At 47.5% G+C, this 230,686-nt stretch carries 174 protein-coding genes, 2 tRNA genes and 9 pseudogenes (1 of these 185 cut by a window edge); 111 read left to right on the forward strand and 74 right to left on the reverse strand.

Annotated features, from left to right (window positions below):
- Window positions 1-831 precede the first annotated feature (831 nt).
- From ACDC99_RS00005 to ACDC99_RS00030, 6 genes are all read left to right on the forward strand, one after another.
- On the forward strand, window positions 832-1,521 hold the full coding sequence (locus tag ACDC99_RS00005; RefSeq protein WP_288773135.1) for a hypothetical protein: 690 nt from the start codon (window positions 832-834) through the stop codon (window positions 1,519-1,521).
- 21 nt (window positions 1,522-1,542) lie between these two features.
- Complete coding sequence (locus tag ACDC99_RS00010; protein WP_042519696.1) at window positions 1,543-2,910, forward strand: nucleotide sugar dehydrogenase; 1,368 nt, start codon at window positions 1,543-1,545, stop codon at window positions 2,908-2,910.
- Window positions 2,911-3,429: 519 nt separating this feature from the next.
- A complete protein-coding gene (locus ACDC99_RS00015) occupies window positions 3,430-3,642 on the forward strand; it encodes an endonuclease domain-containing protein (protein ID WP_370756885.1) in 213 nt (70 codons plus the stop codon).
- Between the two features lie 158 nt (window positions 3,643-3,800).
- Entirely contained in the window at window positions 3,801-4,886 is a 1,086-nt protein-coding gene (locus ACDC99_RS00020; protein WP_370755231.1) for an NAD-dependent epimerase/dehydratase family protein, read from the forward strand.
- A gap of 182 nt (window positions 4,887-5,068) precedes the next feature.
- Complete coding sequence (locus ACDC99_RS00025) at window positions 5,069-5,950, forward strand: Rpn family recombination-promoting nuclease/putative transposase (RefSeq protein WP_370755233.1); 882 nt, start codon at window positions 5,069-5,071, stop codon at window positions 5,948-5,950.
- An 89-nt stretch (window positions 5,951-6,039) separates the two neighbouring features.
- Window positions 6,040-6,171 carry a hypothetical protein gene (locus ACDC99_RS00030; RefSeq protein WP_370755235.1) on the forward strand — a complete coding sequence of 44 codons (132 nt, stop codon included), beginning with the start codon at window positions 6,040-6,042 and terminating at the stop codon, window positions 6,169-6,171.
- Window positions 6,172-6,831: 660 nt separating this feature from the next.
- Here ACDC99_RS00030 and ACDC99_RS00035 read toward each other — a convergent pair.
- Entirely contained in the window at window positions 6,832-8,037 is a 1,206-nt protein-coding gene (locus tag ACDC99_RS00035; protein WP_042517111.1) for an ISL3 family transposase, read from the reverse strand.
- A gap of 152 nt (window positions 8,038-8,189) precedes the next feature.
- On the opposite strand from ACDC99_RS00035, the gene ACDC99_RS00040 reads away from it, so the two are divergent.
- The 13 genes from ACDC99_RS00040 to ACDC99_RS00100 all read left to right on the forward strand — a co-directional run bounded on the left by ACDC99_RS00040 (window position 8,190) and on the right by ACDC99_RS00100 (window position 22,696).
- Window positions 8,190-9,677 carry a lipopolysaccharide biosynthesis protein gene (locus ACDC99_RS00040; protein WP_370755237.1) on the forward strand — a complete coding sequence of 496 codons (1,488 nt, stop codon included), beginning with the start codon at window positions 8,190-8,192 and terminating at the stop codon, window positions 9,675-9,677.
- Between the two features lie 213 nt (window positions 9,678-9,890).
- A complete protein-coding gene (locus ACDC99_RS00045) occupies window positions 9,891-10,919 on the forward strand; it encodes a hypothetical protein (protein ID WP_370755239.1) in 1,029 nt (342 codons plus the stop codon).
- 16 nt (window positions 10,920-10,935) lie between these two features.
- On the forward strand, window positions 10,936-12,090 hold the full coding sequence (locus ACDC99_RS00050) for a glycosyltransferase family 4 protein (protein ID WP_370755240.1): 1,155 nt from the start codon (window positions 10,936-10,938) through the stop codon (window positions 12,088-12,090).
- Entirely contained in the window at window positions 12,087-13,205 is a 1,119-nt protein-coding gene (locus tag ACDC99_RS00055; RefSeq protein ID WP_370755241.1) for a glycosyltransferase, read from the forward strand. Before ACDC99_RS00050 ends, ACDC99_RS00055 begins: the two co-directional genes overlap by 4 nt.
- A 2-nt stretch (window positions 13,206-13,207) precedes the next feature.
- A complete protein-coding gene (locus tag ACDC99_RS00060) occupies window positions 13,208-14,125 on the forward strand; it encodes an ATP-grasp fold amidoligase family protein (protein ID WP_370755243.1) in 918 nt (305 codons plus the stop codon).
- A 674-nt stretch (window positions 14,126-14,799) separates the two neighbouring features.
- Window positions 14,800-15,909, forward strand: a complete 1,110-nt coding sequence (locus ACDC99_RS00065; RefSeq protein WP_370755245.1) for a glycosyltransferase family 4 protein — start codon at window positions 14,800-14,802, stop codon at window positions 15,907-15,909.
- Window positions 15,910-15,921: 12 nt separating this feature from the next.
- Window positions 15,922-16,749 carry a glycosyltransferase gene (locus ACDC99_RS00070; RefSeq protein WP_370755247.1) on the forward strand — a complete coding sequence of 276 codons (828 nt, stop codon included), beginning with the start codon at window positions 15,922-15,924 and terminating at the stop codon, window positions 16,747-16,749.
- An 8-nt stretch (window positions 16,750-16,757) separates the two neighbouring features.
- Window positions 16,758-17,846, forward strand: coding sequence for a polysaccharide pyruvyl transferase family protein (locus tag ACDC99_RS00075; protein ID WP_370755248.1), 1,089 nt, complete (start codon window positions 16,758-16,760; stop codon window positions 17,844-17,846).
- Between the two features lie 4 nt (window positions 17,847-17,850).
- Window positions 17,851-19,059, forward strand: a complete 1,209-nt coding sequence (locus tag ACDC99_RS00080; RefSeq protein ID WP_370755250.1) for a Coenzyme F420 hydrogenase/dehydrogenase, beta subunit C-terminal domain — start codon at window positions 17,851-17,853, stop codon at window positions 19,057-19,059.
- A gap of 19 nt (window positions 19,060-19,078) precedes the next feature.
- Complete coding sequence (locus tag ACDC99_RS00085; RefSeq protein ID WP_370755252.1) at window positions 19,079-20,179, forward strand: nucleotidyltransferase family protein; 1,101 nt, start codon at window positions 19,079-19,081, stop codon at window positions 20,177-20,179.
- Between the two features lie 41 nt (window positions 20,180-20,220).
- Complete coding sequence (locus tag ACDC99_RS00090) at window positions 20,221-21,351, forward strand: hypothetical protein (RefSeq protein ID WP_370755254.1); 1,131 nt, start codon at window positions 20,221-20,223, stop codon at window positions 21,349-21,351.
- 38 nt (window positions 21,352-21,389) lie between these two features.
- Window positions 21,390-22,043 (forward strand): sugar transferase, encoded by a 654-nt coding sequence (locus ACDC99_RS00095; RefSeq protein ID WP_370755255.1) that lies wholly within the window; start codon window positions 21,390-21,392, stop codon window positions 22,041-22,043.
- Between the two features lie 188 nt (window positions 22,044-22,231).
- Window positions 22,232-22,696, forward strand: coding sequence for a hypothetical protein (locus ACDC99_RS00100; protein ID WP_370755257.1), 465 nt, complete (start codon window positions 22,232-22,234; stop codon window positions 22,694-22,696).
- Here the strand turns inward: ACDC99_RS00100 and ACDC99_RS00105 are convergent.
- Window positions 22,650-23,855, reverse strand: a complete 1,206-nt coding sequence (locus ACDC99_RS00105) for an ISL3 family transposase (RefSeq protein ID WP_042517111.1) — start codon at window positions 23,853-23,855, stop codon at window positions 22,650-22,652. The two genes, ACDC99_RS00100 and ACDC99_RS00105, sit on opposite strands and share 47 nt — an antisense overlap.
- Window positions 23,856-24,080: 225 nt before the next feature.
- Between ACDC99_RS00105 and ACDC99_RS00110 the strand changes: the two genes are divergently transcribed.
- From ACDC99_RS00110 to ACDC99_RS00145, 9 genes and pseudogenes are all read left to right on the forward strand, one after another.
- A complete protein-coding gene (locus tag ACDC99_RS00110; protein WP_370755259.1) occupies window positions 24,081-24,614 on the forward strand; it encodes a hypothetical protein in 534 nt (177 codons plus the stop codon).
- 2 nt (window positions 24,615-24,616) lie between these two features.
- A complete protein-coding gene (locus ACDC99_RS00115) occupies window positions 24,617-25,204 on the forward strand; it encodes a hypothetical protein (protein ID WP_370755261.1) in 588 nt (195 codons plus the stop codon).
- Window positions 25,205-25,222: 18 nt separating this feature from the next.
- On the forward strand, window positions 25,223-25,807 hold the full coding sequence (locus ACDC99_RS00120; RefSeq protein ID WP_370755263.1) for a hypothetical protein: 585 nt from the start codon (window positions 25,223-25,225) through the stop codon (window positions 25,805-25,807).
- A gap of 133 nt (window positions 25,808-25,940) precedes the next feature.
- Window positions 25,941-26,225: a hypothetical protein gene (locus tag ACDC99_RS00125; RefSeq protein WP_370755265.1), complete on the forward strand. Its 285-nt coding sequence runs from the start codon at window positions 25,941-25,943 to the stop codon at window positions 26,223-26,225.
- Between the two features lie 7 nt (window positions 26,226-26,232).
- Window positions 26,233-26,430 carry a four helix bundle protein gene (locus ACDC99_RS00130; protein WP_370756886.1) on the forward strand — a complete coding sequence of 66 codons (198 nt, stop codon included), beginning with the start codon at window positions 26,233-26,235 and terminating at the stop codon, window positions 26,428-26,430.
- 4 nt (window positions 26,431-26,434) lie between these two features.
- A pseudogene (locus ACDC99_RS13105) lies at window positions 26,435-26,599 on the forward strand (aminotransferase); the annotation flags it as partial.
- A 66-nt stretch (window positions 26,600-26,665) separates the two neighbouring features.
- A pseudogene (locus tag ACDC99_RS00135) lies at window positions 26,666-26,971 on the forward strand (endonuclease domain-containing protein); the annotation flags it as partial.
- A gap of 42 nt (window positions 26,972-27,013) precedes the next feature.
- Window positions 27,014-28,264, forward strand: coding sequence for a DegT/DnrJ/EryC1/StrS family aminotransferase (locus ACDC99_RS00140; RefSeq protein WP_370756887.1), 1,251 nt, complete (start codon window positions 27,014-27,016; stop codon window positions 28,262-28,264).
- 499 nt (window positions 28,265-28,763) lie between these two features.
- Window positions 28,764-30,932 (forward strand): DEAD/DEAH box helicase, encoded by a 2,169-nt coding sequence (locus ACDC99_RS00145; protein WP_370755267.1) that lies wholly within the window; start codon window positions 28,764-28,766, stop codon window positions 30,930-30,932.
- A gap of 27 nt (window positions 30,933-30,959) precedes the next feature.
- On the opposite strand, the gene ACDC99_RS00150 is transcribed toward ACDC99_RS00145, so the two are convergent.
- On the reverse strand, window positions 30,960-31,805 hold the full coding sequence (locus tag ACDC99_RS00150) for a radical SAM/SPASM domain-containing protein (protein WP_370755269.1): 846 nt from the start codon (window positions 31,803-31,805) through the stop codon (window positions 30,960-30,962).
- Window positions 31,806-32,293: 488 nt separating this feature from the next.
- Here ACDC99_RS00150 and ACDC99_RS00155 point away from each other — a divergent pair, with 488 nt between their 5' ends.
- The 6 genes from ACDC99_RS00155 (at window position 32,294) to ACDC99_RS00180 (ending at window position 41,291) form a co-directional block, all read left to right on the forward strand.
- On the forward strand, window positions 32,294-33,616 hold the full coding sequence (locus ACDC99_RS00155) for an acetylxylan esterase (RefSeq protein ID WP_370755271.1): 1,323 nt from the start codon (window positions 32,294-32,296) through the stop codon (window positions 33,614-33,616).
- A gap of 1,163 nt (window positions 33,617-34,779) precedes the next feature.
- The gene (locus tag ACDC99_RS00160; protein ID WP_044072272.1) at window positions 34,780-35,718 is read left to right on the forward strand and encodes an NAD(P)H-dependent flavin oxidoreductase; all 939 of its coding nucleotides are present in this window, start codon (window positions 34,780-34,782) and stop codon (window positions 35,716-35,718) included.
- Between the two features lie 168 nt (window positions 35,719-35,886).
- Window positions 35,887-37,797 (forward strand): 1-deoxy-D-xylulose-5-phosphate synthase, encoded by a 1,911-nt coding sequence (dxs, locus tag ACDC99_RS00165; RefSeq protein ID WP_370755273.1) that lies wholly within the window; start codon window positions 35,887-35,889, stop codon window positions 37,795-37,797.
- A 17-nt stretch (window positions 37,798-37,814) separates the two neighbouring features.
- Complete coding sequence (trkA, locus tag ACDC99_RS00170) at window positions 37,815-39,158, forward strand: Trk system potassium transporter TrkA (RefSeq protein ID WP_287072303.1); 1,344 nt, start codon at window positions 37,815-37,817, stop codon at window positions 39,156-39,158.
- A gap of 78 nt (window positions 39,159-39,236) precedes the next feature.
- Window positions 39,237-40,694, forward strand: coding sequence for a TrkH family potassium uptake protein (locus ACDC99_RS00175; protein ID WP_370755275.1), 1,458 nt, complete (start codon window positions 39,237-39,239; stop codon window positions 40,692-40,694).
- Window positions 40,695-40,823: 129 nt separating this feature from the next.
- The gene (locus ACDC99_RS00180; RefSeq protein WP_022316824.1) at window positions 40,824-41,291 is read left to right on the forward strand and encodes a hypothetical protein; all 468 of its coding nucleotides are present in this window, start codon (window positions 40,824-40,826) and stop codon (window positions 41,289-41,291) included.
- A gap of 410 nt (window positions 41,292-41,701) precedes the next feature.
- Here ACDC99_RS00180 and ACDC99_RS00185 read toward each other — a convergent pair whose 3' ends face one another.
- Window positions 41,702-42,601 carry a diaminopimelate dehydrogenase gene (locus ACDC99_RS00185; protein WP_370755277.1) on the reverse strand — a complete coding sequence of 300 codons (900 nt, stop codon included), beginning with the start codon at window positions 42,599-42,601 and terminating at the stop codon, window positions 41,702-41,704.
- A 1,259-nt stretch (window positions 42,602-43,860) separates the two neighbouring features.
- Complete coding sequence (locus ACDC99_RS00190) at window positions 43,861-45,168, reverse strand: helix-turn-helix domain-containing protein (RefSeq protein WP_370755279.1); 1,308 nt, start codon at window positions 45,166-45,168, stop codon at window positions 43,861-43,863.
- Between the two features lie 399 nt (window positions 45,169-45,567).
- Between ACDC99_RS00190 and ACDC99_RS00195 the strand changes: the two genes are divergently transcribed.
- The gene (locus ACDC99_RS00195) at window positions 45,568-47,718 is read left to right on the forward strand and encodes a GH92 family glycosyl hydrolase (protein WP_370755281.1); all 2,151 of its coding nucleotides are present in this window, start codon (window positions 45,568-45,570) and stop codon (window positions 47,716-47,718) included.
- A gap of 88 nt (window positions 47,719-47,806) precedes the next feature.
- Window positions 47,807-49,297, forward strand: coding sequence for a glycoside hydrolase family 125 protein (locus tag ACDC99_RS00200; RefSeq protein ID WP_022316828.1), 1,491 nt, complete (start codon window positions 47,807-47,809; stop codon window positions 49,295-49,297).
- 98 nt (window positions 49,298-49,395) lie between these two features.
- On the opposite strand, the gene ACDC99_RS00205 is transcribed toward ACDC99_RS00200, so the two are convergent.
- The 8 genes from ACDC99_RS00205 to ACDC99_RS00240 all read right to left on the reverse strand — a co-directional run bounded on the left by ACDC99_RS00205 (window position 49,396) and on the right by ACDC99_RS00240 (window position 61,200).
- Window positions 49,396-50,430 carry an L-rhamnose/proton symporter RhaT gene (locus ACDC99_RS00205; protein ID WP_278841774.1) on the reverse strand — a complete coding sequence of 345 codons (1,035 nt, stop codon included), beginning with the start codon at window positions 50,428-50,430 and terminating at the stop codon, window positions 49,396-49,398.
- A 97-nt stretch (window positions 50,431-50,527) separates the two neighbouring features.
- Window positions 50,528-51,781, reverse strand: coding sequence for an L-rhamnose isomerase (locus ACDC99_RS00210; RefSeq protein ID WP_022316830.1), 1,254 nt, complete (start codon window positions 51,779-51,781; stop codon window positions 50,528-50,530).
- A gap of 42 nt (window positions 51,782-51,823) precedes the next feature.
- Window positions 51,824-53,308, reverse strand: a complete 1,485-nt coding sequence (locus tag ACDC99_RS00215) for a rhamnulokinase (protein ID WP_278841771.1) — start codon at window positions 53,306-53,308, stop codon at window positions 51,824-51,826.
- A gap of 1,740 nt (window positions 53,309-55,048) precedes the next feature.
- A complete protein-coding gene (locus tag ACDC99_RS00220; RefSeq protein WP_042519170.1) occupies window positions 55,049-55,423 on the reverse strand; it encodes a GxxExxY protein in 375 nt (124 codons plus the stop codon).
- A 1,496-nt stretch (window positions 55,424-56,919) separates the two neighbouring features.
- Window positions 56,920-58,602 (reverse strand): SulP family inorganic anion transporter, encoded by a 1,683-nt coding sequence (locus ACDC99_RS00225; RefSeq protein WP_370755284.1) that lies wholly within the window; start codon window positions 58,600-58,602, stop codon window positions 56,920-56,922.
- A gap of 326 nt (window positions 58,603-58,928) precedes the next feature.
- Entirely contained in the window at window positions 58,929-59,804 is an 876-nt protein-coding gene (locus ACDC99_RS00230) for a helix-turn-helix transcriptional regulator (RefSeq protein WP_370755286.1), read from the reverse strand.
- A gap of 19 nt (window positions 59,805-59,823) precedes the next feature.
- Window positions 59,824-60,396, reverse strand: coding sequence for a GNAT family N-acetyltransferase (locus ACDC99_RS00235; RefSeq protein ID WP_042519174.1), 573 nt, complete (start codon window positions 60,394-60,396; stop codon window positions 59,824-59,826).
- Between the two features lie 96 nt (window positions 60,397-60,492).
- Complete coding sequence (locus tag ACDC99_RS00240; protein WP_022315854.1) at window positions 60,493-61,200, reverse strand: SIMPL domain-containing protein; 708 nt, start codon at window positions 61,198-61,200, stop codon at window positions 60,493-60,495.
- A 570-nt stretch (window positions 61,201-61,770) separates the two neighbouring features.
- On the opposite strand from ACDC99_RS00240, the gene ACDC99_RS00245 reads away from it, so the two are divergent.
- The 5 genes from ACDC99_RS00245 (at window position 61,771) to ACDC99_RS00265 (ending at window position 63,893) form a co-directional block, all read left to right on the forward strand.
- Complete coding sequence (locus ACDC99_RS00245) at window positions 61,771-61,902, forward strand: hypothetical protein (RefSeq protein WP_278841189.1); 132 nt, start codon at window positions 61,771-61,773, stop codon at window positions 61,900-61,902.
- Entirely contained in the window at window positions 61,902-62,549 is a 648-nt protein-coding gene (locus ACDC99_RS00250; protein ID WP_370755289.1) for an outer membrane beta-barrel protein, read from the forward strand. The genes ACDC99_RS00245 and ACDC99_RS00250 overlap by 1 nt, the downstream gene beginning before the upstream one ends.
- A gap of 54 nt (window positions 62,550-62,603) precedes the next feature.
- Window positions 62,604-63,197 carry a hypothetical protein gene (locus ACDC99_RS00255; protein ID WP_370755291.1) on the forward strand — a complete coding sequence of 198 codons (594 nt, stop codon included), beginning with the start codon at window positions 62,604-62,606 and terminating at the stop codon, window positions 63,195-63,197.
- A gap of 181 nt (window positions 63,198-63,378) precedes the next feature.
- On the forward strand, window positions 63,379-63,606 hold the full coding sequence (locus ACDC99_RS00260; protein ID WP_022316067.1) for a hypothetical protein: 228 nt from the start codon (window positions 63,379-63,381) through the stop codon (window positions 63,604-63,606).
- Complete coding sequence (locus ACDC99_RS00265; protein ID WP_044065004.1) at window positions 63,603-63,893, forward strand: type II toxin-antitoxin system YafQ family toxin; 291 nt, start codon at window positions 63,603-63,605, stop codon at window positions 63,891-63,893. The genes ACDC99_RS00260 and ACDC99_RS00265 overlap by 4 nt, the downstream gene beginning before the upstream one ends.
- A 19-nt stretch (window positions 63,894-63,912) precedes the next feature.
- On the opposite strand, the gene ACDC99_RS00270 is transcribed toward ACDC99_RS00265, so the two are convergent.
- The 3 genes from ACDC99_RS00270 to ACDC99_RS00280 form a co-directional block, all read right to left on the reverse strand.
- Window positions 63,913-64,671, reverse strand: a complete 759-nt coding sequence (locus ACDC99_RS00270; RefSeq protein ID WP_370755293.1) for a helix-turn-helix transcriptional regulator — start codon at window positions 64,669-64,671, stop codon at window positions 63,913-63,915.
- Between the two features lie 92 nt (window positions 64,672-64,763).
- Window positions 64,764-66,182, reverse strand: a complete 1,419-nt coding sequence (locus ACDC99_RS00275) for a sensor histidine kinase (protein ID WP_288768679.1) — start codon at window positions 66,180-66,182, stop codon at window positions 64,764-64,766.
- Window positions 66,183-66,253: 71 nt separating this feature from the next.
- A complete protein-coding gene (locus ACDC99_RS00280) occupies window positions 66,254-66,943 on the reverse strand; it encodes a response regulator (RefSeq protein WP_042519178.1) in 690 nt (229 codons plus the stop codon).
- Between the two features lie 381 nt (window positions 66,944-67,324).
- Here ACDC99_RS00280 and ACDC99_RS00285 point away from each other — a divergent pair, with 381 nt between their 5' ends.
- A complete protein-coding gene (locus ACDC99_RS00285; protein ID WP_044065007.1) occupies window positions 67,325-68,500 on the forward strand; it encodes a trans-sulfuration enzyme family protein in 1,176 nt (391 codons plus the stop codon).
- A gap of 77 nt (window positions 68,501-68,577) precedes the next feature.
- Entirely contained in the window at window positions 68,578-69,747 is a 1,170-nt protein-coding gene (locus ACDC99_RS00290) for a MalY/PatB family protein (protein ID WP_370755296.1), read from the forward strand.
- Window positions 69,748-69,951: 204 nt separating this feature from the next.
- Here ACDC99_RS00290 and ACDC99_RS00295 read toward each other — a convergent pair whose 3' ends face one another.
- The 6 genes from ACDC99_RS00295 to dacB form a co-directional block, all read right to left on the reverse strand.
- Window positions 69,952-71,982, reverse strand: coding sequence for a choice-of-anchor J domain-containing protein (locus ACDC99_RS00295; RefSeq protein WP_370755298.1), 2,031 nt, complete (start codon window positions 71,980-71,982; stop codon window positions 69,952-69,954).
- Between the two features lie 37 nt (window positions 71,983-72,019).
- Window positions 72,020-74,716 carry a TonB-dependent receptor gene (locus tag ACDC99_RS00300; protein ID WP_042519183.1) on the reverse strand — a complete coding sequence of 899 codons (2,697 nt, stop codon included), beginning with the start codon at window positions 74,714-74,716 and terminating at the stop codon, window positions 72,020-72,022.
- Between the two features lie 351 nt (window positions 74,717-75,067).
- A complete protein-coding gene (locus ACDC99_RS00305; protein ID WP_287072277.1) occupies window positions 75,068-76,627 on the reverse strand; it encodes an ATP-binding protein in 1,560 nt (519 codons plus the stop codon).
- A 231-nt stretch (window positions 76,628-76,858) separates the two neighbouring features.
- Window positions 76,859-77,044, reverse strand: coding sequence for a hypothetical protein (locus tag ACDC99_RS00310; protein ID WP_044066109.1), 186 nt, complete (start codon window positions 77,042-77,044; stop codon window positions 76,859-76,861).
- 252 nt (window positions 77,045-77,296) lie between these two features.
- Window positions 77,297-78,655, reverse strand: a complete 1,359-nt coding sequence (locus ACDC99_RS00315; protein WP_044071894.1) for an MATE family efflux transporter — start codon at window positions 78,653-78,655, stop codon at window positions 77,297-77,299.
- A 162-nt stretch (window positions 78,656-78,817) separates the two neighbouring features.
- Window positions 78,818-80,182 (reverse strand): D-alanyl-D-alanine carboxypeptidase/D-alanyl-D-alanine endopeptidase, encoded by a 1,365-nt coding sequence (gene dacB, locus ACDC99_RS00320; protein WP_044080859.1) that lies wholly within the window; start codon window positions 80,180-80,182, stop codon window positions 78,818-78,820.
- A 230-nt stretch (window positions 80,183-80,412) separates the two neighbouring features.
- Here dacB and nadB point away from each other — a divergent pair, with 230 nt between their 5' ends.
- The 4 genes from nadB (at window position 80,413) to ACDC99_RS00340 (ending at window position 85,925) form a co-directional block, all read left to right on the forward strand.
- Window positions 80,413-82,002, forward strand: coding sequence for an L-aspartate oxidase (gene nadB / locus ACDC99_RS00325; RefSeq protein ID WP_042519190.1), 1,590 nt, complete (start codon window positions 80,413-80,415; stop codon window positions 82,000-82,002).
- Between the two features lie 306 nt (window positions 82,003-82,308).
- Complete coding sequence (locus tag ACDC99_RS00330; protein WP_022316257.1) at window positions 82,309-83,178, forward strand: electron transfer flavoprotein subunit beta/FixA family protein; 870 nt, start codon at window positions 82,309-82,311, stop codon at window positions 83,176-83,178.
- Between the two features lie 3 nt (window positions 83,179-83,181).
- A complete protein-coding gene (locus ACDC99_RS00335; RefSeq protein WP_022316256.1) occupies window positions 83,182-84,204 on the forward strand; it encodes an electron transfer flavoprotein subunit alpha/FixB family protein in 1,023 nt (340 codons plus the stop codon).
- An 8-nt stretch (window positions 84,205-84,212) separates the two neighbouring features.
- Window positions 84,213-85,925 carry an acyl-CoA dehydrogenase family protein gene (locus tag ACDC99_RS00340; protein ID WP_022316255.1) on the forward strand — a complete coding sequence of 571 codons (1,713 nt, stop codon included), beginning with the start codon at window positions 84,213-84,215 and terminating at the stop codon, window positions 85,923-85,925.
- A 113-nt stretch (window positions 85,926-86,038) separates the two neighbouring features.
- Here the strand turns inward: ACDC99_RS00340 and ACDC99_RS00345 are convergent, their stop codons facing one another.
- A complete protein-coding gene (locus ACDC99_RS00345) occupies window positions 86,039-87,547 on the reverse strand; it encodes an ATP-dependent DNA helicase (RefSeq protein WP_022316254.1) in 1,509 nt (502 codons plus the stop codon).
- A gap of 119 nt (window positions 87,548-87,666) precedes the next feature.
- On the opposite strand from ACDC99_RS00345, the gene ACDC99_RS00350 reads away from it, so the two are divergent.
- The 5 genes from ACDC99_RS00350 to cls all read left to right on the forward strand — a co-directional run bounded on the left by ACDC99_RS00350 (window position 87,667) and on the right by cls (window position 92,986).
- Window positions 87,667-88,143 carry a hypothetical protein gene (locus ACDC99_RS00350; RefSeq protein WP_303222392.1) on the forward strand — a complete coding sequence of 159 codons (477 nt, stop codon included), beginning with the start codon at window positions 87,667-87,669 and terminating at the stop codon, window positions 88,141-88,143.
- The gene (locus ACDC99_RS00355) at window positions 88,124-88,933 is read left to right on the forward strand and encodes a DUF3822 family protein (RefSeq protein ID WP_262503253.1); all 810 of its coding nucleotides are present in this window, start codon (window positions 88,124-88,126) and stop codon (window positions 88,931-88,933) included. The genes ACDC99_RS00350 and ACDC99_RS00355 overlap by 20 nt, the downstream gene beginning before the upstream one ends.
- A gap of 49 nt (window positions 88,934-88,982) precedes the next feature.
- Window positions 88,983-89,537: an RsmD family RNA methyltransferase gene (locus ACDC99_RS00360; protein ID WP_022316251.1), complete on the forward strand. Its 555-nt coding sequence runs from the start codon at window positions 88,983-88,985 to the stop codon at window positions 89,535-89,537.
- The gene (dnaG, locus tag ACDC99_RS00365) at window positions 89,530-91,476 is read left to right on the forward strand and encodes a DNA primase (RefSeq protein WP_044080863.1); all 1,947 of its coding nucleotides are present in this window, start codon (window positions 89,530-89,532) and stop codon (window positions 91,474-91,476) included. The genes ACDC99_RS00360 and dnaG overlap by 8 nt, the downstream gene beginning before the upstream one ends.
- Window positions 91,477-91,561: 85 nt before the next feature.
- Window positions 91,562-92,986 carry a cardiolipin synthase gene (gene cls / locus ACDC99_RS00370; RefSeq protein ID WP_288966023.1) on the forward strand — a complete coding sequence of 475 codons (1,425 nt, stop codon included), beginning with the start codon at window positions 91,562-91,564 and terminating at the stop codon, window positions 92,984-92,986.
- A gap of 195 nt (window positions 92,987-93,181) precedes the next feature.
- On the opposite strand, the gene ACDC99_RS00375 is transcribed toward cls, so the two are convergent.
- The 5 genes from ACDC99_RS00375 to ACDC99_RS00395 form a co-directional block, all read right to left on the reverse strand.
- On the reverse strand, window positions 93,182-94,207 hold the full coding sequence (locus ACDC99_RS00375; RefSeq protein ID WP_042517114.1) for an IS110 family RNA-guided transposase: 1,026 nt from the start codon (window positions 94,205-94,207) through the stop codon (window positions 93,182-93,184).
- 635 nt (window positions 94,208-94,842) lie between these two features.
- Window positions 94,843-96,195 carry a sodium:proton antiporter NhaD gene (gene nhaD, locus ACDC99_RS00380; RefSeq protein ID WP_288772556.1) on the reverse strand — a complete coding sequence of 451 codons (1,353 nt, stop codon included), beginning with the start codon at window positions 96,193-96,195 and terminating at the stop codon, window positions 94,843-94,845.
- 298 nt (window positions 96,196-96,493) lie between these two features.
- A complete protein-coding gene (locus tag ACDC99_RS00385; RefSeq protein WP_288768809.1) occupies window positions 96,494-97,999 on the reverse strand; it encodes a glutamine synthetase family protein in 1,506 nt (501 codons plus the stop codon).
- Between the two features lie 266 nt (window positions 98,000-98,265).
- Window positions 98,266-99,966 (reverse strand): phosphoethanolamine transferase, encoded by a 1,701-nt coding sequence (locus tag ACDC99_RS00390; protein ID WP_370755306.1) that lies wholly within the window; start codon window positions 99,964-99,966, stop codon window positions 98,266-98,268.
- Between the two features lie 27 nt (window positions 99,967-99,993).
- Window positions 99,994-100,953: a PCMD domain-containing protein gene (locus tag ACDC99_RS00395; protein ID WP_044066122.1), complete on the reverse strand. Its 960-nt coding sequence runs from the start codon at window positions 100,951-100,953 to the stop codon at window positions 99,994-99,996.
- 353 nt (window positions 100,954-101,306) lie between these two features.
- Here ACDC99_RS00395 and ACDC99_RS00400 point away from each other — a divergent pair, with 353 nt between their 5' ends.
- The 6 genes from ACDC99_RS00400 to ACDC99_RS00425 all read left to right on the forward strand — a co-directional run bounded on the left by ACDC99_RS00400 (window position 101,307) and on the right by ACDC99_RS00425 (window position 105,790).
- Window positions 101,307-101,477 carry a DUF3791 domain-containing protein gene (locus tag ACDC99_RS00400; RefSeq protein WP_370756888.1) on the forward strand — a complete coding sequence of 57 codons (171 nt, stop codon included), beginning with the start codon at window positions 101,307-101,309 and terminating at the stop codon, window positions 101,475-101,477.
- A gap of 379 nt (window positions 101,478-101,856) precedes the next feature.
- The gene (locus tag ACDC99_RS00405; RefSeq protein ID WP_370755308.1) at window positions 101,857-102,597 is read left to right on the forward strand and encodes a hypothetical protein; all 741 of its coding nucleotides are present in this window, start codon (window positions 101,857-101,859) and stop codon (window positions 102,595-102,597) included.
- Between the two features lie 21 nt (window positions 102,598-102,618).
- Window positions 102,619-103,218, forward strand: coding sequence for a hypothetical protein (locus ACDC99_RS00410; protein WP_288309875.1), 600 nt, complete (start codon window positions 102,619-102,621; stop codon window positions 103,216-103,218).
- 4 nt (window positions 103,219-103,222) lie between these two features.
- Window positions 103,223-104,122, forward strand: a complete 900-nt coding sequence (locus ACDC99_RS00415) for a helix-turn-helix transcriptional regulator (protein ID WP_370755310.1) — start codon at window positions 103,223-103,225, stop codon at window positions 104,120-104,122.
- Between the two features lie 16 nt (window positions 104,123-104,138).
- The gene (locus tag ACDC99_RS00420; protein ID WP_370755312.1) at window positions 104,139-104,714 is read left to right on the forward strand and encodes a hypothetical protein; all 576 of its coding nucleotides are present in this window, start codon (window positions 104,139-104,141) and stop codon (window positions 104,712-104,714) included.
- The gene (locus ACDC99_RS00425; protein ID WP_370755314.1) at window positions 104,711-105,790 is read left to right on the forward strand and encodes an agmatine deiminase family protein; all 1,080 of its coding nucleotides are present in this window, start codon (window positions 104,711-104,713) and stop codon (window positions 105,788-105,790) included. Before ACDC99_RS00420 ends, ACDC99_RS00425 begins: the two co-directional genes overlap by 4 nt.
- Window positions 105,791-106,716: 926 nt before the next feature.
- Here ACDC99_RS00425 and recQ read toward each other — a convergent pair.
- Window positions 106,717-108,561: pseudogene (gene recQ, locus ACDC99_RS00430) on the reverse strand (DNA helicase RecQ); the annotation flags it as partial.
- Between the two features lie 482 nt (window positions 108,562-109,043).
- On the opposite strand from recQ, the gene ACDC99_RS00435 reads away from it, so the two are divergent.
- Together ACDC99_RS00435 and ACDC99_RS00440 are read left to right on the forward strand one after the other, a co-directional pair.
- Window positions 109,044-110,333: an IS1380-like element IS612 family transposase gene (locus ACDC99_RS00435; protein ID WP_005814044.1), complete on the forward strand. Its 1,290-nt coding sequence runs from the start codon at window positions 109,044-109,046 to the stop codon at window positions 110,331-110,333.
- A gap of 249 nt (window positions 110,334-110,582) precedes the next feature.
- Window positions 110,583-110,816, forward strand: coding sequence for a hypothetical protein (locus ACDC99_RS00440; RefSeq protein WP_370755317.1), 234 nt, complete (start codon window positions 110,583-110,585; stop codon window positions 110,814-110,816).
- Window positions 110,817-110,915: 99 nt separating this feature from the next.
- Here ACDC99_RS00440 and ACDC99_RS00445 read toward each other — a convergent pair whose 3' ends face one another.
- The 3 genes from ACDC99_RS00445 to ACDC99_RS00455 all read right to left on the reverse strand — a co-directional run bounded on the left by ACDC99_RS00445 (window position 110,916) and on the right by ACDC99_RS00455 (window position 115,344).
- Entirely contained in the window at window positions 110,916-113,078 is a 2,163-nt protein-coding gene (locus tag ACDC99_RS00445) for a choice-of-anchor J domain-containing protein (RefSeq protein WP_370755319.1), read from the reverse strand.
- Window positions 113,079-113,195: 117 nt separating this feature from the next.
- Complete coding sequence (locus tag ACDC99_RS00450) at window positions 113,196-114,881, reverse strand: helix-turn-helix domain-containing protein (RefSeq protein WP_370755321.1); 1,686 nt, start codon at window positions 114,879-114,881, stop codon at window positions 113,196-113,198.
- 19 nt (window positions 114,882-114,900) lie between these two features.
- The gene (locus ACDC99_RS00455; RefSeq protein ID WP_022316238.1) at window positions 114,901-115,344 is read right to left on the reverse strand and encodes a prolipoprotein diacylglyceryl transferase family protein; all 444 of its coding nucleotides are present in this window, start codon (window positions 115,342-115,344) and stop codon (window positions 114,901-114,903) included.
- Window positions 115,345-115,578: 234 nt separating this feature from the next.
- On the opposite strand from ACDC99_RS00455, the pseudogene ACDC99_RS00460 reads away from it, so the two are divergent.
- A pseudogene (locus tag ACDC99_RS00460) lies at window positions 115,579-115,818 on the forward strand (IS982 family transposase); the annotation flags it as partial.
- A 195-nt stretch (window positions 115,819-116,013) separates the two neighbouring features.
- Here the strand turns inward: ACDC99_RS00460 and ACDC99_RS00465 are convergent.
- The 3 genes from ACDC99_RS00465 to rhaD form a co-directional block, all read right to left on the reverse strand.
- Window positions 116,014-117,240, reverse strand: a complete 1,227-nt coding sequence (locus ACDC99_RS00465; protein WP_022315830.1) for a saccharopine dehydrogenase family protein — start codon at window positions 117,238-117,240, stop codon at window positions 116,014-116,016.
- Between the two features lie 13 nt (window positions 117,241-117,253).
- Entirely contained in the window at window positions 117,254-117,850 is a 597-nt protein-coding gene (locus tag ACDC99_RS00470; RefSeq protein WP_042519208.1) for a DUF6621 family protein, read from the reverse strand.
- A 224-nt stretch (window positions 117,851-118,074) separates the two neighbouring features.
- Complete coding sequence (rhaD, locus tag ACDC99_RS00475) at window positions 118,075-118,884, reverse strand: rhamnulose-1-phosphate aldolase (protein WP_288763224.1); 810 nt, start codon at window positions 118,882-118,884, stop codon at window positions 118,075-118,077.
- A gap of 352 nt (window positions 118,885-119,236) precedes the next feature.
- On the opposite strand from rhaD, the gene ACDC99_RS00480 reads away from it, so the two are divergent.
- The 9 genes and pseudogenes from ACDC99_RS00480 (at window position 119,237) to ACDC99_RS00520 (ending at window position 136,134) form a co-directional block, all read left to right on the forward strand.
- The gene (locus tag ACDC99_RS00480; protein WP_370755323.1) at window positions 119,237-120,130 is read left to right on the forward strand and encodes a hypothetical protein; all 894 of its coding nucleotides are present in this window, start codon (window positions 119,237-119,239) and stop codon (window positions 120,128-120,130) included.
- Window positions 120,131-120,170: 40 nt separating this feature from the next.
- Window positions 120,171-120,701: a hypothetical protein gene (locus tag ACDC99_RS00485; RefSeq protein WP_370755325.1), complete on the forward strand. Its 531-nt coding sequence runs from the start codon at window positions 120,171-120,173 to the stop codon at window positions 120,699-120,701.
- Window positions 120,702-121,125: 424 nt separating this feature from the next.
- Window positions 121,126-121,737 carry a hypothetical protein gene (locus tag ACDC99_RS00490; protein WP_370755327.1) on the forward strand — a complete coding sequence of 204 codons (612 nt, stop codon included), beginning with the start codon at window positions 121,126-121,128 and terminating at the stop codon, window positions 121,735-121,737.
- Window positions 121,738-121,903: 166 nt separating this feature from the next.
- Entirely contained in the window at window positions 121,904-122,707 is an 804-nt protein-coding gene (locus ACDC99_RS00495) for an ADP-ribosylglycohydrolase family protein (protein WP_278841114.1), read from the forward strand.
- 77 nt (window positions 122,708-122,784) lie between these two features.
- A complete protein-coding gene (locus ACDC99_RS00500; RefSeq protein ID WP_044074373.1) occupies window positions 122,785-123,087 on the forward strand; it encodes a DUF6804 family protein in 303 nt (100 codons plus the stop codon).
- A 315-nt stretch (window positions 123,088-123,402) separates the two neighbouring features.
- Window positions 123,403-125,370: a tetratricopeptide repeat protein gene (locus ACDC99_RS00505; RefSeq protein ID WP_370755329.1), complete on the forward strand. Its 1,968-nt coding sequence runs from the start codon at window positions 123,403-123,405 to the stop codon at window positions 125,368-125,370.
- Window positions 125,371-126,411: 1,041 nt separating this feature from the next.
- Window positions 126,412-127,017: a Holliday junction branch migration protein RuvA gene (gene ruvA, locus ACDC99_RS00510; protein WP_022315819.1), complete on the forward strand. Its 606-nt coding sequence runs from the start codon at window positions 126,412-126,414 to the stop codon at window positions 127,015-127,017.
- Window positions 127,018-127,230: 213 nt separating this feature from the next.
- Window positions 127,231-134,619 (forward strand): annotated as a pseudogene (sov, locus tag ACDC99_RS00515) (T9SS outer membrane translocon Sov/SprA); the annotation flags it as partial.
- A 42-nt stretch (window positions 134,620-134,661) separates the two neighbouring features.
- Window positions 134,662-136,134, forward strand: coding sequence for an alkaline phosphatase family protein (locus tag ACDC99_RS00520; RefSeq protein WP_044065953.1), 1,473 nt, complete (start codon window positions 134,662-134,664; stop codon window positions 136,132-136,134).
- Between the two features lie 210 nt (window positions 136,135-136,344).
- On the opposite strand, the gene ACDC99_RS00525 is transcribed toward ACDC99_RS00520, so the two are convergent.
- The gene (locus tag ACDC99_RS00525) at window positions 136,345-138,033 is read right to left on the reverse strand and encodes a transposase (protein ID WP_042517040.1); all 1,689 of its coding nucleotides are present in this window, start codon (window positions 138,031-138,033) and stop codon (window positions 136,345-136,347) included.
- Window positions 138,034-138,342: 309 nt separating this feature from the next.
- Here ACDC99_RS00525 and recA point away from each other — a divergent pair, with 309 nt between their 5' ends.
- Window positions 138,343-139,368 (forward strand): recombinase RecA, encoded by a 1,026-nt coding sequence (gene recA, locus ACDC99_RS00530; protein ID WP_022315813.1) that lies wholly within the window; start codon window positions 138,343-138,345, stop codon window positions 139,366-139,368.
- Window positions 139,369-139,493: 125 nt separating this feature from the next.
- Here the strand turns inward: recA and ACDC99_RS00535 are convergent, their stop codons facing one another.
- The 3 genes from ACDC99_RS00535 to ACDC99_RS00545 form a co-directional block, all read right to left on the reverse strand.
- Entirely contained in the window at window positions 139,494-140,747 is a 1,254-nt protein-coding gene (locus tag ACDC99_RS00535) for a pectate lyase family protein (RefSeq protein WP_044065956.1), read from the reverse strand.
- Between the two features lie 46 nt (window positions 140,748-140,793).
- Window positions 140,794-142,152: an NAD(P)-dependent oxidoreductase gene (locus ACDC99_RS00540; RefSeq protein WP_022315811.1), complete on the reverse strand. Its 1,359-nt coding sequence runs from the start codon at window positions 142,150-142,152 to the stop codon at window positions 140,794-140,796.
- 1,154 nt (window positions 142,153-143,306) lie between these two features.
- A complete protein-coding gene (locus ACDC99_RS00545) occupies window positions 143,307-144,719 on the reverse strand; it encodes a glycoside hydrolase family 28 protein (RefSeq protein ID WP_370755334.1) in 1,413 nt (470 codons plus the stop codon).
- A gap of 560 nt (window positions 144,720-145,279) precedes the next feature.
- On the opposite strand from ACDC99_RS00545, the gene ACDC99_RS00550 reads away from it, so the two are divergent.
- The 5 genes and pseudogenes from ACDC99_RS00550 to ACDC99_RS00570 all read left to right on the forward strand — a co-directional run bounded on the left by ACDC99_RS00550 (window position 145,280) and on the right by ACDC99_RS00570 (window position 151,906).
- Window positions 145,280-145,912, forward strand: coding sequence for an HD family phosphohydrolase (locus ACDC99_RS00550; RefSeq protein ID WP_044065960.1), 633 nt, complete (start codon window positions 145,280-145,282; stop codon window positions 145,910-145,912).
- Window positions 145,913-146,056: 144 nt separating this feature from the next.
- Window positions 146,057-148,669 (forward strand): transglutaminase-like domain-containing protein, encoded by a 2,613-nt coding sequence (locus tag ACDC99_RS00555; RefSeq protein WP_370756890.1) that lies wholly within the window; start codon window positions 146,057-146,059, stop codon window positions 148,667-148,669.
- 36 nt (window positions 148,670-148,705) lie between these two features.
- A pseudogene (locus tag ACDC99_RS00560) lies at window positions 148,706-149,615 on the forward strand (Fic family protein).
- Between the two features lie 205 nt (window positions 149,616-149,820).
- Entirely contained in the window at window positions 149,821-150,198 is a 378-nt protein-coding gene (locus tag ACDC99_RS00565) for a hypothetical protein (protein ID WP_370755336.1), read from the forward strand.
- A 682-nt stretch (window positions 150,199-150,880) separates the two neighbouring features.
- Window positions 150,881-151,906 (forward strand): IS110 family RNA-guided transposase, encoded by a 1,026-nt coding sequence (locus ACDC99_RS00570; RefSeq protein WP_042517114.1) that lies wholly within the window; start codon window positions 150,881-150,883, stop codon window positions 151,904-151,906.
- Window positions 151,907-152,028: 122 nt separating this feature from the next.
- Here ACDC99_RS00570 and ACDC99_RS00575 read toward each other — a convergent pair whose 3' ends face one another.
- The 3 genes from ACDC99_RS00575 to rsfS all read right to left on the reverse strand — a co-directional run bounded on the left by ACDC99_RS00575 (window position 152,029) and on the right by rsfS (window position 155,432).
- Window positions 152,029-152,913, reverse strand: a complete 885-nt coding sequence (locus ACDC99_RS00575) for a phosphatidate cytidylyltransferase (RefSeq protein WP_022317176.1) — start codon at window positions 152,911-152,913, stop codon at window positions 152,029-152,031.
- Between the two features lie 5 nt (window positions 152,914-152,918).
- The gene (ftsH, locus tag ACDC99_RS00580) at window positions 152,919-154,970 is read right to left on the reverse strand and encodes an ATP-dependent zinc metalloprotease FtsH (protein WP_370755338.1); all 2,052 of its coding nucleotides are present in this window, start codon (window positions 154,968-154,970) and stop codon (window positions 152,919-152,921) included.
- Between the two features lie 96 nt (window positions 154,971-155,066).
- Entirely contained in the window at window positions 155,067-155,432 is a 366-nt protein-coding gene (gene rsfS / locus ACDC99_RS00585; RefSeq protein ID WP_022317174.1) for a ribosome silencing factor, read from the reverse strand.
- Between the two features lie 279 nt (window positions 155,433-155,711).
- Between rsfS and ACDC99_RS00590 the strand changes: the two genes are divergently transcribed.
- Together ACDC99_RS00590 and ACDC99_RS00595 are read left to right on the forward strand one after the other, a co-directional pair.
- Window positions 155,712-155,782: transfer RNA gene (locus tag ACDC99_RS00590), tRNA-Gln, on the forward strand.
- 82 nt (window positions 155,783-155,864) lie between these two features.
- Window positions 155,865-157,001, forward strand: a complete 1,137-nt coding sequence (locus ACDC99_RS00595; protein WP_042519236.1) for a CobW family GTP-binding protein — start codon at window positions 155,865-155,867, stop codon at window positions 156,999-157,001.
- Window positions 157,002-157,189: 188 nt separating this feature from the next.
- Here ACDC99_RS00595 and ACDC99_RS00600 read toward each other — a convergent pair whose 3' ends face one another.
- Entirely contained in the window at window positions 157,190-159,745 is a 2,556-nt protein-coding gene (locus ACDC99_RS00600) for an endonuclease MutS2 (protein WP_022317172.1), read from the reverse strand.
- 119 nt (window positions 159,746-159,864) lie between these two features.
- On the opposite strand from ACDC99_RS00600, the gene ACDC99_RS00605 reads away from it, so the two are divergent.
- The 8 genes from ACDC99_RS00605 (at window position 159,865) to ACDC99_RS00640 (ending at window position 164,872) form a co-directional block, all read left to right on the forward strand.
- A tRNA-Ser gene (locus ACDC99_RS00605) sits at window positions 159,865-159,949 on the forward strand.
- Window positions 159,950-160,130: 181 nt separating this feature from the next.
- Window positions 160,131-160,889, forward strand: a complete 759-nt coding sequence (locus tag ACDC99_RS00610; protein WP_370755341.1) for a DUF4846 domain-containing protein — start codon at window positions 160,131-160,133, stop codon at window positions 160,887-160,889.
- An 85-nt stretch (window positions 160,890-160,974) separates the two neighbouring features.
- Complete coding sequence (locus ACDC99_RS00615) at window positions 160,975-161,109, forward strand: hypothetical protein (RefSeq protein WP_370755343.1); 135 nt, start codon at window positions 160,975-160,977, stop codon at window positions 161,107-161,109.
- A 12-nt stretch (window positions 161,110-161,121) separates the two neighbouring features.
- Window positions 161,122-161,325, forward strand: a complete 204-nt coding sequence (locus tag ACDC99_RS00620; RefSeq protein WP_370755345.1) for a LytTR family transcriptional regulator DNA-binding domain-containing protein — start codon at window positions 161,122-161,124, stop codon at window positions 161,323-161,325.
- Window positions 161,326-161,331: 6 nt separating this feature from the next.
- On the forward strand, window positions 161,332-162,306 hold the full coding sequence (locus tag ACDC99_RS00625) for a phosphodiester glycosidase family protein (RefSeq protein WP_370755346.1): 975 nt from the start codon (window positions 161,332-161,334) through the stop codon (window positions 162,304-162,306).
- A 125-nt stretch (window positions 162,307-162,431) separates the two neighbouring features.
- Window positions 162,432-162,776: a hypothetical protein gene (locus tag ACDC99_RS00630; protein WP_022317169.1), complete on the forward strand. Its 345-nt coding sequence runs from the start codon at window positions 162,432-162,434 to the stop codon at window positions 162,774-162,776.
- Between the two features lie 84 nt (window positions 162,777-162,860).
- Complete coding sequence (locus ACDC99_RS00635; protein ID WP_370755349.1) at window positions 162,861-164,201, forward strand: hypothetical protein; 1,341 nt, start codon at window positions 162,861-162,863, stop codon at window positions 164,199-164,201.
- 116 nt (window positions 164,202-164,317) lie between these two features.
- A complete protein-coding gene (locus ACDC99_RS00640) occupies window positions 164,318-164,872 on the forward strand; it encodes a murein L,D-transpeptidase catalytic domain-containing protein (protein ID WP_370755351.1) in 555 nt (184 codons plus the stop codon).
- 1,707 nt (window positions 164,873-166,579) lie between these two features.
- On the opposite strand, the pseudogene ACDC99_RS00645 reads toward ACDC99_RS00640, so the two are convergent.
- The 3 genes and pseudogenes from ACDC99_RS00645 to ACDC99_RS00655 all read right to left on the reverse strand — a co-directional run.
- Window positions 166,580-166,981, reverse strand: a pseudogene (locus ACDC99_RS00645) (IS982 family transposase); the annotation flags it as partial.
- Between the two features lie 161 nt (window positions 166,982-167,142).
- On the reverse strand, window positions 167,143-168,009 hold the full coding sequence (locus tag ACDC99_RS00650; protein ID WP_370755353.1) for a sensor histidine kinase: 867 nt from the start codon (window positions 168,007-168,009) through the stop codon (window positions 167,143-167,145).
- A gap of 32 nt (window positions 168,010-168,041) precedes the next feature.
- Window positions 168,042-168,614, reverse strand: coding sequence for a response regulator (locus tag ACDC99_RS00655; RefSeq protein ID WP_288745777.1), 573 nt, complete (start codon window positions 168,612-168,614; stop codon window positions 168,042-168,044).
- Between the two features lie 204 nt (window positions 168,615-168,818).
- On the opposite strand from ACDC99_RS00655, the gene ACDC99_RS00660 reads away from it, so the two are divergent.
- From ACDC99_RS00660 to ACDC99_RS00680, 5 genes are all read left to right on the forward strand, one after another.
- The gene (locus ACDC99_RS00660) at window positions 168,819-170,132 is read left to right on the forward strand and encodes a TolC family protein (RefSeq protein WP_022315695.1); all 1,314 of its coding nucleotides are present in this window, start codon (window positions 168,819-168,821) and stop codon (window positions 170,130-170,132) included.
- A gap of 13 nt (window positions 170,133-170,145) precedes the next feature.
- The gene (locus ACDC99_RS00665) at window positions 170,146-171,393 is read left to right on the forward strand and encodes an efflux RND transporter periplasmic adaptor subunit (RefSeq protein WP_370755354.1); all 1,248 of its coding nucleotides are present in this window, start codon (window positions 170,146-170,148) and stop codon (window positions 171,391-171,393) included.
- Between the two features lie 54 nt (window positions 171,394-171,447).
- Window positions 171,448-172,125, forward strand: a complete 678-nt coding sequence (locus ACDC99_RS00670) for an ABC transporter ATP-binding protein (protein ID WP_022315697.1) — start codon at window positions 171,448-171,450, stop codon at window positions 172,123-172,125.
- A gap of 17 nt (window positions 172,126-172,142) precedes the next feature.
- Window positions 172,143-174,518, forward strand: coding sequence for an FtsX-like permease family protein (locus ACDC99_RS00675; RefSeq protein ID WP_370755357.1), 2,376 nt, complete (start codon window positions 172,143-172,145; stop codon window positions 174,516-174,518).
- Between the two features lie 317 nt (window positions 174,519-174,835).
- Window positions 174,836-175,612, forward strand: coding sequence for a class I SAM-dependent methyltransferase (locus ACDC99_RS00680; protein ID WP_370755359.1), 777 nt, complete (start codon window positions 174,836-174,838; stop codon window positions 175,610-175,612).
- A 23-nt stretch (window positions 175,613-175,635) separates the two neighbouring features.
- On the opposite strand, the gene ACDC99_RS00685 is transcribed toward ACDC99_RS00680, so the two are convergent.
- A complete protein-coding gene (locus ACDC99_RS00685) occupies window positions 175,636-176,133 on the reverse strand; it encodes a very short patch repair endonuclease (RefSeq protein WP_370755361.1) in 498 nt (165 codons plus the stop codon).
- 1,015 nt (window positions 176,134-177,148) lie between these two features.
- On the opposite strand from ACDC99_RS00685, the gene ACDC99_RS00690 reads away from it, so the two are divergent.
- From ACDC99_RS00690 to ACDC99_RS00715, 6 genes are all read left to right on the forward strand, one after another.
- Entirely contained in the window at window positions 177,149-177,331 is a 183-nt protein-coding gene (locus tag ACDC99_RS00690) for a hypothetical protein (RefSeq protein WP_044080291.1), read from the forward strand.
- Window positions 177,332-177,612: 281 nt separating this feature from the next.
- Window positions 177,613-178,818, forward strand: a complete 1,206-nt coding sequence (locus tag ACDC99_RS00695) for an ISL3 family transposase (RefSeq protein ID WP_042517111.1) — start codon at window positions 177,613-177,615, stop codon at window positions 178,816-178,818.
- A gap of 58 nt (window positions 178,819-178,876) precedes the next feature.
- The gene (locus ACDC99_RS00700) at window positions 178,877-180,148 is read left to right on the forward strand and encodes a TolC family protein (protein WP_370756891.1); all 1,272 of its coding nucleotides are present in this window, start codon (window positions 178,877-178,879) and stop codon (window positions 180,146-180,148) included.
- 75 nt (window positions 180,149-180,223) lie between these two features.
- The gene (locus ACDC99_RS00705) at window positions 180,224-181,363 is read left to right on the forward strand and encodes an HlyD family secretion protein (protein WP_370755364.1); all 1,140 of its coding nucleotides are present in this window, start codon (window positions 180,224-180,226) and stop codon (window positions 181,361-181,363) included.
- On the forward strand, window positions 181,360-183,057 hold the full coding sequence (locus ACDC99_RS00710) for an efflux MFS transporter permease (protein WP_370755365.1): 1,698 nt from the start codon (window positions 181,360-181,362) through the stop codon (window positions 183,055-183,057). Before ACDC99_RS00705 ends, ACDC99_RS00710 begins: the two co-directional genes overlap by 4 nt.
- 89 nt (window positions 183,058-183,146) lie before the next feature.
- Window positions 183,147-184,019 (forward strand): helix-turn-helix domain-containing protein, encoded by an 873-nt coding sequence (locus tag ACDC99_RS00715; RefSeq protein WP_042517759.1) that lies wholly within the window; start codon window positions 183,147-183,149, stop codon window positions 184,017-184,019.
- A gap of 21 nt (window positions 184,020-184,040) precedes the next feature.
- Here the strand turns inward: ACDC99_RS00715 and ACDC99_RS00720 are convergent, their stop codons facing one another.
- Entirely contained in the window at window positions 184,041-185,021 is a 981-nt protein-coding gene (locus ACDC99_RS00720) for a hypothetical protein (RefSeq protein WP_022317226.1), read from the reverse strand.
- A gap of 470 nt (window positions 185,022-185,491) precedes the next feature.
- Here ACDC99_RS00720 and ACDC99_RS00725 point away from each other — a divergent pair, with 470 nt between their 5' ends.
- Window positions 185,492-186,517, forward strand: coding sequence for an IS110 family RNA-guided transposase (locus ACDC99_RS00725; RefSeq protein ID WP_370755368.1), 1,026 nt, complete (start codon window positions 185,492-185,494; stop codon window positions 186,515-186,517).
- A 314-nt stretch (window positions 186,518-186,831) separates the two neighbouring features.
- Here the strand turns inward: ACDC99_RS00725 and ACDC99_RS00730 are convergent, their stop codons facing one another.
- Window positions 186,832-187,038: a hypothetical protein gene (locus tag ACDC99_RS00730; RefSeq protein ID WP_022317069.1), complete on the reverse strand. Its 207-nt coding sequence runs from the start codon at window positions 187,036-187,038 to the stop codon at window positions 186,832-186,834.
- A 286-nt stretch (window positions 187,039-187,324) separates the two neighbouring features.
- Entirely contained in the window at window positions 187,325-188,113 is a 789-nt protein-coding gene (locus tag ACDC99_RS00735; RefSeq protein ID WP_370755370.1) for an arginase family protein, read from the reverse strand.
- A gap of 340 nt (window positions 188,114-188,453) precedes the next feature.
- Here ACDC99_RS00735 and ACDC99_RS00740 point away from each other — a divergent pair, with 340 nt between their 5' ends.
- Both ACDC99_RS00740 and ACDC99_RS00745 read left to right on the forward strand, forming a co-directional pair.
- On the forward strand, window positions 188,454-189,659 hold the full coding sequence (locus ACDC99_RS00740) for an ISL3 family transposase (RefSeq protein ID WP_042517111.1): 1,206 nt from the start codon (window positions 188,454-188,456) through the stop codon (window positions 189,657-189,659).
- Window positions 189,660-189,727: 68 nt separating this feature from the next.
- The gene (locus ACDC99_RS00745) at window positions 189,728-190,777 is read left to right on the forward strand and encodes a carbohydrate porin (protein ID WP_370755372.1); all 1,050 of its coding nucleotides are present in this window, start codon (window positions 189,728-189,730) and stop codon (window positions 190,775-190,777) included.
- A 122-nt stretch (window positions 190,778-190,899) separates the two neighbouring features.
- Here ACDC99_RS00745 and pafA read toward each other — a convergent pair whose 3' ends face one another.
- From pafA to ACDC99_RS00765, 4 genes are all read right to left on the reverse strand, one after another.
- Window positions 190,900-192,534, reverse strand: a complete 1,635-nt coding sequence (pafA, locus tag ACDC99_RS00750) for an alkaline phosphatase PafA (RefSeq protein WP_370755374.1) — start codon at window positions 192,532-192,534, stop codon at window positions 190,900-190,902.
- Between the two features lie 112 nt (window positions 192,535-192,646).
- On the reverse strand, window positions 192,647-194,035 hold the full coding sequence (locus ACDC99_RS00755; RefSeq protein WP_022317064.1) for a right-handed parallel beta-helix repeat-containing protein: 1,389 nt from the start codon (window positions 194,033-194,035) through the stop codon (window positions 192,647-192,649).
- Between the two features lie 51 nt (window positions 194,036-194,086).
- Window positions 194,087-196,918, reverse strand: coding sequence for a TonB-dependent receptor (locus ACDC99_RS00760; RefSeq protein ID WP_370755377.1), 2,832 nt, complete (start codon window positions 196,916-196,918; stop codon window positions 194,087-194,089).
- Between the two features lie 3 nt (window positions 196,919-196,921).
- Entirely contained in the window at window positions 196,922-197,974 is a 1,053-nt protein-coding gene (locus ACDC99_RS00765; protein ID WP_370755379.1) for a metallophosphoesterase, read from the reverse strand.
- A gap of 813 nt (window positions 197,975-198,787) precedes the next feature.
- On the opposite strand from ACDC99_RS00765, the gene ACDC99_RS00770 reads away from it, so the two are divergent.
- The 4 genes from ACDC99_RS00770 (at window position 198,788) to ACDC99_RS00785 (ending at window position 202,957) form a co-directional block, all read left to right on the forward strand.
- Entirely contained in the window at window positions 198,788-199,786 is a 999-nt protein-coding gene (locus ACDC99_RS00770; protein ID WP_337478685.1) for an aminodeoxychorismate synthase component I, read from the forward strand.
- A 39-nt stretch (window positions 199,787-199,825) separates the two neighbouring features.
- Window positions 199,826-200,440 carry an aminotransferase class IV gene (locus ACDC99_RS00775; RefSeq protein ID WP_288965354.1) on the forward strand — a complete coding sequence of 205 codons (615 nt, stop codon included), beginning with the start codon at window positions 199,826-199,828 and terminating at the stop codon, window positions 200,438-200,440.
- Window positions 200,437-201,273, forward strand: a complete 837-nt coding sequence (locus ACDC99_RS00780; protein ID WP_320875357.1) for a helix-turn-helix domain-containing protein — start codon at window positions 200,437-200,439, stop codon at window positions 201,271-201,273. Before ACDC99_RS00775 ends, ACDC99_RS00780 begins: the two co-directional genes overlap by 4 nt.
- 394 nt (window positions 201,274-201,667) lie before the next feature.
- Window positions 201,668-202,957 (forward strand): IS1380-like element IS612 family transposase, encoded by a 1,290-nt coding sequence (locus ACDC99_RS00785; protein ID WP_005814044.1) that lies wholly within the window; start codon window positions 201,668-201,670, stop codon window positions 202,955-202,957.
- 240 nt (window positions 202,958-203,197) lie between these two features.
- Here ACDC99_RS00785 and ACDC99_RS00790 read toward each other — a convergent pair whose 3' ends face one another.
- Window positions 203,198-203,737, reverse strand: a complete 540-nt coding sequence (locus ACDC99_RS00790; RefSeq protein ID WP_022317058.1) for a hypothetical protein — start codon at window positions 203,735-203,737, stop codon at window positions 203,198-203,200.
- Window positions 203,738-204,067: 330 nt separating this feature from the next.
- Between ACDC99_RS00790 and ACDC99_RS00795 the strand changes: the two genes are divergently transcribed.
- Entirely contained in the window at window positions 204,068-206,995 is a 2,928-nt protein-coding gene (locus tag ACDC99_RS00795; protein ID WP_370755382.1) for an ATP-binding protein, read from the forward strand.
- A gap of 466 nt (window positions 206,996-207,461) precedes the next feature.
- Here ACDC99_RS00795 and ACDC99_RS00800 read toward each other — a convergent pair whose 3' ends face one another.
- The 10 genes and pseudogenes from ACDC99_RS00800 to ACDC99_RS00845 form a co-directional block, all read right to left on the reverse strand.
- Window positions 207,462-208,673: an iron-containing alcohol dehydrogenase gene (locus ACDC99_RS00800; protein ID WP_370755384.1), complete on the reverse strand. Its 1,212-nt coding sequence runs from the start codon at window positions 208,671-208,673 to the stop codon at window positions 207,462-207,464.
- Between the two features lie 24 nt (window positions 208,674-208,697).
- A pseudogene (locus ACDC99_RS00805) lies at window positions 208,698-208,967 on the reverse strand (alcohol dehydrogenase); the annotation flags it as partial.
- A 129-nt stretch (window positions 208,968-209,096) separates the two neighbouring features.
- Window positions 209,097-209,657, reverse strand: coding sequence for an NUDIX hydrolase (locus ACDC99_RS00810; RefSeq protein ID WP_044080246.1), 561 nt, complete (start codon window positions 209,655-209,657; stop codon window positions 209,097-209,099).
- Window positions 209,658-209,780: 123 nt separating this feature from the next.
- Entirely contained in the window at window positions 209,781-211,016 is a 1,236-nt protein-coding gene (locus tag ACDC99_RS00815) for a dicarboxylate/amino acid:cation symporter (RefSeq protein WP_303222927.1), read from the reverse strand.
- Window positions 211,017-211,089: 73 nt separating this feature from the next.
- Window positions 211,090-211,848 (reverse strand): 4Fe-4S binding protein, encoded by a 759-nt coding sequence (locus ACDC99_RS00820; RefSeq protein WP_302961117.1) that lies wholly within the window; start codon window positions 211,846-211,848, stop codon window positions 211,090-211,092.
- A gap of 8 nt (window positions 211,849-211,856) precedes the next feature.
- The gene (locus ACDC99_RS00825) at window positions 211,857-212,318 is read right to left on the reverse strand and encodes a peroxiredoxin (protein WP_022317051.1); all 462 of its coding nucleotides are present in this window, start codon (window positions 212,316-212,318) and stop codon (window positions 211,857-211,859) included.
- 128 nt (window positions 212,319-212,446) lie between these two features.
- Window positions 212,447-212,683 carry a hypothetical protein gene (locus ACDC99_RS00830; RefSeq protein ID WP_370755388.1) on the reverse strand — a complete coding sequence of 79 codons (237 nt, stop codon included), beginning with the start codon at window positions 212,681-212,683 and terminating at the stop codon, window positions 212,447-212,449.
- Window positions 212,684-212,685: 2 nt separating this feature from the next.
- Window positions 212,686-214,050, reverse strand: a complete 1,365-nt coding sequence (locus ACDC99_RS00835) for an AAA family ATPase (RefSeq protein ID WP_370755390.1) — start codon at window positions 214,048-214,050, stop codon at window positions 212,686-212,688.
- A gap of 324 nt (window positions 214,051-214,374) precedes the next feature.
- On the reverse strand, window positions 214,375-215,094 hold the full coding sequence (locus tag ACDC99_RS00840; protein WP_287073778.1) for a sulfite exporter TauE/SafE family protein: 720 nt from the start codon (window positions 215,092-215,094) through the stop codon (window positions 214,375-214,377).
- A 10-nt stretch (window positions 215,095-215,104) separates the two neighbouring features.
- On the reverse strand, window positions 215,105-215,497 hold the full coding sequence (locus ACDC99_RS00845; RefSeq protein WP_022317049.1) for a NifB/NifX family molybdenum-iron cluster-binding protein: 393 nt from the start codon (window positions 215,495-215,497) through the stop codon (window positions 215,105-215,107).
- A 774-nt stretch (window positions 215,498-216,271) separates the two neighbouring features.
- On the opposite strand from ACDC99_RS00845, the gene ACDC99_RS00850 reads away from it, so the two are divergent.
- From ACDC99_RS00850 to ACDC99_RS00865, 4 genes are all read left to right on the forward strand, one after another.
- Window positions 216,272-217,273: a hypothetical protein gene (locus ACDC99_RS00850; RefSeq protein WP_370755392.1), complete on the forward strand. Its 1,002-nt coding sequence runs from the start codon at window positions 216,272-216,274 to the stop codon at window positions 217,271-217,273.
- A 71-nt stretch (window positions 217,274-217,344) separates the two neighbouring features.
- Window positions 217,345-218,193, forward strand: coding sequence for an HmuY family protein (locus ACDC99_RS00855; RefSeq protein ID WP_370755394.1), 849 nt, complete (start codon window positions 217,345-217,347; stop codon window positions 218,191-218,193).
- A 275-nt stretch (window positions 218,194-218,468) separates the two neighbouring features.
- Window positions 218,469-220,418, forward strand: a complete 1,950-nt coding sequence (locus tag ACDC99_RS00860; protein ID WP_370756893.1) for a TonB-dependent receptor plug domain-containing protein — start codon at window positions 218,469-218,471, stop codon at window positions 220,416-220,418.
- A 44-nt stretch (window positions 220,419-220,462) separates the two neighbouring features.
- Window positions 220,463-221,968 (forward strand): PepSY-associated TM helix domain-containing protein, encoded by a 1,506-nt coding sequence (locus tag ACDC99_RS00865; protein WP_370755396.1) that lies wholly within the window; start codon window positions 220,463-220,465, stop codon window positions 221,966-221,968.
- A 248-nt stretch (window positions 221,969-222,216) separates the two neighbouring features.
- Here ACDC99_RS00865 and ACDC99_RS00870 read toward each other — a convergent pair whose 3' ends face one another.
- The 9 genes from ACDC99_RS00870 to ACDC99_RS00910 form a co-directional block, all read right to left on the reverse strand.
- Window positions 222,217-223,851, reverse strand: a complete 1,635-nt coding sequence (locus ACDC99_RS00870; RefSeq protein ID WP_042519738.1) for an ABC-F family ATP-binding cassette domain-containing protein — start codon at window positions 223,849-223,851, stop codon at window positions 222,217-222,219.
- 129 nt (window positions 223,852-223,980) lie between these two features.
- On the reverse strand, window positions 223,981-224,487 hold the full coding sequence (gene thpR / locus ACDC99_RS00875; RefSeq protein ID WP_370755398.1) for an RNA 2',3'-cyclic phosphodiesterase: 507 nt from the start codon (window positions 224,485-224,487) through the stop codon (window positions 223,981-223,983).
- A 134-nt stretch (window positions 224,488-224,621) separates the two neighbouring features.
- Window positions 224,622-225,161: a CNNM domain-containing protein gene (locus ACDC99_RS00880; protein ID WP_370755400.1), complete on the reverse strand. Its 540-nt coding sequence runs from the start codon at window positions 225,159-225,161 to the stop codon at window positions 224,622-224,624.
- 323 nt (window positions 225,162-225,484) lie between these two features.
- Window positions 225,485-225,997, reverse strand: coding sequence for a methylated-DNA--[protein]-cysteine S-methyltransferase (locus ACDC99_RS00885; protein WP_044074982.1), 513 nt, complete (start codon window positions 225,995-225,997; stop codon window positions 225,485-225,487).
- Window positions 225,998-226,002: 5 nt separating this feature from the next.
- Window positions 226,003-226,440 carry a PepSY-like domain-containing protein gene (locus ACDC99_RS00890; protein ID WP_288591922.1) on the reverse strand — a complete coding sequence of 146 codons (438 nt, stop codon included), beginning with the start codon at window positions 226,438-226,440 and terminating at the stop codon, window positions 226,003-226,005.
- A 161-nt stretch (window positions 226,441-226,601) separates the two neighbouring features.
- The gene (locus tag ACDC99_RS00895; RefSeq protein ID WP_370755403.1) at window positions 226,602-227,366 is read right to left on the reverse strand and encodes a YaaA family protein; all 765 of its coding nucleotides are present in this window, start codon (window positions 227,364-227,366) and stop codon (window positions 226,602-226,604) included.
- 837 nt (window positions 227,367-228,203) lie between these two features.
- Window positions 228,204-228,977 carry an EFR1 family ferrodoxin gene (locus tag ACDC99_RS00900; protein WP_370755405.1) on the reverse strand — a complete coding sequence of 258 codons (774 nt, stop codon included), beginning with the start codon at window positions 228,975-228,977 and terminating at the stop codon, window positions 228,204-228,206.
- 182 nt (window positions 228,978-229,159) lie between these two features.
- Window positions 229,160-229,555, reverse strand: a complete 396-nt coding sequence (locus tag ACDC99_RS00905) for a (deoxy)nucleoside triphosphate pyrophosphohydrolase (RefSeq protein WP_302961133.1) — start codon at window positions 229,553-229,555, stop codon at window positions 229,160-229,162.
- Window positions 229,556-229,557: 2 nt separating this feature from the next.
- Entirely contained in the window at window positions 229,558-229,710 is a 153-nt protein-coding gene (locus ACDC99_RS00910; protein WP_156132547.1) for a hypothetical protein, read from the reverse strand.
- A 105-nt stretch (window positions 229,711-229,815) separates the two neighbouring features.
- Between ACDC99_RS00910 and ACDC99_RS00915 the strand changes: the two are divergent.
- Window positions 229,816-230,013, forward strand: a pseudogene (locus ACDC99_RS00915) (hypothetical protein); the annotation flags it as partial.
- 150 nt (window positions 230,014-230,163) lie between these two features.
- On the forward strand, window positions 230,164-230,686 hold the 5' portion of the coding sequence (locus tag ACDC99_RS00920; protein WP_370755408.1) for a serpin family protein. 764 nt of this gene lie beyond the right edge of the window; 523 of the gene's 1,287 nt are visible here — the first part of the coding sequence; it begins with the start codon at window positions 230,164-230,166; its stop codon lies off the right edge, out of view.

Below are 230,686 nucleotides of genomic sequence, written 5' to 3' on the forward strand. Positions count from 1 at the left end.
AGGTCAAATGAGACGCTCATAGATAAGCGTAGATAAAAGATAGATAAAGGGGGTGTAACTCAATGAGTTACGCCCTTTTTCTATTTTCAGGTTTTTATAAAGGATTCTTGAAAACTGGGCATAAATTTTATAAATTTGTACCGGACGTATATTGTTCACCACGTTGCAGTAAGATAGCGTGGAACGAACGACGGAAAGAATAAACTTTAGACAGTCGAAGTATAGTTTAACCCAAATCATTAGGGCTTGCCTGGATTTTGTTTGGCTTTTAATGAGTAATAGCGGGCTATTGCGAATTAAAAACAAGCAGAAGACGCCTTATAAAGAGCAAAAGACTGCAAGCAGTTATTAAAATTATACATTAAACGGCCTAATGACCGCTTTGGGTTTAATGCGGTATTGTTTGAGGAAGAATGATGAAAGTGAAGAATATAATGATGGCAGTGGCATTGTGTATATAAAGTTATGTCGCATTTTTGTTACTAATTAGCGTGTAATCATAGACATAGCTATACAAAATCAATGAAAACATAAAAGTTTTATAATGTGACTGATAATAAATGCAAGAAAAAGCGTAACTTTGCACCCGATATCTTATCTCTCATTATGAGATATGGATATGAAGATGCAGACATAATATTGATAGAGACACAAAGCCATATAGTAGTAAGAAAGTAAGATGGCCAAGACTACTTGACGAATTTTGTTTTCATCTACTATACTGGACAATATGTACTTCTAAGGTGTGATTTTATGAGCAATGTTATTGTAATAATAGCATCGTCATCATACGTGATGGCAGCTAACAGTGACATAAAGTAGATAAAGAAAATGACGCAGGTTTGCTCGCTTCCTTCTTCTACAGCCGACGTAAACAACGATATGTATAACAACAAGTGTTTACCAAAGGGCATCCACGTTGTTGGGGCTGATAAAAAATCGGCTTCAAAAGTAGGAGGAATGTCCATTAACGAAGAACCGGAGGCTCCATGGGGATATTTGTTTATCCAGCATTTTGCAGCTGGAAAGTTCGACAAGATACTTGAAGAAGGCAATTGGGAAGGCGATTTCATTCCAAAGTGTTTCATTCACCGCACCATTGGTTATAAGCGCAAAGCAAATGGCAAAGGTGTAGTCAAAGAAGAGAAACCTTCAGTAAGCGGCCTCGTATTCTTGCAGGGCGAAACTGAAGACCTGAAGAATTTCCTCCAGAAGAATTTTCCACGATACCATCTTGTAAACAATTGCATGACAGGAGAACCGGCATCCATCAAGAACAGCGTCATGAAGCCGTTCATGAAAGTCATGGAGTCGGAACCGGAACGTGTGACTTTCCTTCGTGATCCTTTTGTGAAATTTGCAAGGGAACACGTGAAGCTCCGTGTTCTGACAGGAATCATGGCAGGACAAGAAGGATATGTCGTACGAATATTGCGCGACCGCCAGCTTGTGATGGACCTTGGAGGTTATGCCGTTGCCATCAGCAATGTGCATAACGAAGATTTCGAAATAGCGGAATAAGAAACTAAATCAAATATAAATATGCGTGATTTCAAAGACATCAGAGTCGCAGTGGCCGGCACAGGCTATGTGGGACTGAGTATAGCTACATTGCTATCACAACATCATCATGTAACAGCAGTAGATGTAATACCAGAAAAGGTAGAAAAGCTGAACAACAGGATTTCACCTATTCAGGATGACTATATCGAAAAGTATTTGGCAGAAAAGCCACTTGATCTCCATGCAGTCTTGTCCCCCTCCCTTCAGGGAGGGACGGGGAAGGCTTCTCCTTATGCTGATGCCGATTTTGTGGTTATTGCAGCACCAACCAACTATGACCCGGTAAAGAACTATTTCGACACTACCCATGTAGAAGAAGTAATCGACTTGGTATTGGAAGTGAATCCTGATGCCGTTATGGTGATTAAGAGTACTATCCCAGTAGGCTATACTCGCAACCTTTACTTGAAATACGCTCAGAAAGGAGTCAAGAAGTTCAACCTCCTTTTCTCCCCAGAGTTCCTGCGTGAAAGCAAGGCTCTCTACGATAATCTTTATCCAAGCCGTATCATCGTAGGCTATCCTAAGATTATCGATAAACCGGAGTTCGAAGCCGAGAACAAGGCAATAGAATCAGTAACCGACGTAGAGATGCTGAAAGAATCTGCCAAGACATTCGCTGCCCTCTTGCAGGAAGGAGCCATCAAGGAAAACATCGACACCTTGTTTATGGGTATGAAAGAAGCGGAAGCCGTTAAACTCTTCGCTAACACTTACCTCGCCCTCCGTGTAAGCTACTTCAACGAACTCGATACTTACGCAGAAGTAAAGGGCTTGGACAGCAAGGCTATCATCGAAGGCGTAGGACTCGACCCACGTATCGGTACACATTATAATAATCCGTCCTTCGGCTACGGCGGTTACTGCTTGCCTAAAGACACCAAGCAGCTCCTTGCCAACTATCAGGATGTTCCTCAGAACATGATGTCTGCTATTGTAGAATCAAACCGCACACGTAAGGATTACATCGCCGATGCTGTATTGCGCAAAGCAGGATGGTACGACTATACCAACAACAACCAGTACGGCCATCCTTTCCCTTCAGGGGAGGGTCAGGGAGAGGCTCCCGTTGTCGGCGTTTATCGTCTGACTATGAAGTCAAACAGTGACAACTTCCGTCAGTCAGCTATCCAGGGCATCATGAAGCGCATCAAGGCTAAAGGCGCAGAAGTCATCATCTATGAACCCACCCTTGAAGACGGCACTACATTCTTCGGCAGCAAGGTAGTCAACAACCTTGATGAATTCAAGGCTCAAAGCAAAGCCATCATCGCCAACCGCTTTGACGATTGCTTGAAGGATGTAGAAGAGAAAGTATATACACGTGACATTTTCCGTCGCGACTAAAGACCCTCCAAACCTCCCTGTTTAGGGAGGCTTACAAGACAAACGAAAAAAACCTTTCTCCACCCCTCCCCCTAAACAGGGGGACTGAGGGGGTCTTCTTCCTCCCCCTAAACAGGGGGACTGAGGGGGTCTTCTTCCTCCCCCTAAACAGGGGGACTGAGGGGGTCTCAAACTATGGATAGGAAATGGATGACAGCAGATCCTTTGGAGTATGAACTTCTTAAGGAGAATGCGAAGAAGAACCGCCAAAATGCTACTGAGGCAGAATCTGTCTTCTGGTCAATGGTTAAAGCATCAGCACTTGGGCAGAGATGCATCAGACAGCATATTATCCCAAAACGGTCATTAGTCCGTTCAATGTATAATTTTAATAACTGCTTGCAGTCTTTTGCTTTTTATAAGGCGTCTTTTGCTTGTTTTTAATTCGCAATAGCTCGCTATTACTCATTAAAAGCCAAACAAAATCCACTCTTCTAAAAAAGCAAAATACAAGCAAGCCCTAATGACCGATTTGGGATTATTGGTGATTATATAGTAGATTTCCTATTCCGCCGAAGCAGACTGATAGTCGAAATTGATGGCGGTTACCATTTCACTGACGAACAGCAACTCTACGATACTATCAGACAAGAATGGTTAGAAAACCAAGGTTTCAAGGTCATACGTTTCACAAACCAAGAAGTCTTATTTAACCCCGATTATGTCATTACAAAAATAAAACAAAACTTATAACCCTCCCCCTGACAGTTAGCCCAATGTCCTCTTCCTCCCCCTAAACAGGGGGACTGAGGGGGTCTTCCATCCTCCCCCTAAACAGGGGGATCGAGGGGGTCTAAATCCTCCGCTCCCCTCCGGACCATCCCCTAAACAGGGGTAATGAGGGGGTCTTTATGGTAGAATACAACTTAAATCTTGAAGGCAAGACAATTCTTGTAACAGGTGCTGCAGGTTTTATTGGCAGCAACCTCGTTAAACGTCTTTTCCACGACGTACAGAACATCAAAGTGATTGGTATTGATTCCATCACAGACTATTATGATGTCAACATCAAACACGAACGACTCAAGGAAATAGAAGAAATAGCATCCTCCCTAAACAGGGAGACCCGAGGAGGGTCCTGGACTTTCGTACACGCATCAATAGCTGATAAAGAAACTGTAGAAAAGATTTTCACCGATAACAAGATAGCTGTTGTTGTAAACCTCGCAGCTCAAGCAGGAGTACGTTACAGTATCACCAATCCAGACGCTTACATACAAAGCAATCTCATTGGTTTCTATAATATCCTTGAAGCTTGCCGCCATCACGAAGTTGAGCATCTTGTTTATGCTTCTTCATCATCTGTATATGGTAGCAACAAAAAAGTGCCATATTCAACAGACGACAAGGTTGACAATCCCGTATCTCTTTATGCCGCAACCAAAAAGAGCAACGAGTTGATGGCACATGCCTACAGTAAACTCTATAACATCCCATCTACTGGCCTTCGCTTCTTCACAGTCTATGGTCCCGCAGGTCGCCCCGACATGGCATACTTCGGATTCACCGACAAACTGGTGAAAGGCGAAACCATCAAAATCTTCAACTATGGTAATTGTAAGCGTGACTTCACATTCGTTGACGACATCGTAGAAGGTGTAGTTCGTATCATGCAGCACGCACCAGAGAAGCAGAATGGCGAAGATGGTCTGCCAATTCCTCCATATAAAGTATATAATATTGGCAACAACTCTCCCGAAAACCTCCTTGATTTCGTTACCATCCTCCAAGAAGAATTGGTTCGTGCAGGAGTATTGCCAAAGGATTATGACTTTGAAGCCCACAAGGAACTTGTACCGATGCAGCCTGGTGATGTGCCAGTAACTTACGCTGACACGACCCCATTAGAGCAGGACTTTGGGTTTAAGCCGAACACAAGTCTAAGAGAAGGATTGAGACGCTTTGCAGAATGGTACGCTCGTTATTACAACAATTAATTCTTGTTCATGATAGTACAACTTACAATCGCTGGCGTTAGTCGAGAATAATTCAACATTCATGCTCTGGCAAGCGGTAAAGCCGATAACAACACTCAATAATCAAAATTGTGCCAATATTCTTGTAAATATTGAATATATCCTTTATCTTTGTGTTATAATACAAATTTAATATTAGGGTTATGCGATACACAGAAGAACGATATATCAGTTTGCTGACCGATTTCGGTTTCAAGCGAATTTTTGGCACTAATCCCAACAAGGATTTGTTAATTGATTTTCTCAACTCTCTGTTTGATGGTGAACAAGTTGTAAAGAACGTGACATTCCTTAATAGTGAGCATGTTGGTGATGTACGTACAGACCGCAAGGCTATATTCGACGTATATTGTGAGAATGAAAAAGGCGAGAAGTTTATCGTTGAGATGCAGAATGCCAGTCAGAAATACTTCAAAGACCGTTCCCTATATTATGCCACATTCCCTATTCGTGAGCAAGCGAAAAAAGGAGAAGTATGGAATTATGAACTCAAGCATGTTTATGTTGTTGCATTACTCAACTACGACATGACAGATTCTGCTTTTGCACAAGATACAATCAATCACGACATCGGCTTGCTTGACAAGCAGACACATAAAGTGTTCAACGATAAACTCACATTTAAGTATGTTGAAATAGCCAAGTTCAAAAAGAGTATAGAAGAACTGAAGACCAATTATGACAAGTGGATTTATGTTCTTCAAAACCTCTCGCGTCTTGACCGTCAACCCAGGTATCTCCAGACAGAAGTCTTTAGTCGTTTGTTTAATCAGGCTGAAATCGCAAGATTCTCAAAAACAGAACTTCGTGAATATGAGGACAGTCTTAAAGCTTATCGCGACATGAAGAACTCGCTGGATAATGCAGAAGAGAAAGGTATTGCAAAAGGACTTGCAAAAGGTCGTGCTGAAGGCAAAAAAGACAAAGCTGTAGAAATAGCAAAAAAACTTCTTGAAATGGATATGCCTATTGACGCTATAATGAAAGCAACAGGCCTTTCACAGGAAGAGATAACTAAACTTTAAGTTTTATAAATGATTACCTTATCCTCCAAAACTATACCGTTGACGCTATTCGTCTTTCTCAGCTCCTCAGCAACACCACAAAAGTCAACATGCTGAAAGTCTGCAAGAAGTTCGACCTTGCTCTGCAAGAGCAAGAAAGGACCATCGGCAAAAGACCTGAGAAAGATGGCGTTTATGAAGGATCTGTATGGGGAATAAACATACTACAAGGCATCATGTAAGTACAGCCTTTATTCAAAATACTGATGCGGTTAACCCACTGAAAAATAGTGGGTACGCTGTATTGATGGTTTACATTTAAAGACTTGCTTAATGCTATTCGCAAGGAGGCAATGTCAAATATGATAAAGGCTTCTATTCGTCAGCAGTTTCCAGAACCTTTAGCCACTCAATATTGTAAAAAGTTTGAGGATTTCGTGATGGTTCTTGACCTATTGGAATATAAGGCTAAGCAAAATTGTAGGTAAAGTAAGAAGTAATATGCCAATATCTTCGATAAGTGAGAACAATGAATGCTTGCTTTAGAACTATAGAGCGAAGAATTTTCGTGCCAACGAGAGTAGAGCCAAACTTGTTTAAGCTATGCCGAGTGCAGCCGAAAATCACTTGCGTGTAAAATATATGAAATACTTAATAAACAAGTAAAATTTTTAACAACTCAATATAAAGGCACTTGTAAAAGTGCCTATACAAAGGGGTATGCCCTAAATTGAGTACTAACAAAAATATCGACACTCTCGATGATATCGTGAAAGTTTTAACCTCTACACAAGGTTACGTAGCCGTAATAATTTAGCAAACTCTAAGTAGATGATTAATTAAAAAGTAGAAATATTCAAACAAATGTTAGATAAATCAACAGAAAATAAAAGGTTCTTCCGTTAAATGCGTAGACGCTTGTCGTGTAGAGCGTATAGCTTTAACGTGAAGAATTCATCATTTCTGAATCCATACATTTGTCTTTTCAGCACTTTAATCTTGTTGTTTATACCTTCAGTAGGGCCATTTGATATCGGGTAGTCATACCATGCAAGTATATATGGCTTGTAGGCCCGCAAGGTAGCAGCCATTTTGACCAATGGCTGTATTTTTGAATCCATGGCCTGCCGCACCCATTCGTTTAGCACCAATTCTGCATCATCCTTGTTGGTTTGGTTCCATATTTCCCTCAAGTCTTCTTTCAGGTAATATGCAATCATCAACGGTTCATTCAAGTTCAGCACATTGTCAAGTCTTGTCTTGTATTTTGCGTCAAAGATGTCGTTGCCGTTTCTCAGCAATATCCAGCGCGTGCCCTTGATTACCTTACGCTTGTTAACGTCTTTCTCAGCATGCCACAACTGGCGGCGCAACTGGTCTATCCTTTCATTCATGAGCTTTACCACATGAAAATGATCCACGACAAGAGAGGCATTGGGGAGATTTGCCGTTACCGCCCCCGTATAAGCAGACGACAAGTCTGTGCATACGGCTTTTATGTCATTCTTTCTGTCTCCGAGCTTGTTCCAGAATTCCTCAAGCGAAGCCTTGCCGTTACCGTCACCTACAAAGACAATCCGCCCGGTTTCCAAGTCTACGACTATCGTCTTGTAAACTTGTCCCTTGTGGGTAGCGAACTCGTCTATGGATATGTATCTGAGGTTTGAAAGGTCAGGGCTGCCATACTCCTTTTGCAGGAACTCCATCTGTATGTTCCGCACCATGTCCCAAGATACATCCAGGAACCATGCAATGTCCTGTATAGTTGCAAAGCGCGACAAGTCTATAACCATATTGGCGAAAGCGGTCGTATGCCTGCGCTTGCCTTTTGCGAAATCGACATCCTCGTTCTTTATGCAGCCACAATCAGAACATTTGACACGTTGGATCTTCATCTCGACGAAAGTCTTTGAACAACCTATCGGCACGCTCACAAAGCGTCTGGCCGTGAAACCATTACGGACTACATTATGGCTTCCACACTCCGGACAGCAAAGTTTGTCTGATGGAGTTTGGATATTCAAAACTATTTTATTACTTTCGCAACGCATATCCAAACATTCTTGCAAGGATATGCCAAAAGCTTTATGCATTATGCTGGCATTCATTTATCATTGAGTTTGGTCACTACAAAGATAGATGATGCCAGCTTTATTTTTATCATAATATAAAATTTTTTTTTCTATCTATGCATTTAACGGAAGAACCAAATAAAAGATTGGCGAAGAACACTATAGTTTTGTACCTCCGTATGTTGTTTATGATGGTACTACAATTATATACGTCTCGTCTTGTTTTACAAGCATTAGGAGTAGAAAATTTTGGTATCTATAATGTTGTGGGCGGAGTAATAGCTATGCTCAATTTTGTGAATATGTCACTCTCCAATGCTAATTCTAGATTCATTGCTGTAGAGATCGGTTCTGAAAATAGAAATGAGCTAAAAAAACTGTTCAGTTGTATAATGTCAATCCATTTGTTTTTTGCTGCAATTATTTTACTATTATCAGAAACCATTGGATTGTGGTTTATTATGACCAAACTAGTAATACCAGAAGAAAGGCTCACAGCTGCGATATGGGTTTACCAAAGTGCAGTATTATCATCAATAATAAGTATTATAAGTTCACCATATAATGGACTTATTATCGCTCACGAAAAGATGTCAGCTTTTGCTGCTATTTCAATATTTGAAACTGTAGCTAAATTTTTCGTTGCTATCGTCCTTTTTTATTCACCAATTGATTGTTTAGTATTATATGCAATCCTTCAAGTATTTATACAACTTGTCATTCGGACTATTTATATGTTATATTGCAAAACAAAATTTGAAGAGAGTTCATATCGAATAATTTGGGATAAAAAGATTTCATCAAATATTCTTTCTTTCGCAGGCTGGACACTTACTGGGAACGTAGCAGTTATGGGATATACTCAAGGATTGAACATTCTGCTAAACATTTTTTTTGGTACAGTTGTTAATGCAGCTCGTGGAATATCAATACAAGTTCAGGCAGCAGCTAGAATGTTTTTTACCGGTTTCCAAACAGCAATTAATCCACAAATAATAAAAGCATATGCGCAAAAAAATTACGATAGACTCCATACACTTGTATTTATGTCAAGCCGTTTTTCATTTTATCTAATGCTACTTGTCACAATACCTCTCTGTATACACACACAATATATTTTGGAACTTTGGCTCGGCAATGTGCCAAAATACACTGCTGAATTTGTACAACTAATGTTGTTAGTTGGTCTTATTAATACTCTTCAAAATCCAACAATGACAGCACTTCACGCTACAGGCAAAATAAAAAAAGTACAGATTATAGAAAGTTCACTACTATTATCTGTTGTCCCTTTGGCATATTTATTTCTTATTACTTATCACATTTCTCCAGTTATGGTCTATGTAATATATTTAGTTATAGAACTTTTGACTCAGCTAGTTAGGGTCTATATGATATATCCAAAGATAAAACTAAAAATGACCGATTACTTTATGAAAGTCATGTACCCTATTTGCCTTGTTTCTATAGTGTCTGCAAGTGTCTGTTTGCCCATAAGTAAAGTTTTAACCGTTTCAAATTTCAGCATGCTTTTAGTCGCTATTGTTACATACGTGATGATGACATCTGGCATTGTATTCATTTTAGGCTTACAACAATCTGAAAAACAATTTGTCTATAAAATTATAAAAAGGCGTTTAAAAAAAACAGATATAGGTCAAAAGTGTAAATTATGAAAGACAATTATCAAAATTGTTTTACTATACTAGTCAAAATTAAAGATGAATTCAACGTTTAACATAAAAGATAATAAGCTGAATATATATATGTTGGCATTAGCCGTGTATCCAGTTTTAAACCTATATTATTTTGGCAGCACGTCTTTTTACTTGCCACAATTTATAACCATATTGTTTTTTTTAACCTCTCTTTTCAAAACAAAACCAATAATGCACATAGTACCTTTGATCTACTTGCTTGGCTGGGGGTATGTTGCATTTCATGACATTTTTTTCGTAAGTCCTTTCAAGTTTACCAAATTGATTCCTGGAGGCATTAATTTTTTCTTGTTTTCTATTAGTTGGGCATTATTTGCAAGCAACTTCGATATAAATAAACTTAGAAAATATGTATTTAATATTTTCCTTATTGCTGCACTATTATTTCTTTACCAAAATGTGGCTTATTATGTCCTAGGTCAAGGTACATCTGTAATTTTACCTATTTCTAATCATTTGAATTACGGGGACTTTACTTTCAGCGAATTACAAATTCATCAGAAAACTAGATTTGCAGGTCGTTTTTCTTCAATTTTTGCAGAACCTTCATATTGGGCTCAATATTGTGTGGTGGCTCTTTGTTTAGAATTATTTTGTGAAGAAAATAAAGGTAAAATATTTTCCAAGAAAGCATTGCTTATATCGATTGTTTTGTTGGCAATCCAATCTGGTGTCGGTGTCCTGTGTTTAGGCTTAATGCTAATTATAAAGCTATATCAAATTATATTTATAAATAAAGATACATCTAAAGTCAAATATTTAATTCTGCTTTTACCAGTTGTGTCTTATGCTGCGTATGTATACATATCCTCAGATATAGGACAAGCATTAGTTGAAAGAGGAAATAACATCAGTGCAACACAGGGTGTTGGAGGAAGAAGTTCATTCTTAAGATTATTTTATGGATGGGAATATTTAGCTACTCAACCTTTTGACACTTTGCTATTAGGTGCCAATAAATTTATTGGAATATCATCAGATGACAATTCTTTTTTTAACTGTGCCTCGTATTATACATTAATGCACGGAATTATAGGAACATCATTTTTGGTATTATTTTACTTCATTAGTGCCAGAAAAAATGGATTATTATCTGTTGCTTCAGCATTAACTCTATTGGCAATATCCATGATGGAGGCTATTTATTTGAGCCCAATTATGTTGCTGCTTACAGTCATGGTTGTGGCACCTCAGAAATAATATTAAAAGATTAATTATGAAAATACTATATTTATCAACACCATCTTTTGCGGATTGTGACATACCATTAGTGCGAACCATGCAGGCAAAAGGTCATGATGTGACTTTCCTTTTAATGCTTGCTCCTCATAATTTGCAATATACAATAATTGATATAAAGAAGGAATATCCCTATACTGGAGTATTTCCTTCAAGTGTATATCCAGAACTTAAAGCCTTTGATGGTTATATTGACATGGATAAGTTCTTTGTTGCAAATAGAACTAGTAATAAAAGTTATTCACTTTCTTATTGGAAAAAGACGCTTTCAATATATCGTTTTATTAGGAGAAATAAGTTTGATGTTATTCATACTCCATGTTTGTTTGGTCTAAAACGTATGCTTTTTTATTTTGCAGGTTGCAAGGTAATAACAACAATACATGATCCATTTCCGCATACAGGTGAAAAGAATGGGACATCTATTCAAAACAGAAAAATAGCAGTTCGTTATAGTAATGGTATTACTTTGTTAAACAATAAACAGAAAGACGAGTTTTGTTCTTTTTATAATGTTAGTTCAAATAAGTTATGTATTAACAAGCTTGGAGTATATGAGAATATTGCATTAATGGCATCTGATGTAATAGCTGATAAAAAGAAAAATATTCTATTCTTTGGTAGAATTTCTCCATATAAAGGCATTGAATATTTATGTGAAGCTATGGAAATTGTACGAAAAGAAATTCCAGATGCGACTCTTACTATTGCAGGTAGTGGCAAATTATACTTTGATATTAAACCTTATCTAACTAAAGGTTATATAGATTTACAAAATAGATTCATCCAAACACATGAAATAGCAACGATGTTGAAACAATGTGCAATATGTGTATGTCCATATATAGATGCAACGCAAAGTGGAGTTATCATGACAAGCTTCGCATTATCAAAGCCTGTTATTGCATCTAATGTCGGAGGATTAAGCGAGATGATAGAAGAGGGAAAATCTGGATTGTTGGTTGAGCCTCAAAATCCGATAGAGCTTGCAAATGCAATTATAAAACTTTTAAAAGATCCAGCAAAATTAGATATGATGGAAGCTTATATAAAGGAATCATATTATAAAGGCAAGGATTCATGGGCAAATATAGCTGAAACGTATATTGATTTTTACAATAGAATAATATGACAACGGTATTGCAATTTATTTCTTCATTTTCTGATGGTGGTGCAGAAACACTGGTCAAGGATTATGGAATACTATTCAAACAACATCCTGAGTTACAAACCAGATGTGTACTTGTTACGCTCCATAATTTTAAAGATAGTGCGAATTATAAAAGACTTCAAAAGTCTGGTGTTGAAGTAATCTCTATCTATAATCACCACAACAAATTGGTAAGTTTGCACAGGCGATTATTTGGTTCTTGGTATGTTTCAAGAAAATTATTGAAAATAATCAAGGAACAAAAGCCTACAGCAATTCACGTACATCTTGGCTTGCTAAGATACCTCCTTCCAATTAGTAATAAACTCAAGAATATAAAACTTTTTTATACTTGCCATAGTGAACCTTCTGTAATGTTTGGTCATGCTAATGGTGAAAAAGAAGCCGCTTCATTTCTGTTAAAGAACAATAAACTTCAAATGATTGCTCTTCACGATGAAATGAAAGCCCAGCTGAATTCTATGTTTGGAATTGACAATGTTATTGTGGTTAATAATGGTGTTAACTTTAAAGCATTTAGAGAAGTTGAAGAAAGCAAAAAACAAATTCGGGATAGATTGAGCATTCCACGAAATGCATATGTCGTAGGACATATTGGAAGATTTAGCGACCCAAAGAATCATCTTTTTTTAATAGATATTTTTGCAGAATTATGTAAACGACAGGAAAACTCATTCTTACTTCTAATAGGATCTGGACCAACGAAAGAAAAGGTCATTCAAAAGGCTTCTGGATTAGGAATTCTATCAAAAATACTAATCCTATCAAATAGAACTGATATACCAGAACTCTTAAAGTGTATGGATGTATTTTTGTTTCCATCATTATTTGAAGGGCTTTCAGTCACTTTAGTGGAAGCCCAAGCAGCAGGCTTAAGATGCATAATATCAGACACAATTAAACCGTATAATATATTGACAGATTCAACAGTACAAGTATCTTTGAATAGTTCAACTAAAATATGGTGTGATACACTTTTAGATGTTAATCAAAAGAGTGACATGCATTATAATATATCTGATTTTGACATGAATCATGTTGTAGAAAATTTAGCTAAAATATATAAGAACAAATAGATATGGGAAGAACATTAAAAGAAATCATAAAAAAGCCATCTTTGTTATTTATGACTTTGGGACATAGGGAGTTTTTTAATTGGATGAATGATGAGACTTACATCAAAACTGTTTTTAAAATATCCATGGGTAAAGATTTGAATCTTGAAAATCCCCAAACATTCAGTGAGAAGTTACAGTGGATGAAGTTGTATGATAGAAATCCTCTTTATACTAAGTTGGTAGATAAGTATGAGGTTAAGGCAATCGTGGAACGAAAGATAGGCAAGGAATATTTAATTCCGACCTTAGGGATATGGGAAAAGTTCGATGAAATAGACTTTGAAAAACTTCCTAATCAGTTTGTTCTTAAGTGTACTCATGATAGTGGGGGATTGATAATTTGCAAAGATAAGAGCAAGTTGGATATTAATAAAGCGAGAAAACTTATTAATAAGTGCTTAAGACATAGCTATTTCTGGGGCGATCGTGAATGGCCATATAAAAATGTGCCACCTAGAATTATTGCCGAGACTTACATGGAGGACTCAAAGACTGCAGAACTTCGTGATTATAAATTCTTTTGTTTTGATGGGCAAGTAAAAGCTCTATTTATAGCGACAAATCGTTCTAAGGGAGCTCATGAAACAAAGTTTGATTTCTTTGATGAAAACTATAATCACCTTCCATTTACTAATGGGCATCCTAATGCAAATGTTATACCAGAAAAGCCAAAGTGTTTTGAGGAGATGAAACAGATTGCAGCAATCCTATCTAAAGGTATTCCTCAAGTTAGAGTAGACTTGTATGAAGTTGACGGCAAGGTCTATTTTGGTGAAATGACATTCTTTCATTGGAGTGGTCACATGCCTTTCCAACCAGAGGAATGGGATTACAAGTTTGGATCATGGATTAAACTGAATATAAATATAAATAAATAGAGGTTGTTTGGGTAAAATGCCACAATATAGAAATTAATTTTGTGGTTTCGTTTGCTAAAGATGTGGGCATATTTATTATTCGTCATTAATTGGTGGTATTTGAAATTGTAGTAGACAAAAACTAAAAACATGGTATTTATAGATTATGGATAATATTGTAATGAGGATATTAATATGCTCACCATAATTATATAAGGCATACCCGTTGGCGGAATTAATTTAATTTGGTCGATATGAGTAAAAGTTGCCCATATCGCTGATTTTCAGTAAAACCAAGAATTTCTGAAAAACTGTCAGATTATCTGGTTTTTGGCTGTAACATTCAGACAGACAGATAGTTGGCTGCCTGGCGATTGTCAGCCAATTGTCTGGATGGTTTGGCTGATGAAAGGAATTGTCAGATGAAAGTAATGTCAGCGGTGAGTAATTCAGACTACGGGAATTGTATGCACTGGCAGAATCCAGAAAACAGGAATATGGGTGTTGCAACATCAACTTATTGGGCATCCGTCTGACAGCAAATCTGCCCAACAGGGGCAAGCAGCGTGCCCGATTTTAACCCAAATCGGTCATTAGAATTAAGAAATTAATTCCGCCAACGGGTAAGGCATTGCTAAATGAACAAAATTAGATTTTATAAACATAATCAGAAATATTCATAAAAAAGAAAAAATATGAATACTATATATTTTGTAAGTCGTGCAAAAACATCAGGTCCTATTAATCAGGGGTTGAATATTTTGAACGGCATGAAGCAGAATGGCCGAGTTCATTCTACTTTTGTTACTTTGGACCCAGAAGTCGCGGAAGATTCGTGGCTTTATAGATATAAAGAGGCAGGAATTAATATCGCCCAATTTAATGAACCTTTGTGGAAGACATTGTTTGCAATACCCAAATTGCGCCGATATGTGAAAAACAATGCTATTGATGTTATTCATGCAAGTGGTTTAAGAGTATGTTTTGTTGCATTGTTTGCTCACACTAAAGCTAAAATCGTAATAACACAAAGATGTAATCCAAACGAGATAGCAGAAAGGTATTCACCTTTAATACAGCCATTCTTTAATGGTTTTTATTTATGGCTAATAAAGAAAATGGATATAATTGTAGCTTGCTCGAAATCAATACAGAAGATTTTGATAAAAGACTATCATATAAATGCAGAGTGTGTCCAAAATGGTGTTAATACAGAATTCTTTAAACCGCTCTCAAAAGATGCAAAGCAACAACTTAGAAAACGGCTGAATTTGCCCGTTGACAAGAAAGTTTATTTGGTGTTAGGAAGTTTTAGACATAGAAAGAACAATGGTCTGATTGTTGAGGCTTTTAAGAGATTGAATCCAAAAGATTCTGTCGTTGTATTTGTAGGTCGTGGGGCTGAAGAAGAAATGCTTAAAGAAAGTGCTAAAGGATTCCATAATATTATTTTTATCGGGCATACTAATACACCTATTGACTATCTGCAATCTGCAGATATTTTGATATCTGCATCATTGGCAGAGGGCTTACCTAATACGGTATTGGAAGCAATGTCATGTGGGCTTCCTTGTATTTTATCTGATATTGGTCCTCATGAGGAAATTGTTGAAGGTACAGAAGCTGGAACTATTTTTGATAAAAATAGTGTTGATGAACTTTGTTCTTGTATACGTGATGTGTCTTCATGGAATTTAGAAGAGAAATCTAAAATTGCACGTAATGTTGCTGTAGAGAACTTTGGTATAAAGTCACTAGCTGCAAAGTACGAGTCAATATATAAGGAAGTTATAAATATGAAATAATATAATAGTAATATGACTCAATTTTCAATAATAACATCAATATACAAAAATGATAAACCTGAGTTTGTGAGAGTAGCTTTGGATAGTATGCTCATAAACCAAACTGTAAAGCCAACAGAGATAGTACTTGTACGTGATGGGCAGGTGACTGAGGAACTCGACAGACTTCTGGATGAGTATGAGGCTCGCTATCCTAAAATATTTAATATTATACGTTTGAAGCAGAATGGTGGCCTTGGCAAGGCTTTGAAACTCGGAGTAGAGTCTGCAAAATATGATATCGTTGCTCGAATGGATAGTGATGATATCTGTTTGCCGAACAGATTTGAACTTCAGTTGCGATATTTGGAACAGCATCCAGACGTTGATATTATAGGTGGGCAAATGACTGAGTTTATAGACACTCCTGATAATATTATAGGTAAACGTATTGTACCTTGTGACAATGAAGATATATATGGCTTCATGAAGAATCGTTGCGCTTTAAATCACGTTACGGTAATGTTTCGTAAAGAGTCCGTTTTGAAAGTTGGTAATTATCAGGATTGGTTCTGGAATGAAGATTACTATCTATGGGTTCGTATGATGAAGACCAAGTGTCAGTTTGCAAATGTACCTGAAGTTTTAGTTAATGTCCGCTCAGGTGCAGATCAGTATGCCCGTAGAGGTGGTCGTAAGTACTATGAGAGTGAGAAGGGTATCAAAAAACTTCAATTAGACAACAAGATGATTACAAAGATGGAATATCGCTATTTTGTGGCTCAAAGATATATAATTCAGATACTTTTGCCTAATTGGTTGAGAGGTTGGGTTTTTAGAAAATTAGCAAGAAAGAAATAATCAACGATATGAAAATAGGAATAATCACGCACTATGATGTGCATAACCATGGTGCTATTCTACAGATGAATGCTCTAATAAAAGTACTTCGTCAGAAATTTAATGCAGATGCTCATGCTTTGCAGTTTGACAAGAACTATGATTTCTTGGGTAGAGAGCTTAAAGCAAAGTATGAAATAGGAATCAAGTCTGTAGGTATATACTTGAAATATCTTTTCGATAGAGGTTTGAAGATTTTTATTTTTAATGTAAAAAAGAAAAGACTTTTCGAAGGTTTTAAGAAGGCTGAGAACTTAATAGGTGAATTCTATGCAGAAGCAAAGAATTTAGATGCTGTCATTATAGGTAGCGATGAGGTTTTTGCCCTTCATACAGGTCCAACTCCTGTGATGTTTGGACATGCTCTTCCTACAGATAAGGTTTTTGCATATGCGGGCTGTTTCGGTCCGACAAAGATTGACGATATCAAGAAATTGCATTGCGAGGCATTTGTGGGAAGTGGTTTGGCTTCAATGAAAGGACTGGCAATGCGTGACCAAAACTCTATTGATATTGCTAAGGAATTGACAGGTAGAGATTCTAAGTTGGTGGTGGATCCTGTTATTCTCTATGGATATGAGGAGGAATTGAAAGAATTAAAAGACCCTAAACTTCCTAAGTATCTTTTGGTGTATGCTTATGAGACTCGCATGAATGATCCAGAAGAGATCAAGAAGGTAGTGGAGTATGCTCATAGCCATGGATTGAAGGTGGTATGTCCAGGATTCTATCATGGATGGGCCGATATCAATATCAATACTGATCCAGTGGAGTTGTTACGTTACTTTAAGTATGCTGATTGTGTTGTGACAGATACATTCCATGGAAGTGTTATGTCTATCATTACAGGCAGAGAGTTGGCTGTTAAGCTTCGTGACAATAGCAACAAGTTGCTGAATTTGCTGAAGGAGTATGGCTTGGAAAATCGTGTTATTGATGGTAGCTGGAATCTTGATTCTATCTTTGCAAAGAAGCAAGACAATGAATATGTAGCTAAAGAGGTCATTCGCAGAAGAGAGGATTCTATGGCTTACCTGAAAGAAATGATTGAATTGTAACGATATGAATATTCATGATAAAGATACATTGCACGAATGCACCAGTTGTCAGATGTGTGCAGCTGTTTGTCCTAAACAGGCAATCGACATTCATCTAAATCAGGACGGTTTCTACCGTCCTGTGATTGACGGGGAGAAGTGTGTGGATTGTGGTATTTGCAAGAGTGTATGCTATAAGTACGCAAACATTCCGGAATATAAAGATGTAGACAAACTTCTCAACTATGCAGCTTCAGCCAAGAGTGATGCGGTTGTTAGTGGTACAACGTCTGGAGGCCTTGGTGATATTCTTTGTGAACAGCTTGTGAATGAGGGGTACTTGTGTGTTGGAGTGACGTATAATACAGAGAAGAACATTGCTGAAGATACAGTTGCTAAAACACGTGAGGAGAGTATTTCGTTCAGAGGGTCGAAGTATATTCAGTCTTATACATACAATGCGTTTAAGTCAATTGTAGACAATCACTTAAACGACAAGGTGGCTGTATTTGGTACTCCATGTCATATATTTGCTATTGATAAGTATTTGAAGAAGCGTAAAAAACGTGATAACTTTGTCCTTATTGACATCTATTGTCATGGTTGCCCATCAATGAATGTATGGAAGAGGTATCTTGAATATGTGAATGGTAAAACTCATGAAAAATCGTATGATTATGTGAGTTTCAGAAGTAAGGCATACGGATGGGGTAGTTATTATGTTGCCCAGATGAAGAAAGGTGGCAAAACTCTGTTTACAAGTCCCAAGATTAACGACAAGTTCTATACATTATTCTTCTCGGATGTGTTGCTTAACGAATCTTGTTATGATTGCAAACTCAGAAACACGATGGATTCTACGGATATCCGTATTGGTGATTTTTGGGGAAAGGCTTACTTGAAGAACACAAGAGGTGTTTCGCTTGTGACTGTGAATCATGCATCAGAGAAAGGTAAAGCATTGTTTGAAAAAGTTAAGGATAAGATAACATACAAACAACATCCTGCAACTGATTGTATCAGTTATCAAAGTTGGGGATTGAAGTATGATATTGAATCTGAATTAAGAAAGAAGTTGTTAGCTTCTTTAGCCGACTCAAGGCAGACAATTGAAGATACAGTTAGGATTTTCTGGCAAAGCAGATCTTTGAAGACAAGGTTAAAGCAGAAAGCTAAGAATTTCATTCTCTTGATGCCAAGGCCGGTTGTGGCTTTTTTTAAGGGATTGGTGTGACGAGTAAAGTGATATAACCTTGGAAAAAGATAATATAGCTCATAACTTATTCTATGAATTGATAAGAATATCAGTAGGTTTGGATATTCTTATTAAAGTCCCTTCACAAACCGATTGGTGCATGATGTATGAAATGGCCAAGTCGCAAGCTATTTTAGGAATTTGTTTTAATGGAGTCCAAAAGTTGTATAAGGAGCATCCTGAGGCAGTTGTAAATCTCCCATTTGAATTACGTATGAAATGGTTAGGGAAAACTGTTGAAATTCAGAAGAAAAATATAAAGATGTACCAAAAATGCAATTTACTTGCTTCGGAAATTGGCAAAAGTGGGCTGAGGAATTGTGTACTAAAAGGTCAAGGCTTGGCAATATTGTATACGAATGAGTTGCAGAGCCTTAGGCAAAGTGGTGATATTGACTTATGGGTGGAAGGCAAGCGTAATGATATTGTAGAATTTATACGTTCAAAAGGCGTAAAGGTATATGATATACATTTAGTTCATGCTAGAGCTGAGTTCTTTGAAAAAGTACCCGTTGAAATACATTTCCGACCAAGTTGGATGTATAATCCTTTCTCGGATAGTAAGCTGCAGTCCTTTTTTGTATTGCAAGCATCAGGACAATTTGCTCACTATGATGAGAAGGTTGGCTTTGCTTATCCTACTGTATTCTTCAATCTTGTACACTCTATGGTGCACATCAACCGACATGTGTTTGAAGATGGTATAGGCCTTAGGCAACTGATGGACTATTACTTTATTCTTAAACATTCTTCTCGTGAAGAACGGAGTGAGGCTTATAATGTGTTATGCTCTGTAGGATTAAGGAAGTTTGTCGGGGCTGTGATGTATGTCATGCAAGAAGTATTCTTGTTGGAAGAAGACCAGATGTTGTGCATGCCTAATTCAATTCATGGTTCTCGTTTGCTGGATAGCATTATGGCTGGAGGAAACTTCGGTAAGGCTCTCGGTTTAAAACATGGACGTAATAAACTGGAGAAAGGATTGCTGCAATTAAGACATAACCTGCCATTAATGTTGCCCTATGCCAATGAAGCTATGTGGATACCATTCTTCCAAGTATGGCATTATGGGTGGAGAAAAAAGCATGGGTATTTGTAGTGAATAATAAATTGAAATGCTAATCATATAAACAATATAGAATGAACAAGTCTGATATTTTTTGGCAAACATATTTAAATCTCGAAAAAGAGATGATAGAAGTGTCAAGGTACATTTTTATTACAGATGAGATAACTGTGCGACATAATGGTACGGAAACAACGCAATCCTATGATGCTCAACTGAACACTTTTTCCCCGCATTTGGCAGACTTATTAGTACGTTGTTGCGTACAAATAGAGGCAATCTCAAAAGAATTGTATCATGCTAATGGTGGCACAAAAGAACGAGGTGATAAAACACTGTTTTTTGATGAGGACTGCTTGAAATTAATTGATATAAAGTGGGAAACTCATAATAAAAAGGTTTTAGTTGTTGCGCCATTCTTCAATCTTACGAAAGATGAAAATAGAGTGTTAAGACCATTAAAAGAAGCCCATAAAAGAGGAGGAACATATTGGGGTAAGGCATATCAAGCAGTAAAACATGATAGGTTTGCTTCTCTAAAGCATGGTAATGTAAAAGCTGTATTACATGCTTTGGCTGCTTTATATTTATTAAATGTATATTATAGGAATGACTCGTGGGTTATACCTTATAAGGATTTACGTAAAACAGATTATAGTTTAAACTCTTCAATATTTGCAGTGAATCCACCAATAGTAGAACAACTATGGTATGGCAATAAACCAAAACAAAGTGATAGCCCTTATGTAGTAAGATATAAAGCGGAAGACTATAAACGTATAGAAGAAATGCAAAAGTCTGATGCCGATGCTTTAAATAATTATTGGCGTCAACAGCCAGAATTACAAGATACTGAATTTGTATCGATACTTTTAGAGGAACAAAAGAAGCAAAGACAAAATCCCACATATAGGGTGATGTATATATGGGAACTCGCAAAGTTCAGACTGAAGAAAATGCTTCCTTCAACAATGCCTTTTGAAGAAAGGAAACGTTTATTAATAGGTAGTGAGGCATGGAATTGTTGGGTTCATCAAAATAATAAACATTTATCTATTGATGAAATAACAGAGGACAATATAGAAAAAGAGATAGAAAATATTGGTATCAGTTGGGGAATAGACATTGAAAAAAGATACAATACTTTTAAATGGATTGTCTTAGCTACGAATGAAGCTATGTGTGAGGTGTCAATTCCTCAATGAAATAATAAAATAATTCGGAAACAATATATTTAGATAAAATGTTTTTCAAAAGACTCTTTGACATTGTTGCGTCCCTATTGGGACTGCTTTTGATTTGGTGGATATTCCCCATAGTTGCGTTTTTAATCCATAAGAAGATGCCGGGAGGTCCTGCATTCTTCTGTCAGAAACGTGTGGGTAAGGATGGTAAGTTGTTCACTTGCCATAAGTTCCGCTCGATGACAGTGAAGCATAGCGGTTCATCGGTATCTGTAGCTGGTGATAGCCGTATCACTCCTTTCGGAGCGAAACTTCGTCATTACAAGATTGATGAATTGCCGGAGCTGTGGGATGTACTGATTGGTAATATGAGCTTTGTGGGCCCTCGTCCTGATGTGCCGGGTTATGCGGATAAGTTGCAGGGCGATGACAGGGATGTGCTGAAGCTACGCCCCGGTATTACCGGTCCGGCCACGTTGAAGTATAGATTGGAAGATGAAATGATTTCTGAATATGTGGCAAAGAAGCAGGCAGAGGGAGACACTCGCTCGATGCAAGAGATTGCCATTGAATATAATGATAAGGTGATCTACCCTGACAAAGTGCGCTTGAACTGCTACTATTATCGTCACTACTCTTTCTGGAAAGATATTGAAATGATATTCGCAACAGTACTTGGCTTCAAGGTGAAATTTGCAGGAGAGGAAGTATGAGCTATTAGTAGCCGCAGTTAGCTACTGACAATGGTCAAAGCTAGTATGATTGAATATGCCTGTGGAGCAAAGACACTACCTGCTAATTAAATTGTGACAACTTATATTGAAAGAATTTGCTCTTTCTTTATTCTTCGCACAAGAGTCATCTGTTTTATGACTTATACATTTAACACGTACAATTAATCATGAATGAATCAGAGAAAAATCGTAATCGCCTCATTACCTTACTTGGTAATTGTGCCAAAGTTTTATCTTCTCGGAAAGATGCAACCGATGCAACAATGAGTATGGTCTTAAAGATACGAAAATTAGAAAGGTATTTGAGAAATAATACAGACTGTTTAGACACAGTAACGACTGTTTATGCACATAATGAGGATTTATTATCAGCACTCAACTCTTTTAGGCAACGTAATGTTCCTTTATCGATTGATGTATTAAAAAATATTGACAATATAATACAAAAAGGAGAACGTACTTTAAAAAAAGAGATTTCTGCGCCATTAAACAGCATAGAGTATCTTTTTAGTCAAAAAGAAAAGACGAAAAAGAGTATTAAAGAGACAGAAAAAGAAATAGAAGAACTTAAATTAGGTTCTTCCGTTAAATGCGTAGACGCTTGTCGTGTAGAGCGTATAGCTTTAACGTGAAGAATTCATCATTTCTGAATCCATACATTTGTCTTTTCAGCACTTTAATCTTGTTGTTTATACCTTCAGTAGGGCCATTTGATATCGGGTAGTCATACCATGCAAGTATATATGGCTTGTAGGCCCGCAAGGTAGCAGCCATTTTGACCAATGGCTGTATTTTTGAATCCATGGCCTGCCGCACCCATTCGTTTAGCACCAATTCTGCATCATCCTTGTTGGTTTGGTTCCATATTTCCCTCAAGTCTTCTTTCAGGTAATATGCAATCATCAACGGTTCATTCAAGTTCAGCACATTGTCAAGTCTTGTCTTGTATTTTGCGTCAAAGATGTCGTTGCCGTTTCTCAGCAATATCCAGCGCGTGCCCTTGATTACCTTACGCTTGTTAACGTCTTTCTCAGCATGCCACAACTGGCGGCGCAACTGGTCTATCCTTTCATTCATGAGCTTTACCACATGAAAATGATCCACGACAAGAGAGGCATTGGGGAGATTTGCCGTTACCGCCCCCGTATAAGCAGACGACAAGTCTGTGCATACGGCTTTTATGTCATTCTTTCTGTCTCCGAGCTTGTTCCAGAATTCCTCAAGCGAAGCCTTGCCGTTACCGTCACCTACAAAGACAATCCGCCCGGTTTCCAAGTCTACGACTATCGTCTTGTAAACTTGTCCCTTGTGGGTAGCGAACTCGTCTATGGATATGTATCTGAGGTTTGAAAGGTCAGGGCTGCCATACTCCTTTTGCAGGAACTCCATCTGTATGTTCCGCACCATGTCCCAAGATACATCCAGGAACCATGCAATGTCCTGTATAGTTGCAAAGCGCGACAAGTCTATAACCATATTGGCGAAAGCGGTCGTATGCCTGCGCTTGCCTTTTGCGAAATCGACATCCTCGTTCTTTATGCAGCCACAATCAGAACATTTGACACGTTGGATCTTCATCTCGACGAAAGTCTTTGAACAACCTATCGGCACGCTCACAAAGCGTCTGGCCGTGAAACCATTACGGACTACATTATGGCTTCCACACTCCGGACAGCAAAGTTTGTCTGATGGAGTTTGGATATTCAAAACTATTTTATTACTTTCGCAACGCATATCCAAACATTCTTGCAAGGATATGCCAAAAGCTTTATGCATTATGCTGGCATTCATTTATCATTGAGTTTGGTCACTACAAAGATAGATGATGCCAGCTTTATTTTTATCATAATATAAAATTTTTTTTTCTATCTATGCATTTAACGGAAGAACCTTAAATTACAAGGTAAGGGACAAAGTTTAGAAGTTGTTAAACTTACCAGGAAACTTAATACATTAAGAATAAATCTAGCACAATTAGTAGATAATATCAATAAAAAAGAATTTCTACAAGATGAAGTGAAAGAATTGAATAAAAAAATATCACCTTTGACTTCTGCTTTTGACAGTTCAATTAAATTGGTAAAGGACGAAAAAGATAGATTGGCTCATATTTTTAAGATATATAAAATTTTTATATGGGTGGTTGTTGTCGCACTTATATTTTGGGAAACTTATCTTATTTTCAATATCTATCCGAAACTACCTTCAACTGATTGGAGAGTATATATAACATTTTATCTTCCAATTCCTATTTCCGCTGGATTACTTTGGACTTTTATAATTCAGATGAATAAAGCGCAACGACAGCTTATAAAATGTGCACAATATATTCACACATTGAAATATAAGGATTCTCTGTTAAAGGCATCTATGGAAATTTTTTCTGATGGATTACGTAATGAGGAACATGTTGCAAAGCTAATAGATAATATTATCGAACAAAGTCATCTATACAAGGAAGCTGTCACAGAAGATAAGACAGATAATCAATCTTTAGCCTTGCCTATTGATACAATAGTGGAATTGGTTAAAGCATTTACGGGGAAATAAAAATGAAGAAGGATACTTTAATCAAAATGAACAACTGGTTGAGTCTTTATCCCGATAGCACACATCCTTTAGACGAACAGCGTTTTTTTGATTTCGTCAGGGAGGCGTGCTTGCAAAAAGATAAAATAACAGAAACAGATTTAAAACACTCTTTAACTGAACTCCATCCAGAATGGAGTGATACAAAAATTGATCGGTTTATAGATGAAAAAACCGCATTGATTGAAAACCTTATGGACTTCTATGACTTTTGTATTTCTAATGTTTCCATTGATGACGAACAAAATGAAATATGGAATGCTGATTCTTTAGAAGATTTCATGGAGGCTGTAGGGGATTTGAATTATCATGAAATTTATGAACTTGTACAGGCAATTGAAGGAAATGTAGAAGCCTTAACTTTTTTTGAAGTAATTGATAAAGAGGATACAAGAACTATCATTTATGTCGTACTCAACATTTCTTTTAAATTCTCTACATCTGATGTGGACAAACAGGTTTCATGGTTAGAAGACAACTACATGGATGGACTTGATGCAGAATCGTGGTACGGCTTTCAATATGCAATGGAGCGAAATAAAGATGAATAATTACGATTCAAATAAGATATGACTTTAAAGGAATTATCAGATAATCCAGAATTGGCTAGTGAAGAGGACCTCAAAGCTTTAACCGCATGTTTTCAAGTAATAAAAGATATGGGGAAACGATTTGAGCCTCTTTTGAATGGTGTTACCATGGATAGTGGCCGTAGTAAAGAAGAAATAGCCTATAGCTATTATGTGGAGACAATGTTGATTGCCGCTATTTTGGAATCATTTATAACAAAATCGGAACAAGAATTTAAAGAAATAAATAAGTTCGTATTCAATTTTACGGATAAAGCTTTTATTTGGGATGTTCCCATTACGTCATATTTTAGATGTGTGACTAAACTATGTTTAGTTGGTTTGATTGAGTTAATAATAGAAGATAAATACAATCCGACATTTGCCATTACAAAAGATGGGAAAGCGGCATTGCGTCAACAGTCGTATGCAAATCTTGCGCAGTCTGCATTATTTAATCTAAAAACACAACAATTAAATGACGAAATGTTACTATTGAATAAACGTGCTGTTGCCCAAAACAGATTAATGTTAATTGTTGCCATAGCATCGGCAATAGTTGCATTTGTAAGTTTGTTTAGGTGAGTTGTTAAAATAGCATCATTTAACTGTTCTTTTTCAAATATATAATATCATAATCTGTGATTTGCAGGTGTCATCAAAGCTAGTATGATTAAATACGCCTGTGGGGCGAAGACACTAACTGCTACTTTTATTTATGGATACGATATACGAATGGGTGAATCCTAGGATTCCTGTGGAGTATGTGCTTCTCTCCTTTATCACACTTACTGTCATAATCGTGATGGGGATGTTGATGATAAAAGGGAACAGGATAAAGAGGCTTGTACTTGGAGCCTTGCTTGCGGATTATTACTTCTTGGTGCTTTGTTCTACTGTGATTTGCAGGAGCAGCAGTGGGGAAAGACAGATGGTATTGATGCCATTCTGGAAATATCCTGACATCTGGAACAAAGTGGATTATCCTGCTGACTTGTGCTGAATATGGAATAAGTAAAGACGATTTCAGAGCTAAAATGTATATCGCTCTGAAGGAGTGTAACGAGTCTCGATATTGGTTGCGACTGCTCAATAAATCTAGATATTTGACAAAGGAAGAATTTGATTCTATATATAAAGACAGCGAGGAAATTCTGAAACTTCTCGCGTCTATCACCAAAACGACAAGCGATAAAATAAAAAAATAAAATCATGGAAGAAAGAAAAACAATTTACTTGTGCCTTGCCCACATGAGTGAGGCTGGTTTGGAACAGAAATATGTGAAGGAGGCTTTCGACACCAACTGGGTGGTGCCGATGGGACCGAACGTAAATGCTTTTGAAGATGAATTGACAAGGTTTGTGGCCTCAAAAACCTCTCCTAAATCCTCCCCTGAAGGGAAGGACTTGGGGGTGCATACGGCGGATCCGATGTGGTATGGGATGTTGAAGGAGTTTGCGGAGGAGAATCGTAAGAATCCTACTGAGGCTGAGAGTGTGCTGTGGAATGCTTTGAAGGCAAAGGGTGCTGGACTGAAATTCCGTAGACAGCATATAATCGAGGACTTTATCGTTGACTTCTATTGCAATGAGAAGAAACTTACTGTTGAATTGGATGGTGGATATCATCGTGTTCCAGAACAGATGAAGAGTGATGCGGAACGTACTGCCCGACTAAAGGAACTCGGATATACAGAATTGCGTTTCACAAACGAACAAGTATTAGGCGATATTGATAATGTCATAAAAGAAATTCTTGCCTCTCCTAAATCCTCCCCTGAAGGGAAGGACTTGCTGACTGACAGTAATGGTGACGGGAAGTCTCTCCCTTCAGGGGGAGATTTAGAGGGGGCTCACAGAGTGGTTTGTCTGTCGGCTGGTACTGCAGCCGTTCACTTGGCTTTGATTGGCTGTGGTGTGAAGGCTGGTGATGAGGTGTTGGTGCAGAGCTTTACATTCTGTGCTTCGAGTCATCCTATTACATATCTTGGTGCTAAGCCAGTGTTCGTAGGTTCTGAGGGTGAAACATGGAACATGGATCCTGTTCTGCTGGAGAAGGCTATCGTTGACCGTAAGGAGAAGACAGGAAAATATCCTAAGGCTATAGTGCCGGTGGCTCTGTATGGTATGCCTTACCGCATTGATGAGATTATGGCAATTGCCAACAAGTATGGAATTCCAGTTGTGGAGGATGCTGCTGAGGGTATGGGCTCACGCTTTGATGGCAAGGTGCTCGGTACATTCGGCAAGTATGGTGTACTGTCGTTCAATGGTAACAAGATGATTACCACTTCGGGTGGTGGTGCACTGATTTGTAATGGAGCCTCTCCTAAATCCTCCCCTGAAGGGAAGGACTTGCAGGATGGAAAGCCTCTCCCTTCAGGGGGAGGTTTGGAGGAGGCTTCAGAGGCTTCCCGGCTTGCCAACGAAATCATGTGGTATGCTACTCAGGCTCGTGATGCTTATCCTTACTATCAGCATACGGCTATTGGTTACAATTATCGTATGAGTAATGTATGTGCGGGTATCGGTCGTGGTCAGATGACTGTACTCAATGACCATATCGCTCATCATAAGCATGTGCAGAAGTTGTATGAGGAGTTGTTGAAGGACGTTCCTGGAGTACATATCCACAAGCAACCTGCCGACCCACGCTATGATGCAAACTTCTGGCTTTGTGCTGCGACACTCGATGCTGACGTGAAGATTCAGGGTCAGGAGAATGCCTACAAGGAAGTCATCAAGACTGCAGTAGGTGGTGCAGCAGGTGTTATACATGCCGTAGACTCTGCTACTACCGACTGTCAGCCGAATGAAAACGTAGAGGCACTGCGTGTGTTCATGCTTGGCAAGAAGGTGGAATGCCGCCCGGTCTGGAAACCGATGCACAAGCAGCCTGTATACGAGGGCGCTCCAGTATACACTAACGGCGTAGAGGAGGATCTCTTCAAAGTCGGTTTCTGTCTGCCTGCAGGTCCGTATGTATCAGATGATGACGTACGATACATTGTAGACTGCATCAAGGAAGCAATCGTACGATAATATATAAGGTTGAAGAGCGATTAATAGATGTGCCGTGCGGAATGCCCGGCTATCTGTTAATCGCTCATTTTTATTAAACCCAAAACGGTCATTAGGCCGTTAAATGTGATATTTTATAACTGCTTGCAGTCTTTTGCTTTTTATAAGGCGTCTTTTGTCCGTTTTTAATTCGCAATAGCTTGCTATTACTCATTAAAAGCCAACCAAAATCCACTCTTCTAAAAATCAAAATCCAAGCAAGCCCTAACGACCGATTTGGGTTAAGCCCTGAAATAGATAAAGGCAAGAAGAGGCTACAGCTGTCGGTCAGAATAAAAAGAGTTTTTATTGGTTGTAATGTTGATAGGTCTCAGAAGGCTTAATGTTGATAGGTCTCAGAAGGCTTATCTGACAAAAATACTTGACGCGCTTGATTCAAATATAGAAATTGTGAAGATGCACAAAAAAGATCTATATTATGGCTATAATCAATAATTGATAGCATATACTTACTGTCAACATGAATCAAATACAACTTTACGATTATCAACTCGACATGGTGCAACGGATTGGAGAGGCGTTCAAGAGTCGTCAATCCGTCATGGTTCAGATGCCTACAGGCACTGGAAAAACGCATGTGCTTGTCAGTGTAGTGAAGAACGAGGAACGAAGAGTGAAGAATCCATGTGTATGGATTGTCACCCATCGTAGAGAGTTGGTATCACAGATTGAGGACACCTTGGTGTCATTCGGAATAGAACCATATTCTGAAGCCAATAAGGACAGTAAGATAAGGGTCTTGTCTATACAATGGCTGACCCGTCACTATCAAGAAATAGAAACATCTCCATCATTGATAGTGATCGACGAAGCACACCATACGTTGGCTAAAACCTATGCAGAAGTCATCAACGCCTACCCCAAGGCAAAGAAGCTCGGAGTGACGGCAACCCCTTGCCGATTAAACAGAAATGGATTTACTGATTTGTTTGATGAGCTGCTCTGTTCCTATACTATCGCCCAATTCATCAAGAATGGCCATCTGTCAGACTTTGATTACGTATCGCTTAATCCCAACAGTGAAGACCAGAAGAAAATCGACGGACTGGAGAAGCGTGCTACTGACGGTGACTATAGCATAGCGGAGATGCAGGATGTGTTGGATTGCAAACCGTCAATCCAAAGACTGTATAGAACGGTGATGGAGTTCGTGCCCAAGAAGAAAGGTATAGTGTACGCCATCAATATAGAACACGCCGAACATATTGCCGAATACTACATGGAACATGGAATTGAGACGGTGGCGATAAGCGCAAACACACCTCTCAATGAACGCCGCACCAATATTGAGAAGTTCAAGGACGGACAGATCCAGATATTAGTCAATGTGGATTTGTTCGGCGAAGGCTTCGACTGTCCGGATGTCGAGTTCGTACAGTTGGCCCGTCCCACGCTGTCATTAGCCAAATATCTACAGATGGTAGGTCGTGGATTGCGAGTGGCAAAGGATAAGGAGTGCTGCACTATTCTGGATAACGTAGGACTATATCGTCTGTTCGGTTTGCCCACAGCCGAATGGAACTGGGAAGCTATGTTCCGAGGTATGGAGACTGGTAAGGGCGAGATTGACGCAGCAAGAGACCTGTCGCTGAGAAACATTGACATCATGGATAATGCGGCAGCCACACAAGACCAGAATACCGACATGGTAGTCATCTCACGCCATGACCAGCCCAAAGTAAACTTCCAGTTGGCAGAGTTGCAGAAGATGTTCCGCAAAACGGCACATTTGCGAAGGATGGGTTCTGGATATATGGGAGCCGGACAATACATCCGTATCGGTGACAAGATGCAGGGGATGTACAAGACCTACGAAGATGTGCGATTAAATTGGCGGTTGGTCAGCAAGACGGAAGGCGGCATCACGAAATACTATCTGCTGCATGAAGTGAATGAGCGAATGATATACGTAGGAAGGAAAGACCCATGGTCGCCATTGGCGGTAGATGCCAAGGAGCAGTATCTGTATAATACACAGGGTACGATGCAAGAAGTGAAGGCTTTGGAACGGGAATATATCACAGGCGAAAAGCGTAGGCAGCCGAGCAATAGCATCCGAAAGGAGATTGATGGAGAAATGTGTCTGGTGACCTATGCCTATTATGCTGTCAACAAGAACAGAGGCAATGACTTCAATAGCAAGGACGCATACGTCTGCGAACATTATACTAATGGTGGATACGCCATCAGCAACAACAAACATCAGATAATATTGGACAATCTGAAGAGTGTGAGGCTTTCAGACGACAACATTGCGGAGGTGGTATTTATCGGAGAAGAGAAACCAACTTGGGTAAACCTTTACACCATGCAGGAGTTTGATGAACGCCCTGTTGTCGAGCGGGTAGGATTTATGGATATGTTGCGAGTGGACAACAACTATTATTTCTATAAAAACAGAGATTTGACCGGCATCCCGATGTTTGACTGGAGCTGTATTGCCAACGATAGAATATTCCTGTTCTTGGATTTATATGTGATATTGCGAGACCAGCCCGACAAAGTATATTATATGGATGGCGAACGCAGAGGAAGCGACCAATGGTATCTGAAACTGATAGACATTGCCAATCCCAATATCAAGAACTTCAAAGAAGTGCCTTCGTCATGGTTGCCGAAACGAAACTGAAAAGAGACCACCTCTTGTCTTCCGTTTCTATTCCTGTTTTCTGAACCGTTTGGAAACGGCGGAATATCCGCAGCGCTGGCATAGGGGTTCCACAGCGGTGTGGCTGGTGAAACCGTGGTAGAGGGCGGTGGCGCGTGGAGAGACGAGAATCTCGTTGAGGCTATTGTCGTAGAGATTGCCGAGCGGCATGTCGCCGTTGTGGTCCAGACAGCATGGCACCACCGTGCCGTCGGCAAGCACGCCGATCTGATTGCGCAGCGCATAGCAGAACACCTCTTCCTCCTTGTAGACATCATGCTGAAGGTCGGGCCATTCAAACATGTCGTCGCTTTCTACATACAGATTTTCGGTGAGTTTCCATCCGTCGTGTCTCTGTGTCCACGGACGAGGCTGGCTGTCGGCAATCATGTCCAGAATAGAGTCGTTCATAAGGTTGAGCCCACCTTCGTTCCACAACCGCAACACCACCACGCATCCGCGCTGCGCCGCATCTTTGGCAAACGCCATCACCTCATCGATATACTTTTCCGGATTATCCTTCCCGTTGCCCTCATGCGAATGCAGCGAAATTTGCAGTTTGTGGGGCAGTGCGTCGAGCAGGTCGCCATGTTGCGCCAGCAGCGTGCCGTTGGTGGTGATAACGGGAGTGAACCCCTTCCGGCGTGCCATCAGGATGAACTCAGGCAGCAGAGGGTGTAGAAACGGTTCGCCCATGAGGTGGAAATACAGGAATCTCACTTCTCCGGCGAGTCGTGTTGTCAGTGTGTCGAATTCGTCAAGCGTCATTGAGTGTTTCTCCCTCGTTGTCTTGGGGCAGAACACACAGTTCAGGTTGCAGACATTCGTGATTTCAAGGTAACATCTGGTAATCATATCGTTTGCAAAGATAATGCAAAAAACCGGTTAAGTGAGAGAAATGGGAATTTATTCACATTTCCGAGCGTGAGGATTTTATCTAAACCGAGAGCAATACAAAATGAAAGGCAATAGACTTTCATTTTTATTGCCGAGGTGCCGCTTATCTTATTTAAAGATAATGCAAAAATCCGGTTAACCGAGATAAACCCAAAACGGTCATTAGGACGTTTACTTTATTTTTTTTTATGACTGCTTGCAGTCTTTTGCTTTTTATAAGGCGTCTTTTGTCCGTTTTTAATTCGCAATAGCTCGCTATTACTCATTAAAAGCCAAACAAAATCCACTCTTCTAAAAAAACAAAATCCAAGCAAGCCCTAATGGCCGATTTGGGATAAATGGCAATATTGTAGAGGATAATTTGCATTCGTTTTTGCATATATGGCTTTTTTAGTAAATTTGCATACGAAAACAAACAGAACTACAAAAGAACAAATAAATTAAAAATGAAAGATAAATCAAGAAAGTTTTTCCTTCTGGTTCTATTCGTGATGATGGCAGCATGCAATATGTGTGCTGAAAACTATCCTTACCGTAGTGATTTCCTGTGGGTCACCGTGCCCGACCATACCGACTGGCTCTATAAGACCGGCGAGAAGGCGCAGGTGGAGGTGCAGCTGTATAGATACGGAGTGGCGCAGGACGGCGAGGTGACATATACCGTATGCCGCGACATGCTCGACGGCGGTCATACCGGCAAGGCTGTGCTGAAACACGGCAGGGCAGTGGTAGATATGGGCACACGCCGCGACCCCGGCTTCCTCGACCTCCGTCTTACAGCCAAAATCGGCGGCACTACGACAACACACCATATTAAAGTGGGCTTCTCGGTGGATAAAATACAGCCCTACACCAAAGAGCCATCCGACTTCATGACCTTCTGGCAGAAAGAGCTTGACGAGCTGAAGAGCGTGCCCCTCAGCTACACCATGAACCCTGCCCATGAATACGACACCGACAAGGCCGATGCCTATCTCGTGCGCCTCGACGTGAACAAGCAGGGACAGTGCATCTACGGCTATCTGTTCATACCCAATGGCCACGTAAAAGGCTCGTGCCCTGTGGTGCTCTGTCCTCCGGGAGCTGGCGTGAAGACCATCAAGGAACCGCTGCGCCACCGCTATTATGCCGACAGCGGCTGCATCCGCTTTGAGATGGAGATTCACGGGCTCGACCCGAGGATGAGCGACCGGCAGTTCAAGGAAATAAGCAACGCCCTCAATACCGGTGCCAACGGCTATCTGTGTCAGGGATTGTATTCTCGCGATGATTATTATATGAAGCATGTCTACCTCGGACTGGTGCGTGCCATAGATTTCCTTACCTCTCTGCCTGAGTGGGACGGAAAGAACGTTGCCGTGCAGGGTGGCAGCCAGGGCGGTGCGCTGAGTCTTGTGGCGGCGGCGCTCGACAGCCGTGTGACGCTCTGCTGCGCAAACCATCCGGCTCTTGCCGACATGGCGGCCTACCTCGAGAAAGGACGCACGGGCGGCTACCCTCACATGCAGCGCATAGGGGTGCTCAACGAGCAAACGGAGAAGACGCTGCAGTATTATGATGTGGTGAATTTCGCACGCCACATCTCCTGTCCTGTACGTATGACATGGGGGTATAACGACAACACCTGTCCGCCGACAACCAGCTATGCCGTATGGAATGTGCTCCGTTGTCCCAAGTCTTCGCTCATCACTCCCGTCAATGAGCATTGGACCAGCGACGCTACCGAAAGGGAGCATTGCGAATGGATTCTTTCAAATCTCGTCAAGTAGGTGTAATCTATTTTATACCGACTGAGGTGGAAGGGTTGCCACCACCTGGATTGACGAAAACTGCAAAAATGAAAAAAACTGTCAGATTGTCTGGTTTTTTGTTGTAATATTCTGACATCCAGCCAGTTGACTGTTATCCAACTGTCAGCCAATTGTCTGGATGGTTTGCTTATGTCAGATGTGAGGAATTCATACGACAGGAATTGCATGCGCTGGTAGAATCCAGGGAAAAGGAATAGGAGTACTACAAAATGAAGATATTGGGCATGTGTCTGATAGCAATTCTGCCCAACAGGGGCAAGCAGCGTGCCCCTGTTGGGTAAGCACCTTGCCCCAGTTGGGCAAGCATGCTGCCCAAAAAGCAATCACTGTGTTCTTGTATGAATTAGAGTGTAGTGTGGAGATGACGATGCAAACGTTTGTATCGTTTTTTCATGCGTTTTTCACTTTTCGGATTATTTACATATTTAACCCAAATCGGCCATTAGGGCTTGCTTGGATTTTGATTTTTTAGAAGAGTGGATTTTGTTTGGCTTTTAATGAGTAATAGCGAGCTATTGCGAATTAAAAACGGACAAAAGACACCTTATAAAAAGCAAAAGACTGCAAGCAGTCATAAAAAAATAAAGTAAAACGTCCTAATGACCGTTTTGGGTTTAATAAGTTCCTAACTTTGCCAACGCTAAAGAGTCAATAAAAGTGAGAATTATCATAGCCTTGCAAAAAATGCAGGACATATAGCATAATCACGTAAGTCGAAAATGATGCTAACATTATAGTAACAATGAAAAAATCAGTGAAAAGCCTGTTGACTCTCCTGTTGCTGCTGAAAGCGGAGGACAAGGGGATGAATGGGATGCAAAGAGACATAACAATTCTCTCTTTGATGAAGAAGACGATTACAGTCAGACTGACAAGGGCAGTCTTTGGGATGACGACTGGAATAATATGAGATAACAATAGGTTATAGTTGTCTTAAGGTAAGTTTGTTAGCGCGAGACAGTCTATAGGAGCTTTTGCGGGTGCTTTTCTCCCAAAAGGACTCTTGTAGATTGTCTCTTTTTTTATCCCTACTTGCTTATAATACGGATATTTTGCCTAAATTTGCAAAGGAACATTATATGTCGGTAAATAAGCAATAGTGATAACAGCAAAAAAAGAATATGAAAAACAGAATTACAGAACTTTTCGGAATAGAATATCCCGTGATACAGGGAGGAATGGTGTGGTGTAGCGGTTGGCGACTGGCTGCCGCAGTGAGCGAAGCCGGCGGACTGGGACTCCTCGGTGCCGGATCCATGCATCCCGAAACGCTTCTCGAACATATACGCAAGATGAAAGAGGCTACCCGGAAACCATGGGGCATCAACCTGCCGCTGATGTATCCGGAGATAGACACTCTGATAGACATGATAATAGCCGAGGGGGTGAAGATAGTTTTCACCTCGGCAGGCAGTCCTAAGAAATACACCGCCCGCTTCCATGCCGCCGGCATCAAGGTGGCACACGTGGTGTCGAGCAGCAAGTTCGCAGCCAAATGCGAAGAGGCCGGTGTAGACGCCGTGGTGGCAGAAGGCTTCGAGGCAGGAGGACACAACGGCAGGGAGGAAACCACCACTATGGTGCTCATTCCGCAGGTGCGCCGCGCCACCACGCTGCCGCTCATAGCCGCCGGCGGAATAGCCTCCGGCGAGGCGATGCTCGCAGCCGAAGCGTTGGGAGCAGAGGGAGTGCAGTGTGGCACGGTGTTCGCCATGAGCCGGGAGAGCTCGGCTGCCGATGCCTTCAAAGACCGCTGCGCCTCGCTGCAGGAAGGCGACACGATGCTCTGTCTGAAGAAGCTGGCTCCGACCAGAATGATAAAGAATCCGCTCTACGACGAGATAAAGACTGCCGAAGACAATGGCGCCGATGCCGAGGCGCTGAGAGGCATTCTCGGTAAGGCGGCATCGAAACGCGGTATCTTCGAGGGCGACCTCGACAGAGGAGAACTCGAAATCGGTCAGGTGGCGTCGGCGGTAAAGGAGATACAGACAGCTGCACAGATAGTGGAGCGCATGATGGGCGAATATGCCGATGCACGCAAGCGGATATTGGGATAAAAGGCAAGGCGGAAAACGAATAAAAGGGAAATTTCTCCGTTATTATAATTGATGATGGAATAAATTTGCTACATTTGCAATTTGTAATCCGGCTTTGCGTGGATTATCGCGCACAAGTAATTCGTATCACACCATAAAAGAAAAAACTCTCTGACAGAACAGTATATCATGAAGGAAGACAACAAGGACAATATTCTCAAACGCATAAAATACCCCGATGAACTGAGGAAACTGCCTGTGGAGCAGTTGCCGGAGGTATGCGATGAGTTGAGGGCAGACATCCTGAAGGAACTGTCGGTGAATCCCGGCCACCTCGCTTCGAGTCTCGGTGCGGTGGAGATGACCGTAGCTCTACACTATGTGTTCAACACGCCGTATGACAGACTCGTATGGGACGTGGGCCATCAGGCTTACGGACATAAGATTCTCACGGGCAGACTCGACAGCTTCTGCACCAACCGTAAACTCGGCGGACTGCGACCGTTCCCCTCACCGGAGGAGAGCGAGTATGACTCTTTCATGTGCGGACACGCATCAAACTCCATATCGGCGGCGCTCGGAATGGAGGTGGCTGCCAGGCAGACGGGCCACGACGACAGACACGTGGTGGCGATAATCGGCGATGGAGCGATGAGCGGCGGACTGGCTTTCGAGGGACTCAACAACGTGTCGACGACGCCAAACGACATGATTATCATCCTCAACGACAATAATATGAGCATCGACCGCAGCGTGGGCGGAATGAAGCAGTATCTGTTGAGGCTCAACACCAGCGAGACTTACAACAAACTGAGATATAAGGCTGCCAAATGGCTGCACTCCAATGGTATGCTCGATGACGAGAGACGCAAAGGCATCATACGGCTGAGCAATGCGCTGAAGTCGGCGATAAGCCATCAGCAGAACATCTTCGAGGGGATGAACATACGGTATTTCGGACCCTTCGACGGACACAACGTGGTGGAGCTCGTGCGCACGCTGCGCCAGCTGAAAGAGATGAAAGGACCGAAGCTGCTGCATCTGCACACCATAAAAGGACACGGATACGCACCGGCTGAAAAGGCCGCCACCATCTGGCATGCTCCTGGCAAATTCGACCTCGACACAGGGCAGCGCATAAAGACGGAGGACGGCACCGAACCGGCAAAGTTCCAGGACGTGTTCGGCAACACGCTTCTCGAACTCGCCAGAGAGAACAAGCGCATCGTGGGAGTGACGCCGGCGATGCCTACGGGATGCTCGCTGAACATCATGATGAAGGAGATGCCGGAGAGAACCTTCGACGTGGGAATCGCCGAGGGTCACGCCGTGACATTCTCCGGAGGAATGGCAAAGGACGGGCTGCAGCCTTTCTGCAATATATACAGTGCTTTCGCACAGAGGGCATACGACAATATCATACACGACGTGGCGATACTGAACCTGCCCGTGGTAATCTGTCTCGACAGGGCAGGACTGGTGGGAGAAGACGGTGCCACACATCATGGAGCCTTTGATATGGCGGCTCTCAGACCGGTGCCGAACATCACTCTCGCCTCACCGATGAACGAGCACGAACTGCGCCGGCTTATGTATACGGCACAGCTGCCCGGCAAGGGTACATTCGTGATACGCTATCCGAGGGGTAGGGGAGTGCTTGCCGACTGGCATTGTCCGCTGGAAGAAGTGAAGGTGGGCACTGGACGCAAGTTGCGCGACGGCGACGACATCGCCGTGCTGTCGGTGGGACCTGTGGGAAACAACGTGGTGAAGGCTGTCGAAATGATGGAAAACGACGGCGATGGCATATCCGTGGCACACTACGACATGCGCTTCGTGAAACCGCTCGACGAGAACCTGCTCAAGGAGGTGGCGGCAAAGTTCAAGCATGTCATCACCGTGGAAGACGGAGTGCGCGAAGGCGGTTTCGGTTCGGCGGTGATAGAATGGATGGAAGACAACGGGCAGCATCTTGATATTGTGCGTCTCGGACTGCCAGACCACTTCGTGGAGCATGGCACCGTGGCACAGCTGCAGAGTATCGTGGGCATTGATGCCGAAGGCATACGCCGCACGATAAAGGAAACACTCAGGAAGTAAACAAATAGAAATACATAATGAAGATAATCATTGCGGGAGCATACGCGATAGGTTCGCATCTGGCGAAACTGCTATCGAGAAACAATCAGGACATAGTGCTTATCGACGACGACGAGCAGAGGCTTGAGAATATCAGCTCCGACTACGACATACTGACGATGCACGCCTCGCCGACGAGTCTGGCGGCACTGAAAAATGCGGGAGCGGCAGACGCCAACCTGTATATCGCCGTGACGCCCGACGAGAATCTCAATATGAACAGCTGTGTCATGGCGAAGGCTATCGGAGCCAAGAAGACCGTGGCAAAGGTGAACAACTATGAGTTCGTGGAGCCGGAGATGGCTAAGTTTTATGAGAAACTGGGCATCGACTCGCTTATCTATCCTGAGAACCTCGCCGCATACGATATCGTGAACGGACTGAAAATGAGCTGGGTGCGCCAGAGATGGGACGTGCACGGAGGGGCTCTCGTGATGCTCGGCATAAAACTGAGGGAGACCTGCGAGATTCTCGACCGTCCGCTGAAAGAACTCTGTAAGCCCGACTCGCCATACTATATCGTGGCGATACGCCGCGACGGCGACACCATCATACCGGGAGGTAATGATGTGCTGAAGATGTACGACCTCGTTTACTTCATGGTGACGAAGCAGTATATACCCTACGTGAGGAAAATCGTGGGCAAGGAGCATTATGTCGACGTGAAGAACGTGATGATAATGGGTGGTGGCGACACTGCCGTGAGGGCGCTGAAGAACATGCCGGAATACATGAACGTGAAGCTGATGGAACACGACGTGGAGCGCTGCGACATTCTCAACGACCAGATTGACGACCAGCGGGTGATGGTGATAAACGGCGACGGACGTGACCTGCAGCTGCTCAACGAGGAGGGAATACACACCACGCAGGCTTTCGTGGCGCTCACGAGCAATGCCGAGACGAATATCCTGGCTTGTCTCACGGCGAAGCGCATGGGAGTGAGAAAGACCGTGGCAGCGGTGGAAAACCTCGACTATGTGAACATGGCGGTGAGTCTCGACATCGGAACCATCATCAACAAGAAGGCTATCGCTGCCAGTCATATCTATCAGATGATGCTCGACGCAGAGGTGAACAACGTGCGCTTCCTGATGACGGCAAACGCTGATGTGGCTGAGTTTACGGCACATCCGAAGTCGAAAGTGACTAAGAAAAGGGTGTTTGAACTCGGACTGCCGAAAGGTGCCACCATCGGAGGACTCGTGCGCAACGGAGAGGGACACCTCGTGTCGGGTGGTACGCAGATAGAGGCTGGCGACATCGTGGTGGTGTTCTGCTATAACGTGAGGATGGAGAAACTTGAGAAATTCTTCAAGTGATGACATCCCTCAAGGCTCTTTGGCTTATTATCAGTCAAGGGGAATATTGTAGTCATAAAATATGAATCATATAAAGAAATGCTGAATTTCAAGCTTATATATAAGATATTGGGACAGCTCCTCTTCCTTGAGGCATTGCTGATGTCGCTGTGTCTCGCCATGGCCCTGTTTTATAGAGAAGACGATGCCATGGCGTTTGCCATATCCATTGCCATCATCGTGGGGTCTGGCTTTATGCTGAAATACAAGGGTCGCATGGCGGAAAACAGTATGAACCGCCGTGACGCCTATCTGCTCGTCACGCTGACATGGGCGCTTTTCAGCTTCTTCGGAGCATTCCCGTTCACTATCAGTGGATATATCTCAGACTATACCGACGCCTTCTTCGAGACGATGTCGGGATTTACCACTACGGGAGCCACCATCATCGATGATGTTGAGGCTCTGCCGCATGGACTGCTCTTCTGGCGGTCGATGACGCAATGGATCGGTGGATTGGGAATAGCGTTCTTCACCATCGCCATCCTGCCGTCGCTCGTGGGCGGAAGCATAAGGGTGTTTGCAGCGGAGTCTACCGGACCGATAAAGAGCAAGGTGCACCCGCGAATATCGTCGAGCGCAAAGTCGATATGGCTCGTATATCTGTTGCTGACATTGAGTTGCTCCGTGTGTCTGTATCTGGGAGGAATGAACCTCTTTGACTGTACCAACTACTCTATGAGTATTACTGCGACGGGGGGCTTCGCACCCTATAATGACAGTACCGGACATTTCCACTCGGCATTCATCGATTATACCACAATAGCCTTCATGTTCCTGTCTGGAACAAACTTCACGCTCTTGTATCTTACCTTCTTCAAGCGTAAGTTCCTGTCGCTGTTCCAGAATTCGGAATTCAAGCTCTATGTGCTCGTGGTGTCGCTTGCCACGATGGGAATAATGTATTTCCTGATACGCTTCAACGGTTATGACATGGCGAATGCCCTCAGAAGCGCGTTGTTCCAGGTGGTGTCGTTCATCACCACAACGGGAGTCTCCAACGACGATGCCGGCAAATGGCCGCATATCACGTGGGTCATCCTCAGCATCTGTATGTTCATCGGAGCATGTGCCGGCAGTACGAGCGGTGGTTTCAAGAGTGTCAGAGGCGTGATATTGTTCAAGGTGGTGCGCAACGAACTTCGTCGTATCCTTCATCCAAAGGCAGTATTGCCGGTGAGGGTGAACGGCAATTTGGTGAGCAGTTCGGCACAGGTCACGCTGCTCGTGTTCTTCGCCCTGTATATGGCGTTGTGTATCTTTGCATACTTCTGTCTGATATGTATGGGAGTGGACAGCACAAACTCCATCACTATCGCCATGAGTTGTGCGAGCAACGTGGGACCGACGCTGGGACTGGAAATCGGACCTACCGCGTCGTGGAATATCCTGCCTGCCGTGGGCAAGTGGATTTGTTCCGTGCTGATGCTGATGGGCCGACTGGAGATATTCAGCGTCGTAGTGCTGTTCACCCGTGGTTTCTGGAAGGACAGATAACCCATGATATGAAAGAAAACATGCGTTTTCCGGTAGAGGGGGATGCAATGTTTTGATGCTTTTGGAGTTATGATAGCATAAGGAAACTTGTCAATCTTAATAATAACAAATAACAAAACGAAAAGAGAAATGAAGAAATACCTGTTTATGCTTTTTGCCCTTTGCGCTGTAGCGTTTACGGCATGTAGTGATGATGATGATGATTCAAAGGTGTTGCCGGTGCTCGACCCCAACAACACTGATGTCTACATCAATGCTGAAGGTGGAGAGGCTTCCGTAACGGTGAAAAACGCCAAGGAACTCAATATCGTGCAGATAAACGACAAGACTACCGACGACAAGGGAAAGACAAAGGAAACTAACGTGAAGAGTGTGGAAAACGGCAAACTGGCTGACACCAAGAATGTTACAGAGGGCGGATGGTTCACGGCAAAGGTGGTGAACGATGGCGAAGGATACCGTCGTATCGTATTCAACGCACAGCCTTATAGAGATTTTGAGAAGAATCGCGTGAAGTTTATACATGTCACTTGCGGTGACAATATGTATGGTATCGCTTTCAGACTCATTCAGCGCAAGGCCGTTGAGAAGAAATGACTAATTGCTGTTCTATAGTCGGTTGACCAATCCCTAATCAGCCTGATGACCGATTACGGTTAGTAGCAGTCAGGACGTTACTTTAACCCAAAACGGTCATTAGACCGTTTAATGTCATATTTTACAACTGCTTGCAGTCTTTTGCTTTTTATAAGGTGTCTTTTGCCTGTTTTTAATTCGCAATAGCTCGCTATTACTCATTAAAAGCCAAACAAAATCCACTCTTCTAAAAAGCAAAATACAAGCAAGCCCTAATGACCGCTTTGGGTTTAATAGAGTAAGAAACCATAGCGAAACAAAATATCAAAAACAAAGCGCCCCACATCGCATAAGTATCGCGGTGTGGGGCGCTTTGTAAAAATCAATAATACCATACCCAAACGGCCCTAATGACCGATTTGGGTTAAACCTTATACCAAGTGTTTGATGAGGTCTTCGCGTGAACCGGCAAGCATGTCGATTACAGGAATCTCCACCATCGTGTAGCAACCAGGCTGCTGGCGAACAGAAGCACGGGCTACGTTGACGAGCACCTGACCAGTCAATGCAGGGTTGTTGATGCTCATGTTGAACTCCATGCGCTGGTTCTGGGTCTTGCCGCTCACACCTTTGCGCACGAGGTTTACACCATGGCCCATATCGCGTACTTCGTCTACTGAGTCTACGGCAAACACATGTGTCTCGTCGTTGGCGAAATATGGATCTTCCTTCACTGCCTTTGCAACATCCTCCAGTTTCGCTCCCTCTTCAAGTTCCGCATACACCATACGACGGTGCAGACCTTCACCCTTTGGAATGGTAACCGACAGAGCGTTCTTCACACCTGCCTTTGAACGTACGCAGACGCTGTGGCCCATCGACATTCCTGGTCCGAAGTTGGTGTATGACAATCCTTTAGGTGCCAGACTCTGCATCAGAGTGCGTACGATAGAGTCAGAACCTGGATCCCAACCGGCAGAGATGACAGCAACTGCATTGTGCTCCTTGCAGATTGGCATGAGAGTGGCGCGATAGTCCACGATGCCCGTGTGTATATCAAAACTGTCAACGGTATTGATGCCGAGGGCGAGAATCTTCTTGGCATATTCCTCGCAGCTACGCGATGGAGTGGCGAGAATTGCCACATCAACGTCCTTAAGTTCTGTAATGTCCTTAACTACCTCATATTCTGCCAGTTCTGCAGGCTTGTTCTCTGCGCCGTTGCGTCTTACGATACCGGCTATTTCGAAATCCGTTGCTGCTTCGAGAGCCTGTACAGAATAATGTCCGATGTTGCCGTAGCCCACTACGGCTGCTCTAATTTTCTTCATTTTATGTTGTTGTTTAATGGTTTTGTCTTTCTTGATTGCTGTTTTCTTTTATTTATAGTTTTATTCTTTCTTGAGTTTTATTCTTTCTTGATTGTTATTCTTTCTTGAAAGTTTTGTCTTTATTGATTGCCATGTAATATGAATATGCATTTGTGAGATGCTCTTCTTGTATGCGCTGAACGTACATTTGTTCGTTCCGACTACAAAAATACGCCTTTTTGTCGGAATATCATCATATTCTTGTCATAAAGAAACTAAAAAGGTGGTATGTGCCTGGAAATATTATGGCATAAAAAAAGACGTTGCTGTGTATAGGTGCATCCCTGCGGCTATACACAGACGTCTTTGAAGACTTATTTATTTTTGGTACAATTCTTTGCTTTTTGTGTTTTGCTATATTTATTTCATGCTACATTAATAAATTCCTATATGCTAAATCTTTTCAACCATTCCATCCACAATTCTTCAGATGCTCCGTGTTTTCGGGGCCTCCATACATTTTGGACAAACGGTTTCTTTATCTTGATAATTGTATTTTTATCTTAATTCTTTTATACTTTCTTGTTTTTTTGCTTTAGTCCTAAACACTGTAGATATTGCTTTAGTGAAGTTCAGCTTTTGACAATTTAAAAATGATGATTGAATCTATATATTTTATTATTTGACTTAATCAAAGTTGTCTTATTCTATATTGTCATCTCTCCTTTTTGCTTTCTTGCTTGCTTTTGTTCTTGCTTATTGCCTTTATCTTCTTCTTTTTTTTAATAGTGCCCCACATCGTTCTGTTGATGCGGAGCCCCTATTCTTTATTGTTCTTACATATTTAATATTTCAAGGAGATATTTATTGTCTCTTCAATGCATCATTTATTTGATTGCGCTGCAAAGGTAATAAAAGGGAATTAATTCGAGTTAGTAAAAATATGATATAAATTTACTAATGTGTCGCATCCGATGTAATATTTTGTTGATTTGATACAAATGTTTCTTTGAACCTCTGGCTGACATTTGAGGGTGAGATATTGGGAAATGCTTGAATTTAAGGCAGATATGTGATATGTAACATTGTAACATTTTGGCTTAATCGTTTTTGAATGATTAATAAATATGTTACACTAATATTTATGAGATTGCTTGAAAAATGGTTTTGTGTCCTTGGTTTCTGTTGCTTTGTCGTGTCTGAAAGATGGATTTTCGTATATAACGAATATTCCCCCCCCCACGGTCTGATAGCCGTTTCAGATGAGTGTACAAAGTGAATTATTTTCTTCTGCGCCTCTTATGCTCCTGCTTGTATTGCGACGGCGTTATGCTTTCAGCCTTCTTGAATACCTTTGACATGGCAGAAGAGTCCGTAAAACCAGTATGGGCAGCTATATCTACCAGAGTCATTTCCGGTCTTTGACTTATCAACCGCTTCACTTCCTCTATGCGCAGCATGTTTATCCATGCATTGAAGTTCATTCTATACATATTGTTTATGAAGCCGCTCAGCAACCGTTGGTCGATTCCCATTTCAGCAGCGGCTTCTCTCAGTGCCAGTCCCTCACGGCAGTATGGCTTTGACGGTAGTCTCATCCAGCTTCTCACTGTGGCTTCTATTGCCTCAGGCTCCTTCTTCTTATCTTCCTTACTCGTTTTTCTTGCATGCGAATGGATTATTTCGTTTGTTGTACTATCCTCGTTCGCTGCATTCTTCAACAATAGGTTTTCTATATCCTTTATGCTTATAGCCTTTAGTCTTGTGTTTTCTGCATTCCTTTTAGCTTCAAGATAACCAGTTTCTTTCATATATCTCAGCGATATGTTCACTATGATGCCACCATTTGATACGAATATAGCTGTATGGACCAACACGAATACTATATTCGCATTGTTGCTAAGGTGTTTCCCGGTTATTGCCTCGAAGAATATTACACAACCTAAAATCGTTACGTATGCAATGGTCATCTTGGCAATCTTTATCATCGGCTTCGTCCTGATGCGTTTGCTGAGCTCTTCGTCCTTTTCCACACTATCTCTAAACCTTCTTATTTCGAAGTATATCATTGCGGAGTATACCAGGTAGATAGAGAATATGGCTACAAGCAGAATGTATTTTATTATCTTGGCAGGGAGAGTATTGGTGAACAGTTCATAAGATCCGATATTGAACTCCGTTTCTCTGTTCACGATGAAATATACAAGGTAAATCAGTGTCAATGCCACAATCGGCAGGCAGGTCATGTTTTTCATGTCTACCTTCTTCTGGTCTGCAATGGTCATTGTCAGAATAGATGTTGTCAGCAGATACAGTTGGATATAGTATGTCAGAGGGTAGGCGAATGATGTCAACACGTCATAGTCGATACCTTTTGCTATCAATGTGGCATTGCACATCTGAAGCACGCCAATGACAATTGCCGTCCATGCGATACAAGCCCTTGGTGATTTGTAGCAGGCGGTCATTTCCTTTTCCATCACTCTCAGCGACATCAGGAATATACCCAATATGATGAATGCCGTGCTGCTTATCACGTATGCCGTATAGCCCAACATATTGAATGTTGGAGTTAAAATCATTTCCATATCAGCCAAGTTTTACTGTTTAAGGTATAAGTCTCGCTTTTGTCTTGCTTCAAAGCATGATTCAATTTCAAGTACAAAAATACAAATTCTTTTCTTCTTTCTGCTCTTTTTCCCTTTTTTTTCTCATCCTTGTTGTCGCATTCCCCCTTCATTTGTCACATCTTCCCAGTCTTTAGTCAAGGCTTGTTCTGGTTTTGATTCCTTTGGTTAGTGACGGTAAAATAATAACTTGGTACGCAATTTCTTTTTCTTCCCTCACTTGGCATGCTTTTTTGCTTCACTTTTATTGATTATTCGTCGAAATTCTTGTCCGTGTCGTGATTTATTCATACTTTTATACCGAATATTATCCGACGACCCGTTTCGGGCAGTCTTTGGAAACACACCTTAATATATAATATGAAGCATTCAATCTTTACCTTATTGCTTGCGATAGGTGCATTTTTTTGCGGTTTCGCACAAGACAATCTCACACAATACGTGAATCCCCGAATCGGCACCGGCGGACACGGACATGTATTTCTTGGTGCCAACGTGCCCTTCGGTTATGTCCAGCTCGGTCCCACAGAGCACACCCGCGGTTGGGACTGGTGTTCCGGCTACCACGACTCCGATTCTGTGCTGATAGGTTTCGGTCATCAGCATCTTAGCGGCACCGGCGTAGGCGATCTTGGCGATGTGGCTTTCCTTCCCGTCGCTGATGCCGGTCAGGAAGAGATAGTCTTCCATCACAGCAATGAGAGCGTGCGCCCCGGCTATTACGCCCTGAAACTCGAGCGGCCCAATGTGTGGGTAGAGTTGACAGCCACCCGGCGTGCCGGTTTCCACCGCTATACCTTCGGTGCTGACATGGCGAAAGCACAGCTTGTTCTCGACCTTCATCAAGGTATAGGATACGACAAGCCTGCAGACTATGCCCTCGACCGCATCACTGATACGACAATCTCCGGCCATCGTCATTCCACAGGTTGGGCAAAGAACCAGAAGGTGTTCTTCTCTGCGGAATTCTCCCAGACAGTCAGCGTAGAACCACTTGACAGCGGCAGATGGCTCCTGACGGCAGCCGATGTTTCCCAGCCATTGATGATAAAGGTTGGCATGTCTGCCGTCAGCGTCGACAATGCGGCGGAAAACCTGCATAAAGAGATTCCCGGATGGGATTTCCGCAAGGTAGTGGCAGATGCCGACAAGGCATGGAACGACGAACTCTCAAAGGTCAGGATAGAAACCGCCGATGCCACGTATCGTCGCATTTTCTATACTGCCATGTATCACACCATGACAGCTCCTTCGGTATTCTCGGATGTCAACGGCCAGTATCGCGGTGCCGACGGCGAGGTGCATCAGGGTGATTTCACCAACTATACCACTCTCTCCCTTTGGGACACATATCGGGCAGCCCATCCTCTTATGACGCTGATACACACCGACATGCTGCCCGACATAGCCAAGACGTTCGTCAACATCTACCGTCAGCAGGGCAAACTCCCCGTATGGCATCTGATGGGCAATGAGACAGACTGTATGGTGGGCAATCCGGCAATTCCCGTGCTTGCCGACCTGGTGCTGAAAGGATATGTAGCCGACAAAGAAGGAGCCTACGAAGCCATGAAGCAGTCAGCTCTGAAAGATGAGCGCGGACTTGACCTGCTGAAGAAATACGGTTATCTGCCCTACGACAAAGACGCCAACAGGGAGACCGTAGCCAAGGGATTGGAATATGCCCTTGCCGACTGGTGTGTGGCAAAGGTGGCACGCCTCTTGGGAAAGAAAGCCGATGCGAAATATTTCGGCGGCCGCGCCATGAGCTACCGCAAGTATTTCGATCCCGAAACCACCTTCATGCGCGGCATCGGTACCGACGGCAAGTTCCGTGAACCATTCAATCCCTTCTCCGCCGACCATCGTCAGGACGACTATACCGAGGGCAACGCATGGCAGTATACATGGCTTGTACCCCATGATGTGCACGGACTTGTGAAGCTCTTCGGCAGCGAACGGCGTTTCACCCAGAAACTCGACTCACTCTTCATCGTGACCGGAGATCTCGGAGCCGGCGCATCTCCCGACATCACCGGACTCATCGGACAGTATGCCCATGGCAACGAGCCGAGCCATCATGTGCTGTATTTGTATAACTATGTGGGTCAGCCATGGAAAGGAGCCCGTCTGCTGCGCCAGAGCATGACGGAGCTGTATCGTGACGACCCCGACGGTCTGTGTGGCAACGAAGACGTGGGACAGATGTCAGCATGGTATATCCTGTCATCCATGGGCCTCTATCAGGTGGAGCCCGCCGGCGGCAGATACATCATCGGTTCGCCGCTCTTCAACAAAGCCACGATGCAAGTCTCCGGCGACAAGACATTCACCATTGTAGCCACAGACAACAGCAAGGAGAATATCTATGTGCAGTCAGCCAAGCTCAACGGCAAGCGATACACCAAGTCATATATCCTATACGATGACATCCGTAAAGGCGGAGTGCTCGAACTGCAGATGGGCAACAAGCCATCGGCATGGGGAACAAAGTCTGCCGACCGTCCATAGCCCCAACCGGTAATCAGACAGCCTGATTGCCTTTGGGAGATAATCCTTATCACGCAAACAATTTCAAAACAAGAATAATACCACAATCATGAAACAGACCCTGTTTACCATAGCCCTCCTCGCAGCCACAGCCACGATGACGGCACAAGAGAACGCCACCGTCGACGTGCACTCACGCTATACCAAGGTGGTTGCTCCAGTCAAAGGAAAATATGAATCGAAGCGTCCGCCCGTTGACGAGCGCCTCTTCACCTCAACCGCCGTCGAGAAGAAAATCCGCGAGGTTCAGAAAATCCTGAAGAAGAATCCCAAGTTGGCATGGATGTTTGCCAACTGCTTCCCCAATACCCTTGAGAGCACCGTTCATTATCGTGTGCTCCCCAATGGCGACGACGACACCTTCGTGTATACCGGCGACATCCCGGCGATGTGGCTCCGCGATTCAGGAGCCCAGGTGTGGCCCTATGTCGCCCTTGCCAATAAGGACGACAATCTGAAGAAGATGCTTCGTGGCGTCATACTCCGACAGATGAAGTGTATAAACATCGACCGCTACGCCAATGCCTATAACGACGGGCCTACGGGAGCCGGCTGGCATAAGGACAACACGGAGATGCCCCCCGAAGTGTTTGAACGCAAATACGAGATAGACTCATTCTGCTATCCCATCCGCCTTGCCTACGAATATTGGAAGGTGACCGGCGACGACAGTATCTTCGGCGAAGACTGGCTGAGGGCGATAGACAATATCCTCGCCACCTTCATCGAGCAGCAGCGTAAGGAGAACCGTGGTCCATACACGTTTACCCGTATGACCGACCGCGCCTTCGACACCCTGGGATGGGACGGCTATGGGGCGCCGGTGAAACCGGTAGGGCTGATAGCCTCCATGTTCCGTCCGTCAGACGATGCCACCATCCTGCCGTTCCTCGTGCCGTCAAACTTCATGGCGGTGTCTTCTATGAACAAGGCAGCTGAGATCCTGCACCATTGTGCAGGCAAGGCGTATGGCAGCCGAAAGACGGAAATCCTCCTGATGGCAAAGAGATGCAGCGAACTGGCAGCCGAAGTGAAGGCAGCCCTGCAGAAATATGCCGTTTACGACCATCCGAAATACGGCAAGATATACGCTTATGAGGTGGACGGTTTCGGCAACCGTCTCCTGATGGACGATGCCAATGTGCCGTCGCTCCTCGGTATGGGATATATGGGCGATGTAGACATCGATGACCCTGTATATCAGAACACCCGCCGCTTTGTGTGGAGCGACGACAACCCCTGCTTCTTCAGCGGCAAGGCAGGAGCAGGCATCGGCGGTCCGCATATCGGCTACGACATGCCATGGCCGATGTCTGTCATGATGAAATGTTTCACGGCGAAAGACGACGAAGAGATACGCTGGTGTATGCAGACGCTGCTTCAGACCGATGCCGGCACGGGCTTCATCCATGAGTCGTTCCACAAAGACGACGCCTCACGCTACACCCGCGCCTGGTTCGCATGGCAGAACACCCTCTTCGGAGAGCTCGTGATAAAGCTCATCAACGACGGAAAGGCAGACTTGCTCAATAGTCTTTAACCCCCAACTCTCATAAGAAATTGATCAATAAAAATCGGTCATCAAGGCTTGCACTTCTTCGCAAGCCTTGATGACCGATTGCTTTTAGCCCCTAAGGTTTATACCAATTGCGGCAGAAACGAAGAGATGATGAGCACCACGATGCCGACTATCAGCACTACGATGGTCTTCTGCGAGCACCCTTTCCATTCCTTCAGTATGATTCCCCACACGTTAGAGAACACCACGTTGAGCGCCATCAGTATGCAGAAGGAGAGAGTCATCAGCGTGTCGGATGCGGTCAGGAATCCCTTGCCCAGCGACAGACCGAAGAACTGGCTATACCACAATGCGCCAGCCAGCGCACAGAACACGATGTTGTTTGCCAGCACCCCACTCTTGGAATAGTCGCCCCATGTCTTGTTCTTCGCATTCTGGAAGAAGCAGTATGCAGCGTTAGTGATGAATCCTCCCAGTGTGACGAGCAATGTGGCAGGCAGCGTCTTATACATGTCGGGAGTGAGGTCGCCGAAGTTTATCCCCTTTCCGAATTCCAGTCCCACGTTGAAGCATCCGCTCATGAATCCGGCGAGCAGGGCTATGGCGAGTCCCTTCGGAAAGTTGAAGTCCTTCACCGCTGCCTTCTTTTCCTCTTCAGATAGCGATGCCGCCTTCATAGAGCCTGCCACGCCGATTATGGCGATGCCAGCCAGCGTCACCACCACGCCCAGAATCACGGCGAAGGTCAGTCTGCTCAGCGCATCCTCTTCGGGGAAGAAGATGTTCAGGAGCACGGGTCCCATGATGGTTCCCAGTCCGGCACATGTTCCGAGGGCGATGCTCTGTCCGAGCGCCACTCCGAGATAGCGCATCGAGAGTCCGAAAGTCAGTCCGCCCACTCCCCATAGTGCTCCGAACAGCACCGTCATCCATATATCGAAGCTGCTTCCGTTGACAATCAGTTCCGTTATCGAGTGACCTTCCGGCACGGCGAGCAGCGCTCCCATCAGCGGGAACACTATCCATGCGAAAATGCCCTGCACCAGCCAATACGACTCCCAGCTCCAGCTCTTTATCTTGTTTATCGGCACATAGCAGCTCGACTGGCAGAATGCGCCGATGGCAATGATGAGAAGTCCGATGATAATTTCCATAATATCCTGTTTGTGACAAAGCCGGAGCGCCACGGGAATCGGTTGTTCCCCTTGGTGCTCCGGCTATATTATTGTTTGATATCGAAAATCTGTTCTCTTAGTTTCTCTTTGCGAGCACCTCATTCTCGTATTTTTCCACGTCGGCGAAATACTCCTCGCCCACAGGCACGCTGTTCTTCATGTTGAAGTAGTCGTAAACGGCTCCGAAAGGCAGGGTCTTTGCCTCTTCGAGCAGAGCCAGACGCTGGAACAGTTTGCCCTCGTCCTCATACTGACGCAGAGTTGCCGTTGGTTCGAGCAGAGCCGAGAGCAGCGACTTCTGGGCAGCGCGCACTCCGATGATGTATGCTCCGATGCGGTTTATAGATGCGTCGAAATAGTCGAGACCGATATGGGCGCGGTCGAGAGCGTTGGCGCGTACAATCTCAGAGAAGAGGTTGCGGGTGTTGTCGTCGAAGAGTGTCACGTGGTCAGAATCCCAGTGCATAGGGCGCGACACGTGGAGCATCAGCTCCGGCACGTAGAGCAGCAATGCTGAGATGGCGTCAGAGACGTTCTCTGTCGGTTCGTAGTGGCCGGTGTCGAGAGTATACATCACGTTGTTCTTGGCGCAGTAGCCGGTATAGAAATAGTTTGAGCCCACGGTATAAGCCTCCAGTCCGATACCGAACAGCTTTGCTTCCAGACACGACTTCATTCCCGGCAGGTCTTCAGCCAATATCTCGTCGAGGCTCTGCTTGAGGATTTCGCGGTAGCGCAGCTTGTTCACGGTGAGGTCCTTGCTTCCGTCGTGCACCCATATATTCATGATACAAGGGTCGTTCTGAAATTTACCCATAGCGTCGGCGATACGGCGGCAACGCTTTGTGTGCTCAATCCAGAAGTCGCGTATCTCCTTGTCAGGATTGGCGAGCGTCAGGCTGCCGCTCTTAGGATGCGAGAATGATGTGGAGTTGAAGTCGAGCTTCATATTGTGCTCCTTCGCCCACTGCATCCATCCTTCGAAGTGTTCCACTCCCACTTCGTCGCGGTCAACGAATTTTCCTCCGAACTCGCCGTAAGTCTCATGCAGGTTCAGACGGAACTTACCCGCCAGCAGCGAGTCCACCTTCTCAATGTCCTGACGCAGCTCGTCTATGTTGCGTGCCTTTCCAGGATAGTTTCCAGTAGTCTGAATACCGCCGGAAGCTGCCACGTTGCGCTCGAAGCCGACCACGTCGTCAGCCTGCCAGCAATGCAGGGATATAGGAGTGTTTTCGAGAGTTTCGATAGCCTTGTCGGTATCTACACCCAGAGCGGCATAGCGCTCTTTTGCCATTTCATAGGCTTTTGTGATTTGTTCTGTTTTCATATTCTTTAGGTTTTTATAGTTGTTGTTTTTTTAGTTTCCTCATTAACCTTTCCTCTTCTTTATTTCCAGATATTTCCCGTAAGCCTCGTCCCAAAGCTCCTTGTCTTCAGGCACGAAGCGGTTCATCACCACGCTGTCGGCAATGATGCTGCGCATGTCGAAAATGTCGTTCACTTCGCCTGCCGCCTTCGCCTGTATCATGATGTTGCCCAGAGCGGTGCATTCCTGCGGTCCGGCGAGCACCTCCACTCCCGTGGCATTTGCCGTAAACTGGTTGAGCTGCCTGTTCAGCGATCCTCCGCCAATGATATGCAGGGTGTTGACAGGGAACGCCGCCATCTCTCTGAGGTATCCGAACACCTCGCGGTATCTCAGTGCGAGACTCTCGAATATGCAGCGGCATGTCTCGGCGTAGCCCTCCGGCACGTGCTGTCCCGTTTCCCGGCAGTATTCCTTTATCGCTTCCTGCATGTCGGCAGGGTTGGCAAACATCTTGTCGTCAGGGTTTATGATGCTCTGGAACGGTTTCGTAGCCATTGCCTCAGCGGTCAGTATGGCGTAGTCGCGGGGAGCGTCCTCTCCCCATTCCTTGCGGCATCTCTCCAGCAGCCACATTCCGCAGATGTTCTTCAGGAATCGTGTGGTGCCCTCTATGCCGCCCTCGTTGGTGAAGTTTCTTTCATACGACACCTCGTTTATGATTGCGTCTTTAGTCTCAATTCCCATCAGACTCCATGTTCCCGAACTGAGATAGGCAAACTGTTCGTTCTTTGCCGGCACGGCAGCCACGGCGCTTCCCGTGTCGTGTCCTGCCACGGCAATCACAGGTATCGCTCCCAGTCCCGTCATCTTCTGCACCTCCTTTGTAAGCGTGCCTATACACGTGCCCGGGTTCACCATCATTCCAAACTTCTCCCTTGTCAGTCCCACGCTCTTGAGCAGTTCCGGTTCGAGGTCTTTTGTGCGTGGATTCAGCATCTGGCTTGTCGAAGCGATGGTGTATTCGCAGACAGCCTTTCCTGTGAGCATCCACGACAGGGCGTCGGGCACGAAGAGAATCTTCTTCGCATTGGCGAGCGCCACATTGTTCTCCCTTCTCATGGCATATAGCTGGAAGAGAGAGTTGAAGTTCATGAATTGGATTCCCGTAGTTTCATACACACGCTTCTTGTCTACGCATTTGCTGAAATATTCGTCCATAGCCTCGAAAGTGAATGGGTCGCGGTAGGCGATAGGGTTGCGCAGTATGGCGTTGTCTTCTCCTATGCACACGAAGTCCACTCCCCAGGTGTCGATACCGATGCTCGTTATCGGCAGCTGTCGCTTAGCCACGAGTTTCAGTCCCTTGATGATTTCGTTGTATAGTGCGAAGATGTCCCAATAGAAGTGACCTCCCGTTTCAATCAGCGAGTTGTCAAACCGTGTGAGTTCCTCCAGTTGCACTTTGCCTTCGGCAAGTGTTCCGATGATAGTCCTTCCGCTTGTGGCACCCAGGTCCACGGCAAAGAAATATTTGTTGTTGTCCATTTGTTTGATTATGTTATTTTCGGTCAGTTTGAATTAGTAGGTTCGTGATGCCGGCAGCCATGTCGTGACAGGTTTTCGGCATAGGTGGTTTTGTGAGGGCAAAGATAGTGCAAATCGAATGCAGAGCGTCAAGCTTGCTTGGACGCTATGCTGAGATGTAGCCTATTTTCTGCAAAGATATTGCAAGGCGAGAGGAGAATGAAATGAATGTATTCATTTCTTATCCCGAACCGTAGCTTATCTTATGCAAAGATACTTGTTTTTGGTGTTTGCAAAACCCGATTATTTGCGATTTAATCTGAAACTTTTGGTAATTGCAAGAATAAGATTTGCGTATTCGTAATGCGCCACTCCTTAAGGGTAAACCATAGGCTCGAAAATCCCCCCCACACCGTGGGGAACAGAACCCCCTAATGTGGGGTTTCATTCCCCACGGTGTGGGGGGATTTCAGGTGGTGCAAAACGGCATGATACATCTGTGATATATCAATGATACTTTTATGTAAAACATTCAGAAAAGTATCATTGCTTTAACCTGTTGGCTTGTAGTATTTTAAATGCTCTGGATAGACGGAGAATGATACTATGACACTTCTTTAGAAGAAAATGAGTGCTGTGCACTTCCTTTTTTGATATGCCTTGCGATGTATTGTGGTTATAGGATGTTCCCTTCTGCCAATGAACTTCAGCCCCCTCTCGTTCTCAAACCCATCCTAACCTTCCCCAAGGGAAGGAACAAGTTACTCTGATTCTGTCAAAGACAGTGAGATGCAGGTTACTCTGAATCAGACAAGCCATTGACAACTATCAAGCAACAGGTGTATCTGTCCCTCCCCTACGGGGGAGGTTAGGTGAGGGCTGATGTTGATTTTCTATGTAATATTCCTTTCTTTTATCTCCATCATTAACTTCGTGGCTTATCCCGGTTTCTGTCTAAAAATCATCAGCCGAATCATCAGTTAGGGAAAAGGGAGTGCCCAAGCACTCGAGAATCCACGAAAATCCTGATAGAAATCCAACAACCATTTACCAAATAAAAAATCAGTGAAAAAGCCAAATCCGTGTTCTCCGTTAAATCTGTGTTTAAATTTTTGTCCATCACCGCAGGCGTATGGACACTATATTATCACAGATATAATTTTTTCCGTGTTGCCGTTGTGTCCCTGGCCTTCGGCAGGGCCACAAATCAAAAAATGAAACACGGATAGCACTGACTTTATACGGATTAGTCTTTTCACGGATTCATTTTTTGATGATATTTCGTCAGTGAGATTTGGATTTTGGTTTGGATTTAGCAGGATTTGCAAGTGCTTGGGCACTTCCTTTTGGGTGTATGATAGGGTGATGTACTCGATAGAATGTTATCGTATGCTTTCAGGAAAAGGGAGTGCCCAAGCACTCGCAAATCCACGAAAATCCAAGATAAAATCCAAAAATATAAGTCTAAAATAATCCGTGATGATTAATCCGTGGTGTTCCGTGCAATCCGTGTTTTTATTTTAGACCAGTGTCCATCGCCGTAGGCTGATGGACACTAAGCACTCACAGATATATTTATTCCGTGTTGCCGTTGTGTCTCCAGCCTTCGGCAGGGCCACAAATCAAAAAATGAAACACGGATAGCACTGACTTTATACGGATTAGTCTTTTCACGGATTCATTTTTTGATGATATTTCGTCAGTGAGATTTGGATTTTGGTCTGGATTCAGTTGGATTTGCAAGTGCTGGAGCACTTCCTCTTAGTTTGCTATACGTACGATGCTGTGTATAATATCAGAAGTATTGAAATTTACAAGGATGCCAAGGCGTTTACCGGTAATTTTCAGATACGTAGAAAGTTGCATCTTATGGATGGGCTGCAGGTTTTCAACCGCCTTCAATTCAATTATCACCTTGTCTTCAACCAGTAAATCCAATCTGTAGTCACATTCTATATCCTTTCCTCTATATACAACAGGGATGTGTTTTTGACATTCGACTTTCAGTCCCATAGTTTCAAGTTCTATCATCAATGACTTTTCATATATAGTCTCTAAAAGTCCTGGTCCCCAATAGTTATAGACATTGAATATCGCTTTTCTTATTTGGAATGTAAGGTCTTCGTATAGTAGCATAACAGATTAGTTTTGAATTAAGGATGCTTTAGGCAAAGGTAACTAATTATTCGGAAAAAGGGAGCATTTATGCTCGCGAATCCACGAAAATCCAAGATAAAGTCCAATATATAAGTCTAAAATAATCCGTGATGATTAATCCGTGGTGTTCCGTGCAATCCGTGTTTTTATTTTAGACCAGTGTCCATCGCCGCAGGCTGATGGACACTAAGCACTCACAGATATATTTATTCCGTGTTGCCGTTGTGTCTCCAGCCTTCGGCAGGGCCACAAATCAAAAAATGAAACACGGATAGCACTGACTTTACACGGATTAGTCTTTTCACGGATTCATTTTTGATGATATTTCGTCAGTGAGATTTGGATTTTGGTTTGGATTTAGCAGGATTTGCAAGTGCTTGGGCACTTCCTTTTGGGTGTATGATAGGGTGATGTACTCGATAGAATGTTATCGTATGCTTTCAGGAAAAGGGAGTGCCCAAGCACTCGCAAATCCACGAAAATCCAAGATAAAATCCAAAAATATAAGTCTAAAATAATCCGTGATGATTAATCCGTGGTGTTCCGTGCAATCCGTGTTTTTATTTTAGACCAGTGTCCATCGCCGCAAGCTGATGGACACTAAGCACTCACAGATATATTTATTCCGTGTTGCCGTTGTGTCTCCAGCCTTCGGCAGGGACACAAATCAAAAAATGAAACACGGATAGCACTGACTTTACACGGATTAGTCTTTTCACGGATTCATTTTTGATGATATTTCGTCAGTGAGATTTGGATTTTGGTTTGGATTTAGCAGGATTTGCAAGTGCTTGGGCACTTCCTTTTGGGTGTATGATAGGGTGATGTACTCGATAGAATGTTATCGTATGCTTTCAGGAAAAGGGAGTGCCCAAGCACTCGCAAATCCACGCAAATCCAAGATAAAATCCAAAAATATAAGTCTAAAATAATCCGTGATGATTAATCCGTGGTGTTCCGTGCAATCCGTGTTTTTATTTTAGACCAGTGTCCATCGCCGTAGGCTGATGGACACTAAGCACTCACAGATTTATTTATTCCGTGTTGCCGTTGTGTCTCCAGCCTTCGGCAGGGCCACAAATCAAAAAATGAAACACGGATAGCACTGACTTTACACGGATTAGTCTTTTCACGGATTCATTTTTGATGATATTTCGTCAGTGAGATTTGGATTTTGGTTTGGATTCAGCAGGATTTGCAAGTGCTTGGGCACTTCCTTTTGGGTGTATGATAGGGTGATGTACTCGATAGAATGTTATCGTATGCTTTCAGGAAAAGGGAGTGCCCAAGCACTCGCAAATCCACGAAAATCCAAGATAAAATCCAAAAATATAAGTCTAAAATAATCCGTGATGATTAATCCGTGGTGTTCCGTGCAATCCGTGTTTTTATTTTAGACCAGTGTCCATCGCCGCAGGCTGATGGACACTAAGCACTCACAGATTTATTTATCCTTATTTCTGATTTCAGTTTCCTTATTTCTTTTCTCCCACAATCTCCTTAGCTCTGTCCAGAGCAATCTTGATGTGGCTGCAGATGTTCTCTTCGCCGACAGATTCGTAGAAACCTGCTTTGCCGAGGGCGGCGTGTACATGAGGGTTCACACCTGAGAGAACCACCTGTATACCATCCTTGTGACTCATTTCGCAGAGGTTGGTGAGGTTGTGGATACCCGTGGAGTCAACGAACGGTACCTTACGCATCCTTATGATGCGCACCTTGGGGCGGTCGCCGAACGCTGCCATGACTTCCTCGAAACGGTTGCCGGCACCGAAGAAGAATGGACCGTTGATTTCATACACTTCCACTCCCTCCGGAATGGTGAGATGCTCCAGGTTGCCCTTTATCATGTCGCTCTCCTCATTGATTTCGTTCTCTATCAACTTCACGTCGGTCACCTCAGACACACGCTTCATGAAGAGCAGACAGGCTATGATGAGGCCGACCTCGATAGCCACGGTGAGGTCGAAGATGATGGTGAGGAAGAAGGTGATGAGAAGCACGGTGACGTCGCTCTTGGGATTCTTCATCAGCGAGAGGAACGAACGCCATCCGCACATACCGTATGACACTATCACGAGCACTCCGGCAAGACATGCCATAGGGATATATTTTGCCAATGGCATGAAGAACAGGAATATGAGCAGCAGCACCACGGCATGGATGATGCCGGCGATGGGTGATTTTCCGCCGTTGTTGATGTTGGTCATCGTGCGGGCGATGGCTCCCGTTGCCGGTATGCCGCCGAAGATAGGCGAGGCGAGGTTTGCCACACCCTGTGCTATCAGCTCGGTGTTGGAGTTGTGGTGGTCGCCGATAACACCGTCGGCAACAGTTGCCGAGAGCAGCGACTCTATGGCGCCGAGCACGGCGATGGTCAGTGCCGGTTGCACCAGTTCCTTTATCGTGTCCCATGTTATTGTAGGCATGTGGGCTTCGGGGATGGCGTTGCTCACGGAGAAGCGGTCGCCGATGGTCTCGATGCTCGTCACTCCGGCAAACTGCTTGAGGAGCAGAACTGCCACGGTCATCACGATGATTGCCACGAGCGATCCCGGAATCTTCTTGCTGAACTTAGGCGTGACGGCAATCACCACAACGCTGAGTATTCCCACTGCCGCACACCACCAGTCTATGGTTCCGAAGTTGCAGATGTAGCACCACCACTTCTCTATGAAGTCGCTTGGCACCTTGTCGATGCTCAGTCCGAAGAGGTCTTTTATCTGCGTGGTGAAAATCGTGACGGCGATACCGCTGGTGAATCCCACTACGATGGGGTAGGGGATGAACTTGATGATGGTGCCCAGATGCAGCACTCCGAAGAGGATGAGGAAGGCACCTGCCATCAGAGTGGCAATGGTGAGCCCCTCGAAGCCATACTGCTGGATGATGCCATAGATGATGATGATGAAGGCACCCGTAGGTCCGCCAATCTGCACCTTGCTGCCTCCGAGCAGCGAGATGATGAATCCCGCCACGATAGCGGTGATGATACCCTTCTCTGGTGTCACTCCGGATGCGATACCGAAGGCGATGGCAAGTGGCAATGCCACGATGCCCACGATGATGCCCGCCATGACGTCGGCCATGAGGGTCTTCTTGTTGTAGTTCCTCAGTGTGGTGAAGAGCTGCGGCTTGAAATCTAATTTACTGTTCATCGATAATTGTTATTCTGAATATATTTGTATTTATTAATGCGTATTAATAGAATTAAGGAAACGAAAATGGAGCAGTCCGTCAACTTTTAACCCTAATCGGTCATTAGGGCTTGCTTGGATTTTGTTTGGCTTTTAATGAGTAATAGCGGGCTATTGCTCATTAAAAACGAGCAAAAGTCGCCTTATAAAAAACAAAAGACTGCAAGCAGTTGTAAAAAAAATACATTAAACGGCCTAATGACCGATTTGGGTTTAGTGTAGAACTGCTCCTTGTGTGTGTAAATCATGCCGCAAAGGTACGACAAAATATTAACAAATCCTAATTTTTATCCCATCTTTTCTCTGTATTCGCTTGGTTTGCATCCCACTTTCGCCTTGAACTTGCTTGAGAAATAGTCGGGCGAATCGAAGTTCAGCCTGTAGGCTATCTCTTTGATGCTTATCGGCGTAGAGGAGAGCAGTTCGCGTGCCCTCTGCAGTCGTAGCTCCTGTTGGTAGAGAGCCGGCGAGATGCCCGTGAACTCCTTGAACAGCTTGCGGAAGTTGGAATATCCCATTCCCAGCTGGTCTGCTATCTCCTGTATGGTGATGCGGCTTTCCAGTCTCTCGCGTATCATGAGACGAGCCTTGTTTATGATGTCCACCTTGTCCTGGTCGCGGCTCAGGATGATGTTGCGCTCTCTGGCATACATCGTGCCGATGAGATTGTTCACGATGCCGGCGAGCGACTGCTGCGAGTATGCCTCCTCGCGCTTTGCCACCTGCATGGCAGACTCGTAGAGGCTTATTATCTCAGGACAGTAACCCACGTGGTATACCGGTTTTTCGGGCGACAGGAATCCGTGTCCCACTCTGTCGTCCATGTTCTTTCCTCTGTAGCCTATCCAGTAGCTCTCCCATCGGGAGGAGGCGAGCGGATGGTATGTGTGCCATTCGTTGGGGAAGAGCAGGAAGATGTCGCCAGCCTTTATCGGATGGTCTTTCACGTGGTCGGAACAGAACACGCCCTCTCCGTCGAGCAGGTAGAGCATCTGGTATTCGTCGAGCGTCCGTCCCCTTGTCACGTCGAAGTAGTATCCTCCGGCGTGGCCTCTGGTGGGGTATGGGTCGCCGGGGTTGAGTTTGTCGTAGCCCACGGTGCTCACCGTGAGTCCCCACAGCGCATCTCTCTCGTTTGCCACGAGGTATTTGCTTTCCTGCATGATATGTGTCTTTGGTTCTTTAATCTATCCTGTATACGAGGTGGCGCATCGGATGTCCGCCCCACGAGGAATCGTTGGCATATTCGAATCCCACGTGCAGATACAGTCTCTCGGCGTTAGGGTTGCCTTTGTCCACGAGCAGTCCCACGGCAGGGTGTCCCTCCTTTGCCGCTTTCTCTATCATTGCCCGCAGCAGTGATGTGGCGATGCCTTTGCCGCGGTGGTCGGGCATCACGGCGAGGCTGTCGAGATACACCTCTCCGGCTTGCGTCTCGTCGTCCATCCGGCTGAAGTCTCTGCCGAAGCATTCCTTGGCAGCGTTGATGAATGCCTGTCGCAGCTCATGCAGCTTTCCGCCGTCGTAGCCCACTATGGCTCCCATCACGTCGCCGTCGTCGTCGATGGCAACGAGGGTGTTCAGATAGCTGTACTGGGAGTCTTCCCTTTCCACGAGCGATGTCATCATGGAGCGGAAGTCGGCAAGCGTATGGTGTTCGCCGGCGAAATACTGGCAACAATCGTCTGTCATTGCCGTCATAATGAGTTGCGAGATGATTGGAGCCTGGCTCTTTGTCGCTGTCTGTATTTTCATAGTCGTTGCTAAAATTGTGATGTTAATGGGAATGATGGGCAAAATTAGCAAATTAAATGATAAAATGCAAGATTAGCGGCATAATTCAGCAGCCGGTCAGTCTTTCAGCGAGTATGTCACTGTGGTCACCACCCTCACTTTCTTGATGTATGGGGTGTTGGAGTCGCGGTCTTCGATTGAGAACTGTCCCTGGTCGGCATTCATTATCTTGTCTATCTTGCTGTCGCTGTTTTTGGCAAACTGCTCGGCGGTCACTTTAGCGTTCTCTATAGCTTCCTGCATCATCTTCGGTTTCAGTTGGCGGAATGCCACATATTCGTATTTCACCGGGTTCTCGTAGCCGCCGTCAACGATGGCGACGCCCTGCTTCAGCAGGTCGCCCTGTCGGGAGATTATGCTGCGCACGAGATTCACGTTTTTTGAAGTTACGGTGATGATGGATGTGATGTTGTAGCGGTAGGGCTGTTGGTTGGCGCCATATCGTTCGGCGTTGAGGTCGATCACCACAGGTGCGTTCACGATTATCTCGTTGTCTTTCACTCCGTTGGCAATCAGGAATTTGCGTATTTTATTTGTCGTGGCGTTGATCTTCTGGTATAGTTCCGGCAGGTCGTCGCCCAACTCCTTGGATAGGATAGGCCATGTCACTTTGTCTGCCTCCACCTCCTTCTCTGCCAGTCCTTTCACTACCACTTTGCGGTCTTTGCCAGCCAGACTCTTAAGTCCTGAGTCTACAAAAAATCCGAGCACGATGATGCCGATGGCTAAGATCAGTGCTTGCTTGATACCTGTGTTTACATTCATGATTTTTCCTCCGTTATTTAGTTTATATTGGTTTGGCGTGTCTCCTATATGTTGTCATTTGGCAAAGATATGAAATATACTGGCACCCACAAGCGATTTAAAAGTTTTTCACAAGCTTTAAGTCCCAGACGGCTATTGCTATATATAAAAGTATAAAAAGTGTGACATCGCCATCTAAAGCCTTGTAACATCAATTACATGGAAAGTTAAAAGCGTTAAATTTTGCCTATTTCGTATCTATATAGAATCCACACAGTCACTTTTCTACCGTTTAGAGTGTATAGTATTGATAAACAACTGATAATAGATGCTATGGTTTTATAATATATTGAGCCCACTTGAAAAAGTCCAGATCAAATTTGGTCTTTGTAACTTATAACAATCAATAGGACGTTTTCGTAAAATGACTTTTTCAAATGGGCTCATGCATGGATTTTTGTTTTCACATACACAAAAGTGTAATTTTTCAGCCACCCATCTCTGAAATACACTTTTGTGTCAAAGGCTTTTTTCATTCAAATTATACTTTTGCAGCAGAAAAATAAATGAAGCAATCAAAGCATTAGCAATATGAAGGGAAAAGTAATTTTTACCACAGCGTTGTGCCTCTCGGCTATGACTCCGATGATGGCGCAGAATATCACCGGTAAGGTATTCAGTATGACAACCGCTACACGTATGAAACAGGAAATCCATTCTTAGTGTCTGAGATAAGCAAAAATCTTAACTACGAGTTGGCTTACAAATGGTTGATTTTCGATATGACCTACAGCCATACTTCGCATACGATGATGTCGAATGTGGAGACTTACAAAGACAATCCTGCAATAGGACTGCTTAAGCCTGTGAATGGAAAGGCATATAATCATGTAGAAGCTTCCGTCAACTTGCGACCTTCGTTTGGCATTTGGTATCCTTCATTTACGGCATCTGTGACAAAACAGTGGCTTGATATGGATGCACATGATGGCAAAATATCCAACAAACCTATGGCAGTATTCAACTTTAACAACACCTTCAACACCAAGTTGGCAATGTTAACGTGGATGATGTCGTATACCACAAAAGGATATGGAAGAAATATATATTCGTATAAGCCAAGATTTTGTACCAATGTATCTGTATATAAGGCTTTCTTGAAGGATCGTTTGTCGTTCCAGCTCTTTATCTATGATTTGTTTGGGACAGACGATATCCACATGAGTGCGCATTATGGCAAAATGAAGGACATGATTGTTGATATACAGTCAACCAGCAAAGTGTCGCTTACTGTAAGGTATAAATTCAACACTACAAGAAGCAAATATAAGGGTACAGGAGCAGGAGAAAGTCAGAAGAACAGAATGTAGTTTGTCCATCTGTAGCATTCAGTAATGGTGTAATGACAAAAAATCTCTTTATAAATGAACAATCCAATAAAAATGTTGATTAGTGGCGCAGACATGGGAGGCTTGATAGCCTCCTGTGCTTTGCACCATGACTTCCATGAAAGCTCTCGGCAGGAAGATAGATTTCATATCTATCGCATAGAAAAGGATACGCTGACGATGGAAGATGTGGATGCATGCGACTTGTCGGGCATCCGGTATGCGGTGAATGCAACCTTACACGACAACGAAGTCTCTTTCGCTTTCGATGAGAAATGTAAGGAGCAGGGCATCACAGTTATCCATGCCGTCAATCTTGGCAAGGCTGCCTTTCTCGCTGTAGAGAAACCGAAAGGCTATCCATTCAGCGAAGTAGTGAAAAGAGGTTCGGATGATTTCCGTTGCTCACTGGGCAAGTATATCTCGCAGTACGGCATGTTCTGGCAGATGCCTGTGCCTTGGGTGGATGAAGCCATCATGCATTATTCCAAGGAGTCTTTCCCGCAACAGGGCATCGGGGCATACATAGCCGCCGGCTATTGTGCCAACATCCTCGTAAATCTTGCGGAAGGCAAGGAGGTGAAATACTTCCCCAAGTTCTATCTCTCGCCATTGCTGGAAGAGATATGATACTTGTGTTATGGGGTTTATTGGTTTTTGCTTGGTGGTTTCAGAAATAAAACGTATTTTTGCTGATGAAAAATCAACCTTTTTCGTTAAACCAAATGGGCAGAACCGAGTTTGCTCTAGTTATGCCATGGCGAGAAAAGGTGTCATGTAATGGAATGTATATTTTAAATAAGGAGTAATTATGAATACTTCAGTAATAAATGAACCGCAGCTTTTGGTAACTGTATCTGATCCTGCTATGTTGACAAAGCTGAAAAACGCCATCAAAATGTTGAATGGTGTTAGTTCTATTTCTATTCTGAGACCTAAGAAGACAGATTTGGAACTTGCCGAAGAGGACAAGGCGCAAGGTAGAGTAACCCAATGGAATTCTGTTGACGAAATGTTTGACACTGTTTTAGGGGAATGATGTATAAGTTTGGTACAACCAAAAGATTTGACAAGGCTTTAAAGCTTTGCAAAAAGCGTGGCTATCCAATAGAAGAACTAAGAAAGGCCATAGCCATATTGGTAGAAAATGGTAGCCTGCCATCAGAATATAAACCACACATCCTTCATGGCAACCATGAAGGTGAATGGGAGGCGCATATTAAACCAGACTGGCTGTTAGTTTGGGAACAGAATGATGATGAATTGACTCTCTTGATGCTGACAACAGGTACACATTCCGATGTGTTTGGCAAAACAAGAAGATAATATTGAGTCGGCTATTAAATTATATCATCTGAAAGTTCGTGGCATGAAACAGCGCCTCGGCAATGTTCTTCACGCCCATCTTGGCGAAAAGGTTACGCTTGCAAGCCTTTATCGTATCCACCGACTTACATAGTCGGTCGGCAATATCATTCATCGTGTAACCTTGGGCAGACAATCTCAAAACATTTCTCTCGGTCTCGCTCAAAGTTATGCCTTCTTTCTTTTCCCACTTGTGGCGCAATGTGGAATATTCAAAATAGCTACGCTCACCATTCTTCTGCATGATGATATGTCCCGGTTCATCGGTTGCTGCCAATGATACGGTGCAGAGGGCAAGCCAGATTCTTCCATCATCAGAAAGAAGTATCGGAGTGAGGTGATGATGAATCAATCGGCTTTGGCGGCCATTGATAAGATGAAAGTCGTACGAGATGGTATAGTCCAGACGGTCGCCCACAGGCAATTCATTGAAAAGATCAAAACCTTTTTTGTTCACTTCGAGCAGCATCTGCAGGTCGGCATCCGGAACATGGTCTATATACATCTGATAACCGGCTTCCATCAACTGCTCCGGTTCCAATCCGCAGAGATAAGCGAGGTTGTCTGATGCATAGATGAAGTCCTGATGAAAATAGTCAATGATATAGACGCACTGGTAGGTGCTGCGAGCAAAAGCCTTTGCCGCAGTCACCAATAATTCTATCTTGTCGTAATCTTGTCTGTTGATATGATTCACCTCGTTGGAATGGAGGAAGAAATCTTCTTTTTCTTTATTCACAAGCTATTCTGAATATTACTCTTTCAAACTGTTAATCTTGGCACAGACACTCTGCACATGGTCGAGTGATGACTACGCTTGGTTGCTGATTCTCATTTCAGTGTGAATGTGAATATCAGTCCGTGGTTGGGCGGCAAGGCGTTTTTCACGCTGATGCTTCCGCCGTGTAGGAGTATGGCGTTTTTCACGATGGCGAGTCCGAGCCCCGTGCCTCCCATCTTGCGGCTTCGTCCTTTGTCAACACGGTAGAAGCGTTCGAAGAGGCGTGCGAGGTGTTCGTGTGGCACTCCGACGCCGTTGTCGGAGAATGTGAAACGCCATTCCTGTTGACTTGTCTTTTCGGCAGACAGTGTGATGGTGGATCCTTCGCCGGCATAGGCGATGGCATTGTCGGTGAGGTTGCGGAACACGCTGTAGAGCAGTGACTGGTTGCCCTTCACCTGTATGTCGGCTGGCAGCCGGTTGTCGAATGTCATCGAGTGTTCCTTGAGTTGCAGCGCCGTTTCCTTCTGTATGTTTGCCACCATCTGCGAGATGTCCACGGTGTCGAAGTCGGTGAGCATGTCGGGAGCGTCATCGAGACGGTTCAGCGTTGAGATGTCGCGCAGCAGCGACGTGAGGCGCTGCGCCTGTGCATAGCATCGCTGCAGGAACTGCGCCTTCATGCTCTCGCTGATGTTGGGATTGTCGAGGATAGTCTCCAGGTAACCCTGTATGCTCGCTACGGGAGTCTTCAGCTCGTGGGCTATGTTCTGGGTGAGCTGTCGCTTCAGTATGTCCTGCTCCTTCTTGGTGTGTTGCAGCCGTTTGTATATCTTGATGATTTTTTCGGCAATCTCTCCCAACTCGTCGTTCGGAAACTCTATGAGGTCTTCCGTCTCGAGGCTCTCGTTGTGATCGGCACGGTTTGCAAAGGTGCGTAGCTTCGTCACGTTGGCCCCCAGCCTCTGTGTGAAGCGGAAGAGCAAGAAGGTTAGGATAAGCATTGCGGCGAGGGCAAACCAGATGTAGTGCTGGTCGGTCTGCAGAGTCCTGATGAGGCTGTTGTCGTAGGGCAGTGCGGTGCGGATGATGAATTTCTGGTGTGGAAAGTATGTAGCCGAATAGAAGAACGACTCTCCGAGCGTGCTGCTCTTGCGGTCGATTGAGAATCCGTGGCCCATGTTGAGAGCCTGTCTTATCTCGCTTCGGTTGAGATGGTTTTCGAGCTGATGGTAGTTCTTGAACCTGTTGTCGTAGAGCACGTTGCCTTTCATATCGACCAGTGTCACTCTGATTTTCGACTTGTAGTGGCGCTTCACATATTCGTCGAGGTCTCTTTCTGAGTGGCTCTTGTCGAGACTCATCACTTCAGCCATGCGCTCGTTGTAGTCTTGCAGACGGGTGTCGAGCATGTCGATCTTGTATTGTTTCTCTCTCTCGTGCTGGAACACGATGAATGCAGCGGCAAAGGCGATGAACACGGCGATGACGCTGAAATACAGTTTCTTTCCTACGGATGTCCTTGACATAGTGGATGGGGGTTAGTTATCAGTAGACAAGGGAATCAGCCTTGCCGTCATTGTACGGATGCATGATGATGCTATGCGTCGAAATAATATCCGAAGCCGAGTCTCGTCACGATGCACTTGGAGAAACGTCCTATCTTCTTTCTCAGTCGCGTGATGTTCACGTCCACCGTGCGGTCGAGCACGAGCACGTCCTTTGGCCACACCCTGTCGATGAGTTCCTGACGTGAGAACACCCTGCCACGCTCGTCGAGCAGCAGATGCAGGATTTCAAATTCCGTCTTGGTGAACGGTATGTCCTCGCCGTCGATAGCCACCGTCTTCTTGTCGAGATTGAGTTCCAGTCCCTGATATGAGATGATGTTGTTGTGTGGGGCATAGCCCGTATCGCTTGTCCTTCTCAACACGGCGCGCACTCTCACCAGCACCTCACGGATGGAGAAAGGCTTTGAGATATAGTCGTCGGCACCGAGGTTGAATCCCGTCACCGTGTCGTTCTCCGTGTCTCTTGCCGTAAGGAAGATGATAGGTATGTTAGCCGTCATCGGTTCGTCTTTGAGTTTCTTTGCGAGTGCGAATCCCGACATCGCTCCCATCATCACGTCGAGCAGCAGCAGGTCGTATTTCTCCGCTCCAATCTCCAGCACCTCTTCGGCAGAGTTTGCAGTGTCCACCTCGTAGCCTTCCGTTTCAAGATTGAACTTCAGAATCTCGCAGAGGTCCTGCTCGTCGTCAACTACTAAAATGCGGTTTTTCGTTTCCATCTTTTCCTGAGTTTTTATTGTTACGGTGCAAAAGTAGTTTCATACTAGTTCATAATTGTTACAGTGATGTTACAATATTGTTACACCACAAAAGCTTATCTTATGCAAAGATAAAGCAAATTGCTTGCAACACAAACAAACTTTAAGAATAAACCATTGCGTTATGCGAGAAAAGACGATTCCTCCCCCAATCGTTCGTTAGGGTTTGCTTGTATTCAGTGCGTCCAGTTTCCGACTGACATACAGTTCCGATGGACAATTCTGATGATCAGTTTGGGTTGAGCTATAAAAAAGTATAAAAACATTACGTGTTGGTCATAAACCGTCATTTTTACTGTAAATTTGCAGTTCGGAAATAAACACAAACTTATAATAGAAACGATGAAAAATCAGACAAAGGCTATTGACACGCCATTTGGACAGCGCGACGCATACGGGTCGCTGAGCATGCCGGTATACCACACCGCAGCATACGAGTTTGACACTGCCGCCGATATGGCGGACGCCTTCACAGGCAAAGTGATAGCACCAGACTATTCCAGAGTACTCAACCCAACGGTGATGTATCTCGAAGACAAGGTGAAGGCAATGACGGGAGCCGCCAATGTGATGGCGCTGTCGTCGGGAATGGCTGCCATCAGCAACACAATACTCGCCCTCTCGGCAGCAGGCAAGAATATCGTCACCTCACGACACATGTTCGGCAATACCTTCTCGCTCATCACCGAGTCGATGCCACGCTTCGGCGTTGAGGCACGTCCCTGCGATCTGCTCAACCTCGACGAGGTGCGCTCAAAGATGGATGCCAACACCTGCTGCATATTCCTGGAGATTATCACCAACCCACAGATGGAAGTGGCAGACCTGAAGGCTCTCTCGGCGATAGCCCATGAGTATGGCGTGCCATTGATTGCCGATACCACGGTGATACCGTTCACACAGTTCTCGGCAAAAGACCTCGGCGTAGACATCGAGGTGGTGTCGAGCACGAAATACCTCTCAGGCGGTGCCACCACCCTCGGCGGACTCATTATCGACTACGGCACGGCAGAGGGATTCGGCCACAAGATGAAGAACGAGATGCTCTTCAACTTCGGTGCCTACATGACTCCCCACGTGGCATACATGCAGTCGCTCGGACTGGAGACCCTCGATGCCCGCTACAGAGTGCAGAGCCAGAACACCATCTATCTTGCCAACAGACTGCGTGAGCTGCCACAGATAAAGAGCGTAAACTATGTTGGACTCGCCGACAATCCGTTCCACGATATTGCCGTGGCACAATATGGTGAGACAGCCGGAGCGATGATGACCATCGACCTGGAGAGCAAGGAAGCCGCTTTCAGCATGATAAACAATCTGAAGCTCGTCCGCCGTGCCACAAACCTCTTCGACAACCGCACGCTCGCTATCCATCCGGCAAGCACCATCTTCGGAAACTTCTCCGACGAGGAGCGCAGAAAGATGGACGTGCTCGACACTACGGTGCGTATTTCAGTGGGACTGGAAGATATGGACGACGTGTTCGAGGATATCAAGCAGGCTGTGGAGCGCTGATATATGCCCCTTGCTGCCGGTGATTGCCGGCAGAGGATAAAGACAACGACAAAAAATCAGCACACACAGAGTTTGATATGTACGATTTCAATAAGATAATAGACCGTTCGGGCAGTGGCGACCTTAAGCACGAGGTGCTTGAGGAGCGCTACGGCAGAGGTGACCTGTTGCCTCTGTGGGTTGCTGACATGGACTTCGAGACACCGCAGTTCATCACCGATGCCCTGCGCCGCCGCCTCGACCATTCACTCTTCGGCTACACCGTGGAGCCGAAGGAATACTGGCCCACCGTGCAGCGATGGATACGCGACCACCATCAGTGGGAGGTGCCGCTGGAGTGGTTCAGCTACATTCCGGGCATAGTGAAAGGCATCGGAATGGTGATAAACGTGTTTACGAATCCCGACGAGAAGGTGATAATCCAGCCGCCGGTATACCATCCCTTCCGCCTCACTCCAGAGGGAAACTGCAGAGAAGTGGTGTATAATCCGCTGAAGGAGAATGCCGACGGCACATATTCGATGGATTCCGACAACCTTGCAGAGGTAGCCGACGAGAAATGCCGTCTCCTTATACTCTCCAATCCTCACAACCCGGCAGGCATAGTGTGGGGCAGGGAGACGCTGGCACGCCTTGCCGACTTCTGTTACGACCGCGGCATCATAGTCATTTCCGACGAGATACACTGCGACATGGCTCTGTGGGGCAACAAGCACGTGCCCTTTGCCACGGCGTCAGAGAAGGCTGCCCAGTGTAGCATCACATTCGGAGCACCGTCGAAGACCTTCAACATTGCAGGCATCGTCAGCTCCTATTCGATAGTCCCCAACCCAGAGATAAGGAAGAAGTTCTATTCGTGGCTCGCCGCCAACGAACTTAACGAGGCACCCATGTTCTCGCCCATCGCCACCATCGCCGCCTTTGAGCAAGGAGAGCAGTGGCGCAGGGCGATGCTCGCTTATGTGGAAGACAACATCCGTTATGTGGAAGACTACTGCCGTGAACATCTGCCGATGATACGGCCATTGCGACCGGAGGCGTCATTTCTGGTGTGGCTCGACTGCCGCAAGCTCGGTCTCAATCACGACCGGCTCATCGACCTCTTTGTCAACAAGGCACGTCTCGCCCTCAACGACGGAGAGATGTTCGGCAAGGGTGGCGAAGGCTTCATGAGAATGAACGTGGCAACGCCGCGCGCCATCCTCACACAGGCACTCTCCCAACTGAAAGACGCCGTTTGCGGATGATATGAATTGATGCCCGATTGAGGTTGAAAGACGAAACAAAATCCAAGCAAGCCCTAATGACCGATTGGGGTTAAATCATAAAAAAAGAAGGATGTCGCTTTGGCATCCTTCTTTTTTATGATTCTGTTCAAAGCGGTAATGAGAATCTCAAGTCATCGAAGACCCGGTTTCTGATTGCCGCTTTGATATTCGGGGAAATTACTGTTATTCAGCGTCTCTCTCCTTCACCACGATGTTCTTGAACTCGTATGTAGGAGCCACTTCGTCAGTGCTCTTGTATACGAAGGCGATATGGATAGTGTTGCCTACATATTTTGCGAGCGAAGCAGGACCAACGGTTACGAAGCTCCAAGAGTCGCCGGCAGAGCGTGTAGCCGGGTCAAACTCCACGTCCTCCCATGTGGCAGCCTTCACGTCGGTGCCGTCGAAGTTGGTAGACACCTTCACCTGTATGAAGTCAGTCAGGTTGTTGGAACCCAGGAAGTTGAGTGCCTCTTCAAATGAGATTACAGGGTCTTTGCCCTTCTTCATGTTGAGTGCAGGCGAAACGAGCCAGCTCTCGGCAGCCTGGTTCACCTTGTTGGCGAATGCCGAAGCCTTCCATCCGTAAGCCGCGGTGTTAGACCATACGTAGCTCAGTGTGCCGATGTTGATGTTGTATGCCACGAAGCCACCCTCGTTGCCGAGCAGCGACTCGTTGAGATACATGCTTATCTGAGCCTCATAGCCATTCTCGGTGTTGGCGAAAGTGGTGGTCTCCTTCTTGTATACCTTAGACTCTGCCCATCCCTCAGTGGCAGAATATGTGTATTCCACTACAGCCATTGCCGTAGCCGACTTGCGGTATACCACAGCCACCTTCTGTCCGTCAGCGGCGAAAGGATAAGCCTGCTGCAGCAGCTGAGGCAGATAGTTGGCAGGTTTGCCGATTGTGGTAGAGCCTACAGCCTCATACATAGCAGGCTGAACAGCCATCACCTTGGCGTCAGAAGTGGTGTATGTCTTCCATGCAGTGCCGTCAAACTTGTATACCACCGACTTGTTAGCCTTCGAAGCGGCAGCGCGGCGCATTCCGTTCATCTTGGCACCCGAAGCAGCCTCTGCAACGCTTGTCACCATGGTGTTCACGTATTTGCCCTTTGAAGCAGAACCTACGGTGTATCCGTAAACCACCACGTTCTTGCCGTTGAGGTCGGCGCTTACCATTCCTTCCGGAACGTAAGCCAGGCTTCCCTGCTTCTCAGTTCCGTCGATAGCCACGTTGTAGTAGTTGCCGTTGATTGTCAGTTTGCCGGTATATGTCACGTATGCCACGTAAGGGGCATTGGCATAAGCCTCAAACTCGGCGCTGCCCATGGTCTTAGCCTTAGGCTGTGTGTATGTGCCGTTGCCAGCCTTCAATACAGAAACCTCTGTGCCGTCGGTAGGATACTGCTGCAGGCCGCCATATTCTGTGGTCGTTCCGCTAACAGCCACCTCGTCGCCAACCTTCACGTCGCTGGTCTTGTATACGAGGATATAACCGGTTCCGTCGTAGAGCAGGAAGCCGCGGCTGTAAACTGCCGGCACCTTGCCCTTCACGGTGTAAGTACCAACGCCACCTGCGATGACGTCAGAAATCTTGGTGTATTGACTCTCTGTCTGAGAGCCTCCGCCGGCAGGTTCAAACTCAGAGTAAGAGTAGTTCACCACCATGATGTCGCCAGCCTTGGCATCGGCTTTTGCTGTCTTCAGTGCGGCAGCTATCTTGTTCTCTGTAGAAGGAGTGAGGTATGTAGCCGTTGACGCACCGTCCCAGATCGTGTTGTAGTCGTCGGCAGTCAGAGTGTATTCACCCTTCATGTTGTCGAAGTCGACGAGATATTCCGATTTTCCGCAATATTCGTTGTATGTCACCTTGAACGTAGAGCCCAGGTCGGCAGCAGGATATTTGTTGTTGATGAATGCCGGCAGGAACTGGTCGGCGGTAATCATATTGTCGAAATACTTCTGTGTGCCGAGTTTCTTCAACGCGTCGGTATACGCTGTAGTTCCGCTCTGCTCGTCGAGCTGTGCGGCGAGAGCCTTGTTGGCTGCGAGATTGGCGATGGCGGTGTAGTCGCCATCCTCGAGCACTATTGGCAAATCCTTCTTCACGTCGGTAATCTGGTCGCCGATATGAAACTGGTCTTCAAAGTCGTTACACGCGGTAAGCGACAGCAGGGCGACAGCCGACAGTAAATATATCTTTTTCATATTCTTCTAATGTTATATATATAATGTATACGGTTGATTAGAAATTGATCTTCAGTCTTGTGCTGAACGTGCGTCCGAAGGCATAGAATCCGTAGATGTTGTCCTTTGTTGCAGTGCCGGAACTTGGGTTCCACACCTTGCCCAGATACTGATAGTCGAAGAGGTTGTTCACGTTGCCCGAGATTGTGGCGTTCAGACCTGCAATCTTGAACTTGTAAGATGCGTTGAGGTCGAACTGGCTTGCTGTAGGCACTCTCCATGGGTCAGCCACGGTGTTTGTCTTGCCCAGTGAGAGGTTGCTGCCCGAGATAGAATAGTAGGCATAGTTGCGGGCGTAGAGAGTCCAGTCGGCACCGATACGGATTTCCTTGCCGATCTTGATAGTAGCACCGAGAGCTGCCGTTGTCTGAGCGGCGCCGCCAACATGGATACCCTTCAGGTTGATACCCGTAGAGAGATGATCTTCTGCTCCGATACCGCTTGCTATGCTTCCGTCCTTTGTGAGAGGCTGTCCGTTGTAGTCAAACACGTATCCCTTGGCATTGCTGTCCCATTTCCAGTCGCCGATAGAGAACATGGCGTTCACGTCGAGCCAGTAGAGCGGACTTGCCTTTGCCTCGATTTCGATACCCTTGTGCAGGGCGTTCACGCCGGTCATGTTCACGAAGGCGTCAACCTGTGCCGTGCCCACTGTAGAGCTCTTTGCCATTGTCTTGTCGAGCCACTTTGTCCAATAAGCGTTCACGTCAACCTGCAGCCACTTCAGACGGTAGCCGTAGCCAAGTTCGAATGATACTACTTTCTCGTTCTTGGCGTCAGGGTTAGTCACGTTGCTTGATGCGAATGAGAGGAACGCACCGTAGTTGAACTTAGGAGCGCGGCTGATGTAGCCCACGTTGAAGAATGCGTTGTGATGCTCGTTGAAGTTGTAGTTGGCACCACCCTTCACGGTGAAGCCGAGATAGTTCTTGGTCTCAGACTCAGCGTTTTTCTTGTCGTAGTAGAGACGGTCGTAACGCCAGTAAGAAGTGTTTGAGAGCGAACCAGAGAGGAATGAAGAGAGACCGTTCTTGGAGTATTCAGCCTGGAAGAAGGCACCTTCCTGAACCACGTGTCCGTCATAGTCGCGATATACAGCATCGCCCACGCCGAGCTTCTGGTATACCCAGCTCTGGTTTGCGGCATTGGCGTTGTTTTCAGGTTTCACCGACTTGCGGGTGCTGTCAATGAAATATTTGCCTCCATAGAGGTCAACGATGTCGTTGGTGTGTGTGCCCTTGTAGAAGCGGAAGTCTACACCACCGTAGAAGTCGATGTCCTTTGTCAGTTTGGTGTTGTATGTAGAAACGAGTCCATACCAGTTGTGGTAGTTCTTCGCCTTTGTCATCACCATGATAGAACCGTTCTCGTTGTTGGCGTTCAGTTCCTCTACAGCGCCATAGTCGAATGTGCCGTCAGCCTTGCGGAACTTGTTCTGCATCACTCCCTTGTATGCTCCATACCAGTCGGTGTAAGAGTATCCGTAGTCGGTATTCGCCTGTCCGCTGTATCCGTATCCACGGCCGATGCTCATATAGAGCACGGTGCTCAACGACGAATTGTCGTTGATCTGCCACTGGTGGTTGAGGCTCAGCTGAGGCTTGTGGTAAACGTTATATTCGGCAGAACGCATCTTGCCGTTGCTGTCGAAACCGTAAGTAGGGTTATACTTGTGGTCTTTCACTCCCCACACCTGCTCTGTCATCTTCCAGTCGGCGAGAGTCAGCGCGTCTTTGCGCTGGAAGTGCTCCTGAGGAGCTCCGAAGGCGGTGAACGAGAGCTGGTGCTTGTCGTTCAGGCGCTTGGAGATGTTCAGGAAGTATGTGTAGCCTGAGAATTCAGTGCCCTGCACGTATCCGTCGCCCCATGTCTTTGAACCGAGCAATGTCATCGACCATCCTGTCTTTGACAGACCAGTAGAAACGGTGAACATCACCTTGTTCATGTTGTCGTTGCCCATACCATAATATATCGATCCGCCCTTCTTTGCCTCGATAGACTTTGTGATGATGTTGATGGTACCACCTACAGAAGGTGCCGACACCTTTGAAGCACCGAGTCCGCGTTGTGTCTGCATAGAACGGGTCACGTCGGTCAGACCAGCCCAGTTAGACCAGTATACGTTCTGGTTCTCCATGTCGTTCATAGGCACTCCGTTCACCATCACGGCGATGTTGGTGTTGTCGAATCCACGCATGTATATCTCAGAGTCGCCATAGCCACCACCCTCTTTGTTGGCATGCACGCCAGGGGTAGACTTGAGAATTTCGGGGAACTCCTGTGTTCCGATTTTCTCCTCGATGAACGAGAGCGGAACGGAAGACACAGCCACCGGAGTCTTTCTTGCCACAGCCACCTGTGATGTCACCACTACGTCGTCGAGCATGCGTCCATCTGGCTTCAGGCTGATGGTGGCGATGTCGCCCTTGCTGGCATTGGTCTTCATGGATTTAGACTTGTAGCCGATGTAGTCTACAGTGATTTCTGCAGTTCCCTTTACGCCTTTCACTGTGAAAGCACCGTCGATGTCGGTTGCCACCTTGACGCCGTTAACGGTTACCGTAGCACCGATGAGCGGTTCGTTGTTTTCCGCATCAACTACCTTACCTCTTAGCGTGGACTGAGCCACTGCCGTCACCGTGCCGACAATGGCCAGCACAGCCACGAGAAGGAGATGTTTTAGATGATTTTTCATACTTAAATTTGTAAAAGTTGATTAATACTGCACAAATATACAAATTAATGTTTAATAACCCTATAAATGTTAAACAAAAAGGCGCTTTGTAATGTAATTTTAATGGGAAACCGCCAAATAATGTTGGAAAAAGAAGAAAACGGGACGAATTAATGAACCTGTTTTAGCAGGCAGTGATGAAATAGTAATTGGTCCATTGACAACGGACTAATTTGACAAGGCAACACTGAAAGCATTTCTTACAGTGCAGTTTACCCCTCATTTTGAGATACTTGAATTATCGGAGCGAAGACACTTATAATGATTGAGACACGCAAATACTTTTCAATTTTTTTTGATAAAGAGTCGCAGCTATCCTTCTATCCGCCACTCCGTGATGGTGCGTTCCTCGCTGCTGTAGTTCACGCCCACCTTTACCAGCCGTTTGCCGTCGGCTGTATAGGGGATGAGATAGCCCTTCTCGTCAATCTGGCGGAGCGCGGCGTCGGCGGAGCCGTCAAACTTCAGCTCCATGACGTAGACCACCGAGGGCAGCGTGATCACCACGTCGGCCCTGCCGTGCGCACTTTCCTCCTCCACCTTGATGAACGAGCCGATGAGCGAGAACACCAGATAGAAGATGGTCTGCACGTCGCGCTCCGTCTTGTTCGACAGGCGGTAGGACACGCCGGCGAGATAGGCGCGCATCAGCGTGAGCGCTTGCTCCATGTCGTCGGCGATGACCGCCTTGACAAACTTGATGACGAAACTGCTGTTGGTGCCCTCGGCCGGCGTGAGGTAGTTGGCGGCAAGCGAGCGCACCATCCCCGTGCGCACCTCCTCGTTGGGATAGCCCAGCGTGTAGAGGTCGATCATCGGGTCGTAATGCTTGATGGTGAGGTAGCCGCTCTGGTAGAGCAACGGAAGGGCGGTGGTCATGTTCTCTGGCGACACGTCGAAGTCGCTCACTCCGGCGTCCTGGCCAGTGAGGTCGCGCAAGCCGACATTGTATTTCTGGAGCAATTTGATGATGTAGGTGGGCGTGCCCGAGTCGAACCAGTAGTCGCCGATGTCGCCTGAGGCAAGGGCTTTGATCAAGCTGAACGGATTGTACACATCCTCAGAGTTCTTGCTGAAATGATAGCCGTCGTATTTCCGCTTGAGCCGTTCGAATGTCTCGTCCACGCTGAGGTGCAGGTGCTCGGCAAGGCGCTCCACATCGGGCAGCATCTGAGTGTGGAGCTCCTCGCTGCTGATGCCGCAGATGGCGGAATACTTGTCGTACATGGATATGTTGAACAGGTTGTTCAGCTCACTGAAGATGCTGAGCTGCGCAAACTTGGTGATGCCCGTGAGGAACACGAACTCAAGATACGGGTCGAGCGACTTGATGGGCGAATAGAAGTTCTGCATTGCGCGACGCAGGGCGACAAGGTTCAGTTCCTCGTGCACCACGTCAAGCAGCGGCGCGTCGTACTCATCGATGATGAGCGCCACTTTCCGGCCTGTTAGCCTGTTTGCTGTCACCACCAGGTCTTTCAAGCGAATGTTGGGGTCTTGCTTTTCGCTCTTGTAGCCAAAAACGGCTTCCTGGTCGGTGAGCATGTCGGCAAGATAACGCTCGAGCATGTCCTTGTCCATGTGCTTGGCTGCACTCATGTCGAAGTGCAGCACGGGATGCTTCACCCAGTCCTTCTCATACTCTCCCATGGCGAGGCCTTCGAACAGGTCCTTGCGCCCCTCGTAATAAGCATGGATCATCGAGGCAAACAGCGACTTGCCGAACCGCCTCGGGCGGCTCAGGAAAACATACTTATAACCCTTGTCGATGAAATCCACAAGATACTGCGTCTTGTCGATATAAAGATAGTTACGTTCCCGAATCTCGCTGAACGTCTGTATGCCTATCGGATATTTTCTTGCCTGTGCCATGGTCATTTGTTTTGCTGTTATTCATCCATGTAGGATGCGATATGCTGCATTCTATTGCAAATATAGTGATTATTTGAATAAACGGCAAGTCTTTTACAAAAAACGCTCCATGGCAATACCATAAAGGGGCATTCTCAAGCATTGGATAATTTATTGTTATCCAATGACTCGATCAATTTGTATATGATGAACATCCTTTATGTATGAAAAAATCGACGAGTAAGCATAATGTCATTCCTCATCAACAGGAAAGAGTTTGTTCAGATGCCGCTTCTTTTCATTTCCTTTACGGGTGTTTCTTCTTATGGGAACTTTAGGCTCAGTTTTGGGCACGCTGCTTGCCCACTTGGGGCACGCTGCTTGCCCCACTTGAGAACGCTGCTTGCCCCGGTTGGGCACAATCGTTGCCTGTTTCATGAGGTTTTGTTATCCTTGCCAATGATTGTGGTTTGGAAATCTCCGGGTGGCGCAAAGCGGCATGACACTTCAGTGATACTTTTATGATACTTTTCTGTAAAGCATTCAGAAAAGTGTCATAACGGTAACTTGTTGGCTTGTTTGACTTTGGATGCTGTGGGAAACCGGAAAATGATACTTTGACACTTTTCCGGAGAAAAACATTTTTCGTTAGTCCAGAATCTGGCATTATGGCTAGCCTGGATTCTGGGGTTAACCATGGTCATTCCCGAAATCCTTTTTCAGATCGCGGAACACGCTCCATGCCACAGGCACTGAGAGGAGGAACGAACAGAGGTCGGACACCGCCTGACTCATCTCCACACCCTGCAGACCGAGAAACAATGGGAGGATGAATACCGCCGGGATGAAGAACATACCGCTGCGCGAGGCGGCCACGAGATTGGCACGCATCGGTTTGCGTGCCGTCTGCGACAGCATGTTGGTGAGGATGATGGTGGCGATGAGAGGGTAGGTGATGAGCTGCCAACGGAAAGCCGCTGTGCCGACGGCTATTACGGCAGGGTCGTCGCGGAATACCGATATTATGGGTTCCGTGAATATGAAGCCTATTATGGTGATGGCGAGGAAGAACACCGTGCCTATCTTTATGCAGTAAACAAAGCCCTCGTATATCCTGTCGAGCAGCTTCGCTCCGCAGCAGAATCCGCAAAGCGGCTGGAATCCCTGTCCCAGTCCCACAATGCCAGCATACACAAAATTGGAAATCCTCGTCACTATCGACATTCCCGCTATGGCAGCGTCGCCGTAAGCCCCTGCAGCGATGTTCAGCATTATCGTGGCAACGCTCGCCAGTCCCTGTCGGGAGAGCGATGGGGTGCCGTTGATGACTATTTCCTTGGCGAAGGCGCCCGAAAGGCGACAGTTCCTTAGTTCAATGGCTATATTGCCCCGATGGCGAGTCATGTTGAACAGTATGAAGAAACTCATCGTCTGGCTCACGAGCGTAGCCACGGCAGCCCCCGTTATTCCCAGACAGAAATAGAATATCAGTATCGGTGCGAGCACCACGTTGAGCACCACACCGCTGAGTATGCCATACATGGCATATTTGGCGTTGCCTTGAAAGCGCATCTGGTTGTTCAGCGTGAAGGCACCCGTCATGAACGGCGCTCCCACGAGGATTATGCCCAGGTATCGTTCCGTGTATGGCAGAATGGTCTCCGTGGAACCGAGGAATATGCAGATGTCGGAAAGAAACGCCAGTCCCACCACTGCAACCGCCAGACCGAAAGTCACGCTGCCCACAAGTCCTGTGGCAGCCATATATTTCGCCTCGTCGGTGCGCTTTGCGCCGAGCATCCGTGATATGTAGTTGCCCGAACCGTGTCCGAAGAAGAATCCGATTGCCTGTATGATGGTCATTATAGAGAATGAAATGCCCACGGCGGCAGTGCTCTGCGTGTTTATCTGTCCCACGTAGTATGTGTCGACCATTCCGTATATGCTTGTCACCAGCATTGATATTATGGTGGGTACCGCCATGCTTACAATCACCCTGTGTACGGGAGCGTGAGTGAGAAAAGTGTAGTTGTCTCTTTGCTTCTTCATCTTTGTTATTGTCGTACCGCTTCAGTACTTGCGTTTCCTATGCTCTGGTTGTCGTTTTTTTATCCTGTATGTCAAGCCCCGAGACTGTCTGATTGCCGTTTCGGGATGAAAAGACGGATGCCGCTTCGGGGAGTCCGTAAAAGTCAGATGTCCGTCCCACCGTCATTTGCAGAGAGCCTGACAGACCTTGTCCTGGAAGTTCCTGCCAGAAGAAGAATGTCTGATTCCCATGTTTATGATAGAGAAGCAGATGCGGTGACCGTTGGCCGTGGTGAGATATCCGGCGAGCGAACTGACACCTGTCACCGTGCCCGTCTTTGCCTTCACGTTCTCATGTGCTGCCCCTTTACGCATGCGTTTCGAGAGAGTGCCGTCCACTCCGGCTATAGGCAGGCAAGGCAGCATGTTGTCGTAGATTTCAGGATGGCGGTAGGCATATCTCAGGAAGTCCACTTCCAGTTCCGGCGACACGTAGTTGTATAGCGACAGTCCGCTGCCGTCGGCGATATAATATGCCGAAGGCCTCCTGCCCACCTTGGATATTATGGCGTTCACCGCCTGTCTGCCATGTCTTGCAGATGCGGTGTTGCGTCCTGCCACTTCGGCAGCCAGCTGATAGAATATCGCTTCAGAATAGAGGTTGTCGCTGCGCTTCAGCTGGCGGCGCATCACTTCGAGCAATGGGGTGCGCTTTATATATAAGGTGTGAGCGCCGGAGGGCATCGAACCGTTGCTGCACGTTCCTGTCACGGTGATACCATTCTGTCTGAGCTTCCTCTGCAGTCTCTCGCCGAACTCCTCCTTCCTGCCGGCGAGCAGTGGAGAGAGCACAGGATTGTCGTCGTCCCAGCACCAACCCTCGCCAAGACGGTCCTTGTCTTTCATCGTGAGGTCGAGATATATGTTGCCGTCGATGGTGTCGATGCCGAGCGCCTTCACGCTGTCGGCAAACTCGGCGATGTCGTCGCTCCCTATCGTGGGGTCGAAGCCACCTTTCACATACAGGTTTCCGCGGAGCGTCAGACTGTCTGTCCTGCCTGTATATGCCATGCGCGTCTTCAGTTCGTAGCCTGCACCCAGACGGTCGATAGCCGTCACCGCCACCATCATCTTCAGAGTGCTGGCAGGGCGCATCAGCTGAGAGGCGTTGCGTTCGTAGATAGTGGAGTCGGCGGTGAGGTCGTAGATTTTCATTCCCACCATCGAGGTGTTGAATATCGTGGTGTTGTCGAAAATCTTCTCAATCCTGTGTCTCACGTTCTCCGGCCACGGCAGGTCCTCGTCGTCGTCGATGTCGTCACCGTCGTCAGACGCCTCGTCGGTGGAGTCGTTCTGCTGGATGCCAATCGTCATGGTGTCCACGTCGACGGTGTCTACGATTACGGTGTCGTCGTCATTGAATATTTCGTTGAGGCAGGTCTCTTGGGCAAATGCGCAATGAGTGACCTCGTCGGTGGCATACATCGGAAGCAGCAACAGCGCCGCAAGACTTATTATGCCACTTGCAAACAGTTTTCTCTTTTTCATTTATTGATATGTTCAGATGGGTTTGATGTTGGTGTGCCAATGGAAAAGCAACAGGAAAAAGTCGCTGCTATGGTACTCCAAATTCCATAACGCATACAAAATTACGAACTTTTGGGCGAAAAAGTGGAATAATTACTATTAAAGAATGTAATAACCTACAAAAAGCCTCCGATATTTATCCGTTTTAAGAAAATCTTATTACTTTTGCATTGATTAAAACAAACGTCTTTATGGTTTATAAATACGATTTTCTCATTATCGGTGCCGGCGTCGCCGGAATGAGCTATGCGCTAAAGGTAGCAAGAGAACACAAAGGCAAGATATGCCTGATCTGCAAAACAACGCTCGATGAGGCGAATACATACTTCGCCCAGGGAGGAGTGGCATCGGTGACGAATCTCAAGATAGACAATTTCGATAAGCATATCGAAGACACTATGATAGCCGGCGACTACATCAATGATGTGGAAGCTGTGGAGCAAGTGGTAAGGAATGCACCGGAGCAGATTGATGAACTGGTGAAGTGGGGAGTGCACTTCGACCGCAAGGAAGACGGCAGCTTCGATCTGCACCGTGAGGGAGGACACTCTGAGTTCCGTATCCTGCACCATGCCGACGACACGGGAGCCGAGATCCAACGAGGACTGATGGAGGCCGTGCGCAGCAATCCGGACATCGACATCAAGGAGAATCATTTCGCAGTAGAGATAATAACGCAGCACCATCTCGGAATCGTGGTGACGCGCCGCACGCCGAACATACAGTGTTATGGCGCTTACGTGCTGAACCCGGAGACACAGAAGGTGGACACGTATCTGAGCAAGGTCACACTGATGTGTACCGGAGGATGCGGAGCAGTGTACCAGACCACCACAAACCCCGTGATAGCCACCGGCGACGGAGAGGCAATGGTATACCGCGCAAAGGGAACGGTGCAGGACATGGAGTTCGTGCAGTTCCATCCCACATCATTATATAATCCGCAAGAGACCCATCCCGCATACCTCATCACAGAGGCGATGAGAGGCTACGGCGGCATCCTGCGACTGCCCAACGGAGAGTCGTTCATGGAGAAATACGACAAGCGGTTGAGTCTCGCTCCCCGCGACATCGTGGCGCGTGCCATCGACAAGGAGATGAAGATACACGGTATCGACCATGTGTGTCTGGACGTGACCCACAAGGATCCGGAGGAGACAAAGCATCATTTCCCGAATATATACAAGAAATGTCTGAGTATCGGCATCGACATCACCAAGGAGTATATCCCCGTAAGGCCGGCAGCCCATTATATGTGCGGCGGCATCAAGGTGGACCTCAACGGCGAGTCGAGCATCAAGCGCCTCTATGCCATCGGCGAATGCTCATGCACGGGGCTCCACGGAGGCAACCGTCTGGCAAGCAACTCGCTCATCGAGGCTGTGGTATATGCCGATGCGGCTGCAAAGCACAGTCTGGCACACATTGATGAATATGACTTCAATGTGCATGTGCCGGAGTGGGACGACCAGGGCACCCTGACCAATGAGGAGAAAGTGCTCATCACGCAGAGCGTGAAGGAAGTGGGACAGATAATGAGCAACTATGTGGGCATCGTGAGAAGTGACCTCAGACTGAAACGTGCATGGAACCGTCTCGACCTGCTCTATGAAGAGACAGAGTCGCTCTTCAAGAGGGTGAAGGCGAGCAAGGATATCTGTGAACTTAGAAACATGATAAACGTGGGCTACCTCATCACACGTCAGGCAATAGAGCGTAAGGAGTGTCGTGGTCTGCATTTCACCATCGACTATCCTCTTCATGCTTACGACAAGAAGTAATAGGAGAGTGGATGGCTGACGGAAAGATATATATAGCATTAACCCCAAACCAGTCATCAGGCGATGTTCCGGATGACAGGTTTGGGCTTTGTTGTTTTTGGAGTAAAAAGGGACGGTTTGGCATTTGCTGACAAGACAAGGTCATAAACAGCATAATGATAGGAAATTAGCATTTCATAATGTAGCAGACAGGTCTTTTTATAACCTGTATTGTTAGCTTTTTCGTGCTTTTCTTTGCAGCACAACAAAAAAATCGTATTTTTGCACCTATTGTATAACATGAACTTTACATTATAACAGAATAATATGGGTTTAAAAATCATTGTACTTGCCAAGCAGGTACCAGACACACGCAATGTTGGCAAAGACGCCATGACGGCTGAAGGCACCGTGAACCGTGCCGCATTGCCAGCAATTTTCAATCCTGAAGATTTGAACGCCCTCGAACAGGCGTTACGTTTGAAAGACCAGAATCCAGGCTCCACAGTGGGTATCCTCACCATGGGCCCTCCACGTGCTGCCGAGATCATCCGCCAGGGACTCTATAGAGGAGCAGACACAGGATGGCTGCTGACCGACAGACTCTTTGCCGGTGCCGACACGCTCGCTACCTCATACGCACTTGCTACGGCAATCCAGAAAATCGGCGGTGCCGACGTGGTAATCGGTGGTCGTCAGGCTATCGACGGTGACACTGCACAGGTGGGACCACAGGTGGCACAGAAGCTGGGACTCTCTCAGGTGACTTATGCCGAGGAGATAGAGAAGTGTGAGAATGGCGTGCTCACCATCCGTCGCCATATCGACGGAGGAGTGGAGACCGTAGAGGCTCCTATGCCTATCGTCATCACGGTGAACGGCAGCGCCGCTCCCTGCCGTCCTTGCAACGCCAAGCTCGTGATGAAATACAAGCGTGCCAACGTGCCTTTGGAGCGCACTGCCGACATGCCATACGCCGAGCTTTATGCCGAGCGCCCATATCTGACGCTCAACCAGTGGTCTGTAGCCGATGTTGACGGCGACCCGGAGCAGTGTGGACTCGCCGGCTCGCCAACCAAGGTGAAGGCTGTGAAGAATATCGTGTTCCAGGCCAAGGAGAGCAAGACGCTCACCGCTTCCGACACTGATATCGAGGGAATGATAAAAGAATTGTTGGACGAAAAGATTATTGGATAAGAGATGAACAACGTATTTGTATATTGCGAGATAGAGAACACCACGGTTGCCGAGGTGTCTCAGGAATTGCTTACCAAAGGCCGCAAGCTCGCCAACCAGCTTGGTGTGGAGCTTCATGCCATCGTTGCCGGTACTGGCATCAAGGGCAAGGTGGAAGACCAGATACTGCCTTATGGCGTTGACAAGCTCTTCGCCTTTGATGCAGAGGGTCTCTTCCCATACACATCAGCACCACATACGGATATCCTGGTGAACCTCTTCAAGGAGGAGAAGCCACAGATCTGCCTCATGGGAGCAACAGTGATTGGCCGTGACCTCGGTCCGAGAGTGTCGTCATCGCTGACAAGCGGACTGACAGCCGACTGTACGCAGCTCGAAATCGGTGATTTCGACGACAAGAAGAGCGGCACGCATTATGACAACCTGCTCTATCAGATTCGTCCGGCATTCGGCGGAAACATCGTTGCCACAATCGTAAACCCGGAGCATCGTCCACAGATGGCTACCGTGCGTAGCGGAGTGATGCAGAAAGCCGTATACGAGGGTGAGGCAAAGCATGAAGTGGTATATATGGACGTAGCAAAATATGTGCCTGAGGCTGACTATGTGGTGAAGGTCATCGACCGCCACGTTGAGGCTGCCAAGCACAACCTGAAGGGTGCGCCGATCGTCGTTGCCGGTGGCTACGGCGTGGGCAGCAAGGAAGGCTTCGACATGCTATTCCAACTCGCCAAGGAACTCCACGGAGAGGTGGGCGCCAGCCGTGCGGCTGTTGACGCAGGATGGGTAGACCACGACCGCCAGATTGGCCAGACCGGTGTGACAGTGCATCCAAAGGTGTATATCGCATGTGGTATCTCCGGTCAGATTCAGCATATCGCAGGTATGCAGGACTCTGGTATCATCATCTCCGTGAACAACGACCCTGAGGCTCCTATCAACAAGATTGCCGACTATGTAATCAACGGCACTGTGGAGGAGGTCGTTCCAAAACTCATAAAGTATTATAAGCAGAACTCAAAGTAAAGAACATCATGGCTAATTATTATAGCGACCATCCGGAATTTGATTTCTATCTCAATCACCCGGAAATGAAACGCGTCGTTGAGCTCAAGGAACGCAACTTCGCAGACAAAGACAAGTATGAGGATGCACCCGTAGACTTCGACGATGCCATCGAGAACTACAAGCGTGTGCTCGACATCACCGGCGACATCGCCGCCAATATCCTCGAACCCAACAGTGAGGCTGTTGACCTCGAAGGTCCACACCTCGTGGAGGGACGCATGCACTATGCTTCGAAGACATACGAGAACATCGAGGCTACACGTCAGGCAGGACTCTGGGGCATCTCAATGCCTCGCCGCTACGGCGGTCTGAACATGCCTATCACTCCTTATTCCATGGCTTCGGAAATCGTGGCTACGGCAGATGCCGGATTCCAGAACATCTGGAGCTTGCAGGACTGTATCGAGACTCTCTATGAGTTCGGTTCTGAGGAGCAGCGCCAGAAGTATATTCCACGTGTATGTGCCGGAGAGACCATGAGTATGGACCTCACTGAGCCTGATGCCGGTTCTGACTTGCAGCGCGTAATGCTCAAGGCTACATACAGCGAGGAGGAGGGATGCTGGCTGCTCAATGGTGTGAAGCGTTTCATCACCAACGGCGACTCTGACATCCATCTCGTGCTGGCCCGTTCAGAGGCAGGCACACACGACGGACGTGGACTCTCAATGTTTATCTACGACAAGAACCAGGGTGGCGTTACCGTGCGCCACATCGAGAACAAGCTCGGTATCCACGGTTCACCTACCTGTGAGCTGGTATACAAGAATGCCAAGGCAGAACTCTGCGGAAGCACCCGTATGGGACTCATCAAATATGTGATGGCGCTCATGAACGGTGCCCGTCTGGGTATCGCCGCACAGTCTGTCGGCGTGAGCCAGGCAGCCTACGACGAGGCTCTTGCCTATGCCAAGGACCGCAAGCAGTTTGGCGAGGCTATCGTGAAGTTCCCTGCCGTATACGATATGATTGCCCGTATCAAGGCAAAGCTCGACGCCGGTCGCAGCATCCTGTATCAGACAGCACGCTACGTTGACATCTACAAGGCTCTCGAAGATATCTCCCGTGAGCGCAAACTCACTCCGGAGGAGCGTCAGGAGCAGAAGAAGTATGCCCGTCTTGCTGATGCCTTCACTCCAGTGGCAAAGGGTATGAACTCTGAGTATGCCAACCAGAATGCATACGACTGCATCCAGGTGCATGGCGGTTCGGGATTCATCATGGAATACAAGTGTCAGCGCCTGTACCGCGACGCACGTATCTTCTCTATCTACGAGGGTACTACTCAGCTGCAGGTTGTAGCTGCATTGCGTTACATCACTAACAGCACCTATCTCAACATCATGAAGGAGATGCTCGAGAGAGAGGTGTCTGAGGATATGAAGCCGCTGCATGTGCGTGTGGCAAAGATGATAGAGCTCTACGAGCAGTCGCTCGAATACGTGAAGCAGGCTGAAAACCAGGAGGTGCTCGACTTCCTCGCCCGTCGCCTTTACGATATGACTGCCGATATCCTCATGTCGCTGCTCATCATCGGTGACGCTACTGCCTCACCGGAACTCTTCGCCAAGAGTGCACAGGTTTATGTGCGCTATGCTGAGGAGGAGGTAATCGGCCACAGCTGCTATGTCAAGAGCTTCATAGCCGAGGATTTGGTGAACTTCCGTGCCGCAGAGTAAGCGGATCAGAATTTATATATACAACATATTAAGGGGATATGCAGACTGTATCACGTCTTGCATATCCCCTTTGTATTGGGGGTATCACCATTTTGCAAAAGCTGTTGCCATGTTCACTCTTCTGTCTGCGTCTTAGGCCAGTTCACGAGATACAGTTTTTCCGTTGCTCGTGTGAAGGCTGTGTATAGCCAGTGGATATAGTCGGGCGTGAGCATGTCGTCGGTCATGTATCCTTGGTCCACATACACGTGTGCCCATTGTCCGCCCTGAGCCTTGTGGCAGGTCACGGCATAGGCGAATTTCACCTGCAATGCGTTGTAGTATTTGTCAGACCTCACGTGTCCCATGCGTTCGCTCTTCAGTCTAAGGTCGGCATAGTCTGCAAGGACGCCATTGAAGAGCTGCTCGCTCTGTTCGCGGGTCAGCGATGGCGATTCAGACTGCAGCGAGTCAATGATGACGGTGGCCTGCAGCTCGTAGTTGTCGTAGTCGGGGAATTCAAGGGCGAGGTCGGCGAAGCGGAAACCATACAATTCTCTGATGTTGCGTACGCGGCGCACCTTCGCCCTGTCGCCGTTGGCGATGAATGAGAAAGGCGTCTTCTCCATGTCGGCAGTAGGCGGCTTGGGAGCTGGTTCCGATGATTTGGCAGCCTCACGAGCCTTTTTCTCCTCCTGTTCCACCCAGAAATAGTTGTTTCTCACAATCATCAGCATGTCGCCAGGTGTCAGTTCGTCCTCCCTGCCGAGCACCATGCCCCGGATGCCGTTGTTGTATACGTTAGCCCTCTTGTTGCTGCGAGTCACCACCATTGTCTCGTCGAGTCCCACCTCAGAGTAGCTGCCGGCAAGCTGTTCTATCAGTTCATCGCCAGGCACCATCTGGATGTCGGCAAAAGCCTTGAACCTTATTTTGGGCAACTGTGTAGCCTCGTCGTGGGTTATCATCTGGCGTATCACGTTGGCGTTGTATAAGATGCCGGAGTCGTGAGCCTGTCGCAACACCTCGTTCAGTTCCACACTGTGCATTGTCAGGAAATAGTTGGCGGCGAGACTGTCAGCCATGAGAGCCGGCGACTCCTCTTCGCCGACAGGAGGCAGCTGTGCCCTGTCGCCGACAAGCATCAGCCGGCAGTTGTCGCCGGAGAACACGAACTCCATGAGGTCGTCGAGCAGACAGCCGCTGCCGAATCCCGGCGCACCGCCACCGGAAGCGAATCCGTCGTTAGACACCATAGAAGCCTCGTCAACGACAAACAGCGTGTCACGCTGCTTGTTTATGTTGAGGCTGAATCCCGTCATGTCGCCGGTGAAAGTCTTCTGCCGGTATATCCTGCGGTGGATGGTGAATGCCGGCATTCCCGCATTCATGGATAGCACTTTGGCAGCCCTTCCCGTGGGAGCAAGCAGCACCACCCTCTGGTGCAAGCGAGCCAAAGTCTTGACCATAGCCGCCGAGAGCGACGTCTTTCCGGTACCTGCCGAACCACACATCACCATCGCCGGACGGTCGTCGCGACAAGTCATGAACCTGCAGAACGTACGTATCGCTTCCTGCTGTTCGTCAGTGGGGCAGAAGCCGAAGGTTTCTGTGATGGCCCTGCTTAATTCATCCTCAATCATGGTTATTTTTAGCTAAACTCTTGATATTACAAATTATTTACCGTAATTTTGCATATTACGATATTCTATCGACGAGTGCAAAGTTACGCTAAAGATTTCTTTATAGCAAGGCAAGAAGAATGAAAATAAAACTCAACCATATACTTGCCGCCATCGTGGTGGTGCTCCTCGCTCTCTGTTGGGCGAGCGTTAGGCGTCCTATGCACTTCGCCGACCAGCGTAAGCAGCGAGAGTCGGAAGTCATACAACGGCTGACGGAAATCCGCAAGGCGGAAAAAGTCTACAGACAGCGCTTCGGAATATACGCCGGGTCTTTCAGACAGCTCATCGGGAGCGGACTGCTTGCCGATTCGCTGCGCTACGTGCCGTATTCAAGAGGACAGGAGTTTGAGCTCTCAGCCTCGGTGCATACAGGCAAGTCGGGAGCCGCAGTGCCAGTGATGGAATGCGGCGCGCCATACGATGCCTATCTGCAAGGACTCGACGAGAACAGCATCCGCGAGCTCACCGAAGAGGCAAACGGAAGGGGAGAATATCCGGGAATGAAATTTGGAGACATCACAACACCTAATGACAATGCAGGAAACTGGGAATAACATATCACAGCAGGAACATCGACTAATGATAAGAGTGGGACATGGATCACTCGCCTTCGCATACAGAAATGGTGATGGTGCAGGATTCTCGTTCGTGCCATACGCCATAAATGGTGGAATCTCCATGGCGGCAAACCTCAGAGAGGCGTTGCGCGACGATACGCTCCGACTGGCGAAATGGAGGAAAGTGCAGGTGCTTCTCGACTCGCCGGTGGTGATGGTGCCTATCGACGAATACGACGAGCACAGCAAGGAGCTGCTCTATAACTACACCGTGATGGGACAGGAGAACAATGCCGTGCTCGCCACCATACTGCCGCAGGTGAACGCCGTGGCACTGTATTCGCTGAACAAGGACCTGAGACTCGTGCTCACCGACAATTTCTCCGACATAAAGGTGCATCCGGTATGTGGGGCAACATGGCAATATCTGCAGCGACGAAGCATGGCTGGCAACAACGAGAAACTGTATTGCTATTTCCACGACGGGAAGATGGAGCTTTGCAGCTTCCGCAAAAACAGGTTCCGCTTCTCCAACACGTTCGAAGTGGCGCATGCCAACGATGCCGCATATTTCATCCTTTCGGTATGGAATCAGCTGGCGATGAACGAGAAGAAGGACGACATCTATTTGTGTGGCGAATTCAAGGAGCGCGACGCTCTGATAGAAGAACTCCATCGCTTTGTAGCCAACATATACAAAATCAAGGCGTCGTCGGATTTCAACCGCCATCCGCTGACCTTGCAGGAAGGTGTGCCTTTCGATATGGTGACGGCACTGCTGAAATGAACATGGGCAGGACTTGGCGGCAAGTCCACTCATCAATAACAATAATATAATGCGCATAATAACAGGATTATACAAGGGAAGGAGATTTGATGTGCCCCGCACCTTCAAAGCCCGTCCCACGACAGATTTCGCAAAGGAGAACATTTTCAACGTTCTCAACGGATATATAGATTTCGAAGGCACCACAGCTCTCGACCTCTTCTCCGGCACGGGAAGCATATCGCTCGAACTCGTGTCGAGAGGTTGTCAGCAGGTAATCAGCGTGGAAGCCGACCGCGACCACCATGCCTTCATCAAACAATGTGTGGCAAAGCTCGGAGCCGGCAACTGCGTGACGATACGTGGCGATGTGTTCCGCTTCATCAAGGGATGCAAGCAGCAGTTCGACTTCATCTTCGCCGACCCGCCATACGCCCTGCCGGAATTGCCAACACTGCCAGAGCTCGTGTTCAAGGCAGGAATGCTCAAGCCGGGAGGCGTGTTCGTGTTTGAACATGGAAAGAAGAACGACTTCAGCCAGCATCCGAATTTCGTGGAGCATAGAGAATACGGAAGTGTTAACTTCTCTATATTCAGGGAGGCAGACAAGGAGGCAGATGATTGACCACGCTACGATAGAAAGAATCAAGGATGCGGCAAACATCGTGGATGTCGTCTCTGAGTTTGTGACGCTCAAGAAAGTGGGCGCCAACTACAAAGGATTATGCCCGTTCCACGACGAGAAGACACCGTCGTTCTATGTCTCGCCGGCACGCGGAATCTGCCACTGCTTTTCATGCGGAAAGTCGGCAAATCCCGTCAGCTTCCTCATGGAACATGAGCAGATGACGTATGTGGAGGCACTGAAATGGCTCGCCAACAAATACAACATCGAAGTGCGTGAGCGCGAGATGAGCGAAGAGGAGAAGCGGGAGCAGAACGACCGTGAGAGTATGTTCATCGTCAACAAATGGGCGATGGAATATTTCAACAACATCCTCCTCAACGATGTAGATGGCAGGGCGGTAGGCATGCAGTATTTCCGCAGCCGCGGTTTCCGCGACGACATAATAGAGAAATTCCATCTCGGTTTCGCCCTTCCGTCGCGTAATGCCCTCGCACAGGAAGCCCTGCGCAAGGGATTCAACGAGAAATATCTCATAGCCACCGGACTATGCTTCAAGCGTGACAACGGAGAACTCGTAGACAAATATTCGGGCAGGGTGATGTTTCCGTGGATTGGAGTCAACGGCAACGTGAGGGCCTTCGGCGGACGACTTCTCGATTCCCGCACAAAGGGAGTGCAGCAGAAATACATCAACTCCTCAGACTCGGAGATATACCACAAAGAACGCGAACTGTATGGCATCTTCCAGGCAAAGAAGGCGATAGCCAAAGAGAACTGCGTGTATATGGTGGAGGGATACACTGACGTGATTTCCATGCACCAGTGTGGTATAGAGAATGTGGTGGCAAACTCCGGTACGGCACTCAGCGTGTATCAGATACGGCTCCTTCACCGCTTCACCGACAATATCGTGTTGCTCTACGACGGTGACGCCGCAGGAATCCATGCCGCCATGCGAGGCATCGACATGCTCCTCGCTGAAGCGATGAAAGTGAAGGTGCTGCTGCTGCCGGGAGGCGACGACCCCGACAGTTTCGCACGCAAGCATACGGCGGAAGATTTCCGCAAATATGTGGCCGACCATCAGCAGGACGTGATAGAATTCAAGATAGCCTATCTCTTGAAGGGCGTCACCGACCCGATGAAGCGCTCAGAGGCGATAAGCAGTATAGTGAAGAGCATATCGGTGATACAAGACCAGATAGTGAGAGCCACATATCTGCAGGACGCAGCCCACCGCATCGGCATAAACGAAGCTACGCTCATCACCACGATGAACAAGTTTATCCGCAGCGGCAAGGAGGCGGAACTGAAGGAGCAGCAGCGAGAGCAGCAAAGCACTCCCGCAGCAGACCAGCCGGCGCAGCAGACTCAGGTGGGACCGGAACCGCCAATGCAGCAGGCCAAGAAGGTGGAGTATATGCTCATGCAGGCTGTGGTGAGACACGGAGAGCAGATAATCTACGACAATGTGGAGACTGCCGACGGACAGACCATGGCGCTCAACGTGGCGCAGTATGTCAGCTACGACCTCGGCACCGACAACCTCTCATTCTCTGTGCCGCTATATAACAAGGTGTTGCAGGAAGTGGTGGACCATAGCGCCGATCCCGGCTTCAAGGCAGAAGACTATCTGATGAAGCATCCCGATATGGAGATTAGTAAACTCGCCACAGAAATGTCGTTCGACAGGTTCCAGCTGCGCAAAGGAGCCAAGCTGCGCACCGGCGATGATGTGCTGAGAGACCAGATAGTCCATCTCGTGCTCGATTTCAGAATGGACGTGGTGTCAGAGAAACTTGCGCATCTCAAGAAGGAGATATCGCTCAACACAGGAAACCAGGAAAAACTCATCTCGCTCATAAAGGAGTATCAGGAGACCCAGAAGCTCCGCAATGCCATAGCCAAGGAACTTGGCAGCGAGATAATAATATAAGGTGGCACGTCATTGTGCTCAATGCGCCGCATGATGCATCTGATAAAGAAAGAGATGCTCATACCGGCGGTATACATCAATGCTTATGGAGTATCTGTATTGGATTTTTATAAGTGTCTACGTCATTGTCGTCGTTGCGACAATCATCAATGTGCTCATGGACAACAGACTGCCCGTGAAGACCATGGCATGGGTAATGGTGCTTGCCTTCATGCCAGTGGTGGGCATTGTGCTCTATTTCTTCTTCGGGCAGGACACGAGAAAGGAGAAACTCATAAGCCAACACAGTCTCGACCTGCTCACCAAACGATCGATGCTGGAATTTGCCGTGCAGACTGACCTCAAGGTGCCGGATGGTAGCGAGACGCTGGTGAAACTCTTCGCCTCGCAGAACTGGGCGATGCCTTTCAAAGACAATGCCGTGGACATCTACACCACGGGATACGACTTCTTCAGCTCCTTGTTCCGTGAGATAGGAGCGGCAAAGAGCAGCATACACCTCGACACATATATCTTCGACCATGACTCGCTCGGACAACTACTCGCCGACATGCTCATAGACAAGGCGCGGGAAGGAGTGGAAGTGAGAGTAATCTACGACGATGTGGGATGCTGGAACGTTCACGACTCCTTCTTCAAGCGTATGCGTGATGCCGGTATCAAGGTGATGCCATTCATGCCTGTGCGCTTCCCTGCCTTCACAAGCAAGGTGAACTACCGCAACCACCGCAAGCTCTGCGTCATCGACGGCAGAGTGGGATTCATCGGCGGCATGAACGTAGCCAAACGTTATGTAACGGGCATTGATGGCCATAGCTGGCGTGATACCCATCTCAAGATTGTAGGAGGAGCGGTGTATGCCATACAGAGGGCCTTTCTCATCGACTGGTATTTCGTTTCTGGCACTCTCATCACCGACCGCCGCTATTATCCCGAACTGTTGGGAAACGTGAAGAACGACATTGTGATACAGATAGTGACGAGCAGTCCGGTGGAGAAGTGGCCAGACATAATGCAGGGCTATGTGCGCATACTGCTTGAGGCGCGCCGCTATGTGTATATAGAGACTCCATATTTCCTCCCCACCGAGACGGTGATGTCGGCAATGCGTATCGCCGCTCTGGCTGGAGTAGACGTGAGGATAATGATTCCCCGCCATGGCGACGCAAAGTTCGTGGAGTGGGCGAGCCGGTCGTATGTCTTCGAGACCATTCAGGCTGGCGTAAAGGTATACCTCTACCGTCCGGGATTTCTTCATTCCAAGCTTCTCGTTTGCGATGATATAGTGTGTACCTGCGGTTCTACCAACGTGGACTTCCGCAGTTTTGAGAACAATTTCGAGGCGAACGCCTTCATCTACGACCGTGAAACCACTTTGCGTTTCAAACAGATTTTCATGGACGACATCAAGGAGTGCAACTTCGTCACCGAGCGTATGATAAGCAGGAAGCGTCCGTTCGCCCAGCGCCTGTGGGAATCTGTAGTGCGTCTTCTCTCGCCATTGTTGTAAGCGGGAGCTGTCAGCCTCTATGGACTGTAATTGTTTTGCCAAGGGTGAAACCACAAAAAAACGGAAAAGGATAGTTATGGATGGAAAATCGGGTACTGGTGCTGCCCCATTTGGGTGCTGGCGTTGCCCATTTTGCCTTTTATCCCAAATCGCTTTCTATGTTAATATCCAAATGTTTTGACCATTATTTTCAATTTATGCTGAGATTTTATATTCAGGGGTGAATGTTTGGCGATTTCTGACCATGGCTGTGACCAAATGTACAAGTTTGTTCTTGACATTGTTCAGTGCAACCTGCTTCTTCTTTCCTCGTTCTACGAGGCGCATGTAGTACCTCGCCATAATGGGATTGAAGTTGACGGCAGCTAGTGCCGCTTGCGTCAGCATGGCCTTTATCTGGCGGTTAGCCATATAATGTACATGCGGATCGGAATGCACACTGGTTCCCGAATCTTTGCCAAATGGAGCTAGGCCGTAATAGCAGGCAATCTTGCGTGAGTCGTAGTTGAAACGCCGGAAGTTGTCGGTGTACACCATCAGGCACACAGCGTTCTGCGTTCCTATGCCAGGCACCGAGGTCACGATGGTGAACACCTCGGTGAGTTCCTCGTCCGACTTGATGAGATCGGCAATGCGCTTATCTATCTTCTCTATCTCCTTATTGAGTTCAGAGACGATGTGCCGTCCGCTCTGCGAAATCATTGTCTTGACTGGCGACTTCTCCATAGTGAGTCGCTTTTCGCCTCTACGCACCTGGAAACTGCATCTGTGTCTTACGATCATCTGACGGTATAGGAACAGCTCACGCAGTTGTGTAAGCGACTCGCTAAGAGGCTCGTACATAACGGCTTTATCGTAATTCCTCATGGCGTATTCTGCAATCATCGAGGCGTCAGCACGGTCAGACTTCAATCGTCTAAGACCAGATGCGTCTTTGATGCTCTTTGCGTTCTCAAGCCACATGTCGTAGCCTTTACCGTAGAGGAAGTTGCACAGTCCCTTGCTGTAGTCGCCCGTGTTCTCGCCACAGAAGAGCCACAAGGACGAGTCGATACCGCAGGAATTCTGCTCAACCCACTTGACCAACTGCCTATAGCCAGACACGGTTGTCTTGAACTCGTTGAACACTCTAGCAGCGGTTTCTGCCAGTCCGTCTGCAAAAAGGATAGCCACATCAACTTTTTCTTTCGAAAAATCAACTCCGATAAATAAATTCTTCATAACTTTGTACGAGTTATATTGTGTAGAATTGGTCAATAGTTGTATGGACTAACACTCTAACAAGGCTCAGAGCCGATAACTTTCTATCTGGTCTTTGCAACTATGTCGATGAGGACCTAAACGATTTATAGCTTTACGGCTGGGTCATTAGCTGGTTTACCTCTTCGACAGACCGATTCTACCTTTTTACAACAAAGGTACGAAACTGTCTTTAGCAATCATAGTTTTACCTTGATTATTTTGGAGTTTATGCGACTTCGTCGCAATCTTCTGCAAACTTAGAGGTCATTAGGGCTTGCCTGGATTTTGTTCTTTTAGAAGAGTGGATTTTGTTTGGCTTTTAATGAGTAATAGCGAGCTATTACGAATTAAAAACAAGCAAAAGACGCCTTATAAAAAACAAAAGACTGCAAGCAGTAAATATAAAATACAATAAACGGCCTAATGACCGTTTTGGGTTTATGTATATAAGTTTGCAGCTTGCTGAAACCCTTGGTGGAAAACATGGAAAAGGGCTGACACTTCATTCAAGAGAGGTGTCAGCCCTTTGTTGGTAATCCTAATCGTTCATTAGAACTTTATCTCCGATCGCCCATTATGGCTTGCTTGGGTTTTGAACTTTTAGAAGAAACGGTTTACAGACCGATAATGCTTTTCTCCACCCAGTATTCTATCATACCGGCGAGATAGCCTACGAAGGCAATCCATGACACCTTCTTCATATACCAGCCGAATGTTATCTTCTCGAGGCCCATTACAACCACACCGGCAGCAGAACCGATGATGAGCATAGAACCGCCAACGCCGGCACAGTAGGCAAGCAGCTGCCAGAAGATACCGTCTACAGACATGTCGCCACCGATGCTTGGGTCTACAGGATACATACCCATGCAGCCAGCCACGAGAGGCACGTTGTCTACGATGCTCGAGAGCACTCCGATGATACCGGTCACGAGATAGTGGTTGCCTTCGAACACCACGTTGAGGCCGTTGCCGAGCTGTGTCAGCACACCGATTGTTTCAAGACATGCCACAGCCATCAGAATTCCGAGGAAGAAGAGAATCGTTGACATGTCGATGCGTGAGAGCATATTGCTTACGCGCTTCTGCATGGTGCTCTTCTTGGCGCTCTTGGGCAGATGGCTATAGAATAGCTCTGTGACGGTCCAGAGCAGTCCGAGAACGAGCAGTATGCCTACGAACGGAGGCAGATGGGTGATAGACTTGAAGATAGGCACGAAGATGAGTCCGCCCACACCGAGGAAAAACACAGTCTTGCGCTGAACGGCGGTAAATTCGCTTGATGTCAGTTCGCCGCCCTGCTCTTGAGGCAATGCCAGTTCGCCTTTCAGTGAGAAACTCAGTATGTAAGCCGGTATCACCATTGATACAATAGATGGCACAATGATTTCCTTTATCACTCCGAGGGCTGTTATCACTCCCTTGTTCCAGAGCATGATGGTGGTCACGTCGCCGATAGGAGAGAAGGCGCCGCCGGAGTTGGCTGCGATTACCACGAGGGCTGCATATATGATGCGGTCTTTATGTTCGCTGACGAGTTTTCTGAGTATCATGATCATCACGATGGACGTGGTGAGGTTGTCGAGTATTGCCGAGAGGATAAAGGTCATGAAGGCGATACGCCACAGCAGGGCTTTCTTGCTTTTGGTCTTCAGTGTGTCTCTGACGAAATTGAAACCGCCGTTCTGGTCTACAAGTTCCACGATTGTCATTGCTCCCATGAGGAAGAACAGTGTAGTGGCAGTGCTGCCAAGGTGGTGTTCAATGGCTTCGTTGACTACAGACGGGATTTTGTCGCCAATGGCGGCAGAGAGATACTGCGATGGATCACACATGAAGATTGTCCAGCAACCCACGAACATGAGCAATGCGATTGCTGCCTTGTTTACCTTCGTCACGCTCTCGATGGCTATGAAGAAATAGCCGATCACGAATACCGCAACGATTAGCATTGATAAGCTTGTCATTTTTTTGGTTATTAATTTTGATTGGTTTGATTTGTTCGTTTGTAATATCGACTTTGCAAAGTTAAGCATTAAATTGGTATGCGCAACATTTTTTTAATTAAAAAAAACATAACGGTGATATATGCGTAGTGTTGTTGGGTGGGGTAGTAATGATTTGCAGCGGTGTCGGTTTTGTTGTGTGTAATGCAAAAAAAACTCGGACATGCCCCTGTGTTGCAGGGCATGTCCGAGATAAGTTGTAGACTCAGGGCTACTTGTTTTCCAAAGATAGCCTTTCGTATTGTTTCTTTTCTGGATATTATCCGCAGTGGAAGTATCCCTCAACGAGCTTCAGGATTTCAGCCTCGTTGTTCTGGATGTCCTCACGCAGAGTCTTGTCGCCGAAAGCTCTCAGCTGCTTCTGGATACCGTCAATCATCATTGCAGAGAATACTCCGTGCTCCTCGAATACCTTGCGGAACTTCTCGAGGCAGTCAGCAGAAGCCTCGCAGCTGTCTGGCAACTGTGCGAGAGCAGCAACGCGCTCAGCGTTCTCAGCATCGTGGATGTTGTAGTTAACGTATGTCTTCTCAGCGATTTCGAGAGCGTCCTTCATCTCGAATCCGTGACGGCAAGCCACGCAGAGACCAGCGATGAGCTGATAGATGTCAGCAGAACCGTCTGGTGAGCGCATCTCTACAGTCTGCTTCAGTGATGTGTCGTAGCCAGCTGCTGTGTCGAGCGGGTTAGCACCGTGGCACATGTCGCATTTTGAAGTCCATCCCAGTGGTACACGTACGAGCACTGATCTGTTGCAGTCGCCCCAGCATACGTTTGTAGGAGCCTCCTGATGAGGAACGAGACGGAAGTAAGAAGTAGGGTTCTTGTTTCCGAATGCGGTGATGGCAGGAGCGAGGTCCATCATACCGGCGATCATTGTGCGAGCCTCGTTGCTGAGCTTGCCGTCGTGGATCATCATGTTCTTGCCGTCCTTCATGATTCTCATGTGGATATGGAGACCAGAACCAGCCTTTCCTGTTGTGATCTTAGGAGCGAATGTCACGTTGAGACCCATACGGTCTGCTACGTTTCTGATCACCCACTTTGCGATCATGAGCTGGTCAGCGCTCTCCTGACAGTCGATAGGCAGGAACTCGATTTCGCCCTGCTCATAAACGTTGCCGTCCATTCTGAAGTTACCTACCTCAGAGTGACCATATTTGATCTGTCCGCCGGTTCTTGAAATGTAGTACATACATTTTGTGCGGAAATCTGTTGTCTTAGCGTATGGAGCAGACTCGTGGTAGCCCTTCTGGTCAACAGCAGGGAATGTGCCGTCGTCTGGAGTGATAACGTAGTATTCCAACTCGCCCATAGACTGGAACTCCATGCCTGTAACCTCGCGGAAAGCCTTTGCAGCCTTTGCCAGAGTGTGCTCAGGTGCGCTCTCGAGTGGCTGTCCGTCCTTGTCGAAGAAGGAAGCGAGCATGCAGAGAGTAGGAACTTCTGCGAATGGGTCAACGAAAGCTGTGCGGTAGCGAGGCACTACATAGAGGTCGCTGCTGCTTGCGCTGATGAATGGGAACAAGCTTGAGCCGTCAACGCGCTCACCACAAGTGAGGATAGTGTCGAGGTAGCTCAGACTGTTGATTACGAAATTCAGAGTCTTAAGCTTGCCGTCGCCTCCTGGATACATGAAGTTGACCATCCGGATTTCGTTGTTGCGGATGAAGCTGATGATGTCTGCTTTTGTGAATTCACTTGCCGGTTTCTGTAGAAATTCCACTACTTCGTTGGCATTGAGTATTAGTTCTTCGCTGTTCATAGTAAAAGTATTAAAATGATATTAGAAATAGCCTTTTCGGGCGGCAAATATACGCATTTACTTTGTTCGTACAAAATAAAAAACCTAAATATTTGACAAAATGACAAATCTTTAGGCTTTTTATCCATTTATACCCTCTTTGTGGCTCCGGCTTTGGCTTTTTTTATCTAAAATAGGATATTAGGGCTTGTTCGTTTTTTTATTGACGGAGCCTTTATTTCTTGCCCTTAGGGGAGTGTGTGGCTAATGCTTTTTCCCGATTGCGGTCAATGCTTTTTCCCGACATTCCCGATCATTTCCAGATCCTTCTCGCTCAGTCCTGTCTTGTCGAGCGGCATTGCCTTGTTGTGGTCGTTGAGATAGCGGCGGGGGGCCGAATGCAGTTTGCCGGAACTGATATTCAGGGAGTCGGCACGGTATGGTGTGCTGATTCCTGCCAGTCCGAGCATGGAGTGGAAGAACGATGCACTGCTTGCCACCGGCTTGTGGCGGTTGGCGACGAGTGTGGCGTGAATGCCCGGGTATAACCTGTCGTAGCTCTCCGACACCCATGCTATGAGAGGCACGTGCAGCTCGTAGTATGATGGAGTGGGTGAGGCGTGAAGAAACAGTTTGCGGTCGTCGTCGAAGATGTTCTCGCCGTGGTCGGAGGTGTATAGCATGGCAGCTACAGCCCCTGTCTTGCGCAGTGCCGCAATAATGTCGTGTAGCAGTCTGTCGGTCTGACGGATGCTGTTGTCGTATGCGTTTACGAGTTGCTGCCTGTTCGACGCCTTGGCTTCAGAAGCGTCGTCGGGACGGAAGAAGGCTTCGCTCCGAGGATAGCGTTCGCGGTAGTTAAAGTGCGAACCGTAGCAGTGCAGCACTATCAGTTCCCGTTTCCTGTTCTTTGCCAATACCTTATTTAATATAGTCAGCATCTCCTCGTCGGGAGTGTTGGCTCCTTCCTTGCTGTGTTCCTTTATGAAAGTCCAGTCGTCGGCCTCCTCTCCGAAGAAGTCGATGAACGAGTGGTTCGGGAGTTGGTTTGAGATGAAGGTGGTGTGGAAGCCGGCCTCTTTGAATGCCTCTATTATTCCCTTCTCTCTGTATATGCGGTCGTAGTCGGTGGCAGAAGCCGCCGAGAGGAGCATAGGCACGCTTTTGTGGGTGGTGTTCGACTGCGACATCACGTTGCTGAATGCCACCAGCCCCCTTTCCCGCTGCATCAGCGGAGTGGTAGGCCTGTTGTATCCGTAGATGGAGAATTCGCAGGCACGTGCCGTTTCGCCAACCACCATCACGTATATCTCCCTGCCGTCGTATGCCGTTTCCTTTTTTGCCTTGAAGGAGAATCCCTTTGATGTTTCGGCATAGTGGTTGGTCTGGTATGTGCGTTCGCCGGCGAGATAGATATTGTATATGACGTTGGCAGGGTAGAGGTCCAGTTCCGCCCTGTAGTCATTGTCGGTGATATATGCGGCAGAGAGCGACAGCAGTCCGGCGGCAGTCAGTGTGCCGCCGATTATCCTCTGGTTGTGGATGAATGTCTTCGTGGTAGTCTTCTTTCCTCTTATCGACACCACGCCAAGGATGAGGATTGGCAGATATACTATGAATACGAAAGCCACTCCAGGCACGAGGTTGTCGAGCAGTTCCATCGCTTCGCCCGGATTGGTGGTCACGAGATTCAGAAACATGTCCACGGCGATTATCCCCTTGCCGAAGAGGTATAGCAATACTATCTGGAATGCCGCGAAGAATATGAACAGGAACAGGCCCCAGATGGGTTTCCCCGGTTTGCGGCTGAGCGTCATCGCCATCCAGTATATGCCGGCAGGCAGCAATACGTTGGCGAGAGAAGCCGCCACACCGAGCTGCTCCGTCACGCAGAGGGCGATGTTTGGCAGCAGGAGAGCTGCTATGGTGATAAAAAACAAGTGGTGCGGATGTGCACACCACTTGTATATGTTTGTTATTGTCTTCATTCTGTAGTTGTTGATAGTGCGTATGGTTTAGTATACCAGTCCCACATTGTCCACCCAGAAGGTGTTGCCCGGTGTTCCGATGTATGCACCGCCGTGGCTTGACGAGAACTGCAGCACGAGGTGTGTCGGTGTCTCGTCGGCGTCGGCCCATCCCGTTTCTCTCACTATCACGCTCTTTCCCTTGCTGTTGCGAGCGTAGTCGCAGGAGCGCAGTCCCATGGTGGCTGCGTTGTAGTGAGGGTTGTGTCTGATATCTCCATACATGATATTGTATGTCGCTCCGTTCACCCATCCCGTAGACTTGCCGTATTTCACCACCAGCGTGCCCACGCGCTTTGCCGTGATGTTGCCTTTCTTGTCTTCGTATCTCTTCTGCAGATAAAGCACCGTGATGCAGTAGTCCTGTCCGGGCACTGTGGATGGGCTGCTGAATCCGGTTTCCTTTATTCTGTTTCTCGTTCCCGGCACAGAAACTTTGTAGTCGTATCTAAGAGCCTTGGGGCGTTTGTTGAAGCGGATACCCCAGTTCATGTTCTTCGGACCGTCTTTTGTTCCGGTGATAGGTTCCTTCATGTCGCCGAGATATATCGAACCGGCAGCCAGCACCTTTATGTTTATCATTCCGAGAGCCTTGCAGGTCTCTATGTGAGTCATCATCTTGGCGCAGTAGCCGTGGCCGGGATGCACATCGCGGTATACCGAGTTGTTTGTCTTCGTGATGCCCATCACCTTTGCCATCACGTTGGATGTTCCCCAAGGCGAACCGCCGAGGTTCTTGTATGGGTTATTGTTGTTGATGGTCATGTTTGGGCCGATGGCATATATCGTCTTTTTCTTTCCGCCGATGACGGCAGACTCCTTGATGTTTCTCACCACCCAGTTGTCCATCTTTCCATATTCCAGCAGTTCAAACTTTTGTGCTAGGACCTCAGACGATGTGGCGGCCAGAAGCAGTCCGCACAATGCTATTCTAATACCTTTTATCATGTCGTTGATTTATTATATGATACAAATATGTTGCAAAGTTACTCCATTCTTTCTTATGATGGTCTTTTTGTATGGTGTAAAAATGTTCAAAATGTCTTATTTGCTCGGTTTATCCTCTTTCCCGGTGGCAATTCTGTGTTTTGGGGAATAAAATACTTGTGGCATTCAGAGTCGACGCTATGACTGCTTGAGATCTAAATCTGGAACTTGGGTTATTATTTTCTGAAAAGATTTTGCTGTTTGAATCTATTGTTGTAGATTTGCGGTGAGAAACTTATTTGGATAATAACTAAAACGTTTGAAAGTTATGGATTTGACACACAATATGATAGAATATGTGAACTGCTGTGTCGGTGCTTTTGCCAAATCGTTTTAGTTTGACATTGGCACAGTCGTACGCTTACCTGCGTAGGTTTAGAGGTATAGATTTTCTTATTGGTTGTTATGCCGCAGAGCATACACTTTCTATAGAGGATGCTGTGGAGGATATTATGTTGTTATGCCAAAAGAATGGAGGACGGTAGGGATGTTGAAACCTGCAATTCAATATTTCTTTGGTACAGAAAAAGCAATAAGTTACTTAAAGAAAATTTAATTATGAGTGAAGATATTCAATTTCAGATAGAATGTCTCTCTGCCGAATTGGTTGAGATGCTTATGTGCAGGTATGGATGGGATATGAAGAAGGCACTTGACGAACTGTATTCTTCAGAAACCTATAAACGATTGTGTAATCCTGCTTGTGGCTTGTTTTATGGAGGGGCTGTATATGTATTCTCGTATTAGGAAAACGAGATAGAAACAGGTGTGGTAAATTAAAATTGTCTGTCATTTTTTTATCCTGTAACGAATATTGAGACACCATATGTGTACCTTTGCACTTGAATCAATGATAATACTATTATGGAAGAAACAAAGAAATTTTATTATGGATTTGTGCCGAGAGTGCTTAACGAGGATATTTTGTCTTTTCTCTGTATCAAGCATAAGGATGAAATAGGTTTAGGAAGTTACAAGGATTTTCCTTGTCCACGCATTCGCTATGTAATAGACAAGAACAGATTCGGGTACGCATACTTTGGTGAATTCTTCTTTTGGGAAGATGGCGGTCTGTATGTTTGGCAACAGAGTGAAGAATTTGAAGAAGACCATAATCCTGACATTGTAGAAGACTACTTCGGGCATCCTTGTGAAGGACGTGGATACACATTACGCTCAATCTTTGCAGGAGTAGACACTGGTTATGATGACAGCAATGGCAGTAGGATGTTTACTGGCGATATTGTGTTGGTAAAAGAACGGGATGGATACGAAATGGGAGCTTTATGTCTTGCTTCACTATGCGGTCGGATTGGCGATGGCTTCTATGGCTTTCCTTTGGACAATCACTCTTTGACGCTGGATATGTGTAAAGAAGGGGGTTATCATTTAGAGCGTATCGGGACTGTGTTCTACCAACTCGACCCATGCGAAGAACCGATTTCTATATGGGATAAAGCTTTGACCTACAACAATACTTACCGCGATAAAGAGGATGAATCCGTCTTGCGTACTATGGCAAGATACACACCCAACTTTGATAAGGAAGTATGGAAATACTTGGGACTGGAGATACTTGGGGTTGAAGAATACGATTGGAAATAGAAACTATATAATATAATCAAAATGAGTACGAATAATATACAAAGTAAAAAATCGACACAACCAGAAAAAGCACGTCTTGGAGCAGTGGGAGAAAATATGGTTGTGTCAATGCTTATGCAACATGGATGGGATGCCTTCAATGCAAATTGTACAATAAAAAATTACAAATCGATTGACATTGTCTGTCTTAATAGCGAAATTAAAGAAACGACTAACTATCCATGGAAACCTGCGTCTGCTCTTATTCAAGTAAAGACAAGTGTTCAAAAAAATATTCCAACAGGTTTTACAATAGAAGATAGTCTTAAGCGCAATTTGCTTGAGGAAAAAGTAATGGGACCATACGTATTTGTCTATGTTGATATGATAGATAAAAAATGGAAGTTTAGGTACTTTATCCTTTCACGTAGCCAGTTTATTGAGCTACTTCATTCTGCACATGTTTGGTACAAGTATGATTGGTATAGAGAAAAAGAAATATCTGAAAAAAGTCCTGCAGGAATAGATGTCAAATGGCTTATGGGAGAAGATGAACATGAAACTAATAGACATAAAGCTTTTGCGAATCCGTTGAAAGGCGTTTCATGCGAGGACTGTTGGGAGAATATTTGGGAGGATTAAGCCTATGTCACTCATTCAAAAGTATATTTGGGTAATCAAGACCATTCATCGTTCAGGACGTATCACATTGAAGGAACTCAATGAAAAGTGGCGTGAGAATATTGACCTTAGCCGTGGCGAGAACTTGCCACGGCAGACCTTTGATCGTTGGAAAGGTGGCATTCTTGATATGTTCGGCATTGTGATTGATTGTGAACAGCATGGCAAATACCATTATTATATAGCCAATCCGGAAGTGTTAAGCGAAGGAGAGTTGCGCACATGGCTTCTTGATACCTACGGCACGGCTGAAACATTATCGAGCAGTATATCTATCCATGATAGAATACTGACAGAAGAGATTCCTTCAAGCCAAGACTTTCTTGCAACAATACTTGAAGCGATGAAGTCAAATACTGTTCTACAGATGACATTTCAATCTTTTACTATGAAAGAGGCGAAGACATTTCTTGTTGAACCATACTGTGTGAAAATGTCCGCACAGCGTTGGTATATGTTAGCAAGAAACGTAGACTATAACTACTTGCGGTTGTATTCTCTTGACAGAATGGAAAATGTCAGGTTAACAGACGCTCATTTTGTATTGCCAAAAGACTTCTGTGCAAAAGATTATTTTGCAGAATACTTTGGTGTTGTATTAGATGAATCTGCTCCGCTTCAAAGAATTGTTTTAAGAGCGGACAAATACCATCAGCACTATATGCGCACATTGCCGTTGCATCTTTCGCAAAAGGAAATCTATGCATGTGATGATTATGCCGATTTTGAATTAACCCTACGTCCAACCTACGACTTCTATATGAAGTTGATGAGTTTCGGCAATATGATAAAAGTGTTAGAACCCGAAAGTCTTCAGGAGAAGATATATAAATGGTTGGAGAAAACAATAGAAGTTTACAAATAAAAATAATTAAATAAGTATGGAATCAAGATTATTTCAAGCCTTGAAGGCATTCAAAGGCGCTGATGGTTGCGAAGCAAACCTGTTTGAAGAGTTTAAGAAAATTGCTGAAGCAGCATTCTTCTCTGGCTATTTCCTTATTAACGGAGGCTCGAAGGATGCATATAAATTAAAGTTGACATGCATCGAATTCTATTACCATGAGGATGATGGCAATATTAAAGATGAAAAAAAATATCTGAAAGGGAAAGATGAATTTGGCTACGCCTTAGGTGCTGTATGTCCGAATCCGTCTGGCGTGGATGTTTTGTTTGATGATCCACAAAAGAAATATCATGCGTCTTTCTTGATTAGAGGCTATAAAGCTATTGAGCCTGGTAAAAAGGAATGGGAGAATAATGAAAAAAGAAAGGACTGGGCTCCTCATGACTTTTGGTATGATCTCTTTGGTGGAGCAAATATGCTAAGCAATGGAAAGTTTAGTATAGAGTGGATAGATGAGTCTGATGAAACGCTGGGCTATGCAGAACCTATGCAGCGAATCAAAATAAACGACAACAGATTATGGGGATTTAAACGAGTTGAAAAGCTATGATAACAGAACAATATAAAGACAAAGTGTTTTTTTCACAGTTGCTACGTACTGATTATCCCAATATCTATAAGGATGTTTGTGAAATTCTGGATGCTAATAACGTAGCGCATGAAACGCTTCCTTTAACTAAGGATTATTGGTGTCGAGATTATATGCCGATACAATTTGCATGTAATTATTTTTCTCAATTTGTCTACAATCCCGACTATCTAAAAGGTAAGGAAAAATACATTACTGATGTAGATAAAGTGATGAATAAGATTGAAGATAAGAATTTTACCATCAATCATTCTTCTTTGGTTATTGATGGTGGAAATATTGTTGTTGGCGAAATAGACCAACCAAATACTTACACCACTAAAGCCTTTATTGTAATGACAGACAAGGTGATGATAGAAAACAAAGGATTATCTAAAAAGGAGATAGAATCTAAAATTCTGGATTCTTTCAAACTTAAAGAATATAATTCAACTATTGGTGAAATAACTATAGTATGGTTACCATGGGATAAAAAGGATGTTTGTGGGCATACGGATGGTATCTTAAGATTTGTCGGCGCACAAAAAGATGGGAAACCTGTAGTGTTAACTAATCTTTCTGTATATGATGATGGTATTGCTGCTCAAATGCGTAATATCTTGATGGAACATTTTTATGTTATAGAGTTGAATCTTTCTGAATATAACGAATTAAGTTGGGCATATATCAACGCTCTTCAGACACGTGATGTTATTATTGTTCCAGGAATTGGCAATACAAAACTTGATAATGAAGCAATGGGTCAGTTTATTGCTTTATATCCTGATTATAGAGGAAGGATTTTTCAAGTTCAGATGAAAGAATTCATCGAGAAATGGGGTGGAGCTTTGAATTGTTGTTCATGGACAATTAGTGAAGATATGTCCCAATTGCATCACGATATAGAGAATGATAAAAGATTCATTTCTATCATAGAGAAGTATCAGAAAGACTCTAATAGTGTATGCTTTGATGAAATCCGATTCCTTGGTGACTATTATCCTAGAAAACTAGAGAATTATAGTAGGGAATTGGATCGTTTGTATTTTGGGTTTTAGAACATAAGTGAGCCGTGAAATATCATCCTCTAAGATTGTAAAAGAAGTACTGCTTACACCCTCTATAGTAAGCAGAACTTCTTCTACGGCACTTATTGACTTATTTTTTTAATTCTAGATTTAATGGAGCCTTCATTTCGTTCAAATATTTTGCACAATTCTTCTATTGTTTTTCCCATAGCATGAAGTTCTATTAACTTTTTATCTTCATCTTCTGTCCATTGAACATAAGCCTTTGAATGCTTCAACCTTTGTTGCTCTATATACGACATATTTTCTTGTTCTTTCTTCTTTTCCCATAACACACGCGTCTTTGACAGATTGGCATATGATGACATTAGTTCTTCATATGCTTTATATTGAGTATGGGTCAAAGGTCTTATATCAAGATTTATTTCTTGTTGCCATCTACGAAGAGAACATTCATATTCACCGGAAGATGCAAATGGGAGATGACCATTCTGTTCAACAAACTGTCTAAATTTGTCAAGAGCCTCTTCGAAAGATACACCATCTAAAGAATGTACAGGTTTCCCGTTCTCGTCATATTCCGTTCTAACTGGAATGATTACGGTTTGATAATCCGGAGAAACCTCTACGTTATATACTGCCGATATTATTTCAGCAAAACGCTTTACAACCATATCACGACATTGTACACCTTCACTTATATATCGAGTCATCGGGTAACGGTTTTCCTGCCAAAGAGTATAATATACATCCTTGCCTACATTTTCTATAGTTGTTCGCCATTTGATGCACCCCATTAATTCACTTCCTATATGATATTCTGTTCCATTGAATGTAACAAAGTCTCTTACTGACCTTTTTGCTTTAGGAGTAGTGACAGGCTCTTTAATTTCAATGTCTTTTTCTATATTTGTATCATTCCATTCTTCAGATTCATTCGTTGAGAGTTCTTTATATTCTCTAATGGCCTTAACAAATATAGTTCCAAGACTTTCGAGCTTATGAGTACCTACACCAGATATAGAACCAAATGCAATATATGTTATTGGTTGTACGATAGCAAGCTGGTGCAAAGTTTTATCGCTAAAGATAACATAAGGAGGAACACCTCTTTCGGTTGCAATTTTCAAGCGTAACTGACGTAGATTCTCAAAAAGGTTTTTATCTTCTGTCATTCCTGTTTGCTGTTCTTCAAAATGTAATTGTTGACGTTCTTTTTTTTGTTTCCTACCTTTGACTGTAAAATCTTCACGATTAATAATTGCCAACTGCGCCTGTTTGCGTTTATACAAAACATCCTCACCTTGGGATGTAATTTTGATATGAGAATTATCTTTGTAATCTATTTCTATATAACCCAAGTGAAGCATTTGTAGGAGATAATCTTGCCAATCTTTAAATATAACGTCGCGACCACATCCGTAAGTCTTAATCAAGTGGTAACCTTTCTGATAAACCTCTTGATTAGATGCACCACGGAGAATGTCTATTAGTAGTTTAAATCCTACTTGTTGTTTGGTACGCATGATTGCAGAAAGAGCCTTTTGTACAAGTATTGTTCCGTCAAATCTACGAGGAGGATTTTTGCAAACATCACAGTTGTCGCAATCATGATCCATTGTTTCGCCGAAATAATTGAGCAGAATTCTGCGACGGCACACTTGACTCTCCGCATACTCCTGCATACGATCCAACTTTTCATTATTGATATTCTGTTGACCACTATCTTCAGCAAACTTTCTAAGCGTTATAAGGTCACCTACTTGATAAAACAGAATAGTCTCGCAAGGAAGTCCATCACGTCCTCCACGTCCTATTTCTTGATAATAGCTCTCTATACTTTTCGGCAGATTGTAATGAACAACAAAGCGCACATTACTCTTATCAATACCCATACCAAAAGCAACTGTTGCGCACACCACATGTATTTCGTCGTTAATAAATGCTTCTTGCACATCGTCTCGCTCATTAGCAGAAAGTCCTGCATGATACGCCTTGGCACGAATACCTTTTTCTTGAAGTTTCTCAGCCACCATTTCTGTAGTTTTCCTACTCATGCAATATATTATACCACTCTCGTTATGATGACGAGCTATCAACGAAAGCAGAAAGCGCAACTTATCTTTTGCAGAATATCCACGACGAACATCTAACGACAAGTTTGGACGATCGAAAGATGATATAAAGATTTTCACTTCTCCTGTTTCATCTTTATCTAAACGGAGTTGCTGTATTATATCCTCTTTAGTTATTTTATCAGCAGTTGCAGTAAATGCAGCTACAGGGACATTAGGAAACAAATCCTTTAACCTGCCAAGCTGAGTATATTCTGGTCTAAAGTCATGCCCCCATTGAGAAATACAATGAGCCTCATCTATGGCAAACATACTGACTTTGAGAGAACTACCTGGTTCTGTTCCACATGAATTACTGAAGATACCATATTGAATCTCTGATAATAATTTTTCAGGCGACACATATAATAATTTATATTCACCTCTGTATGCACGTTCTGCTATATTATGATTCTCTGCTTCTGAGGCATTACTATTTAGAGCTGCTGCAGCAATGCCGTTAGCACGCAGACTCTCAACCTGATCTTTCATCAAAGAAATAAGAGGTGAAATAACTATAGCCGTGCCAGGCATCATCAATGCTGGTATCTGATAGCAGATACTCTTTCCTCCGCCTGTAGGCATCAATACCAGACAGTCTTTGTTGCTAAGTATATGGTGTATAATGTTCTCTTGTAGAGGGCGAAAGGAATTATATCCAAAATATCTTTTGAGTATAGATAGCATAGGTTATTATTTTAAGATGGACTATGAATATATCTATTATTGTGACAAATGTACAAAGAATTATTGAGAAATCAGGTGACTGATACTCAATTTCAGATAGAATGTCTCTCTGCCGAATTGGTTGAGATGCTTATGCGCAGGTATGGATGGGATATGAAGAATGCACTTGACGAACTGGGGTTCTGTTTTTTTCCATATACAGCATCAGGAAAAGAGCATCTTTAAAAGAATCTCTTGGGAGAATGGATATGGTCAACAAAATCAATGCGACCCTGAAAAAACAATTGGAAACAGCTGAGAACAACCGCCAACAGGCCATAGAAACATTACAGCAAAAACTAGAATCCTTAATTCCGCAACACTATAATTTAACTTTATTTATAAGTTCCTGAGCAACAAAAAGTTGCCCAGGATTTTGCCATGTCAGAATTTTCACTTATCTTAGTGTTGCAAAAAGAAAACAAGCAAAACTCTAATATGACATGGCAAAAATACAAATTAAATCTGAGAAACTCACACCTTTTGGAGGAATTTTTTCAATCATGGAGAAATTTGACTCCATGCTTTCACCCGTTATCGACTCAACACTGGGTCAGAGATGCAGCAGTATCTTCGGATATCAGTTCAGCGAGATAGTCCGTTCGCTGATGAGCGTTTATTTCTGTGGCGGCTCATGCGTGGAAGATGTAACGTCACAACTGATGCGCCATCTCTCGTATCATCCTACCCTTCGTACATGCAGCTCTGATACCATCCTCAGAGCCATCAAGGAACTGACACAGGAAAACATCTCCTATACTTCCGACCAAGGCAAGACCTATGATTTCAATACTGCAGACAAACTCAACACATTGCTTATAAACGCTTTGGTTTCTACAGGCGAGTTGAAGGAAATTGAGGAATACGATGTTGACTTTGACCATCAGTTCCTTGAAACGGAGAAGTATGATGCAAAACCGACCTACAAAAAGTTCCTCGGCTACAGGCCTGGCGTATATGTTATCGGTGACAAGATAGTCTATATCGAGAACAGCGATGGTAACACGAATGTGCGTTTTCATCAGGCAGACACCCATAAGAGATTCTTCGCTCTTCTGGAATCCCAGAACATCCGTGTAAATCGCTTCAGGGCAGACTGCGGTTCCTGCTCGAAGGAAATCGTCAGTGAGATAGAGAAGCATTGCAAACATTTCTACATCCGTGCCAACCGATGCAGTTCGCTCTACAATGACATCTTTGCTCTGAGAGGATGGAAGACGGAGGAGATTAACGGCATCCAGTTCGAACTCAATTCCATTCTCGTTGAGAAATGGGAAGGCAAGTGCTATCGTCTTGTCATCCAGAGACAAAGACGCAACAGTGGCGACCTTGACCTGTGGGAAGGCGAATACACTTACCGTTGTATTCTGACCAACGATTACAAGTCATCGACAAGGGACATTGTTGAATTCTACAATCTGCGTGGCGGCAAGGAACGTATCTTTGACGACATGAACAACGGATTCGGTTGGAGCAGGCTCCCCAAGTCATTCATGGCGGAGAATACTGTCTTTCTTCTGCTTACTGCATTGATACACAATTTCTACAAGACCATCATGAGCAGGCTTGACACCAAGGCTTTTGGGCTCAAGAAAACGAGTCGCATAAAGGCTTTTGTCTTCAGATTCATCTCCGTACCTGCCAAGTGGATCATGACTGCAAGGCAATACGTGCTGAATATCTACACAGAGAACCGAGCTTATGCAAAACCCTTCAAAACAGAATTCGGATAAGAATCCTTTCTTTCCGGTTTGAATCTGCGTATTACCTCAAGTCGCATCGTGGGGTAAGGGGATGGTGGCTACATATTGATGTTGTGCTGTTGCTTTTTACTGAAAGCTGCTACTAACGACTCATAAATCTACCCTTAATCGTGTATTGGATGATAGTTGCGGATTTTAGGAGAATCAGAAAACGAGAAGAAAATATCAGATTTAATATATGGCAGACAATGTCTGGATAAGTTGCGGCAAGGTGGAACAATGGCCAAATGGAATACGAAAGAACAAAAGGCCGTGATAGAATATTACAGCGTTCTCAATCCAAAGGTAATGGAGGAAATAAGAATGGGGTACAAAAAGTTGACCAACTATAACATGATGTTTCTCATCACCGAATCTTGGGATTTGAGCGATGAAGACAAGGCCTTTTTGCTGAACACCACCCCAGGAGCAGTGCGCACCATGCGCAGCCGATTGGCTAAGAAGAAAGTATGATTTATTGGATTTGAACATGACGCTGAAGGGTTCTTTGAATAAAGGGCTGTGCCGCTGAATTTTGACGGCACAGCCCTTATTGGATGTTTGGCGTTGGTTTTATTTCACTGTTTTCTTGACGGTGTGGCCGTTTTGACGGAAGATGTACACTCCTGCTGGCAATGCAGGGGTTGCGCCGTTGGTTTCGGCTACCTTCACACCCTGTGTGGTATAGACGGTGAGCGGCTGGTGGTCAGTGGTGGCTTGGCTGATGCCGGTGGTGCCGGTAGCTTCGAGCCGCACGTTGTCGATGGCTATGTGGCCGTCCATATTGCCGCTGTAATACCAGCGGAACATGATTTCGCCCGTGTCGGAGAGGTTGGTCACATCGTGTGTGATGTGCACGGGGCTGCAGGTTGCGCCTTCTTCCAGGTCGGTGTCATGGTAGGGGGTGAGCATCTCCACGTCTTGCCACGATGCACCGCGGTCGGTGGAATATTCGATGAAGGCCTCGCAGTCGTCCCACATCGACAGATAGTCGAGGTCGTAGCTCAGGGTGAGCGTCTGGCCGGCTTCGTGGGCTGTGCTCAGCGGCGGTGTGACAAGGTGGGCCATGATGCCTGCCCAGCCGGCGCTGATGCCGTCGATGGAGGCGTAATAGCCGTCGAATCCATTGCCGTTGATGTTCATCTCAAACCAATCGTCAAATCTCCATACATAAAAGTCTTCGGTGTATTGATACAGGTTTTCTACTGTCCAGTCGGCTGGCTTGAACGGGGTGTCGAATGTCTCGCTGAAGGGCAGCGGATGGACGGGCATGGTGCCATTGCTGATGCTCACTGCCGATGGCATCGACTCTACATCATCGTCATAAACAGCGGTGACGGTGTAGTCGAACTGGCCCTGAGGAACAGCCGTGTCGGTGTAGGTGCAGGTGGTGATGCCTGTGGCTATGGCGGTGGTGCTGCGGTAAACGTTGTAGCCCTTGACGCTGTGGTCGCGGTCGGCGGGGGCTTGCCATGACAGCTCGACCTGGCCGTTGTCGCCAAGCTCGGCCGAAAGCTGGGTGACGGGCATGCGCGTGCCGATGGCTATCACATCGCCCACGGCTTCTGATTCGCCCGAGGGATTGTCGTACATGGCCGACACCTTGTATTCGTAAACTCCCTTGGTGAGCCCGGTGTTCTCAAAACTGGTTTCCGTGATGCCATAGCCTGCCCACATGCCGTTGCAATAGACAATGTAGCCTTCAGGTTTTTGGTTGCCCTGGGGTTCGTCCCATGTAATCACAGCTGTGTAGCCCTGCTCGCTGTCGTAGCGTGAACTGACCTGCACGTTGAGTGGTGCATCGAAGGTGGGGGCAAGGATGTTGACCGTGGTCTCCACCCCTTCGCTCTCCTCATCGGTGAGGGCATCGTAGAAGGCCACACGGTAGGTGTGCTCGCCCTCTGCTTTCTCGCTGACATCGGTGTATTGGCGTGCGTTGATGCTGCCGGCTATGAGTTGGCCGTCGAGATAGATGTTGTAGCCGCCGAATGAGGTGGTGGATGCTGCCTTGCTGATGGGGGCAGCGGGTGCTGGGCCGCTGATGCGCACATCGTCGATGGCCCACAGGAAATAGAGATGGTCGGTGGCTGATGCCTTGCCGCTCACGGCGTGGAAGGCGATGCGGGTGTCGGGGGTGGCAGCTCCCAAGGGCAGTGAAACCAACTGCCAGCCGCCGTCGGGTGAGCACTGGGTGCGGGCATCCCATATCACTTGCCAAGTGTTGCCGCCATCGTGGCTCACCTTGACATAATAGTGGTCGTCGTAGCCCTCGTAGGTGTCGTATTCGAGCACCATGGGGTCGATGTAGCTGTAGAACTCGAGGTTGGTGGCGTTGTCGTATGGCGGTGATATGAGCCACTCGTCTTGGTTGGCCGACGAACCGTCGGGGTGAGTGCCAAGGTCCATGAATACCATGGCGCTGTGGCTGCCCGTGTGGATGTAGTCGGTGTAGTTGTCGAACTGTGAGAAATCATCGGTGGGGTAGTGGAACCATGTGCAGCGGTAGTCGCTGCCGTTGGCGGTCTGCACCGTCCACCCCTCACCAGGGAAGGTGTCGTCTTCAAAACCGTTGTTCTCTACATCGTTCATGCCTGTTGGCAATTCCCATGACAGGTCAACCTTGCTTCCGTTGACTTCTGCCTGGAGGTTGGTCTGTGCCTGTGCGCCCATGGGCAGCAGACAGAGGGCAAACAGTGTGGATGCCCACGACCGGTGATGGTGTAATGTTGGTTTCATAAGCTATGAGATTTAAAAAATAATAAGATGCTGCAAAGATAATGAATGATGGGCATCAATGGAACATTTTGCATGTGTTTGCGGTTACTATTTCACGAAACAGTAACCAAAAGAGCGTTATGCGTTGATTTTTTTCTCTTTTTCCTCTCTCGACAGCTTCTGGTACATGCTGGGCTTGATGCCCGTGATGCGGGTGAAGACGGTGATGAAATTGGCCTGCGACTTGTAGCCCACGCTCTCTGAGATGGCCTTGATGGTGAGTTTGCCGTAGGTGTCGTCGTCCATCAGGCGGCGCATGGCTTCTTTGATGCGGTATTCGTTGAGCAGGGTGCGGAAGTTCTTGCCAAACACTTGGTTGATGACTTGTGAGGCGTAGCGGGTGTTGGTGCCTGCCTTCTCGGCAAGACGCTCGATGGTGAAGTTGCTGTCGCAGAAATCTTCTGTTTGCTCCATGGTGTGCATGATGCAGGCAAGAATGGCCTTGCGCTGCTCTTCGGGCACGGTGGTGGAGGTGGGGCGCGGCGACTGCTCTTCGAGGTCGTGTATGCGCTGCCGATAGGCATTCTCTTCGGTGAGCATGGCCTTGCTGCGCTCATAGAGGCTGTTGTAGGATGCCTTGAGGCGGCGTTTCTGCACAATGACCACGGCAAGCAGCACCATGAACAGCAGCGAACAGGCGATGAGGGTGACAAGCCAGCGGCGCTGCATGGTGAGCTGCATCTCCTTGCGCTCTTTCTCCAACGTGAGGTTGTTGATGGTGTCGGTGCTGCGGTTGGTTTCGTAGAGAAACTGGGCGTTCTTGAGGTGGTTGAACGCTGTGATGTTATAGATGGAGTCGTTGAGGTCGAGGTATTCTGACTTGTATTGAAGGGCTCTTTCTAAATTGCGCTTCTCATAGAGCATATAGAGCTTCTTCAGTGTTTCGGCCAGCAGGTTGGCTTGGTTGTTTTCGCGTGCCAGACGTTCGTTGGTGTGCAGATAGCACAGGGCTGAATCTACTTGGTTGAGGCGGAGAAACGATTCGGCCATGCTTGTGTATGAAGAGCCTTCGCACTCAACGCCCAACTGATGTTCTTGGGCATAGTGGGCCGACTGGCGGAACCAGCGGATGGCCTCGCGGTGGCGGTTCTCGTAGGAGAGTATCATGCCCTTGTCCATGAGCAGGTTGTAGTGGTAGCGTGGACGCTGCTCGCGGTTGGCGGCCATCTCTCGGTAGTAGGCCTTGATGCGGCTGAGGGGCTCTTTGGTGGGGTAGGCGCATATCAGATTGTTGAGCAGACGGTTGACGAAGCTCTTGTCGCCGCTGTGGCGTGCCACGGCGAGTGCCTTGCGATAGAACATGGAGCTGCGCTCAAAGTCGTTGAACATGCTATAGACATTGCCTATCATGTTGTAGATGCGGGGAATCATGTCGCTGAAGCCGTTGTCTTCGCACAGTTTGAGACTGGTGAGGAAATATTCCATGGCCTTGGAATAGGAGCAGCGCATGTAGTAGATGTTGCCGATGTGGCAGGCGGCCTTGGCACAGGCGTATTTGTCTTGCCGCTCCATCTGTGCAGAGTAGCGGCTCATCAGGATGTTGAAGGCCACGAGAGCACGGTCGTCGGCCTGGATGCCTGTCTGGGTTTCGCCGTAGCGCAACAGGGACTGGGCATTGAGGGTTGACAGCTGGCGGTATTGTGCCTCGATGGGATGCTGGCGGTTGTCGTGGGCATACATGCCGATGCAGGCCGAGCTGAGGAGCATGGCCAGCAGAAGTGAGGCGAATGGGCGCCAGGGGCTTTTATCGGCGGTATGCGGCATAGGGTGGGGGATTGGTGGCTTAGTGACGACCTGCTTTCATCATGCACCATGCGCCGATGGCGATGAAAGGCAGACTGAGCAGTTGGCCCATGTCCAAGGGCAGTGAGGCCTCGAAGGCTTCCTGCACCTCTTTGGTGTATTCGATGAAGAAACGGGCGGTGAATATGCCGGTGAGGCAGAGGCCGAAATAATAGCCCGTGCCCACCCGTTGGGGCCAGCGGCGGTAGAGCAGCAGGCCAATGACAATATCCACTATCTCGCAGGTGGCGGGAACTATTCTTCCGGGATGGACTATCTCTGCCAGACGGGTGAGACGCTCGTCGGGCACGGTGATGACGCCCACATTGGGTTCTATCGTACAGAAAGGAAAGTTGGCTGCCTGTGCCTTGGCACTTGACAGACAATTGAAAAGCGTGGATTTGCCCACGTTGGGCAATCCCACGATACCACATTTTAATGACATCTTTATAAACGTTTATTTGATTCTCCCTGCGAAGTTACGGATTTATTTTGACATAACGCCCCTTTTGGCTCGAAAAAGGGGGAATTTTGAGCCAAAAAATGAAGATACCTTCGTTGTCTGTTGAAGATACCTTACCCCAGTTCGGGATAAGATTTTGTTCATAAAAAGTTGGTAGTCTCATAAATATTTTGTACCTTTATAGGTGAAAATCAATTAGTTACAAAAATATTTAATATGACTACCGATTACAAAGTTACAGAATTATTTTGTATTATAGACGAGTTTTGCAAACATTTTGATGCAGAAAATGCAGGAAATTTGCTGGAAGACAATAGCGGAGTGAAGCGTAGACGGCGTGCAGCATCGTTGTCCGACAGTGAAATCATGACCATTCTGTTGTATTTTCATTTTGGTACATTCCGCAATTTCAAGCACTACTACCTGTTCTTTATTAAGGGTACGATGAAGTCTTATCCCGAATTGGGGTAGTCTTTTGTATTTTATAAGGCGTCCACCTTGTTTATTCGTATCCCGTCAACTTGTCTACTTCTAATGACAAAGAGTGTGTCGCAATGATACAGGCAGGCTTGTAACCACACCTTATTATATATCATTACGACACACTCTTCGTTTATATCGTCTGTCTTGTCCGGCAGACCGTTTGGTGTATTACAGTTCCAGGTCGCCGTTGAAGATCTCGTGCCAAGGCAGACCCTGCTTGTTCAGCTGCTCCATGAATGGATCCGGGTCGAACTCCTCCACGTTCCATACACCCGGACGGCGCCACAGTCCCTTGAAGAACATCATCGCACCGATCATTGCCGGCACACCGGTGGTGTAGCTCACTCCCTGCATTCCGGTCTCCTGGTATGCTGCCTGGTGGCTGCAGTTGTTGTATACATAGTATGTCAGCTCCTTGCCGTCCTTCAGTCCGCGGATGCGGCATCCGATGCTTGTCTCTCCGTCGTAGTTCTCGCCCAGGTCCTGTGGGTTAGGCAATACTGCCTTGAGGAACTGCAGCGGAACGATCTTTACCTTCACCTTCTTGTCAGGGTTGTCGGCCAACGGAGCCTCGTATTCAATCTCGTCGATGCGCGACATGCCGAGGTTCTGTATGCAGTCGAGATAAGTCAGATACTGCTGTCCGAATGTCATCCAGAAACGTGCGCGCTTGATGGTAGGATAGTTCTTTACGAGGCTCTCAATCTCCTCGTGGTGGAGCAGATAGCTCTCCTTCGGTCCCACGTTAGGATAAGTGAGCGGCTGGTGTATTTCGAGCGGAGCAGTCTCCACCCATTTTCCGTCCTCCCAGTAGAGACCCTTCTGGGTGATCTCACGGATGTTGATTTCAGGGTTGAAGTTTGTGGCGAATGCCTTGTGGTGGTTTCCTGCGTTGCAGTCCACGATGTCGAGATACTGAATCTCATCGAAATAGTGCTTTGCAGCGTATGCCGTGAATATGCTTGTCACACCGGGGTCGAATCCGCATCCCAGGATTGCCGTCAGTCCGGCATCCTCGAAACGCTTTTTGTATGCCCACTGCCAGCTGTATTCGAAGTGAGCCTCGTCTTTCGGTTCATAGTTGGCAGTGTCGAGATAGCTCACTCCGCAAGCCAGACAAGCCTCCATGATGGTGAGGTCCTGATATGGCAGGGCGAGGTTTACGCAGAGCTCCGGCTTGTAGTCGTTCATGAGAGCCTTGAGCTGCTCCACGTCGTCGGCGTCAACCTGAGCGGTCTTGATGTCAGGATTTCCGATATACTCCTTGATTTTGTCGCATTTAGACTTTGTGCGACTTGCAATCATGATGTCGGTGAAGACATCAGCGTTCTGTGCAATCTTTACGGCAGCCACGGTGGCTACACCGCCGGCGCCAATGATAAGTACTTTTCCCATATCTATGTTTTTTTTATTTTATTTCTTCTCCTTTAATTCCCAATGCACTCATGAGCGAATATCCCAGAATCTCCTGTCTGAAGTTTCCTCCCTCCATGGGCTGCATGGCAAATAGCGTGATGCGCTTGCCTTCGTCATCGATGCGTCTGAGGGCGTGGCGCACTTTGGCGTATGCTTCCTCGTCGTCGGGAACCACCATCACCCGCTTCACTTCCTTCTGCGAACTTGCTATCATGGCGGCTTCGGCAATGAAGTCAGCTTTGCTCACCAGTTCTTCCACGGGGTATGCGCTCATCGAGAACTCTCCGAGATGGTCGTTGAATGCCATTCCGTTTATTTCCGTCTTTATGCCGGAGGGCGTGAAGTTGTCGAGACGCTCCGTTTTCTTGTCGTGGATCAACACCACCTGCACCTCGTTCTTCCCCTCTCTCACTCCTCCGTCGAGAGCTACGCAGTCTATCCATCTTGCCAGGTCGGCTTTCGGGATTCTTCTCATCAGCATACGCTCAAAGTTCACGGTGAGGTCAAACGCCACCTTGTCGATGAAGTCGGCGTCGGCGATTATCACGTTCTCGCTCCATTTCGCTGGATTGTCAAAAACATTGTTCATGGTTGCAAAGTTAGCGTAAATCGCTTTCAGAACAAAATTTGCAAAGGTAAGATTTGCAATTTTCTTACTTATTTCATCCCCCAAGCGGTCAATTGGGCCTTTGGGGATTGTCTGCTCTCTGATAGCTTGGGCATAAAAGGCTGTTTGCAATACGTTTAAGCCCCATCCTTGCATTCCCGGAAGAATGTATAGGATGGGGCTGGTCGTATCAGTTTGTTGCAGTCTTATTTAGGCAGGTTGAATGCCTTGCTCATCTCGGCCATCTGTTCCTGGCTCATGCCTTCTGGCTCGAAGCCCATGCATTTGGAACTGATGTATATCTTTGCACTCTTTGAGAGCACGTCGATCTGGTCGAAAGCGTCCATCACGTCGAGTCCCTTGGCAAACACGCCATGCTTCTCCCACAACACCACGTCGTAGTCTTCGAGTTCTCGCAGCGTGGCGTTGGCGAGGGTGTTAGAACCAGGCAGTTCGTAGGGCACCACTCCCAGTCCCAGCGGACAGAATGCCTTCGTCTCCGGAATCATGCTCCAGAGGATGTTGGTGAGCACGTCCTTTGCCAGGAACTTGCGGTTGTGGCTCATTGCCACCAGTTCGATAGGATGTGTGTGAACCGTTGCCTTGTATGGTGAACCGGTCTCTATGAGATGCGCATGCACGGTGAGATGCGATGGAAGTTCGCTAGTAGGCATCACTTCGTTGTCGGCGATTATCACGTAGCTTGCGCAGTCGTCAAGAATGCGTATTATGCTTCCGTTTTCCATTGGGCGTCTTGCCAGGTCGCGCATTCTCTTTCCCGTTCCCTTGCAGTAGAAGTAGCATCCCTTGAGAGCCGGCAGCGTCACTCCGATTTGTTTCACGTCGCTGATGGCAGGCATTGCCTTCATCTCCTCGTCGGCATATTCCGTCACGTTCACAGTTATGTTTCCGCCGTTGCGTTCTGCCCATCCGTTCTGCCACAGATATCCAGCCACTTCGGCAATCTTCTCCACCTCGCTGCTGAGTGCGGGGCGTCCTTCCAATATACTCTTCATGATGTTTTGTATGTGTAATGTTCTATGATTATGTTTTTATTCAGGTGTAGTTTTTTATCTTATGCAAAGATAATGCAAACCGAATGCAGAATATCAAGCTTGCTTGGATATTATGCTGAGGTGCAGCTTATCTTATGCAAAGATAATGTATCTTATTCTCCCGTCGGTTGTAAGAATTGATTTTTATACTTTTATTTTTGCGATGAGAGGGTGTGGCGTGATTCCTGAATCATTTTCTGTTTATGGATTCTCGCTGCGTTTGCAAGGTTGCAAATGCCCAAATTATTTGTATGGTGATTGTAATGTTGTAAATTTGCCGGCATAATAGACTATTAAATAAAAGCATACCGAAATGGAATACATATTGAAGACCAAACATTCAGAAATTCTGGACCTTTTGAAAAAGTTCCAGGATAGGAAAAGCGGAAAGATAGTTGAATCGAGAAAAATATTGAGAGACAGCTTCTATTTCTTGCGCCGGAAAGACAAGAGACTGGTGCTCAGGGCATTTCTGAACGGGAGCAAGACTGATATGGACTTCGCATCTTTGAAAATGCAATACCGGTGGTTTCCGGAACTTATGCCACTCCTCAAAGAAAGATGGATGTCTGTGCAGACAAAAGAAGTGGCCCTCTTTATAATACACAATACAAGCAAGGATTATGTCCTGTCGCAGAAGCTTTTGCTCATCAAGACATTGGGCTATTATCAATATCTTGCCGAGACAGCCCCTTGGGGCGAGGATGAGGTCGTTTCTCCTTCTCTCAACCTTCCAGATTACGCACTTTCAAGAGCCGAATACTGTAGGGTATGTTTCCTTTATGGAATACCGATAGACAAGAATGTAATTCTCAAGTCCTTGTTTCTGAACATAATTGAATTTCTTGGCTATGACGACAGTCCGGATTGGGGACGTTCCTATAGACAGCCACGTGATATAGCAAGGGGAGTACCGGATTGGAGAAAGGAATTCAGTCCTGTTTTATACCTTGATTTTTTGTTGAATCAGGCAAATGTGGGATTGATAATCCAGACGATGAGGGATTTTAACATGAAAAAGGAAATGGAATTCTTTTGGGAGTGGAAAGAAAAAATGATCGACTCGTTTCAATGCTACTCCTCATTTGATGACGTTGAAGATTTCTGCAAATACATTGTAACCAAAGTGAGGGAGAACTTCCCACCTCAATATTCTTATATGCTTCCGAAAAGGGAGAAAGAAGGACCCGTTATAAGTGAACTATAATGATAGAGTATTTATTAAGAACAGACAAATTGAATAGGCTATGAAAGAAAATACACATTACACTCCGAGGCTTATCGGTTCATTTCTTTTGAGCGTTATTCTGGCATGGGGACTGAACATGCTGCTTTCCTTGGTGTTGGTTTCAACGCTGGTGCTCGTACCGTTACTGTTGAATAGTATCTTTGATTTCAGTTTCAGTGACGCATTGTGTTATGCTTCAATTCCTGTTGTGGGGAAACTTATGGCAGTATTCAGTGGAGATGATTTTCAAATCAGACTTGCAATATTGATAATATTTTTTATAATTGTCATTGCCGTGGTTATCTTGGGAGGGTTGACATCCACGCTGATAAAGGTTGTGAGCGGATCCAGAGTGATGACCATACTGTCGGGGACAGTACTTCTCTTCAGTTTCATCAATATGGTCAGCGTCTTGTTCTTCGAAGATAATTATAATCCAGACCTGCGTGGTTTCTGGTATAATGCCTTGTCCGTATGTCTGCTCGTCATTCTGTTCCTCATTGATTGCTATATCATATATTTCTGTTGGAACTATGAGGAATATGATTAGGAATCGGACAATTCTGAATAATTCAAACAGATAAAATGTTTATTGGCTATGTGGGGATTTATTAGGTATATAGTCTTATATATATTAGTTTCATGCCTCGTAGGATGGCTGTTATGTAATATAGACCCAGACAAGACTTACACTTGGTATTCTGGTATCTGGCACGGTATGTTCTTCATTTCAAACTTTATCCGGAGCTGGTTTACTGATGCTTTGTATAAGGCAGAGTCTTACACCGCGGCATATAATGTGTTCTGGTGGATCTTTACTGGCCTTTCTGTATTCTCGTTTTTCTTTGGCGACGATGCCAGAAGAAGATGATTTTGATGTGGTTTATGGAATTCCGTCATGCTTCACAAAAAGTGTGATGAATGGAATAATAAAGAGAAATAATTGGGGTTATCATAAAAAAAAGTGATTGGCTATGGCAGAGAGTTCAGGAAATGAAATGAAGAAGGGACTTCGGCGTTGGAGTATTGTCCGGCAACGGGGCGTGTTCGTAGGTGCGTTTATGCTTGTGCTTGCCGTATTCATTATGGCAGGCACGTCGAGAGCAGACAGAATGAGACCTGCGCCCATAAAGAAGTCAAAGACGCAGAACAATGATGTACGTCGGCAACGCACAGATGGCAACATAGTGTTTTGTGTGCCGAAAGGGTTCATCTGCAAAGACAGTGTGTTTGCGGGTTGCAGGATATTCTTGCTTTTAGGCGAATCCGAAACTGAAGTTACGTTAAACAGTGGCTTTGACAGTGATGACTCGCCCGAACACATTAATTCCATTTACAGCGATTTGGGTGGTGAAGAAATGGAAGGATATGAGTCTGCTGTCGTTGCAGATGTAACGAAGTCGGACAAGAGGGTCACCAAGTGTATAAGGGTGAGGAAATACACAGGTCAAGGCATTGTCGTGTATTGGAGATTTGCCGTATTGTTTGACAAGGCAACTGGAAAGATGTGTCTTGTCTCGGCATACGACAAGGGAAAAGGTGACTATCTGGAACCCTTGCTTGAGTCGGTGCGCTTCAATCCGTGACGGGTGGATGCAGAGGGCTTTCCCCTTAATGCAAAGATGTCGTTGTGTAATTATTACGCAAAAGAAAGTTAAATGGATAATTCTTTGCGTATATTTTACACATGTATCTTTGCTGCTATGAAAATCCTTCCTATATTTGCATCGGAAATTCTAATGAGCAAAGAATATGAAGAATCTGTTGATGTCAGCTGCTATCGGCGATATAGCCGGCAGCGCATACGAGGGAAGAAGTCGTAGGACCAAGGATTACGACGCAGTGAAGATGTTCTCGTCGAGAGCACGTTTCACGGATGATACGGTATTGACATTTGCCTGTGCGGAGGCTTTTCTGCACGGCTTGGACATGGCGTCAAACCTCTGGATGTGTGGCAACCAACATATTGACGCTGGGTTCGGCAGTAGGTTCAGACTGTGGCTCGGCGACCATTACCATCTGCCTTATCGCAGCTTCGGCAACGGCAGTGCCATGCGGTGCTCATCAGCAGGATGGCTGGCACATACGGAGGAGGAGTGTATAAGGCTTGCCACGGAGACGGCTCTCCCATCACACAACCATCCGGAGGGCATAAAGGGGGCTGTGGTTGCCGCCCGCTGTATCTTCCATCTGAAAAACGGAAAGGACAAAGACTTCATCCGGCAGGAGATTCTCGACAAGGAGTATCCCTTCTGGGCAGGAAAGAGCTATGAGGAAATAAAGCCCGCCTATTCCTTCGACTCCACTTGTCCGGGGAGCCTCGGTCCGGCAATAATCAGTTTCCTTGCTTCGAAAGACTATGTGGACTGTCTGCGCCTCGCCATATCCCTTGGCGGCGATGCTGACACGCTGGCTGCAATCGCCGGTCCTATGGCATACGCCTTCTATCGGGAAATGCCCGAACCGCTGGTCTATCAGGCTCTGAAGAAACTTCCGGAATGGATGCAGAAGACCAACGAGGAGTTTGACGAGAAGTGTGGCATTGAATATAGATAACAATAAAAGGAATTTGGAATATTGTGGAGTGATAGGATAACCTGTTTCCAATGAATAAATTTAAACTGACATACAATATGAAACAACTCAATATCATCCTGGCAGTACTGTTGCTGCTCTGTCTGTTCAAGATGCCTTACGGCTATTATACGCTGATGAGGCTGGCGGCAACGGTGGGGTTCGCCTATATGGCGTACAAGTATTATGAAATGAAGAAGGAGACGCTGGTGTGGACCTTCGGAGCATTGGCCCTGCTGTTCCAACCGCTGGTGAAGATAGCGTTGGGCAGGGACGTATGGAATATCGTGGATGTCGCTGTGGCGGTTCTGCTGATAGTGCTGACATTTGCGGTAAATAAAAAGACGATTGAAAAAAACTGATTCTTGATACTGAACCGAAAATACGCAATGACTTAATGCCGAAGTCACGCTTAAGTTCCTCGGCTTTAGACGATATCAGCAATATGTATTCTTTTGTTGTTTTCATCGGATGGAATATATAACCTGACGCAAAGTTAATTATTGTATGGTAAAAGACAAGGAAAACAATGACAAACTCTATCATTCACCTTGTTTTTATCATATAGAAGCAGAAAACTAAATCACCAAATCTTTTCGCAGCAATATAAATTATGATTACATTTGCATAAGCTATTGACTGCCGACTAAATTCAATACATCATGCTATACGGCTATATGGAAAAAAACAAGCCTCCCCTCACTCCAGAGGAGGAGAAAGCGAAGGAGGAGCGTGCAAAAAAGGAACACCGCAACGAGATTATCCTGACGGCAATAATCCACACCCTGCTGCTGCCCGTTTTGCTGGTGATAGCAATCCTTATGCTTATCTATCTTGGCATAGTGACGGGTTGGGAGAAAATACAGGAATGTAAGGAGAACGGGTGGAAATTCCGGAATAGAGATGCCGAGGAAGAATGGCCGCCACGCCGGAAGCTCATCTCGCATACAGAGATAGTATGCAGGAACGAGCTGCCTGTGCTGTTCGACAAATACTATGTGGTATATGTGGAGACGGAATACAACGAGCCTCTCAACTCATTCATCAGAAACAATATAGAATATATCCGCAAGGAATTCTCAGAGAAATACTACCATTTCGTTTATATACCCGAGCTGAAAAACATTTCTGACGAAGACCTTGCCTATGCTTTCCCTCTCGACGCAGCATCGATGACCGACGAGATGAGAGACGGCATACGCGGCATCACCACCGAACAGTTCACCCGGATGTTCGCCTCTCTAATCGGTATGGACCTTACCGGCGGCAAGGCGGGGCTGTTGAGCCTTGGCTATTACAATGGAGACTTTGGATGCGGATTATATGATGACGTCAATTATTCAAAATCCACCTTCTTCTATATAGACCTGCAGACCTGCTGCCCCGATAAAATCAAGGAGGCGTTCGAGGAATATTTCAGGTTCTACTGCGGAGAAAAACATGCCCCGTTCAGTGTGCGCCCAAGGGATGAATACCCTCTCGACGACAGGCAGGAATCCGAATTACACGGAAATCAGAGCAACGCTTCAGACTATTCGTTTTATTACGACCAAAAGAAAATGCAAGATATAGCCGAAGAAATCAGAGAGAGGGTTGAGATACTGAAGCAGGGAGGATATATCGAACTCCTGCTGCATACGCTTGGCGAAGACCTCGTGAAGCAGATAAACGACTCACGGAAGACTGCCACTCCGCTGATGCACATCACAGTGGCTGACGACCTGCGGATATTCATTCCCGAACTTGACAACCGCGAGGTGAAGATGCCGTCCCTCGCCCGTGCCCTGTATGTGTTCTATCTCCGTCATAAAGAGGGAGTGGAATTCAAGTTCCTCTCAGAGTTCACCGAGGAGATCTTCTCGCTCTACCGTCTCGCCAGCAACCGCCTTGACGATGCCCGGTTGCGTGCCACGGTGGACAGTCTCGTTAATCCCATAGACAACAAGATAAACGAATGTACGAGCAGAATCAAATCGGCGTTCCTCAGAGTGATGGACGAATATGCGGCGCGCAACTACTATCTGCAGATGCGCAACAGGGAATTCAGGAGGGAAGATTCCAAAGACAAGAATCTGTTGAGGCTATACAGAGACTATGCCAAATATATTTCTCTGCCGCGTAGTCTGGTCAGCTATTCCGCCGCCGTCATGCGGGTGCCCGTAGTCAAGGGCAGCAATACCCAAGAGCGGTGTCTCAGAGAAGAAGAGTTCTGGCGTAGAAATCATAGAATGCGCGATGCTGTCAGTGATGTTGAAAAATTCAATAAAAAGAAATACTTGAGCAGGAAAAAACGCGAGACAGAGAAGCAGCGCCTGCGCCAGAAAGTGGTGGAGGCATCTATGGCTGTGCTCGAAATGGAACCGAAGAATTTTCTCGCCCATTTCAATCTCGGCGATATGTATTGCAATGCCGTAGACTACGAAAAGTCTATCCGTGAGAACACTTTGATTATCGAGCATGACGCCTACACATGGAACGCCTCGTATATCAACCGCGCCCAGGCTTATCTCTACGCTGGAGAATACGACAAGGGTCTTGCCGACATCGACAGCTATTTCAAGTCCCTGCGCCGATGGAAGGAGGCTGATAAGGAAGCGGAGAGAATCAGAAAACTGCTGCTTGCCAAGAAGAAACCGCTCTTGTGAGCCCAAACTGCCAAATGGCCGAGTGGGGAGTGAAGATGTCAAATGAAAAAGTGATACTTTCCTGTAAAGCGTCCAGGAAGGTATCACTAAAAAATCATCGATGCGTCGGAGCATCGCCGCGTTTTGCTTTATCCGCAAAACATCACATTATCCTTCTTATCTAATCACCTTTACTGATTTCTTTGTTCCGTCTGCAAATTTAATGGTCTGCGAGGTTTCGTCGGGAGTCATCGTCAGTCCCTCCTGTCCGTCCACGTCCACTTCTTCCATTTATGTTGATCGATATGTGTAAAAGTTGCCAATATCGCTGATTTTCAGTAAAACCGGGAATTTCCAAAAAAACTGTCAGACCATCTGGTTTTTGATTGTAACATTCTGACAAACAGACAATTGGCTGCCTGACGATTGTCAGGCAATTGTCTGGATGGTTTGCTGATGAGAGGAATTGTCAGATGTGAGGTATTGCATGCGTTGGCAGAAGTCTGAAAACAGGAATGTGAGTATTACAACATTAACTTATTGGGCAGACCTCTGACAGAAATTCTGCCCATCCGGGGCAAGCACGTTGCCCATGATGGGCAAGCAGCGTGCCCCAGTTGGGCAAGCGTCGTGCCCATTTATGGACATATAACCATTTGTGTTCAAGTGTATTCATTCATCATTGAAATTCGTGTAGAAAAATGTAGTGCTGCTTTAAAAGTTCGTGTAGAAAAGTGTGGTATTGTTGCAAAAGTTCGTGTAGAAAAGTGTATCTTTGCATTGTTTTTATGTTATAAAAGCATTTTGAATTATCAACGGAATCTAAAAAAAACTATGCGATATGGAAAGATAATTTCCATGTCGCCTTACAGAGAACAGGACTGGATGAAGAATATCCCATTATATGCAGTGGAGGAGAGCTTCTGACTCATGTCTTTGGAGCGCATTTTGAAGTGATCATCATTGTCAGGTTCGCATAATAATTAATATTGGACACCTCTTTATACAATAATAATGGGAGAAGAGCGTTATAAAGTCGTATATACACCACATTTTTGATTTATGATAGAATACGTTAGAGGCGAGCTTGCCGAGCTCACGCCAGCCTATGCTGTTGTTGAGGCTCATGGAGTGGGCTACGGACTGAGCATTTCGCTTAACACCTATAGCGGCATACAGAACAAGAAGGAAGTGAAACTGTATGTCGTCGAGAGCATACGAGAGGATGCGTATGCCCTCTTCGGATTTTCCACCAAGCAAGAGCGGGAGATGTTCCTGCTCCTCATCACTGTGTCGGGAGTAGGAGCCAACACCGCCCGCATGATTCTCTCCGCCATGTCGCCGGCAGAACTGTGCAACGTCATCTCTTCGGGCAACGAGAAGATGCTGAAGACTGTGAAAGGTATCGGACTGCGCACGGCACAGCGCATCATAGTTGACCTGAGAGACAAGATTGCCGTGGAAGGAGTAGCAGACCAGATGCCGGCAGCAGGTGTTGCGGCGGCATCTGCCATGAACAACGAGGTGAGAGACGAGGCTATAGGCGCCCTCACCATGCTCGGCTTCTCGCCGGCACCGTCGGCAAAGGTGGTTTCGGCAATCCTTACAGACAATCCACAGCTGCCTGTAGAACAGGTCGTGAAATTGGCACTCAAGCAGATAAAGTAAATGACAAACATAAAGAAATTCCTTGGCATCATCATCGTGCTGGTGAGCATCAACGTGCTCGCTCTCAATGTCGTGCCGCAACTTCAGGACGACCGCACGCGCCAGCAGGCCCAGCAGAAAGACAAGCGCAAAGGGCCAGCCACGCTGAAGCGAGGCGGAAAGGCGTCTGCCGACTCCCTGAAGAAAGAACTCTCGGGACTCTCGCTCCTCACTATAGAAGACGACTCCATTCCTGACTCGCTGCTCCATCCCAGATGGAAGGTGCAGCGCAGCGTTCCTGTGACCATCGACGATGTGGACAAACGCACCGCCGACCTCAGTTTTCCGGAGAACATCAAGCAAGACGTGGTATACAACGACACCCTCGACCGCTATTTCATCGGTTCGAGAATGGGTGGCGGCTATCTCTCCACGCCAATCATTATGACTCCCGACGAATACCGCAAATGGAGCGAGAGGCAGGAGATGAACCGCTTTTTCCGTGACAAGAACGACGAGATAGTGAAGGCTAAGGGAAAAGAGAAATTCTCGTTCTCCGACATGCACTTCAGTCTCGGACCGGCAGAGAAGATCTTCGGACCCGGCGGCGTGCGCATCAAGACGCAGGGAACGGCAGAGCTGAAGCTCGGAGCCACGATGAAAGAAATCGACAACCCGTCGCTCCCTATCCGCAACCGCAAGACAACGACGATGAACTTCGACGAGAAGATAAACCTCAACGTGAACGGTAAGGTGGGCGACAAGGTGAACATGAACCTCAACTACAACACCGATGCCACCTTCGACTTCGACTCGCAGAACCTCAAACTCAAATATGAAGGCAAGGAAGACGAGATAATAAAACTCGTGGAGGCAGGTAACGTGTCGTTCCCGAGCAACTCCTCGCTCGTCAAGGGAGCATCCTCGCTCTTCGGTATCAGAACCGACATGCAGTTCGGCAAACTCAAGCTGCAGACAGTAATCTCTCAGAAGAAGTCGTCGAGCAAGAGCGTGTCGTCGAAAGGCGGAGTGCAGCTCACACCATTCGAAATCGACGCTTCAGACTATGAGGAGAACCGTCACTTCTTCCTCTCGCGCTATTTCCGCGAGAAGTATGATGCGGCAATGAAGACCCTGCCCAACCTCACCACCGGAATCACCATAAACCGTGTGGAGATATGGGTGACAAACAAGCAGGGAAATACCACCAATACCCGTAACATCGTGGCACTCACCGACCTCGGTGAAAACACACGGGTGAGCAACCCTATGTGGGGACTCACCGGTTCGCCGGTTCCGTCGAACAACGCCAACAGTGAGTATTCTACAATCGTGAACTCCTACTCCGCAGCGCGAGACATCGACCAGACGAGCACCGTGCTCGACGGTATCCCTGGCTTCGTGGGAGGCGCCGACTATGAGAAGCTGCAGAGCGCCCGTCTGCTCAGCTCCTCAGAATACTCCGTCAACCAAGCCCTCGGATACGTGTCGCTCAAGTCTTCACTGCAGACCGACCAGGTGCTCGCCGTGGCATACGAATATACTGCCGGCGGACAGACATACCAGGTGGGAGAGTTTGCGTCAGATATGAAAGATGTGCAGCAGGCAATCTTCGTGAAGGCGCTCAAGAACACCAGCAACAATCCAAGACAGGGAAACTGGGACCTCATGATGAAGAACGTGTATTATCTCGCCTCGTCGGTAGAGAAAGACAAGTTCAGACTCGACGTGAAATACCAGAGCGACACCACGGGAGTCTATCTCTCGTATATTCCGGAGCAGCAGGTGAAAGACCTCACCATGATAAAGCTGCTCGGTGCCGACCGACTCGACAACAACAACAAGGTGCACAGCAACGGATACTTCGACTTCGTTGAAGGATACACCGTGAGCAACGGACGAGTGTTCTTCCCGGAGGCAGAGCCGTTCGGAAGATACCTCTACAACCAGCTCGTGGCAAAGGGTGTCTCTCCTGAGAAAGCCGCAAAATACAGTTATACAGAACTTTACGATTCCACCAAGACCGTAGCCAAGCAGATTGCCGAGAAAGACAAATACAGACTCACGGGACAGTTCCGTGGCACCTCGGCAAACGTCATCTCCCTCGGAGCATACAACGTGCCGCAGGGCTCTGTAGTCGTTACGGCAGGTGGCGTGACCCTCTCCGAAGGTTCAGACTATAGCGTGGACTATTCGGCAGGAGAGGTGACAATCCTCAACCAGAGCATCATCGATGCCGGAACGGCAGTCAACGTGTCGCTCGAGAGCAATACCGACTACGCACAGCAACGGAAGACGATGCTCGGACTGAACTGGGAATACGACTTCACCAAGAACTTCCAGCTCAGCGGTACCTTCCAGCACCTGTCTGAACAGGCGCTCACCACAAAGGTGTCGATGGGATCGGAACCGCTCAACAACACCCTCTGGGGTCTCAACATCAACTGGAAGAAGGAGAGCCAGTGGCTCACCAACGTGCTCGACAAGATACCGTTCCTCCACTGCACCCAGCCGTCGCAGATATCCTTCACGGGAGAGTTCGCCCAGCTCATCGCAGGACAGGCAAGCGGCACACAAGACAACGCCTCGTATATCGACGACTTCGAGAACACGAAGAACACCATCGACGTGAGTACACCGTCGTCGTGGATAATATCAAGCGTGCCGACCATGTTCCCCAACTACAACGACAAGACGACGTTGCAGAGCGGTTTCCAGCGTGCCCTGCTCGCATGGTATAACATCGACCCTCTGTTCACCCGTCGTAGCAGTTCGCTCACACCGGGACACATCAAGAGCGACCTCCATCAGCTCTCAAACCACTATGTCAGAGAGGTGTATGTCAGGGAGCTGTTCCCAAACCGCGACCAGAGCAGCTACAACGGCGCAACGGCAACATTGCCGATACTCAACCTCGCTTTCTATCCGTCAGAGCGCGGACCTTATAACTTCAACCCTAACCTGAACAGTGACGGCACGCTGCCCGTGCCGACTGTAAACTGGGGTGGTATGATGAGGCGTCTCGACACCAGCGACTTCGAGACGGCAAACATCGAATACATTGAGTTCTGGATGCTCGACCCATTCATCTATTCCAACAAGCAGCCAGACGCCGCACAGTATGGTGGCGACTTCTACATCAACCTCGGAGAGGTGAGTGAGGACGTGCTGCGCGACGGAAAGAAATTCTATGAGAGCGGTATGCCGGTAGACGGCTCGAGCAGCTTCACCACTACACAGTGGGGAAAGATTCCTACACAGTCTACCGTGACTTATTCCTTCGCCACATCAGCCGGCTCAAGGGCAAAGCAGGATGTGGGATTCAACGGACTGACCGACGAGGAGGAGCAGAACTTCGCTCCATACCGCACATTCCTCGATGCCGTGCAGGCAAGAGTGACCGGAGCGGCACGCGACTCGATATTGGCAGACCCGGCAAACGACAACTATCACTACTTCCGTGGATCTGACTACGACAAGGCACGCACGCCAATCCTCGCACGCTACAAGCGCATCAACAATCCGCAGGGCAACTCGCCGGACAGCGACTCAAGGAGCGAGAGCTACGACACGTCATACAAGACTACCCCCGACGTGGAGGACATCAACCAGGACTATACGCTGAACGAATACGAGAAATATTATCAGTATCGTGTGAGCATCCGTCCTCAAGACCTCGTGGTGGGACAGAACTACATCGTGGACAAGCGTGAGACATCAGTGAAACTGCGCAACGATACCACGGAAACAGTGACGTGGTATCAGTTCCGCATACCTGTTGACGACTACGAACGCAACGTAGGCGGAATAACAGACTTCACCTCCATACGATTCATGCGTATGTTCCTCACCGACTTCCAGAAGCCTATCGTTTTGAGATTCGGAAGCCTCGACCTCGTGAGGGGAGAGTGGCGCATCTATGAGCAGTCGCTCAGTACCGGCAGCGAGTCGGGCAAGATGGCAGTCAGCGCCGTGAACATCGAGGAGAACAACGACCGAGTGCCGGTGAACTACGTGTTGCCTCCTGGCATCCGTCGAGAGCAAGACCCTACGCAGCCACAGCTCACAGAGAGCAACGAGCAGTCGCTCGACATTCAGGTGACAAACCTCTCTAACGGTGAGGCAAAGGCAGTATACAAGAACACGAACCTCGACCTCAGACAGTATAAGCGTCTGCAGATGTTCGTGCATGCCAACGCCTTCGAACAGAACTCTACAAACCTGCAGGACAACCAGTTGGCAGTGTTCGTGAGATTCGGTTCCGACTACAAGAGCAACTACTACGAATATGAGATTCCGCTGAAGCTCACCGCTCCAGGACATTACGACCGTTACTCCGGTGCCGACTGCAAACTCGTGTGGCCAGAGGAGAATATGCTCGACATTCCGCTGAGCGCTTTCACCCAGCTCAAGAAAGACCGCAACAAGGCGAAAGCCATCGGACAGGCTTCTTACAGCTATCCGTTCACGGCATACGACAGCGACAAACCGAACAACAAGATTACCATCGTTGGTAACCCTACGCTCGGCGAGGTGAGAACGATGATCATCGGTGTGAGAAACCTTGCTTCCGAACAGAAGTCAGGAGAAATCTGGGTGAATGAGCTCAGACTGAAGGAATACAACAACTCCGGCGGATGGGCGGCACAGGGCAACCTCAACGTGCAGCTCTCTGATGTGGGTAGCGTTAACGTGCAGGGAAAATATGTCACCGAAGGATTCGGCGGACTCGAAGACGGTGTGGCACAGAGAGCGCAGGACAACTACAAGTCGTATAGCGTGACCACGAACTTTGAGCTCGGAAAGTTCTTCCCCGACAAGGCTAAGGTCTCTATACCTCTTTATTACTCTGTGACCAAAGAGGAGACACGACCCAAGTATAACCCGCTCGACACGGATATGCTCCTCGACGACGCTCTCGACGCGATGGAGAAGCATGAGAAAGACTCGATAGAAAGCATTGCCGTGACGAAGACCACGAACACCAACTTCTCACTCTCCAACATGAAGGTTGGCATAGCCACGAAGAAGCATCCGATGCCCTACGACCCGGCAAACTTCTCGTTCAGCTACAGCCACAGCCACAGGCATACAAGCGGCGAGACTACGATTTATGAGAACGAGGACAACTGGCGCGGTTCGATGAACTACAGCTACACGCCGGTATACAAGGCATTCGAACCGTTCAAGAAAATCAAGAGCCGCAGCAAATGGTATGACATACTGAAGCGCTTCGGTCTGAACTGGTTGCCGCAGAACATCACCTTCAACACCGAGATGCTCAGAAACTATTATGAGCTGCAGGAGAGGGATATGGAGAGTCTGGAGAACAGTGAGCTGCCTTTGACATTCAGCGAGCAGTTCCTCTGGAACAGGGAATTCTCCATACGCTGGGACCTCACCAAGAACCTCCACATGAGTTTCAACAGTGCCACTCATGCAGAAATCGAGGAACCATACACTCCTGTAAACAAAGACCTCTATCCAGACCAGTATACGGCTTGGAAAGACTCCGTGTGGACAAGTATCAAGCACTTCGGTCGTCCGCTCGACTACAACCAGAACTTCACGGCGTCGTATCAGGTGCCGATAAACCTTATCCCTGTGTTCGACTGGATTACTGCCGACGCCAACTACAACGCCACGTATAACTGGACGAGAGGAACGGACCAGGAAGACGGGCAGTCGCTCGGAAACGTGATATCCAACAACAGGACGCTGAACATCAACGGAGCATTGAACTTCGAGAAACTCTATAACCATATCCCGTTCCTGAAGAAGGCTAACGAGAGGTTCAACAAGCGCACCAACAATGCTACGAAGAAGAAGCGTGACGGAGCTAAATCGCCTAAGGAGGCCAATGAGGCAAGGAGAAATCTCAAGGAGGCGAAGGAACTGCCGAAGAACAAGAAATCTTTTGAAAAGGAGATAACGCTCCTGCCGGATACCACAATGACCGTGAACCACGGCAAGAAGAGCAAGCGACTCATCGTGTCGGCAAAGACAAAAGACGGAAAGATGATTAAGCTGAAGTATAAGACCATCGACAACAACAAGATAAAAATCACGTCGAAGGTGGACTCTGCCACAACGGTGAAGCTGCTCGTCACGCCAAAGGAACCGCTCGAAAACAAGAGCTGGTATAAGACCATGCAGGTGGTGGCAAGAGGACTGATGCTCGTCAGAAACTTCAACCTGTCGTACCGCAACCAGTATGGCCTGTCGCTTCCGGGCTTCCTGCCGGAGGTGGGCAACGTGTTCGGACAGCGCCGCGGCGACATCATGTCGCCAGGACTCGACTTCGCCTTCGGATTCGTTGACGACTCCTATGTGCAGAAGAGTGCAGAGCGTGGATGGCTGCTGATGGTAGACAGTGTGGCAACGCCGGCTACATCATCGAAGACCGAGGACCTGCAGCTGAGGATGACGCTCGAACCGGTGAAGGACCTGAAGATAGACCTCAACGCATCGCGCACGATGACTACGGCGAAGAGCGTGCAGTATATGTATCAGGGAATGCCGACAACGCAGAGCGGTACGTTCACGATGACTACGATAAGTCTTGGATCTGCCTTCGAGAGCATGGGCGACGCCAACAACGGATACCACTCGGCATCGTTCGAGAAGTTCTGCAACTCGCTTGAGGGCTTCCGCCAGAGAGTGGAGAACCAGTATCAGAATGCCGTATATCCGGCAGGTTCCACATTGGCAGGCAATACCTTCAATCCGGAGAACGGAACAGTGAGCAAATACAGTGCTGACGTGATGATTCCTGCCTTCCTCTCGACATATACCAGCATGGGCGGAAAATCTCTCGACATCTTCCCTACGCTGTCGAGACTCCTGCCTAACTGGAGCGTGAGATACAGCGGACTCGTCAGACTGCCATGGTTCAGCGAGGTGTTCAAGAGCTTCAATATCAACCATGCCTACAAGAGCGTGTATGCAGTAGGCTCCTACAGTTCGTTCAGCACCTATCAGGAGTTTATGAACGGTCTCGGATTCGTCACCGACGCCACTACCGGCAACCCTACGCCAAGCAGCATGTTCAATGTGTCTACGGTGAGCATCAACGAGTCGTTCTCGCCATTGCTCGGTGTTGACATGACGTTCCACAACAACCTCACGGCAAAGCTGGAATACAGGCAGACACGAGTGCTGAGCCTCAGTATGACGAGTGTGCAGCTCAACGAGTCGTCGAGCAACGACTGGGTGATAGGAATGGGATACAAGGTGAACAACTTCGACTTCTTCGGACTCCTGGGCAACGGCAACAAGGCGCGCAAGGTGAAGGGAAAGAAGACGGGCACCGACGAGAAGAATAGCAACAATAACTCCCGAAACAACAGGAGCGGTTTCAATACCGACCTCAACCTGCGTCTCGACCTCTCGTTCCGTAAGCAAGCCGCTATATGCAGAGACATCGCCTCGATGACAAGTTCGGCAAGCAGCGGAAACTCAGCGTTCAAACTCTCGTTTGCCGCCGACTATACACTGTCGCGTCTGCTGACGATGAGTTTCTACTACGACCGTCAGACTAACACGCCGCTGCTCTCAAGCAGCAGCTATCCGACGACGACACAGGACTTCGGACTTAGTCTGAAGTTCTCGCTGACGAGATAAAATGAATATGTAAATAGTGAAAACAACTTTAATAGCAATAATATGAAGAAACTATTTTTATCAGCTGTTCTTATCATGGCAGCCTTGGCGACATTCGCCCAGAGCAGACCGAAACTTATAGTAGGAATCGTTGTAGACCAGATGCGTTGGGACTATCTCCACCGCTATTACGACCTCTATGGAGAAGGCGGATTCAAGCGGATCATGAACGAAGGCTTCGACTGTGAGAACACGATGATAAACTACATCCCAGCCATCACTGCCGTAGGACACACCTCTATATATACAGGTTCTGTACCGGCAATCCACGGCATACAGGGAAACTCATTTCTCATCAACGGCAAGTTCACCTATTGCACCGCCGATACCACAGTGGCTGGCGTAGGCACTAAGACAAAAGCCGGACAGATGTCGCCTCGCAACATGTTCTGCACCACTATCGGCGACGAGCTCAAGGTGGCAACGGATTTCAAGTCGCGTGTCATCGGGGTGGCGATAAAAGACCGTGCCGCCATCCTTCCCGCCGGTCATGCCGCTGACGCCGCCTACTGGATTGACGGCAAGCAGAGCAAGTTCGTGTCGAGCACATATTATATGAAGCAGCTTCCGGCATGGGTAGAGAAATACAACAAGACGGTGAGCAAATATACCGAAGACCAGATAAACCTCTCGCCAGCGGGAAACGAGGTGACGATGGATATGGCAAAGAACGTCATCACCAATGAGAAACTCGGACAGCAGGGCGAAACCGACATGATATGCATCAGCTTCTCGTCGACAGACAAGATAGGACACAAGTATGGTACCCACTGCCAGCTGATACAAGACCAGTTCGTTGACCTCGACAAGCGTCTTGCCGACTTCATGAAATATCTCGACACCACTATCGGCAAGGGAGAATATCTGCTCTTCCTGACTGCCGACCACGGAGCGGCAAACGGCATATTGATGAACCAGGAGCATGGCATCCCCTCCGGTGGTTTCTCTTACAAAAAGGAAATCAAGGAGCTGAACGCTTATTTCAGACAGAAATATGGTGTGGATGCAGACTTCACACGCTATATCATGGCATACAACGTGGCGCTCGACCATGACGCCATCGAGAAGGCAGGACTGGAGCTGAGCAATGTGAAGAAGGATGTCATCGACTATTTCATGAAGAAAGACTATGTGGCTTATGCCGTGGATATGGAGCATGTAGCTGATGCCACGGTGCCGCCATACATCAAGGAGAAGATGCTCAACGGCTACAATGCAAAGCGTAATGGCGATGTGCAGCTGATTCTGCAGCCGGGATGGTATGATGTGTATGGCGACAAGATAGAGGCAGGCACAACACACTCCGCATGGAATCCGTATGATGCCCACATCCCGTTCCTCATGATGGGGTGGGGAGTGAAGCATGGCAAGACAAACCATCCTACCTACATCACCGATATCGCCGCCACCATCTGCAACCTCGTGCATATCCAGATGCCAAACGGTTGTATCGGCAATGCCGTAGAGATGAAATAACCCCCCCAGGCCGTCCGAAAACGGCACTTTGAGGCATATCACAGTTGGCAGAGCCGCTATTGCGACTCCACCTGAGCCCATTTAAGGGCATATAAGTTTTCATCTTAAAAAATCAGTTTATGTTAAACAATTCGTCATAAGGGCTAAAAATTGCCGCTACGAGCATACTTAGAGCGTGTTTTTGATGGTATATGATTCCCCTAAATAAATTTATCGGAGTGCAGCAACAAGGGCTAGCACACCTCTGAGACTTATGGCACGACGAAGGTTGTAAGATAGGCAGAAGAGGCCCATCTCAGCACTGACTTTGGCAAAGCCTTTGAGTAAGAAATAGTATTGTCCAAGAGTTCGCTTCATGGTTCCGAAAGGATGCTCGGAGAGACATTTGCGATTGTCCATTTTATTCTGGTCAAGGTGAAGGACATAGCGTACGACTTTCTTCACTACCTTCGTTCTGGGAGGTTTCGGTTTGTCCTTGTTCTCTTCCTTGAGTTGCTTGCGCTTAGCTTCGGTAGCCTTTATCAATGTATCCTTATTAAAGTCGACCTCCTTGAACCTCTGGGCAGTACACTTGCATTTGCATTTCTTGCATGCCAGTTTGTTGCAGTAGCGTATCATGCCGTTTCGTTTGATTGACTTCTGTCTGAGGATTTCACCCTGCGGGCAATAGACAAGATTACGTTCGGCATCCCTTACAAAGTATCCTTCAAGAGCCTTGGCACGCATCTGCTCGGGAGTCATCTTCAGTACTGCGGAGTCAACAACATCGGTAGCGAATTCCTTGACCTCAGCAGTCTGTGCATCGGTCAGGATTCCTTCGTAAACATCAGGTATTACGCCTGCCTCCAAGCATGCTTTCAGGTCTTCCGGCTTTGTGCTTGCCTTCTGTTCATCGGTTATGGTTGCTTCGTTGTAGTCAAATTGGACTTGCTCCGTACATCCACCATCACGCTGGATGACGTTAGGTATGATACCATTTGCCAGTGCGTCAGCATGATCCTCAGGACACTCGTAGCCTTTGTCTGCAGTGGTTTCAAGAACTGGCACATCGTAATCAGCCTTTATCTCAGAAGCAACGTTGGTTATCTGACCGTGGTCAGTAGGGTTGTTGGTTACCTGAAAACCAGCTATCATGTGGCTCTCGGCATCAACAGCAGTCTGCACGTTGTAGCCTACACAGAAACCCTCGTTGGCTTTCATCAGTCGGGAATCGGTATCGGTAAGAGAAATCTGGCTTTCGCCACTCTCCTCAAGCTGATTTCGGTAGCCCTCGTAGCGTTCCTTGCGCTCCTTGCATACATCAAGTTTGCGCTGAATCTCATCCTTTGAGAGTTTGCGTCCTTCTTCATGGTCGTAAGCGTCAAGCTCCTCCATGTAGATGGAGATGTGTTCGTCAAGACGCTTGATTCGGTCATCGAGCTTGCTCAACGTAAGATTATTGTCCTTGGCATTTACAGCCTTGAACTTACTGCCGTCAATGGAGATGTACGACTTGGAAAAGAGCTTCAGTCCCATGCAAAACTTATTGAACTCCTTATATACTTTGGTGATAGCCTCCTTGTTATCCTTGCGGAAATCAGAGATGGTGCGGAAGTCTGGAGACAGTTTGCCGAGCAGCCACATAACCTCAACGTTACACTTGCACTCACGGGCAAGCTTGCGTGAGGAGCGAACCTGATAGAAGTAACCGTAGATGTATAGCTTGAGCAGATCGCGAGGATTGTAACCAGGAGTGCCGGTCTCAGCGGGTGTACTGCGGATAAATCCCAGTTCATCCATCTTGAGACGGTCAACGAATGCATCAAAGAGTCTTACGGGAGCGTCAGCCTCCACATACTCGTCAATGCAGTCTGGGAAAAGAACCCTCTGTCGCCTGTCAGAACCTTTCTTGTATGCCATATCTTATCGTCTTAATTTACTATAAAGGTACGAAAAATACTTGAGAATAAAGACGATTCTGAGTTAAACAACTATAACAAAACAAACAAAATCACACGACTGGTAACGAATCTAACCTACGTGGCTATAGTTTTCGGACAGTCTCCCCCCAAACGATCTAATGCCCCATTTGGGTGTAAGGGGAAAAGTCTGCTGGCGGTGACTTTTTGTGGAATGCCACATTTTAATGACCACTTTTTGTGTAGACAGAAATTTAATGACTATATTTGCATGACGTAAATATGCAATACTATAAATATAAATAAGAAAATGGCAAAGACAGACGAAAATATGGCGGCAGCACAGGAGGGCAAGTTGAAAGCCCTGCAGGCTGCCATGGCAAAGATAGAGAAAGACTTCGGAAAGGGGTCGATAATGAAGCTTGGCGACGAGAAGATAGAGAACGTGGAGGTTATACCTACGGGAAGTATCGCTCTGAATGCAGCCCTTGGCGTAGGCGGTTATCCTAAAGGACGAATAATCGAAATCTACGGTCCGGAAAGCAGTGGTAAGACTACCCTCGCCATCCATGCCATTGCCGAATGCCAGAAGGCCGGCGGCATTGCGGCTTTCATCGACGCAGAGCATGCCTTCGACCGCTTCTATGCCGAGAAACTCGGTGTGGACATCGACAACCTGTGGATTTCGCAGCCGGACAATGGCGAGCAGGCTCTTGAGATTGCCGACCAGCTTATCCGTTCTTCTGCAATCGACATCCTCGTGGTTGACTCCGTGGCTGCCTTGACTCCAAAGAAGGAGATAGAGGGCGATATGGGCGACAACAATGTGGGTCTGCAGGCACGACTGATGAGCCAGGCTCTCAGAAAGCTCACCTCTACCATCAGCAAGACAAACACCACCTGTATTTTCATCAACCAGTTGAGAGAGAAGATCGGCGTGATGTTCGGCAACCCTGAGACTACTACCGGTGGTAACGCCCTGAAGTTCTATGCCAGTGTGCGCCTCGACATCCGTCGCGTCACGGCAATCAAGGACGGTGACCAGGTTATCGGAAACATGACCCGTGTGAAGGTGGTGAAGAACAAGGTGGCTCCTCCATTCCGCAAGGCTGAGTTTGAGATAATGTTTGGTGAGGGCATCTCTAAGGTCGGCGAGATTCTCGATCTCGGTGTGGAATACGGCATCATACAGAAGAGCGGCTCTTGGTTCTCATACAATGGCAGCCGTCTGGCTCAGGGCCGCGATGCCAGCAAGGCTCTGCTCAGAGATAATCCTGAACTGTGTGATGAACTCGAGGCACAGATCATGGAGAAACTCAACGACAGGAAGGAATAAGCCCAACGGTTGAAAATGGTCTGATGACCGTTTGGGGGTGAGACCGGGTATAAAAAGACTGGAGATTATGTCAATTGATTATGGCATAATCTCCAGTCTTTTTGTCTTGGATAATATCTGGTTCGTTATTTCCTTATTTTCCTGTTCACCGTCCTTCCGTCGGCATACTGTATCTTCACGATGTTGATGCCGGGCTGGGGGGAGCTGATTTCCATACCGTTCATATTATAGTATGTGATGCTCGTTGGCAGTTCGCTGCTTGTGGTTTCCACGGCATCAATGCCGTCGGTCATTGATGTAATGTCGAGAGTGGCGCCGGCACCATTCTCCTCGTTTGCCACCACCTCCTGCACCAGACTGCTGTCGTATGCCTTCAGCGTATAGTGGTCGGATGGGATGAAATATTCCGCACTGCCAGATTTGCTCTGGAAGTCATTTGCGTTCAGGTTTCCCACTGTGGTGATGTTGTAGTCCTTCTTGCTTCCGCTTGTGGCGTAGTTCTTCCATGGTGTCTTTTTTGCGGCGGTGCTTATGAAGGCGTTGTTCTCCACATAGAGGTTCGACTTGTAGCCGTAGCCGATGCAGTAGTGGGCATTGGAGCTTGAGTAGAGGCAGTTCTGTATGTGCACCTGTCCGTATCTCACTCTCGGCATGCGCTCCGAGCATCCCTCGTCCCACCAGCAGTTGGCGAATGTGGTGCGCAGGTGTCCGTTGTCTTCAGAGCGGCTGTCGCTGTTTCCCCAGAGGTCACAGTTGCGGTGGTCGTCTGCACCGCCGCTGCCTCCTGCCCATGGCTCAATGAAATAGCGGAAGCGACACCATGTGACGCAGATATTGTCGGAACCGTTCACACAATCGAAGTTGCCGTCCACACCATCCTGGAAGTCACAGTGGTCCACCCAGATATATGTTGAACCGGCAATGGTGAGATTGTCGTTGCCGTCGATGTCGTAGGCTCCGGCGCTCTTGAAGGTGAGGTTGCGCAAGATGATGTTCTTGCATGATGAGAGTTGCAGGATGCCCGTCTCGCTCCCTTTCGACGAATGTTTGGGATTTACGAGAGCCGAACCTTTCATTCCGATGACCGTCTTGTTCTGTGCGCTTTTCACGCTGTTCAGTCCGGAGAACTCTATTTCGCCCTCTACATATATAATCTTCTTGTCGGTACCCTTCAGGGCGTTCATCAGTTCAGACTTGGTTCTCACCGTCACTTTCGTTCCGCCTTCTCCGCCGGTGACATTACCGCCGACTGTAGCCCATCCCAATGGGGCATTCTGGTCATAAGCCGACATGTTGTCTGTCCAATCGGCATTTGCCGAGACAGTGCCCATTGTCATCATCGTGGCAATAAGGAAGCGTGAGATAATGGATTTGTTCATCTTTTTGCAGTTTTGTTTTATTGATAGTTTGTTTTGTCGTTTGTCTTTATTTGTTGTCGCCGGTCTTCTTCAGCTCATCATCCATGTTGATGGCTTCAAGCAGCTTTATGGCGTCTACATACTGCGCTATGCCTTCTGCCACCTGTTTGGCGTCGTGCATGGCGAGCACTACGGTAGACGGACGGTTCACCACGTCGCCGCCGGCAAACACGCCCTTGCGTGTCGTCATTCCGTATGGCTTCTCTCGTGTGAGCACATATCCGCGGTCGTCCACGTCGATGCCGGTCGTCGTTGACACGATGCGGCTTGCCGGTGCCGATCCCACTGCCATTATCACGAGGTCTGCCTTCTCTGTGCGGCGCTCGCCGGCCTTGGTCTCTATCACCACCTCGTTCAGTGTGCCGTTGTCGTCGTGAATTTCCACGATGCTCGAATCCCAGTTGAACTTCACACCCTCTTCCACGGCCTCGTCGTATTCCGACCTCAGGGCGCTCATGTCGTTTATGGTGCGGTGGTAAACCACCTGCACGTCGCTTGCTCCCATGCGCACGGCAGTTCTGGCGGCATCCATCGCCGTGTTTCCACATCCGATCACGAACACCTTGTTGCCTTCCTTCACCACCACTTCGTCGCGGCTCAGGTTGCCCTCGTTGTAGAGGCTCACGCGGCGCAGGAACCATATCGCCTGGCGCACACCCTCAAGGTTGCATCCAGGTATATCCAGTTTCTTGGGCTTGCCCGTTCCTGTTCCCATGAATATGGCGTCGAATCCCATCTCGAACAGTTTGTCCACGTTGAGACCGTCTTTTCCTACGGTAGTATTGCAGTGGAACACCACTCCGAGTTCTTCAGTCTTCTTTATTTCCCGGCGCACGATATCCTTCGGCAGTCTGTATTCCGGAATTCCGAACATCAGCACTCCTCCCGGTTCCTGCTCCATCTCGAATATCTCCACGTTGAATCCCTGTCTCGCCAGGTCGCCGGCGATAGTCAGTCCGGCAGGTCCCGAACCGATTACCGCCACCTTTCCACGAGTCTTGGGCAGCAGTTTCTCTCTGATGAGTCCCATGTCTCCGTCGAAGTCGGCGATGAATCTCTCCAGTTTTCCCACGCGTATTCCCTTGCCCTTCTTGTTGAGCACGCAGTGTCCCTCGCATTGTTTCTCGTGGGGGCACACGCGTCCGCATACGGCAGGCAGGTTACTCTTGCTGTTTATTATGTCCATGGCGTTGCCGAGGTTACCCATCGACAGTTCATGAATCCAGTTTGGTATGTCGTGACTTATTGGGCATCCCTTTTTGCATTGTGGCACCTTGCAGTTCAGACAGCGCTTTGCCTCTTCTATGGCGTCATGCATGGTGTAGCCTTCATTCACTTCCTGGAATAATTTATTTTCCTGTTCCATCTTTTTTTTAAAATTCTTTTGAGCCGCAGCTTATCTTATGCAAAGATAACGCAAGGCGAATGCATAATGAAAAAAATGTATTTATTTCTTATGCTGAGGTGCAGCTTATCTTATGCAAAGATAACGCAAGGCGAATGCATAATGAAAAAAATGTATTTATTTCTTATGCTGAGGTGCAGCTTATCTTATGCAAAGATAACGCTTATTTCTCAAAGCGATGCATTTTATATGGATTATGTAATGATTTCATTTATAACAATAAAAATCGGGACAGCTGATTTTTCTGGTCGGTGGCAAGAGATAATTACATCCTAACATAATATATCGTTATATTATCTAATAAAGTGTCATTGTATCATTTTGTGTTTCACTTTAGGTATTATAGTGCATGCTGTCAATGAATTACGTTAATGATACTTTTCTGATTGTTTTACAGAAAAGTATCATTGAAGTATCATAGAAGTATCATCGGGATGCCTTGATGGAATGAATTTATATGTTTTTTGATACTGTCCGGTATTGCTTTTGCAAGCTATATAAGGTCAGACACTTCTCTGGTTTGCCATTTGTTTCGCAAAAAGTCAAACAGTCAAATCACAATCTTTGGCGAGGAGAACAAAAATACTATAATTGGGCACGGTGCTTGCCCAAGTGGGGCACGCTGCTTGCCCCTAATGAGTAACGTGCTTGCCCCTGGTGGGCAGAAAAGATGCCAGATGACTGTCCCGTAAGTTCATGTTGTAACATACCGAACCTTACCGCTGCAAAGATAACAAAGTGATGAATTATGTAATGATAACACCGCCATAACTACCTTTTTTAACATAGTTATGGCGGACTTATAAACGATAACACCGCCATAACTGTCCTTTTTTATATAGTTATGGCGGTACTATCGCTAATGCATTCAATCTTTCCACGCAAAGAATTTTTGGAAAAGTGTTGAAAAATGTATGGTTTTACTTTGGAAAAGTGTAGGAAAAGAGGCGTTTTTACCTTGGAAAAGTGTAGGAATTGCTCTGCTCCTGGAGTGGAAGGAAGGGGAGGGGAAGTAAAAAAATGATAATATTGCTCTCGTATACCAACATAAATAAGCTCCCACACCTCAACGGCTGCGGGAGTCTTTTTATCTCAAATCAGTTTGTTGTCGTTGTTCAGAATGTGGCGAACTTGCAGTTCGTCAGTTTCACGTCGGCGCCGGCTTCTATGTCCTTGTCCTTCTTGTTGTAGAAGAATGTGGAGTTGTCTATTGTTATGCCTTTCAGACAGCTGTAGCCAGGCAGTCCGTGGGCGCTGACGGCAGTTTCGCAACCGCGGCACACCACGTTGCTGATATGTATGTCGCTCCATTCCGGCACGAATTCTGCGTTTTGTGGAACAGTGACCTTGCCGTTGTCCTCTTTCACGCTGTATTTCTTGTCGGCATAAGTGCATTCAAAGATTATCGCCTCGCCCTTGATGTCAGTCATCACGATGTCGCTCACGTAGATGTTCTCCGTCTTTCCGCCTCTGCCGATGCCGCTCTTGAAGCGCAGTCCGGTATCGGTGCCTGAGAAGCGGTTCTTGCGCACCACGATGTTCTTCATGCCGTTTGAGAATTCCGATCCTATCACGAATCCTCCGTGTGCATGATATACCGTGTTGTTCTCTATCAGAATGTTCTCGCATGGTCCGTCGGGAGCAGCCTTCTTTCCTGCTCCACCCTTCATGCAGATACCGTCGTCGCCGGCATCGATGGTGTTGTTCACTATCAATACGTTCTTGCAGCAGCTGATGTCGAGGGCGTCACCGTTCTGTGCGTTCCATGGGCAGCGGATGGTCACTCCGTCCACCACCACGTTTGTGCATCGGGTAGGGATGAGGTGGAACTTTGGCGAATTCTGTATCGTCACTCCGCTCACCAGCACTCTGTCGCAGTCTGTCAGTCTTATGAGGTGTGTTCTCAAGCTCTCCTGTGCCTGTGGTGTGTCGGCGATGTTGCCGAAATGCTTCAGGTTGAACGGAAACCACAGTTTGCCGCCGTCGGTCTGTGTGCCGCCCATCTCGTTATACTGCTTCCATTCCACATCGCTCACCTTCGAACGCTTCACCGGGCGCCATACGGCACCGTTGCCGTCGATGATTCCCTCTCCGGTGATACTGATGTTCTTGCGCTTGCTGGCACTGATGAGCGGTGAGCATTTCTTGTCTCTCACTCCGTCTTTGGTCTTGAAATGCTGCGTGCGGTCTGGTGTGGCGAGAATTATGGCGTTCTTCTCGAGATGAAGGTCTATGTTGTCCTTCAGCGAGATAAGTCCGGTGAGCCATATTCCTTGCGGCACGATAAGGTGTCCGCCGCCTTTTTTGTCGAGATCCTTGATGGCCTTTTCAAAGGCTTCGGTGTTTAGCGTCAGTCCGTCGCCCACGGCTCCGAAATCCGTCAGGTTCACGCTGTAGTCTGGGATGGTTGCCAACACAGGCTGCTCCATCTTCACCGGCAGGTTCTGGTAGTATTTGCCATAATCGTTGGCAAACGCCGCGGTGAGGCTTGTCAGCATCGCCACGACAACCATAAGAGTCTTTTTCATTTCGTTTTGTTTCTTTGATTAGTTAGTAAAATCTCTTTCCTGATTCGTATTAACCCCAGCGGTCATCATGTCGTTTTAGTGTGTCATCTCATGACTGCTTGTGGCTAAAACCATTCGTTTGTGCTACAAAAGTACGTATTACAAGGATGTACCCCAAATCCCCTGTAGTATTTTAATTTAAATTATTGAAGTTTCGCAAGTTTTCAACCCAAATCGGTCGTTAGGGCTTGCCTGGATTTTGTTTTTTTAGAAGAGTGGATTTTGTTTGGCTTTTAATGAGTAATAGCGAGCTATTGCGAATTAAAAACGAGCAAAAGACACCTTATAAAAAGCAAAAGACTGCAAGCAGTCATTAACTAATTTTATAACGGCCTAATGGCCGTTTTGGGTTCAACACGCATGTATATCTTGCCCTTCTTCTTGGCTCGCCATGTGTATACCTCCTTTTCTCCTACCCAAATCTTCCATCAGTTTGATTTTCTTGAGGTAAAAATGTGTGATAAAGGTTATTTATGACTATATTTGCGTCTTGAAAAGAAAACACGATAAAAATAGTAAATATGAAAATAGATATTTCAGAATGCAAGGAGGAGTTCCTCCAGCTGCTTCGCTCCACGGAGCGAGAGGGAGTGGAAGACCTGATAGACAACCTGGAAGAGCAAGGCTTCTTCACCGCACCGGCATCCGCCGGCCATCATCTCAATGTGGAGGGAGGTCTTGTCAGACATTCTCTCAACACCTGCAAGGCGGCGCTCGCCATCTGGGAGGGGATGAAGACTCTGGAGCCATCGCTCGCCACCGAGGTGAAACGCGAAAGTATAATCATCGCTTCGCTCCTGCACGATGTTTGCAAGAGCGACATCTACAAGCGTTCGGTGAAGAAGCGCAAGAACGCACTCGGACAGTGGGAAGACACCGAGGGCTACAAGGTGACATACAAGAATTTCCCTATGGGGCACGGCGAGAAATCGCTCGTGATGATACTGCTCGGCGGCATCGACCTCTACGACGACGAGATGCTTGCCATACGCTGGCACATGGGAGCCTGGGGGCTCAACCAGAACAGTTTTGAAGACGTGAGAAGCTTCGATACCGCACAGAAGCTCTATCCCCTCGTGCCAATCATCCACGCTGCCGACGGTATGGCGGCAAACGTGATGGAGCGCACCGGAGAAGAAATCGACGACATGTAACCCCCCTTGCTTCTCCTGCAATAATCCAATACTAACCTGTTGATAAAAAACACTGATAATATGAAACATACACTATATACCACGGCTATCCTCGCCTGTATGGCGGCAGCGAATATGCCGGCAATGGTCTCAGCTTCCGACAATATGGCGGTTGAGACGGCAATGGCTCAAGAGAACACACAGCAGCATTTCCTCACCGATGCAGCCTATCGGCAAAAGGTGGAAGAGGATTTCCAGAAACGCAAAGCCATTATTGGCGGCAATTTCTGCAATGTGGCGAAACTCTCGGCCACTCAGGCAGAACTCGAGGCATTGCAGTTCCTCTATGCCTATATGCCGCTCGCCGACATCACCGACCATACCGTCGAATATTATCTCGCCAATGTGAGGGCGAGCAACAAGGCACGGCAGCAGATGGCATGGGGCAAGAATGTGCCCGAACTGCTGTTCCGCCACTTCGTGTTGCCGGTCAGGGTGAACAACGAGGAACTCGACGACGCACGCAGCGTGTTTTACGACGAACTGAAAGACCGCATCGCCGGACTGTCGATGCGGGACGCTATATTGGAGATAAACCACTGGTGTCATGAGAAGGTGACCTACCAACCCTCCGACCCACGCACCTCCTCACCACTCGCCACCGTGAGATCGGCCTATGGCAGATGCGGCGAGGAGAGCACCCTGCTCGTGGCAGCGCTCAGGGCGATGGGCATACCGGCACGACAGGTATACACGCCACGCTGGGCACATACCGACGACAACCACGCATGGGTGGAAGCATGGGCAGACGGCAAATGGTATTTCCTCGGAGCCTGCGAACCGGAACCGGTGCTCGATCTCGGATGGTTCAACGCTCCTGCATCCAGGGCCTTGCTGATGCACACCAGAGTGTTCGGATATTACGACGGACCGGAGGAGGTGTTCCTGCGCACTCCCTGCAACACGGAGATAAACCTCATCGGAAACTATGGCGAGACGGCAAACGTGGATTTCACCATCGTTGACGAGACCGGTGTGCCGGTTAGCGGAGCCCGTGTGGACTTCTGCATTTACAACTATGCCGAATACTGTCCGGTAGTGGCGAAATTCACCGACGCCGCCGGTCATACGAGTCTCACGGCAGGCAAGGGCGACATGATGGTGTGGGCGTCAAAAGACGGCAAGTATGGCTTCGCCAAAGTGGCGTTTGCCACAGACAAGGCGCTGCGCATCAGTCTCAGCCATAACGTGGCGGTGAGAGAACAGAGCGAGGCGACGGATTCGTTCGACATCGTGCCACCGCCAGAGAAAGCCAACGTGCCGTTCGTCTCGCCAGAGCAGAGGGCGGAGAACAACCGCCGCTTCGAATACGAAGACTCGCTGCGCCATGCCTATCTCGCCACATTCTATACACACGAGAGGGCTGTCGACGCCTTGAAGGGAAAGGTGGTGGGAGCCAGCGCCGAAGGACTGCAGCGACTGGCTACATTCCTCGAGAAATCGAGCGGCAACCATCAGGTGATTCTCGATTTCATCACCAAGAATGCCGTGTCGGCAGAGAAGACGCAGAGGGTGACAGACCTCCTCGCCACGCTCAGCGACAAAGACCTGCGCGACATCAGGATGACTATCCTCGACGACAGCTATGCCGCCGGCACACAGCTCTCGCCAAGAGTGGAGAACGAGATGATGACCCGTACGTTCAAGGCGGAATTCCGCTCGATGTTCTCCGACAAGGAAAAGCGGAAATTCCAGAAGAATCCTCTGGAACTCGTGAAATGGATAAAGAAGAACATCAGGATGAATCCCGACAAGAAGTCGCCGATGATAGCGCAGACTCCGATGGGGGCATACGATTATAAGATTACCGACAGGCGCTCGCGCAACATCCTCTTCGTGGACATGGCGCGCAGCTTCGACATCGAGGCACGTGTAGACCCCGTTACCGGCAAGACGCAATACAAGGCTGAAGGCAAGTGGGCGGACGTGAACTTCGAGAAGGTGGTGAAGCAGGTGGCGCCACAGGGCACTCTGATGCTCCGTTATGAGAAGAATGCCATCGTTGACGACCCTAAGTATTTCAGTCATTTCACCATCAGCCGCATCAATGCCAACGGCACCACATCGCTGCTCGAATATCCGGAAGAAGGCACCACCTGGGGCTCCACGTTCAAGGATGGCGTGAGTCTCGATGCCGGTCAGTATCTGCTCGTTACGGGTATGCGCCTCGCCAGCGGAGCCGTGAAGTCGGAGGCCAGGCTCTTCTCCGTGGAGGAGGGCAAGACCACTGATCTGGACCTGAAGATACGCACATCGCCGACCGACGTCTCCGTGATAGGGTCGTTCAATTCCGAAGCCAAGTTCCAGACGCTCGACGGCAGGGAAGTGACATTCCTCTCGCAGACGGGCAGAGGGTATTTCATCACCGGACTGATCGGCGTGGGACAGGAGCCTACCAACCATGCGCTGAAAGACATCGCCAAGGTGGCGGCGGAATTCGACAAGTGGGGCAGACCTCTCGTGCTGCTCTTCGAGGATGAGGCTGCCGCAAAGAAGTTCAATGCCAAGGAATTCCCCGGTCTGCCCAAGAACATCATCTTCGGTATAGATGCCGGCGGTGCCGTGCGTCAGGAAATATCCGAGAACATGAAACTCTCAAACAAGTCGCTCTCGCCAATCTTCTTCATCTCCGACACGTTCAACCGCGTGGTGTTCCTCAAGCAGGGATACACCATCTCGCTCGGCGAACAGATGGAGCAGGTGATAAGAACTCTGTGATAAAAAGTTTGATAAATAATCAATAATAGGAATAACATGATATCAAAAGAAGAAGTACGTGAGCTGTTGACAAGCACTGAGACATATAGAATTGAGCGTACTGTTTCAACGGGAGATATGGATAAGTTCCAAGAAGCAATATGTGCCTTCTCGAATGATTTACCTAATTCTAAAAAGAATGGGTATCTGATTATTGGTGCATATGATAATGGAACTTTATCTGGATTGAAGGTTGATGATGATTTGCTAAAGAAGATTTCGGCCATACGTTCAAATGGTAATATATTGCCCCTTCCTATTATGTCGGTTGAAAGATTTGAATATGAGGATGGAGAATTACTTGTGGCTGAAGTTTCGCCATCATTGGTCCCTCCTGTACGATATCGTGGTAGGACATATGCATAGAGATTACCAATCCAATATGCCAATACGACTTTATCAATATGAAGATCGGATTGAAATTCTTAATGCTGGAGGCCTGTATGGCGAGGCTCGTCCTGAGAACTTCCCAACGGTAAATGATTATCGTAATCCTATTGTTGCAGAAGCTATGCGTGGATTGAAGTATGTTAACATGTTCAATCGTGGAATTCAACGTGTAAAGAATCTCTTGCAAGAGAATGGTAATCCTGAACCAGAGTTCAATGTGGACAAGATTACAGCTTTTGAGGTAGTCGTGAGGCCTTCCTTATCACTTAACTTGGTCACTGATGAAAAAAACGTGACTAAGTCAGTGACTAAGTTGAATGACACGCTTAATGATGTAACTGATTTTTGTTCTACTCCTCGAAGTATGACTGAAATAATGGAGCATCTTGGCCTTAAACACAGATACAATGTTAAGCATCGCTATATTGACCCTCTTATAGAGGGTGGTTTTTTGGTTATGACTATTCCTGAAAAACCTAATAGCCGAAGCCAAAAGTACAAACGGGTATTGACTTAGTCACTTAACTTGGTCACTGACGAGTGACCAAGTTGATATTATAGAGTATGAATAATTTGTCGCGCGATAATTAAACCAACAACATACAAAGATATGATTGAGATTTTGAAATATTTCCTTTTGGAATCCCTTCCAAAGGAAAACAAGAGAAGTTTGCTGCCGTATATAAACAGGCCGATAAATCAAGAATAAACTTCGTTCGATTTTGTGGATCAAGTATAGCATCAAGGATAATGATGTTTTTGAAAAGGCATACCAATATATTGAAATGTATTTCTGCAATGCCCTTGTTCGTACCAACTACCGCAATCCTTCAAAAGGTATAGAACCCAACAAGTCATTCCTTGCAAAGTTCTTCCGGAATTTGATGTTGGGCGAACATCATGAACTGAAGAACCGCTATATGCTGATTGGTTATAGTGATGTGGATGACACCCATACAAGTACCCATACAAGCTTTGATGAAACAGTATCTGCGTTATCTGAAAAATATAAAGCGGTTAATCATTGCGATTGGCACAGTGAAGGACTGGAGGTATATAATCGATTAAACTCCAAACCGTTTGATGACCGTTTTAGGTGAAATATACAAGACTGAAAATTCTCCCCCTGGCGTGGGGAATGAAACCCCACATTAGGGGGAACTGTTCCCCACGCCGTGGGGGATTTTAGACATATATTCTTGTCGGCGTAATTATTTGGCTGATTCATCTGACAAAGCCGTCTTTTCACCGTCACCAGGTATAACAATGACAAGCCCATTGGCGGAATTAATTGTGCATTATATTAATTCCGCCAATGGGTTAAACCCAAACGGTCATTAGGCCGTTTATTGTATTTTATATTTACTGCTTGCAGTCTTTTGTTTTTTATAAGGCGTCTTTTGCTTGTTTTTAATTCGTAATAGCTCGCTATTACTCATTAAAAGCCAAACAAAATCCACTCTTCTAAAAGAACAAAATCCAGGCAAGCCCTAATGACCTCTAAGTTTGCAGAAGATTGCGACGAAGTCGCATAAACTCCAAAATAATCAAGGTAAAACTATGATTGCTAAAGACAGTTTCGTACCTTTGTTGTAAAAAGGTAGAATCGGTCTGTCGAAGAGGTAAACCAGCTAATGACCCAGCCGTAAAGCTATAAATCGTTTAGGTCCTCATCGACATAGTTGCAAAGACCAGATAGAAAGTTATCGGCTCTGAGCCTTGTTAGAGTGTTAGTCCATACAACTATTGACCAATTCTACACAATATAACTCGTACAAAGTTATGAAGAATTTATTTATCGGAGTTGATTTTTCGAAAGAAAAAGTTGATGTGGCTATCCTTTTTGCAGACGGACTGGCAGAAACCGCTGCTAGAGTGTTCAACGAGTTCAAGACAACCGTGTCTGGCTATAGGCAGTTGGTCAAGTGGGTTGAGCAGAATTCCTGCGGTATCGACTCGTCCTTGTGGCTCTTCTGTGGCGAGAACACGGGCGACTACAGCAAGGGACTGTGCAACTTCCTCTACGGTAAAGGCTACGACATGTGGCTTGAGAACGCAAAGAGCATCAAAGACGCATCTGGTCTTAGACGATTGAAGTCTGACCGTGCTGACGCCTCGATGATTGCAGAATACGCCATGAGGAATTACGATAAAGCCGTTATGTACGAGCCTCTTAGCGAGTCGCTTACACAACTGCGTGAGCTGTTCCTATACCGTCAGATGATCGTAAGACACAGATGCAGTTTCCAGGTGCGTAGAGGCGAAAAGCGACTCACTATGGAGAAGTCGCCAGTCAAGACAATGATTTCGCAGAGCGGACGGCACATCGTCTCTGAACTCAATAAGGAGATAGAGAAGATAGATAAGCGCATTGCCGATCTCATCAAGTCGGACGAGGAACTCACCGAGGTGTTCACCATCGTGACCTCGGTGCCTGGCATAGGAACGCAGAACGCTGTGTGCCTGATGGTGTACACCGACAACTTCCGGCGTTTCAACTACGACTCACGCAAGATTGCCTGCTATTACGGCCTAGCTCCATTTGGCAAAGATTCGGGAACCAGTGTGCATTCCGATCCGCATGTACATTATATGGCTAACCGCCAGATAAAGGCCATGCTGACGCAAGCGGCACTAGCTGCCGTCAACTTCAATCCCATTATGGCGAGGTACTACATGCGCCTCGTAGAACGAGGAAAGAAGAAGCAGGTTGCACTGAACAATGTCAAGAACAAACTTGTACATTTGGTCACAGCCATGGTCAGAAATCGCCAAACATTCACCCCTGAATATAAAATCTCAGCATAAATTGAAAATAATGGTCAAAACATTTGGATATTAACATAGAAAGCGATTTGGGTTAAGCGAAGGCTTCTCAAAAAAAAGGTATGCCGATTCGGCATACCCTCTCTGAATATTTTGTTGAATTGTCATGCGCTTATCAGTGTCAGCGTGTAAAGATATACCACTGCGGCAGGCATCGCCATGAGCGAAGAGTCGAAGCGGTCGAGCATTCCACCATGGCCAGGCAATATGTTGCCGCTGTCTTTGATGCCGAGGGTGCGCTTGAAGAGCGATTCCACGAGGTCGCCCCATGTGCCGAACACCACGATGACGAGACCCAGACCCATCCACTGGATGAGCGACAGTCCCAGTTCGCTCTCTATATGCGGGAAGAAATGGTATACCACGGCAGCTGCCACCAATACGAGCAGTGCTCCGCCGATGGAGCCCTCCCATGTCTTTCCGGGAGAGATGCGCGGGAAGAGTTTGTGTTTGCCGAACAGCGAACCGCTGCAGTATGCCCCCGTGTCGTTGGTCCAGAGGAAGATGAATACGCAGAGCGGCACGATGTAGTTGTATACCGTCTGTCCGTTTGCCGCTCCATTGAATGCCAGCACATTGATGGTGGAGAAAGGCAGTGCGATATACATCTGTCCGAGCATGGTGTGGGCCCAGTCCTCTATGGCGTTGTCGTTGCCGGTGTATAGTTCGCTGATGAAGAGATACACGATGGTGAGGAGATAGGGGATGAACACGGCCCCCGTGTCGACGATTCCGCTGCAGAAACCTCCTACGGCGAAGAAGAAATACACTCCCGCCACGGTGCTTATGAAACGGTTTACCTGCACGTTCTCCTTTTCGTTCACCAGTCCTGTGTATTCCCATAGCGACAGTCCGGTGACGAGGGCAAACAGGAATTCCATTGCAAACGCATCAAGGAAACACACCACTACTGCGGTGACGAAAAACACACCCGTGATGCTGCGTACTATCAGATTGCTCAATTTGCTGTTCTTCTTTTCTTCTGTCATGATGCTTATTGGTTTTGGTCGTCGGTGGATGATGGGGTGGTGGAGTTCCCGGTGTCATCCGTGTTTTTGGTTTCCTCAGAACTCTTGGTGTTCTCTGTGGCAGGAGAGCTTTCCGCCTTGCTGTTGGTCTCTTCGAGAATCTCCTGTGAACGGCTCACCCATTGACGTTTGCCGAATATCTTCTCCACATCCTCGGCGAAGATCACCTCGCGCTCTATGAGAAGCTGGGCGAGCTGGTTGTGGCCCTCCTTGTGTTCCGTGAGGATAGCCTTGGCCCTGTCATACTGTTCGGCGATCATTCTGATAGCCTCGTCGTCGATAGCCTTAGCCGTGGTCTCGGAGTATGGCTTCTGGAAGTTATATTCGTTGTTGTTGTAATAGCTGATGTTAGGCAGGTTGGTGCCCATTCCGGCATAGGCAATCATACCGTAGATGCTCTTGGTGACACGCTCCAGGTCGTTGATGGCACCGGTGGAGATGTGTCCGGTGAAAAGCTCCTCTGCCGCACGTCCGCCGAGCAGCGAACAGATTTCGTCGAGCATTGCCTCCTTGGTGGTGATCTGTCGTTCCTCCGGCATATACCATGCAGCGCCGAGAGCTCTGCCTCGTGGCACGATGGATACCTTGACCAGCGGGTTGGCATGTTCGGTGAACCATGATATCGTGGCGTGACCTGCCTCGTGGATGGCTATCGAGCGTTTCTCAGAGGCGGTCATCACCTTGGTCTTCTTCTCCAGTCCGCCGATGATGCGGTCTACGGCGTCGAGGAAGTCCTGCTTCTCCACGCTCTTCTTGCCGTGGCGCGCTGCTATGAGAGCCGCCTCGTTGCAGACATTGGCAATGTCGGCACCCGAGAATCCCGGAGTCTGGCGTGCCAGCATCTCCACATCCACACTGGCATCCCTCTTGATAGGACGGAGATGCACCTCGAATATCGCCTTGCGCTCGTTCAGGTCTGGCAGGTCAACGCTGATCTGCCTGTCGAAACGACCGGCTCTGAGCAATGCCTTGTCGAGCATGTCAGCACGGTTTGTGGCAGCCAGCACTATGATTCCGCTGTTGGTGCCGAAACCGTCCATCTCGGTGAGCAATGCGTTGAGGGTGCTCTCCCGTTCGTCGTTGCTGCCCATCGACGGGTTCTGGCTGCGCGCACGTCCCACGGCGTCGATCTCGTCGATGAATATGATGCAGGGAGCCTTCTCCTTGGCCTGGCGGAAGAGGTCGCGGACGCGGCTTGCGCCCACACCTACGAACATCTCCACGAAGTCGGAACCGCTCATGGAGAAGAACGGTACGCCGGCCTCGCCGGCCACAGCCTTTGCAAGCAGTGTCTTACCGGTTCCCGGAGGACCGATGAGGAGGGCGCCTGTGGGTATCTTGCCGCCCAGTTCGGTGTATTTCTTAGGATTCTTCAGGAAGTCTACGATTTCCTGTACCTCCTGCTTGGCGCCTTCCTGTCCGGCTACGTCCTTGAAGGTTATAGGGTTCTCGTTTTTCTCCTTGTCGTATACTTTCGCCTTGCTCTTGCCTACACCGAGGATGCCGGGACCTCCGCCGCCACCCATCCTGCGCATCAGGAATATCCAGATGGCAAAGAAGAGGATGATAGGTCCTACGGCCTGCAGGATATACATCAGTATGCTGCCCTGGTCGCTCTCATAGCTCAGTCCGCCCTTGAATACGCCCTGCGCACGGGCTGCATCAATAAAGCCCTCCAGTTTGTCCACACTGCCATACTGTACCTCCACGAACGGGTTGGGGCCCATCTGTTTGGTGCCGGAATTGAACACCGTGCGGATGTAGTTCGGCTTTACGAACATCTTGAGCTTGCCGTTGTCTTTGTTCACGACGATGCTCTCGGCATAGCCCTTAGCCACATAAGTCTGGAAGTCGGAGTAGGCCAGCTGTTTGCCGGCGCTGCCACCGGTGGAGTTGCCTCCCATGATGAAGGCAATTATCAGTCCGATGATGCAGAGACCGTAAATCCAACCCATGTTGAACTTGGGCATCTTGTTGTTGTTTTTATTGTTGTTGCTGAAATTATTGTTCGGATTCATGTCAGTAGTATTGAATTTCCACCTTATATAATATATAGAGCAGCGAGGCATTTCCTGATGCGGACACCCGTCGTCGCTCTTCTGTCCTGCTTGTTGTCAGTCTGCGTCGATGTCGGGAACTACCGTTATCTTGGCATCCTCCCAGAGGTCTTCCAGATTGTAGTATTCGCGCACTTCAGGCAGGAAGATATGCACCATCACGTCGGAATAGTCCATTGCCACCCACTGCGCGTTTGTCAGTCCGGCAATCTTTACCGGCTTCTCTCCAGCCTCTATGCGTGCCGTCTCCTCCACTGAGTCGGTGATAGCGTCGATCTGTGTCGGTGAGTTGCCCTGGCAGATCACGAAATAGTCGCATATCGTTCCAGCTATACCTCTGAGGTCGGCAACTACGATATTTGAACCTTTCTTCTCTTGAATACCTTTTACGATTGTCTCTACAAGCTTGTTCTTCTTTTCCATCAAATTTTAATAGGATTATTTTTGTTTTCTAATTCATTTTTTGTCGACACCATGCGGCGACACCGCTTTCTGATGCGAAATACCGCTCGTCTTATATATATATAATGTGCCAACAGCATACAAAGGTAAGCCGATTTATCCGAATTAAGCAAGAATATGGTGTTATTTTGGATTTTTTTATAAAAAAGTTGCCGAAATTGTTTGTAGTTAAAAAAAAAGTAGTACCTTTGCACTCGCAATCGGGAAGTTAATAACAAACGATTGATAAAACAAAAGCATTGGGATATGGTGTAATGGTAACACTACAGATTCTGGTCCTGTCATTCTTGGTTCGAGTCCGAGTATCCCAACAACAGAGAGACATCCTCACCAAGGGGATGTCTTTTTTGTTGTTGCATGTGATCGTTCTAATTATTTAATGATATATTGATTATGAATATGAAAGAAACACCTGTGCTTCTGCTTACCGGATATCTGGGAAGCGGAAAGACTACATTGCTCAACAGAATACTCGCCAATGAGGAGGGCTTGAAATTTGCAGTGATAGTGAACGATATCGGTGAGGTGAACATCGACGCCGACCTCATACAGCAGGGAGGCATCGTGGGCGAGGGAGACGACAGTTTGGTGGCTCTGCAGAACGGCTGCATATGCTGCACGCTGAAGATGGACCTCGTGCAGCAGATCAGCGACATCGTGGCGCAGCACCGCTTCGACTATATAGTAATCGAGGCGAGCGGCATCTGCGAACCGGCGCCAATCGCCCAGACCATCAGCGTATATCCGAGGATGTATCCGGAGATGGCGAAGGAGGGCATGGCGAAGCTCGACGCCATCGTGACGGTGTGTGATGCCCTGCGACTGCGCGATGAATTCAATGAGGGCACCGACCTGACGAGGATGAACATCGATGATGATGACCTGGAGAGTCTGGTGATCCAGCAGGTGGAGTTCTGTAATATCATACTGCTCAACAAGGCATCGGAGGTGACTGCCGAAGAACTGGAACATGTGAAGGCGATACTGCGCCAGATTCAGCCGAAGGCGGAGATCATACCATGCGACTATGGCGATGTGGACCTGAAGAAGATTATAAATACCGGACTGTTCGACTTCGAAAAGGTGGCTACGTCGGCACGCTGGATAGAGGCTGTGGAGGCTGACGAGGATGATCTGGAGAACGAAGAGGAGGGCGAAGCACTGGAATACGGCATCGGCACCTTTGTTTATCGCCGTCGTCGTCCGTTCTCCTTGACAGAGTTCGACCAGTTCATTGCGCGCAAGTTCCCGAAGAGCGTGATTCGCTGCAAGGGAATATGCTATTTCGAGAGCGAGAAAGACCAGTGTTATCTCTTTGAGCAGGCAGGTAGCCAGGTGTCGCTGACCAATGCCGGACAGTGGTATGCGTCGATGCCGGAGGATGAGTTCGCCGAGTTCAGCAAGAACAATCCCGGCGTGTTGAAAGACTGGGATGAAGAATATGGCGACCGCATGCAGAAACTCGTGTTCATCGGACAGAATATGGACCGCGAGGAGATAGAAAAAGAATTGGACAAGTGTCTGGTGTAGAAAGGGGATTACTAATACTCTTATGAAAGGACAAAATCCAAACAGTCTCTAATGACCGATTTGGTATAAAACAAACCCATCCTGGACTTCATTATTGAAAGGCCAGGATGGGTTTGTTGCTGATCGGTATTTGAAAGATTGCCGAACTCCTTTCAAGTACTATATAAAGATTAGTGCGTCTTGTTGACTTAACCGAGGTCTACTACCGTTATTCCGGCACCTCCAAACTGCACATGCTCGTCTTTGTATGATGTAACGGCAGGTACGGTGGCGAGATACTGGCGGATAAGCTGGCGCAGGATTCCCGTTCCGGTGCCGTGGAGGATGCGTACTCTCGACATGCCGACGAGGGTGGCATCGTCGATGAAATACATCACGGCATTGAGGGCTTCGTCGCCTCGCATGCCGCGCACGTCGAGGTCTTGCTTGAAGTTGAGCTTCTTTTCGTCGATAGTCTCGCGGGTCTGTCTGCCTACGGTCATGAACGGGCGCGGTTCTTCGCGCTTGGGAGCCGTGGCGTGTTCCAGCTTCTTCAGAGAGGTGGTGGATCGCAGGTCGCCGAATATCACGGTGGCGTTCTTGCCCTGTATGCTCTCTATCTTGCCCACGGATGTGGTGCCCTTTATCCTCACAGTGTCGCCTTCCTTCAGCGGAGCGCTGACGGTGGACAGGGTGGTGGCGGCAGACGTGTTGTCTTTGTCCTGTCCTGAAGATGACGGGTCGCCCTTCTTGCGGTTCTTCTTGTTTTCCTTCCTTCTGAGAATCTGCGCCATCTTGCGCGCTATCTTGTCGTCTTCTGCCTGCTTGTCCATATCGGAGATGCCCTCCTTGAAGTCTCTCAGACTGTCGCGAAGCTTCTTTGTCTCTTCCTTCTCAGCCTGCTTCTCACGGATTTCGCGGATGACGTTCTCGATTTTCTTGTTGCTCTCCTTGAACAGTTCCTCGGCCCTTTCCTTGGCTTTGGCGAGCACCTCCTTGCGGCTCTTTGCCAGATCGCTGATTTCAGACTCGTATTTAGCTATCGTCTGCTCCATCTGCTTCTCGCGCTGATGGATGGTCTGGCGTTTGCTCTCCCAGTAGCGCTTGTCGCGCACGATGTCTTGCAGATATTTGTCGCTCTGTATGTAGTCGGAGCCTACTATCTCGCTGGCGTCGTGAATCACCTGTTCGGGCAGTCCTATCTTGCGGGCTATCTCAATGGCGAACGAACTTCCCGGCTGACCTATCTGCAGCTGGAACAGAGCCTGCATCTGATGGCGGTCGTAGAGCATCGCGCCATTGACCACACCCTCGTGGCTGTCGGCGAAATGCTTCAGGTTCTGATAGTGGGTGGTGATGACGCCATAGGCTCTCTTTATGCAAAACTGCTTGAGCACCGCTTCTGCTATGGCACCGCCGATCTGCGGTTCAGTACCGGTTCCGAACTCGTCGATGAGAATCAGGGTGCGGTCGTTGGCGCTCTTCATCATGTTCTTCATGTTCGTAAGATGGCTCGAATACGTACTCAGGTCGTCCTCGATGCTCTGTTCGTCACCGATGTCTATGAGGATGTTCTGGAATATTCCCGTTTGTGAACGCTCGCTCATCGGTACCGACAGTCCGCATTGCAGCATATACTGCACCAGTCCTACGGTCTTCAGACATACTGACTTTCCGCCGGCGTTAGGTCCGGAGATTATCAGCATTCTCTTGTTGCGTGTCAGCGTGATTTCCAGCGGCACCACCTTCTTGCCCTGCTTCTGCAGCGAGAGACGAAGCAGCGGGTGTGTGGCTCCTATCCAGTCGATATGCGGATATTTGCCCACCTCCGGTTCTATGCCGCCAATCAGTTTGGCGAGCTCCGTCTTGGCCCGCAGCATGTCGACCTGAGCCAGCAGCTTGTAGGAGTCGAGAATCTGAGGCACATGCGGACGTATCACCTTTGCCATCTCCGTCAGGATGCGTATCACCTCGCGGCGCTCTTCGGCTTCGAGTTCGCGGACGCGGTTGTTTGCCTCTACCACTTCGGTAGGCTCTATGAAGAGAGTCTTTCCTGAGGCCGACTCGTCGTGCACGATACCCTTTATCTTGCGCTTCATCGTGGGTACTACAGGTATTACCAGACGGCCGTCGCGCATTGCTGGCGTGACATCCTTCTCTATCAGACCTTCGCTCTGTGCCGATCTCAGTATGCTATATAATGTACGCGAGATGCTGCCCTCCACCTTTGCCAGCTCCCTGCGGATGTTGAGCAGTTCCGGCGATGCCGTATCGCGTATCTTTCCGAATTTATCCAATATCTGGTCTATACGCTGCAGAATCTGCGGAAACGTCACCACGCCTTCGGCAAGCTCGTGAAGGGCAGGGTAGGGGTATACGGGGTCTTTGCGCCATCCGTCATCCGTTGCCGCAACGGCAGCGTCTTCGTCCGTGCGGTTCAGATACGTCACGATGTCGTTCACCGTTCCCAGCGACCGGCGCAGGTCGAACAGTTCGTCCTCCTCCATGTGAGTGCCTTCCAGTCGGAGGCGTGCCACCGACTGTCTCACGTCGAAGAAGTAGTTGAGAGGGAAATTCTCCTCTTCCTCCTGTAGCCGGCGAAACTCCCTGACTCTCGACAGCTGGGTGTTTATCGCCTTCACGTTGTCCATGAAGGTAATCTTGTCCACTTCTTCTTTGCCGAGAGAGCTCAGACAGCGTTCTCGCAGCAGAGTCCTTATCTCGTTGAATCCGATCTTGTCTTCGAATGTTTTTGGGTAAATCATGGTGCAAAATTAGCAAAAACATCTTTTTTATGAAAAAAGCTGCGATAAAATTTGCAGATATAAATATAATTCCATACCTTTGCACTCGCTTTAAGACACTAAGCAAGTTCTTCAAGTAGGGAGAGATGGCAGAGTGGTCGAATGCACCGGTCTTGAAAACCGGCGTACTGAGAGGTACCGGGGGTTCGAATCCCTCTCTCTCCGCAAAGTCCTGTAAATCGCAAGATTTACGGGACTTTTCTTTATTATAACCCTGGCGTGCCCTTCAAAAATTACATTTACGATCAATAGTGTAGTTTTATACATTTTCTATATCATTTCATACAAACCATCTGCAACGATTTGCTTATAGCATATACATGACCTAATTTTGTATAAAAAAGCAATGAAGAAAGTATTAGTAGTTATTGGAATGTTAGTTTTGGCCGGTATGATTTTGGCTGGTGTCGTATGGTGGTGTTCTCGCACAAGCAACCCATGGAATGCTGCGACGATTGGAGACATTTCAGCTCCTGTTGGATATGCCCGTGTAGACGGCAGTTATGCAGAGTTTATGCGCAGTTTGCCGCTGAAGAAACGTGGAAGCAAGGTGCAGCTCTATACGGGTGGTGATGCGCGGTTTCAGTTTCTCTCAACCGGCGTAATCGACATACCGATGCTCAGCAACTCGGAGCAGTGTGCTGATATGACCATGAGAGTGAGGGCTGAGTACCTGTTCAGTCAGGGACGCTACTCGGAGATACGTTTCCAGGACGTAAATGGCAATACGCTTCAATATCAAGGTGGGGCTTCGCGCAAAGCGCTGGAGAAATTCTTGAAAAAAGCCTACGGAGTGTGCAGCACTTTTTCTGTGAGCCGTGAGACGGAACCAAGAAAGATAAGTGATGTGCAACCCGGCGATGTGCTCGTCTATCCAGCTCGCAAGTTGAAAGGAATGGGACATGCTCTGATAGTGATTGATGTGGCTCGCAACGGCAAAAAAGTAGCCATTATGTGTGCTGAAGGCAATACACCTGCACGCGAATTGCATATCGTGAGAAATCCTAACCCTATATCTAATCCTTGGTTCTTTTTTGACGGCGATGAGAGTATGCTATTTGTTTCAATATTCCATTTTGGAAGGAATGAATTGAGACATTATTGACAAACAATATAATATTATTCGTTTTTTGGCGTATTTATTATATGACCTTTTGAAGTAATAACCATGTACAATTTGTAAGGATTAAATGGAAAGACTTAAAATTATCACATCCGTTGGACTGTTTAGGGTGCCAACGGACGACATTGCCTATATAGAAGCTTCTGGCAACTACTGTGACGTGCATCTCTTCAACGGAGAGTCGGTGACGATGACGTTCTAGTTGCACTACTTTGTGGAAGCCTTTAACAAACTGAAGCAGAATTTCTTTACGCGTGTTGGCAAGAGTCTGATAGTAAACACAAATTATGTTTACGCCATCAACATTACCAACCAAGATTTGAAGCTAATGGATCATCGTATGAATCAAGGGTTTAGGTTAAAAGCTTCGAAGGAAGCACTCAAGGAGTTAAAGACAATTTTGGAACAGGAAAAGTAAATGATTATGAAATATACAGAAGGTAACGACATACAGGAGAAGCCTATTTTCGCGATAGAGAATGATGATAACAGCACTTCTTCGCAAGAGCTTCTCGACGAACCCACGATTATTATAGAGAGTAGTGGCGAAATGAAGCCCAATTCTTCGTCGGATTCCATCAAAAAACGAGGTGGGTTGCCGAAGTGGAATTTGGCTATCATGTGGTTTGTGGCAACCGTGATGCTAGTATTTGGCTGCTACAAAGTCATACGCCTCTACAACTACTATTATAATATAGGTGTGAGCATTTCCGTATCGCCGAAAGAAAATATAAAGAAGTTAGACGATATGAAGGCGCAAAACGAGTCGTCGGCAGTAGTGCTTAAGACCGACTCTGTGCTCGGCGTGGCACTTGACATCTATGAACTGCATAACGTGCAGGCTGAGTTGTCGCTTCAGGAACCCGATACCGCCGACCATAGTGTGCTGATGTACACCCGTACTGCCGACTATACCGCCATGGGCAAGTATATCGGCTCGTTGGTCGTCGACGGCGAGCAGAAACGGAGCGATGTGTCGCGTCTTGGCTATTGCGCCATAGCCAAGGGCAATATGGTCATCGGCATATCTCGTTTTGACGATATGTGTGAGCACATGGTAGCGCGTGACGGCTCTTACTTCCGCCAGTTTGTGCTCGTGTCCAACGGCGAACTGCCTCAGCGTTTCTTCCTGCATGGCAAGGTGGAACGCAAAGCCCTTGCACGTACCGCTGATGGCCGTCTTTGTATCATCGCGACCCGCCACCCCGAAACCCTGTGGGACTTCGCCGATGCCTTGCGCGAATATGGCTATGTGGATGCCATATACCTTACCGGTGGCAACGAGAGCGGTTTCTACCGTGCTCCCGACGGCACCGCCTACTTCACGGATAAAGCCGCCAAGTATCGCACCGACAAGCACCACGGTGTAGCTCCTTGGCTGGTGCTTAGGAAGCGATAATTGCCAAGATATACAATAAACCCGGCATCTTGTACAAGCCACCTCGGAAAGTTTCTCGGTTCAGAAAAGCCACACTACCTTTGCATTGTCAATAAGACAAAACCATTAAAAAACAATAGAAGACAATGAAGAAGTTAATGATTGCGCTGCTGATGGTTGTAGCAACCAGCACAGCAAGTTTTGCAAAGGGTAGTAACGACAATGTACAGACTGCTGCCAAGGAAGTGGTTCAGAAGGTGAAGAATGCTCCTTCGGGCACTACTTATGGGGTGGTGAAAGTGACCAAGAGCCATATCGTGGTGAACACCCCTCTCGGCCGTTACAACATCAACAAGAATGAAGACGGAAGCTTCTCTTTCATGGGTATGACTGCCAAGCTCGTTGCCGCCAAGAACGGTGTGTACAAGGTGAAGACCTCACTTGGTACGTTCAACATAAACATGCGCAAGGCCACCGTAACAAAGCAGTAAGCAGGCAAAGCCTACATGAGGCTACTCTTTTGAGTGTCGCCATGTGGGCTTTAGTATTTTTAATACATTAGTGTAGAGTGTCATATGCAGAAATTTATTAGAATTGCCTTGCCATGCGTTTGCTTTGCGGTAATTATATGGTGGTGTTGCTTCAACGGTTTCCAATACATTCATTGGAAATGGCTGATTTTGGCTGCAGGTATCGGTGGCATTTGTATTGCAGCATTGTATGTGAAACTACATAAGATGCTCGGCAAAAGTGAAGAACGGCGTAAAAAACAAATGGAAGAGGCTATTGAGGCTGTTGCGCCAGAAGTGGAAAAAGTAAAGGGCAACAGGTTGAAGAAAGAACTGGTAAAGCGCCGTATGGTAAAGGAATATCTTGAAAAGAACACCGACTATTATGCGAATGCTTATGACAACAACGCTATTAGTAAGGTGCAAGATTGGATATCTTCTCTTTGGTGGAGTCTTTGTTGCCTTTGTTTGCCTTTTGCGTCCATAATCATTTGGGTAATTGTTGCCATACTAATGGCATTGTTGTTTTGTTGGTCGTTCTCAACCGAAATGGCTATATGTTGCGCATTTTCCGTTGCAGCAAGCATCATTTTGGTATGGCGGCGCCATTATGTGTTGGCTCCTATAGCCATAGGTCTTGCGGCAATTCTTCTTTACGGGCTTTTTAATGCAGGCTTAGATGGTGTGGAAATGCGTGCTTACAACATGGTGCTTGACAACGAAGGAATTATTTTCCTTAGTCCATCCCATGCAGAATACACCATGTGGGGGAGCATGGTGATACTGGCTATCACCAGTATTTGTCTTGCTTTATATCCGTTATTAAAGAAAAAAACGTTGGTGATTTACGCGATATTGGTCTTGCTGGTTGTAGAAGTAATACGTTACAGTGTTTATATGAACATGACGCTCTCTATTCCTACATCATATTTGTACTATCCATATGTCTTGTTGTGTGCCATCAATGCCGACTTAGCGGTTATGCTTTGTATTTCGTACAACGCTGCATTTATAGTGATATTCGTTTACTTGGCATGGCTGTTCCCCGTAATCTTCGCTCTGCCTGCTTTTATACGGTCATGGAGGGGAATCGACGCACTTAAAGATCGGTCTCCATTATATAAAACGACCAAATACAGACACCTCTTCTACATTTGTCTTGCATGGCTGATAATGAATGCCTTGGCAACAGCTTTAGTATGGGGACGATTTATTGGCATACCTTCAGAGGAATGTGCATCGATTTTGGTAAAAGACACTCAATACTTATCAGGGTTTACAGGCATAGGGTATTGTGCAACGAACTTCATCGTCTATTGTGCGCCTATCTTGACCAGCGCGTTTTTCAGTTGGATATTATTCGCAATAACAAAGAGACAAATTAAATTGAAGGAGGACATTTCATAAACCAAACATACAAGAGAACGATGAAAAGGATATATATCATATTGCTGGTTGTCATATCGCTGCTGATTGTTAGCATCCCTTTTGTGCCTCCCATTTATAACAGGTACACTAAGCCATTGTATAAGAATTACGTCGATGTCAAGGAATGGTATGGCAATGTGGATTGCGAGAATCTCTCGCAAGTACGAGACTATTGCGAGCGACGAGGGTATAGTACAGATTATTATATCCTGGTGGATTTCTCCATTCCCTCGGGCAAGAAGCGGTTCTTCATCTACGACCTGCAGCATGGAAAGCGTGTGTTGAGCAGCTATTGTATGCACGGCAGTGGCAAGGGGAACACGGATGCCACTCCGAAGTTCAGCAATGAGGTCGGCAGCGGATGCTCCAGCCTTGGACGGTATGTGATGGTAGGAAAGGGTTGTAAATTTAAGAAGAGCATCCGTCTTCGTGGTCTTGACAAGACCAATTATCTTGCTGAGACTCGTGGTATCTTGATTCATTCAGCAAGAAAAGTCACAAGATTCTCTGGCGATAGGGAGTATATCCCGATAGGCTCCGAGAGCCGTGGCTGCTTCACGGTATCGAGAGATTGTGTGACGAAAGTGATGGAGATATATCGTGGAGCTTCTAAGCATAGGCCTGTGATGCTTTATGCTAAATATAAATGACAAGTAGACAATATATTTCAACGCCTATAAAAGTTATGTAACATCTTGAAAATCAATATTGCTACATGAAGATACAACTTTCAGAGTCATATTTGACTTATAGGCATTTGAATAATTATGGTAAGATAGTGGTCATGATGAAGTATTATCCTCTTTCATAAAGACAATTCATAAACATAATACAAAGGCAATGAGAATATAAACAGAAAACAATAGTTCATTTTCTTAGATTATAGTCTTGGCTCCAAAGTCATACAGCTACATGGATCTGTACTATGTTATGGAGCAACTGACCACCCTGCATTCTGATTTTGTACGGCAAAAGTAGTTGGTAAATGGTTATTGGATTTCTATCAGGATTTTCGTGGATTTGCGAGTGCTTGTGGCACTCCCTTTTCCTTAGCCAATGAACATCAGCCCCCTCTCGTTCTCCCCCGTAGGGGAGAAGCTGGTTACCTTGAATGTCGATAACACTCTGATAATCAGGTAACAAGAGTATCTGTCCCTCCCCTTCGGGGGAGGCTAGGTGGGGGCTGATGTCATTTAGCCATAGTAACCAGTTCCTTCCCTTGGGGAAGGCTAGGATGGGTTATCCTTCGGGGGAGGCTAGGTGGGGGCTGATGTCATTTAGCCATAGTAACCAGTTCCTTCCCTTGGGGAAGGCTAGGATGGGTTATCCTTCGGGGGAGGCTAGGTGGGGGCTGAAGTCATTTAGCCATAGTAACCAGTTCCTTCCCTTGGGGAAGGCTAGGATGGGTTATCCTTCGGGGGAGGCTAGGTGGGGGCTGAAGTCTATTGGCGGAGTCATAATTAAAAACTTCATGCGCAGCCGGTTTATCTTGGTTTATCGCTTGTATGCTTTTGCGAGGTGGTGACATAGTCGCCACCGATTAGTGGCGTGCAGGGTGACAGTCGATAGCTCGCTCTCGTAAGGTCGACCTGTACGGCAGGAATCAAGCCGTAAGGCTCGCAAAAGGATACAGGTGTCTATCCCGGTTTTTGTCTAAAATCATTGGCTAAGGAAAGGAAGTGCCCCAACACTTGCAAATCCAACTAAATCAAATCAAAATCCAAGAATCATTAGTTCATATTATCAATAAATGGATGCAAACAGGTGGGAAACGGGTATAAAGTCGGCGGTTTGTAAATGTCAAACATATCGCTTTAGGGTAAAAAACCACAGGTTATAATACCCCTACACGAAGCATAGAAAACATAACTGCAAGCTATTGCGAATTAAACCCAAACAAAATCCACTCTCTAAAAGCAAAAGACTGCAAGCTGTTGCTACATATTACATAGAACGGTCTGATGAACGATTGGGGCTAATGTTTTGGGCACTTTTCATACACGGATTCTGCCCAACAGGGGCAAGCACCGTGCCCAACTGGGGCAAGCACGTTACCCAACATGGGCAAGCACCGTGCCCATTTCTTGCACTTTTTTGTTCTCCTTGCCAATGATGCTTGTGGCACTCCCTTTTCCCTTGCTGATTTCTATGCTGGATAATCTTTAGACAAAAACCAAGATACCCCCCGATGATACTTCTATGATACTTCAATGTTACTTTTCTGTAAAATATTCAGAAAAGTAACATTGGCGTAATTCTTTGGTGGCCTGTACTTTAGGTCCTAAAGTGAAGCTCAAAATGATACTATGACACTTTGTTTCAGAAAAACAATAATAAACCTGTTGGCGGAATTAATTTTCCTCTCCGCCATCCATTTCCATGGCAATCCTCTTGCGCAGTTCCTCACACAGGCCTGCCGTTTTCTTCCTGCGGTCATTGAACTGTCTCCTTGATATGAGATTGGGAATGCTGTCCTTGTATTCTTGCAATTTATAGTCGAACAACCACTTCTCACTATCAATGCTCTCGGTCTCTGCCGTCAGGGATAGCGCCACCACTTCCAAATCCGAAAACTTGGGAACAGGACCACGACGTGGAACATTACCAGATTCGTTGACGAGATTTTCAGAGAATTGCTTGCATATCTCAAGTATTTTGACGAATTTTGTGTAAAGGTTGTACATACGATGGTTTGAACTTAATGTTTTGGTCACCACTAAGTTACTAAAAATCAGCGATATATACAACCTTTTACTCATATTTATCAACTTAAATTAATTCCGCCAACGGGTATAAATTAAGTTGACGAGAGACGAGTTGACAAGAGACAAGTTGACGAGGAGATTCGTTTTTCCATGACAAAAGTTGTTTTCGTTTCATAAACAAGTAATGCATATTTCCTCGTCTACTTGTCAACTCGTCAACTCTTTATTATTATAACGAATGTCGTGTGGCAGCCGGGCTGTGGCGTGTCAGCGAGTGTCAGGTTTCCGCCCTGTGCCATCATCATCTGACGGGCAAGCGACAGACCGATGCCGGAACCGGAACGCTTGGTGGTGAAGAAAGGCACGAACACCTCGCGTACCACTTCGGCTGGTATCGGCGAACCATTGTTGCTTATCAGCAGTTGCGTATAGCCGGCATCGGCAGTGACGGTAAGGCTGATGTCGTGCGCTCCGGCTTCAACGGCGTTCTTCACGATGTTTGTCAGTACCTGATGCATCATGCTTGCATCGGCACGCAGAGTGCGGATTGCACCGAGGTCCACATGCCAGGAAAGCTTGGGATAGAGCGACTTCAGATTGGCAACCATACGCTCAAGTTCTATTTCCTCTATAGTCACAGTCTGCAGCTGCGTCATCTTGCGGTAGCTCTCCACAAAGGCTGACAGGCTGCGCGTGGTGTCGTAGATGGCTCGTATGCCCTCTTCGAGCGGAGTCTGCTTCACCATCGTACTGCCCATGTAAGCCTGCGCTATGCTCTGTATCGGCGTTACGGCATTCATAATCTCGTGGGTAAGCACACGGGTGAGCCGCTGCCACGACTCCACTTCGCTGCGCGCCATGAGCTGGTTTATCTCGCCACCCATATCGTTGAGCATCGTCTGCAGGTCGCGTTCGCCCGGCATAATACCATCGGTGGGCAGACGGAACATGAAGTCACGGTTGCGCAGAGCCTCACGCATCAGCCGTACACGACTGGAGAGACGCCGCTGGTGGCGCCACTCCCAAATGATTATCACTGCGAGGATGACGATGAGAAATGCTATAATATAATAAGGTGTCATATCGTGTGGTATTATATTTGAAAGTTTCGGGGTCAGTTGTCTGTTTTCAACTTTCTGTAGAGCGTCTGTCTCGTTATGCCCAATAGTTCGGCAGCACGGCTCATATTGCCGTGGCATTGCTCCACCACTCTATGTACATGCTGCTGTTCCATTTTGTCGAGCGGCACCACCACACGGTTCTTCTCCACAGCATCGCGCAACGTGCGAATCAGTTCGTCGTTGTCCCACGGCTTAGTCACAAAGTCGGCAGCTCCGTTTTTCAGTCCTTTCACAGCCAGCTGCACATCAGCGTATGCCGTCATCAGCACCACGGGAGTATCCGGATACAGCTTCTTCAGCGTGCGCAGCCAGAACAGTCCGTCCAGTCCTGTGTTCACGCCGAGCGAGAAATTCATGTCGAGCAGTACCACATCAACATCCTCCTTCTTCAGCGTGGCAACAAGGTTGTCAGGACTTTCGAGAGTGAGCACACGTCGGAACGCCCCTGCAAGACATATCTTCAGGGCCGTGAGTATTGCCTGGTTGTCATCCACCACCAGTATAGTGTCACAATAAGTTTCTATCATATAACCTCCTAATGTGTATTTTCTTGTTTCTTCAGCCATAATGACTTCCGTCTTTATGAGATACGGCAAAGTTACATTTTTTTCCAGAACACACAAAGAGAAACGGCATTCATAAACGGAGTGTATGATTTTCATACAATATGCTGTATGATAATCATACAACGGGCTATTTTCCCGGCGAATATCTTCCGGGCGTTGATGGCGTGGCGTAAATTTGCAGATAGAAAAGAAAACGAAAAGACAATGAAACGTACATTCATATCAACACTACTTTTGATAGCCGCCATATCGGTGCAGGCAGCAGAACCGTGGAGCGTGGAGCGCTGCATGAAGTATGCCGCGGACCATAGCCACAGCGTGCGGCAGAGACAGTTCGACCTCGACGAGAACCGCACCGCCAAAACACGTGCCATCGGGGCTTTCCTGCCTGAAGTGTACGGTTCCGTGAGTGCACAGATGAACTTCGGCCGCGCCGTAGACCCGGAGACGAACGCCTACACCGACGTCAGTACATTCTATAACGGATACGGGTTGCAGGCTTCGCTCACCATCTTCGACGGACTGCAACGCTACAACGAGCTGCGCATGGCACGAGCCAACGTGGCAATGGGACGCTCGGCAGTACAAGCGGAGAAGGATGCCACAGCGCTGCAAGTCTGCAAGGCGTGTATGGATCTGCTCTACTGCCAGGGAGCTGTGGAACACACCATGCAGAAGCGTGAGGAGAGCCTACAGCTGCTCCGCCAGACCGAGGTGATGGCAGAGGTGGGGCAGAAGAGCGAGGCTGACGTGGCACAGATGCGCGCCACTCTTGCCGCCGACGACTACGAACTGACCCACATGCAGAGCCAGGCCACCAAGGCATTGCTCACGCTGAAACAGTTGATGAATTTCCCTATCGAAGACACACTGATAGTGGAAAGACCATCTGTTGAGACTCTGTCTATCCTGCCAGAGGCTGACGGCGGTGTCACACCTGCTGCACTCGCCCGGAACCCACGCATAGCCCAGGCAGAAAGCCAAGTGGCAGCAGCACGCTATGGGCTATGGGCAGCCCGTGGCGGTTTCCTACCGAAAATCTCTCTTTCCGGCGGCGTGTCCACATCGTTCTTCCGCAATATGGATACGAGTGGACATGCGCCTTTCAGCCAGCAGTTCAAAAACAACGCCGGCGAATATGTGGCATTCACGCTCAGCATACCAATCTTCAACCGTCTTGCCACTCTGGCAACGGTGCGCTCGCGCCGCATAGCCCTCGACCGTGCCTGTGAGACGCTCGACTATGAGCGTTCGGAACTGCGCCGCCTCGTGGCAGAAGCCACTGCCGACGTGCGGAACAGCGAGAAGGAGATGCTGAAGACTAACGAACAGGTGGAGGCGGACAGCATTGCCGCACACATCACCACACGCAAGTTTGAGGAGGGCATGGCATCGGCTATCGACGTGAGGACGGCGGCGGTGACGCTGCTGCAGTCGAGAGTGAAACTGCTGCAAAGCCAACTTACAATGATGTATAACAGAAGACTGCTCGCATACTACAGGCAAGCCTCACTATAAAATGTAATATATTATGGACCGACAGATAGAAAAGAAAACATTCCTCCGCCGCTACGTTTGGTATATAGCTGCGGCAACGGTATTGACGGCAGTACTCGTATGGATAGTGTTCAGTTCGACGGCAAGCACAATGACCGTGGACATGCGCGACCTGACGATAAGCAACGTGACCCACGGACGGTTCGACGACTACGTGCGGCTGAACGGACAGGTGGTGCCTATCCAGGTGGTGCAGATTTCTCCAGAGGAGGGTGGCATAGTTAGAGAGAAACCTGTGGAAGAGGGAACACGTGTGAGAAAGGGCGACGTGATACTGCGACTGAGCAACAGCAACCTCGACCTGCAGATTCTCAATGCCGAGGCGGAGCTTGCCGAGAAACAGAACCTGCTGCGCAACACACAGGTGGCAATGCAACAGGACCGGCTGAACAACCGCACCGAACAGGCTACGCTCGACATGGACTGCGAACGCAAGCAGCGCGCCTGCAACCAGAACGCACGCTTGTATAAGGAAAGGCTCATCAGCAAGGAGACATACACACAGAGCCTGGAGGACTACCGGCTGGCACGACGCAAGCAAAGTCTCGTGGCGCAACGGCTGAGACAGGACAGCATCTACCGCCGGGTGCAGATGGCACAGATGGAGGACAACCTCGACAATATGAGAAAGAACGTGCTGCTCGTGCGGGAGCGCAAGAACAAACTCGAGATACGTTCGGCTATCGACGGCGAACTCGGACTGCTCGATGTGGAACTGGGACAGAACATCTCTGCCGGACAGAACATAGGACAGATAAACGACCTCTCCGACTTCAAGGTGCAGGCACAGATTGACGAACACTACATCGACCGTGTGCGCCCCGGACTGCTTGCCACGATAAACCGCAACGGCAAGACATACCGGCTGCGTGTGCGCAAGGTGTATCCGGAGGTGCGCAACGGCTCCTTCCGCACCGACTTCGTGTTCGTGGGCGAACGACCGGCACAGATGCGCAGCGGACAGACCTACTACGTGGAACTGGCATTGGGAAAGTCGCAGCAGGCAACGCTCATACCGCGCGGCACCTTCTTCCAAGCCACTGGCGGCAACTGGATATTCGTGCTCGACAAATCGGGCAAGAAGGCTTACCGACGCAACATAAGCATAGCACGGCAGAACCCGCAGTATTATGAGGTGACCGACGGACTGGAACCGGGAGAACGCGTGGTGACGAGCGGCTACGAAGCATTCAAGGACAACGAAGTGCTGATACTCAAATAGAGAGCACGACGGCAATTTATATCGAAACAACAAGACATAAAAAAACATACTGCAATGATAAAGACAGAAAACCTGACGAAAATCTTCCGCACGGAAGAAGTGGAAACCGTAGCACTGAACGGCGTTAGTATAAACGTGGACGACGGAGAGTTCGTAGCCATAATGGGACCGAGCGGCTGCGGAAAGTCCACACTGCTGAACATCCTCGGACTTCTCGACAACCCCAACTCCGGTGAATGCTGGCTCGACGGAGAGCCGGTGGCAAGACTGAAGGAGAAGGAACGCACACGCTACCGCCGCGGACGCATCGGCTTCGTGTTCCAGAGCTTCAACCTCATCGACGAGCTGACCGTGGAAGAGAACGTAGACCTGCAGCTCCGCTATATGGGCGTACCGGCAAAGGAACGCCGCGAACGAGTGACGGAAATCCTGCGCAAGGTGGCTATGAGCCACCGCGCCAAACATTACCCGCAGCAACTGTCGGGCGGACAGCAGCAGCGTGTTGCCATAGCACGTGCCGTGGTGGGCAAACCGAAGCTCATCCTCGCCGACGAGCCGACGGGAAACCTCGACTCCAAGAGCGGACTCGCCGTGATGGAACTCCTCGCACAGCTCAATGCCGAAGGCACGACGATAGTGATGGTGACCCACTCGCAGCACGATGCCCAGATGGCAAGCCGCATCATAAACCTGTTCGACGGACAGGTGGTGGACAACAATAATATTCTTTGAGAAAGGAGGAATGGCGTATGAAAAGCTTACTGTATCTGTTCCGCCGCTACCGCCTGGCAACGCTGCTCAACCTGCTCGGACTGGGAGTGGCAGTGGCGACGTTCTATCTGTTCATGACACAGGTGATATATAACCGCACATACAACTACAACATCAAGGACCACGACCGCACGTTCCGGCTCGAAGTGAAGACCGCACTTTTCGACAACAAATGGGGATGCCATATCTGTCGCCCATACGAGGAGATAATAAAGGAGATACCTCATGTGGAACAGACGGTGAACATGGCATACAACAGGCAGACAGACGTGACCGTCGGCGAAAACACTATAAATGTATTATATATAGGTATGTCGAAACCCGGCGTGGAATTCTTCTGCGGCAAGCTGCTGTACGGCAGCAGCAAGACCTGGGACTACGGCGCGATGGCTATCGTAAACCGCAGCACAGCCGGGAAACTCTTCGGAACAGACAAGGCGGTGGGCAAGACGTTCACCCTGAAGGAAAACGGTGTGGATAAGTCCATCACCGTTGTTGGAGTGAGCGAAGACATGCCCGACAACTGCTCCATTGGCAACGGACTCTATATGTGTGAGAACCCGAAGGATGCCGGCGACGCATCGGAGTGGAGCTTCAACATATTCGTACGCCTTGACGATTCGGCTAACAAGGCGGTTGTGGAGCGTGCGTTCAAGAAGGAAGTGATGAGGCAGACGGGGTATACCGACGAGAAGAAATTCGAGAAGGAATATGGTCAGAGCTTCCGGCTCACCCCGGTAGATGATATATATTTCTCCGGCGTAGGCTTAGGCGACAAGGGCAACCGCAACCTGGTGAATGTGCTCACCGTGGCATCGGTATTCATCCTGTTCATAGCTCTGCTGAATCTGTTGAACTTCACGCTCTCCGAAGTGCCGATGCGCATACGCAGCATAAACACACGCCGCGTGATGGGAGCCTCGCAGAGCAGTCTGCGTCTGCAGATGATAATGGAGAATGTGGGCATCGCCTTTATAGGTCTCCTCATGGCCTTCCTCATCGTGATGGGTTTCCAGCGCAGCGAGACCTGCATGAATCTCGTGTCGGGAGACATCAGTTTCGGGGCAAATGCAATGCTAACTACTGTAATGGCAGTGGCAGCGCTGGCTGTGGGTGCCCTGTCGGCTGTCGTGCCGGCATGGTACAGCACGTCGTTCACACCGGCAATGGTGCTGAAAGGCTCCTTCGGACTATCACCGCGCGGCAGGAAACTGCGCATGGCGATAATGGGAGTGCAGTTCTGCGTGGCTTTCGTCCTGGCGATATATATCGGTGTGATGGCGAGCCAGTCGAACTACATCTTCAACAGCGACTACGGCTTCGCCAAGAACGAGGTGCTCTTCACCGGACTCACAGCGGAGGCTTGTCAGAAGAAAACTGCCATACGGGCAGAACTGCAGAAGCTGCCATACGTGGAGAGCGTGGGGTATGCACAGGATGCAATAGGCGTCGGCGACCAATATATGGGGTGGTTTCGCGGCAACGGCGACAAGTCGATGAACATGCAGGTGATGCTGTGCGACCCCGGATATCTGCGCACGATGGGACTGAAGATTGAGGAGGGACGCGACTTCAAGGAGTCGGACAGCCAGACAGGGGCGTATATCCTGAACCGCACGATGATGGACAAATACAAATGGCTGCACGTGGGCGACTCGATAGGCAGCCGGAGCGAATGGGGCGACCATAACTACCTCATCGTTGGAGTGTGCAACAACTTCAGGATGAAGTCGGTACGCAACGATAACAGCATCCTCTCCGTCGCTTTCCTCGTGTTGGACCCTTTGGCAATGAGTCGCATGGGCGACCGCTGTTATAATCTCTTCGTGCGTGTGGCAGAGGGACATGACAAGATAGAGGCAAAGCGAGGCATAGAAAAGGTGCTCAACCGTCTGGATGCCTCATTCGGCGACTATAAGATGAAGTTCTTCGACGATGCGCTGCAGCGGACCTACGTGGATGAGTTCCGCTTCATCTCCCAGGTTAAGCTCTTCGCCATCATCTGCATCATAATAACCATCATAGGAGTGTTCTCGCTCACGATGTTCGAAACCGAATATCGTCGCAAGGAGATAGGCATCCGCAAAGTGATGGGTTCCTCGGTGGGGGCGGTGGTGCGGTTGTTTGCCGTGCGCTATAGCGTGCCTCTCGTCGTATCGTTCGTCATTGCCGCACCGCTCGGCTATTGGCTGAGCCGCCAATGGCTGCAGAGCTTCGCCGAGCACACACCGATTTATTGGTGGCTCTTTCCGCTGAGCTTCGTGGGCGTATCGGCTGTAGTTGTTCTTACGGTAGTAGCACAGTCGTGGTGCGTAGCCACGGAGAATCCGGTGGAGAGCATAAAAACGGAGTGAAAGCTATTGCTATAAGTTGGATGCCGACTCGAGCAAGGTGAATAGTGTTCCTTTCTATCTTTTTTGATATTGAGCTTTTAGCTCTTGTCTCATCCTTTTGAATACCGCCAATATTCGCACAACGAGAACAAGTTTTTAGTGTGGCATATATGTTGTATGAGGTGCTCAATATAATTTCGGTAAAGCAAAGGTTAACCTGCGATTGGTAGTCCTTTGCTTGACCGATAAATGCTTGGGTAGAACAAAAAAACGAGAAATTAACGTTGGAAAGTTGAGAGTTATGATTATCTTTGTTGGGAGTTTTCAAGAAATCATATATGGCACTATCCAATATAGAGAAGCATTACAACAAGCATCCTGAAGACCTGCGCCTGCAGCGTAGGCACGGTATCGTAGAGTTTGAAACCACTATGCACCATCTGCGCCGGTTTCTGAAGTCCGACTACTTTCTTCTTGACATCGGCGCCGGGACGGGCCGCTACACTTCGGCACTCATGGCAGAGGGCTATAGGGTGAAGGCGGTGGAGCTGGTACGCCGCAACATAGAGGTGTTTCTGAAGCGTGAGCCTACAGCCGATGTGGTGCAGGGCGATGCGAGAGACATGCCGTTTGTCCCTTCGGCAACGGCAGACGTGACGCTGCTGCTCGGTCCGCTGTATCATCTGATAGGAGATGAAGAGAAGCTGAAGGCGCTGAATGAGGCGAAGCGTGTGACGAAGCCTGGCGGACTGATTTTCGTGGCGTATCTGATGAATGAATACAGCATCCTGTCGTATTGTTTCGACGAGGACCGCATCGTGGGGCTGCTGGAGAGGGGTGCTGTGGACAAGGATTTCCACATCCAGGCGCAGGCAGACGAGCTCTACGACTATGTGCGCATCGATGACATCAACCGTCTGGACAAGAGTGCCGGACTGGATCGGGTTACCATCTTCTCGCCCGACGGAGCCTCCGACTATATGCGCACACGGCTCAACCGCATGAGCGACGAGACCTTCGCCCGGTTTATAGAATACCAGAAGGTGATATCAGAGCGGTCCGACCTGATAGGAGCCGGCAGCCATGTGGTGGATGTGGTAAGGGTGCCCGAGTAGGGCGAAAATGGATAATGAAGTTGTTATAGCTTGTTGTCCGGTTCCGCGGCCATCATCGTTTCCTCTTCCGGCAGGGTGTATCGTTTGATGCTGCGGTCGTTCAGGAATATGTTGTTCAGAGTGTGCGCCAGCGACTCTAAGGTCTGCTCCCTTACAGCCGGCTTCAGCTGGCATTCCCATACGGTGATGCAGTGCCATCCCATAGCGGCAAGTTGGTGTTGCTCCTCAATGTCGCGGGCTTTGTTGCGTTCAATCTTCGCTTTCCAGGACTCAGTGTTCGTCTTTGGCAGCACGTAGTATCTGCACCCCTCGTGTCCATGCCAGAAGCATCCGTTGACGAAGATGCACGTGCGGTATTTGCGCATTACGATATCCGGATGACCGGGCAGACGCGGATGGTTCAGCCGATAGCGGAAGCCACGGCTGAACAGGAATTTTCTGACCGTGATTTCCGGTTTGGTGTCTTTTCCCCGTATCGCTGCCATGCAGCGGTGGCGTTGTTCCTTAGTCAGCTTGTCCATAACAGAGGTTTAGTGTTCCAGAAGTGGCGTGCCGATATAGCGATGCCATTCCTTATGTGGATGAATGTGGAAAGGTGTCAATCCTTTGTTTTCCTCATCATTGTCATTTTTTTGTGGTGCAAAGATAATGCTTTTGATTAAACCCAAAACGGTCATTAGGACGTTTTATTGGGTATTTCATAACTGCTTGCAGTCTTTTGAATTTTATAAGGCGTATTTTGCTTGTTTTTATTTCGCAATAGCTCGCTATTACTCATTAAAAGCCAAACAAAATCCACTCTTCTAAAAGTCAAAATCCAAGCAAGCCCTAATGGCCGATTCGGGTTAAATCAGCAAAATGTAACAACCGTAAAAAAGCCAAACAAAATCCACTCTTCTAAAAATCAAAATCCAGGCAAGCCCTAATGACCGGTAAGACAGATATTTAGCTGGTGTTTATCAAGAAAAATCATAAATTGCTATCCTAATATTATAAGGAGACACTCCAGAAAACCTCTGACTTTTTTAAAATGCGCCCTAAAAAAACCTCTGACTTTTTTATGATTTAGCATCTAAAAGCCTCTGACTTTTTTATGATTTGGCATCTAAAAGCCTCTGACTTTTTTTTAATAGTAGTTGGTCATCATGCATTTATTCAGATAAAAGCGCTATCTTTGCATAAGATAAGCTGCATTCGACAATCAGAAAGCAAGCTTTCATTGAGGGTAGTAAATTCGTTTATAGCCAAGTTGAGGGAGGTTATACGACAGCCCAAGTCAAGAATGCTTTGGAGATGCTAAGAGATGCTGGTATCATTATTCCTGTATGGCATACTGCGGCAAATGGCATACCGCTTGGTGCTGGGATTAATCCGAAGTTTGTGAAGTATAATCTGATAGGCCATGGCTTTCTGCTCAATCTGTTAGAATAGGAGACACTACTAATTATTTCGAAGTATAGTTAACAATATTTCTGTATTTTTGTAAAGTATACTTTAAAATATTTCTTCGTTCCATCTGCCCGGTTGCCCATCCAGATGTCTTATAATCTGAATGACGAGGCAACCTATGAGCGAGAAGTGGGAGCTCTCGTCAAATTTCTGAAAGCCTTTCCCGGCTACCAAGGCTACATCATTACCCGCGACTACCAGACACAAATAGAGGCAGATGGCCATACGATAGAGGTGGTGCCTGTCTGGAAATGGCTTCTGCAAAAGTAGATAGATCCATAAGATTTGGATAAACGAAACGGAAAGTTTGTATCGAAAACCATAAATTTTGGCTCCTATAGAAAACGACAAAGGGAAAATGTGAACAGCTTGTGATATTTTATGAATATACCTATACGGCGATAAATCAGTAATTTTGCAGCCGAAATATAAATATAGGTATGAAAAAAATGGTTCTTCCGTTAAATGCATAGATAGAAAAAAAAATTTTATATTATGATAAAAATAAAGCTGGCATCATCTATCTTTGTAGTGACCAAACTCAATGATAAATGAATGCCAGCATAATGCATAAAGCTTTTGGCATATCCTTGCAAGAATGTTTGGATATGCGTTGCGAAAGTAATAAAATAGTTTTGAATATCCAAACTCCATCAGACAAACTTTGCTGTCCGGAGTGTGGAAGCCATAATGTAGTCCGTAATGGTTTCACGGCCAGACGCTTTGTGAGCGTGCCGATAGGTTGTTCAAAGACTTTCGTCGAGATGAAGATCCAACGTGTCAAATGTTCTGATTGTGGCTGCATAAAGAACGAGGATGTCGATTTCGCAAAAGGCAAGCGCAGGCATACGACCGCTTTCGCCAATATGGTTATAGACTTGTCGCGCTTTGCAACTATACAGGACATTGCATGGTTCCTGGATGTATCTTGGGACATGGTGCGGAACATACAGATGGAGTTCCTGCAAAAGGAGTATGGCAGCCCTGACCTTTCAAACCTCAGATACATATCCATAGACGAGTTCGCTACCCACAAGGGACAAGTTTACAAGACGATAGTCGTAGACTTGGAAACCGGGCGGATTGTCTTTGTAGGTGACGGTAACGGCAAGGCTTCGCTTGAGGAATTCTGGAACAAGCTCGGAGACAGAAAGAATGACATAAAAGCCGTATGCACAGACTTGTCGTCTGCTTATACGGGGGCGGTAACGGCAAATCTCCCCAATGCCTCTCTTGTCGTGGATCATTTTCATGTGGTAAAGCTCATGAATGAAAGGATAGACCAGTTGCGCCGCCAGTTGTGGCATGCTGAGAAAGACGTTAACAAGCGTAAGGTAATCAAGGGCACGCGCTGGATATTGCTGAGAAACGGCAACGACATCTTTGACGCAAAATACAAGACAAGACTTGACAATGTGCTGAACTTGAATGAACCGTTGATGATTGCATATTACCTGAAAGAAGACTTGAGGGAAATATGGAACCAAACCAACAAGGATGATGCAGAATTGGTGCTAAACGAATGGGTGCGGCAGGCCATGGATTCAAAAATACAGCCATTGGTCAAAATGGCTGCTACCTTGCGGGCCTACAAGCCATATATACTTGCATGGTATGACTACCCGATATCAAATGGCCCTACTGAAGGTATAAACAACAAGATTAAAGTGCTGAAAAGACAAATGTATGGATTCAGAAATGATGAATTCTTCACGTTAAAGCTATACGCTCTACACGACAAGCGTCTACGCATTTAACGGAAGAACCAAAAAAATATTGTTCACAATTTCCCTGACATTTCTTGCCGGTTATGCAATGGCGCAAGAAACGATGTCGCTGGGCAGATGCCTGCAGATGGGCATCGAGAGAAACCTGAATCTGAAAACGTATGAGGGCAATGTGCTGAAAGGAAAGCACAATGTGAGTGAAAACCGCTCCCGGCTGCTGCCGCAGATAAATATCGGCGCCGGACTGAACGACAATTTCACTCCTCCCGTATCGGTAACCGACGGTAGGGCATACGGAAAACCGTATAACGTGACGAAGACGCTGCAATATAATTCGTCGGCGAGTATACAGCTGCAGATGCCGCTATACAGTCAGACAGCGCTCACCGCACTGGAAATATCGAAGACCCTCGACCAACTCAACACCCTGTCGTATTCCAAGGCAAAAGAAGACCTGATAGTGCAGATAAGCAAGATGTACTATCTGGCACAGAACACCGAAGAACAGATAGGGATAATCAAAGACAACATCAAACGACTGGAGGAACTGCGCGACATCACGCAGGCGTTCCATGACAATGACATGGCGCTGAGCGTGGACGTGAAGCGCGTGAACGTGAATCTGGAGAACCTCAGCGTGCAGTACGACAATGCCAAGGCGATGCTCATACAGCAATATAACATGCTGAAATATGTAATCGACTATCCCGCCGAACAGGACATCGTGGTGGAGAAAGCCAATGTGGAGCAGATAGACATGGCGGCACTCACCGGACTCAACGAGAACCTCTACGAGCTGCAACTCCTGCGCAAGCAGCAGACGCTGGCAGAACAGCAGAAGAAACTCGCCAAGGATGGCTATCTGCCAACCCTCGCCCTGACCGGCAACTGGACATACACATCGTTTACAGACAAGATGAAAAACTGGTTCCACTCCGGCGAGTCAAACCATTGGTATAAGTCGAACGGCATCGGCGTGTCGCTGCGCATACCCGTGTTCGACGGATTTGAAAAGCGCTCGAAGATAAGAAAAGCACAAGTGGACATCGACAATGCGAAAATTGCCTACGAGAACGCCCTGAAGGGTATGCAGACGCAATATGCCAACGCCGTGAACGATCTGGCTAACAACCAGCGCAACTTCGCCAAGCAGCGCGACAACTATTTGCTTGCCGAAGATATATATAAGGTGACGAGCGACAGATACCGCGAGGGCATAGCCTCGATGACGGAGGTGCTGCAAGACGAGATGAGCATGAGCGACGCACAGAACAATTATCTCACTGCCCACTTCAACTACCAGGTGTCAAATCTGACGATACTAAAACTCACCGGTCAGTTGGACAGACTGATGAAATGACAACAGGAATGGCGGTTGTGACTATGATGCCCCATTCGCCCTACATTAATTAATTACTAATAACCCCACCGAAAAATGGAAACAAACAATACCAATACCCCCACAAACAACACAACAAACACCCCAAGTGACAACAACCAGCAGCAGTCAACCCATGAAGTTACCGCCAAGCAGCTCAAACGCCAGCGCATACGCCAACTGATCGTCAGTATGATAGGCGTGGCAATCCTCGTATGGGGAATAGTGAAGATAGGCTGCATGTTCATGGACTACAAGAGCAACGAGAAGAGCGATGACGCACAGGTGGAGCAGTATATCTCGCCGGTAAACATGCGGGCTTCGGGATACATCAAGAAGATATACTTCAAGGAGCATCAGAATGTGAAGAAGGGCGACACGCTGCTCGTTCTCGACGACCGCGAATACCGCATCCGCGTGATGGAGGCAGAGGCGGCACTCAAAGACGCCATGGCTGGAGCCAACGTGATTGACGCCTCGGTGCAGACCACCCAGACATCGGCAACGGTATATGAGGCATCGATAGCAGAGATTGAGGTGCGCCTCGCAAAACTCGAGAAAGACCGTCAGCGCTATCATAACCTCGTGGCACGCAACGCCGCCACACCGATACAGCTCGAACAGATAGAGACCGAATACAACGCCACGAAGAAGAAGCTCGATGCCGTGCGCCGTCAGCAGAAGGCGGCATATTCGGGAGTCAACGAAGTGCAGACACGCAAGAAGAACACCGCTGCCGCCATCGAACGGGCACAGGCAGCTCTGGAGATGGCAAAGCTGAACCTCTCATATTGTGTGGTGACCGCTCCATGCGACGGCAAGCTCGGCAGAAGAGCGCTGGAAGAGGGACAGGCGGTGAATGCCGGACAGACTATCACATATATCATGCCCGACACCCAGAAGTGGGTGATTGCCAACTACAAGGAGACACAGGTGGAGAATCTGTATGTGGGCCAGAAGGTGGTGATGACGGTAGATGCCTTTGAAGGAAAGGAATTCCAGGGCAGAATCACGGCAATATCCGGAGCTACGGGATCGAAATACTCCCTCGTGCCCACCGACAATTCAGCCGGAAACTTCGTGAAGATACAGCAGCGCGTGCCGGTGAGGATAGAGTTTGAAGGAATATCAAAGGCAGACAACAGCAAGTTGGCAGCCGGAATGATGGTCGTTGTTAAGGCACAGCTCAAGAAATGACACAGGCAGAGATATATACGGCAGTGCCGGAACATCTGCCGAAGAATTTTCCGTTCTATAACTGGGTGCCGAAGCCCCTCGGCATCGCCTTCCTCGTCATACTTTTCATACCTATCATGACGGTAAGCGGTGCCTACACCGTGAATAGCAGCGAGATGGTGGGAGGGCTCGGCATCCAGTCGGAACACATCGCCTTCATCAGTTTCGTCACGTCGATTGGCATGGCGGCATTCTCGCCGTTCTTCTATCTGCTGGTCAGCGTGCGCCGACAGAAGATGATGAGCCTTGTGGGGTTCTCCTTGCTGGCGGTGCAGAGCTATATTTGCGCCAATACCGACAGTCTGTTTATCCTCGCCCTCAACAGCCTTGTGATGGGCTTCGTGAGGCAGACGCTGCTCATGTGCAACCTCTTTACGCTTATCAAATATGGTTTCGGCATAGAGGCGACACGCAACGTGACGCCAGGCAACGAGCCCACGGATGAGGCTGGATGGGACGCCCTCGACACGGAGAAGAAGGCGAGTCAGCCAATCATATATTTCTTCTTCATGCTCCTGGGACAGATAGGCACATGGATAACGGCGTGGTTTGCATACAACTACCAGTGGCAGATGGTATACTATGCTATGCTGGGAGCGATACTCGTGGCACTGCTCATCACCCTGCTGTGCATGCCATACAATCCATACCCCACGAAGCGTTCGCCGCTGTCGTTTTCCAAGTTCGGCAACGTAGTGGTGTTCTGTCTGATGTGCTGTTCGTTTGTATACGTGACGGTGTATGGCAAGGTGTACGACTGGTATGACAGTCCCAGAATCCGTTGGGCAACAGTTATCTGCGTGTTGTCGTCGCTGTTGTTCTTCTATCTTGAGAAGACGCGCCGCTCGCCATATTTCATGCTCAAGGCATTCAAGTCGCGCAGCATCCAGGGCGGCATCCTGCTTTTTATCGGTCTGATGATATGCAACTCCAGTTCGATGCTCGTCAATATCTTTGTCGGCGTGGGCATGGAGGCAGACCAGATACAGATTGCCGCTCTCGGCAACTGGGTGCTGCTGGGATATTTCATCGGAATGGTGATCATCCTGATTCTCAACAACAAGGGCGTGCATTTCAAATGGTTTTTCGCCATGGGCTTCATGCTTATTGCCGCCGCGTCACTTTTTATGTATTTCGAGGTGCAGACCGCCGGAATGCTGGAGCGCATGAAATGGCCCGTCATCATACGTGCCACGGGAATGATGCTGCTCTATTCGCTCATCGCCGTGTATGCCAACCAGCGCATGCCGTATAAGCTGTTGTCCACATGGGTATGCATAATGCTCACGGTGCGTATGGTGATAGCGCCGGGCATCGGTTCGGCGTTGTATCAGACAGTATTCCAGTATCGCCAGCAATACTATGTGACGCGCTATGCCCACGACTACGATCGCACGAACTTGGAGACGGCATCTACCTATGACATGACCGCCCGCGGAATGCAATATCAGGGCAAGAGCGAGACGGAGGCGCAACACATGGCAGCCATGTCTGCCAAGGGCAAGGTGCAGGTGCAGGCCACCCTGTCGGCGATAAAGGAGATGTCCGGCTGGACGATATATGCTTGTATGATCCTTGCCGGTCTGATGCTTGTCGTGCCGTGGCCCAAGAGAGACATATCCAAGGACACGAGAGAGTGGTATGTTGGGTACTAGTTGACTAGTTGACGAGCAGACAAGTAGACGATTCTTTTGCAGTTCCTGTTTTTTTTGTTACCTTCGCCGCAAACATACGGCCAGGGCTTATGAAAAACAGTAAAAACAATATAACGCTTCTTGAGCAGCAGATGGCAAATAATGAGGACATCTGCTGCTCTTGTGGTAATATAACGTCTTTTCCCGAAGCGTTCTTCCACAACTTCCATGTTGCCGACGTGGGCATCATAGTGTGTGCTTCCGGCAAATTCTCGTTTTGTTGTGAAGACGTGGACTATGTGGTGAATAAGGGCGAGACGGCGTTCCTGTCACATGGTGTGTGCTTCTCAGTCACCAGCCACAGCACAGACTGCTCCGTTGTCATCATCCTCTATCGGGTGGACTCCATCCGCAATATCCTCGGCAGCACCGTGGTAGGGATGAGATACATGAGTATCCTCAATCCGAGAGCGTGCTGGGTGATGCATACGGGGCATGAGGACGAACTGACAAAATATTCAGAGTTGCTGGCAGTGGGCAACAGCGACGACAATGTTTTTGCTGCCAACGAGCGCCGGCTGCTCCTGCTCTCGCTGACATACAGGCTTTGCGGCATATTCAGAGAAATCTCCAAGGATGGCGACAATGCTCCGAGCCGGCGGCTCGATATGTATATCCAGCTCATGCATCTGATAGACCAGCATTATGTCAGTGAGCGTGGCGTCAGATTCTATGCCGACCGTCTGTGTCTGTCGCCAAAATATCTCACTACGCTTGTCAAGTCGGTGTCGGGATGCACCGTGCAGCAGCTCGTTTTCAAGGCGATAACAAAGAAGGCGATATCGCTGATAACCACCACCGACAAGAGCATCAAGGAAATCGCAGACGAACTGAACTTCCCTAACGCCTCTTCGTTTGGCACATTCTTCAAGAAGCAGGTGGGGATGTCGCCGGTGAACTATCGTCAGAAAGAGGGTGAGTGAATAGCATTTGCCTTTTTGGGATTATTGTCTCGCTTTCTTGGTCCTTGACTTATATGCGATTCCCACTCCAAGAAGGATAAACACCACCAGGATGCTGATCATCTGAGGCACATAGTGTAGCGGTTCAACCCATATCTCAGTGAACATGCCGTTACGGGCAAACACCTCCACAGCAGTCCAGAACACGATCACCGTGGCTATAGACATTCTGATGTTTGGGCCCCAGGCACGCAGTTTCAGCTGGTGGCGGAACATGAATACCGCTCCGATGACGCATCCCACGGCGCTGGCGATGGTGACAGGATGGCTGTCGCCAAAGAATTCAGGGTCGTAAACGAACATAAGATACAGGTAGCACGCCCAGTTGATGAGGTTGAACTCCAGGAAGGTGGTGATGGAAGCGTGGTGGCTCATATTGCTTGGCACCACCTCGTTGCGCTTCTCGCGGAAGAACACCTTCTGCAGCCAGTTCATGAAATGGCATCCCGTCTTCGAACTGAACACATAGAGCACCATGAACATCACGAAGAAGCCGAACGATGCCGGCAGAATCAGATATTCGGGACGCGAACCGCGCATAGCCTTCAGTTCGGCAGGCGGAATGCTGTTCACGTCAACACCATTGATTAGCATCTGATGGTTCACTCCGATGCCGTTCACGTATTCCGTTGTGGTCTGCACAACTCCAGACCCTACAAGGTCGTAATGCACTCCGAAGCGTGCGGCGAAATATCCGAACATGAATTCCACCCAGCCTGTCCAGAACAGCAGTGCGCCGAAGAGTCCCCAGATGGTGCGCTTGGTGTCGCCCTTCACGAACACTCCGATCACCGCCATCGCCAGACCTACAAATCCCATGATGACAGCACTGGTGTTCACGGCGCTGTGAGACATCGTGTCTTCCATGATTCTCATCATGGCATGGCCGAGAGGCATCGTGAACAATACAAAGACAAACGAGGTGATAGTCTTCCCCCAATACTTCTTTTTGTTATTCTCCATAATTATGGTTGCTTAATATAAATAAAAATGTTGAAATTATGAATTCAATCCAAAATTACGGATTTAGTTCAGAACAACAAACAAAATGTTCACCGCCTTAAGAAATATTATGAAGTCAGGAGCCTTTTTCTGTCAAAATACCTACAATTAGGTATGGCGTTTCTTACCCCAAAACGACATAATGACCTCTAAGTTTGCAGAAGATTGCGACGAAGTCGCATAAACTCCAAAATAATCAAGGTAAAACTATGATTGCTAAAGACAGTTTCGTACCTTTGTTGTAAAAAGGTAGAATCGGTCTGTCGAAGAGGTAAACCAGCTAATGACCCAGCCGTAAAGCTATAAATCGTTTAGGTCCTCATCGACATAGTTGCAAAGACCAGATAGAAAGTTATCGGCTCTGAGCCTTGTTAGAGTGTTAGTCCATACAACTATTGACCAATTCTACACAATATAACTCGTACAAAGTTATGAAGAATTTATTTATCGGAGTTGATTTTTCGAAAGAAAAAGTTGATGTGGCTATCCTTTTTGCAGACGGACTGGCAGAAACCGCTGCTAGAGTGTTCAACGAGTTCAAGACAACCGTGTCTGGCTATAGGCAGTTGGTCAAGTGGGTTGAGCAGAATTCCTGCGGTATCGACTCGTCCTTGTGGCTCTTCTGTGGCGAGAACACGGGCGACTACAGCAAGGGACTGTGCAACTTCCTCTACGGTAAAGGCTACGACATGTGGCTTGAGAACGCAAAGAGCATCAAAGACGCATCTGGTCTTAGACGATTGAAGTCTGACCGTGCTGACGCCTCGATGATTGCAGAATACGCCATGAGGAATTACGATAAAGCCGTTATGCACGAGCCTCTTAGCGAGTCGCTTACACAACTGCGTGAGCTGTTCCTATACCGTCAGATGATCGTAAGACACAGATGCAGTTTTCAGGTGCGTAGAGGCGAAAAGCGACTCACCATGGAGAAGTCGCCAGTCAAGACAATGATTTCGCAGAGCGGACGGCACATCGTCTCTGAACTCAATAAGGAGATAGAGAAGATAGATAAGCGCATTGCCGATCTCATCAAGTCGGACGAGGAACTCACCGAGGTGTTCACCATCGTGACCTCGGTGCCTGGCATAGGAACGCAGAACGCTGTGTGCCTGATGGTGTACACCGACAACTTCCGGCGTTTCAACTACGACTCACGCAAGATTGCCTGCTATTACGGCCTAGCTCCATTTGGCAAAGATTCGGGAACCAGTGTGCATTCCGATCCGCATGTACATTATATGGCTAACCGCCAGATAAAGGCCATGCTGACGCAAGCGGCACTAGCTGCCGTCAACTTCAATCCCATTATGGCGAGGTACTACATGCGCCTCGTAGAACGAGGAAAGAAGAAGCAGGTTGCACTGAACAATGTCAAGAACAAACTTGTACATTTGGTCACAGCCATGGTCAGAAATCGCCAAACATTCACCCCTGAATATAAAATCTCAGCATAAATTGAAAATAATGGTCAAAACATTTGGATATTAACATAGAAAGCGATTTGTAGCTAAAAACAACCTCTCTTTTGCTATGTTGACTTGCTTAAATGATGTATTTTGTGGCAAAATGCGAATGCATTTGAAAAATATTTGCACAAAATGAAAGGCTTTTAAAATAAATGGTATATTCAGCCCCCAAACGCTCATTACACCGTTTGGGGGCTGAAAAAAGAAATATTGCTGTTTGGAGGAAAACTCCAGGCAGCAATATTTCTTTTTAAGCCAAATCGATTATTTTTACTTGTTGCGACAAGATTAATTAGAACAGGTTATTTTAAGCACTGTTCAATCAAGTCTTTTGCACTATTGGCGTGAAATACATTTCCTGTCTTGACATCGTTAAGTGCCTCTTCAAGTCCAGACATCTGTTGTGAGGTGTTGTTTATAGTCCATCCGAATTTTTTTGCTAAATCCTTGAGTAAGGACAAATCCATTTTGGGAATTGTTATTGAGGTCGTAAGTGTAGAAGTATTCATATTTTTGTTGTTTAAAGTGATTAATGCAAAAATAATTATTATTTCTTTAAGTTGCAAGAGTTTTCTTGTGAATCTTATTTGTCACTAACCTCCAATCTTCTTTGAACTCATTATTAGATACAAGAAAAGATATGATTGTTTCACTTTCTTTCGTCTGATAGCACAGAAAAGTTACACTTTTCAGCTGAAGCAGTCAAGAAATGGTGCAGTTTCCCCACGCCAAGGGGAATTTTGCAGGCATGGTTCTTTGTCAGTATAAAGAACCGGCACTTGTTTGTGTTTTTGTTCATTCCCGCTTTTGATTTGTATGAGTCTGTTGTTCTTCCGCCAATATCATTTTCATCAGTTCGGCATTGGCTCTGTTGTTGATTTCAGCGTTTCTCGTTTCAGAAAGATAGTCGAGAGTGGCAGAACATTCGCCGGTAATGTCAACGCCTATTACCTCCTCATGGGCATAGATAATGCGGAGCACGGCTTGAAGCCGCAATAGCGACATGTCTCCATTGCTCCAATCAGTGACGGCGTCATGCTTTCTCAGCACGTCCTTGTCGATGGAGATGTAAACAGGCTCATGTATCAGTCTGCCGGCTTTTGAAGGCCATGCTTGATGATGGTCGATTTCGTCCTGACTATAGAACAACACCTTTTCTCTGAGATGAACAGGTATTTGGGAAATCAGTTCATCCGAAGCCCCCACGATAATGATATTTCTGACAAGTGGGTTCTTTTCCAACACATCAGTCACCCATCCTCCACACGACACGACGCCGTTCCATTGCGGTTCTTGCATGTCGGGATGATGGTCGAAGACAATCAGCGAGAACGGTTCCTGCAGTCTGGATACCCAATATTCAGTGAGATAATGGAAATCGCCGGAATCTATGAAATGCAGAGCCTTGGCAGGAAATGGTGAAAGTCTGCGGTTCAGTTCCTCCCTTGCCTGCTCATCACAATAGCAGTCCACGCCATTGATGTCGCTACAGTCAACATGGGTGATGTTCCGGTTTGAGGCAAACGATTCATAATTGTATATGCCTGTGAAATTCAGGAGTATGATGGGAAGTTTCTTTATCATGGATGCGAAAATACATATTATTCCCGATAGTGACAATAAAAAAAGCGTCTTTTGCCTGTTTTTTTATCCGTCCATCATGAATGTGCATCCTGACCTTGAAACTATGTCTGCAGATTCGCCATACAGGCAATCAATCATCTTTTAGGCATGATTCCAATCAATTCCTAATACCTGTATAATGCCTTTCTAATCAAAAATAGGATTTTTTTGTAATTTTGCACCGTAATAACAAGATATTCTGGTTCTTCCGTTAAATGCATAGATAGAAAAAAAAATTTTATATTATGATAAAAATAAAGCTGGCATCATCTATCTTTGTAGTGACCAAACTCAATGATAAATGAATGCCAGCATAATGCATAAAGCTTTTGGCATATCCTTGCAAGAATGTTTGGATATGCGTTGCGAAAGTAATAAAATAGTTTTGAATATCCAAACTCCATCAGACAAACTTTGCTGTCCGGAGTGTGGAAGCCATAATGTAGTCCGTAATGGTTTCACGGCCAGACGCTTTGTGAGCGTGCCGATAGGTTGTTCAAAGACTTTCGTCGAGATGAAGATCCAACGTGTCAAATGTTCTGATTGTGGCTGCATAAAGAACGAGGATGTCGATTTCGCAAAAGGCAAGCGCAGGCATACGACCGCTTTCGCCAATATGGTTATAGACTTGTCGCGCTTTGCAACTATACAGGACATTGCATGGTTCCTGGATGTATCTTGGGACATGGTGCGGAACATACAGATGGAGTTCCTGCAAAAGGAGTATGGCAGCCCTGACCTTTCAAACCTCAGATACATATCCATAGACGAGTTCGCTACCCACAAGGGACAAGTTTACAAGACGATAGTCGTAGACTTGGAAACCGGGCGGATTGTCTTTGTAGGTGACGGTAACGGCAAGGCTTCGCTTGAGGAATTCTGGAACAAGCTCGGAGACAGAAAGAATGACATAAAAGCCGTATGCACAGACTTGTCGTCTGCTTATACGGGGGCGGTAACGGCAAATCTCCCCAATGCCTCTCTTGTCGTGGATCATTTTCATGTGGTAAAGCTCATGAATGAAAGGATAGACCAGTTGCGCCGCCAGTTGTGGCATGCTGAGAAAGACGTTAACAAGCGTAAGGTAATCAAGGGCACGCGCTGGATATTGCTGAGAAACGGCAACGACATCTTTGACGCAAAATACAAGACAAGACTTGACAATGTGCTGAACTTGAATGAACCGTTGATGATTGCATATTACCTGAAAGAAGACTTGAGGGAAATATGGAACCAAACCAACAAGGATGATGCAGAATTGGTGCTAAACGAATGGGTGCGGCAGGCCATGGATTCAAAAATACAGCCATTGGTCAAAATGGCTGCTACCTTGCGGGCCTACAAGCCATATATACTTGCATGGTATGACTACCCGATATCAAATGGCCCTACTGAAGGTATAAACAACAAGATTAAAGTGCTGAAAAGACAAATGTATGGATTCAGAAATGATGAATTCTTCACGTTAAAGCTATACGCTCTACACGACAAGCGTCTACGCATTTAACGGAAGAACCGATATTCTTAACGACAGAATAATAGTATACTTACGGAAGAGCACCGTTTTTTTAGATTATGAAGACAACGAGACGCAACATCCTTCTGTCGGCACTATGCTGCATCAGCACCAGTATGGCGAATGCACAGAGTTTCTGGGGCAACTATACCACTGAGTGGCAATGGGATATGAATAAAGGTACCAATTGGGTGAACCTGCTGCGACTGGAAATGAGCGTTCCGCTATGGAAGGGCGGTTCCTTGGAAGCCGCTACGCTGCATGTGGCGAAGACTGGCGACGGCATCATCGACGACTGGCAGGGATTCTCAAACATAGAGGCCGACAATATGTTTGCCGGCATTGCCGTGTTGGGATATATGCACGAATGGAAGGCAGGACACCTGTTCGTGGGAGTGAGAAACGTGAATGAGGATTTCTTCACTTCCGATGTCACCGCACTCTTCACTAACAGTTCGTGCGGCATCTTCCCTACAATCGCCGCAAGCTATCCGATAGCCAACTATCCACTGTCAGGCCTGACGGTATATTTCGACGTGAGCAAGGGAGGATGGATATTCAAGAACAGCTTGTATAATGGGGTAGGCTACAACGGATGGAAACACCATGACAATCCGTTCATCGTCAATCCAAAGCGTGAGGGCATCTTCAACATTTCTCAGCTGGAGTATTCCTGGCGTGGCGCTTTGTATTATGCCGGAGTTACTCTCCATACCCGCCGGTTCGTCTTCGACGACGAAGGTGAGATGGCGCCAGCCGATGAGGCTGTCCACAAGACGAGCTGCGCCTGGTGGGTGTATGGCGAACAGCCGGTGTGGAAATCAGACGGGAAGACCATCACCTGTATGGCACAATATTCAGAAAACACCTGCCGCGAGAGCGGTTGCTACCGTTATGCTGAGGCTGGAGGCGCTTATACCGACAGTCTCAACATGTGTGGCATCTCCGGACAGTATGCACAGTTCTGTCAGGACAATGAATTCTCGCTGGAACTGACATGGCGGCGACAGCTCACCAAGTCGATAGCCATACAGCCGTCATTCCAGTATATCAACAACGGGAACGGAAACTTCACTGTGCTCAGCACACGCCTTTGTTGCAGTTTCTGACAGAGAGCACATTGCCCCGCATAAAAAAATGGTCATTAGGGCTGTAATCCTAATGACCGATCAAACAAGATCCCCTCTTCTAAAAAATCAAGTTACAGGCCAGCGCTAATGGCCGATTGGGGTTAAGGAAGAAGCGGTTTTCCTACACATCCGCTTGGTGCCTGTACATGTAGCAGGGCAGCTATAGTAGGAGTGATATCCGTCATCTCCGTGAGTTCTGTGGTGCTGCCGTGGCTTACGCCCCATCCCATGAAGATGAGGGGGATGTGTGTGTCGTAGGGAGTCCATGCTCCGTGGTCGGTGCCTTTCATGCTGTGGGCATAGAAACCAGGTTTGAGCACAATTTGCACGTCACCGCTTCTGCCGTGGCAATAACCGTTGATGATGCGCCGTTTCACGTCGTCGGGAATGGTGGCAGTCATCACTTTGTTCATATCGCAGGCATAGTGCACGGAAGAGTCTGTCAGCAGTTCGTCAACGACACATTGTTTGATGCTGTCGTAGTCGAGATGCTGCTGGCGGATTCTGGCGATATCGAAGAACACCTGATAATTCATCACCTCACTTACTATTTTGCCACAACTGGGGAATGTCTCTGAGAGTCTGGCATTGAGACGGTCGGCGATTTCAGAGTTGCTCCATGCCCCAGCCGGGATGCGACGGTCTTGAAGGAAGCGGGCGTTGTTCATCGCTCCATGGTCGGCAGTGAGGAACACGAGATAATTCCCCTTGCCCACCTTCTTGTCGAGATAGTTGAGGAAGTCAGCGATGCTGCGGTCGAGTCTGAGATATGTATCCTCAATCTCAACGGCGTTGGGACCCACCTGATGGCCGATATAATCGGTGCTCGAACAGCTCACAGCCAGCAGGTCCACATCATCGTCTTCGCCAAGGTGCTCACCCTCTATTGCGGCGCGGGCCATATCGAAGGTCAGAGAATTGCCGAACGGTGTCTTGCGTATAATCTCATAACCATATTTTTTGTATAGCGACGGCAGGTCGAGAGGCAGTAGCGCCTTTTCGCCATCCTTGATGCCGTCTTCATATTCCGTGTTGTCGGCAGTGCTCTCGATGTAGGAGTCTTTGGGATATATTGTCTGCCATTTTTCAGAGAGATATTTCTCGGCGTGCCTCTCGCAGTTGAAACGAGTCACCCATGCGGGTAGCTTGTCCATATAATATGTGCTTGTCACGAAATTGCCAGTCTCGTCGTCAAACCAGAATGCCCCGTCTGGGTTATGTCCGGCAGGAAGGATAGAGGCACGGTCTTTCAGCGAAACGCCTACGACCTTAGATCGACCGTTGGTGGCGAGTTTCATCTCGTCGCCGATTGTGGTTACCCACAGGTTGCTGGGCGACATTTGTCCTGATTCGCTCTTTGTCCCCACGGGATTCACCGTTTTGTCGGTGGTGCAATACACCTTCTTGCCGTCTTTATAGAAGTTGTTGCCAGCAATGCCGTGTATCGTTGGCACGCTGCCGGTATATATACAGGTGTGGCCTATCGCCGTGACCGACGGGATATATGGGATGCGAGTGTTCTCGAATGAATATCCCTGGTTGAGCAGGCGTTTGAATCCACCTTCGGTATAGCGCTGTTGATAACGGTAGAGATAGTCCCAGCGCATCTGGTCTATCACGATGCCCACCACGAGGCGAGGTCTTTGGAATGTCAGGTTAGCGGACTTGCCGTCCTGTGCCTGCATGCCGCAGCATGACAGGAACAAGGCTGCAAGAACTGTGATTGTCTTTTTCATTTTCAAATCTTTACTTTGTTTCTTTATCCCCAATCGGTCATTATGATTTACTTGGATTTTAGTGTTTTAGAAGAGTGGATTTCAATCGTCAGACCGTCTGGAAGTATGGTAATTACATCCATGCTCCGAATCGTGAGCTTGGCAGTGGAGCGGTGAAATAATAGTTGATGTCGTTGTTGCTGTCGAGGAAGTTCACCTTCTTCATTCCGAAGAATGGGAGTCCGCCGGGGAAGAGACGGCTGAAATCTGTCACACCGCCAGAGAGGGCAGGACTGCCGGGCTGAAAGTTGAAATCCCATGTCTTGTCGAAAGCCAGTGGAGCACCTTTCTCCAATTTGTCAGCTTCACAGTTGATGTCCATATTGTCGCTTTGACGGAAATTCTTGAAGAGCGGGTCGAGCTGACCAGCCACGCTGCTCTTGATGTCGGTGTCAAACCATATAGCGAGCGATGCTCCCTTTGCCATCTGCTCCACGCCCTTCTCTGTAGAAGCGTAATAGTAGTTGGGAGTGAGGCGGCTGTGCTCAATGTCTACACCATCTTGTTTCGGCTGCTTCAGACCGTAGCGGCAATCATATACGAGGTTGTTCACGAAGACTGGCTTTGCTGCCTTCTCCACCCATACCGAACCACCTTTCTTGTTCTTGGAGCGGCGCCATCCGCAATCCACTATGGTGTTGTTGTAGACAGTCATCTCAGTGAGCGGAATCACTTCGCTGTTGCCGGCATTAGAAAGCTTGAAGGCATTGGTGCAGGCATTGTAGATGACGTTGTTGGCAACGTCGAGCTTGCAGCCAGCTTTCACGTTGATGGCCTCGCCACCGTCGGCGGCATTGCCGGAATCGGCAAAGATGTTGTTTACGATCACGCCGTTGCCGCCGGTGAAGTATGTCTGGTCGTTGTAGTTGTCGTGGAAGAAACTGTCAGCAATGACGAACTTGCCGTTCACATTGCAGAAGTGGAAGGCAGGCACACCGCCGTCGATGGTAGTCTTGAACAGTTTGTTCTGGAACGATGCCGACGATTCCGTCGGTGTGGCTCCGGCATAGGCGATGTTGACATGGCTGAGCACTACCTCCTCGGAATTGTATCCGCAGATTATTCCTCCCCAGTCTTCAGTCTTCTTGGTGTCGGAAGTGAAAGTGACCGGCTTCTCTGCCGTTCCCATACAATAGAGATTGCCAAGCACTACGATTTCTACAGGCACCTGAACCTCCGACTTGCATGTCACGGTGACTCCTGGCTCGATGTATAGCGAGGTGCCGACAGGTATCTCTACGCTCTCGCTCAGAGTGGTGTCCTTGGTCCATACCAGAGAGCCCTTGGGATATTCAGCCATGGCGGTCTTGATTACATCGGCAGAGCCTTGGTTCCCGTTGCTGCCGTTGCCGTTGTTGTTAACGTAATCGTATGGATTGATGTTGTCGTTCTCGCAAGATGTTGAGAACAATGTTGCAGCTGCCATAATCAGCGCACTGTATATTACTTTTGACCTTGTCATTTTATTTCTTTTTTTGTGATTTGGGTTTCTGAAAGCTAAACACTCTTTGCATTACAGTTTGTATCTCACTCCGAGAAGGAACGTCCTTCCGTATTTGTATGTTCCCACGATGGTCTTGTCCTTCTTCTGTCCTTCGTATTCCAGATTGTCCGGGTTCACGGTCTTCAGATATCTCTCGCGCTTTGCGTCGAGTAGGTTGTTTGCCTTGAAGAATATCGAGATGCCGTTTTTGAACTGCTTCTCGGCGCTGAAGTCCAGACCGAACATTGCCTTGTCCCACTGGTCGGCATTCTTGAATGGCGAGACGAGAGCGAGTTTGGTGCCTGTAAACGAGGCGGCGAGTTGTGCGTTCCATCCGTTCTCCGTGTCTTTGTAGAGCAAGGAGAGGTTGGCGGTGTGAGGGGCCTGGTTCACGAGCGGACGGGTCTGTGTCACTCCTGTCTTATACTCAGCACTGCCCTCCTGGTATTCACGCTTTGATGTGGTGATGCGGGAGTGGGTGTAGGTGTAGTTTGCCTTCACACCGAAGTGGCGGATATATTTTATCACGTCGATCTCGAAGCCCATGTTCTTGGCGTTACCGAGGTTGTCTGGCATATAGTAGGCATCCGTTCCGGCACCGATCTTACCGTCTGAAGTAACGAACACCTGCTCGATAGGATTCTTCAGGTATTTATAGAATACGCCGACGAGTATCTGCTCCGTCTTGCTTGGAAACCATTCCCATCTCAGGTCCAGATTGTCGATGCGTGCACGTTTCAGGTTCGGGTTACCTTTCTCCTGATATTCCTCGCCTTGAATCTGATAAGGCACGATTTCATAGAATCCCGGACGGTTGATGCTGCGGTAGTAAGAGAGTCTCACGTTCATCTTCGCTGTCGGTGTCCATTTGAGCGATGCCGATGGCAGATAGTCCCAATAGCTCTGTTCGCCCACCTGTCCCATATTGCGGAAATGCTGAAGCATAGTGTATATCTGATTGGTGTGCTCAGCACGGAAACCGGCATACACTTCGCCTATCCTGCTCTTCAGAGTCACCATGGCATAGGTACCGCCGATATGCTCCTTTGAGTCGTAGTTGAGCTGTGAGGCTTGAGAATACGGAGTCTTGCACACCCAGTCGACATTGGCAAACTGGTCATAGCCGTTGCCGTCGAGCTTCTGCGAGATGTCGGCAGGATTGAAGATATACGAGTAGTATCTGTTGCTGCGCTCCTTGCGGCGATATTGCGCTCCGGCTTTCCATAGAGCGTCAACGCCGTTGCCGAAATGCGTGTCGTATGAGAGGTTGATGTAGCCTGCCCAATCGGTATCTTTGTTGTGCTGGAATCTGCGTTCGGCGCTCTTCGGCAGCGTCCTCGTGATGTTCTTGTCTGTGCTCCATATCAAACCGTCCACCACGTCGCCTTCGGCATTGGCATCGCGGCTGACGGTATTGGTCAGCGTGACGTATGTCCTGTCGGGGTCTTCCTCCCTGGCCTGTGAGAATATTCCCGACCAGTCCACGGTGAAGTCTTTAGTGAGATGATGCGTTCCTTTCAGGTTTGTGGCGAAGATGCTCTGTGTGGTAGATGTAGAGCGCACCTCGTCGTCCTGTGTGTATGAGTCGGCAGCGATATATTCGGTGCTGATGCCGTTGTTGTAGCGAACGCCTTTTGAGTTAGACCTCACGTACATGTTATACCATTCCAGCTTGTGTCCAGGCAACGTCAGGTCTATCTTGGCGTGCAGACCGGAGGTCAGGTCGTGGATGCTGTAGTAGCGGTGGTGCAGGTTTGAGATATACATCGCCTGTTCTCCCGATGCCATCTTCACCGAGTTGTATGTTCGCTCAGTGCCACGGAAGGTGTTCTGGATGCTTCCGGCGAGCATCACTCCGAGACGGTCTTTCCAGAAACGGTTGCCGATGCTCAGCCCGCCCACGAAGTTTGGGGCAGGAGTGAAATGGCTCTTCAGACGCACCGGACCGTTCTTGAAGTCGCTCATCGTAGCCTTGTAGTCAGCGCCGTTAGCCTCGTATGGCGACTTGTGGGTATAGTCAGAACGGTCGGTGGTGAGATAGTCTCTGCCGTCTTTCCAGAAATAGTCGGTGGCTCCGATGGCGGCGTTTGCCTGCAGCTGGAAGCGAGAAGGAGCGTCCTTCATCACCATGTCCACCACGCCTCCTGCCGCATCACCCTCCATATCGGCGGTGAGCGACTTTGAAACCACCAGACGGTCCATCATGTCGGATGGGAAGATATTCAGAGGCACATAGCGGTTCTTGTCGTCGGGGCTCGGAATCTTCACGCCATTCACGAGCGTGTAGTTGTATCTCTTGTCCATACCGCGCAGGATGGCATAAGAGGCTTCGCCGGAGGCATCGCGCTCCATGGTGACTCCCGACACGCGCTGGAGCACGCTTGCCACATTCACGTCTGGCGAGAGTTGGATGCTCTGCTGGCTCATCACGTTGAGCACTGTTCCGGCATTCTTCACCGTCTCCACAGCACTGCGGTCGGAACGGTATTCGCGGCGCCCCGTGACCACTACTTCGCCCAACTGTCTGGCATCTTCGTCCATGGCGATTGTCAGCTGTCCGTCCTTGCCGTCTTTAGCCCCTTTGGAGTAGTCTTTTGCCACATCCACCACTATCTCCTTTGTCTTGTATGACATATAGGTGATGACGAGGGTGAACTTGCCTTTGTCGGGCAGTTCATGCAGAGAGAACGTACCGTCGAGGCCTGTAGTAGTACTAACGTTGGGCAGTTCCTTCACCCGCACCACGGTGCCGATGAGCGGTTCGCCCGTCTTGTTATCCTTGACTATGCCGTCGAGCGTATGAGCGCTGACGGCTGTAGTCGCAGCGGCAAGAAGAGCCGCACTGAAAAGAATCTTCTTCATCTGTTATTTTGATTTCTGAATCTCGTGAATCACTTTGCCTTCCTTGTCAATCATATACATGTTGAGATGCTTCTTTGAAGCAGAGATGACAGAGAAACCGTCATCGGAGCTGCAGAACACCGTGCCTCTGATTGCCTGCACCGGACGGGCGAGAGATGCCGACGTGTTGACCACATAGTCAATGTCGTCGCCTTTCATCTTGATGTGTTGGAAGTTGTGGATATGTCCGCAGGCATATATCGCCACGTTCTTGTAGCGCTTCAGAATCGGGAGCACACGAGTCTGCATGTCTGTGCGCTCGCTTTCAGCTTTGTCGGTGTATGCATAGATGGGATGGTGTCCCACAACGATTACCCAGTCCTCCTTGGCATTCTTCAGCGTGTTGTCGAGCCAGTCCAGTTCAGCCTTCATATCCTGTTTGCAGGCATCGGGATAAACGTCGGAGTTCTGCTGGTAGCGGTCGATGAGCGGTGTGGTGTCGAGGAATACCACCCGAAGCGTGGTGCCTTTCTTGTTGAACACCTTGGTGTAGTAGCGGGCCGACATCATCCAGCGGCGGCTCACCTTGCCATAGTCGAGCACAGCCTGAGTGTTGCCGCGGTATTCATGGTTGCCCAACACAGGAAACCAGTCGAGCATCAGTTCGGGATGCGAATAAACCTGTTCGAAGTTTGTCATCCACAATGGGTCGTTGACAGATGCCACACCGTTGAAATGATGAATGTCGCCAACGGCAAGCACGCATTTCGGACCTAAAACCTCTCCCATCTCTCCCATCAGTTCTGCAATGGGCTTTTGGTCATAATAACCGTTTCTTCCGAGGTCGTTAGCCATATAGAGCGTGATATCGCCCTTCAGTTTTTTCCATTCCGAACGGACTGTCTCTGGCGTTGTGTTGCCCAAAGCTCCAGCGGTCGCCACCGCTGCATTGGCGTTGCCAGAAGCCGCATTGCTCTTCTGTGCCTGCAAATTCAAACCACCCAGCAACATCATCGTTGCCATTGACAATGCGGCAATCCTGTTTCTGCCGCAAACTCCGAATGTCTTCTTTTTCATTCTCTTTGTTACTTTTTAATATATTATACCTTAAAGATAATCTTCTGAAGTAAAGGTGTTTACTGCTGCAAAAGTACTGCCGCCGTATGTCAAAGATGTTACACGCGTTTTAATAAACAGGTAAGATATGCTACAATGGTGTTACACCTGCAAACCGGATATAGCCTAAATGGCAGACACTTCGTTGCTAAGCGGATCAACCATGTTTTACCCGTTGGCGGAATTGATTTAATCGATATGAGTAAAAGTTGCCCCTAACGCTGATTTTCAGTAAAAACGAGAATTTCTGAAAAACTGTCAGATTGTCTGGTTTTTTGTTGTAATATTCTGATAAACAGATAGTTGACTGTCTGGCAACTGTCAGCCAATTGTCTGGATGGTTTGCAGATGAGAGGAATTGTAAGACGACAGGAATCGAATGCGTTGGCAGAATCATGAAAACAGGAATATGGGTATTACAACAGTCACTTATAGGGCAGATGTCTGACAGCAAATCTGCCCATCCAGGGTAAGCAGCGTGCCCCTGTTGAGTAAGCACCTTGCCCCTGTTGGGCAAGCAGCGTTCCCAATTTAACACAAACTGACATTAGGATTAAGTGTGCACAAGATTAATTCCGCCAACGGGTATGTTTCATGTCGTTTGCAGAAGTTTTACCCCACATCAATAAATGCAGATAAGAAACGTCAGGTTGCGGTCTTTGAAAGAAAATTATTACCTTTGCAGTTATATACAAGTATATAAGTATGAATCTTTCACCTTGCTTTGACCTATGGATACGTGTCCATATATAATACAAGGTGTAGTATCGAGATATGAGACAAGAGATTATCGACCGCATGAACATCCTCGCAGCCGGGGGAGAACCATTCCTCTTCGTTATCGGCTATGAGGGAGATGGCGCATATATACACAAGCTGTCGGAAATCAATCCGCAGGAATGCCTTTACGACTTTGAGGGAGTGGGCAATGTAGGCAAGATGGATGTCAGACCACTCCCAACGCCTGTTGAATGGCAGGTGGACGAACCTCGCTATGAGGACTATGAGAAGAGTTTCGCCATCGTGAAGAGCAATCTGATGGCAGGCAACAGTTATCTGACCAATCTCACATGCAAGGTGCCGGTGAGATGCAGTCTCACGCCCGATGATATCTTTCTCCATGCCAGAGGCAAATACAAACTGCTGCTCAAGGTGGGGAAGGAGACAGGAGAAAGGAAAAGCATAGTGTGCTTCTCGCCCGAAACCTTCGTTAAGATAAAGGACGGAAGGATATATTCCTATCCTATGAAGGGAACGCTCGATGCCACAATTCCAGATGCCGAAAGGGTATTGATGGATGATGAGAAGGAGGCTGCCGAACATGCCACTATAGTTGACCTTATCAGAAACGACCTCAGTAGGGTGGCGACCGACGTGAGGGTGGACAGATACCGGTATATCGACCTGCTGCATACAAACAAGGGCGACATACTGCAGACCAGTTCGGAGGTGAGCGGACAACTCCCTGCCGACTATCGCCGGAACATCGGTGACATACTGGCGGCACAGCTGCCGGCAGGGTCGATAACGGGAGCGCCAAAAGACAAGACCGTGGCAATCATCAGCCAGGCGGAAGGCTACAAACGAGGATTCTATACCGGAGTGATGGGCATCTATGACAACGGAGAACTCAATTCTGCCGTCATGATACGTTTCATCGAGCAAGACCAGAGCGGCATGTATTTCAAGGCAGGCGGAGGAATAACCTGGATGAGCGACTGCCGGAAAGAATATGAGGAGGTGATACAGAAGATTTACCTTCCGATGGGGTAGGAATGATTCTGTCGCAGTCTGTTCTATCATAAAAATATAATGAAAATGCACTTCGTAGAGACAATAAAGATAAAGGATGGCACAGTCATGGCACTGCCATATCATCAGACAAGGATGGAAAGAACCGTCAGACGCTTCTTTCCCGGCCTTGCCCTTCATGACATGCCCCGCCTCTGCGAAATCATTGACGCAAAGGCAGGCGAAGGAATATTGAAGGCACGGGTGGTGTATGGCGAGAAAGGAGTGGAGACAGTGGAATACGCACCCTACCACATGCGTGAAATGAAGACCCTGCAGGTGGTGGAAGGTGGCGACATAAGTTATGAATACAAAAGTACCGACCGCTCCCGTCTCAATATGCTGGCGGAGAAGAAAGGAAATGCCGACGAAGTGATAATCCTGAAGCACGGACTCCTGACCGACACATCGTTCACCAACATCGCCATCCACGACGGCAACGGATGGATTACGCCACGCCGTCCATTGCTCTATGGTACAAAACGTGCAGCGCTGCTCGACCAAGGTGTCCTCACCGAGGCTGACATCACCATCGGTGACCTTCAGCGGGCAACCCGCGTGAGCCTGTTCAACGCCATGATAGACTTCGGCGAGAGAGAGATTGCCGTTCATGATATAAACACGGAACTGATATGAACCAAAAGATATACAACCTGGAAGAATTTGCCTCACGATATCATCTGAAAGATATATTCGGAGCATACGCCGCCCACTTTGCCGTCACTCGGCAGGAGAGTGGGGACTTTGCCGATATGGTGACGGAGCGTGCGCTTTTCTGCCGTATCTTTCTCGTGAAGCAAGGCAGCTGCCGGATGGTCATCAACGGCAAAGACGGTGATGTGCTGGAACTCGGCGAGGGCAGTATGCTTATGGTCTCGGTCAATGATGTGGCAACGCTCTTGTCTGTTTCTCCAGACATCGACGCGGAATGCGTGCTGGTGGACGAGGAGTTTGTAAGCCAGACATATTGCTTCCGCCTTTCCGCCGACAAATACAAGAGCGTTCTCGATATCTTCCATTTCATACGCGACATCGTGCGCCATCAGCATATCAACAAGATAGAGATGATACGAAGCATGTTCAATGTGCTCAATCTGATTATCGAGGAACTGCCATACGAACAATGTTCCGTGTCGCACGACATCGGCCACAAAAAAGGCATTTATGAGATTTTCCTCCATCATCTATACCGTAATTTCCGCAAGGAGAGACAGATCCGCTTCTATGCCGACAAACTGAACGTCTCCACCGTGTATCTCTCCAGACTGGTGAAGGAAATCAGCGGCACTACCGTCAACGACCATGCCACATCATTGGTATACAAGGAAATATGCAATCTGCTCACGCACTCAGACATGACGATAGGCGAGATTGCCGACTATCTCAATTTCAGCGACCAGAGCGCCCTCTCCAATTTCTTCAAGCAGCGCTCAGGCATGACTCCGCTCGCATATAGGAACAGGCAATAGGGGCGGAGAGACCGCAGGGACCTCTGCTCTATGATAGTTTTTTTTAACCCAAATCGGTCATTAGGGCTTGCTTGGATTTTGGATTTTTAGAAGAGTGGATTCTGTTTGGCTTAACCCAAATCGGTCGTTAGGGCTTGCTTGGATTTTGATTTTTAGAAGAGTGGATTTTGGTTGGCTTTTAATGAGTAATAGCAAGCTATTGCGAATTAAAAACGGACAAAAGACGCCTTATAAAAACCAAAAGACTGCAAGCAGTTCCTTAATTCCGCAACACTATAATTTAACTTTATTTATAAGTTCCTGAGCAACAAAAAGTTGCCCAGGATTTTGCCATGTCAGAATTTTCACTTATCTTAGTGTTGCAAAAAGAAAACAAGCAAAACTCTAATATGACATGGCAAAAATACAAATTAAATCTGAGAAACTCACACCTTTTGGAGGAATTTTTTCAATCATGGAGAAATTTGACTCCATGCTTTCACCCGTTATCGACTCAACACTGGGTCAGAGATGCAGCAGTATCTTCGGATATCAGTTCAGCGAGATAGTCCGTTCGCTGATGAGCGTTTATTTCTGTGGCGGCTCATGCGTGGAAGATGTAACGTCACAACTGATGCGCCATCTCTCGTATCATCCTACCCTTCGTACATGCAGCTCTGATACCATCCTCAGAGCCATCAAGGAACTGACACAGGAAAACATCTCCTATACTTCCGACCAAGGCAAGACCTATGATTTCAATACTGCAGACAAACTCAACACATTGCTTATAAACGCTTTGGTTTCTACAGGCGAGTTGAAGGAAATTGAGGAATACGATGTTGACTTTGACCATCAGTTCCTTGAAACGGAGAAGTATGATGCAAAACCGACCTACAAAAAGTTCCTCGGCTACAGGCCTGGCGTATATGTTATCGGTGACAAGATAGTCTATATCGAGAACAGCGATGGTAACACGAATGTGCGTTTTCATCAGGCAGACACCCATAAGAGATTCTTCGCTCTTCTGGAATCCCAGAACATCCGTGTAAATCGCTTCAGGGCAGACTGCGGTTCCTGCTCGAAGGAAATCGTCAGTGAGATAGAGAAGCATTGCAAACATTTCTACATCCGTGCCAACCGATGCAGTTCGCTCTACAATGACATCTTTGCTCTGAGAGGATGGAAGACGGAGGAGATTAACGGCATCCAGTTCGAACTCAATTCCATTCTCGTTGAGAAATGGGAAGGCAAGTGCTATCGTCTTGTCATCCAGAGACAAAGACGCAACAGTGGCGACCTTGACCTGTGGGAAGGCGAATACACTTACCGTTGTATTCTGACCAACGATTACAAGTCATCGACAAGGGACATTGTTGAATTCTACAATCTGCGTGGCGGCAAGGAACGTATCTTTGACGACATGAACAACGGATTCGGTTGGAGCAGGCTCCCCAAGTCATTCATGGCGGAGAATACTGTCTTTCTTCTGCTTACTGCATTGATACACAATTTCTACAAGACCATCATGAGCAGGCTTGACACCAAGGCTTTTGGGCTCAAGAAAACGAGTCGCATAAAGGCTTTTGTCTTCAGATTCATCTCCGTACCTGCCAAGTGGATCATGACTGCAAGGCAATACGTGCTGAATATCTACACAGAGAACCGAGCTTATGCAAAACCCTTCAAAACAGAATTCGGATAAGAATCCTTTCTTTCCGGTTTGAATCTGCGTATTACCTCAAGTCGCATCGTGGGGTAAGGGGATGGTGGCTACATATTGATGTTGTGCTGTTGCTTTTTACTGAAAGCTGCTACTAACGACTCATAAATCTACCCTTAATCGTGTATTGGATGATAGTTGCGGATTTTAGGCAGTTATAAAATATCACATTTAACGGCCTAATGACCGTTTTGGGCTTAATATATCGTCAAAGATTTTTTCCTATCCCTTCTTCGTAAGTTGGAATGCCAGCCGCTCGTCGCCAGACCAGCAGTGGATAACTCCGCAATAGCTGAACCCCTCGTCGGCAAGCAGATGTTGCATCACGAGATTGTCGCGATGTGTATCGATGCGGATGTTGTCGTAGAGGGTGAGGGCATACTGCAGGGCGGTGTGCATGATGCCCGTTGCTTCGCCCGAACTGGCGATGCGGTGGATAGTGGCGTATGGTTTGTCGTTGGGCCATTTGCCGTCGTAGATGATGTCGTAGGTAGGGTCGGCGCCGCCACGCAGTACGAAAGTAGCCACTATTCTGTCTCCTTTCACGATAACGTAGCTGTCCCCGCTGTCAATGTCTTCCTGTAGAAGTTCTTCGCTTGGATATCCTTCTGTCCATTGATTGGGGTTGCCGGCTTCCGCCATGAATCGGCGGGCAATGGCGAATATTTCCTTCAGCCGTGGTATGTCGGCTGTTGTGGTGTGGCGGATGATGCAGTCGTCAGAGTTGCGGTAGTTGAGGCTGTATGTCGTTTTGTTATTCATGAAAGGAGAGGAGACTTTGTATCTTATGCAAAGATAGTGCAAACCGAATGCAGGACAACAAGCTTGCTTGATAGTTATGCTGAGGTGAAGCCTATCTTATGCAAAGATACTTGTTTTTCCCCCTTCTGCAAATTTTTCCAGTCAGTTTTTTGCAGTGTTGTCAAGTTGTAGTATATTTGCATCGATAGACATATTGCCGTATTAGTAGACTCCCGTTTGCTGGATGTCGGCAGAATGCGCAAAATACCAATCAGTACCACATTATTTTGGCGTATGACAGATCGCTACTATACCTTAAATACATTTCGAAAAATCCGACTATTATTCTCTGTGCGCAGCGCAGCCTTCCTGGTTACGTGTGCCATAATCCTGACTCTCATCATGTCGTGCCATAGTTCACCGTCGCCACGCGTCCTCGCCATGAAGCGTGATGCCGCCGACAGTGTGGTAAACGGCATGAAAGACAAAGAACAACTCGACAGCCTGGTGAAAGAAGCCGAAAAGAGCGGCGACTATATGCTTGAGATGAGATCACTCCAGAAGCGGGGACGCTTGTGGCGAGATGAAAACCGCTTCATGAAAGCCATAGCCTGTCATAATCGTGAACTGGAACTCGCAAGGAAACTCGGTGACACCATCGCCACAGTGCAGGCGCTGAACAATATCGGAACGAATTTCAGAAGAATGGGAGTGCTCGACGAGGCAGTGGACTACCACTATCGTGCGCTGCACCTCGGCGACCTGTTCAGTCGGCGAAACGACAAGACGGCAATGAAAAACCGTGTGGTATCCCTCAACGGCATCGGAAACATCAGTCTTACTCTCGGCGACACCGAAACGGCAGACTCTATGTTCCGCGCTGCATTGAAGGGAGAGAAGACACTCGGAAGCCACCTCGGACAGGCCATCAACTACGCAAATATCGGTTCGGTATTCGAAAAGCGAAACATGCTTGACTCCGCATGGGCATGCTACAAGCAGTCGATGCAGCAGAACAGACTCGCCGATTCCGACCTCGGCATATCGCTCTGCTATACCCACTTCGGACGCCTCTTCGAGAAGCAAGGCAGACGGACAGAAGCAATAGCCGAGTATCGCAAGGCATACGAAATAATGGGAACGTCAGAAGACAGGTGGCATGCCATGGAACCATGTCTCGCTCTTGCGGAGATATACATTAAAATCGGCGACGAAAACACGGCGATGACCTATCTCGCCACTGCCGACCGCCTTGCCCACGACCTGCATTCGCTCGAACACCAGGCGCAGATTGCCAAGCTGTACTACGACATCTATGCAAAGAAAGACGACTGCCGGCGCGCTCTTCACTACTACCGGACGTTTGACCAACTCAGCGACAGTCTGACGAGCGAGAAGAATATTGTTCACATGCAGAACATGCGAGTGCGCTATGAGCATGAGCAGAGGCGTGCCGAAGTGAATGCCCTGAACGAGGAGTATCAAACGGAGAAATCGCTTAAGTGGGTCAGCATTATGGCTGCAGTCCTTTTGTTCGTGCTCGGTGGTGTGACAATGAGTTTCATGCTCTACGCCCTTCGTAGCCGTAAGCGCAAGCAGATGGAGCAGCATCAGATGGAGGAGATGAGAATAAGTTTCTTCACTAACATAACACACGAGTTTCGCACCCCTCTCACCGTTATTCTCGGATATTCACGGATGATGGAGGAAGGCAAGGTGCCGGCAGGCGATATGGCAAAGGTGGGAAGTATGGTGTCAAGACAAGGCACGCGACTTCTGTCGCTCATCAACCAGTTGCTCGACATACAGAAGGTGAAGTCGAATATCGGACATCCCGACTGGCATCATGGCGACATCGTGCTCTTCATGGCAAACATCATAGAGAGTCATCTCAATATGGCACACTCCAGACAGATAACCCTGATGTATGCCCCAAAGCAAAAGAAGATGATGTGTGACTTCGTGCCAGACTATGCCCAGAAGGTGTTGTGCAACCTTCTGACAAATGCCATAAAGTTCTCCAAGGAGGGAGGACAGGTGCTTGTGGCGCTTGAGGTGGAGAACGACATGCTGATCCTGCGCATTGCCGACTATGGTAGCGGTATACCGGAAAATGAGCAGCAGCATATCTTCGAACCCTTCTATCAGACAGAGAGCGACAAGAAGGCCATCGGGTCGGGAGTGGGACTGGCCCTCGTGAACCAGATAGTGAAAACCCTTGGCGGCAGCATAACGCTCGACAGTAAGGTGGACGTCGGTTCGGTATTCACTGTAAACGTGCCCGTCAAGGCCCCGGCGGGTGTTGACGTGAAGCCGCTTGAGTCACTCGGAACAATCCCTGACGACATGCTGCTTGGAGCAAATACTAAAACAGGTGGCAATAACGGAACTTCCGGTTGTGGAGAGGATAATAATCCTGTGGCAGGCGACAAGAGTGATGCCCTCGTGGATATCGGTGCGAATAGTCATGATATGGATGATGATGGTGGTGATGTGGCTGATGGCAGTTCTGCTGACACCCGTCAGCTCGTGCTCATCGTGGAAGACAATGCCGATGTGGCGGAATACATGACAATGCAGCTTAAGGCAAGATACCGCCTCGTGTTGGCACGTGATGGTGAGGAGGGACTGCGCATTGCCACGGAGACGGTGCCCGACATCATCATCACCGATCTCATGATGCCACGTATGGATGGCTACGAACTGTGTCAGAGAGTGAAGGAATCGGAGGTGCTCAACCACATTCCTGTCATCATCGTCACGGCGAGGACAACCCAAAAAGACAAGCTGCGCGGACTGCAGATTGGCGTTGATGCGTATATATATAAACCATTTGATGCTGAAGAACTATCCGTAACTGTCGGCAACCTGCTGGAGAAACACCGCTTGCTGCGCCTGCGCTATATGCAGGCGCCAGCCGACGACAAACAGGCTGCAGTGGAGACGCTGCCGCCTTGCGACCGCGTGTTCCTCAATAGGGTGGATGCCGCAGTGGACGAATTGATGGCGACGGACCTCTCCGTAGACAGTGTGGCTATAGCCCTATGTATGAGTCAGCAGCAGTTGCGCCGAAAGCTCAATGCTGTGTCGGGCGACACACCGATGGCATATTTCCGCAAGCGCCAGATGCAGAAAGCCAAAGATATGCTGGACAACCGCGATGACATGTCGATCAGCGAGATAGGAATGAAGTGCGGTTTCTACGATATGTCGCATTTCACAAGAATATTCAAGCAGGTGGTAGGAATAACACCGTCGCAGTATCGCAAGAAAGCATAACTCCCCAAACGGTCATTATGCCGTTTGGGGATAAAATCCGCTCTTCTGAAAAAAACACACAATCCAGGCTGGCCATGATGACCGATTTGGGTTAAACCCAAATCGGTCATTAGGCCGTTTAATGTATTTTTTTTACAACTGCTTGCAGTCTTTTGTTTTTTATAAGGCGACTTTTGCTCGTTTTTAATGAGCAATAGCCCGCTATTACTCATTAAAAGCCAAACAAAATCCACTCTTCTAAAAAACAAAATCCAAGCAAGCCCTAATGACCGATTAGGGTTAAATGGTTTGCTGACCGTTTTTGAGATTATAAGAATAGTGGTCTTGATTTCCCAATTGAAGAAATCAAGACCACGAATGTTCCTTTGCGAAAATTCCCCCCTGGCGTGGGGAATGTATCCCCACATTAGGGGGTACTGTTCCCCACGCTGTGGGGGAAATATGAGACCTATGGCTTGTCTTGTTCCTATTTCATGCAAGCCTTGAAGATTTCGAGGATATCCTGTTCCAAGAGAGGAACCCATGCCTTGTCGAGACCTTCATTGTCTGCCACGTGTTTCGCCATTTCAGCAAGGCGGCTGTCGTCGATGCCGACCTCAGGCAGAGTCATCGGGATGCCGATGTTGCGATAGAAGTCATGTATTGCCTTGATTGAAGCCTCTGCGTTTTCAGCTCCAAACACGTTCTTGCCGAACTTCTCGATGCGCTCCACCACCTGGTCGTGCAGTTCGCCTGTAGAGTGGTCGAGGATATGTTTCATCCAACGTGGCGTCACGATGGCAAGACCCTCCCCGTGGGTGATGTCGTAGTATGCCGACAGAGCGTGCTCCATGGCGTGCATAGGCCAGCCGCTCGGACTGTTGCCGAGACAGTAGATGCCGTTGCAGCCAAGAGTAGTGGCATAGAATATCTCAGCCCTGGCGTTGTAGTTCTGTGGATCTTCCAATACAATCTTCACGTTCTTCACGAGCGACTTCACGGCGCCCTCCATGAAAGCGTCGTTCATGTCGATGTGGTCGCCACAGAAATACGACTCCATGATGTGGTTGATGCAGTCGGAAACGCCTGCCAACGTCTGTTTCACAGGCAGTGTGAAGGTATATGTAGGGTCGATGAAGCTCACTGCCGGGAATACGAGTTTTGAGAAGTATGCCAGCTTGTCGTTTGTCTCAGTGCGCGATATCACTCCGCCCATGTCATATTCACTGCCGGTAGCAGCCATGGTGATGATGTCTACGATGGGCACTGCTGCCGTTGTGGGCTTGCGTCCGCAAACGATGTCCCATGCCTCCTCCACATTGTCCGTCACCTTAGTCTTGAGCGTTCCGGCAACACCGGCTATAGCCTTAGTGCAGTCGAGCACCGAACCTCCACCCACGGCGAGTATCACGTCGATGTCGTTGTCCTGACACATGCGCACACCGTCAAGCACGCTGGGGTTGAACTTGGGATTAGGCTGTATGCCGCCGAGCTCGAACACCTGCTTGTTTGTCAGTGTATCCTTCACCAGGTCATAAAGACTCTTGTCGTGTCCGGGAGCGGTGCGTTTGATGCTGCCGCCGCCATAAGTGATGAGTACACGTTTTCCATACTGGTTCATTACGCTTGCGAGTTTTTCGCTTACTACACCCCTGCCGAAGATGAGGCGTGTGGGTGTCTGATAATCAAAATTGACCATAGCTCTTTGATTTTAAAATGGTTGTTACACATTGTCGTTGTAGATGGCAATCTTTATCACTCCGTCCTCCTTGTTTTCGAAGATGCGGTATGCCTCGTCTATCCTGCTCAGTGGGAAGCGGTGGGTGATGAGAGGTGTGGTGTCTATCTTGCCTTGCTCGATGAGCCGCAGAACTTCCTCGCAGTCGCATCCGTCCACGCCGCCGGTCTTGAACGTAAGGTTCTTGCCATACATGTCGGGTAGTGGCAGCACCTGTGGCTCGTCATATAGTGCCACTACGGTTACGATGGCGTCGGTGGGGTCCTGTATCTTGGGTTTCGGTTTGTCGGTCATGGCAAACCTTCCTTTCTCAATGTATGTATATGCTTTCATGTTATTGTTGGTAGTTTATGTTATATGGACAGAGGGTCAGAAGACGGTGTTTCATTTCTTGCCTTTCGTGGCGAAGTATTTCCATAGCGGTGCTGCCATCATAGCCTGATGAAACTCGTCGTTCATGAGCATGCGTACCACTTCGTCCTCGTCCAGTAGCACTACCTTGATGTCTTCCGACTCTTCGAGATGCTGGGTGGAAAGTCTTTCCACCCCTGTGGCAAGGTATGTATGACTGTAGTTGGTGCAAGCCCCGGCATTGGGACTAATGGTCATCAGCTTCGACCATTCGCCTCCGCCATATCCCGTCTCCTCATAGAGTTCGCGTCTGGCAGCCTCCATCGGGTCTTCGCCTTTCTCCACGCATCCCGCCGGAATCTCTATTGCCGTGAGGTGCTGGGCATGGCGGTATTGGCGCTCCATGAGGAATTTCCCTTCTTTGGTTATCGCTATGACATTGCAGAACTCTGGATATTCCAGAACGTAGAAATCCTGTATCTCAGCGCCAGTAGGCAGTTTCACATGTTCGCGTCTTGCCGTCAGCCAAGGCTCTCTGAAGAGGTATTCGCTCTCTATCACCTCCCATGCCATAGGGTCTTTGTCTTGTTTCATGATTTCTGATATTTCATTTGATTAGGAAAGGTGTCCATTGGAGGCATACGATTCCTAATTTCTTCATATCCTTTTGTATTGTAGATTTTATATGTCTTGATAATTTCTGTCTCTTCGTCTGTTCTATCTCTTCATGTCCTTGTCCACCATTGCACATACACAAGAGTCAGACCACACGTTCTCTGCCGTCTCTATCATGTCGATGATGGTATATATCGGCAGGATGATACCCATGATGCCGATTGGCGCATTCACTCCCGACATCAGCGAGAGGGTGAGGAAATAGCAGCCCATTGGCACTCCGGCATTGCCCACCGCCGACAGCACGGAGATGAAGAGCCAGAGAATCATCGTTGTCAGCGGCAGCTCCATTCCGCCGTTCTGCATCAGGAACAGTGAGGTGACGAGGATGAACGCCGCACAGCCATTCATGTTGATAGTGGTGCAGATAGGCAAGACGAAGCGTGACACCTTGCTCGACACTCCCATCCTCTCTTCTGCCGTCTGCATGGTGACAGGCAGCGTGGCAGCCGAACTCTTGGTGAATAGAGCCATCAATACCGCCGGCATCATGCGGCCGAGGGTGCGGAAGGGGTTGATTCCCCTTGCCAGCAGGAACAGGGGCAGCACGATGAAGAACTGTATCACGTTGCCACCCAATATCACCGCCACGTATTTTCCGAGCGATGCCATCACGATGCCTGCCGAGAACTGTGCCGAAAGCTGTGCTGCAAATGCCACGATGCCAAGTGGCAAAGCCCATATCAGACCGTGGATGAGCATGAAGAGCAGGTCTTGCAGACCGAACAGTCCCTTCACCACCACCTCCTTCTTGTCATTTTGTGGCATCTTTGCCAATGCAATGCCCACGGCAGCAGCCAGCATGAGGATGGAAAGCACGTTGCCGTCGGCAAACGGTTTCACTATGTTGTTGGGAATCACACCCAATATGTGGTCATAATAAGATGTCTCGCCCAGGTTCTGAGGCACGTCAGCCATACCGCTCTGCACCAGAGCCGCCGGCAGGTTGCCGGGAGCAATGACATTGTAGAGCACCAGTCCCACGGTGGCAGCGGCAAATGTGGTGAGCAGCGTGTAAGTGATGGCATGCCTGAAAATCTTTCCCGTGTCGGCCTGATTGCCGAGCGAGGCGAGAGTCGTCATCACCGCCAGGGCTATCGTCGGCACCGCCAGGAGCTGGAACAGACGGGTATATACCGTAGCGATGAAGTTCATCAACCCGTTGAGCCATGCTATGCCCAACATTCCCAATGCTGCACCGACTACCAGTGCACCGATCCAAAGCATCAGCTGCTTTGTCTGCTTCTTGTTGTTTTTTCCTTTTGCTATATTGTTCATGGTGTTATTAGTATTCAGGTTCGTTATAACTTACGCCCTTTCAAATCCTTTGTATTGTATGACCGGCGGTCCGTCATGCGAACAGCTCATTCTTCTTTCTGTCACGGCAGAGCGGTTCGAGATGCGCCACAAGCATGTTGAGGCGTTCCCCGATACCCCTTGCCTGTACCGGACATACAGCTACGCATCGCATGCAGCCGATGCAGAGTCCGTTGTCGTTGCCTCTCAGATTGTCGGGAGAAATGGCTCCGGCAGGACATTCGCTTGCGCAGGTTCCGCAGCCCGTGCAGTTGTCGTTTGCTGTGGGGTAGGGACCCTTGCAGCCCTGCTTGTATGGTCGGTTGCCCGGCAGGGAGAGAGGGGCATACTCTCCATCCCCCTTGATCTTGCGGAGTATGTCGGCGGCAAACGAAGCCAGTTCGTTGGCATCTTCTGCATCGGGACGGCCGGAGCCATACATGCGGCAGATACTGTGTTCGGCGATGGCGGCAATGGCAGCCACCACACGGAATCCCATGCCAGTTGCCACATCCTGCATCTCCACCAGAGCGTCTTCGTAAGCCCTGTTGCCATATACGGCAATGATGACACACCGTGCCCCGTTAGCCTCGATGCCCTTCAGTCTCTCCACAGCCATGGCAGGCACACGGCCGGCATATACGGGCATGGAGATTACCGTCAGGTCGTCGGTGTGGATACCGGGGAGTTTCAGATTCTCTTTCTTTGTGCAGAGTTCTGTAGTGACACACTCCCCGCCAAATTCATTGCACAGCAGTTCGCCCACACGGCGTGTTCCACCTGTGGGACTGAATGTTATGTTGTGAATTGTCATTCTGGCTCTTATCCTTTTATAGCGTTTAATATCTGCTCCGCATGAATCTTTGTCTTGATTTCCTTTGGGGTGAAGATTTTCTCGATTATTCCGTTTTCGTCAACGAGATATGTGGTGCGCAGTATGCCGATGGTCTTCCTTCCGCATGTCACCTTCTCTCCCCAGCATCCCAGCTCTTGCAGCAGAGTGGTCTCCGTGTCGGCTATCAGCGGGAACTGCAAGCCGTGAGCGTCGGCAAACTTCTTCTGCAGTGCCTGTTTGTCTTTGCTCACACCGATGATTTCATATCCGGCGGCTGCCAGTTCCTCTTTGTGTGCCTGCAGCGAACAAGCCTCTGCAGTGCATCCGCTTGTGTTAGCCTTTGGATAGCTGTATATCACCAGTTTCCTGCCGCGATAGTCGCTTGCCTTAATCTCTCGTCCGTCCTGGTCGATGCCGAGGACCTCTGGTATTCTGTCTCCGATATTCATAATGATTTAGATTTTAGTTTTTTCTATATTTTGAATTAAATGATTATTTCATTTTACGGTTGCAAGTCACGTTGCTTTTTTTGTATGAGCACGCCTTCGCCGTAGGCTTTTGCCATAATGCTCGTATATTATTGAATCTGCCTATATTTCTTTTGGAGATTATATATAACTATCCCACAATATGGAATGTATTGTGACTTGCCGTCTTTAATGTGCATTGAGCGGTATTTCTTGATGTATTTCTCTATTACGGCTTTGTTCCATGCATTGCCTTTCTTTATTGTGAGCAGTTCCCTCTTTACACTTTCCCAACTCTCTTTCCTGTTCTGTTCTTTAGGTTCTTTGTTTTTCGTTATCTCTATCATGACTAATCTTCAAAGAATGATAATGTTGCCTCTATTCTTGTCAATTCAGGATTTGCTTCACTGCCTGGACGTTCAAGCATCATATCAAGCAATTTTCTTGCTTCTGAATATTCTTCTGCATCAATGAGCTTTTCTATTGCCTTTATTTCTGCATCGATAGCCAAGTCACGAGGTGTCTGGTCCATGTATACATCCATAATCGTCGAAGCGTCCAGTCCGTAAGTGTTCAGCTCCTTATGCGAATACTTTCCATCTATGTATTCCAGCTTATACACCACATTGTCTTCGTTTGTTTCCACCGACGACATCACCAATGGGGCATGGGTGCTGACGATGAACTGAATCTTGGGGAACGTTTCATGCAAAGCCTTCATGATGCGCACCTGAAGTTCCGGATGAAGATGTTCGTCAATCTCGTCGATGATTACTGTTCCATGAGTGTGCTTGTATGCCTCGTCGCCATACATGACTTTGTTGAGAAGGGCGCAACGGAAAGCTATGTCAACCACAATGCTCACCAGGCGTCTGTATCCGTCGGAGAGGAGATTGGAGCGCACTTCTCTGCCATCACAATATTGGAAGAATACCTCACCGTCGTTGTGTCTTATGTCCATATCGTCAATGATGCCACATCCCTTAGGGCCTAATGAACGGACCACAGCCTTTCTCACACATTCTATTTCGCTTTCTCCTTTTTTTGCTTCTTTGAGCACAAGCATTCGCTTTATCCAACAGTCAAGCAGTCCCTTACAGTCGAAACTTTCAAAATATCCGAACGAAGGTTTCTGAGGATATTTCTTGAAATTCTTCTTTTCTTTGTCAAACTTTCTTGTGGTGTGGATGTCCTCGGTGGTAAAGTATGCAAACAAAGGAAGGGCGTTCTTTTGTATTGCTACACCATTGTTGATGGTATGCGATGACTGTTGCAGCATAGAAGAAAAAGCCTTTAGGTTCTTAAGACCGGTAACAAGATTGCGGGCATTCTTCTTTGATTTCTTTTCAATATAAAATCTTGCACTTCCTTCCTCCACTTCCGGTTCGTTCGTCTGTAGGCAGACCTTTTTACCGCCTTCCAATACAATATCCGGCAGGTCTTCTTTGTCAAGGTCAAAGGTGATGTTGATAGGAAGGTCGTTGTCAACCACATCTTCGCTTTTTATCTCACGAAAATCATCATCGTCTGCACTTTTCCATACTGTGTTTTCGTCACTATATCCGGAAAAGAAGGCGTTCATCACTAAGTTGCATACACGAAGCAATGAGGTCTTGCCTACTGAATTGTCTCCAATCAATAGGTTAATGCCACGACGAAATCTTATGACTTTTTCTTCGTAACAACGAAAGTTCTTAATTATAATCTGTCGCATATATTGCTATGTTTTTTTTTATGGGTTATATCTCTATTTCGCCATTCAGAAGTTTATTCTGTCATGAAATATTTCTTGTAATTCTTTTTCTGTCATGATGCCTTGTGTTCTCTGTTTGAAGATTCTTATTTGCAAGGTCGCTCATATTTATAGCAAAATTACAATTTTGTAATGACAAATATGTAAGATTAAACAAAAAAATAACGAAACGGCAGTAGCTTTCATTGCTTTTCCGCCAGATGTCATTGCAAGAACATCTGGAATAAGTGGTTTGGGAAACTATTGTGTTGGCAAGGATGTAAAATGCGGCTATGGCGAACAAGGCTATGCCTCCAGCAGGAAAGTCAGTCCGCTGATGCCGATATAGGCATAGATGATGTATTTGAGCAGCGAGCCCGTGATGTGTCTGAACACCCATGCCCCCATCATGTTGCCAATCACCACGCCCACGATGCCGTAGACATATCCCATTGCCACGGATGTGGTGAAGAATCCGTTGTATGCCCTCGCCATGGTCATCATCAGATTGCCTATGAAGAAGTAAGCCTGTGTCTGGGCGAGATAATGGTCCTTGTCGGGTTCGGAATTCACGAAATACAGCACCGCCGGCGGTCCCTGCATGCCGAAGAATCCGCCCATAAGTCCGCTCAGTCCGCCGGCCGTGACCTGCAGCGGCTTGGTGGGCTTTATCTTTATGCGCTTGCTGAAAAACGAGAAGTATATGCTCACGACGATCAGCGTGATGCCGAGCAGGATGTTCAGAATGCTGTATTCCATGCGTTTGAGCATGAATATGGCACCAGCCGACACCACCACGAAAGTAATCAGTATGGGCAGCAGTCTGCTCCATACGATGTATTTGTGTTTCTGTAAGACGATGATGAATGAAGTCGTCATCGCCAGGATGCCGGAGAGAGTCGTCGCCTGTCCGTAAGACGACATTATTGCCGGCAGCATGGTCATGATGAAGATGCCGAAGCCGAAGCCCGTGGTGCGCTGCACGAAGCTCGCCCCGATGCTCAGCAAGAAGATTTCAATAGGCATACTGTCCTCATTATTTTGACGGTATCACGTAAACATGCTCTTCCCCGTGGTTGCCGCAGTCGTGATGGTCGCAAGATTCCGCCGAGTCGGTGAGTTTGCCGTCGAGATATGCTTTCAGCACATCGTTGATGTCGCCTTTGCAGCCGCGTATCACGCTTATTCCATGTGCAGAAAGCTTGTTGAAAGCTCCCATGCCCATATTGCCGGCAAGCATCATCGTGATACCCATCTGCTGCATCACAGAAGCGATGTTCGACTTGCATCCGCAACCCTGTGGAGAGTCAAGACGCTCGGTGGATACCACCTGCTTGTTGTCGTCGATGGTGAATACGGAGTAGTGGTCGCAATGTCCGAAGTGGTCATCCACACGACCTTCGCGTGTGGGAATAGCTAACTTTGTCATGTTTCCTTGTTGTTTAGATTTATTCTGCAAAGGTATAAATCTTATTGTATACCCGCAAGTTTTCAGTGTGATAACCGCCTGCCTGCATCTGTATTCTAACCCGTTGGCGAAGTTAATTTAGTGCACACTTATTACTGACCGATTTGGATTAAAATTGGGCACGGTGCTTGCCCAACTGGGGTAACGTGCTTGCCCATCATGGGCAACGTGCTTGCCCCTGTTGGGCAGATTTGCTGTCAGGCGTCTGACCAATAAGCTAATGTTGTAACACACATATTCCTGTTTTCAGAATTCTGCCAACGCATGCCATTCCTGCAGTCTGAATTACTCACAGCTGGCATTCCTTTCATCTGACAATTCCTCACATCTGACGATTCCTCACACTTGACAATTCCTTTCATCAGCAAACCATCCAGACAGTTGGCTGACAATCGCCAGACAGCCAACTATCTGCCTGTCAGAATATTACAACAAAAAACCAGACAATCTGACAGTTTTTCGGCAATTCTTGGTTTTACTGAAAATCAAGCGATATTTACAACTTTTACTCATATCTGTCAACATAAATTAATTCCGCCAACGAGTTAAACCAAATCGGTAATTATTCCGGATACCGGACTACTGATTATTGTTAGGAAAGTATCGTTTGTATAGAGTATCGGGAAATAAATTACCAATTTTTAGGTATTGCGCAAATTTGGAAGTCCTTGTAATTTTGCAGCCGGAAATTTGATTACCACAGACTAATTATTTAAAGAAACAAAATTGTATTATATGAAGAAATTTTTTACTCTCATTGTAGCCACTTTAATGGCAAGTAGCATGATGGCACAGATGCACGGTGCTATGACTTTCGCAGGACCCTCGTCGGTTAATGTCCTGACTCAGAACATCGGGAATGCCTGCGATACCGTCAGATTTGAAATGGCAAGCATGAGTGCAGGCAACATCACGCTGCCCGTAATGCAGGGCATGGCAGCCATTCCGTCTTTCACCATCGAGAATGTGGCTTTCAGCAAGGGAGAGAATCATGTGATTAGCATAGCAGAACAGACCTTCACGTCTAAGGTTACGGTGAACGGTGAAGAGAAGAACATCGAAGGCTCATCAATCTCAGGCTCATATAATATGGCAGACAATTCTCTGACTTTGAAGGCAGTGTTCAAATATGGATCTATGCCATTCGAACTGACCTACGAAGTCAAGGCATATTATGTGAAACCAGTGGCAAGCGCCATCACGGTTAACGTGGGCGGAACCTTCATCTATGGCAACGACGGAGTGACATACAACGTGCGCAAATACATCGACGGCGACGCTGAGAAAGTGGATGTGGAAATCCCTACTTATACACTCGACAATACTGTGATGGGCAACCTCACCCTCGGCACATACACCGTGAAGGGTCTGACCTACGACGAGGAGAAGGGCGGCTACTATCGCGACTACAAGAACGACGGACTGGAGTTCCACTTCACGGCAGAAAACAATGGCACCAAGACCATGGACGGACAGTATTCGTTCAATGCCGCCAAAGACAACAACATCCTCGTGAAATACGACGGCAACAAAGTGACAGACATCGTAAACGCTTTCCAGATGGGTGCCATGCCTTTCGCTATCGTCACCTCTTTCAATACAGAGGCGTCAGGAATCTCTTCGGCAAAGACTGAAAAGAAGAGCGACGGCAGAATGTATAACCTCAACGGCCAGCTGGTGGGCGAGAGCTACAAAGGTATGGTGATTGTGAATGGAAAGAAATTCATAAAGAAATAAAATACGGCAGATATGATATGATGACCGTAAGCGGAAAATACTAGATTCATATATAAAACAATCAATCGCAGATGATGAATTGGAATAAAAGGAATCATCTCAAAACTACCGTTGCAGGATTGGGGCTGATGATGCTCACGGCTTGCAACGGTATTTTTGACGATATCTACGACAAACCGGAAGAAATCGTTCCGGCAAAAGGGCAGATAGTGATGGATGCCACCAGCTGGACAGACTGGTATTATGTAGACCTCGACCGACTGCACCAGCTTGCCACCTCCGGCGACGAGGCAGCGCTGCTGAAGGCGCATACCGAATTTGAAGCCTACCCGATACCGATGCAGGCCACAGGCGACAGGGTGGACACACCAACGACTGCCGATGAGGGGAAAGACGGAAAGGTCATTGCAACCCAAGGCAAGAAAGCAGGACAGTATATGTATTGGTTTGATGTGTTTGGCGCGGGCATAAAGAACAACACGTTCTCCTATTTCGAACCGACAGCCGGGCAGACAGCCCCGGAAAGCTGGACCTTTGCCGTGCATCGCAACAATGTGAGGACCAATGGGGGCGCTGTGCTGGAGACCACCTATACGTCGATGGACGAACTGCCGGAGAGCAGTGAGGCATTCCGCAACATGACGTTTACCGAAGACGAATGGAGCGAAAACGCGGTTTGGAACAGTCAGGACCAGATGCTCCAGGGCTATGTGCCGTCGCAGGGAATAGAGGTGAACAAGGTGCTCTCGTCGTGGCTCAGCATGGAGATTCCTCCGATGCCACCATCGTTCAGCCTCAACCGCCATGTCTTTATCCTGCGCCTAAAGAACGGCAGCTATGCGGCGTTGCAGTTGGAAAACTATCTCTCGCCGAATGGCAAGAAGTGTTATCTCACCATAAGCTACAAATATCCGTATTGATACCGGTATCCGGTATAGATACAGTATATGATACGCTATCATGACATTATGCCGACATCCATATTCATGCCGGTATCACATAGAGGCAGATTCACAACAGAGGCAATCTGGCTTACACAATAAAATATCCTATTCAGGAAATACTCGATAAAGAAGAAATGAAGAAGCATATATTATTCTCCATGCTGATGGCAGGTGCCGCATGGCAGCCGGCAGTGGCATCCGGCATTCTAGATGATGTAGTGACGAAAGGCCGGATGGAGAGGAACGGCGGCATGACGGCGACGATGCCGTCGGTGAGCGACTCTTTGGCATACGAGGCATATCTCGACTCCATCAGCCGCAAGTTTGATCTGGGCGAAGTGGTGGTGACAGGCACACGGACTCCGAAGTTTCTGAAAGACACGCCGATACAGACCCGAGTCATCAACTCAAAGGACCTGGCGAAGCTCGATGCCACAAATGTGCAGGACCTCTTGCAGCAGGAACTGCCAGGAGTGGAATTCTCGTATGCCATGAACCTGCAGACACACCTCAACTTCTCTGGTTTCGGCGGACAGGGAGTGCTCTTCCTCGTGGATGGAGAGAGGCTGGCTGGCGAGACCATGGATGATGTGGACTTCACGCGCCTCAACATGGACAATGTGGAGCGTATAGAAATAGTGAAGGGAGCAGCCTCTGCCCTTTATGGCAGTAATGCCACGGGGGGAGTGATAAACATCATCACCAAGCAGAACAAGCAGCCGTGGACGCTGAACGTGAACGCCCGCTATGCCAAGCATAACGAACAGAGATATGGAGCGTCGTTCGGCCTAAACGGCAAGTACTGGAACAATATGCTGACCGCCAACTTCAATCGTATGGACAATTATGATGTGCATAGTGCGGCAGACCCCGTGACACGTATCATCTCTACCGTATATGGCGACAAGACGCTGAATATAAAAGACCAGTTGGTGTGGGCCCCATCGAAGAATTTCAATCTCACGGGACGCGCCGGATATTTCTTCAGAGAGACAGTAAGGTCGGCAGACCAGCCGGAGCGCTATCGCGACTTCTCCGGCGGACTGCGCATGAACTGGAACATCTCAGACAGTGATGACCTGCAGGCGAGTTATGCCTTCGACCAGTATGACAAGTCAGACTATCAGCGCATCACCCGTCTTGACATCCGCGACTACAGCAATGTGCAGAACTCCTTGCGACTGCTCTACAACCACTCCTTCGACAGGGGAGACGTGCTTACCGTGGGCTCAGACCTGATGCACGACTATCTGTATAACACCAATCTGGAAGGGGAGACGAGAAAACAGAACTCATTTGATGTGTTCGCACAATATGACTGGCACATCACATACAAATGGGAGGCTGTGGCAGCACTGCGCTATGATTATTTCTCCGACGGCAGAGACTCCCACGTCACGCCGAAGCTGAACATCTGCTACAAGCCATTATATAATCTTGCCATACGTGCCGGATACGGCATGGGATTCCGTGCACCGACGCTGAAGGAGAAATACTATAATTTCGACATGTCGGGCATATGGATAGTGGAAGGCAACGCCAACCTGAAGTCGGAAGTGAGCCACAACTTCAACCTCTCGGCAGAATATACCAAGGGACACTACAATTTCACGGCGTCTATGTATTACAACAAAGTGAAGAACAAGCTTTCCACCTCAGCACCATATTTCAAGTCGCCGACCGACAAGCTGCCTTATCTGCCATATTCCAATCTCGACGACTATAGCGTTTGCGGAGGAGAAATCGGCGCACAGGCGAGATGGAACAACGGACTCGGTGCGCGCTTCACCTATGCATACACCAAGGAACAGCTGGCAAAGGACAAAAAGGGCAACACCATCAACAACCAGTATATACCAGCCCGCGAGCATGCCCTGAATGTTAGGCTGGACTACGACCGTCAGTTCACTAAACACTATGGCATGAACATCGGTCTGCAGGGACGTGTGCTTTCGGGTGTGAAGAATGTGGAATACAAAGACTATTATGATGTGAGCCAGGGAACGGTCCCCGTATCCTATCCTGCCTATACCATCTGGAAACTCTCTCTCTCGCAGCGCATCGGAAAGGCGGTGAAGGTGAATGCCGCATTGGACAATCTCTTCGGATACAAGCCGAAGTATTATTACCTTAACAGTCCGATAACCGACGGAGTGACTTTTCAGGTGGGAATGTCGATAGATATTGATAAATTATTGTAATTTTGCAGACTTGTCGTCTACTTTATTACTCGTCAACTGATAAGATGAAAAAGTCCACTTGGAGAAAACAACATAAATGGTTAGGGCTCGGCATGACGCTGTTCGTGCTGCTGTTCTGTGTGTCTGGCATCCTGCTCAATCATCGTTCTCTGATCAAGAACGTGAACGTGAGCAGGAAATATCTGCCCGGCCGTTATGAATACCATGACTGGAACGGTGGACTGCTCAGAGGAACCACAGATATCGGACACCTCCCACCGTCTGTTTCCGCAGGCACCGCTGACTCGTGCCGCCATCTGCTGATATATGGCAGCGGAGGTATATGGATTACAGATGCAAAAGCCTTATCAGTCAGAGATTTCAACGAGGGACTGCCAGAGGGAGCAGACTACCGTCAGATTAGAAATGTTGTCAGGATAGACAAAAATGCGAATGACACCAATGATAATGCCGGTGATTCCGGAAACGCCATTTTTGCCGTATCTCCTTTCGCCCTCTATCGTTATGGCGTACATGGCGCGTGGCATGAGATAAAGATGCCGTTGGGAGAAGATGAGCGCTTGACTGATGTGGCTTCTCATGGCGACACGCTGGTGGTGCTTAGCCGCTCATTCGTCTACACGTCATTGCCGCCTTATACCACATTCCGCCGCATTGAAATCCGTGAGCCGGAAGGTTACGACGGACGGGCTACGGCTTTCCGTGCGGTGTGGCTCCTGCATAGCGGCGAACTCTTCGGCATGGCTGGACGACTGGTCGTGGATGCCATTGCTATAGTGTTGGCGGTGCTTTGCCTCACGGGAGTCATCTTCTGGTTGAGGCCGAAACGCAAGGCTTTGCTGAAGGCGTCGTTTCAGATACACGACAGGGTGGGGCGATACACCATCGTGCTCACTATATTGGTGGCGCTGACAGGATGGTGTCTGCGTCCGCCGGTGATGATAGCTCTGGTACAGAACAAAATTCCTGCCATCCCCGGAACGGCGCTCAAGAGTCGGAATCCCTGGAACGACAAGCTGCGCATGGTGCGTTTTGATGAGGCTTGCGGCGATTGGCTCTTGTCTGCGTCAGACGGTTTCTATTCGCTGGATATCAAGCGTCGGGCGGCGACTAAAATCAGCGCCGCTCCGCCGGTGAGCGTGATGGGACTGAACGTGTTGCAGAAGGATAAGGACGGAAACTGGTATTGCGGATCCTTCAGCGGACTGTATGTATGGGACAGGCAGCACGCCAAGGCAACAGACTATTTCACTCATGAGCCGGCTCCGGCAGAAGCCGGTCCGCCATTCGGCAAGAAGGCGATAGCCGGCATGAGTCAGCATTTCTGCGCTCCTGTCATAGCGGATTATTACGACGGCACGTCGGTGATTCCCCAGCCCTCAGCTTTAGCCCACCTGCCGATGTCGCTCTGGAATGTCGCTCTTGAGGTGCATAGCGGCAGAATATTCATCGGCAGCATCGCCACATACGTATTCATCTTCGTGATGGGCATCCTCTCCCTCTGGTGCCTGTGGTCGGGCTATAGGGTGAGAAGGAGGAAAAGAAAATAATGCATGCAAAAGTCTTGTCGAGCAGCAGTATTTGTTGACTCAATGATTGTCTGTCTTCATTTTGTTTGTTTTTCTGCAAGCTCCATTGGCAAATTCCCATAAATGGTCTATTACATTTTCTGGACCCTTATAGCCGTCATTGTCTTCTTTGCCATGCCATGTCATGAAGGCTAATTGTCGAAACAGGTCCTTTGTCAATTCCGGATTTATTATATGGAAAGAGTCTTTCACGTTGTCTATGTCACTAATTATTTCTTTTCCAGCTCCTGCAGACTTTCCATCTTCTTTGTCTCGAGGAATTCGTAGATGCCGCAGAGGTGTTCGCGAACGCGGCCATGACCGAATTCGTATACTTTGCTTACAAGGCCGTCGAGGAAGTCGCGGTCGTGGCTTACCACGATGAGGGTGCCGTCGAAGTCCTGAAGGGCTTGCTTGAGCACATCCTTGGTCTTGAGGTCGAGATGGTTGGTGGGCTCATCGAGGATGAGCAGGTTTACGGGCTCCAGCAGGAGCTTGAGGATGGCAAGTCGCGTGCGTTCACCGCCAGAGAGCACTTTCACCTTCTTTGTGGAGTCTTCTCCTCCGAACATGAATGCGCCGAGCAGGTCGCGTATCTTGTTGCGTATTTCGCCTTTTGCCACGTCGTCGATGGTCTGGAATACCGTGAGGTTGCCGTCGAGCAGCGATGCCTGGTTCTGGGCGAAGTAGCCTATCTGCACGTTGTGGCCGAGCTCCAGTTTACCTTCGTTCTGCAACTGTCCCATGATGCATTTCACGAGCGTTGACTTACCCTCGCCGTTGCGTCCCACGAAGGCAATCTTGTCGCCGCGTTCCACTGTGAGATTTACGCCGCTGAAAATCTTCTTGCCGTCGAACGACATTGCCACATCGCTCATCTGTACGGGATAGGAACCGCTGCGCGGGCTTGGCGGGAACTTGAGGCGCAGGTGGCTCGTGTCTTCCTCGTCCACTTCGATGAGTTCCAGCTTCTCGAGCATCTTCACGCGGCTCTGCACCTGGAAAGTCTTTGAGTATGTGCCTTTGAAACGCTCGATGAAATCTTTCGTCTCTGCAATCATCTTCTGCTGCTCTTCGTATTTCTTCATCTGTTGTTCGCGGCGCTCCTTGCGCAGTTCCAGATAGTGGCTGTAGGTGGCTTTGTAGTCGTAGATGCGCCCCATGGTCACCTCTATGGTTCGTGTGGTGATATTGTCAACGAATTTGCGGTCGTGGCTTATCACGACCACGGCTTTGGAACTGTTGATGATGAAGTCTTCGAGCCATCCTATGGATTCTATGTCGAGATGGTTGGTAGGCTCGTCGAGCAGCAGCACGTCGGGCGACTTGAGCAGCAGCTTGGCAAGTTCGATACGCATACGCCATCCTCCGGAGAATTCGCTCGTCGGGCGGTTGAAGTCAGAGCGCTCAAAACCAAGTCCGAGCAGTGTCTTCTCCACGTCCTCTTCGAAGTGAGACATGTCTATGGCGTAGAATTTCTCAGAGAGCGCCGACACTTTTTCTATGAGCTGCATATATTCGTCGCTCTCGTAGTCGGTGCGTGTGGTAAGTTCGTTGTTGATGCGGTCTATTTCAGCCTGTATCTCGTGCAGATGGGCGAAAGCCTGGCAGGTCTCGTCGAACACTGTGCGACCGTCTTCTGTCATCAAGTGCTGAGGCAGATAGGCGATGACGCAGTCCTTCGGTGCTGAAACGCTGCCTCGTGTGGCAGTCCTGACACCAGCGATAATCTTGAGCAGCGTGCTCTTGCCTGCTCCATTTTTTCCCATCAGGGCTATACGGTCCTTCTCGTTTATCTGGAAGGAGATGTCTTTGAATAGGGTGGTGCCGCCGAACTCGACGGTCAGTCCATCAACTGTAATCATGTCTCTTTCTTGTACTTATAATGAAAAACGCTGCAAAAGTAGGCAAAAATATTCATATTCCCACGCAGAACGGCGGAAACATAGGTGGTATTATGGGTTTATATGATGCAAGGATTACAGGTGCAGGCGTCATTCTGTTGCCGTCATCTCAGAATATACCAGTTCTCCATCGATACGTTCGGATTTCATCACGAAAACTCGTTCTATCTTGATGCTTGCCGCCGGCACGTCGATGTCTGTAACGATTTGTGACGGGTGTCGCACCAGGGATATGTGGGGATAGAAAGCCTTGGTGCTGAAAGAAACTCCATGTGCGGTGAGGCGTTCGCGCAGCAGGTTGGCTATAGTCGTGGCATGTTCGTTCTCTTTCGTGCCACACCAGATGACTCCGGCTTTCGTGGGGAATGATCCAAGTCTGTCCAATGTCAGGGTGAAAGGTTTGAATTCCACTTCGCTCAAAGCCTTTCCGATTTTCTGCAGGTCATATCGTTCGCCTATGAAGACAAGAGTCATATGGAGGTTGCCATAAGGGCAATAGTTTCCGCTGACGCCTCTTGCTTTCAGGGCATCCTGTATACTTACGAGTGCTTTCTTGAACTCGTCGTTGAAACGTATAGCTATGAATATGCGGGTCATAAGTGAGCTAAAGCTGGTAAAAGACGCCTTGTGACAGGCAAAAGACTGCAAACAGTTCAGAATATTACATTAAACGACCTAATGACCGTTTGGGGTTAAAATATTATATTACACGGTCTAATGACAGGCTTGCATCATGGACTCAACGTTATTTCCGCAACATCCTGCGCGACTTTTCCTTGGCAAAAGCCTGCATGTCCACAGCCACGTCGTCTTCGTCCACGATTTCCACTCCGGTCATGGTCTCTATCACGTCTTCCATTGAGACCACGCCACGCAGAGATGAGCACGCGGATGATCTTGGTCGACGGCATGGCGAGCGAACGCCAATATGAAGCTCCGATAGTCTTGGGGATGATTTCAGAGAGCACAAGAATCAGCAGCGTCAGGATGGCAGAAATCACTCCGAAGTATTCCTCGCCGAAAAGCTTTATTGACTCCGCTCCCACACCTGCCGAACCGATGGTGTGGGCAATGGTGTTGAGCGAAAGAATAGCGCCTACGGGGCGGTCTACGTTATTCTTGTATCGTTTCATCAAAGAGGCAGTCCTGTTGCCTTGGTTTTCCTTCATCGAGATGAACGACATAGGAGTGGACAGGAGTACCGCCTCGAGGACGGAACACAAAAAGGATAGTGCCAGAGCACCTGTAAAATATAAAATGATTAAGCCCATTAATAAAAATGATATGTTAATAATAAGTTGTCTGCAAGTGGGGGATAGACAACTTACTACAAACGAAGGGCCTTATGATGTATGTGTAATCGGTATGTCATTTGCGACACAAAGATATCTGTTTAGTGATAATCATGACGTTCGGAGGCTAAAACATTGCGAATATTTAACTAAAAGGCTCCGGCTTTTATAAAGTCTTTACTATCTCACTTCTAATACGACTCTATTGGAAGTCTACTTGATAAATTCTCCACGTCCATCCTCGCCATTTCCGCAGCCAGAGTATCTGTTTTTTTTTGTATTCGCAAAGGTAACATAATTATTTATATTTGCGTCTCTATTCCGAGCAACACTCTCTTAGCCTCCAATCCTCCCGCATAGCCTGTCAGTGAATGGTCGCTGCCTATTACGCGGTGGCAAGGGATTAGGATGCTGATGCTGTTTGCGCCGATGGCTCCTGCTACGGCTCTCACGGCTTTGGGCTTGCCGATGCATTGGGCTATATCCTTATAACTCTTTGTCGCTCCGTACGGAATGTCGAGCAAAGCGTTCCACACTTCATGCTGAAAATCAGTACCCGCCAGGCGTAACTGTATGTCGAAAGCCTTGCGCTTGCCGGCAAAGTATTCGTCGAGTTGTCTTTTGGTCTCTTCCAAGACAGAGGTTGTCTCAGTCTTGAAAGAAGTCTTCATGTTCCTTGTAAGTCTGAGCATGTTGCGCTCTGCAAAAGGATTGTCGCTCCAATCGCAAAGACATAGTCTGTCAGCGAAAGAAGCCAAAACCAGTCGGCCGCATGGCGAGTCGTAATACTGGATGCATATCCTTACTTCTCCCATGCTTATCATTCAATATCTATCAGTTGGAAGTGCTTGTTGAAGGTCAGGTCCAGTCCGTTCATCAGTTCCACTTCGTATTCCTTCCTGTTTATTTCAATCTTTCTCACTGATTGTCCTTCATAATTCTCCTTCAGGTAGTTATTTATGGCTTGCGGAATCAGCTGATCGGGCACAATGCCTTGCTTGCAGTCAATCTCAGTAAGATTGCCCCTCTTGTCGAACTCCAGCTTCGTGCCATTCTTCAGAACAACGTCATAGCTTCTGCTGACAACTCCCGATTCAATCGTTGCAAGCATCACCTTCTGACCATTGAAATGATTATTGAGCAAGGTCTGGGCCTTGGCTGGAAGTGCATCTACAGAGATAGGCTTTCCGTTGCCTGCATTCGCCGCCATGTTGCATGACATCATACAACAAATGGCGATCATCAATACTCTTATCATTCTTTTCATAAGCAAAAAAATTAGATAATAAATTAATACCCAAGTTGTGATGAGTGTTTAATCATCTATGAATTAGACGCAGATTATGCCTGAAGGTCTGATACCGTAGAAACAACTATATTCATCGTTATGCAGTACAGGGTGTTCTGCCATAATCTTCTTTACCGGATATTTTCTCTTACGAAATGTGGATTGTTTGCGTCGCCTGATTGCGGAGCGTATTCAAAGCCTTCGTAGCTGAAAGCGGAGAGTTCTTCGGGAGTGACGATGCGGTTGTTCAGAATGAAGCGTAGCATTGCTCCACGGCACGACTTGGCCCATACTGCCTGCATCTTCAGCCTGCCGTCTTTCTGCCGTACATAGAATAGGGGGTGAACGACCGTCACTTCCTTGCAGACTCTCTTCCAGTCGAACAGATGCTCGTATTCTTCGGTGGAGAGATGCAGGAGGATGCCGTCGTCAGCCTTCACGCTGTCTATTAGCACATCTGTCAGTCGGTCTTTCCAGAACTGATTGATGGGCTTGTCGTTTGTGGCTTCGAGCGTTACACAATGTTCCATGCGATAGGGCACTATGCCGTCCATAGGGCGCAGCAGACCATAGAGAAAACACGTTATCCAAAGATGCTTCTGGGCATACTCCAAAGCCTCGTCGCTCAATGTACAGGCACACAGATGCTTGTATGCCTGACCATTGAAGGCAAGCAGGGCAGGCATCTTCTCGGCTATCATAAAGTCTTGATAGCGTCTCCAGTTCTCTGCCGCTATCTTCCGGCTGCAATCCAGCTGCCGGGCCAAATCCTCTACGCCCATCCTTGCCATCTCCGCAGCCAGAGTGTCGGCTACGGTCTGGAAGAGTGGGGTGGAGACCGGCTTCCTGTCCGTCTTGTCGAACATTATCTTGGCGTTTGCTAATAATATCTGCATGTTGCCTTATAATTATGATATAATCAGAAACCTTTCTGTTTGAGTTCGTTGTTTTTCTCTCTGTAATGCAATATTACGATTTTTATATTGATACTGCAACAATTTTATGCAAGCAAATTTCTCTCTCCTCTCGCTTAATCGGATTTTTTTGTATATGTAACCTCTCTTTGCCTCCAATCCTCCCGCATAGCCTGTCAGGGAATGGTCGCTGCCTTCGGTGCGGTGGCAAGGGATGGGTATGTTTCTTTAGAGGAAACACTAAAAAACAACTTTTCTGAAACTTTTTTCCTGCTACGAAAAAAGGTTGCAAGTTGGTCGATATGAGAAAAAGTTGCCGATAACGCTGATTATCAGTATAACCAAGAATTGCTGAAAAACTGTCAGATTATCTGGTTTTTTGTTGTAATATTCTGATGAACAGGCAGTTGACTGTCTGGCGATTGTCAGCCAATTGTCTGGATGGTTTTGCTGATGGATGGAATTGTCAGATAGCATGAATTGCCAGCGTTGGCAGAATCCTGAAAACAGGAATATGGGTATTACAACATCAACTTATTGGGCAGCTGCCTGACAGCAATTATGCCCATCCGGGGAAAGCAGCGTGCCCATAATGAGAAAGCAGCGTACCCCTGTTGGGCAAGCAACGTGCTCATTTTTACCAGAATCGGTCATTAAGATTAAGTGTGCACTAAATGAATTCCGCCAACGGGTAGACCTTCTTGAAGTTCTACGATTGAGAAAGGCTTCTCTTCAGACTGTATAGTTTGAAAACTTGTCAGTCAATATCGATTACCTCGAAAAGCTGTTGCCCCAACCTGATATTCGTCCTTTTTCCTTTCAAGCATCCTGCCCCCTTTCTCCGGGATGCACGAACTGCCCATGCTTCATGGTGTGTCTGCCATATTGTATGGCAAAACGGGGGCAGTGGTGCAGGCATCTGAGACACAGCGTGCATTTCTCTTTCGTCCATACAGGATAGCCGTCCTTGTATTCTATGGCTTGTTCCGGACATTGGCTGGCGCATTTCCCACAACCTACACATCTGTCGTTCATCACATGGAAATTCTTCGTCTTGCGCTGCTTCCCGTAGGTGAGATAATACCAATGGGCAAGCCAATGCGGAAAACGCAGACAATCAAAGTTGCCAGCCTTGCGTGCTGCAGCCCTTGCCGTGGTCTTGGCAATGCTCTTTTCGGCTTCTTCCGTTTTTCGCAGGCATTTCTCGTGGTCCGACACATCGAATATCGGAGTCCATACATCCACCATTCTCACATTATACTTCGCATCCAGCCGCAGCCCCTTCTTCTTGAGCAATTCCTGCATCATATAATGAGCCTGCCCGGTAGTGGTGCCGAATGTGAGCACATGATAGATGAAGTTGTGATGGAGCCCCGTGAGAGTCAGTTTGTTGACAAACCTCACGACGATGTCGGGCAGCCCCCAGAAATACACGGGGGTGACAAATCCCACACGTTCATCCTCGCTTAAGGAAAACGAACATTCGTCCTTGCTCATGCAGTCTGTTATCGAAATGCAGCTTTCGCCGGTTGCCTGTGCCAGCCGTTGCGCCACATGCTTGCTGTTGCCTGTACCTGAAAAATAAAATACCATTATTGTCTTGATTTCATTTGAATTCCAAAGATACTGCTTTTTGGGGGAACACAAAAATAAAGGCTGGTTTTGTCATGTTTTATATCGGTATTATCTGGCGGCATAAATTCAAAAGAGTCGAAATCGCCGTAGCAGCCGGATAGATATACCGAGATGTCGTGCTCTGTCTGCACGCTTCCAAATCAGCCCTTTATCTTCTCCACCACTTCCTCATCAGCCGGCAGCCACTTCACACATCCCAGCTCGTCGCGCGTGAGCCACTTGGCTGCCTCGTGTTCGAGGAGAGTGAGGTTGCCGCTCTTGACCTTGCAGAGGTAGCAATGCATGGTTAGGTGGAAGTTGGGGTAGTCGTAGCAGACTGTGGTGAGGAGGCTTTCCACGGAGATATCCGTTGCCAGCTCCTCTCGTATCTCTCTTTGCAGGGCAGCTTCGGGCGTTTCGCCAGGCTCCATCTTTCCGCCCGGAAACTCCCACCAGTCCTTCCATTCGCCATATCCTCTTTGTGTGGCAAATATGCGGTTGCCGTCGCAGATAACGGCGGCAACCACTTCTATATGTTTTCTTTCTCCTGTGTTCATAATTATCCAATAGCTTTATATTGACTTGCATCATCCTTCGAAATCAGCTTCTTGCCTATATAGAATCGCCCGGTGTCCACCTCGTTCAATTTCTGTTTGAAGAGGCGGTTGATAATCTGTTCGTAAACGCCGGTATGGATATTCGTGTCTTGCATAAATGAAAAGATTGAGAGTTGTGATTTTTTCTTATTCATCCTTATGCAAAGATACAGTATTATTTGTTATGCCACAAATCGAGATGAAACAAATAATACTGACATATCTTCTTCTACAATAAGTTGGTATTTGCTATCTTCTTGTTGGGAAACATCCACTATGACGCTTGGATGACCTTGTTCTTGAAGCGAAGAAAGGTGCTCGACTACGAGTTGTTTGAGCAGCAAGCCATAAACAATAACAAGACCTATGAGTTTATCTCTTTCATGCAGGAAATCAAGTTGCAGGATTGTGAGTCAAAGTCTTTTTCCTTCCCCCAAAAAAACAACGCTTTTGCCCTGTTTTTGCAAAAGTATTTAGTTAGCCCATGCAATAATCCACCCTTTTGCGTATTTATGTAAATAAAAAAGCTGAAAAGTATGGATTGTAAACAAAACAAAGTTAGTTGTAAAATGAAAAAAAATATCGTACACATAGGTCATGCAGCCGTTATGGCAGCCCTGGCCGCTACCACGCTTGGCTCGTGCGCCACGCAGAAGAACCATCAGAAGACGGATAACAGTATGAATGCAACCAAGATTGAGAGCAACCTCGATGAGCAATACCTCGTTCTGAGCGGCGCTGAGCAGAAGGCTGTGGCCCAGACAAACGACTTTGCTTTCAACCTTTTCCGCACCCAGGAGGGTATGGACTCGAAGGTTCTTTCGCCCATCAGCGTGGCCTACCTCATGGGCATGCTGGCCAATGGTGCTGAAGGCGCCACGCAGACCGAAATCATGAAGGCATTGGGGCAGGACGGCACATCGTTGCAGACGCTCAACGACGCCTATAAGTCGATTATCAATCATGCGTCGGCTCTCGACCGTCGTACCCAGATCAACATAGCCAACTGCATTGCCGTGAACAAGCAGGTGACCTTCAAGAATGAGTATGCCACCGCCATGAAGGCCCTCTTCGAGGCACAGGTGGAGAGCA

This window comes from Prevotella pectinovora (assembly GCF_041323955.1).
GTDB classification, from domain to species: domain Bacteria; phylum Bacteroidota; class Bacteroidia; order Bacteroidales; family Bacteroidaceae; genus Prevotella; species Prevotella pectinovora.

Bases quoted from the DNA above. Each gene is read 5' to 3' on its own strand.
- ACDC99_RS00005 (WP_288773135.1), top strand. From the start codon at position 832: ATGACGCAGGTTTGCTCGCTTCCTTCTTCTACAGCCGACGTAAACAAC.
- ACDC99_RS00010 (WP_042519696.1), top strand. From the start codon at position 1,543: ATGCGTGATTTCAAAGACATCAGAGTCGCAGTGGCCGGCACAGGCTAT.
- ACDC99_RS00020 (WP_370755231.1), top strand. From the start codon at position 3,801: ATGGTAGAATACAACTTAAATCTTGAAGGCAAGACAATTCTTGTAACA.
- ACDC99_RS00025 (WP_370755233.1), top strand. From the start codon at position 5,069: ATGCGATACACAGAAGAACGATATATCAGTTTGCTGACCGATTTCGGT.
- ACDC99_RS00030 (WP_370755235.1), top strand. From the start codon at position 6,040: ATGCTGAAAGTCTGCAAGAAGTTCGACCTTGCTCTGCAAGAGCAAGAA.
- ACDC99_RS00035 (WP_042517111.1), bottom strand. From the start codon at position 8,037: ATGAATGCCAGCATAATGCATAAAGCTTTTGGCATATCCTTGCAAGAA.
- ACDC99_RS00040 (WP_370755237.1), top strand. From the start codon at position 8,190: ATGATGGTACTACAATTATATACGTCTCGTCTTGTTTTACAAGCATTA.
- ACDC99_RS00045 (WP_370755239.1), top strand. From the start codon at position 9,891: ATGCACATAGTACCTTTGATCTACTTGCTTGGCTGGGGGTATGTTGCA.
- ACDC99_RS00050 (WP_370755240.1), top strand. From the start codon at position 10,936: ATGAAAATACTATATTTATCAACACCATCTTTTGCGGATTGTGACATA.
- ACDC99_RS00055 (WP_370755241.1), top strand. From the start codon at position 12,087: ATGACAACGGTATTGCAATTTATTTCTTCATTTTCTGATGGTGGTGCA.
- ACDC99_RS00060 (WP_370755243.1), top strand. From the start codon at position 13,208: ATGGGAAGAACATTAAAAGAAATCATAAAAAAGCCATCTTTGTTATTT.
- ACDC99_RS00065 (WP_370755245.1), top strand. From the start codon at position 14,800: ATGAATACTATATATTTTGTAAGTCGTGCAAAAACATCAGGTCCTATT.
- ACDC99_RS00070 (WP_370755247.1), top strand. From the start codon at position 15,922: ATGACTCAATTTTCAATAATAACATCAATATACAAAAATGATAAACCT.
- ACDC99_RS00075 (WP_370755248.1), top strand. From the start codon at position 16,758: ATGAAAATAGGAATAATCACGCACTATGATGTGCATAACCATGGTGCT.
- ACDC99_RS00080 (WP_370755250.1), top strand. From the start codon at position 17,851: ATGAATATTCATGATAAAGATACATTGCACGAATGCACCAGTTGTCAG.
- ACDC99_RS00090 (WP_370755254.1), top strand. From the start codon at position 20,221: ATGAACAAGTCTGATATTTTTTGGCAAACATATTTAAATCTCGAAAAA.
- ACDC99_RS00095 (WP_370755255.1), top strand. From the start codon at position 21,390: ATGTTTTTCAAAAGACTCTTTGACATTGTTGCGTCCCTATTGGGACTG.
- ACDC99_RS00100 (WP_370755257.1), top strand. From the start codon at position 22,232: ATGAATGAATCAGAGAAAAATCGTAATCGCCTCATTACCTTACTTGGT.
- ACDC99_RS00105 (WP_042517111.1), bottom strand. From the start codon at position 23,855: ATGAATGCCAGCATAATGCATAAAGCTTTTGGCATATCCTTGCAAGAA.
- ACDC99_RS00115 (WP_370755261.1), top strand. From the start codon at position 24,617: ATGAAGAAGGATACTTTAATCAAAATGAACAACTGGTTGAGTCTTTAT.
- ACDC99_RS00120 (WP_370755263.1), top strand. From the start codon at position 25,223: ATGACTTTAAAGGAATTATCAGATAATCCAGAATTGGCTAGTGAAGAG.
- ACDC99_RS00125 (WP_370755265.1), top strand. From the start codon at position 25,941: ATGGATACGATATACGAATGGGTGAATCCTAGGATTCCTGTGGAGTAT.
- ACDC99_RS00145 (WP_370755267.1), top strand. From the start codon at position 28,764: ATGAATCAAATACAACTTTACGATTATCAACTCGACATGGTGCAACGG.
- ACDC99_RS00150 (WP_370755269.1), bottom strand. From the start codon at position 31,805: ATGATTACCAGATGTTACCTTGAAATCACGAATGTCTGCAACCTGAAC.
- ACDC99_RS00155 (WP_370755271.1), top strand. From the start codon at position 32,294: ATGAAAGATAAATCAAGAAAGTTTTTCCTTCTGGTTCTATTCGTGATG.
- ACDC99_RS00160 (WP_044072272.1), top strand. From the start codon at position 34,780: ATGAAAAACAGAATTACAGAACTTTTCGGAATAGAATATCCCGTGATA.
- dxs (WP_370755273.1), top strand. From the start codon at position 35,887: ATGAAGGAAGACAACAAGGACAATATTCTCAAACGCATAAAATACCCC.
- trkA (WP_287072303.1), top strand. From the start codon at position 37,815: ATGAAGATAATCATTGCGGGAGCATACGCGATAGGTTCGCATCTGGCG.
- ACDC99_RS00175 (WP_370755275.1), top strand. From the start codon at position 39,237: ATGCTGAATTTCAAGCTTATATATAAGATATTGGGACAGCTCCTCTTC.
- ACDC99_RS00180 (WP_022316824.1), top strand. From the start codon at position 40,824: ATGAAGAAATACCTGTTTATGCTTTTTGCCCTTTGCGCTGTAGCGTTT.
- ACDC99_RS00185 (WP_370755277.1), bottom strand. From the start codon at position 42,601: ATGAAGAAAATTAGAGCAGCCGTAGTGGGCTACGGCAACATCGGACAT.
- ACDC99_RS00190 (WP_370755279.1), bottom strand. From the start codon at position 45,168: ATGGAAATGATTTTAACTCCAACATTCAATATGTTGGGCTATACGGCA.
- ACDC99_RS00195 (WP_370755281.1), top strand. From the start codon at position 45,568: ATGAAGCATTCAATCTTTACCTTATTGCTTGCGATAGGTGCATTTTTT.
- ACDC99_RS00200 (WP_022316828.1), top strand. From the start codon at position 47,807: ATGAAACAGACCCTGTTTACCATAGCCCTCCTCGCAGCCACAGCCACG.
- ACDC99_RS00205 (WP_278841774.1), bottom strand. From the start codon at position 50,430: ATGGAAATTATCATCGGACTTCTCATCATTGCCATCGGCGCATTCTGC.
- ACDC99_RS00210 (WP_022316830.1), bottom strand. From the start codon at position 51,781: ATGAAAACAGAACAAATCACAAAAGCCTATGAAATGGCAAAAGAGCGC.
- ACDC99_RS00215 (WP_278841771.1), bottom strand. From the start codon at position 53,308: ATGGACAACAACAAATATTTCTTTGCCGTGGACCTGGGTGCCACAAGC.
- ACDC99_RS00220 (WP_042519170.1), bottom strand. From the start codon at position 55,423: ATGCTACTATACGAAGACCTTACATTCCAAATAAGAAAAGCGATATTC.
- ACDC99_RS00225 (WP_370755284.1), bottom strand. From the start codon at position 58,602: ATGAACAGTAAATTAGATTTCAAGCCGCAGCTCTTCACCACACTGAGG.
- ACDC99_RS00230 (WP_370755286.1), bottom strand. From the start codon at position 59,804: ATGCAGGAAAGCAAATACCTCGTGGCAAACGAGAGAGATGCGCTGTGG.
- ACDC99_RS00235 (WP_042519174.1), bottom strand. From the start codon at position 60,396: ATGAAAATACAGACAGCGACAAAGAGCCAGGCTCCAATCATCTCGCAA.
- ACDC99_RS00240 (WP_022315854.1), bottom strand. From the start codon at position 61,200: ATGAATGTAAACACAGGTATCAAGCAAGCACTGATCTTAGCCATCGGC.
- ACDC99_RS00245 (WP_278841189.1), top strand. From the start codon at position 61,771: ATGAAGGGAAAAGTAATTTTTACCACAGCGTTGTGCCTCTCGGCTATG.
- ACDC99_RS00255 (WP_370755291.1), top strand. From the start codon at position 62,604: ATGAACAATCCAATAAAAATGTTGATTAGTGGCGCAGACATGGGAGGC.
- ACDC99_RS00260 (WP_022316067.1), top strand. From the start codon at position 63,379: ATGAATACTTCAGTAATAAATGAACCGCAGCTTTTGGTAACTGTATCT.
- ACDC99_RS00265 (WP_044065004.1), top strand. From the start codon at position 63,603: ATGATGTATAAGTTTGGTACAACCAAAAGATTTGACAAGGCTTTAAAG.
- ACDC99_RS00275 (WP_288768679.1), bottom strand. From the start codon at position 66,182: ATGTCAAGGACATCCGTAGGAAAGAAACTGTATTTCAGCGTCATCGCC.
- ACDC99_RS00280 (WP_042519178.1), bottom strand. From the start codon at position 66,943: ATGGAAACGAAAAACCGCATTTTAGTAGTTGACGACGAGCAGGACCTC.
- ACDC99_RS00285 (WP_044065007.1), top strand. From the start codon at position 67,325: ATGAAAAATCAGACAAAGGCTATTGACACGCCATTTGGACAGCGCGAC.
- ACDC99_RS00290 (WP_370755296.1), top strand. From the start codon at position 68,578: ATGTACGATTTCAATAAGATAATAGACCGTTCGGGCAGTGGCGACCTT.
- ACDC99_RS00295 (WP_370755298.1), bottom strand. From the start codon at position 71,982: ATGAAAAAGATATATTTACTGTCGGCTGTCGCCCTGCTGTCGCTTACC.
- ACDC99_RS00300 (WP_042519183.1), bottom strand. From the start codon at position 74,716: ATGAAAAATCATCTAAAACATCTCCTTCTCGTGGCTGTGCTGGCCATT.
- ACDC99_RS00305 (WP_287072277.1), bottom strand. From the start codon at position 76,627: ATGGCACAGGCAAGAAAATATCCGATAGGCATACAGACGTTCAGCGAG.
- ACDC99_RS00310 (WP_044066109.1), bottom strand. From the start codon at position 77,044: ATGAAACAGGCAACGATTGTGCCCAACCGGGGCAAGCAGCGTTCTCAA.
- ACDC99_RS00315 (WP_044071894.1), bottom strand. From the start codon at position 78,655: ATGAAGAAGCAAAGAGACAACTACACTTTTCTCACTCACGCTCCCGTA.
- dacB (WP_044080859.1), bottom strand. From the start codon at position 80,182: ATGAAAAAGAGAAAACTGTTTGCAAGTGGCATAATAAGTCTTGCGGCG.
- nadB (WP_042519190.1), top strand. From the start codon at position 80,413: ATGGTTTATAAATACGATTTTCTCATTATCGGTGCCGGCGTCGCCGGA.
- ACDC99_RS00330 (WP_022316257.1), top strand. From the start codon at position 82,309: ATGGGTTTAAAAATCATTGTACTTGCCAAGCAGGTACCAGACACACGC.
- ACDC99_RS00335 (WP_022316256.1), top strand. From the start codon at position 83,182: ATGAACAACGTATTTGTATATTGCGAGATAGAGAACACCACGGTTGCC.
- ACDC99_RS00340 (WP_022316255.1), top strand. From the start codon at position 84,213: ATGGCTAATTATTATAGCGACCATCCGGAATTTGATTTCTATCTCAAT.
- ACDC99_RS00345 (WP_022316254.1), bottom strand. From the start codon at position 87,547: ATGATTGAGGATGAATTAAGCAGGGCCATCACAGAAACCTTCGGCTTC.
- ACDC99_RS00350 (WP_303222392.1), top strand. From the start codon at position 87,667: ATGAAAATAAAACTCAACCATATACTTGCCGCCATCGTGGTGGTGCTC.
- ACDC99_RS00355 (WP_262503253.1), top strand. From the start codon at position 88,124: ATGCAGGAAACTGGGAATAACATATCACAGCAGGAACATCGACTAATG.
- ACDC99_RS00360 (WP_022316251.1), top strand. From the start codon at position 88,983: ATGCGCATAATAACAGGATTATACAAGGGAAGGAGATTTGATGTGCCC.
- dnaG (WP_044080863.1), top strand. From the start codon at position 89,530: ATGATTGACCACGCTACGATAGAAAGAATCAAGGATGCGGCAAACATC.
- cls (WP_288966023.1), top strand. From the start codon at position 91,562: ATGGAGTATCTGTATTGGATTTTTATAAGTGTCTACGTCATTGTCGTC.
- ACDC99_RS00375 (WP_042517114.1), bottom strand. From the start codon at position 94,207: ATGAAGAATTTATTTATCGGAGTTGATTTTTCGAAAGAAAAAGTTGAT.
- nhaD (WP_288772556.1), bottom strand. From the start codon at position 96,195: ATGACAAGCTTATCAATGCTAATCGTTGCGGTATTCGTGATCGGCTAT.
- ACDC99_RS00385 (WP_288768809.1), bottom strand. From the start codon at position 97,999: ATGAACAGCGAAGAACTAATACTCAATGCCAACGAAGTAGTGGAATTT.
- ACDC99_RS00390 (WP_370755306.1), bottom strand. From the start codon at position 99,966: ATGAAGACAATAACAAACATATACAAGTGGTGTGCACATCCGCACCAC.
- ACDC99_RS00395 (WP_044066122.1), bottom strand. From the start codon at position 100,953: ATGATAAAAGGTATTAGAATAGCATTGTGCGGACTGCTTCTGGCCGCC.
- ACDC99_RS00405 (WP_370755308.1), top strand. From the start codon at position 101,857: ATGGAAGAAACAAAGAAATTTTATTATGGATTTGTGCCGAGAGTGCTT.
- ACDC99_RS00410 (WP_288309875.1), top strand. From the start codon at position 102,619: ATGAGTACGAATAATATACAAAGTAAAAAATCGACACAACCAGAAAAA.
- ACDC99_RS00415 (WP_370755310.1), top strand. From the start codon at position 103,223: ATGTCACTCATTCAAAAGTATATTTGGGTAATCAAGACCATTCATCGT.
- ACDC99_RS00420 (WP_370755312.1), top strand. From the start codon at position 104,139: ATGGAATCAAGATTATTTCAAGCCTTGAAGGCATTCAAAGGCGCTGAT.
- ACDC99_RS00425 (WP_370755314.1), top strand. From the start codon at position 104,711: ATGATAACAGAACAATATAAAGACAAAGTGTTTTTTTCACAGTTGCTA.
- ACDC99_RS00435 (WP_005814044.1), top strand. From the start codon at position 109,044: ATGGCAAAAATACAAATTAAATCTGAGAAACTCACACCTTTTGGAGGA.
- ACDC99_RS00440 (WP_370755317.1), top strand. From the start codon at position 110,583: ATGGCCAAATGGAATACGAAAGAACAAAAGGCCGTGATAGAATATTAC.
- ACDC99_RS00445 (WP_370755319.1), bottom strand. From the start codon at position 113,078: ATGAAACCAACATTACACCATCACCGGTCGTGGGCATCCACACTGTTT.
- ACDC99_RS00450 (WP_370755321.1), bottom strand. From the start codon at position 114,881: ATGCCGCATACCGCCGATAAAAGCCCCTGGCGCCCATTCGCCTCACTT.
- ACDC99_RS00455 (WP_022316238.1), bottom strand. From the start codon at position 115,344: ATGTCATTAAAATGTGGTATCGTGGGATTGCCCAACGTGGGCAAATCC.
- ACDC99_RS00465 (WP_022315830.1), bottom strand. From the start codon at position 117,240: ATGGGAAAAGTACTTATCATTGGCGCCGGCGGTGTAGCCACCGTGGCT.
- ACDC99_RS00470 (WP_042519208.1), bottom strand. From the start codon at position 117,850: ATGAACAATGTTTTTGACAATCCAGCGAAATGGAGCGAGAACGTGATA.
- rhaD (WP_288763224.1), bottom strand. From the start codon at position 118,884: ATGAAGAGTATATTGGAAGGACGCCCCGCACTCAGCAGCGAGGTGGAG.
- ACDC99_RS00480 (WP_370755323.1), top strand. From the start codon at position 119,237: ATGGAATACATATTGAAGACCAAACATTCAGAAATTCTGGACCTTTTG.
- ACDC99_RS00485 (WP_370755325.1), top strand. From the start codon at position 120,171: ATGAAAGAAAATACACATTACACTCCGAGGCTTATCGGTTCATTTCTT.
- ACDC99_RS00490 (WP_370755327.1), top strand. From the start codon at position 121,126: ATGGCAGAGAGTTCAGGAAATGAAATGAAGAAGGGACTTCGGCGTTGG.
- ACDC99_RS00495 (WP_278841114.1), top strand. From the start codon at position 121,904: ATGAAGAATCTGTTGATGTCAGCTGCTATCGGCGATATAGCCGGCAGC.
- ACDC99_RS00500 (WP_044074373.1), top strand. From the start codon at position 122,785: ATGAAACAACTCAATATCATCCTGGCAGTACTGTTGCTGCTCTGTCTG.
- ACDC99_RS00505 (WP_370755329.1), top strand. From the start codon at position 123,403: ATGGAAAAAAACAAGCCTCCCCTCACTCCAGAGGAGGAGAAAGCGAAG.
- ruvA (WP_022315819.1), top strand. From the start codon at position 126,412: ATGATAGAATACGTTAGAGGCGAGCTTGCCGAGCTCACGCCAGCCTAT.
- ACDC99_RS00520 (WP_044065953.1), top strand. From the start codon at position 134,662: ATGAAGAAACTATTTTTATCAGCTGTTCTTATCATGGCAGCCTTGGCG.
- ACDC99_RS00525 (WP_042517040.1), bottom strand. From the start codon at position 138,033: ATGGCATACAAGAAAGGTTCTGACAGGCGACAGAGGGTTCTTTTCCCA.
- recA (WP_022315813.1), top strand. From the start codon at position 138,343: ATGGCAAAGACAGACGAAAATATGGCGGCAGCACAGGAGGGCAAGTTG.
- ACDC99_RS00535 (WP_044065956.1), bottom strand. From the start codon at position 140,747: ATGAACAAATCCATTATCTCACGCTTCCTTATTGCCACGATGATGACA.
- ACDC99_RS00540 (WP_022315811.1), bottom strand. From the start codon at position 142,152: ATGGAACAGGAAAATAAATTATTCCAGGAAGTGAATGAAGGCTACACC.
- ACDC99_RS00545 (WP_370755334.1), bottom strand. From the start codon at position 144,719: ATGAAAAAGACTCTTATGGTTGTCGTGGCGATGCTGACAAGCCTCACC.
- ACDC99_RS00550 (WP_044065960.1), top strand. From the start codon at position 145,280: ATGAAAATAGATATTTCAGAATGCAAGGAGGAGTTCCTCCAGCTGCTT.
- ACDC99_RS00555 (WP_370756890.1), top strand. From the start codon at position 146,057: ATGGCGGTTGAGACGGCAATGGCTCAAGAGAACACACAGCAGCATTTC.
- ACDC99_RS00570 (WP_042517114.1), top strand. From the start codon at position 150,881: ATGAAGAATTTATTTATCGGAGTTGATTTTTCGAAAGAAAAAGTTGAT.
- ACDC99_RS00575 (WP_022317176.1), bottom strand. From the start codon at position 152,913: ATGACAGAAGAAAAGAAGAACAGCAAATTGAGCAATCTGATAGTACGC.
- ftsH (WP_370755338.1), bottom strand. From the start codon at position 154,970: ATGAATCCGAACAATAATTTCAGCAACAACAATAAAAACAACAACAAG.
- rsfS (WP_022317174.1), bottom strand. From the start codon at position 155,432: ATGGAAAAGAAGAACAAGCTTGTAGAGACAATCGTAAAAGGTATTCAA.
- ACDC99_RS00595 (WP_042519236.1), top strand. From the start codon at position 155,865: ATGAATATGAAAGAAACACCTGTGCTTCTGCTTACCGGATATCTGGGA.
- ACDC99_RS00600 (WP_022317172.1), bottom strand. From the start codon at position 159,745: ATGATTTACCCAAAAACATTCGAAGACAAGATCGGATTCAACGAGATA.
- ACDC99_RS00610 (WP_370755341.1), top strand. From the start codon at position 160,131: ATGAAGAAAGTATTAGTAGTTATTGGAATGTTAGTTTTGGCCGGTATG.
- ACDC99_RS00615 (WP_370755343.1), top strand. From the start codon at position 160,975: ATGGAAAGACTTAAAATTATCACATCCGTTGGACTGTTTAGGGTGCCA.
- ACDC99_RS00625 (WP_370755346.1), top strand. From the start codon at position 161,332: ATGAAATATACAGAAGGTAACGACATACAGGAGAAGCCTATTTTCGCG.
- ACDC99_RS00630 (WP_022317169.1), top strand. From the start codon at position 162,432: ATGAAGAAGTTAATGATTGCGCTGCTGATGGTTGTAGCAACCAGCACA.
- ACDC99_RS00635 (WP_370755349.1), top strand. From the start codon at position 162,861: ATGCAGAAATTTATTAGAATTGCCTTGCCATGCGTTTGCTTTGCGGTA.
- ACDC99_RS00650 (WP_370755353.1), bottom strand. From the start codon at position 168,009: ATGACACCTTATTATATTATAGCATTTCTCATCGTCATCCTCGCAGTG.
- ACDC99_RS00655 (WP_288745777.1), bottom strand. From the start codon at position 168,614: ATGGCTGAAGAAACAAGAAAATACACATTAGGAGGTTATATGATAGAA.
- ACDC99_RS00660 (WP_022315695.1), top strand. From the start codon at position 168,819: ATGAAACGTACATTCATATCAACACTACTTTTGATAGCCGCCATATCG.
- ACDC99_RS00665 (WP_370755354.1), top strand. From the start codon at position 170,146: ATGGACCGACAGATAGAAAAGAAAACATTCCTCCGCCGCTACGTTTGG.
- ACDC99_RS00670 (WP_022315697.1), top strand. From the start codon at position 171,448: ATGATAAAGACAGAAAACCTGACGAAAATCTTCCGCACGGAAGAAGTG.
- ACDC99_RS00675 (WP_370755357.1), top strand. From the start codon at position 172,143: ATGAAAAGCTTACTGTATCTGTTCCGCCGCTACCGCCTGGCAACGCTG.
- ACDC99_RS00680 (WP_370755359.1), top strand. From the start codon at position 174,836: ATGGCACTATCCAATATAGAGAAGCATTACAACAAGCATCCTGAAGAC.
- ACDC99_RS00685 (WP_370755361.1), bottom strand. From the start codon at position 176,133: ATGGACAAGCTGACTAAGGAACAACGCCACCGCTGCATGGCAGCGATA.
- ACDC99_RS00690 (WP_044080291.1), top strand. From the start codon at position 177,149: ATGTCTTATAATCTGAATGACGAGGCAACCTATGAGCGAGAAGTGGGA.
- ACDC99_RS00695 (WP_042517111.1), top strand. From the start codon at position 177,613: ATGAATGCCAGCATAATGCATAAAGCTTTTGGCATATCCTTGCAAGAA.
- ACDC99_RS00700 (WP_370756891.1), top strand. From the start codon at position 178,877: ATGGCGCAAGAAACGATGTCGCTGGGCAGATGCCTGCAGATGGGCATC.
- ACDC99_RS00705 (WP_370755364.1), top strand. From the start codon at position 180,224: ATGGAAACAAACAATACCAATACCCCCACAAACAACACAACAAACACC.
- ACDC99_RS00710 (WP_370755365.1), top strand. From the start codon at position 181,360: ATGACACAGGCAGAGATATATACGGCAGTGCCGGAACATCTGCCGAAG.
- ACDC99_RS00715 (WP_042517759.1), top strand. From the start codon at position 183,147: ATGAAAAACAGTAAAAACAATATAACGCTTCTTGAGCAGCAGATGGCA.
- ACDC99_RS00720 (WP_022317226.1), bottom strand. From the start codon at position 185,021: ATGGAGAATAACAAAAAGAAGTATTGGGGGAAGACTATCACCTCGTTT.
- ACDC99_RS00725 (WP_370755368.1), top strand. From the start codon at position 185,492: ATGAAGAATTTATTTATCGGAGTTGATTTTTCGAAAGAAAAAGTTGAT.
- ACDC99_RS00730 (WP_022317069.1), bottom strand. From the start codon at position 187,038: ATGAATACTTCTACACTTACGACCTCAATAACAATTCCCAAAATGGAT.
- ACDC99_RS00735 (WP_370755370.1), bottom strand. From the start codon at position 188,113: ATGATAAAGAAACTTCCCATCATACTCCTGAATTTCACAGGCATATAC.
- ACDC99_RS00740 (WP_042517111.1), top strand. From the start codon at position 188,454: ATGAATGCCAGCATAATGCATAAAGCTTTTGGCATATCCTTGCAAGAA.
- ACDC99_RS00745 (WP_370755372.1), top strand. From the start codon at position 189,728: ATGAAGACAACGAGACGCAACATCCTTCTGTCGGCACTATGCTGCATC.
- pafA (WP_370755374.1), bottom strand. From the start codon at position 192,534: ATGAAAAAGACAATCACAGTTCTTGCAGCCTTGTTCCTGTCATGCTGC.
- ACDC99_RS00755 (WP_022317064.1), bottom strand. From the start codon at position 194,035: ATGACAAGGTCAAAAGTAATATACAGTGCGCTGATTATGGCAGCTGCA.
- ACDC99_RS00760 (WP_370755377.1), bottom strand. From the start codon at position 196,918: ATGAAGAAGATTCTTTTCAGTGCGGCTCTTCTTGCCGCTGCGACTACA.
- ACDC99_RS00765 (WP_370755379.1), bottom strand. From the start codon at position 197,974: ATGAAAAAGAAGACATTCGGAGTTTGCGGCAGAAACAGGATTGCCGCA.
- ACDC99_RS00770 (WP_337478685.1), top strand. From the start codon at position 198,788: ATGAGACAAGAGATTATCGACCGCATGAACATCCTCGCAGCCGGGGGA.
- ACDC99_RS00775 (WP_288965354.1), top strand. From the start codon at position 199,826: ATGAAAATGCACTTCGTAGAGACAATAAAGATAAAGGATGGCACAGTC.
- ACDC99_RS00780 (WP_320875357.1), top strand. From the start codon at position 200,437: ATGAACCAAAAGATATACAACCTGGAAGAATTTGCCTCACGATATCAT.
- ACDC99_RS00785 (WP_005814044.1), top strand. From the start codon at position 201,668: ATGGCAAAAATACAAATTAAATCTGAGAAACTCACACCTTTTGGAGGA.
- ACDC99_RS00790 (WP_022317058.1), bottom strand. From the start codon at position 203,737: ATGAATAACAAAACGACATACAGCCTCAACTACCGCAACTCTGACGAC.
- ACDC99_RS00800 (WP_370755384.1), bottom strand. From the start codon at position 208,673: ATGGTCAATTTTGATTATCAGACACCCACACGCCTCATCTTCGGCAGG.
- ACDC99_RS00810 (WP_044080246.1), bottom strand. From the start codon at position 209,657: ATGAAACAAGACAAAGACCCTATGGCATGGGAGGTGATAGAGAGCGAA.
- ACDC99_RS00815 (WP_303222927.1), bottom strand. From the start codon at position 211,016: ATGAACAATATAGCAAAAGGAAAAAACAACAAGAAGCAGACAAAGCAG.
- ACDC99_RS00820 (WP_302961117.1), bottom strand. From the start codon at position 211,848: ATGACAATTCACAACATAACATTCAGTCCCACAGGTGGAACACGCCGT.
- ACDC99_RS00825 (WP_022317051.1), bottom strand. From the start codon at position 212,318: ATGAATATCGGAGACAGAATACCAGAGGTCCTCGGCATCGACCAGGAC.
- ACDC99_RS00830 (WP_370755388.1), bottom strand. From the start codon at position 212,683: ATGATAGAGATAACGAAAAACAAAGAACCTAAAGAACAGAACAGGAAA.
- ACDC99_RS00835 (WP_370755390.1), bottom strand. From the start codon at position 214,050: ATGCGACAGATTATAATTAAGAACTTTCGTTGTTACGAAGAAAAAGTC.
- ACDC99_RS00840 (WP_287073778.1), bottom strand. From the start codon at position 215,094: ATGCCTATTGAAATCTTCTTGCTGAGCATCGGGGCGAGCTTCGTGCAG.
- ACDC99_RS00845 (WP_022317049.1), bottom strand. From the start codon at position 215,497: ATGACAAAGTTAGCTATTCCCACACGCGAAGGTCGTGTGGATGACCAC.
- ACDC99_RS00850 (WP_370755392.1), top strand. From the start codon at position 216,272: ATGAAGAAATTTTTTACTCTCATTGTAGCCACTTTAATGGCAAGTAGC.
- ACDC99_RS00855 (WP_370755394.1), top strand. From the start codon at position 217,345: ATGATGAATTGGAATAAAAGGAATCATCTCAAAACTACCGTTGCAGGA.
- ACDC99_RS00860 (WP_370756893.1), top strand. From the start codon at position 218,469: ATGACGGCGACGATGCCGTCGGTGAGCGACTCTTTGGCATACGAGGCA.
- ACDC99_RS00865 (WP_370755396.1), top strand. From the start codon at position 220,463: ATGAAAAAGTCCACTTGGAGAAAACAACATAAATGGTTAGGGCTCGGC.
- ACDC99_RS00870 (WP_042519738.1), bottom strand. From the start codon at position 223,851: ATGATTACAGTTGATGGACTGACCGTCGAGTTCGGCGGCACCACCCTA.
- thpR (WP_370755398.1), bottom strand. From the start codon at position 224,487: ATGACCCGCATATTCATAGCTATACGTTTCAACGACGAGTTCAAGAAA.
- ACDC99_RS00880 (WP_370755400.1), bottom strand. From the start codon at position 225,161: ATGGGCTTAATCATTTTATATTTTACAGGTGCTCTGGCACTATCCTTT.
- ACDC99_RS00885 (WP_044074982.1), bottom strand. From the start codon at position 225,997: ATGGGAGAAGTAAGGATATGCATCCAGTATTACGACTCGCCATGCGGC.
- ACDC99_RS00890 (WP_288591922.1), bottom strand. From the start codon at position 226,440: ATGATAAGAGTATTGATGATCGCCATTTGTTGTATGATGTCATGCAAC.
- ACDC99_RS00895 (WP_370755403.1), bottom strand. From the start codon at position 227,366: ATGCAGATATTATTAGCAAACGCCAAGATAATGTTCGACAAGACGGAC.
- ACDC99_RS00900 (WP_370755405.1), bottom strand. From the start codon at position 228,977: ATGGTATTTTATTTTTCAGGTACAGGCAACAGCAAGCATGTGGCGCAA.
- ACDC99_RS00905 (WP_302961133.1), bottom strand. From the start codon at position 229,555: ATGAACACAGGAGAAAGAAAACATATAGAAGTGGTTGCCGCCGTTATC.
- ACDC99_RS00910 (WP_156132547.1), bottom strand. From the start codon at position 229,710: ATGCAAGACACGAATATCCATACCGGCGTTTACGAACAGATTATCAAC.